Source organism: Aestuariibius sp. HNIBRBA575, assembly GCF_040932005.1.
Taxonomy (GTDB): Bacteria; Pseudomonadota; Alphaproteobacteria; order Rhodobacterales; family Rhodobacteraceae; genus CANLNM01.
Genome location: NZ_CP162414.1, coordinates 1,762,303 through 1,989,981, shown reverse-complemented (window position 1 = coordinate 1,989,981; position 227,679 = coordinate 1,762,303). Strand labels below are relative to the sequence as shown.

Annotated in this window: 227 protein-coding genes, 4 tRNA genes and 1 pseudogene (2 of these 232 cut by a window edge); 122 read left to right on the top strand and 110 right to left on the bottom strand. The window is 54.0% G+C overall.

Features of this window, described 5'->3' with window-relative positions; genetic code table 11:
- The 6 genes from AB1F12_RS10060 to AB1F12_RS10035 all read left to right on the top strand — a co-directional run.
- On the top strand, window positions 1-85 hold the final stretch of the coding sequence (locus tag AB1F12_RS10060) for a carboxyl transferase domain-containing protein (protein WP_368183976.1). The gene continues 1,523 nt to the left of window position 1, outside the view; the window shows 85 of its 1,608 coding nt (coding positions 1,524-1,608); its start codon lies off the left edge, out of view; the stop codon is at window positions 83-85.
- Between the two features lie 66 nt (window positions 86-151).
- Window positions 152-643, top strand: a complete 492-nt coding sequence (locus AB1F12_RS10055; RefSeq protein WP_368183975.1) for a hypothetical protein — start codon at window positions 152-154, stop codon at window positions 641-643.
- Entirely contained in the window at window positions 636-2,561 is a 1,926-nt protein-coding gene (locus tag AB1F12_RS10050) for a biotin carboxylase N-terminal domain-containing protein (RefSeq protein WP_368183974.1), read from the top strand. Before AB1F12_RS10055 ends, AB1F12_RS10050 begins: the two co-directional genes overlap by 8 nt.
- Window positions 2,558-3,220: a glutathione S-transferase family protein gene (locus AB1F12_RS10045; protein ID WP_368183972.1), complete on the top strand. Its 663-nt coding sequence runs from the start codon at window positions 2,558-2,560 to the stop codon at window positions 3,218-3,220. Before AB1F12_RS10050 ends, AB1F12_RS10045 begins: the two co-directional genes overlap by 4 nt.
- A complete protein-coding gene (locus tag AB1F12_RS10040; RefSeq protein ID WP_368183970.1) occupies window positions 3,217-4,089 on the top strand; it encodes a hydroxymethylglutaryl-CoA lyase in 873 nt (290 codons plus the stop codon). Before AB1F12_RS10045 ends, AB1F12_RS10040 begins: the two co-directional genes overlap by 4 nt.
- A 17-nt stretch (window positions 4,090-4,106) precedes the next feature.
- Entirely contained in the window at window positions 4,107-4,883 is a 777-nt protein-coding gene (locus AB1F12_RS10035) for a crotonase/enoyl-CoA hydratase family protein (protein ID WP_368183968.1), read from the top strand.
- A 17-nt stretch (window positions 4,884-4,900) separates the two neighbouring features.
- Here AB1F12_RS10035 and AB1F12_RS10030 read toward each other — a convergent pair whose 3' ends face one another.
- Window positions 4,901-5,632: a GGDEF domain-containing protein gene (locus AB1F12_RS10030; protein ID WP_368183966.1), complete on the bottom strand. Its 732-nt coding sequence runs from the start codon at window positions 5,630-5,632 to the stop codon at window positions 4,901-4,903.
- A 269-nt stretch (window positions 5,633-5,901) separates the two neighbouring features.
- Here AB1F12_RS10030 and AB1F12_RS10025 point away from each other — a divergent pair, with 269 nt between their 5' ends.
- The 25 genes from AB1F12_RS10025 (at window position 5,902) to AB1F12_RS09905 (ending at window position 29,113) form a co-directional block, all read left to right on the top strand.
- Window positions 5,902-6,267, top strand: coding sequence for an NADH-quinone oxidoreductase subunit A (locus AB1F12_RS10025; protein ID WP_368183964.1), 366 nt, complete (start codon window positions 5,902-5,904; stop codon window positions 6,265-6,267).
- Entirely contained in the window at window positions 6,258-6,791 is a 534-nt protein-coding gene (locus AB1F12_RS10020) for an NADH-quinone oxidoreductase subunit B family protein (protein WP_368183962.1), read from the top strand. The genes AB1F12_RS10025 and AB1F12_RS10020 overlap by 10 nt, the downstream gene beginning before the upstream one ends.
- Window positions 6,792-6,794: 3 nt before the next feature.
- Complete coding sequence (locus AB1F12_RS10015; RefSeq protein ID WP_368183961.1) at window positions 6,795-7,412, top strand: NADH-quinone oxidoreductase subunit C; 618 nt, start codon at window positions 6,795-6,797, stop codon at window positions 7,410-7,412.
- Between the two features lie 6 nt (window positions 7,413-7,418).
- Entirely contained in the window at window positions 7,419-8,312 is an 894-nt protein-coding gene (locus tag AB1F12_RS10010; protein ID WP_368183959.1) for a sulfotransferase, read from the top strand.
- Between the two features lie 4 nt (window positions 8,313-8,316).
- Window positions 8,317-9,540, top strand: a complete 1,224-nt coding sequence (locus AB1F12_RS10005; protein WP_368183957.1) for an NADH-quinone oxidoreductase subunit D — start codon at window positions 8,317-8,319, stop codon at window positions 9,538-9,540.
- Window positions 9,541-9,701: 161 nt separating this feature from the next.
- Window positions 9,702-10,865, top strand: coding sequence for an NADH-quinone oxidoreductase subunit E (locus AB1F12_RS10000; protein ID WP_368183956.1), 1,164 nt, complete (start codon window positions 9,702-9,704; stop codon window positions 10,863-10,865).
- A 196-nt stretch (window positions 10,866-11,061) separates the two neighbouring features.
- Window positions 11,062-11,967, top strand: coding sequence for a hypothetical protein (locus AB1F12_RS09995; RefSeq protein ID WP_368183953.1), 906 nt, complete (start codon window positions 11,062-11,064; stop codon window positions 11,965-11,967).
- Window positions 11,967-12,227: a DUF5337 family protein gene (locus tag AB1F12_RS09990; RefSeq protein ID WP_368183951.1), complete on the top strand. Its 261-nt coding sequence runs from the start codon at window positions 11,967-11,969 to the stop codon at window positions 12,225-12,227. Before AB1F12_RS09995 ends, AB1F12_RS09990 begins: the two co-directional genes overlap by 1 nt.
- A 68-nt stretch (window positions 12,228-12,295) precedes the next feature.
- Window positions 12,296-13,573, top strand: a complete 1,278-nt coding sequence (nuoF, locus tag AB1F12_RS09985; protein WP_368183949.1) for an NADH-quinone oxidoreductase subunit NuoF — start codon at window positions 12,296-12,298, stop codon at window positions 13,571-13,573.
- 13 nt (window positions 13,574-13,586) lie between these two features.
- Complete coding sequence (locus tag AB1F12_RS09980; RefSeq protein ID WP_368183948.1) at window positions 13,587-14,000, top strand: hypothetical protein; 414 nt, start codon at window positions 13,587-13,589, stop codon at window positions 13,998-14,000.
- Between the two features lie 184 nt (window positions 14,001-14,184).
- Window positions 14,185-14,580 (top strand): DUF5333 domain-containing protein, encoded by a 396-nt coding sequence (locus AB1F12_RS09975; protein ID WP_368183946.1) that lies wholly within the window; start codon window positions 14,185-14,187, stop codon window positions 14,578-14,580.
- A gap of 204 nt (window positions 14,581-14,784) precedes the next feature.
- Entirely contained in the window at window positions 14,785-16,797 is a 2,013-nt protein-coding gene (nuoG, locus tag AB1F12_RS09970; RefSeq protein WP_368183943.1) for an NADH-quinone oxidoreductase subunit NuoG, read from the top strand.
- Complete coding sequence (locus AB1F12_RS09965) at window positions 16,797-17,186, top strand: hypothetical protein (RefSeq protein WP_368188343.1); 390 nt, start codon at window positions 16,797-16,799, stop codon at window positions 17,184-17,186. The genes nuoG and AB1F12_RS09965 overlap by 1 nt, the downstream gene beginning before the upstream one ends.
- Before the next feature lie 44 nt (window positions 17,187-17,230).
- Complete coding sequence (gene nuoH / locus AB1F12_RS09960; RefSeq protein WP_368183941.1) at window positions 17,231-18,268, top strand: NADH-quinone oxidoreductase subunit NuoH; 1,038 nt, start codon at window positions 17,231-17,233, stop codon at window positions 18,266-18,268.
- 3 nt (window positions 18,269-18,271) lie between these two features.
- Window positions 18,272-18,766 (top strand): NADH-quinone oxidoreductase subunit NuoI, encoded by a 495-nt coding sequence (gene nuoI, locus AB1F12_RS09955; protein WP_368183939.1) that lies wholly within the window; start codon window positions 18,272-18,274, stop codon window positions 18,764-18,766.
- Window positions 18,763-19,170 (top strand): carboxymuconolactone decarboxylase family protein, encoded by a 408-nt coding sequence (locus AB1F12_RS09950; protein WP_368183937.1) that lies wholly within the window; start codon window positions 18,763-18,765, stop codon window positions 19,168-19,170. Before nuoI ends, AB1F12_RS09950 begins: the two co-directional genes overlap by 4 nt.
- The gene (locus tag AB1F12_RS09945) at window positions 19,167-19,775 is read left to right on the top strand and encodes an NADH-quinone oxidoreductase subunit J (RefSeq protein WP_368183935.1); all 609 of its coding nucleotides are present in this window, start codon (window positions 19,167-19,169) and stop codon (window positions 19,773-19,775) included. The genes AB1F12_RS09950 and AB1F12_RS09945 overlap by 4 nt, the downstream gene beginning before the upstream one ends.
- A complete protein-coding gene (nuoK, locus tag AB1F12_RS09940; RefSeq protein WP_368183933.1) occupies window positions 19,775-20,080 on the top strand; it encodes an NADH-quinone oxidoreductase subunit NuoK in 306 nt (101 codons plus the stop codon). The genes AB1F12_RS09945 and nuoK overlap by 1 nt, the downstream gene beginning before the upstream one ends.
- A gap of 4 nt (window positions 20,081-20,084) precedes the next feature.
- Window positions 20,085-22,205, top strand: a complete 2,121-nt coding sequence (gene nuoL / locus AB1F12_RS09935; protein WP_368183931.1) for an NADH-quinone oxidoreductase subunit L — start codon at window positions 20,085-20,087, stop codon at window positions 22,203-22,205.
- Window positions 22,205-23,761 (top strand): NADH-quinone oxidoreductase subunit M, encoded by a 1,557-nt coding sequence (locus tag AB1F12_RS09930; protein ID WP_368183930.1) that lies wholly within the window; start codon window positions 22,205-22,207, stop codon window positions 23,759-23,761. The genes nuoL and AB1F12_RS09930 overlap by 1 nt, the downstream gene beginning before the upstream one ends.
- A gap of 12 nt (window positions 23,762-23,773) precedes the next feature.
- Complete coding sequence (nuoN, locus tag AB1F12_RS09925; RefSeq protein ID WP_368183928.1) at window positions 23,774-25,219, top strand: NADH-quinone oxidoreductase subunit NuoN; 1,446 nt, start codon at window positions 23,774-23,776, stop codon at window positions 25,217-25,219.
- A 67-nt stretch (window positions 25,220-25,286) separates the two neighbouring features.
- Window positions 25,287-25,967 carry a biotin--[acetyl-CoA-carboxylase] ligase gene (locus AB1F12_RS09920; protein ID WP_368188341.1) on the top strand — a complete coding sequence of 227 codons (681 nt, stop codon included), beginning with the start codon at window positions 25,287-25,289 and terminating at the stop codon, window positions 25,965-25,967.
- Between the two features lie 12 nt (window positions 25,968-25,979).
- Entirely contained in the window at window positions 25,980-26,753 is a 774-nt protein-coding gene (locus tag AB1F12_RS09915) for a type III pantothenate kinase (protein WP_368183927.1), read from the top strand.
- Window positions 26,750-28,417: a ribonuclease J gene (locus AB1F12_RS09910; RefSeq protein WP_368183925.1), complete on the top strand. Its 1,668-nt coding sequence runs from the start codon at window positions 26,750-26,752 to the stop codon at window positions 28,415-28,417. The genes AB1F12_RS09915 and AB1F12_RS09910 overlap by 4 nt, the downstream gene beginning before the upstream one ends.
- 90 nt (window positions 28,418-28,507) lie before the next feature.
- Window positions 28,508-29,113: a DVUA0089 family protein gene (locus AB1F12_RS09905; protein WP_368183922.1), complete on the top strand. Its 606-nt coding sequence runs from the start codon at window positions 28,508-28,510 to the stop codon at window positions 29,111-29,113.
- Window positions 29,114-29,527: 414 nt separating this feature from the next.
- Here the strand turns inward: AB1F12_RS09905 and AB1F12_RS09900 are convergent.
- The 3 genes and pseudogenes from AB1F12_RS09900 to AB1F12_RS09890 all read right to left on the bottom strand — a co-directional run.
- Window positions 29,528-30,940, bottom strand: a pseudogene (locus AB1F12_RS09900) (DEAD/DEAH box helicase); the annotation flags it as partial.
- 198 nt (window positions 30,941-31,138) lie between these two features.
- Window positions 31,139-32,734, bottom strand: a complete 1,596-nt coding sequence (locus tag AB1F12_RS09895) for a peptide chain release factor 3 (RefSeq protein ID WP_368183920.1) — start codon at window positions 32,732-32,734, stop codon at window positions 31,139-31,141.
- Between the two features lie 40 nt (window positions 32,735-32,774).
- Window positions 32,775-33,785, bottom strand: a complete 1,011-nt coding sequence (locus AB1F12_RS09890) for a Hint domain-containing protein (RefSeq protein WP_368183918.1) — start codon at window positions 33,783-33,785, stop codon at window positions 32,775-32,777.
- Window positions 33,786-33,918: 133 nt separating this feature from the next.
- On the opposite strand from AB1F12_RS09890, the gene AB1F12_RS09885 reads away from it, so the two are divergent.
- From AB1F12_RS09885 to AB1F12_RS09875, 3 genes are all read left to right on the top strand, one after another.
- Window positions 33,919-34,698 carry an SDR family oxidoreductase gene (locus AB1F12_RS09885; RefSeq protein ID WP_368183915.1) on the top strand — a complete coding sequence of 260 codons (780 nt, stop codon included), beginning with the start codon at window positions 33,919-33,921 and terminating at the stop codon, window positions 34,696-34,698.
- Window positions 34,699-34,710: 12 nt separating this feature from the next.
- Entirely contained in the window at window positions 34,711-35,826 is a 1,116-nt protein-coding gene (locus AB1F12_RS09880) for a hypothetical protein (RefSeq protein ID WP_368183914.1), read from the top strand.
- A 96-nt stretch (window positions 35,827-35,922) separates the two neighbouring features.
- Entirely contained in the window at window positions 35,923-37,011 is a 1,089-nt protein-coding gene (locus AB1F12_RS09875) for an ABC transporter ATP-binding protein (RefSeq protein WP_368183913.1), read from the top strand.
- A gap of 16 nt (window positions 37,012-37,027) precedes the next feature.
- On the opposite strand, the gene AB1F12_RS09870 is transcribed toward AB1F12_RS09875, so the two are convergent.
- Complete coding sequence (locus tag AB1F12_RS09870) at window positions 37,028-37,690, bottom strand: helix-turn-helix transcriptional regulator (protein WP_368183910.1); 663 nt, start codon at window positions 37,688-37,690, stop codon at window positions 37,028-37,030.
- A 137-nt stretch (window positions 37,691-37,827) separates the two neighbouring features.
- Here AB1F12_RS09870 and AB1F12_RS09865 point away from each other — a divergent pair, with 137 nt between their 5' ends.
- The 4 genes from AB1F12_RS09865 (at window position 37,828) to AB1F12_RS09850 (ending at window position 40,300) form a co-directional block, all read left to right on the top strand.
- Window positions 37,828-38,043 carry a twin-arginine translocase TatA/TatE family subunit gene (locus AB1F12_RS09865; protein WP_368183908.1) on the top strand — a complete coding sequence of 72 codons (216 nt, stop codon included), beginning with the start codon at window positions 37,828-37,830 and terminating at the stop codon, window positions 38,041-38,043.
- A 63-nt stretch (window positions 38,044-38,106) separates the two neighbouring features.
- Window positions 38,107-38,574: a Sec-independent protein translocase protein TatB gene (gene tatB / locus AB1F12_RS09860; protein WP_368183906.1), complete on the top strand. Its 468-nt coding sequence runs from the start codon at window positions 38,107-38,109 to the stop codon at window positions 38,572-38,574.
- Window positions 38,571-39,461 (top strand): twin-arginine translocase subunit TatC, encoded by an 891-nt coding sequence (gene tatC, locus AB1F12_RS09855; RefSeq protein WP_368183904.1) that lies wholly within the window; start codon window positions 38,571-38,573, stop codon window positions 39,459-39,461. The genes tatB and tatC overlap by 4 nt, the downstream gene beginning before the upstream one ends.
- A complete protein-coding gene (locus AB1F12_RS09850) occupies window positions 39,458-40,300 on the top strand; it encodes an ATP-binding protein (RefSeq protein WP_368183903.1) in 843 nt (280 codons plus the stop codon). The genes tatC and AB1F12_RS09850 overlap by 4 nt, the downstream gene beginning before the upstream one ends.
- 23 nt (window positions 40,301-40,323) lie before the next feature.
- Here the strand turns inward: AB1F12_RS09850 and AB1F12_RS09845 are convergent, their stop codons facing one another.
- The 4 genes from AB1F12_RS09845 to AB1F12_RS09830 are packed head-to-tail and all read right to left on the bottom strand — an operon-like array spanning window position 40,324 to window position 43,456.
- Window positions 40,324-41,541, bottom strand: a complete 1,218-nt coding sequence (locus AB1F12_RS09845; RefSeq protein ID WP_368183901.1) for a peptidoglycan DD-metalloendopeptidase family protein — start codon at window positions 41,539-41,541, stop codon at window positions 40,324-40,326.
- Window positions 41,542-41,592: 51 nt separating this feature from the next.
- Window positions 41,593-42,210, bottom strand: coding sequence for a protein-L-isoaspartate(D-aspartate) O-methyltransferase (locus AB1F12_RS09840; protein WP_368188339.1), 618 nt, complete (start codon window positions 42,208-42,210; stop codon window positions 41,593-41,595).
- Window positions 42,211-42,230: 20 nt separating this feature from the next.
- Complete coding sequence (gene surE / locus AB1F12_RS09835; protein ID WP_368183899.1) at window positions 42,231-43,019, bottom strand: 5'/3'-nucleotidase SurE; 789 nt, start codon at window positions 43,017-43,019, stop codon at window positions 42,231-42,233.
- A 59-nt stretch (window positions 43,020-43,078) separates the two neighbouring features.
- Complete coding sequence (locus tag AB1F12_RS09830) at window positions 43,079-43,456, bottom strand: hypothetical protein (RefSeq protein WP_368183897.1); 378 nt, start codon at window positions 43,454-43,456, stop codon at window positions 43,079-43,081.
- A 146-nt stretch (window positions 43,457-43,602) separates the two neighbouring features.
- On the opposite strand from AB1F12_RS09830, the gene AB1F12_RS09825 reads away from it, so the two are divergent.
- The gene (locus AB1F12_RS09825) at window positions 43,603-44,151 is read left to right on the top strand and encodes a TetR/AcrR family transcriptional regulator (RefSeq protein WP_368183894.1); all 549 of its coding nucleotides are present in this window, start codon (window positions 43,603-43,605) and stop codon (window positions 44,149-44,151) included.
- A 27-nt stretch (window positions 44,152-44,178) separates the two neighbouring features.
- Here the strand turns inward: AB1F12_RS09825 and AB1F12_RS09820 are convergent, their stop codons facing one another.
- The 16 genes from AB1F12_RS09820 to xth form a co-directional block, all read right to left on the bottom strand.
- On the bottom strand, window positions 44,179-44,832 hold the full coding sequence (locus tag AB1F12_RS09820) for an SDR family NAD(P)-dependent oxidoreductase (protein WP_368183893.1): 654 nt from the start codon (window positions 44,830-44,832) through the stop codon (window positions 44,179-44,181).
- A gap of 51 nt (window positions 44,833-44,883) precedes the next feature.
- On the bottom strand, window positions 44,884-45,441 hold the full coding sequence (locus AB1F12_RS09815) for a hypothetical protein (RefSeq protein ID WP_368183892.1): 558 nt from the start codon (window positions 45,439-45,441) through the stop codon (window positions 44,884-44,886).
- A gap of 2 nt (window positions 45,442-45,443) precedes the next feature.
- Window positions 45,444-46,898, bottom strand: a complete 1,455-nt coding sequence (purF, locus tag AB1F12_RS09810; RefSeq protein ID WP_368188338.1) for an amidophosphoribosyltransferase — start codon at window positions 46,896-46,898, stop codon at window positions 45,444-45,446.
- Window positions 46,899-47,071: 173 nt separating this feature from the next.
- Window positions 47,072-47,671, bottom strand: a complete 600-nt coding sequence (locus tag AB1F12_RS09805) for a CvpA family protein (protein WP_368183890.1) — start codon at window positions 47,669-47,671, stop codon at window positions 47,072-47,074.
- A gap of 18 nt (window positions 47,672-47,689) precedes the next feature.
- On the bottom strand, window positions 47,690-49,084 hold the full coding sequence (gene radA, locus AB1F12_RS09800) for a DNA repair protein RadA (RefSeq protein ID WP_368183889.1): 1,395 nt from the start codon (window positions 49,082-49,084) through the stop codon (window positions 47,690-47,692).
- 32 nt (window positions 49,085-49,116) lie between these two features.
- The gene (locus tag AB1F12_RS09795) at window positions 49,117-49,566 is read right to left on the bottom strand and encodes a paraquat-inducible protein A (protein WP_368183887.1); all 450 of its coding nucleotides are present in this window, start codon (window positions 49,564-49,566) and stop codon (window positions 49,117-49,119) included.
- A gap of 66 nt (window positions 49,567-49,632) precedes the next feature.
- Window positions 49,633-50,391 carry a DNA repair protein gene (locus tag AB1F12_RS09790; protein ID WP_368183884.1) on the bottom strand — a complete coding sequence of 253 codons (759 nt, stop codon included), beginning with the start codon at window positions 50,389-50,391 and terminating at the stop codon, window positions 49,633-49,635.
- Between the two features lie 265 nt (window positions 50,392-50,656).
- Window positions 50,657-51,049 (bottom strand): hypothetical protein, encoded by a 393-nt coding sequence (locus AB1F12_RS09785; RefSeq protein ID WP_368183882.1) that lies wholly within the window; start codon window positions 51,047-51,049, stop codon window positions 50,657-50,659.
- The gene (locus tag AB1F12_RS09780; protein WP_368183880.1) at window positions 51,050-51,796 is read right to left on the bottom strand and encodes an ABC transporter ATP-binding protein; all 747 of its coding nucleotides are present in this window, start codon (window positions 51,794-51,796) and stop codon (window positions 51,050-51,052) included.
- Window positions 51,793-52,575 carry an MlaE family ABC transporter permease gene (locus tag AB1F12_RS09775; protein ID WP_368183878.1) on the bottom strand — a complete coding sequence of 261 codons (783 nt, stop codon included), beginning with the start codon at window positions 52,573-52,575 and terminating at the stop codon, window positions 51,793-51,795. Before AB1F12_RS09775 ends, AB1F12_RS09780 begins: the two co-directional genes overlap by 4 nt.
- Window positions 52,572-53,621, bottom strand: a complete 1,050-nt coding sequence (alr, locus tag AB1F12_RS09770; RefSeq protein ID WP_368183875.1) for an alanine racemase — start codon at window positions 53,619-53,621, stop codon at window positions 52,572-52,574. Before alr ends, AB1F12_RS09775 begins: the two co-directional genes overlap by 4 nt.
- Window positions 53,622-53,664: 43 nt before the next feature.
- Entirely contained in the window at window positions 53,665-55,161 is a 1,497-nt protein-coding gene (locus AB1F12_RS09765) for a replicative DNA helicase (RefSeq protein WP_368183873.1), read from the bottom strand.
- 172 nt (window positions 55,162-55,333) lie between these two features.
- Window positions 55,334-56,005 (bottom strand): orotate phosphoribosyltransferase, encoded by a 672-nt coding sequence (locus AB1F12_RS09760; protein WP_368183872.1) that lies wholly within the window; start codon window positions 56,003-56,005, stop codon window positions 55,334-55,336.
- Window positions 56,006-56,040: 35 nt separating this feature from the next.
- A complete protein-coding gene (gene pyrC, locus AB1F12_RS09755) occupies window positions 56,041-57,093 on the bottom strand; it encodes a dihydroorotase (RefSeq protein WP_368183870.1) in 1,053 nt (350 codons plus the stop codon).
- Window positions 57,094-57,132: 39 nt separating this feature from the next.
- Complete coding sequence (locus tag AB1F12_RS09750) at window positions 57,133-58,110, bottom strand: hypothetical protein (RefSeq protein ID WP_368183869.1); 978 nt, start codon at window positions 58,108-58,110, stop codon at window positions 57,133-57,135.
- A gap of 189 nt (window positions 58,111-58,299) precedes the next feature.
- Window positions 58,300-59,088: an exodeoxyribonuclease III gene (gene xth / locus AB1F12_RS09745; RefSeq protein WP_368183866.1), complete on the bottom strand. Its 789-nt coding sequence runs from the start codon at window positions 59,086-59,088 to the stop codon at window positions 58,300-58,302.
- Window positions 59,089-59,205: 117 nt separating this feature from the next.
- Here xth and AB1F12_RS09740 point away from each other — a divergent pair, with 117 nt between their 5' ends.
- A complete protein-coding gene (locus AB1F12_RS09740; RefSeq protein WP_368183863.1) occupies window positions 59,206-60,642 on the top strand; it encodes a hypothetical protein in 1,437 nt (478 codons plus the stop codon).
- 4 nt (window positions 60,643-60,646) lie between these two features.
- Here AB1F12_RS09740 and AB1F12_RS09735 read toward each other — a convergent pair whose 3' ends face one another.
- Both AB1F12_RS09735 and AB1F12_RS09730 read right to left on the bottom strand, forming a co-directional pair.
- Complete coding sequence (locus AB1F12_RS09735; protein ID WP_368183860.1) at window positions 60,647-61,303, bottom strand: transglycosylase domain-containing protein; 657 nt, start codon at window positions 61,301-61,303, stop codon at window positions 60,647-60,649.
- A 50-nt stretch (window positions 61,304-61,353) separates the two neighbouring features.
- Window positions 61,354-61,680, bottom strand: a complete 327-nt coding sequence (locus AB1F12_RS09730; protein ID WP_368183858.1) for a HesB/IscA family protein — start codon at window positions 61,678-61,680, stop codon at window positions 61,354-61,356.
- Window positions 61,681-61,795: 115 nt separating this feature from the next.
- On the opposite strand from AB1F12_RS09730, the gene AB1F12_RS09725 reads away from it, so the two are divergent.
- Window positions 61,796-62,974, top strand: a complete 1,179-nt coding sequence (locus AB1F12_RS09725; RefSeq protein ID WP_368183856.1) for a deoxyguanosinetriphosphate triphosphohydrolase — start codon at window positions 61,796-61,798, stop codon at window positions 62,972-62,974.
- On the opposite strand, the gene AB1F12_RS09720 is transcribed toward AB1F12_RS09725, so the two are convergent.
- Window positions 62,925-64,067, bottom strand: a complete 1,143-nt coding sequence (locus AB1F12_RS09720) for a hypothetical protein (RefSeq protein WP_368183854.1) — start codon at window positions 64,065-64,067, stop codon at window positions 62,925-62,927. The two genes, AB1F12_RS09725 and AB1F12_RS09720, sit on opposite strands and share 50 nt — an antisense overlap.
- A gap of 90 nt (window positions 64,068-64,157) precedes the next feature.
- Here AB1F12_RS09720 and argS point away from each other — a divergent pair, with 90 nt between their 5' ends.
- From argS to AB1F12_RS09690, 6 genes are all read left to right on the top strand, one after another.
- Window positions 64,158-65,891 (top strand): arginine--tRNA ligase, encoded by a 1,734-nt coding sequence (argS, locus tag AB1F12_RS09715; RefSeq protein ID WP_368183852.1) that lies wholly within the window; start codon window positions 64,158-64,160, stop codon window positions 65,889-65,891.
- An 81-nt stretch (window positions 65,892-65,972) separates the two neighbouring features.
- Entirely contained in the window at window positions 65,973-66,962 is a 990-nt protein-coding gene (locus AB1F12_RS09710; protein ID WP_368183851.1) for an SPOR domain-containing protein, read from the top strand.
- Window positions 66,963-67,958, top strand: a complete 996-nt coding sequence (locus AB1F12_RS09705) for a glycoside hydrolase family 3 N-terminal domain-containing protein (RefSeq protein WP_368183849.1) — start codon at window positions 66,963-66,965, stop codon at window positions 67,956-67,958. It abuts the gene before it with no gap.
- A 9-nt stretch (window positions 67,959-67,967) separates the two neighbouring features.
- The gene (locus AB1F12_RS09700; protein ID WP_368183847.1) at window positions 67,968-68,759 is read left to right on the top strand and encodes a ScpA family protein; all 792 of its coding nucleotides are present in this window, start codon (window positions 67,968-67,970) and stop codon (window positions 68,757-68,759) included.
- On the top strand, window positions 68,756-69,430 hold the full coding sequence (scpB, locus tag AB1F12_RS09695; protein WP_368183845.1) for an SMC-Scp complex subunit ScpB: 675 nt from the start codon (window positions 68,756-68,758) through the stop codon (window positions 69,428-69,430). Before AB1F12_RS09700 ends, scpB begins: the two co-directional genes overlap by 4 nt.
- Window positions 69,431-69,512: 82 nt before the next feature.
- The gene (locus tag AB1F12_RS09690; RefSeq protein WP_368183842.1) at window positions 69,513-69,710 is read left to right on the top strand and encodes a hypothetical protein; all 198 of its coding nucleotides are present in this window, start codon (window positions 69,513-69,515) and stop codon (window positions 69,708-69,710) included.
- Between the two features lie 21 nt (window positions 69,711-69,731).
- Here the strand turns inward: AB1F12_RS09690 and AB1F12_RS09685 are convergent, their stop codons facing one another.
- The gene (locus tag AB1F12_RS09685; protein ID WP_368183841.1) at window positions 69,732-70,067 is read right to left on the bottom strand and encodes an MmcQ/YjbR family DNA-binding protein; all 336 of its coding nucleotides are present in this window, start codon (window positions 70,065-70,067) and stop codon (window positions 69,732-69,734) included.
- 81 nt (window positions 70,068-70,148) lie between these two features.
- Here AB1F12_RS09685 and AB1F12_RS09680 point away from each other — a divergent pair, with 81 nt between their 5' ends.
- From AB1F12_RS09680 to AB1F12_RS09665, 4 genes are all read left to right on the top strand, one after another.
- On the top strand, window positions 70,149-70,691 hold the full coding sequence (locus AB1F12_RS09680) for a DUF1697 domain-containing protein (RefSeq protein WP_368183839.1): 543 nt from the start codon (window positions 70,149-70,151) through the stop codon (window positions 70,689-70,691).
- Window positions 70,692-70,856: 165 nt separating this feature from the next.
- Window positions 70,857-72,254, top strand: a complete 1,398-nt coding sequence (cysS, locus tag AB1F12_RS09675; protein WP_368183837.1) for a cysteine--tRNA ligase — start codon at window positions 70,857-70,859, stop codon at window positions 72,252-72,254.
- Window positions 72,251-73,870 carry a citramalate synthase gene (gene cimA / locus AB1F12_RS09670; RefSeq protein ID WP_368183836.1) on the top strand — a complete coding sequence of 540 codons (1,620 nt, stop codon included), beginning with the start codon at window positions 72,251-72,253 and terminating at the stop codon, window positions 73,868-73,870. Before cysS ends, cimA begins: the two co-directional genes overlap by 4 nt.
- The gene (locus AB1F12_RS09665) at window positions 73,867-74,634 is read left to right on the top strand and encodes a squalene/phytoene synthase family protein (RefSeq protein ID WP_368183834.1); all 768 of its coding nucleotides are present in this window, start codon (window positions 73,867-73,869) and stop codon (window positions 74,632-74,634) included. Before cimA ends, AB1F12_RS09665 begins: the two co-directional genes overlap by 4 nt.
- A gap of 63 nt (window positions 74,635-74,697) precedes the next feature.
- Here the strand turns inward: AB1F12_RS09665 and infC are convergent, their stop codons facing one another.
- Window positions 74,698-75,216: a translation initiation factor IF-3 gene (gene infC / locus AB1F12_RS09660; protein WP_368183832.1), complete on the bottom strand. Its 519-nt coding sequence runs from the start codon at window positions 75,214-75,216 to the stop codon at window positions 74,698-74,700.
- 259 nt (window positions 75,217-75,475) lie between these two features.
- Here infC and AB1F12_RS09655 point away from each other — a divergent pair, with 259 nt between their 5' ends.
- Complete coding sequence (locus tag AB1F12_RS09655; RefSeq protein ID WP_368183831.1) at window positions 75,476-76,564, top strand: hypothetical protein; 1,089 nt, start codon at window positions 75,476-75,478, stop codon at window positions 76,562-76,564.
- Window positions 76,565-76,741: 177 nt separating this feature from the next.
- On the opposite strand, the gene AB1F12_RS09650 is transcribed toward AB1F12_RS09655, so the two are convergent.
- The 7 genes from AB1F12_RS09650 to cysG all read right to left on the bottom strand — a co-directional run bounded on the left by AB1F12_RS09650 (window position 76,742) and on the right by cysG (window position 82,818).
- On the bottom strand, window positions 76,742-77,254 hold the full coding sequence (locus AB1F12_RS09650; RefSeq protein WP_368183830.1) for a hypothetical protein: 513 nt from the start codon (window positions 77,252-77,254) through the stop codon (window positions 76,742-76,744).
- A 105-nt stretch (window positions 77,255-77,359) separates the two neighbouring features.
- A complete protein-coding gene (locus AB1F12_RS09645) occupies window positions 77,360-78,220 on the bottom strand; it encodes a ferredoxin--NADP reductase (protein ID WP_368188336.1) in 861 nt (286 codons plus the stop codon).
- 69 nt (window positions 78,221-78,289) lie between these two features.
- A complete protein-coding gene (locus tag AB1F12_RS09640) occupies window positions 78,290-78,721 on the bottom strand; it encodes a DUF934 domain-containing protein (RefSeq protein ID WP_368183827.1) in 432 nt (143 codons plus the stop codon).
- 10 nt (window positions 78,722-78,731) lie between these two features.
- Window positions 78,732-79,472 (bottom strand): phosphoadenylyl-sulfate reductase, encoded by a 741-nt coding sequence (locus tag AB1F12_RS09635; RefSeq protein ID WP_368183826.1) that lies wholly within the window; start codon window positions 79,470-79,472, stop codon window positions 78,732-78,734.
- Window positions 79,462-81,126 (bottom strand): nitrite/sulfite reductase, encoded by a 1,665-nt coding sequence (locus AB1F12_RS09630; RefSeq protein ID WP_368183824.1) that lies wholly within the window; start codon window positions 81,124-81,126, stop codon window positions 79,462-79,464. Before AB1F12_RS09630 ends, AB1F12_RS09635 begins: the two co-directional genes overlap by 11 nt.
- A 1-nt stretch (window position 81,127) precedes the next feature.
- A complete protein-coding gene (locus AB1F12_RS09625; protein ID WP_368183822.1) occupies window positions 81,128-81,427 on the bottom strand; it encodes a DUF2849 domain-containing protein in 300 nt (99 codons plus the stop codon).
- Window positions 81,427-82,818 (bottom strand): siroheme synthase CysG, encoded by a 1,392-nt coding sequence (gene cysG, locus AB1F12_RS09620; protein WP_368183820.1) that lies wholly within the window; start codon window positions 82,816-82,818, stop codon window positions 81,427-81,429. Before cysG ends, AB1F12_RS09625 begins: the two co-directional genes overlap by 1 nt.
- 131 nt (window positions 82,819-82,949) lie before the next feature.
- On the opposite strand from cysG, the gene AB1F12_RS09615 reads away from it, so the two are divergent.
- Window positions 82,950-83,411, top strand: a complete 462-nt coding sequence (locus AB1F12_RS09615) for an Lrp/AsnC family transcriptional regulator (RefSeq protein ID WP_368183819.1) — start codon at window positions 82,950-82,952, stop codon at window positions 83,409-83,411.
- Here AB1F12_RS09615 and AB1F12_RS09610 read toward each other — a convergent pair whose 3' ends face one another.
- Window positions 83,412-84,575 (bottom strand): cytochrome P450, encoded by a 1,164-nt coding sequence (locus tag AB1F12_RS09610; protein WP_368188334.1) that lies wholly within the window; start codon window positions 84,573-84,575, stop codon window positions 83,412-83,414.
- 112 nt (window positions 84,576-84,687) lie between these two features.
- Here AB1F12_RS09610 and AB1F12_RS09605 point away from each other — a divergent pair, with 112 nt between their 5' ends.
- The 5 genes from AB1F12_RS09605 (at window position 84,688) to AB1F12_RS09585 (ending at window position 91,152) form a co-directional block, all read left to right on the top strand.
- A complete protein-coding gene (locus tag AB1F12_RS09605; RefSeq protein ID WP_368183817.1) occupies window positions 84,688-86,394 on the top strand; it encodes an ATP-binding protein in 1,707 nt (568 codons plus the stop codon).
- On the top strand, window positions 86,391-87,623 hold the full coding sequence (locus AB1F12_RS09600; protein WP_368183815.1) for a sigma-54-dependent transcriptional regulator: 1,233 nt from the start codon (window positions 86,391-86,393) through the stop codon (window positions 87,621-87,623). The genes AB1F12_RS09605 and AB1F12_RS09600 overlap by 4 nt, the downstream gene beginning before the upstream one ends.
- A gap of 255 nt (window positions 87,624-87,878) precedes the next feature.
- Window positions 87,879-88,880, top strand: coding sequence for a DctP family TRAP transporter solute-binding subunit (locus tag AB1F12_RS09595; protein WP_368183813.1), 1,002 nt, complete (start codon window positions 87,879-87,881; stop codon window positions 88,878-88,880).
- 73 nt (window positions 88,881-88,953) lie between these two features.
- On the top strand, window positions 88,954-89,691 hold the full coding sequence (locus AB1F12_RS09590; protein WP_368183811.1) for a TRAP transporter small permease: 738 nt from the start codon (window positions 88,954-88,956) through the stop codon (window positions 89,689-89,691).
- A gap of 3 nt (window positions 89,692-89,694) precedes the next feature.
- A complete protein-coding gene (locus AB1F12_RS09585; protein ID WP_368183809.1) occupies window positions 89,695-91,152 on the top strand; it encodes a TRAP transporter large permease in 1,458 nt (485 codons plus the stop codon).
- Window positions 91,153-91,227: 75 nt separating this feature from the next.
- Here the strand turns inward: AB1F12_RS09585 and tpiA are convergent, their stop codons facing one another.
- From tpiA to AB1F12_RS09560, 5 genes are all read right to left on the bottom strand, one after another.
- Window positions 91,228-91,980, bottom strand: a complete 753-nt coding sequence (tpiA, locus tag AB1F12_RS09580; protein WP_368183808.1) for a triose-phosphate isomerase — start codon at window positions 91,978-91,980, stop codon at window positions 91,228-91,230.
- 63 nt (window positions 91,981-92,043) lie between these two features.
- The gene (locus tag AB1F12_RS09575) at window positions 92,044-92,457 is read right to left on the bottom strand and encodes a HesB/IscA family protein (RefSeq protein WP_368183806.1); all 414 of its coding nucleotides are present in this window, start codon (window positions 92,455-92,457) and stop codon (window positions 92,044-92,046) included.
- A 24-nt stretch (window positions 92,458-92,481) separates the two neighbouring features.
- On the bottom strand, window positions 92,482-93,216 hold the full coding sequence (locus AB1F12_RS09570) for a DUF3307 domain-containing protein (RefSeq protein ID WP_368183803.1): 735 nt from the start codon (window positions 93,214-93,216) through the stop codon (window positions 92,482-92,484).
- 51 nt (window positions 93,217-93,267) lie between these two features.
- Window positions 93,268-93,864, bottom strand: coding sequence for a MarR family transcriptional regulator (locus AB1F12_RS09565; RefSeq protein WP_368183802.1), 597 nt, complete (start codon window positions 93,862-93,864; stop codon window positions 93,268-93,270).
- A gap of 74 nt (window positions 93,865-93,938) precedes the next feature.
- The gene (locus tag AB1F12_RS09560) at window positions 93,939-94,313 is read right to left on the bottom strand and encodes an SUF system Fe-S cluster assembly protein (RefSeq protein ID WP_368183800.1); all 375 of its coding nucleotides are present in this window, start codon (window positions 94,311-94,313) and stop codon (window positions 93,939-93,941) included.
- 161 nt (window positions 94,314-94,474) lie between these two features.
- On the opposite strand from AB1F12_RS09560, the gene tgt reads away from it, so the two are divergent.
- Both tgt and lon read left to right on the top strand, forming a co-directional pair.
- A complete protein-coding gene (gene tgt, locus AB1F12_RS09555) occupies window positions 94,475-95,605 on the top strand; it encodes a tRNA guanosine(34) transglycosylase Tgt (RefSeq protein WP_368183798.1) in 1,131 nt (376 codons plus the stop codon).
- Between the two features lie 252 nt (window positions 95,606-95,857).
- Window positions 95,858-98,269, top strand: coding sequence for an endopeptidase La (lon, locus tag AB1F12_RS09550; RefSeq protein WP_368183795.1), 2,412 nt, complete (start codon window positions 95,858-95,860; stop codon window positions 98,267-98,269).
- A 116-nt stretch (window positions 98,270-98,385) separates the two neighbouring features.
- Here lon and AB1F12_RS09545 read toward each other — a convergent pair whose 3' ends face one another.
- Window positions 98,386-98,985, bottom strand: coding sequence for a VPLPA-CTERM sorting domain-containing protein (locus tag AB1F12_RS09545; RefSeq protein ID WP_368183793.1), 600 nt, complete (start codon window positions 98,983-98,985; stop codon window positions 98,386-98,388).
- A 274-nt stretch (window positions 98,986-99,259) separates the two neighbouring features.
- Here AB1F12_RS09545 and AB1F12_RS09540 point away from each other — a divergent pair, with 274 nt between their 5' ends.
- The 7 genes from AB1F12_RS09540 (at window position 99,260) to AB1F12_RS09510 (ending at window position 102,559) form a co-directional block, all read left to right on the top strand.
- Window positions 99,260-99,760 (top strand): HU family DNA-binding protein, encoded by a 501-nt coding sequence (locus tag AB1F12_RS09540; protein ID WP_368183792.1) that lies wholly within the window; start codon window positions 99,260-99,262, stop codon window positions 99,758-99,760.
- 49 nt (window positions 99,761-99,809) lie between these two features.
- A complete protein-coding gene (locus tag AB1F12_RS09535; RefSeq protein WP_368183789.1) occupies window positions 99,810-100,394 on the top strand; it encodes a histidine phosphatase family protein in 585 nt (194 codons plus the stop codon).
- 67 nt (window positions 100,395-100,461) lie between these two features.
- A tRNA-Val gene (locus AB1F12_RS09530) sits at window positions 100,462-100,537 on the top strand.
- A 176-nt stretch (window positions 100,538-100,713) separates the two neighbouring features.
- Entirely contained in the window at window positions 100,714-101,547 is an 834-nt protein-coding gene (locus tag AB1F12_RS09525) for a hypothetical protein (protein WP_368183786.1), read from the top strand.
- Between the two features lie 110 nt (window positions 101,548-101,657).
- Window positions 101,658-102,236 (top strand): histidine phosphatase family protein, encoded by a 579-nt coding sequence (locus AB1F12_RS09520; RefSeq protein ID WP_368183785.1) that lies wholly within the window; start codon window positions 101,658-101,660, stop codon window positions 102,234-102,236.
- 117 nt (window positions 102,237-102,353) lie between these two features.
- Window positions 102,354-102,430 (top strand) — tRNA-Asp (locus AB1F12_RS09515).
- Window positions 102,431-102,482: 52 nt separating this feature from the next.
- A tRNA-Asp gene (locus AB1F12_RS09510) sits at window positions 102,483-102,559 on the top strand.
- Between the two features lie 167 nt (window positions 102,560-102,726).
- On the opposite strand, the gene AB1F12_RS09505 is transcribed toward AB1F12_RS09510, so the two are convergent.
- From AB1F12_RS09505 to AB1F12_RS09495, 3 genes are all read right to left on the bottom strand, one after another.
- Complete coding sequence (locus tag AB1F12_RS09505) at window positions 102,727-103,188, bottom strand: hypothetical protein (RefSeq protein ID WP_368183783.1); 462 nt, start codon at window positions 103,186-103,188, stop codon at window positions 102,727-102,729.
- Window positions 103,189-103,305: 117 nt separating this feature from the next.
- On the bottom strand, window positions 103,306-104,631 hold the full coding sequence (locus AB1F12_RS09500) for a S41 family peptidase (RefSeq protein ID WP_368183781.1): 1,326 nt from the start codon (window positions 104,629-104,631) through the stop codon (window positions 103,306-103,308).
- A gap of 55 nt (window positions 104,632-104,686) precedes the next feature.
- A complete protein-coding gene (locus tag AB1F12_RS09495; RefSeq protein ID WP_368183780.1) occupies window positions 104,687-106,075 on the bottom strand; it encodes a dipeptidase in 1,389 nt (462 codons plus the stop codon).
- 206 nt (window positions 106,076-106,281) lie between these two features.
- Here AB1F12_RS09495 and hemA point away from each other — a divergent pair, with 206 nt between their 5' ends.
- The 3 genes from hemA to ispG all read left to right on the top strand — a co-directional run bounded on the left by hemA (window position 106,282) and on the right by ispG (window position 110,054).
- Window positions 106,282-107,505, top strand: a complete 1,224-nt coding sequence (hemA, locus tag AB1F12_RS09490) for a 5-aminolevulinate synthase (RefSeq protein ID WP_368183779.1) — start codon at window positions 106,282-106,284, stop codon at window positions 107,503-107,505.
- Window positions 107,506-107,618: 113 nt separating this feature from the next.
- Complete coding sequence (locus AB1F12_RS09485) at window positions 107,619-108,842, top strand: helix-turn-helix domain-containing protein (protein WP_368183777.1); 1,224 nt, start codon at window positions 107,619-107,621, stop codon at window positions 108,840-108,842.
- 96 nt (window positions 108,843-108,938) lie between these two features.
- Entirely contained in the window at window positions 108,939-110,054 is a 1,116-nt protein-coding gene (gene ispG / locus AB1F12_RS09480) for a flavodoxin-dependent (E)-4-hydroxy-3-methylbut-2-enyl-diphosphate synthase (RefSeq protein ID WP_368183774.1), read from the top strand.
- Window positions 110,055-110,105: 51 nt separating this feature from the next.
- Here ispG and AB1F12_RS09475 read toward each other — a convergent pair whose 3' ends face one another.
- The 3 genes from AB1F12_RS09475 to AB1F12_RS09465 all read right to left on the bottom strand — a co-directional run bounded on the left by AB1F12_RS09475 (window position 110,106) and on the right by AB1F12_RS09465 (window position 112,544).
- On the bottom strand, window positions 110,106-110,327 hold the full coding sequence (locus tag AB1F12_RS09475) for a DUF1127 domain-containing protein (RefSeq protein WP_368183772.1): 222 nt from the start codon (window positions 110,325-110,327) through the stop codon (window positions 110,106-110,108).
- A 125-nt stretch (window positions 110,328-110,452) separates the two neighbouring features.
- Window positions 110,453-111,211 carry a DsbA family protein gene (locus AB1F12_RS09470; RefSeq protein WP_368183771.1) on the bottom strand — a complete coding sequence of 253 codons (759 nt, stop codon included), beginning with the start codon at window positions 111,209-111,211 and terminating at the stop codon, window positions 110,453-110,455.
- Window positions 111,212-111,218: 7 nt separating this feature from the next.
- A complete protein-coding gene (locus AB1F12_RS09465; RefSeq protein ID WP_368183768.1) occupies window positions 111,219-112,544 on the bottom strand; it encodes a M48 family metalloprotease in 1,326 nt (441 codons plus the stop codon).
- 88 nt (window positions 112,545-112,632) lie between these two features.
- On the opposite strand from AB1F12_RS09465, the gene AB1F12_RS09460 reads away from it, so the two are divergent.
- Entirely contained in the window at window positions 112,633-113,778 is a 1,146-nt protein-coding gene (locus AB1F12_RS09460) for a pyridoxal phosphate-dependent aminotransferase (RefSeq protein WP_368183767.1), read from the top strand.
- On the top strand, window positions 113,775-115,004 hold the full coding sequence (locus AB1F12_RS09455) for an N-acetylmuramoyl-L-alanine amidase (protein WP_368183765.1): 1,230 nt from the start codon (window positions 113,775-113,777) through the stop codon (window positions 115,002-115,004). Before AB1F12_RS09460 ends, AB1F12_RS09455 begins: the two co-directional genes overlap by 4 nt.
- Window positions 115,005-115,045: 41 nt before the next feature.
- Here AB1F12_RS09455 and AB1F12_RS09450 read toward each other — a convergent pair whose 3' ends face one another.
- Together AB1F12_RS09450 and AB1F12_RS09445 are read right to left on the bottom strand one after the other, a co-directional pair.
- Window positions 115,046-115,504: a GNAT family N-acetyltransferase gene (locus AB1F12_RS09450; protein ID WP_368183763.1), complete on the bottom strand. Its 459-nt coding sequence runs from the start codon at window positions 115,502-115,504 to the stop codon at window positions 115,046-115,048.
- Between the two features lie 9 nt (window positions 115,505-115,513).
- Window positions 115,514-116,257 (bottom strand): class I SAM-dependent methyltransferase, encoded by a 744-nt coding sequence (locus AB1F12_RS09445; protein ID WP_368183760.1) that lies wholly within the window; start codon window positions 116,255-116,257, stop codon window positions 115,514-115,516.
- Window positions 116,258-116,293: 36 nt separating this feature from the next.
- On the opposite strand from AB1F12_RS09445, the gene AB1F12_RS09440 reads away from it, so the two are divergent.
- The 3 genes from AB1F12_RS09440 (at window position 116,294) to AB1F12_RS09430 (ending at window position 120,937) form a co-directional block, all read left to right on the top strand.
- Entirely contained in the window at window positions 116,294-118,813 is a 2,520-nt protein-coding gene (locus AB1F12_RS09440; protein WP_368188332.1) for a penicillin-binding protein 1A, read from the top strand.
- Window positions 118,814-118,920: 107 nt separating this feature from the next.
- On the top strand, window positions 118,921-120,048 hold the full coding sequence (gene prfB / locus AB1F12_RS09435; RefSeq protein ID WP_368183757.1) for a peptide chain release factor 2: 1,128 nt from the start codon (window positions 118,921-118,923) through the stop codon (window positions 120,046-120,048).
- 106 nt (window positions 120,049-120,154) lie between these two features.
- Window positions 120,155-120,937 (top strand): DUF2189 domain-containing protein, encoded by a 783-nt coding sequence (locus tag AB1F12_RS09430; protein ID WP_368183755.1) that lies wholly within the window; start codon window positions 120,155-120,157, stop codon window positions 120,935-120,937.
- A 108-nt stretch (window positions 120,938-121,045) separates the two neighbouring features.
- Here the strand turns inward: AB1F12_RS09430 and AB1F12_RS09425 are convergent, their stop codons facing one another.
- The 4 genes from AB1F12_RS09425 to bcp all read right to left on the bottom strand — a co-directional run bounded on the left by AB1F12_RS09425 (window position 121,046) and on the right by bcp (window position 124,402).
- Complete coding sequence (locus tag AB1F12_RS09425; RefSeq protein WP_368183753.1) at window positions 121,046-121,540, bottom strand: polymer-forming cytoskeletal protein; 495 nt, start codon at window positions 121,538-121,540, stop codon at window positions 121,046-121,048.
- Window positions 121,530-122,849: a DUF5930 domain-containing protein gene (locus AB1F12_RS09420; protein WP_368183751.1), complete on the bottom strand. Its 1,320-nt coding sequence runs from the start codon at window positions 122,847-122,849 to the stop codon at window positions 121,530-121,532. Before AB1F12_RS09420 ends, AB1F12_RS09425 begins: the two co-directional genes overlap by 11 nt.
- Before the next feature lie 184 nt (window positions 122,850-123,033).
- Complete coding sequence (locus AB1F12_RS09415; RefSeq protein ID WP_368183749.1) at window positions 123,034-123,876, bottom strand: ferritin-like domain-containing protein; 843 nt, start codon at window positions 123,874-123,876, stop codon at window positions 123,034-123,036.
- 49 nt (window positions 123,877-123,925) lie between these two features.
- The gene (gene bcp / locus AB1F12_RS09410) at window positions 123,926-124,402 is read right to left on the bottom strand and encodes a thioredoxin-dependent thiol peroxidase (protein ID WP_368183747.1); all 477 of its coding nucleotides are present in this window, start codon (window positions 124,400-124,402) and stop codon (window positions 123,926-123,928) included.
- Between the two features lie 127 nt (window positions 124,403-124,529).
- On the opposite strand from bcp, the gene AB1F12_RS09405 reads away from it, so the two are divergent.
- The 8 genes from AB1F12_RS09405 (at window position 124,530) to AB1F12_RS09370 (ending at window position 138,014) form a co-directional block, all read left to right on the top strand.
- Entirely contained in the window at window positions 124,530-127,865 is a 3,336-nt protein-coding gene (locus tag AB1F12_RS09405) for a DUF3971 domain-containing protein (protein WP_368183745.1), read from the top strand.
- Window positions 127,862-128,914, top strand: a complete 1,053-nt coding sequence (gene queA / locus AB1F12_RS09400; protein WP_368183743.1) for a tRNA preQ1(34) S-adenosylmethionine ribosyltransferase-isomerase QueA — start codon at window positions 127,862-127,864, stop codon at window positions 128,912-128,914. Before AB1F12_RS09405 ends, queA begins: the two co-directional genes overlap by 4 nt.
- Window positions 128,915-129,067: 153 nt before the next feature.
- On the top strand, window positions 129,068-130,330 hold the full coding sequence (locus AB1F12_RS09395) for an MFS transporter (protein WP_368183741.1): 1,263 nt from the start codon (window positions 129,068-129,070) through the stop codon (window positions 130,328-130,330).
- Between the two features lie 70 nt (window positions 130,331-130,400).
- Window positions 130,401-130,994, top strand: coding sequence for a DUF924 family protein (locus AB1F12_RS09390; protein ID WP_368183739.1), 594 nt, complete (start codon window positions 130,401-130,403; stop codon window positions 130,992-130,994).
- Window positions 130,995-131,103: 109 nt separating this feature from the next.
- The gene (locus AB1F12_RS09385) at window positions 131,104-132,678 is read left to right on the top strand and encodes a diguanylate cyclase (RefSeq protein ID WP_368183737.1); all 1,575 of its coding nucleotides are present in this window, start codon (window positions 131,104-131,106) and stop codon (window positions 132,676-132,678) included.
- Between the two features lie 69 nt (window positions 132,679-132,747).
- A complete protein-coding gene (gene lpdA, locus AB1F12_RS09380; protein WP_368183735.1) occupies window positions 132,748-134,142 on the top strand; it encodes a dihydrolipoyl dehydrogenase in 1,395 nt (464 codons plus the stop codon).
- A gap of 242 nt (window positions 134,143-134,384) precedes the next feature.
- On the top strand, window positions 134,385-137,243 hold the full coding sequence (uvrA, locus tag AB1F12_RS09375) for an excinuclease ABC subunit UvrA (protein ID WP_368183734.1): 2,859 nt from the start codon (window positions 134,385-134,387) through the stop codon (window positions 137,241-137,243).
- A 78-nt stretch (window positions 137,244-137,321) separates the two neighbouring features.
- Complete coding sequence (locus AB1F12_RS09370) at window positions 137,322-138,014, top strand: head GIN domain-containing protein (RefSeq protein ID WP_368183731.1); 693 nt, start codon at window positions 137,322-137,324, stop codon at window positions 138,012-138,014.
- 97 nt (window positions 138,015-138,111) lie between these two features.
- On the opposite strand, the gene mmsB is transcribed toward AB1F12_RS09370, so the two are convergent.
- The 6 genes from mmsB to AB1F12_RS09340 all read right to left on the bottom strand — a co-directional run bounded on the left by mmsB (window position 138,112) and on the right by AB1F12_RS09340 (window position 144,455).
- Complete coding sequence (mmsB, locus tag AB1F12_RS09365) at window positions 138,112-138,984, bottom strand: 3-hydroxyisobutyrate dehydrogenase (RefSeq protein WP_368183729.1); 873 nt, start codon at window positions 138,982-138,984, stop codon at window positions 138,112-138,114.
- Complete coding sequence (locus AB1F12_RS09360; protein ID WP_368183727.1) at window positions 138,981-140,027, bottom strand: 3-hydroxyisobutyryl-CoA hydrolase; 1,047 nt, start codon at window positions 140,025-140,027, stop codon at window positions 138,981-138,983. The genes mmsB and AB1F12_RS09360 overlap by 4 nt, the downstream gene beginning before the upstream one ends.
- Window positions 140,024-141,163: an acyl-CoA dehydrogenase family protein gene (locus AB1F12_RS09355; protein ID WP_368183725.1), complete on the bottom strand. Its 1,140-nt coding sequence runs from the start codon at window positions 141,161-141,163 to the stop codon at window positions 140,024-140,026. The genes AB1F12_RS09360 and AB1F12_RS09355 overlap by 4 nt, the downstream gene beginning before the upstream one ends.
- 66 nt (window positions 141,164-141,229) lie before the next feature.
- Window positions 141,230-142,357, bottom strand: coding sequence for a carboxylate-amine ligase (locus AB1F12_RS09350; protein ID WP_368188330.1), 1,128 nt, complete (start codon window positions 142,355-142,357; stop codon window positions 141,230-141,232).
- 108 nt (window positions 142,358-142,465) lie between these two features.
- Complete coding sequence (locus AB1F12_RS09345) at window positions 142,466-142,885, bottom strand: hypothetical protein (RefSeq protein WP_368183724.1); 420 nt, start codon at window positions 142,883-142,885, stop codon at window positions 142,466-142,468.
- Window positions 142,886-142,955: 70 nt separating this feature from the next.
- Window positions 142,956-144,455 carry a CoA-acylating methylmalonate-semialdehyde dehydrogenase gene (locus AB1F12_RS09340; protein ID WP_368183722.1) on the bottom strand — a complete coding sequence of 500 codons (1,500 nt, stop codon included), beginning with the start codon at window positions 144,453-144,455 and terminating at the stop codon, window positions 142,956-142,958.
- Window positions 144,456-144,608: 153 nt separating this feature from the next.
- Here AB1F12_RS09340 and AB1F12_RS09335 point away from each other — a divergent pair, with 153 nt between their 5' ends.
- The 3 genes from AB1F12_RS09335 (at window position 144,609) to coaD (ending at window position 146,580) form a co-directional block, all read left to right on the top strand.
- Window positions 144,609-145,493 (top strand): LysR family transcriptional regulator, encoded by an 885-nt coding sequence (locus tag AB1F12_RS09335; RefSeq protein ID WP_368183720.1) that lies wholly within the window; start codon window positions 144,609-144,611, stop codon window positions 145,491-145,493.
- Between the two features lie 55 nt (window positions 145,494-145,548).
- Window positions 145,549-145,983, top strand: a complete 435-nt coding sequence (locus AB1F12_RS09330; RefSeq protein ID WP_368183718.1) for a CBS domain-containing protein — start codon at window positions 145,549-145,551, stop codon at window positions 145,981-145,983.
- A 102-nt stretch (window positions 145,984-146,085) separates the two neighbouring features.
- Window positions 146,086-146,580 (top strand): pantetheine-phosphate adenylyltransferase, encoded by a 495-nt coding sequence (gene coaD / locus AB1F12_RS09325; RefSeq protein ID WP_368183716.1) that lies wholly within the window; start codon window positions 146,086-146,088, stop codon window positions 146,578-146,580.
- A 61-nt stretch (window positions 146,581-146,641) separates the two neighbouring features.
- On the opposite strand, the gene AB1F12_RS09320 is transcribed toward coaD, so the two are convergent.
- The 6 genes from AB1F12_RS09320 to tkt all read right to left on the bottom strand — a co-directional run bounded on the left by AB1F12_RS09320 (window position 146,642) and on the right by tkt (window position 152,278).
- Entirely contained in the window at window positions 146,642-146,791 is a 150-nt protein-coding gene (locus tag AB1F12_RS09320) for a hypothetical protein (RefSeq protein WP_368183714.1), read from the bottom strand.
- A gap of 175 nt (window positions 146,792-146,966) precedes the next feature.
- A complete protein-coding gene (gene gap, locus AB1F12_RS09315; RefSeq protein WP_368183713.1) occupies window positions 146,967-147,971 on the bottom strand; it encodes a type I glyceraldehyde-3-phosphate dehydrogenase in 1,005 nt (334 codons plus the stop codon).
- 135 nt (window positions 147,972-148,106) lie between these two features.
- Window positions 148,107-148,250 (bottom strand): hypothetical protein, encoded by a 144-nt coding sequence (locus tag AB1F12_RS09310; RefSeq protein WP_368183711.1) that lies wholly within the window; start codon window positions 148,248-148,250, stop codon window positions 148,107-148,109.
- 54 nt (window positions 148,251-148,304) lie between these two features.
- A complete protein-coding gene (gene gap, locus AB1F12_RS09305; RefSeq protein WP_368183710.1) occupies window positions 148,305-149,306 on the bottom strand; it encodes a type I glyceraldehyde-3-phosphate dehydrogenase in 1,002 nt (333 codons plus the stop codon).
- A gap of 175 nt (window positions 149,307-149,481) precedes the next feature.
- Window positions 149,482-150,117, bottom strand: a complete 636-nt coding sequence (locus AB1F12_RS09300) for a DUF4329 domain-containing protein (protein WP_368183708.1) — start codon at window positions 150,115-150,117, stop codon at window positions 149,482-149,484.
- 142 nt (window positions 150,118-150,259) lie between these two features.
- Window positions 150,260-152,278 carry a transketolase gene (tkt, locus tag AB1F12_RS09295; protein WP_368183707.1) on the bottom strand — a complete coding sequence of 673 codons (2,019 nt, stop codon included), beginning with the start codon at window positions 152,276-152,278 and terminating at the stop codon, window positions 150,260-150,262.
- A 288-nt stretch (window positions 152,279-152,566) separates the two neighbouring features.
- Between tkt and AB1F12_RS09290 the strand changes: the two genes are divergently transcribed.
- Both AB1F12_RS09290 and AB1F12_RS09285 read left to right on the top strand, forming a co-directional pair.
- On the top strand, window positions 152,567-153,076 hold the full coding sequence (locus tag AB1F12_RS09290) for a hypothetical protein (protein ID WP_368183704.1): 510 nt from the start codon (window positions 152,567-152,569) through the stop codon (window positions 153,074-153,076).
- The gene (locus tag AB1F12_RS09285) at window positions 153,076-153,474 is read left to right on the top strand and encodes a cell division protein ZapA (protein WP_368183703.1); all 399 of its coding nucleotides are present in this window, start codon (window positions 153,076-153,078) and stop codon (window positions 153,472-153,474) included. Before AB1F12_RS09290 ends, AB1F12_RS09285 begins: the two co-directional genes overlap by 1 nt.
- Window positions 153,475-153,493: 19 nt before the next feature.
- Here AB1F12_RS09285 and AB1F12_RS09280 read toward each other — a convergent pair whose 3' ends face one another.
- The 4 genes from AB1F12_RS09280 to purL all read right to left on the bottom strand — a co-directional run bounded on the left by AB1F12_RS09280 (window position 153,494) and on the right by purL (window position 157,111).
- Entirely contained in the window at window positions 153,494-154,192 is a 699-nt protein-coding gene (locus tag AB1F12_RS09280) for a hypothetical protein (RefSeq protein ID WP_368183701.1), read from the bottom strand.
- A 6-nt stretch (window positions 154,193-154,198) separates the two neighbouring features.
- Window positions 154,199-154,558 (bottom strand): Grx4 family monothiol glutaredoxin, encoded by a 360-nt coding sequence (grxD, locus tag AB1F12_RS09275; RefSeq protein WP_368183700.1) that lies wholly within the window; start codon window positions 154,556-154,558, stop codon window positions 154,199-154,201.
- A 42-nt stretch (window positions 154,559-154,600) separates the two neighbouring features.
- Complete coding sequence (locus AB1F12_RS09270) at window positions 154,601-154,837, bottom strand: BolA/IbaG family iron-sulfur metabolism protein (RefSeq protein WP_368183698.1); 237 nt, start codon at window positions 154,835-154,837, stop codon at window positions 154,601-154,603.
- 111 nt (window positions 154,838-154,948) lie between these two features.
- The gene (gene purL, locus AB1F12_RS09265) at window positions 154,949-157,111 is read right to left on the bottom strand and encodes a phosphoribosylformylglycinamidine synthase subunit PurL (RefSeq protein ID WP_368183696.1); all 2,163 of its coding nucleotides are present in this window, start codon (window positions 157,109-157,111) and stop codon (window positions 154,949-154,951) included.
- A 219-nt stretch (window positions 157,112-157,330) separates the two neighbouring features.
- On the opposite strand from purL, the gene AB1F12_RS09260 reads away from it, so the two are divergent.
- From AB1F12_RS09260 to AB1F12_RS09250, 3 genes are all read left to right on the top strand, one after another.
- Window positions 157,331-157,723 carry an MAPEG family protein gene (locus AB1F12_RS09260; RefSeq protein WP_368183695.1) on the top strand — a complete coding sequence of 131 codons (393 nt, stop codon included), beginning with the start codon at window positions 157,331-157,333 and terminating at the stop codon, window positions 157,721-157,723.
- A 75-nt stretch (window positions 157,724-157,798) separates the two neighbouring features.
- Window positions 157,799-158,149, top strand: coding sequence for a YciI family protein (locus tag AB1F12_RS09255; protein ID WP_368183693.1), 351 nt, complete (start codon window positions 157,799-157,801; stop codon window positions 158,147-158,149).
- Window positions 158,150-159,376: an RNA polymerase sigma factor gene (locus AB1F12_RS09250; protein WP_368183691.1), complete on the top strand. Its 1,227-nt coding sequence runs from the start codon at window positions 158,150-158,152 to the stop codon at window positions 159,374-159,376.
- Window positions 159,377-159,569: 193 nt separating this feature from the next.
- Here the strand turns inward: AB1F12_RS09250 and AB1F12_RS09245 are convergent, their stop codons facing one another.
- The gene (locus AB1F12_RS09245) at window positions 159,570-160,484 is read right to left on the bottom strand and encodes a LysR family transcriptional regulator (protein ID WP_368183689.1); all 915 of its coding nucleotides are present in this window, start codon (window positions 160,482-160,484) and stop codon (window positions 159,570-159,572) included.
- 159 nt (window positions 160,485-160,643) lie between these two features.
- Between AB1F12_RS09245 and AB1F12_RS09240 the strand changes: the two genes are divergently transcribed.
- The 11 genes from AB1F12_RS09240 (at window position 160,644) to AB1F12_RS09190 (ending at window position 172,226) form a co-directional block, all read left to right on the top strand.
- Window positions 160,644-164,051 (top strand): indolepyruvate ferredoxin oxidoreductase family protein, encoded by a 3,408-nt coding sequence (locus tag AB1F12_RS09240; protein ID WP_368183688.1) that lies wholly within the window; start codon window positions 160,644-160,646, stop codon window positions 164,049-164,051.
- Window positions 164,052-164,115: 64 nt separating this feature from the next.
- Window positions 164,116-165,042 carry a lysophospholipid acyltransferase family protein gene (locus tag AB1F12_RS09235; RefSeq protein ID WP_368183687.1) on the top strand — a complete coding sequence of 309 codons (927 nt, stop codon included), beginning with the start codon at window positions 164,116-164,118 and terminating at the stop codon, window positions 165,040-165,042.
- Complete coding sequence (gene murI / locus AB1F12_RS09230) at window positions 165,020-165,832, top strand: glutamate racemase (RefSeq protein ID WP_368183686.1); 813 nt, start codon at window positions 165,020-165,022, stop codon at window positions 165,830-165,832. Before AB1F12_RS09235 ends, murI begins: the two co-directional genes overlap by 23 nt.
- 79 nt (window positions 165,833-165,911) lie before the next feature.
- Window positions 165,912-166,940 carry an N-acetyl-gamma-glutamyl-phosphate reductase gene (gene argC / locus AB1F12_RS09225; RefSeq protein ID WP_368183685.1) on the top strand — a complete coding sequence of 343 codons (1,029 nt, stop codon included), beginning with the start codon at window positions 165,912-165,914 and terminating at the stop codon, window positions 166,938-166,940.
- Window positions 166,937-167,407, top strand: a complete 471-nt coding sequence (ccmE, locus tag AB1F12_RS09220) for a cytochrome c maturation protein CcmE (protein WP_368183684.1) — start codon at window positions 166,937-166,939, stop codon at window positions 167,405-167,407. The genes argC and ccmE overlap by 4 nt, the downstream gene beginning before the upstream one ends.
- A gap of 77 nt (window positions 167,408-167,484) precedes the next feature.
- Window positions 167,485-168,096, top strand: a complete 612-nt coding sequence (locus AB1F12_RS09215; protein WP_368183682.1) for a holin-associated N-acetylmuramidase — start codon at window positions 167,485-167,487, stop codon at window positions 168,094-168,096.
- On the top strand, window positions 168,087-168,653 hold the full coding sequence (locus tag AB1F12_RS09210; RefSeq protein ID WP_368183681.1) for a holin family protein: 567 nt from the start codon (window positions 168,087-168,089) through the stop codon (window positions 168,651-168,653). The genes AB1F12_RS09215 and AB1F12_RS09210 overlap by 10 nt, the downstream gene beginning before the upstream one ends.
- A complete protein-coding gene (locus AB1F12_RS09205) occupies window positions 168,646-168,846 on the top strand; it encodes a hemolysin XhlA family protein (protein ID WP_368183679.1) in 201 nt (66 codons plus the stop codon). The genes AB1F12_RS09210 and AB1F12_RS09205 overlap by 8 nt, the downstream gene beginning before the upstream one ends.
- Before the next feature lie 98 nt (window positions 168,847-168,944).
- Window positions 168,945-170,918: a heme lyase CcmF/NrfE family subunit gene (locus tag AB1F12_RS09200; RefSeq protein WP_368188328.1), complete on the top strand. Its 1,974-nt coding sequence runs from the start codon at window positions 168,945-168,947 to the stop codon at window positions 170,916-170,918.
- Window positions 170,915-171,382 (top strand): cytochrome c-type biogenesis protein CcmH, encoded by a 468-nt coding sequence (locus AB1F12_RS09195; protein ID WP_368183677.1) that lies wholly within the window; start codon window positions 170,915-170,917, stop codon window positions 171,380-171,382. Before AB1F12_RS09200 ends, AB1F12_RS09195 begins: the two co-directional genes overlap by 4 nt.
- Window positions 171,383-171,452: 70 nt before the next feature.
- The gene (locus AB1F12_RS09190) at window positions 171,453-172,226 is read left to right on the top strand and encodes an enoyl-CoA hydratase-related protein (RefSeq protein WP_368183676.1); all 774 of its coding nucleotides are present in this window, start codon (window positions 171,453-171,455) and stop codon (window positions 172,224-172,226) included.
- 26 nt (window positions 172,227-172,252) lie between these two features.
- Here the strand turns inward: AB1F12_RS09190 and AB1F12_RS09185 are convergent, their stop codons facing one another.
- The 4 genes from AB1F12_RS09185 to gltX form a co-directional block, all read right to left on the bottom strand.
- Window positions 172,253-172,747, bottom strand: coding sequence for a GNAT family N-acetyltransferase (locus tag AB1F12_RS09185; RefSeq protein ID WP_368183674.1), 495 nt, complete (start codon window positions 172,745-172,747; stop codon window positions 172,253-172,255).
- A 58-nt stretch (window positions 172,748-172,805) separates the two neighbouring features.
- Window positions 172,806-173,633 (bottom strand): calcium-binding protein, encoded by an 828-nt coding sequence (locus tag AB1F12_RS09180; RefSeq protein WP_368183671.1) that lies wholly within the window; start codon window positions 173,631-173,633, stop codon window positions 172,806-172,808.
- Between the two features lie 176 nt (window positions 173,634-173,809).
- Complete coding sequence (gltA, locus tag AB1F12_RS09175; RefSeq protein WP_368183669.1) at window positions 173,810-175,105, bottom strand: citrate synthase; 1,296 nt, start codon at window positions 175,103-175,105, stop codon at window positions 173,810-173,812.
- A 99-nt stretch (window positions 175,106-175,204) separates the two neighbouring features.
- Entirely contained in the window at window positions 175,205-176,608 is a 1,404-nt protein-coding gene (gene gltX / locus AB1F12_RS09170; RefSeq protein WP_368183667.1) for a glutamate--tRNA ligase, read from the bottom strand.
- A 72-nt stretch (window positions 176,609-176,680) separates the two neighbouring features.
- On the opposite strand from gltX, the gene AB1F12_RS09165 reads away from it, so the two are divergent.
- Entirely contained in the window at window positions 176,681-178,729 is a 2,049-nt protein-coding gene (locus AB1F12_RS09165) for a ComEC/Rec2 family competence protein (RefSeq protein ID WP_368183665.1), read from the top strand.
- On the opposite strand, the gene lexA is transcribed toward AB1F12_RS09165, so the two are convergent.
- The 6 genes from lexA to AB1F12_RS09135 all read right to left on the bottom strand — a co-directional run bounded on the left by lexA (window position 178,713) and on the right by AB1F12_RS09135 (window position 183,541).
- The gene (lexA, locus tag AB1F12_RS09160; RefSeq protein ID WP_368183663.1) at window positions 178,713-179,399 is read right to left on the bottom strand and encodes a transcriptional repressor LexA; all 687 of its coding nucleotides are present in this window, start codon (window positions 179,397-179,399) and stop codon (window positions 178,713-178,715) included. The two genes, AB1F12_RS09165 and lexA, sit on opposite strands and share 17 nt — an antisense overlap.
- A 90-nt stretch (window positions 179,400-179,489) precedes the next feature.
- A complete protein-coding gene (gene glp / locus AB1F12_RS09155; protein WP_368183662.1) occupies window positions 179,490-180,662 on the bottom strand; it encodes a gephyrin-like molybdotransferase Glp in 1,173 nt (390 codons plus the stop codon).
- Window positions 180,659-181,135, bottom strand: coding sequence for a cyclic pyranopterin monophosphate synthase MoaC (moaC, locus tag AB1F12_RS09150; protein ID WP_368183661.1), 477 nt, complete (start codon window positions 181,133-181,135; stop codon window positions 180,659-180,661). Before moaC ends, glp begins: the two co-directional genes overlap by 4 nt.
- Entirely contained in the window at window positions 181,135-181,947 is an 813-nt protein-coding gene (gene trpC / locus AB1F12_RS09145; protein WP_368183658.1) for an indole-3-glycerol phosphate synthase TrpC, read from the bottom strand. The genes moaC and trpC overlap by 1 nt, the downstream gene beginning before the upstream one ends.
- Window positions 181,944-182,963 carry an anthranilate phosphoribosyltransferase gene (trpD, locus tag AB1F12_RS09140; protein WP_368183657.1) on the bottom strand — a complete coding sequence of 340 codons (1,020 nt, stop codon included), beginning with the start codon at window positions 182,961-182,963 and terminating at the stop codon, window positions 181,944-181,946. The genes trpC and trpD overlap by 4 nt, the downstream gene beginning before the upstream one ends.
- Window positions 182,960-183,541, bottom strand: coding sequence for an aminodeoxychorismate/anthranilate synthase component II (locus tag AB1F12_RS09135; protein ID WP_368183654.1), 582 nt, complete (start codon window positions 183,539-183,541; stop codon window positions 182,960-182,962). Before AB1F12_RS09135 ends, trpD begins: the two co-directional genes overlap by 4 nt.
- Before the next feature lie 211 nt (window positions 183,542-183,752).
- On the opposite strand from AB1F12_RS09135, the gene AB1F12_RS09130 reads away from it, so the two are divergent.
- Window positions 183,753-185,216 (top strand): divergent polysaccharide deacetylase family protein, encoded by a 1,464-nt coding sequence (locus AB1F12_RS09130; RefSeq protein WP_368183653.1) that lies wholly within the window; start codon window positions 183,753-183,755, stop codon window positions 185,214-185,216.
- A gap of 127 nt (window positions 185,217-185,343) precedes the next feature.
- On the opposite strand, the gene AB1F12_RS09125 is transcribed toward AB1F12_RS09130, so the two are convergent.
- Both AB1F12_RS09125 and AB1F12_RS09120 read right to left on the bottom strand, forming a co-directional pair.
- Window positions 185,344-185,751 carry a VOC family protein gene (locus AB1F12_RS09125; RefSeq protein ID WP_368183651.1) on the bottom strand — a complete coding sequence of 136 codons (408 nt, stop codon included), beginning with the start codon at window positions 185,749-185,751 and terminating at the stop codon, window positions 185,344-185,346.
- Complete coding sequence (locus AB1F12_RS09120) at window positions 185,751-186,131, bottom strand: VOC family protein (RefSeq protein ID WP_368183650.1); 381 nt, start codon at window positions 186,129-186,131, stop codon at window positions 185,751-185,753. The genes AB1F12_RS09125 and AB1F12_RS09120 overlap by 1 nt, the downstream gene beginning before the upstream one ends.
- Window positions 186,132-186,170: 39 nt before the next feature.
- On the opposite strand from AB1F12_RS09120, the gene AB1F12_RS09115 reads away from it, so the two are divergent.
- Window positions 186,171-186,719 carry a winged helix-turn-helix transcriptional regulator gene (locus AB1F12_RS09115; protein ID WP_368183649.1) on the top strand — a complete coding sequence of 183 codons (549 nt, stop codon included), beginning with the start codon at window positions 186,171-186,173 and terminating at the stop codon, window positions 186,717-186,719.
- A 110-nt stretch (window positions 186,720-186,829) separates the two neighbouring features.
- Here the strand turns inward: AB1F12_RS09115 and trpE are convergent, their stop codons facing one another.
- The 6 genes from trpE to fabI form a co-directional block, all read right to left on the bottom strand.
- A complete protein-coding gene (gene trpE / locus AB1F12_RS09110; RefSeq protein WP_368183646.1) occupies window positions 186,830-188,335 on the bottom strand; it encodes an anthranilate synthase component I in 1,506 nt (501 codons plus the stop codon).
- A complete protein-coding gene (locus AB1F12_RS09105; RefSeq protein ID WP_368183643.1) occupies window positions 188,332-190,167 on the bottom strand; it encodes a peptidyl-prolyl cis-trans isomerase in 1,836 nt (611 codons plus the stop codon). The genes trpE and AB1F12_RS09105 overlap by 4 nt, the downstream gene beginning before the upstream one ends.
- Window positions 190,168-190,231: 64 nt before the next feature.
- The gene (locus AB1F12_RS09100) at window positions 190,232-191,398 is read right to left on the bottom strand and encodes an aminotransferase (RefSeq protein WP_368183642.1); all 1,167 of its coding nucleotides are present in this window, start codon (window positions 191,396-191,398) and stop codon (window positions 190,232-190,234) included.
- Between the two features lie 9 nt (window positions 191,399-191,407).
- On the bottom strand, window positions 191,408-191,914 hold the full coding sequence (gpt, locus tag AB1F12_RS09095; RefSeq protein ID WP_368183641.1) for a xanthine phosphoribosyltransferase: 507 nt from the start codon (window positions 191,912-191,914) through the stop codon (window positions 191,408-191,410).
- A gap of 8 nt (window positions 191,915-191,922) precedes the next feature.
- The gene (locus AB1F12_RS09090; protein WP_368183640.1) at window positions 191,923-192,534 is read right to left on the bottom strand and encodes a LysE family translocator; all 612 of its coding nucleotides are present in this window, start codon (window positions 192,532-192,534) and stop codon (window positions 191,923-191,925) included.
- Window positions 192,535-192,753: 219 nt separating this feature from the next.
- Window positions 192,754-193,560, bottom strand: coding sequence for an enoyl-ACP reductase FabI (fabI, locus tag AB1F12_RS09085; RefSeq protein WP_368183638.1), 807 nt, complete (start codon window positions 193,558-193,560; stop codon window positions 192,754-192,756).
- 184 nt (window positions 193,561-193,744) lie between these two features.
- On the opposite strand from fabI, the gene pdxH reads away from it, so the two are divergent.
- The 4 genes from pdxH to AB1F12_RS09065 all read left to right on the top strand — a co-directional run bounded on the left by pdxH (window position 193,745) and on the right by AB1F12_RS09065 (window position 195,644).
- A complete protein-coding gene (gene pdxH / locus AB1F12_RS09080; protein ID WP_368183637.1) occupies window positions 193,745-194,350 on the top strand; it encodes a pyridoxamine 5'-phosphate oxidase in 606 nt (201 codons plus the stop codon).
- Between the two features lie 112 nt (window positions 194,351-194,462).
- Window positions 194,463-195,011, top strand: a complete 549-nt coding sequence (locus AB1F12_RS09075) for a cold-shock protein (RefSeq protein WP_368183635.1) — start codon at window positions 194,463-194,465, stop codon at window positions 195,009-195,011.
- Between the two features lie 2 nt (window positions 195,012-195,013).
- Complete coding sequence (locus AB1F12_RS09070) at window positions 195,014-195,517, top strand: DUF192 domain-containing protein (RefSeq protein ID WP_368183634.1); 504 nt, start codon at window positions 195,014-195,016, stop codon at window positions 195,515-195,517.
- A 50-nt stretch (window positions 195,518-195,567) separates the two neighbouring features.
- Window positions 195,568-195,644, top strand: a tRNA-Pro gene (locus tag AB1F12_RS09065).
- A 194-nt stretch (window positions 195,645-195,838) separates the two neighbouring features.
- On the opposite strand, the gene AB1F12_RS09060 is transcribed toward AB1F12_RS09065, so the two are convergent.
- Complete coding sequence (locus AB1F12_RS09060; RefSeq protein WP_368183633.1) at window positions 195,839-196,297, bottom strand: hypothetical protein; 459 nt, start codon at window positions 196,295-196,297, stop codon at window positions 195,839-195,841.
- A 554-nt stretch (window positions 196,298-196,851) separates the two neighbouring features.
- Between AB1F12_RS09060 and AB1F12_RS09055 the strand changes: the two genes are divergently transcribed.
- Window positions 196,852-200,526: a vitamin B12-dependent ribonucleotide reductase gene (locus tag AB1F12_RS09055; RefSeq protein WP_368183632.1), complete on the top strand. Its 3,675-nt coding sequence runs from the start codon at window positions 196,852-196,854 to the stop codon at window positions 200,524-200,526.
- Between the two features lie 144 nt (window positions 200,527-200,670).
- Here AB1F12_RS09055 and AB1F12_RS09050 read toward each other — a convergent pair whose 3' ends face one another.
- The 8 genes from AB1F12_RS09050 to AB1F12_RS09015 form a co-directional block, all read right to left on the bottom strand.
- Window positions 200,671-201,090, bottom strand: coding sequence for a cupin domain-containing protein (locus AB1F12_RS09050; RefSeq protein ID WP_368183629.1), 420 nt, complete (start codon window positions 201,088-201,090; stop codon window positions 200,671-200,673).
- Window positions 201,087-201,680, bottom strand: coding sequence for a GNAT family N-acetyltransferase (locus AB1F12_RS09045; RefSeq protein WP_368183628.1), 594 nt, complete (start codon window positions 201,678-201,680; stop codon window positions 201,087-201,089). The genes AB1F12_RS09050 and AB1F12_RS09045 overlap by 4 nt, the downstream gene beginning before the upstream one ends.
- The gene (gene eno / locus AB1F12_RS09040) at window positions 201,680-202,954 is read right to left on the bottom strand and encodes a phosphopyruvate hydratase (protein WP_368183625.1); all 1,275 of its coding nucleotides are present in this window, start codon (window positions 202,952-202,954) and stop codon (window positions 201,680-201,682) included. Before eno ends, AB1F12_RS09045 begins: the two co-directional genes overlap by 1 nt.
- A gap of 138 nt (window positions 202,955-203,092) precedes the next feature.
- Window positions 203,093-203,962, bottom strand: a complete 870-nt coding sequence (locus tag AB1F12_RS09035) for a DMT family transporter (RefSeq protein ID WP_368183624.1) — start codon at window positions 203,960-203,962, stop codon at window positions 203,093-203,095.
- A 92-nt stretch (window positions 203,963-204,054) separates the two neighbouring features.
- Window positions 204,055-204,480: a Fur family transcriptional regulator gene (locus tag AB1F12_RS09030; protein WP_368183622.1), complete on the bottom strand. Its 426-nt coding sequence runs from the start codon at window positions 204,478-204,480 to the stop codon at window positions 204,055-204,057.
- A 52-nt stretch (window positions 204,481-204,532) separates the two neighbouring features.
- Window positions 204,533-205,378 carry a PhzF family phenazine biosynthesis protein gene (locus AB1F12_RS09025; protein ID WP_368183620.1) on the bottom strand — a complete coding sequence of 282 codons (846 nt, stop codon included), beginning with the start codon at window positions 205,376-205,378 and terminating at the stop codon, window positions 204,533-204,535.
- Window positions 205,375-206,643, bottom strand: a complete 1,269-nt coding sequence (locus AB1F12_RS09020; protein WP_368183617.1) for a cation:proton antiporter — start codon at window positions 206,641-206,643, stop codon at window positions 205,375-205,377. The genes AB1F12_RS09025 and AB1F12_RS09020 overlap by 4 nt, the downstream gene beginning before the upstream one ends.
- Window positions 206,644-206,742: 99 nt before the next feature.
- On the bottom strand, window positions 206,743-207,630 hold the full coding sequence (locus AB1F12_RS09015) for a GNAT family N-acetyltransferase (RefSeq protein ID WP_368183615.1): 888 nt from the start codon (window positions 207,628-207,630) through the stop codon (window positions 206,743-206,745).
- Window positions 207,631-207,675: 45 nt separating this feature from the next.
- Between AB1F12_RS09015 and AB1F12_RS09010 the strand changes: the two genes are divergently transcribed.
- Window positions 207,676-207,819 carry a hypothetical protein gene (locus AB1F12_RS09010; RefSeq protein WP_368183613.1) on the top strand — a complete coding sequence of 48 codons (144 nt, stop codon included), beginning with the start codon at window positions 207,676-207,678 and terminating at the stop codon, window positions 207,817-207,819.
- A gap of 26 nt (window positions 207,820-207,845) precedes the next feature.
- Here the strand turns inward: AB1F12_RS09010 and tyrS are convergent, their stop codons facing one another.
- Window positions 207,846-209,099: a tyrosine--tRNA ligase gene (gene tyrS, locus AB1F12_RS09005; RefSeq protein ID WP_368183612.1), complete on the bottom strand. Its 1,254-nt coding sequence runs from the start codon at window positions 209,097-209,099 to the stop codon at window positions 207,846-207,848.
- A 63-nt stretch (window positions 209,100-209,162) separates the two neighbouring features.
- Between tyrS and AB1F12_RS09000 the strand changes: the two genes are divergently transcribed.
- The 3 genes from AB1F12_RS09000 to AB1F12_RS08990 all read left to right on the top strand — a co-directional run bounded on the left by AB1F12_RS09000 (window position 209,163) and on the right by AB1F12_RS08990 (window position 211,787).
- On the top strand, window positions 209,163-210,260 hold the full coding sequence (locus tag AB1F12_RS09000; protein WP_368183610.1) for an anhydro-N-acetylmuramic acid kinase: 1,098 nt from the start codon (window positions 209,163-209,165) through the stop codon (window positions 210,258-210,260).
- Window positions 210,261-210,335: 75 nt separating this feature from the next.
- The gene (locus tag AB1F12_RS08995; RefSeq protein ID WP_368183608.1) at window positions 210,336-210,980 is read left to right on the top strand and encodes an outer membrane beta-barrel protein; all 645 of its coding nucleotides are present in this window, start codon (window positions 210,336-210,338) and stop codon (window positions 210,978-210,980) included.
- A 237-nt stretch (window positions 210,981-211,217) separates the two neighbouring features.
- Window positions 211,218-211,787, top strand: coding sequence for an outer membrane protein (locus tag AB1F12_RS08990; RefSeq protein ID WP_368183607.1), 570 nt, complete (start codon window positions 211,218-211,220; stop codon window positions 211,785-211,787).
- An 87-nt stretch (window positions 211,788-211,874) separates the two neighbouring features.
- On the opposite strand, the gene AB1F12_RS08985 is transcribed toward AB1F12_RS08990, so the two are convergent.
- The 7 genes from AB1F12_RS08985 to AB1F12_RS08955 form a co-directional block, all read right to left on the bottom strand.
- Window positions 211,875-213,176 (bottom strand): branched-chain amino acid ABC transporter permease, encoded by a 1,302-nt coding sequence (locus AB1F12_RS08985; protein WP_368183606.1) that lies wholly within the window; start codon window positions 213,174-213,176, stop codon window positions 211,875-211,877.
- Window positions 213,173-214,183, bottom strand: a complete 1,011-nt coding sequence (locus AB1F12_RS08980; RefSeq protein WP_368183603.1) for a branched-chain amino acid ABC transporter permease — start codon at window positions 214,181-214,183, stop codon at window positions 213,173-213,175. The genes AB1F12_RS08985 and AB1F12_RS08980 overlap by 4 nt, the downstream gene beginning before the upstream one ends.
- Entirely contained in the window at window positions 214,183-214,530 is a 348-nt protein-coding gene (locus tag AB1F12_RS08975) for a hypothetical protein (RefSeq protein ID WP_368183601.1), read from the bottom strand. The genes AB1F12_RS08980 and AB1F12_RS08975 overlap by 1 nt, the downstream gene beginning before the upstream one ends.
- A 3-nt stretch (window positions 214,531-214,533) precedes the next feature.
- Window positions 214,534-215,250 (bottom strand): ABC transporter ATP-binding protein, encoded by a 717-nt coding sequence (locus AB1F12_RS08970; protein ID WP_368183600.1) that lies wholly within the window; start codon window positions 215,248-215,250, stop codon window positions 214,534-214,536.
- Window positions 215,247-216,029 (bottom strand): ABC transporter ATP-binding protein, encoded by a 783-nt coding sequence (locus tag AB1F12_RS08965; RefSeq protein WP_368183599.1) that lies wholly within the window; start codon window positions 216,027-216,029, stop codon window positions 215,247-215,249. The genes AB1F12_RS08970 and AB1F12_RS08965 overlap by 4 nt, the downstream gene beginning before the upstream one ends.
- A 114-nt stretch (window positions 216,030-216,143) precedes the next feature.
- On the bottom strand, window positions 216,144-217,337 hold the full coding sequence (locus AB1F12_RS08960) for an ABC transporter substrate-binding protein (protein WP_368183597.1): 1,194 nt from the start codon (window positions 217,335-217,337) through the stop codon (window positions 216,144-216,146).
- Window positions 217,338-217,477: 140 nt separating this feature from the next.
- Complete coding sequence (locus tag AB1F12_RS08955) at window positions 217,478-218,482, bottom strand: GlxA family transcriptional regulator (RefSeq protein WP_368183596.1); 1,005 nt, start codon at window positions 218,480-218,482, stop codon at window positions 217,478-217,480.
- A gap of 186 nt (window positions 218,483-218,668) precedes the next feature.
- On the opposite strand from AB1F12_RS08955, the gene AB1F12_RS08950 reads away from it, so the two are divergent.
- Window positions 218,669-220,039 (top strand): class II 3-deoxy-7-phosphoheptulonate synthase, encoded by a 1,371-nt coding sequence (locus AB1F12_RS08950; protein WP_368183595.1) that lies wholly within the window; start codon window positions 218,669-218,671, stop codon window positions 220,037-220,039.
- On the opposite strand, the gene AB1F12_RS08945 is transcribed toward AB1F12_RS08950, so the two are convergent.
- On the bottom strand, window positions 220,040-220,720 hold the full coding sequence (locus tag AB1F12_RS08945; protein ID WP_368183594.1) for a PAS domain-containing protein: 681 nt from the start codon (window positions 220,718-220,720) through the stop codon (window positions 220,040-220,042).
- A gap of 206 nt (window positions 220,721-220,926) precedes the next feature.
- On the opposite strand from AB1F12_RS08945, the gene AB1F12_RS08940 reads away from it, so the two are divergent.
- From AB1F12_RS08940 to AB1F12_RS08925, 4 genes are read left to right on the top strand one after another with little or no spacing between them, the layout of a single operon-like run.
- The gene (locus tag AB1F12_RS08940; RefSeq protein WP_368183593.1) at window positions 220,927-221,805 is read left to right on the top strand and encodes a YicC/YloC family endoribonuclease; all 879 of its coding nucleotides are present in this window, start codon (window positions 220,927-220,929) and stop codon (window positions 221,803-221,805) included.
- Entirely contained in the window at window positions 221,805-222,446 is a 642-nt protein-coding gene (gene gmk, locus AB1F12_RS08935) for a guanylate kinase (protein WP_368188326.1), read from the top strand. Before AB1F12_RS08940 ends, gmk begins: the two co-directional genes overlap by 1 nt.
- Window positions 222,443-222,970 (top strand): gamma carbonic anhydrase family protein, encoded by a 528-nt coding sequence (locus AB1F12_RS08930; protein WP_368183591.1) that lies wholly within the window; start codon window positions 222,443-222,445, stop codon window positions 222,968-222,970. Before gmk ends, AB1F12_RS08930 begins: the two co-directional genes overlap by 4 nt.
- A 17-nt stretch (window positions 222,971-222,987) precedes the next feature.
- Window positions 222,988-224,190 (top strand): PLP-dependent aspartate aminotransferase family protein, encoded by a 1,203-nt coding sequence (locus tag AB1F12_RS08925; protein ID WP_368183589.1) that lies wholly within the window; start codon window positions 222,988-222,990, stop codon window positions 224,188-224,190.
- Here AB1F12_RS08925 and AB1F12_RS08920 read toward each other — a convergent pair.
- Entirely contained in the window at window positions 224,187-224,507 is a 321-nt protein-coding gene (locus AB1F12_RS08920; protein ID WP_368183588.1) for a hypothetical protein, read from the bottom strand. The genes AB1F12_RS08925 and AB1F12_RS08920 overlap by 4 nt on opposite strands.
- 206 nt (window positions 224,508-224,713) lie before the next feature.
- On the opposite strand from AB1F12_RS08920, the gene AB1F12_RS08915 reads away from it, so the two are divergent.
- The 3 genes from AB1F12_RS08915 to pstC all read left to right on the top strand — a co-directional run.
- A complete protein-coding gene (locus AB1F12_RS08915) occupies window positions 224,714-225,754 on the top strand; it encodes a sensor histidine kinase (RefSeq protein WP_368183586.1) in 1,041 nt (346 codons plus the stop codon).
- 193 nt (window positions 225,755-225,947) lie between these two features.
- Entirely contained in the window at window positions 225,948-226,985 is a 1,038-nt protein-coding gene (locus AB1F12_RS08910) for a substrate-binding domain-containing protein (RefSeq protein ID WP_368183584.1), read from the top strand.
- A gap of 109 nt (window positions 226,986-227,094) precedes the next feature.
- Window positions 227,095-227,679 carry the 5' portion of a phosphate ABC transporter permease subunit PstC gene (pstC, locus tag AB1F12_RS08905; RefSeq protein WP_368183582.1) on the top strand. 888 nt of this gene lie beyond the right edge of the window, so 585 of the gene's 1,473 nt are visible here — the first part of the coding sequence; it begins with the start codon at window positions 227,095-227,097; its stop codon lies off the right edge, out of view.

The following is a 227,679-nucleotide window of genomic DNA, read 5'->3' as shown; positions in this document are numbered from 1 at the left end:
AAGCCGGGACGTGTTGGCGCTGAGCCTATCAGCAAGCCTATGTGCCCCAATCGAAGACACGAAATTCGGCGTGTTTAGAATGTAATTTCAACGCCTTATGGCGATGGGCGCAGCATGTGTCCAAATGTGAACCAAAGTCGGAGAAGACAGCATGGCTGGCAAACGCGATGTCTATTCAGGGATCCCTTGGGAACATGTTCCCGGCGATCAGGTGCGCGCGCATCCCAAAGGCAAGTTAAACGCCGCCCTTTGGTTGATTGCGACATATCTGTTGTTGTCGGGCGGGGCCAAGGTCTGGATTTTGGCCGGACAATCCGTGCCGATTTGGGTGTTGGTTTTGGGGGGGATTTTGCCTTTCATCACGGGGCTTGGCCTGATCGCACGCATGCCGATGTCGATCATTCTGGCTGTGGTTTTGGCCGGGGTTGGCGCCTATTCATTTTTACAAGGTTTGCGCGCCGCGGCCACGCCGCTGGTGCTGGTGGATGGGCTGATTGCGTTTGGCATTCTGGGCTATCTGCTAGAGGGTGAGCGGCCCAATTTCATCTATCGGCACAGGTTTCGGAAATATTCGGCGCTGACCCAAGGGGCACCTGAGCGGTTACAAAGCGACCCGACGACAAAGGATATGCAAGATGTTTGATCGGATTCTGATCGCCAATCGCGGTGAAATTGCCTGCCGGATCATGGAAACATGCCGCAAAATGGGCGTGCAAACTGTTGCCGTTTACTCCGAAGCGGACGCGCAAGCGCGCCATGTCCATCTGGCCGATCAGGCCGTGTGTGTCGGCGCACCGGCACCTGCGGACAGTTATCTGCGCGGCGATGTGATCATTCAGGCGGCATTGGATACCGGCGCTCAGGCGATCCATCCCGGCTATGGGTTTTTGTCTGAAAACCCTGATTTTGTGGATGCTGTGGCCGCTGCCGGGTTGGTCTTTATCGGTCCCTCTGCGGATGCGATCCGTGCCATGGGCCTAAAAGACGCCGCCAAAGCCCTGATGGTTGAGGCGGGCGTTCCGGTCGTTCCGGGCTATCACGGTGCAGATCAGGACCCCGATTTGTTGGCCGCCGAAGCCGAAAAAGTAGGCTATCCCGTTCTGATCAAAGCGGTCGCAGGGGGCGGTGGCAAAGGCATGCGACTGGCCAACACATCAGATGAGTTTGCCGAAGCCCTGAGCAGCGCCCAAGCTGAAGCGCGCACAGCGTTTGGCAATGATGCTGTTCTGATCGAAAAATTCGTTTTATCCCCCCGTCACATCGAGGTTCAGGTGTTCGGTGATGGCAGCGATGCGGTGCATCTGTTTGAGCGCGATTGTTCCCTGCAAAGGCGCCATCAGAAAGTCATCGAAGAAGCGCCAGCACCGGGCATGACCGAAATCATGCGCACCGCCATGGGCGACGCCGCCGTCAAAGCAGCAAAGGCCATCGGCTATGCCGGGGCAGGGACCATCGAATTTATCGTTGATGGCTCGGACGGGCTTCATGCGGATAAATTCTGGTTCATGGAAATGAACACCCGCCTTCAGGTCGAACATCCCGTCACCGAAGCGATCACCGGCGTTGATCTAGTGGAATGGCAATTGCGCGTGGCCAGCGGCGAAGCCCTGCCAATGGCGCAATCCGATCTGACCATCACCGGTCATTCCTTTGAGGCGCGCCTTTATGCCGAAGACGTCCCCAAAGGGTTCCTGCCTGCCACCGGACGGCTGGATCATTTGTCATTTCCGCCAGATGCCCGCGCAGATACCGGCGTGGTTGCGGGGGATGTCATTTCACCGTGGTATGATCCGATGATTGCCAAGGTGATCGTACATGGGCGCAACCGGACGCAGGCATTGAAAAAACTGTCAAATGCGCTGGCAGATACACATGTGGCGGGCACCGTGACCAATGTGGCCTTTCTAAAGGCGTTGGCTGATCACGCAGGATTTGGCCGTGGGGATGTGGATACTGGCCTGATTGATCGCGAATTGGACATGTTGGTCGCACAACCTGAAATGAGCCCTCAATTGATGGCGCAGGCGGCCCTGATCGCCGCAGATTTGCTTGGGGCACTCGATCCAAAAACCGGTTTCACCTTATGGGCGCCGCTGGATCGCACGATCCGTTTTGAAACGGGGGATGTTGTGATCAAATCCCATTCCGTCGATCACCACACAATTGTGGTGTCCGATCATGCGGTGGATGCCCGTTTGGGGCGCCATGGCTGGACCTTTGATGGGGAACGCGCCGTTGCCTTTGCCCGGCACGGGGCGCATGTCACATTGTTTGATGGCATCGGGCAGAAACTGACCATGATTGACGCGCTGGATGTGGATACGTCCGGTGGTGCTGGGGGCAACGTGATTGAGGCACCGATGCCCGGTTTGGTAACACAAGTGGCCGTCAAAGCGGGCGATGCCGTGTCCGAAGGCGATCGGCTTGTGGTGTTAGAAGCGATGAAAATGGAACATGTCATGCGCGCACCGCGTGATGGCGTCGTGGCCACGCTTGCGGTGTCTCAGGACGACCAAGTCGAAGCAGGCGCAATGCTGGTCGCACTAGAGGAAGAGGCATGATCCGCCTGCACCACGCCCATCAAACCCGATCCATGCGCACATTGTGGTTGCTGCATGAATTGGGAGTTGAGTTTGATGTTGTGGTGCATGCTTTTGGTAAAAACCTGCGCAGTCCTGAATATCGCGCGTTGCATCCGGTGGGCCGCGTGCCTGCATTGGAAATTGACAATGCCGCGATGTTTGAAACCGGCGCAATGGCCGAATATCTGACGGAAAAATTCCCGGATGCGGGATTGGGGCGATTGCCGGGGGACGCAGAACGGATGGAATATCTGGTCTGGCTGCATTTCGCCGAAAGCATTTCCCAACATTCCGCCGCCCTGACTCAGCAACATGTCGCCATCTATCACGATGAACAACGCAGCCCGGTTGTCATGAACCTAGAGGCAAAGCGATTGGCCAAAAACTATGAGGCCCTTGAAACGCAGCTCGAAGGGCGGGATTACCTGCTTAGATCCGGGTTTTCCGCGGCGGATATCGGAATCGGGCAGGCCATTTATATGTCGCGTCATTTTGCGCATCTGGATGGGTTTCCCAACCTGACCGCATGGTATGCGCGGATCACGGACCGGCCTGCATTCCAGAAATCACTGCCGCCCGCCGGGGCGCAAACCCTCTATGACAAAGAATTTTATACCCCATGGGAGATGCCAAAATGAACAAACACGTTCACATCTACGAAGTGGGGCCACGCGATGGATTGCAAAATGAAAAATCGGTCATTTCTTTGGCCGACAAGGTGCAATTGATCGATACATTATCAGGGGCTGGGTTGCATGGGATCGAAGTTGGGTCTTTTGTGTCACCGAAATGGGTGCCACAGATGGCCGACACGGATCAGGTGATCAGCCAGATCACATATGCGCCCGGTGTGAAATACGCGGTGTTGGTCCCCAACATGCGCGGCTGGGACGGGTTTGAAACGGCACGTGCTGGTCTGGCGCAATCGCCCGATGAAATCGCCGTGTTCATTTCCGCATCCGAAGGGTTTTCCAAGGCCAATCTGAACTGCACCATTGCCGATTCTGTTGACCGTTTGGGGCCCGTGGTTCAGGCGGCAATTCAGGCCGGAATCACCGTGCGGGGCTATGTGTCCTGCGTCACCGATTGCCCCTATGACGGCCCCACCGCACCGGCGGATGTGGCTCGCGCCGTAGAAATGTTGCGCGGCCTCGCGGTCATGCCCATTTCACTGGGCGACACAATCGGGCGGGGCACACCCGACGCTGTGGATGCGATGCTGCAAGCGGTGCTTGATGTTGCCCCAGCGGATGAATTGGCCGGTCATTTTCATGACACTGGCGGTCAAGCTCTTGATAACATTGAAGTATCACTGGAGCGTGGGTTGCGGGTGTTTGATGCGGCCGTGGGGGGGCTGGGCGGGTGTCCATATGCGCCGGGCGCACAGGGCAATGTCGCGACGGAATTGGTTCTGGATCGTTTGGACACGCTTGGATTTGAAACGGGCGTGAATCGCGACTTGATCAATCGGGCTGGGGCGATGGCATTGGCCATGCGCGCCAAATAAGCAAAGTGGGACAGAATATGGAAACGATCAAGATCGACGTGGATGCACGTGGCGTGGCGCAATTGGTGCTGGCGCGCCCCGAAAAACACAACGCAATGTCCGCGCAAATGATTGCTGAACTGACCCAAGCCGCCGCGCAATTGGGCGCTGATCCTGCGGTGCGTGTGGTGGTTTTGTCTGGGACCGGGAAATCGTTTTGCGCGGGGGGGGATCTGGGCTGGATGCAGGATCAGATGCGCGCTGACGCCACGACCCGCGGCATTGAGGCGACCAAATTGGCGATGATGTTAAAGGCGCTTAACGAAATGCCAAAACCGTTGATCGGGCATGTGCAGGGCAACGCCTTTGGTGGCGGGGTCGGCATGGCCTGCGTCTGTGACGTAACCATCGGTGTGGACAGCGCCAAATTCGGGCTGACCGAAACCAAACTGGGCCTGATCCCGGCCACAATCGGCCCCTATGTGATTGCCCGCCTTGGCGAAGCGATGTCGCGGCGCGTGTTTATGTCCGCCCGGATTTTCAACGCCACCGAAGCGGTCACGTTGGGGGTGTTGGCCAAAGCGGTGCCAGCGGAGATGTTAGGCGACGCGATCGAAGCGGAAGTGAAACCCTATCTTTCTGTGGCGCCGGGGGCCGTGGCCGAAGCCAAAGCCCTGACGCGACGTTTGGGGCCAGTGGTTGACGAAGCGACGATCAAAGAAACCATTGATGGTTTGGTGACGCGCTGGGAAAGTGATGAGGCCAAAGAGGGAATCGCCGCGTTTTTTGAAAAACGCCCGGCCAGCTGGGCCTAGCAGAATCATGAGGCGGATCAGGTGGTTGCAAATTCCAATCGGGCGCGTCCGTTTTCTTTGGCGGCATAAAGCGCTTTGTCAGCGTTGCTGATGGCCGCCTCGATTTTGCCGCCGAACTGGATGATCGCGGCACCAATCGACAAGGTGACGGATAAAGGTTTTTCCTCGGTCACCGTTTCAAACTGGATGCCGCTGGTCAGACGTTGCCCAATCATTGTTGCATCTTCACGATCTGCGCCATGCAGAAAAATTGCGAATTCTTCGCCACCGATCCGGCCCACGATATCAGTTTCGCGAATTTCTGCGCGCAAACGATCCGCGATGGCCTGAAGGCAAATATCACCGACGCCGTGCCCATAAGTGTCATTGACGGTTTTGAAATAATCAGCATCCAGCAGCAAAACGACACCTTGTTTCGCGGGGGCTGATTCATCCGAGAGTAGGGAATTGGCCTTTTTCAAGAAGGCCCGCCGGTTGTGCAATCCCGTCAACATATCTGTGGCGGCCAATTGTTCCAGTTTCAGTTGCAATTTATATTGATGTGATATCATCACAATCGCAAACACCGTGAAGGGTGACCCGACGGCGGCAACGATGAAGATTTGCGTTTCCAAATGCAAAGCCTCGACGCCGAACATAGCAATTTCTAGGATCAGATCGGTCGCAATGATCAGGGCAAGGAAAAATACACCTTTCCAAACCTTTTCCCAAGTTGACTTGGGTGCGACATACGCAATGAACTTATCCATTCCACCCTCCGAAGAATGCGGACACTTTAAATGTTGAAGTTCTAACAAAACGTTAACATCAAAAAATGCCGTTAACGTTTTAAGACAATTGTATCTACTTGGCCGCTGGCACGCGGTTGACAGGGCAGGATTGACCAAAGAAGTGATGAGAACGCGGCAAAACGCCTTAGATTGCCCTCCGCTTGGTTGACCCCCCGAACCGGCAGGGGTAAAGCCTGAATAAGCCTAACGTCAGCGGGTCAGCATCCCGCCCAACAAGGAAACCGCCAATGGAAGAGTTTCTGAGGGAATACCTCCCCATCATCGTCTTTCTGGGACTAGCTATTGTTATTGGTCTCGTCTTTATTTTAGCCGCTGCCGTGTTGGCCGTGCGCAACCCGGACCCTGAAAAAGTGTCCGCCTACGAATGTGGGTTCAACGCGTTTGATGATGCGCGCATGAAGTTTGATGTCCGATTCTATCTGGTGTCGATCCTGTTCATTATCTTTGATCTGGAAATCGCGTTCCTGTTCCCATGGGCTGTCGCCTTTGGGGATATGTCGATGGTTGGGTTCTGGTCGATGATGGTGTTCCTGGGCGTGCTGACGATTGGCTTCGCTTACGAATGGAAGAAAGGGGCGCTCGAATGGGAGTGATGACGGGTTCGAATACGGCCGGTGCAGATCGCGAAGTTGCGACACAGGCCATCAACACCGCGTTGCAGGACAAGGGGTTCCTTGTCACGTCCACCGCTGACATCGTGAATTGGGCCCGGACCGGGTCGCTGCACTGGATGACGTTTGGTCTGGCCTGTTGTGCGGTCGAAATGATGCACACATCTATGCCGCGCTACGATCTGGAACGGTTTGGCACGGCGCCGCGTGCGTCCCCACGTCAATCGGATCTGATGATTGTGGCGGGAACGCTGACCAACAAAATGGCCCCCGCTCTGCGCAAGGTTTATGACCAGATGCCAGAGCCACGTTATGTGATTTCCATGGGCAGCTGCGCCAATGGGGGTGGCTATTACCACTATTCCTATTCTGTTGTACGTGGCTGTGACCGGGTTGTTCCGGTGGATGTCTATGTGCCCGGATGCCCCCCAACAGCCGAAGCGCTGCTTTATGGTATCCTGCAACTGCAACGCAAAATGCGCCGTACCGGCACGATTGTGAGGTAAGCCATGACCGAACACGCAAATGTCGACGCGCTGAATGAACTGGGCGCTTATCTGGATGCCAAACGGTCTGATTGTGTTTTGGGCTGGGACGTCACCCATGGAGAGCTGAACGTTGATGTGGCCCCGGCCAACATCACCGGCTTTGTCGAATTTCTGAAATCCGACCCAACGTGCAAATTTTCATCGTTGGTGGATATCACAGCCGTGGATTACGTGGGCCGTGCCAAACGGTTCGACGTGGTGTACCATTTCCTGTCGATGTATCAAAACCACCGCATTCGTCTGCGGGTGTCCATCCGAGAAGACGAAATGGTGCCTTCGATCATCGACGTGCATCCATCAGCCAATTGGTTTGAACGCGAAGTGTTCGATATGTTCGGCATTATCTTTTCCGGCCACCCGGATCTGCGCCGCATCCTGACCGATTACGGGTTCCGTGGCTTTCCGCTGCGCAAAGATTTCCCAACCACGGGCTATACCGAAGTGCGCTATGACGAAGAAGTCAAACGCGTTGTCTATGAACCGGTATCCTTGGTGCAGGAATATCGTCAGTTTGACTTTATGTCGCCTTGGGAAGGGGCCGAATATATCCTTCCTGGTGATGACAAAGCCAAAGGCTAACCCAGCATGAGCGACCCAACATTTCTTTATTGTGTAGGCGCGACCAAGGCGGGCACGTCTTGGCTATATCGCACCTTGCATGAGCATCCCGAATGTCACGTTCGGGCGGTCAAAGAAGTGCATTATTGGGATACGTTTGACGCGGAAAAACGCGACAAACAGGTCGTCATGCTAGACGCCAACCTGCTGAAGTTCAAAGCCCAACGCGAAGACGCATTGGCCGCTGAACAGGGCTGGAAAGTGCGTAATATGGACCGTCGCATTCGCGATATGGGCGATTTGATCACCATGTTAAACGCCGATCGCAGCCATGATCTGGCCTATGGGCGCTACATGATCGATGGGCTTGGGGATGCGACTTTGGTGGCGGATATGACGCCCGGTTATGCCACGGTTGATGTGAATATCTATCAGCGTATGGTCGCCGATAATCCTGCCGCCCGTGTGCTGTTTCTGATCCGCGATCCATTGGCGCGTTTGTGGTCTCATGTTCGCATGCAGGCCAAACGGCAGATGCTCGATGGCGAAGATTATTCCGAAAAAGCCAACAATACGTTGTGGCGGGTTCTCAACAAGGGCCAAGAAACACATCTGCTGGAGCGTGGCGATTACAAAGGCACAATTGAAAAATTGCGTCAGGTGATCCCGGCAAAACAATTGATGGTCGCGTTTACGGAATCCATGTTCACGGTTCCGGGGCTGGCGAAAATCTGTGAATTTTTGCGCATTTCCGTGCCCGCACAGAACCAAAACGAACGCGTTCACCAAGGTGACGCCGCGCAGATGCGTGATAAATTGGTGCCGCAAACCGTGCGGTTCCTGAAAGATCAATATGAATGGGTGGCCGAACATGTCGGCCCCATGCCCGCCGCTTGGCAGGCATCTTTAGCAAGGGGATAGGCCCATGATGGATGGTGGCAAAGGATTTGAGGACGCTCAGACGGGCGAACAGAAGATCCGCAACTTCAACATCAACTTCGGTCCGCAACACCCAGCGGCCCACGGCGTTTTGCGTCTGGTGCTGGAACTGGACGGCGAGATTGTAGAACGGTGTGATCCTCATATCGGATTGCTGCACCGTGGCACGGAAAAGCTCATGGAGAGCCGGACCTATCTGCAAAACCTGCCGTATTTTGACCGGTTGGATTATGTGGCGCCGATGAACCAGGAACATGCTTGGTGTCTGGCGATTGAACGGCTGACAGGCACGGTTGTGCCGCGTCGTGGATCACTGATCCGGGTGCTTTATTCTGAAATCGGCCGGGTGTTGAACCACCTGTTGAACGTGACAACACAAGCCATGGATGTGGGGGCGCTGACGCCGCCGCTCTGGGGCTTTGAGGAACGTGAAAAACTGATGGTGTTCTATGAACGCGCCTGTGGAGCGCGTCTGCACGCCGCCTATTTCCGCCCCGGTGGTGTGCATCAGGATCTGCCAAATGCGTTGCTGGATGACATCGAAACATGGGCGCATGAATTCCCGGAAAAGCTGGCTGATATCGATGGCCTGTTGACCGAAAACCGGATTTTCAAACAGCGTAACGTTGATATCGGCGTGGTCAGCGAACAGGATATCCTCGATTGGGGGTTCTCTGGCGTCATGGTGCGTGGCTCTGGTCTGGCATGGGATATGCGTCGCGCGCAACCTTATGAATGTTATGACGAATTTGACTTCCAAATCCCGGTTGGCAAAAACGGCGATTGCTATGATCGCTATCTCTGCCGCATGGAAGAGATGCGCCAATCCACGTCGATCATCCTGCAAGCCATCGAAAAATTGCGCGCCCCCGAAGGGCAGGGTGATGTTCTGGCCCGCGGCAAGGTCACACCGCCCAAACGCGGCGATATGAAAACCTCGATGGAAGCGTTGATTCACCACTTCAAGCTTTACACCGAAGGGTTCCACGTGCCCGAAGGCGAAGTATATGCCGCCGTTGAAGCCCCCAAAGGCGAATTTGGCGTGTACCTGAAGTCTGACGGCACCAACAAACCGTATCGCAGCAAAATCCGCGCACCGGGCTATTTGCATTTGCAGGCAATGGACCACGTGGCAGGCGGGCACCAATTGGCCGACGTTGCCGCGATTATCGGGACAATGGACGTCGTATTCGGAGAAATCGATCGATGATGGTTTTGGGAATGATCCCCGCTGTGCTGTTTGTTACGACAGGCTTTGGCACACAGATCGTACCCATGGCGATTTTTGCCACATTGACCACAGGCGCGATTTGGGCCGGGATGTAAGAATAGCGGCGCCAAGCGCCAGAGATTAGAAAACGGAGCCATACGATGTTGCGCCGACTACACCATGACCAACCCGAAAGCTTTGCTTTCACAGACGCGAACTTTGCTTGGGCCGAAGGGCAAATTTCCAAGTATCCAGAGGGACGCCAGGCTTCGGCTGTGATCCCACTATTGTGGCGCGCACAGGAACAAACCGGCTGGTTGACCAAACCGGCGATTGAATATGTGGGTGACATGCTGGACATGGCCTATATTCGGGTCCTCGAAGTGGCGTCATTCTACTTTATGTTTCAGCTGCAACCGGTTGGTTCTGTTGCACATATTCAGGTTTGTGGCACCACATCCTGCATGATTTGCGGCGCCGAAGATCTAGTTGCGGTTTGCAAAGACAAAATCGCGCCAAATGCACATCAATTGTCCGCAGATGGCAAATTCAGCTGGGAAGAGGTTGAATGCCTTGGATCCTGCGCCAACGCACCCATGGCTCAGATCGGCAAAGACTATTACGAAGATCTAACGGCCGCCAAAATGGGTGAGTTGATTGATCAAATGGCCGCTGGTCAGGTGCCTGTGCCGGGCCCGCAGAACGGTCGTTATGCGGCTGAACCATTGTCCGGATTGTCCAGTCTGACCGAATATGACAGCGGCAAAACCCAGTATAATGCATCTGTTCAACTGGCGACCGACATTGGGGATACGATCAAACGGATTGATGGCACCGAAGTGCCACTGCTGACGCCTTGGTTGAAGGGGCGCGATGGGGCGAAGGCCGCAAATGAATCCGTGCCACCTGCGGAAACGGCCGCGGATCGCAAACCCGCCAACAAAGCGGACGAAGATCGCGCAGCAAAGAAAACGGCAAAGCCTGCCACCCCAAAGGCGGCACCAAAGCCAAAGGCTGAGGCCAAACCAAAGGCCGCCGCAAAGCCAAAAGCGGATGCCAAACCAGCCGCTGCGGATGTGGCTGAAACCCAGCCAGAAACCCTAGCGGCAGCCCGTGATGGCGGGGCGGATGATCTGAAACTGATTTCAGGTGTTGGTCCGAAGCTAGAAGGTGTTTTGAACGAATTAGGGTTTTACCACTTTGATCAGATCGCGGCCTGGGGCCCGGCAGAAATTGCTTGGGTCGATAACCGGTTGAAGTTCAAAGGCCGCATTGAGCGTGACAATTGGATGGCGCAAGCCGCTGAATTGGCAAAGAAAGATTAAGCCAATCCTCAAAAATCAGATCGAAAGGCGCGGCACTTGCTGCGCCTTTTGTCGTTTCGGGCCAAAAATCGGCTAAAACACCGCGAAAACGATCCCATTGGCATAGATTTCCCCTTTGTGTTGGGCAAAACCGGTTCTAATGTTGGTTAACCCCGCAAATCTGCCAAAAGCGGGATGTGAAAAATGGGGATGATTTATGATTGATTTTAATAGCTCAGCCAGCTGCACCCGCAGCTGTTGGATCATTGCGGGTTTGTTGGGGGTGCTGGCGTTTTTGCTGGCCCTGACAACTGGGCATCGCGGGTTCTTTACGGCGCTGTTTCTGGGGGCTTTGGTGGTGATCGGGCTGGGCGTGCTGCTCAATTGGTTGTTCTGCCAGACCAATGTTGCCCCGCGTTCGACGGCGTCTGCTGCGACGCCATCCTATGTATCCCCGACGCCGGCATCCGCCGCATCTGCGAATCAAGCTGCGCCGATTGAAACAGCCACGGCGGCTGATGCTTCGCAATCGACGACTGCTGCGGCGACAACTGCGTCTGATACGGCGGTTGCACTGGACAAAGCAGCGGATGAAGCGGCCAGCGCTGACGCAGCTGAGGCGGAAGATGCGCCCAAAAGCACAAGCGCTGCTGCGTCTGCCCAAACGACCACAGACAGCAAAGCAACTGAGAGCAACGAAGCTGAGAGCAAAGCCAGCGCCAAGAAAAATCCCGCCAAAAAAGCGCCTGCAAAACAGTCCAAATCAGACGGTACAGCTAAGACAAAAACCGCAAAACCAAAGGCACCTGCGCCCACGTCTGTTGCGCAATCGGATGCTGCGGCACCTGCCGGTCTGGATGCGGCGCGCGACGGCGGGCCTGATAATCTGAAACAGATCAAAGGCGTCGGGCCGGTTCTGGAAAAGATGCTGCATTCGCTGGGATATTTCCATTTTGATCAGATTGCCGCCTGGGGCCCAGAAGAAGCGGCGTGGATCGATGAAAATGTCAAAGGTGCGCGCGGTCGTGTGACCCGCGACAATTGGGTCGATCAGGCAAAAACTCTGGCTGCTGGCGGCACCACCGAATTTTCCGCTCGGGTGAAAAAAGGCGACGTTTATTAATGTCACAAAAGCTTGCTAACAACCGGTCAAACCCTAATGATAACAATGGGTTTGACCCTATTCGCGCCCGCGCCGGACGCAACATCGCGATGGTGATTGTGGCGGCGGGGCTGCTCACGATTTTGGCGCCAATGATCATTTCGATGACGGGTTTACCCGCGCGTTACGAGTTTCTGTTTTACCTCATGTCGATGGCTGCGTTCATTTGGGCTCTGGTCGTCGCTGTGAAACTCTGGCAAAAGGCCAAACAAGACGGGTAAACCCCAACGGGGCCCCAAAAAGAGCCAAGATATTCGCGCCAAACGACACTCGCGAGAGGAAAGCCACGATGCTCAAGGACCAAGACCGGATTTTTACGAACCTTTACGGGATGCATGATCGTTCGCTGAAAGGCGCACAGGCACGGGGCCACTGGGATGGGACGGCCGCGATCATCCAAAAAGGCCGGGATTGGATTATTGACACGATGAAGGCATCTGGCCTGCGGGGCCGGGGTGGCGCTGGGTTTCCGACCGGTCTGAAATGGTCGTTTATGCCCAAGGAATCAGACGGGCGTCCCGCCTATTTGGTGGTGAATGCCGATGAATCCGAACCGGGCACCTGTAAAGACCGCGAAATTATGCGCCATGATCCGCATACATTGATCGAAGGCTGTCTGATTGCCTCTTTCGCGATGAATGCAAATGCCTGTTATATCTACATTCGTGGCGAATATATCCGCGAACGCGAAGCTTTGCAGGCTGCCATCGACGAAGCCTATGACGCAGGCATGTTGGGTAAAAACGCCGCCAAATCAGGCTGGGATTTTGACCTATATCTGCATCACGGGGCCGGGGCCTATATCTGTGGTGAAGAAACCGCATTGATCGAAAGCCTGGAAGGCAAAAAGGGCATGCCGCGGATGAAGCCGCCATTCCCAGCCGGGGCGGGGCTTTATGGTTGTCCGACCACGGTGAACAACGTCGAATCAATCGCTGTGGTGCCGACCATTCTGCGCCGCGGGCCGGAATGGTTTGCCGGATTTGGCCGCCCGAACAATGCAGGCACAAAATTGTTTGCGATTTCGGGCCATGTGAACAACCCCTGTGTGGTTGAGGAATCCATGTCGATTTCGTTCGAAGAACTGATCGACAAACATTGCGGCGGTATTCGCGGCGGTTGGGACAACCTGAAAGCTGTGATTCCCGGTGGTTCCTCCGTACCATGTGTGCGTGGCGAAAACATGCGCGACGCGATCATGGATTTTGACGCGCTGAAGGAAAAAGGATCGTCGCTGGGCACCGCTGCTGTGATCGTGATGGACAATTCCACCGACATGATCAAAGCGATCTGGCGTCTGAGCAAATTCTACAAACACGAAAGCTGTGGCCAATGTACCCCATGCCGCGAAGGCACAGGTTGGATGATGCGCGTGATGGATCGTTTGGTGCAGGGCAATGCCAGCGTCGAAGAAATCGACATGTTGTTTGATGTGACCAAACAGGTCGAAGGCCACACAATCTGTGCGCTGGGGGATGCGGCGGCTTGGCCAATTCAGGGCCTTATCAAAAATTTCCGCGATGAAATCGAAGATCGCATCAAGGGGCGCGCGATCGCCGCTGAATAAAACGCGTTTGGGTATGAACATTGCTGTCAAAGCACTTTGTTTTGCTGGGGTTGCTGCGCTTTCGGGCTGTATGTCGGGGCCAGAGGTTCTGGATGGGCCGGGCGAGGCGTGGTTTTTGTTTGCGTTCCCACGATCTGCGGAATGCACGTTGCAAGGCGAAGGTCTGCGGATTGAGCAAAACCAGAATATGATGGGTTCCGGATTTAACGCGGCGGGTCAGATCATGACGTCGACGATTGTGTGTACCAATCAATCCGGTCAGCAATTTTCCAGCACCGGCCACCGTGAATTGTTCACTCGTGGGTCGCGATATGCCAGCGGCAAAGTGTATTCGGTTCAGGCCCGGGAAAACACATTTGGCGGAATACGTTCGATTGGTCACAACCAATACGAATTCTGGGGCAAGTTGGTTTTCACCCCTCTTTGACCCAAATACGGTTTCGAAATGCTTTGCGGCTCCTCTTTGAGGGGCCGTTTTTTATGAGGCACAAATTGTTTGCCATAATCGGCAGGTCCTTGCCATGTCAGGGCTTTTCATGGGTCTGATATTGAATAACAGCGTCCAAAAGCCAAATTATACCCCAGACCTTATGCATCCAAACGGAGCTTTTATGCGTATTTTTATGTCGGCCATCGCGGCCAGTTTTAGTGTTGCCAGCCCAGCTTTGGCCAACCCGCCATTGGCCGAAGTGGAATCCGTGCGCGAAGCATTGATCACTGCCGGAATGGTCGTTGAGATTGATGAAAAATGTGATGACATTTCGATGCGGCTGGTGCGCGGCTATAGCTTTTTGCAGAACATCGAAAAAGACGCGCGTGACCGCGGCTATTCCGATGCTGAAATTGAGGCTTATACAGATGATGACGCCGAAAAAGATCGCCTGGAGGCGATCGCGCGGGATCGTTTGGTCGCGCTGGGGGCGGTGCCCGGAAACGGGGCCAGCTATTGCGCGGTTGGTCAGGCGCAGATTGATGCGCGGACCGAAATTGGGCGTCTGCTGCGTTAAAATGTCCCGTTTGTGAACAGAACCTTAACGCGGGGTGTGCAGAAATGCCGCCCCGCGTCGATTTTTCCACATTACTGCCCTTGAAATCGCTGGTTCACACTGGCGTCTCGTAAATTCCCGCGTTAGAACCGCATCAGCCACGGTCGGAGCCACAGCTACGCTCGGTCCCGACGTGTAAGAGACACGGGAACAAAGGGCTCGGGCATGTCCGATTTGCGGAAAATCATTATCGACGAAAAAGAGGTTGAAGTACCGGGGGCGATGACCCTGATACAAGCCTGCGAAGAAGCCGGCGTTGAAATCCCGCGTTTCTGTTACCACGAACGTCTGTCCATCGCTGGCAATTGCCGCATGTGTCTGGTCGAAGTTGTTGGCGGCCCACCAAAACCCGCCGCAAGCTGCGCGATGCAAGTGCGCGATCTGCGCCCCGGACCAGAAGGTCAGCCCCCCGTGGTCAAGACCAATTCACCCATGGTGAAAAAGGCCCGCGAAGGCGTGATGGAATTCCTGTTGATCAACCACCCGCTGGATTGCCCGATCTGCGATCAAGGTGGCGAATGCGATTTGCAGGATCAGGCCATGGCCTATGGCGTGTCCGGGTCCCGTTTTACGGAACCCAAACGTGCCGCTGATGAATTGGATCTGGGACCGCTGGTTGGCACCGCGATGACCCGCTGCATTTCCTGTACCCGTTGCGTGCGGTTCACCACCGAAGTCGCCGGAATCACCCAAATGGGCCAAACGGGCCGCGGCGAAGATGCTGAAATTACGTCTTATTTGAACCAGACGCTCGATTCGAACATGCAGGGCAATATCATTGACCTGTGTCCGGTTGGGGCGCTGACATCGAAACCTTATTCCTTTACCGCCCGTCCATGGGAATTGACCAAAACCGAATCTATCGACGTGATGGATGCGCTTGGCTCAAACATCCGTGTGGATACAAAGGGACGCGAAGTGATGCGGTTTGTGCCGCGCAACCATGACGGTGTGAACGAAGAATGGATTTCCGATAAATCCCGCTTTGTTTGGGACGGTCTGCGTCGTCAACGTCTGGACACACCTTATGTGCGTGAGGGCGGTAAATTGCGCCCCGCCACCTGGCCCGAAGCGTTGAGCAAAGTTGCCGACGCCATGAAAGGCAAGAAAACCGCCGCCTTGATTGGCGATCTGGCCCCGACTGAGGCAATTTATGCCCTGCGTGAATTGGTCAAATCTGTTGAGGGCACCATTGAATGCCGCACTGACGGTGCGGTTCTGCCAATTGGCAACCGGTCTGCCTATGTGGGCAACGCCGCAATCGAAGATATCGACGACGCCAAGGTTGTCTATCTGGTTGGCACCGATCCACGCACAGAATCGCCGGTTTTGAACGCGCGCATTCGTCGTGCTTGGTTGAATGGCGCTGAGGTGCATTTCATCGGGCCCAAAGACACCGACCTGACCTATGACTACACCTATGTTGGACCGGGCCGGAAACCATTGAACGACCTGGTTGCCAATGCGGCCGCGACTGAAAATGCAGTTGTGATTGTTGGGCAGGGCGCGGTTTCAGAAGGCGACGGAATTGCCGTTCTGGGGCAGGCCATGGCGCTGACAGAAAAACTGGGTGGCAAAATGCTGGTTCTGCACAACGCGGCATCTCGGGTTGGCGCGATGGATCTGGGGGCCGCCACCGAAGGCGGACTGGATGTTGCACTGGAAGGTGCAGACGTTGTCTATAATCTGGGCGCGGATGAGCTGGACATCGCGGTGGGGCCGTTTGTTGTCTACCAAGGCAGCCACGGGGATCGCGGCGCGCACCGCGCCGATGTGATTCTGCCCGCAGCCGCCTATACCGAAGAACCCGGCCTGTTTGTGAACACCGAAGGGCGGCCACAATTGGCACAGCGCGCAGGGTTTGCACCGGGCCAAGCCAAAGAAAACTGGGCGATTCTTCGCGCGCTTTCTGCGGAACTGGGGCAGGCGCTGCCATTTGATTCGCTGGCGCAATTGCGCAGCGCGATGGTCGCAGAATTGCCGCATCTGGAACGGATCGACGAAGTGGCCGACAATGGCTGGGATGCATTGCCCACCAAAGAGCTGAAACAAGGCAAGTTCCAAACCAGCGTCAAAGATTTCTATCTGACCAATCCAATTGCACGGGCCAGCCAGTTGATGGCGGAATTGTCGGCAAATGCCAAAGCCCGCGCCGAGGCGCCGATCGCGGCGGAATGATGAAGCAGGGGGCTTTTATATTCTGCGCAGTCGCATTGGCGGCCTGCACAGATCCACAATCCGGTGGAGAAGAGCCCTTTGCACCCGATTATAAAGGTGTTGAGACCCGTCTGTTAGATGGGGATCTGGTGAATTTCCGAGTTGAAATGGGCGGTGCCCGCAGCAACGAAGATGTCATCAAATATGCAGAATGCGCCGCCGCGCAATATGCACTGATCCGGGGCTACGGCTTTGCGCGGCATGTCCGCACACAAGTCGATGAAAGCGCTGGCATCTGGCGGGCGGATGCTGTTTACACCATCTCGCCAGCTCTCCCGCGGGGGCTGCGCACCATAGACGCCGAAGTGACCGTCGCTGATTGCGAAGTGACGGGAATACCAACGGTTTAAGAGGCCGAGAGGCCAGTGACTACTGAGGAATACTGGGGAACAACATGATCGAGTTTTTCACCACCACAAATCTGGGGATTGTCCTGCTGACTTTGGGTCAAATCCTGCTTTTGCTGGTGCCGCTCCTCGTCTCGCTGGCGTTTTTGATGTATATGGACCGCAAGGTCTGGGCTGCTGTGCAGATGCGTCGGGGCCCCAACGTGGTTGGGTTTTATGGCCTGCTGCAATCTTTTGCGGATTTCTTGAAATATATCGTCAAAGAAATCGTTGTGCCGGCAGGGGCTGACAAATTTGTCTTCTTCCTTGCGCCGATGATTTCCTTGATCATGGCCTTTATCGCCTGGGCGGTTATTCCGTTCAACGAAGGCTGGGTGATTTCCAACCTGAACGTCGCCATTCTGTATGTCTTTGCGATTTCGTCGCTCGAAGTTTACGGCGTCATCATGGGCGGTTGGGCGTCCAACTCGAAATACCCATTCTTGGGGTCGCTGCGGTCCGCCGCGCAAATGATTTCCTACGAAGTGTCGATCGGCCTGATCATCATCGGTGTGATCATTTCCACCGGTTCGATGAACTTTACCGACATCGTCATGGCCCAAGACGGGGCAGGGGTGTTCAGCTGGTATTGGCTGCCGCATTTCCCGATGTTGTTCCTGTTCTTTATCTCGGCGCTGGCTGAAACCAACCGTCCCCCATTCGATCTGCCCGAAGCAGAATCAGAATTGGTCGCCGGCTATCAGGTTGAATATTCATCCACCCCGTTCCTGTTGTTCATGATCGGTGAATTGACCGCCGTCGTGCTGATGTGCGCACTGGTCACGCTGCTGTTCTTGGGCGGTTGGTTGTCCCCCGTTGAATTCCTGCCAGATGGGGTTCTGTGGATGGTCGGCAAAATGTTGTTCTGCTTCTTCATCTTCTCGATGATCAAAGCGATCACCCCGCGGTACCGTTATGACCAATTGATGCGCTTGGGTTGGAAAGTGTTCCTGCCAATGTCGCTGGCATGGGTTGTTCTGGTGTCGTTCCTTGCGAAATTCGAAGTTCTCGGTGGGTTCTGGGCCCGCTGGGCGATTGGAGGCTGATCTATGACGCAGATCGATTACACCCGCGCCGCAAAATATTTCCTGCTGGCGGATTTCATCAAAGGATTCCAGCTGGGGATGAAATACTTCTTCGCCCCCAAGGCGACGTTGAATTATCCACATGAAAAAGGCCCGCTAAGTCCCCGTTTTCGTGGGGAACATGCCCTTCGCCGTTATCCAAACGGAGAAGAGCGCTGCATCGCCTGTAAATTGTGCGAAGCCGTTTGCCCGGCCCAAGCGATCACCATCGACGCCGAACCGCGCGATGATGGCAGCCGCCGGACCACACGTTATGACATCGACATGACCAAATGCATCTATTGCGGTTTCTGCCAAGAAGCCTGCCCAGTGGATGCCATTGTCGAAGGTCCTAACTTTGAGTTTTCAACCGAAACCCGCGAAGAGCTGTTTTATAACAAAGAGAAGCTCTTGGATAATGGTGCCCGCTGGGAAGCCGAAATCGCGCGGAATCTGGAACTGGATGCACCTTACCGATGAGCGATCCCACCAACCCATTTGAGGCCATGATGAAGGCAGGGCAGGATTTTGCGAAATCCTTGAACCCTGATCTGGAATCCTTTTCGCCCAAAGGGTTTGAGGACCTGTTCCCAACCATGCCCAAAGAGTTCATGGAAACCTTTATGGGCAAGACCTTTAACCCAGAAGGTCTGGACGCAAAAACCCGGCTGTTGCTGACATTGATGGGCCTGACCATCGCCGGCGCAACCGCCGAAAGCCAAATTCGCCTGACGGTGCGCAATCTGCGCGTTGCAGGTGCCACGAAACAGGAAATTGCCGAAACCATCGCCCAAGCCGCGATGTTTGGCGGCGTTCCGGCAATGACCAAAGCGATGGAAATCGCCACAGCGGCCATGGCCGACGAAGAGGACGAGGGAAAATGACACCAGCAGCAATCGCGTTCTACGTTTTTGCGGTGAGCACAATCACCGGCGGTTTAATGACAGTTGTCAGCCGCAACCCGGTCCATTCGGTCCTGTGGTTGATTTTGTCCTTCTTGTCTGCGGCGGGGCTTTTCGTTCTGCTGGGGGCTGAATTTGTCGCCATGTTGTTGATCATCGTCTATGTGGGCGCGGTCGCCGTTTTGTTCCTGTTTGTGGTCATGATGCTGGACATTGATTTCGCTGAGCTAAAGGCAGAAATGGCCAAATACATGCCGCTGGCCCTGCTGATCGGGGTCGTCATCCTGATGCAACTCGGGATCGCCATGGGCGCTTGGGAATTTGGCGAAGGCGCAACATCGCGGATCGCAGCGCCCGCCGGGGATGAACAAAACACCCATGCATTGGGCATGCTGATCTACGACAAATATATCGCGCTGTTCCAACTGGCCGGTCTGATCCTGCTGGTCGCCATGATCGGCGCCATTGTGCTGACACTGCGCCATCGCAAGGACGTGAAACGTCAAAATATTCTGGAACAGATCTATCGTGATCCGGCGGATGCGATGGAACTCAAAGACATCAAACCAGGGCAGGGGCTGTCATAATGATCGGACTTGAACATTATCTTTCCGTTGCGGCGGCGTTGTTCGTCATCGGGATTTTCGGGCTTTTCCTGAACCGTAAAAACATCATCATTTTGTTGATGAGCATCGAATTGATGCTGCTGGCGGTGAACATCAATCTGGTCGCGTTTTCCAGTCATCTGGGCGATCTGGTTGGTCAGATTTTCACCCTGTTGGTCCTGACCGTGGCCGCGGCCGAAGCTGCGATTGGTCTGGCCATTCTTGTCTGTTTCTTCCGCAACCGTGGCACGATCGACGTCGAAGATGTCAACGTGATGAAAGGCTGATCTGATGATCTTTAAAACCATCCTTTTTGCGCCTCTCATCGGAGCGATCATTGCCGGGTTTGGCTGGCGGATCATTGGCGAAAAAACCGCGCAATATCTGACCACTGGGTTGCTGATGCTGGCCGCGTTCCTGTCGTGGATCGTGTTCCTGCAAGGCGCGCATATGGACGATCCGGTCCATATCCTGACCTTTATTCAATCCGGTAGTTTGGACACGTCCTGGTCTATCCGCGTGGATCGTCTGACAACGATTATGTTGATTGTTGTCAACACGGTATCGGCCTTAGTTCATCTATATTCTTTCGGCTATATGGCCCATGATGACAATTTCAAAGAGGGCGAGCATTACAAAGCCCGCTTCTTTGCCTATCTGTCATTCTTTACCTTTGCCATGCTGATGCTGGTGACGTCGGACAACTTGGTTCAGATGTTCTTTGGCTGGGAAGGCGTAGGCGTCGCATCCTACCTGTTGATCGGGTTCTACTACAAAAAAGCCAGCGCCAATGCTGCCGCGATGAAGGCTTTTGTGGTCAACCGCGTTGGGGATTTCGGCTTTGCGCTGGGGATCTTTGGGCTGTTTTATCTGACCGACAGCATCAATTTTGACGATGTATTTGCCGCCGCGCCAATGCTGGCCGAAACGCAATTGCATTTCTTGTGGACCGACTGGAACGCGGCGAACCTGCTGGGTGTGTTGTTGTTCATCGGTGCCATGGGTAAATCGGCGCAATTAATCCTGCACACTTGGTTGCCCGACGCGATGGAAGGTCCGACACCCGTGTCCGCCCTGATCCACGCCGCGACCATGGTGACGGCTGGTGTATTCTTGGTCTGTCGGATGTCGCCGCTGTTTGAATTTGCCCCTGCGGCAACTGCGTTTATCGTGGTGCTGGGCGCAACCACCGCGTTTTTTGCGGCGACCGTGGGTCTGGTGCAAAACGACATCAAACGTGTGATCGCCTATTCAACCTGTTCGCAGCTGGGCTATATGTTTGTGGCGGCGGGCGTTGGTGTCTATTCGGTTGCGATGTTCCACTTGTTCACACACGCTTTCTTTAAGGCGATGTTGTTCCTGGGCGCTGGGTCGGTGATCCATGGCATGCATCACGAACAGGACATGCGGAATTACGGCGGGCTGCGCAAAAAGCTGCCTTATACCTATTACGCAATGCTGATCGGTACGCTGGCCATCACCGGTGTTGGTGTGCCGCTGACCACGATCGGGTTCGCGGGCTTCTTGTCCAAAGACGCGGTGATCGAAAGCGCCTTTGCCGGCGGGTCGATGTATGCCTTCTGGTTGCTGGTAATCGCGGCCTTGTTCACGTCCTTCTATTCATGGCGCCTGATGTTCATGACCTTCTTTGGCGAAGCGCGTGGCGACAAGCACACCCATGAACATGCCCATGAAAGCCCAACTGTCATGTTGGTCCCACTGGGTGTTCTGGCGATGGGCGCGATCTTCTCTGGTATGGTTTGGTACGGCAGCTTCTTTGGCGACAATGTGAACCGGTTCTTCCACCTTGGTGGGGATGCGGAACAACATGCCGCGGTTGAGCCCGGGTTTAACCTGATTGCGCCTGCTTATGCGGCGGGCACAGATGATGCACATGCAACAGACAGCCACGGCGATGATCATGCAGATGATGGGCATGGCGCAGAAATGGCGGCTCCGGGGGAGGGTGCGATTTACATGCACCCAGATAACCACGTGCTGCATGACGCGCATTACGTCCCCAAATGGGTCAAAATCGCGCCGTTCATAGCCATGTTGCTGGGGCTGGCCACAGCCTATCAGATGTATATCCGTCGGCCCGATTGGCCCGAACGTCTGGCCAATAACCAGCCGCATCTGTACCAGTTCCTGCTGAACAAATGGTATTTCGACGAAATCTACGACTTCTTGATTGTCAAACCTGCCTTGGCCATTGGTCGTTTCCTTTGGAAACGCGGCGACGGCACTGTCATTGACGGGGGTCTGAACGGTCTGGCCTTGGGCATCGTGCCCTTCCTGACCCGTCTCGCTGGCCGGGCACAATCTGGCTACGTCTTTACTTACGCCTTCGCTATGGTCATCGGCATTGCCTTGCTGCTGACATGGCTCTCACTCGCCGGAGGGGCTCACTAATGGGCAATCTACTTTCGCTCACCACGTTTTTCCCACTTTTGGGGGCCGTGATCCTAGCCTTGTTCCTGCGCGGCGAAGACGAAGCTGCACAGCGCAACGCCAAATGGGTGGCCTTGGCCACCACGGCGGCGACGTTTGTGATTTCGCTGTTTATCCTGTTCCAGTTTGATGCGTCTGACACTGGTTTCCAGATGGTAGAAGAACGCGACTGGCTGCTGGGCATGCAGTACAAAATGGGTGTCGATGGGATTTCGATCCTGTTTGTGATGCTGACCACGTTCATGATGCCGCTGGTGATTGCGGCCAGCTGGGATGTGAACAAACGCGTCAAAGAATACATGATCGCGTTCCTGCTGCTGGAAACGCTGATGCTTGGCGTGTTCATGGCGCTGGATCTGGTTCTGTTCTATCTGTTCTTTGAGGCAGGCCTGATCCCAATGTTCCTGATCATCGGCATCTGGGGCGGTAAGAACCGCATTTATGCATCGTTCAAGTTCTTCCTTTATACGTTCCTTGGGTCGGTTCTGATGCTGGTCGCCATGGTGGGCATGTTCTATCAGGCGCAATCCACAGACATCCCGACCTTGATGAATTTCACCTTTGGTACAGAAACGTTCAGCGTGCTTGGCATTCAGATTGTCGGCGGCATGCAGACGTTGCTGTTTATCGCTTTCTTTGCATCCTTTGCGGTGAAAATGCCTATGTGGCCGGTGCATACATGGTTGCCGGACGCACACGTTCAGGCGCCAACAGCCGGTTCCGTTGTACTGGCGGCGATCCTGTTGAAAATGGGCGGTTACGGCTTCTTGCGGTTCAGCCTGCCCATGTTCCCGGTTGGGTCCGAAGTGATGGGGCCGTTGGTTCTGTGGCTATCAGCGATTGCGATTGTGTATACGTCACTTGTCGCGCTGGTGCAGGACGATATGAAAAAACTGATCGCCTATTCATCCGTGGCCCATATGGGATACGTGACGATGGGGATCTTTGTGGTCAACCAACAGGGGATTGACGGCGCGATTTTCCAAATGCTGTCACACGGCTTTATCTCGGGCGCGTTGTTCCTGTGTGTGGGCGTGATTTACGACCGGATGCACACCCGTGAAATCGACGCTTATGGCGGTCTGGTGAACCGGATGCCGGCCTATGCGCTGATCTTCATGTTCTTTACCATGGCCAATGTGGGCCTGCCGGGCACATCCGGGTTCATCGGGGAATTCCTGGTGCTGATGGGCGCGTTCCAGGCCAACACCTGGGTTGCTGCGATTGCCACATCTGGTGTGATCTTCTCAGCCGCTTATGCGCTGTGGCTCTATCGCCGGGTGGTGATGGGCGATCTGATCAAAGAAAGCCTGAAAACCATCAAAGACATGACAACCCGCGAAAAGGCGATCTTTGCGCCGCTGGTTTTCATGACGATCCTGCTGGGTGTTTACCCAAGCCTGATCACCGACATCATCGGTCCAAGTGTCGAAGCCTTGGTTGGCCAAGTCACCGCCGCACAGGCCGCCTTTGGCCCAGAAACCATGATGGCCGAAACGGCCACCACAAGCCACTAAGAGGACGGGCACATGATCTCTTCTGATATTCAGGTTGTCCTGCCGGAAATCACGCTGGCCATCTATGCGATGGTTGCGTTGATGGCGGCCGTTTACACCACCAAAGACAAAATGGCCTCGCTTCTGGTCTGGGTCACATCGGCTGTGTTTCTTGCGGTTGCTTTGTGGATCGGCACACGGGGCGGGGACGCGCAGATGGCGTTTGACGGATCCTTCTCGGATGACGGCTTTGCCCGGTTTTCCAAGGTTGTGATCCTTGTCTCAGCTTCGGCTGTGTTGATCATGGGCGAAAACTACATGTCCAAACGGGGCATGTTGCGGTTTGAATACCCTATTTTGGTCACGCTCGGGCTGATTGGTATGATGGTGATGGTGTCTGCCAGCGACCTGATTATGCTGTATATGGGCCTCGAGCTTCAGTCCCTGTCGCTGTATGTCGTGGCGTCGCTGCGTCGTGATAGCGTCAGATCCACAGAAGCCGGTTTAAAATACTTCGTTCTGGGCGCGTTGTCATCTGGTCTGTTGCTGTATGGCGCATCGCTGACATACGGTTTCGCTGGTACAACATTGTTCAGCGGCATCATCGAAGCGATGGATCACGGCGCATCCTTGGGTCTGCTGTTTGGTCTGGCCTTTATGATGGCCGGTTTGGCCTTCAAAGTGTCGGCCGCACCGTTCCACATGTGGACACCTGACGTTTACGAAGGGTCGCCCACACCCGTGACCGCGTTCTTTGCCACCGCGCCGAAAATGGCCGCGATGGGTCTGTTTGCGCGGGTGCTGCATGATGCCTTTGGCGGTGTTGTTGGCGATTGGCAGCAAATTCTGGCCTTCCTTGCTGTGTTGTCGATGTTTGTCGGCGCCATTGCTGCGATCGGTCAGACAGATATCAAACGTCTGATGGCCTATTCATCCATTGCGCATATGGGGTTTGCCCTAATGGGTCTGGCCGCGGGTACCGAATTTGGCGTGCAGGCGATGCTGATCTATCTGGCCATCTACGTGACCATGAATGTAGGCACATTCGCCTTTATCCTGTCGCTGGAAAAGGACGGGATGCCCGTCACTGATATCGGCGCGCTGAAAATGTATTCCAAACGCGAACCGCTTAAGGCGCTGGCCGTGTTGGTTCTGATGTTCAGCCTGGCCGGTGTGCCGCCCATGGTGGGGTTCTTTGGTAAATTCTACGTGCTGCGCGCCGCTGTCGAAGGCGGCATCGCATGGTTGGCCGTGGCCGGTGTGATCGCATCTGTGATCGGGGCGTTTTATTACCTGCGCATCGTGTTCTACATGTATTTCGGCGAAGAAGGTGACGAACTGGACAGTGGTTCCTCTCCGATCTTGTGGGGGCTGCTGATGGCATCCGCCGCAGTGATCGCCATCGGCTGGTTGCCCGGTCTGAACCTGTTTGGCATCGAAGCACTGGCACAGGTTGCGGCAGGTACGCTTGTCAACTGAACCGGGCCAAGCTGCGATCTGGCCTGACGGATATGATCGTCTGATCCTCGATCAGGTTGATAGCACAATGGCAGAGGCCTCTCGTCGGGTGGGTGATATCACCCGCCCGACTTGGATTTTGGCCCATGAACAAACCCGCGGTCGCGGTCGTCGTGGGCGGGTCTGGGCCAACCCCAAAGGCAATCTTGCAGCGACGCTGATCTATCGTCCCAATGTGCCCCCAGCTGAGGCCGCAAAACGTAGTTTTGTGATGGCCAATGCGCTGTATTCTGCGCTGGCGGATTTTGTTCCGGATTACAAATTGGCCGTGAAATGGCCCAACGACGTTTTACTGGCCGGCGGCAAAATCGCAGGTATCCTGTTAGAGAGCAGCGGGCAGGGTGGTCAAGTTGACTGGCTGTCGATTGGGGTGGGGGTCAACCTGTCCAATACGCCTGAAAACGTGCATGATTCAGCGTTCCCGCCCGTCGCCTTGTCATCCGAAACAGACGCGCCGGATGCTGAAACCTTTTTGACCCATCTGGCCGCCACCTTTGCTGCGCGAGAGGCGCGTATGGTGAAACATGGCTTTGATGGCATCCGTACAGAATGGCTGCGACACGCAGCCCGAAAGGGCGAAGTTATCACCGCCCGCACCACCCAAGAGGACATTGCCGGAATTTTTGACGATGTGGACGATGACGGCAATCTGATCCTGATCACAGCCCGGGGCACACGTGTGATCCCTGCGGCGGATATCTTTTTCTAGGAGGCGATCCAGATGCTTCTTGCTATCGATTGCGGCAATACCAACACCGTGTTTTCCATTTGGGACGGGTCGCGTTTCTTGTGCACGTTACGCACATCGACCCACCATTCCCGCACGGCGGACGCTTATTTCACGTGGTATTCGACACTGGTGAAACATTACGATCTGGATGTGGACATCACCGATGTGGTGATTTCTGCGACCGTGCCACGTGTGGTGTTTAACCTGCGCGTGTTTGCAGATCGTTTTTTCGGCTGCCGCCCTTTGGTGGTTGGCAACGAAGAATGCCTGCTGCCTCATGCCCCGCGCGTGGATGCCGGGACCGGGGTTGGCCCGGATCGGCTGGCCAATGCGGCCGGTGCCTTTGATCGGCATGGCGGCGATGTTGTGGTTGTGGATTTTGGCACGGCGACCAATTTTGATGTTGTGGCCCATGACGGCGCCTATGTGGGCGGCGTGATTGCCCCCGGTGTGAATCTCAGCCTTGAGGCATTGCACCAAGGCGCCGCCGCGCTGCCGCATGTGGATATCCGACAACCCGCCAAGGTGATTGGCACCAACACCGTGAATTGTATTCAATCCGGGGTGTTTTGGGGCTATGTCGGTCTGATCCAAGGCCTGATCACGCGGGTTAAAACCGAATACGGACGTCCAATGAAGGTTGTTGGGACGGGGGGGCTGGCGCCTTTATTTGCGCAGGGCGAAACCTTGTTTGACACCATCGAGGACGATCTGACGATGCACGGTCTGACCGTGATCCATCAATATAATAAGGACCGGACATGAGCGGTGAACGACTGATATATCTGCCTTTGGGCGGCGCCGGTGAAATCGGCATGAACTGCTATGTCTACGGCTATGGCAAACCAGATCAGGAACGTCTGATCGTGGTCGATCTGGGGGTTACGTTCCCTGATATGGATACCACGCCCGGTGTCGATTTGATCCTTCCGGATATTTCATGGCTGGTGGAACGTCGTGATCGGATCGAAGCCGTGGTCATCACCCATGCGCACGAAGATCACGTTGGTGCGGTTGGTCATCTATATAACAAGCTGGGCGCACCGATTTTGGCCCGGACATTCACCGCCAACATCGCGCGGCGCAAATTGGACGAACATGGCATCCCCAAGGATGTGGTTCAAACCGTGTCGCCCTATCCAGAAATGCTGGACCTTGGCCCGTTCAAAATGGGGTTCTTGCCTGTGTCCCATTCGATCCCCGAAAGCGCGGGATTGGTGATCGACAGCCCTGCAGGGCGGATTGTGCATACCGGCGATTTCAAAATCGACGAAACCCCGGTGGTGGGCGACCCGTTTGATCGTGACTTATGGGCTGAGGTATCAAAATCAGGCGTCAAAGCGTTGGTTTGTGACAGCACGAATGTGTTTTCCATCGCCGAAGGCCGGTCAGAGGCGTCCATCGCCTATGAAATCGAGGCGTTGATGGGCGAAATGAAGGGCATGGTGGTGGCGACCACCTTTGCATCTAACATTGCGCGTTTGAAAACATTGGCCGAATCCGCATCCCGTGCGGGGCGTTCCGTCTGTCTGCTAGGGCGGGCCATGCGCCGGATGATCGAAGCGGCGTTGGAAACCGGAATTCTGACCGATTTCCCCAAAGTGGTGTCACCTGAGGATGCCAAATCCATCCCCCGCGAAAACCTGTTCCTGCTGGTCACCGGGTCACAAGGCGAACGCCGCGCCGCCAGCGCCCAATTGGCCAATGGCAAATATATGGGCCTGACGCTGAAAGAGGGCGATACGTTCCTGTTTAGCTCAAAAACCATCCCCGGCAATGAACGTGGCGTGATCCGGATCATGAACCAATTGTCCGAAAAGGGCGTTGACGTGATCGACGATCATGGCGGGCGTTATCACGTGTCCGGCCATGCCAACCGCCCCGATCTGGAAGAAATGCATCGCATTGTAAATCCACAGATTTTGGTGCCTATGCATGGCGAACATCGGCATCTGCGTGAACACGCAAAAATTGCCGATTCCAAAGGCTTACAAGGCGTTGTTGCCGTAAATGGCATGATGATCGATCTGACCGGAAACGAACCACGCGTGGCGGAATATATCGAAACCGGGCGGACATACTTGGATGGATCGGTCAAAATCGGTGCGATGGATGGCATTGTGCGGGATCGTATCCGCATGGCGTTAAACGGGCATGTTTTGGTCACCTTGATCATCGACGAAGACGGATCACCCTTGGGCGAACCTTGGTGCGAAATCATGGGCTTGCCTGAAGTGGGCACATCGAATGCGCCACTGCAGGATTTTCTGGAAAACGATCTGGGCCAATTTCTGATGCGTGCCAGCGACAAAACCCTGATCGATGATGCCACATTGGAAAAAGAGCTGCGCACCATAACCCGGCGCACCGCCCAATCGGAAATCGGTAAAAAACCAGAAGTGACGGTGATCATAAGTCGGCTGGCGTGATATTTTCCTGAAAAGTGGACGAAATGGTTTTCAAATCGTAAACATCTAACCAACGCTGATTTTGGCGTGCTAGTTAAGATGGGATTATTCATGAAAACTTTTTTCACAGCAGCGGCATTCTGCGCCGCTGCAGCGTCCGCCTCTGCGTCTACTTTGTCCGGCAGCGAACTCTTTGAAGGGACGTTTGTCTTTGACAACGATTTGGAAACCATTGGTTTTGAATTGACGTCAGATGCGCTTTTTACGGCAACGTCTTATGGCTATTCAGGTGGGACATCCCTGATGGGGGACACGATCACCGGCGGTGGTTTTGACACGATTTTCACATTGTTTGACAGCGACGGGCGGATATTGGTGCGCGACGACGATGGCGGAATTGGCTTTGATTCCATGATTTCAATGTTTCTGGGGGCAGGGACATATAGCCTGGTGATTTCTCAGTTTAGCAACGACGTTATCGGCAGTTATCTGGCCAATGGTTACGAACAAGACGGGCTGGGTGGATTGTCCTTTACGACCGTGCACGGATGTAGCCAGGGGGGGTTTTGTGACGTGGACGCTGATAATCGCACGGGCAATTGGGCGGTTGAGCTGAGCGCTGAGCTGTCATTGCCCGCGGTTCCGGTTCCGGCATCTTTGCCGTTGATGCTGGCTGGACTGGCCGGGTTTGGCGTCATGCGCCGCAAAAAGAAGTAGGTCAAAATAAAAAAGCCCGGTCAAAAACCGGGCTTTTCAATCATTTAGATCGCATTAGGCAGCGCTTGGATCTTCTTTTTGATCCGATTGCGCTGTCTCTTGTTCGGCCAAAGGTTCATCCTGCTGCTCTGCGACCTGTTCGGGCGCTGCATCCGTTGAACCGTTTTCGCTCGCTTCTACTTTGACTTCTGCAGTCTCAATGTCGGCCTGAACGGGGGCTTCATTTGATGGTGTTTCGGCATCAACCTGCACCGTCGCGTCGGCGGTCACGTCTTCTGTGGTCTCTACAGTGTCAGTGACTTGCTCTTCACCAGCCACGACATCCTTAGATTTACGACGGGTCGAGCTGCGACGTTTGCGCGGCGCTTTCTCTTCGGGCGCATCACCAGATTGTTCGACAGCAGGGCGGCTCAGCGCGCGGCGTTCATCAAACCCCATCAAGATAAAGCCAGGCGCGTCATCCCCCATGCCCACAATGGGTTCGTGACGATGACCTTTGCGGCCCCCACGTGAACGGGATTTGCGATTGTTATCACGCGCTTGAGCATCATCGCGGCGCATTTCGTCGCGTTTGGCATCGTCGCGACGCGGTTCCTGCACTTTGTCCCGCTTGCCGTTTTCAGCCGCAGTTTTTGGGGCTGGTTTTGACGTCGGTTCAACCGCGCGCGGTGCCTTGGCAGGCTTTGGATTGTCGATGCGCGGGATTTCCATTTTGACCAGCGTTTCGATTGCGGCAAAATTCTTTTCATCACGCGGAGAGCAGATCATCATCGCGGTGCCTTTTTTGCCCGCGCGACCTGTGCGGCCAATCCGGTGCACGTAATCCTCGGCATGGCCGGGCACATCGTAGTTAAACACATGTGTCACATCCGGAATATCCAGCCCACGCGCGGCGACATCGGATGCCACAAGGAACCGTAAGGATCCGTCGCGAAAGCCATCCAATGTGCGCATTCGATGCGCCTGATCCAGATCACCGTGAATAGGTGCCGCGTCCAGACCGTATTTTTTCATCGATTTGGCAACGATATCTACGTCAACCTTGCGGTTACAGAAAATGATCGCGTTTTTGCAATTCTCGGCTTCTTTTTCGATCAGCGCCCGCAGGATGGACCGTTTTTCGGATCCTTCGCGATCACGGCGCGACGCTTTGAACATCACCACGCCCTGCGCAATATTTTCAGAGGTGGTCGCAGCGCGTGCCACTTCGACTTTGGCAGGGTTTGACAGGAACGTATTGGTGATCCGTTCGATTTCAGGCGCCATTGTCGCGGAAAAGAACAACGTTTGGCGAGTAAACGGTGTCAGGCCAAAAATGCGTTCAATATCAGGGATAAACCCCATATCCAGCATCCGGTCAGCTTCGTCGACAACCATGATTTGCACGCCAGTCAATAGCAGTTTGCCGCGTTCAAAATGATCAAGCAAACGACCCGGCGTTGCGATCAACACGTCAACACCGCGATCGATCAGGGCGTCCTGTTCTTTGAACGAAACACCGCCAATCAGCAACGCTTTGGTCAGTTTGGTGTATTTCGCATAAACATCAAAGTTTTCAGCGACCTGAGCGGCCAATTCACGTGTCGGTGCCAGTACCAAACTGCGCGGCATACGTGCGCGCGCGCGTCCACGGCCCAGCATCGAAATCATTGGCAATGTAAAGGATGCTGTTTTGCCGGTGCCGGTTTGGGCAATGCCCAAAACATCACGTCCCTCTAGGGCAGATGGAATCGCTCCGGCTTGAATTGGGGTTGGGCTTTCATAGCCCGCTTCCTCGACCGCCTTAAGTACTTTGGGTCCGAGATTAAGATCAGTAAATTTGGTCAAACTGTGCCTTTCGCTATTGCGGCTCTGATGGCCGCAATCTTGGGCGACCCGCACCGACCGTATTGTCGGGCGTCAATGGTACCAAGCCCTTACGCGCAAAGGACTAAAAGGTCAAGGAAACGTCGTCGTTCCTAGCGGTATAGGTCGTTAAACAGCCAATATGTTGCGGCTGCTTAACAATTTTAAAGGTTAACGCGCCTAGACCATCATTTCTTTGGTCGCGGTCAGATTAACATCCGGGTAATCGCGCGCCACACGGTCAATGTCCCATTGCAACCGTGTCAGATACACAATGTCGCCGTCATGATCATAGGCGATGTGCTGTTTGTTGGTGTCACAGAATTTGTCCACGGCCGTTTTGTCACCACTGACCCAGCGGGCGGATGTGAACTGAGATTGATCGAACCGCACGGGCAGGCCGTATTCCAGCTCAATCCGTGATGCCAGAACTTCGAATTGCAACGCGCCAACCACACCGACAATAAAGCCTGATCCGATGGACGGTTTGAACACTTTGGCGGCCCCTTCTTCGGCAAATTGATGCAGGGCCTTTTCCAGATGTTTGGCCTTCATCGGATCGCCTGCGCGCACGCCTTGCAACAATTCGGGCGCAAAGGACGGAATGCCCGACACCCGCAGGGCTTCGCCTTCGGTTAGGGTGTCGCCGATGCGCAATTGCCCGTGGTTGGGAATGCCGATGATGTCACCGGCCCATGCTTCTTCGGCCAATTCACGGTCGGATGCCAGAAACAGAACCGGATTGGATATTGCCATCGGTTTTTTGGTCCGCACATGGGTTAGTTTCATGCCGCGTTTGAAATGGCCCGACGCCATGCGCACAAAGGCAACCCGGTCGCGGTGTTTGGGATCCATATTGGCCTGCACCTTAAACACAAAGCCTGCGACTTTGGGTTCTTCGGGGGCAATTTTGCGGGGTTCTGCGTTTTGGATTTGCGGTTCGGGGCCGTATTTGCTGATCCCGTTCATCAATTCCTGCACCCCAAACGAATTGATCGCAGAGCCAAACCAGATCGGGGTCATATGCCCTTCTAGGACGGCCTGCGGGTCGAGCGTTGGTAACAATTCTTTGGCCATTTCGACCTCTTCCAGGAATGTTTCCAACAGCTCTGCGGGCACATGTTCGGCCAGTTTGGGGTCGTCCAATCCGTTGATTTCGATGCTTTCGGAAATCTTGTTCCGATCCGCCCGATCCATCAGTTCCAGCCGGTCCCGCAACAGGTCGTAACAGCCGATAAAATCGCGACCCAGCCCAATCGGCCAAGAGGCCGGAGTGACATCAATCGCGAGGTTTTCCTGAATTTCGTCAATGATTTCAAATGTGTCGCGGCTTTCGCGATCCATTTTATTACAGAAAGTCAGGATCGGCAGGTCGCGCAGACGGCAGACTTCGAACAGTTTCTGGGTCTGGCTTTCGACACCTTTGGCGCCATCAATCACCATCACGGCCGCATCCACAGCCGTCAATGTGCGATAGGTGTCTTCGGAAAAATCCGAGTGACCGGGCGTGTCGACCAGATTGAACCGGTTGCCGTTAAAATCAAACGACATAGCGGACGCAGATACCGAAATACCGCGGTCTTTTTCCATCTGCATAAAGTCTGACCGGGTGCGGCGGGCTTCGCCTTTGGCGCGCACCTGACCGGCCATCTGAATGGCACCGCCATAAAGCAGGAATTTTTCTGTCAGCGTCGTTTTCCCGGCATCGGGATGCGAAATGATCGCAAATGTCCGACGGCGGGCGATTTCAGGCGGTAGATCAGGGCGATTTGTCATGCCGCCTGTTAGCGCGGCACGGGCCAAAGGGCAATGTAATCTAGCTGGAAGAAGCGCGTTTCAGCAATTCTACTGCGTCTGGCTGGCTCAGCAGGCTTTCGGTGACCTCAAAGTCCAGGTGATGGGATCTGATATGTCCACCCAGCGCTTGGTTCAGATTGTCCTGCACATGCTGGGGCAGGGCGCCTTTGGTGCGTTGATCAACCAGAAGGCTTTCTGCGGCGATGCCTTCTGCATAGATGATTTGGTGGTCATCAAACAGCAATTGGTAATAATCGACAAACCCGCCATCCTGTTGATAAACCGAGGTTCCGTTGATCAGGTGGCGCACTTTGACCAACACTTCGGAACGGCCAGCGCCCAGACGATCGCGACGTTGATAGACAAAAATCCGGTGGTCAGGGCTGACGATCAGGTCATTTTCGTTATGCAATGTGCCTTTGCGGATCACGACCGGGGCAAAGGCACCCACCGCCCGCACGGTAGAATGACCAATCCAGCGGATTTCCTGTGCGCCCGCATCACGGGTCAGCACTTTGTCACCGATATGCAGATCCTCAATCGGGACCTGTGTGCCATCAGCCATGGTGATTTTTGTGTTGCGGGTAAAGGAAACGCAGGCCACTTCGGAAAATTTGGATGCGGCGGCGTCGCGGTCAACGCCGACCAATCGATATTCCAGATCCGGCACCAAAGAGGCCAAAGGCAGCAGATACAGGCCTGCCACTTCGTCGTTTTCAACTTCGACCAGAATCAATGCCTCATAGGTGGTGCTGTCGGGCGCCATCAAGGTGATGCAACTGTCCAAAACCACAGTGTTATCAAGCGTTCCCACCTCTGATCCGGGGGCAATGCTGAAATGTTTGCTGTCTTCTAACATTGAAATCGTCAACCGCAGACGGCGGGCCCGATCATCCAGCCCATATGTGTCATCGACCATCAATTCGTCCGCAAAGGACAACGCTTCGCCCTCAGCAACCCCATGCGTCACGACGAAATCCTCAGCCGCGTAAACGGGTAGGGTCTGAATCGCTTGGGTTTGGTTCGTCATGTCTGGACTTTCTGCTATCGGTCACACTTTATACATCAATGCCCGGACAATGGGGCGTAAAATCGTCAACGATCGGACCATATCCGGGCGATTGTTCACACTATGATAAAATCGATCTGTAAAGGGGAACATAATGGATCTTGGAATTTCTGGAAAACGTGCCTTGGTCTGTGCCTCATCCAAAGGATTGGGGCGCGGCTGTGCAGACGCGCTGGCAGAGGCGGGCGTTGATCTGGTGATGAACGCACGCGGATCCGAAGCGTTAGAAGCTGCCGCCGCAGAAATCCGGGCGAAATACGGTGTGAACGTTGTGACCGTTGCGGCGGATGTCACCACCCAAGATGGCCAAGCTGCCGTTTTGAAAGAGGCGCAAGGCGTTGATATCCTTGTTACAAATGCGGGTGGGCCGCCTCCGGGAATGTGGAGCGATTGGGGTCGGGATGATTTTATCGCCGCACTTGATGCCAATATGCTGACGCCGATTGCGCTGATGAAGGCATTGCTGCCCGGCATGATCGACAAAGGCTGGGGCCGGGTAGTCAACATCACATCTGTATCGGTCAAAGCCCCGATTGCCGTGCTGGGCCTGTCCAATTCTGCGCGCGCAGGTTTGACCGGTTACGTGGCCGGAACCGCCCGACAGGTCGCACCCAACGGTGTCACCATCAATAATTTGTTACCGGGCATCCATGCCACGGATCGCGCGGTTTCACTGGATACAGGTGTGTCCAATCAGCAGGGTATTTCCATGGAACAGGCCAAAGCCAACCGCGAAGCCACCATTCCTGCGCAGCGTTATGGCACATCGGCCGAATTTGGCGCGACATGTGCCTTTATGTGTTCGCAACATGCGGGGTACATGGTCGGGCAGAACATTCTGCTGGATGGTGGCGCTGTGAATACAACCATGTGATTGAGGGCACAAATGTCTGAAAAGTTTAGCCTGAAAGATCATCTGTTTAACGCGTCATCTATTGAGGATTTGGCGGATGAATTTGCCGTTTTGCCGGGATTTGACGGGCCGCGCTTTCATTCAGATGTGATGGGCGGATTGCCGGATCGTGAATTGATGGAACGGCTGGATTGGATCGCAGATTGCGTTCAGTCCCGACTGTCCGATGATTTTCCGACCATGGTGGATCAGTTGATCACGGCCATGCCACCTAAACTGGACCATACAAAAACCGATGATGATTTCGGGCGCTTTATTCACGCTGTGCCCGGAATTCTCGCGGTGCGGCATGGGTTGGAACTTCACCGTGATTTGGCGTTGGATCTGATCTATGAGGCGACGCAGCGGTTCAGTATGGAATTTTACATTCGCCCGTTTATCAACCGATGGCCGGATGAAACGCTGGCCCGATTGCAGCAATGGGCGGGGGATGACAATTATCACGTGCGCCGCTTGGTCAGCGAAGGAACCCGGGCACGGTTGCCTTGGGCCGGGCGGATAAATCTGGACGTTTGTGACCCAATTCCGTTTTTAGATCAATTGCATAGCGATCCTACCCGCTATGTCACCCGGTCGGTGGCCAATCACCTAAATGACATTGCCAAATCCCATCCTGATCTGGTGGTCACCACGCTGCGTCGCTGGGAAAACGCGGAAAAACAAAAGCCCAAGGAACTGGCCTGGATGACCCGCCATGCGCTGCGCACCCTGATCAAACAGGGGCATCCGGGCGCGATGGATGTGCTGGGATATCGCGTTGATGCCGACGTGTCTTTGCAGGATTTAACGGTGTTGCCATCGGTTCCACGTGGCGGGGTTCAGGACATCAAATTTACGCTTCTTGCGCCCCAAAGCGAACCTGTGATCGTGGATTTTGTGCTGCATTCGGTGAAATCCGACGGGTCCACCGCCCCCAAAGTGTTCAAGCTGAAACAGGCCAAATTGGCCCCAAATACGCCGATGACCTTTGTTAAATCCCACCGGTTTAAGGACAACGCGACGACGTTCACGCTGTATCCCGGCACACATCGCATCGACATTCAGGTGAATGGCAAAGTGCTGGGTGGTCAGGATTTCGAACTGGTTTAACCGCATCCCACCCGCGATCTGACCAAGGTGTTCTTGCCCTCGCGGGACGGGCTTGCTAGGAGCAAGTCATATCCGAGCCTTTCTCTAGGACTTATCGTGCCCAACGCCACTGCTCATCCCAGATTGGAAATTAGCAACCTGCGTCGTGATTACTCAGGCAAACAGGTTGTCGATGATGTGTCGCTAAGCGTGCAGCCCGGACAGGTGACCTGCCTGTTGGGGCCGTCAGGGTGCGGGAAATCAACGACTTTGCGGATGATCGCCGGCGTCGAAATGCAGGATTCCGGCGAAATCTATGTGGATGGCAATCTGGTATGTGACACTGTGTTTCGTATCCCCCCAGAGGATCGCCAGATCGGGTTGATGTTTCAGGATTTTGCGCTGTTTCCGCATCTGGACGTGTTCAAAAATGTCGCCTTTGGCCTGAAAAAATCCACAGGCGATATCAAACATCGCGTTGAGGAAATGTTGGAAAAGGTCGGAATGCTGAGCCATATGCATTCTTATCCACATGAATTGTCTGGCGGCGAACAACAGCGTGTTGCGTTGGCCCGTGCCTTGGCACCCAAGCCGCGGATCATGTTGATGGATGAACCGTTTTCGGGGCTGGATGACCGGCTGCGCGATGGCATCCGCGATCAGACATTGGATTTGCTAAAGGCCGAAGGTGCGGCCGTTCTGCTGGTCACACATGAACCTACAGAAGCGATGCGCATGGCCGATGAAATTGCGCTGATGCGGCACGGGAAAATTGTGCAACAGGGCGCCCCTTATAATATCTACAATTCCCCGGTGGATCGCGAAGCCGCTGCTTTTTTCAGTGATATCAATGTGATATGCGGCGAAATTAAAGGGGCGTTGACGGATACTCCGTTTGGTCAATTCCTGACACCGGGCCAGCCGGACGGCACCAAAGTGGACATCGTTTTTCGCCCGCAACACGTGAAAATCGACTTTGACCGCAATGGTCGTGGGCCCAATCCCACCACCACAGAAGGCGTCCCCGCCCGCGCGATTGTGCGGCGGTCCCGGTTTTTAGGACAGATGAGCCTGATTGAATTTCAAATGGAACTGGACGGCAATGTGGTCACGGCTCAGGTGCCATCTGTGTTTTTGCCCAAACCAGGCACTGTATTATGGCTGATGATCCGTCGCGATCGCTGTTTTGTGTTCCCTCAGGGTTAATTCAACAGGGCACATTCTAGGTCGCCTGACGTTCAAAATCACTGAGTTGTTTCCCCGTTTCCGGAACAAATAGATGGGGCAATGGGGTCAGCTCTTGGATTTGGTCCAATCGAATTTCATCAAAACCATTGTGGGTTTCACACCAGACCACGATGCTCCAGAACCGGCCCCAATAATCAAGCCGAAGCGGGCGAATGATGCGGGGTTCTGTTCCAATGCGCAGCGATAATTTCTGACGTGCGCGGATGGCCTGTCGCAGCGCCGCCTGATGAATGGTGCCAGAACCGGTCGCGCTAAAGGGATGCACGCTTAGCCCCATTCCGGCGGGGTTATTTGGCCCATCTTCGGGCAGGGCGGCATCCAGTTTTTCGGCCAAACCTTCTGCGATGTTTTGCAGGTCCGCATCCCCACTTTGGGCGACGGCGGCCAGTCCCAGATGCAAGGCCTCCAATTCTTCGATGGTCAGGTTCAGCGGCGGCAGGGTGATTTCTGCGGTGATCCTGTAGCCCGCGCCGCGCGTGCCTTCGACCGGCAGACCGGAACGCCGCAACGCATCCATATCACGATAGATGGTGCGTTCGGTGACGGACAATTCGTCGGCCAAATCCTCTGCGCGCAGCAATGTGCCGTCCCGCAAACGGGTCATAAGGTGCATTAACCGGTCTGAACGTTTGGGCATGGCGCTCCTGACATCTTTTTGTCAGTAATATCGCGATTTTCTGCGTTTGCACAGTCGTTTTCACTTTATTTTGCCTTTTCCGAGGGCCGCTTTGGTCATACGCCTAATGCAAATCACGAAGTTAAATGGAGATTCCCATGCTCAATAATATTGGTATTCCCGGCATTCTGCTGATCGCTGTTGTCGTTCTGGTCCTGTTTGGACGCGGCAAAGTTTCGTCATTGATGGGCGAAGTTGGCAAAGGCATCACAGCGTTCAAACGCGGTGTAAATGATGGCAAAGAAGAGCTGGAAAACGAAGCAGCTGAAGCGGCGGCTGACATCACACCAGAAGTCGAAAAAGACAAGGTTTAATCCTGATTTAGACCAAAGTGACAGATCCGGTTTCGGGTCTGCTGATCGACTGAAAGGGTGACTATGTTTGATCTCGGCTGGACCGAATTGCTGTTGATTGGGATCGTGGCGCTGATCGTCGTCGGCCCCAAAGATTTGCCCGTCATGTTTCGTACATTGGGCAAATTTACCGGCCGCCTAAAAGGCATGGCGCGCGAATTTTCAACCGCAATGAACCAAGCGGCGGACGAAGCAGGGGTGAATGACATCAACAAAACCCTGCGCGCAGCGACAAATCCATTGAAAGCCAGCACCGACGCTTTGCGGGATACGGTCACGGATGCGGTCAACATGGATGAGGCGGCAAAAACACCTGAAATGGGTCCTGAAACAGCCAAGCTGAGCCAAGAACGCCAGAGCGCCAAGGACAAAGTGAACGCGGCAATGGCGCAAAAAGCGTTGGAGCGTAAAGCGCAGCAAGCTGCTGACAAACAAGCGGAAAATGCTGCCACTACGGCGGTGCCACCCGCGGCGACTGAGGTAAAAGAATGACCCAAACAGACGACGTCGAAGACAGCACCGCGCCGTTGATCGAACATCTGGCCGAACTGCGCACCCGACTGATCCGGGCCGTTTTGGCGTTTTTGATCGGGATGGTTTTGTGCTTTTCGTTTGGCAGCGCGATCCTCGACTTTCTTCTGGTGCCAATTGAAAAGACCATGCGCGCTTTGGGTGATCCGAACCCGGTGATGCAATATACTGCGCCGCAGGAATACTTTTTCACCTTGGTGCGGATTTCGATGGTGTTTGGGCTTGGCCTGTCTTTTCCGTTTATCGCCAATCAGTTATGGCGTTTCGTAGCTCCGGGATTGTACAAAAACGAAAAAAGCGCGTTTTTACCGTTTTTGATCGCGTCACCCTTGTTGTTCATCCTTGGCGCGTCCTTTGCGCATTACGTGGTCACGCCCTTGGCCATGCAGTTTTTCCTTGGATTTGCTGATGCTGCATCCATCCTTTCGACGCTGATCGTAGGGGATGAGGTCGGCGAAGCCAAACAAGGCATCGCGATTGTATTCAACGGCAAGGTCAACGAAACTCTTGATATCACGTTGAAATTGATCGTCGCCTTTGGTCTGTGTTTCCAATTGCCGGTCCTGTTGACCCTGATGGGCAAGGCGGGGCTGGTCAGTGCAGTTGGCCTGCGCAATGTGCGTAAATATGCGATCGTGGGCATTCTGGTTTTGGCCGCGTTGGTCACGCCCCCTGATGTGATCACCCAAGCGATCCTGTTTGTTGTGGTCTATGGATTGTACGAAATTTCGATCCAACTGGTCGCCCGCGTGGAGCGTCAACGCGAAGCTAGAATGCGCGCGGATGGGACCTGGTTCGAAGATGATGAAGATCTATATGATGAAGATCACGAGGAACCCCAAGCGTGACGAAAAAGACCTTGAAACGCATTGCAGAGGCGCTGGAGCGGATGGCTCCGGCGCCTTTGGCCGCGCCTGACTTTGATGCGGCGCCAGCCTTTGTTTGGCATTCTGATCCGGACCGGTTGGAACCTGTGCATCAGGTGAACCGCGTTGATGTGGATCTGTTGATTGGAGTGAACCGATCGCGTGACACTTTGATGGCCAATACCGAACAATTTGCCCGTGGGTTGCCTGCAAATAACGCCTTGCTATGGGGCGCACGTGGGATGGGAAAATCCAGCCTTGTCAAGGCGGTGCACGGCAAACTTAATCCGGATTACCCACAGTTAAAGGTCGTCGAAATTCAACGCGAAGACCTGCCAAGCATTGGTCGATGCCTGACCATGCTGCGCGGTGCCAAAGAACGGTTTGTGCTGTTTTGTGATGATTTGTCTTTCACCAATGACGATGCGCATTACAAATCATTAAAGGCGGTTTTGGATGGCGGCATAGAAGGGCGGCCCGATAATGTGGTGCTGTATGCGACATCCAACCGGCGGCATTTGATGCCCCGCGACATGATCGAAAACGAACGATCCAGTGCGATCAGCCCCTCAGAAGCGGTCGAAGAAAAAGTGTCATTGTCAGATCGATTTGGATTGTGGCTTGGCTTTCATCCCTGTGATCAGGACGAATATCTGGCAATGATCCGGGGGTATTGCGACGCTTACGGGGTCGAAATTGACGACGCAACTTTGCGCGCAGAAGCCATTGAATGGCAGGCCACACGTGGGTCACGATCCGGTCGGGTGGCTTGGCAATATTTCACAGATTTGGCTGGGCGGCGCGGCAAGGTGATTGCCTAACCGCCGCCCCAAGCCATTGTGATTTATGGAAGATATCCAGTCGGGTCGACACTTTCCAATCCATTGCGGACTTCGAAATGCAAAAAGCTGGGATCGCCGGCTGGGATTTTTGCGATCACTTCACCGGCGCTGACCGTGTCGTTTTTCTCAACGCTCAAATCTTCGAGGTTCACATAAACCGTGAGCAACCCATCGGAATGTCGGATCACGACAATTGATGCGCCATCTGTGTTGGATGTAACCGCAGCCACGGTTCCAGACGCTGCCGCACGAACGGGGGTGCCTGCCGCAACGCCAATGTCGATCCCGTCATTGCGCCCACGTGAATAGGCCCGAATAATGGGGCCCTCAACCGGGCGGCGCAGTCGGGCATCGTTCCGCGTTTCGGTTTGCTCACTGCCCAAATCGGGCACTTCTGGTGTGGCAATCGGCGCGGTTGGGGTGGCCAATGGTGCTGTGACGCTTGGGGCTTCGTCGGGCAGGGGCGTTTGCGCGCTTGGCGGGGTTGGGGTGACGCTGCCGATGCCCGGTTCGGTCACAGTTGTTTCTGCGGATGAGGGCGTCACTGTAGGCGTCACAGGATCAGCCGCGCCGGGAACGGGGATCAACAGATATTGACCCTCGCGGATCGCTAAATCTGGCCCAAGCCCATTCCAGCGGGCAATGCCGCGCACCGGAACACCATAGGCGCGTGACAGGGTGTAAATCGTTTCACCGCGTTGAACCTGATGCCGGATCGGTTCAGCCGTGCCAGAACTGGTCGGCGCGATGGTGCCGGATTGCACCGGACCTGCGACACCGGCGGGATTGGCAGCATCCGCCCGATCAATGGCACTAGAGGCCAAATCGGTCACGTCAATGGCATCCGGCTGCGCAATTGTACCGGTAGGAACGGCAACACCAACGCGGGCAGGCAGCGCGACAATTTCATCCCGCCGCAGCGGGACATCCGCGTCTAACCCGTTGTAATTGGCAAGTTCCTGCGCATTGATCCCAAGCCGATCCGCGATGATACGCACCGTGTCATTGCGCCGGGCAACCACAACTTGGTAGTCCGAATAGGTAATCACGCCGCGCGCATCGGGGCGTGGGCGGCTGGTGACATTTGTGGCGGCTTCGGATGTGTCCAGACCGTTGGCCAATCCCCGGAAATCCAAATCCAAGGAGGAATCACAGCCCGCCAAGACAATTGCCGATGCGCCAGCCAACAGCGCCACACGTAAATGAGAGTGCATAACCATGCTCTTTTCCTCGTTCGGCCCCTGTTTTCCGGGGCTTTGTTTCCTGCGGCGTTACTCTGATCCCAGCCCTTCGACAAGAGGGACAAAGCGTACCGGTCGTAATTCTTCGTAGTCAAAACCTGTTTCGTGCCGTGTAACCCGGATCAAGCTTTGGACGTGATCCGATTGGCCCACGGGCAACACCATGATACCCCCGATCCGCATTTGCGCCAAGAGCGGCCCGGGCGGGTCTTCGGCGGCGGCGGTGACAAGGATGCGATCAAATGGGGCCTGATCAGGCAGACCAAACGACCCATCCGCGGTCATGGATGTGATATTGGCCAAATCCAACGCGTCAAAATTGGCCTGCGCTTCGCGCACCAGACGTTTGTGGCGGTCCACCGTATAAACGCGCCGGGCCAGTTTCGACAGGATCGCGGCCTGATACCCAGACCCGGTTCCCACCTCGAGCACTTTGTCACGTCGCGAAACGTCCAGCGCTTGGGTCATCAGGCCAACCACACTGGGCTGACTGATCGTTTGCCCACAAGCAATCGGCAGGGGCATGTCTTCGTAGGCGCGATCCGCAAAGATGCCTTTGACAAAGGGCGCGCGATCAATCTGTTCCATCGCCGTTAAAACGCGCGTATCGGTTATGCCCTTTGATCTAAGGGCAAACAAAAATTGCATTTTGCGTTCGGCTTCTGTGGTCACGCAAACGCCTCTTGCAGGGAATTCAGGGTGTCATATGCGGTTAAATCGGCCCGCAAAGGCGTGACAGAGATGAACCCGTCGTGATTGGCCCCAACATCTGTTTCGGGTTTAACTTCAACATGTTGGTTGCCACCCTTAATCCACAAAAAACGCCGTCCCGACGGGCTGGTTTGGGGTTCAAGTGCGAAGTTGGTGTTCGGGCGCCGCCCTTGGGGGACAACTTTGATGCCTTTGACATCTTTGGCAGGTTTTGGCGGAAAATTGACGTTATAAAACAGGCGATAATCCTGATCCAAATCCCACTTTCCTTGCGCTAAAAGCGTGCGCACGACATGTGCACCATGGCCTGCGGTCGCTTCAAATGGGTCGTCCAGTTTCGCATTATCCGGTCCAAAATATTGTGACAGGGCAATGGCAGGTAAGCCCTGCAATGCGGCCTCCATCGCGGCTCCCAAAGTCCCGGAATAAAGTACATTTTCGGCTGAATTATTGCCCTTGTTGACCCCGGAAAGGATCAAATCTGGTTGGGTGTCTTTCATGACGTCATGCAATCCGGCCAGCACGCAATCAGCGGGGGACCCTTCGGCGGCATAGCGACGATCGCCCAGTTTCGCGATCATGAAAGGGTGGGCATAGCTGATGCAATGGCCAACACCTGATTGCTCAAATGCGGGTGCCACAACCCAAACTTCGCCGTCAGGTCCGGCGATGTCCTGTGCGATATGTTCCAAAACCTTTAGACCCGGCGCGTTGATGCCGTCGTCATTGGTGACCAGAATACGCATGATTGCCCCTTTTTCTTTGCTCCTTCCTAAGCGGGATCAGCGGGGGCGGCAAGCATTGGTCAACGCGACAGTGAACGAGTGTGGCCCCAATGGGCCAGTGCAGGGGCCATGACAAAGATTACCCATTGCGGCATCGGCCAAATGCTGCCGAGCATTGTGGCGCCGTACCATAAAAACAGTCCCGACCAACCGATCTGGATGGCGGCCAGCGCGTAATGCAATGGTAGGTTTTGATGACGCGACAGGAATGCATAGGCGCATGTAAAAACAATGAGGTTCACAGTGACTGCGTGCCACAAAACCATGGCCATTGACCTAAGGTGATCTGCCGGAAGTGTCGCGCGAAAGCTGTCGGCATATTCCGGCCCCCCTAAAAAGACGTGAACCAGTGTTGTCAGCGCCATAAGCGCCGTTACGGCAATAAGAGGTTTAGACATTTTGCGACCTTTGATCGGCATACGGTTACGTATGGTGTATCGCAGGGTGTGAAATGAGTCCATACGGTATGGTATGGTGTGTGAAGTTTATTGAATGTTAACCATACCAATGCGTATGTTGCTGGAACAAATGAAAGTAATGCACGATGACTCAGTCCACGGCCACAAAATCTCTAAACAAAGCTGATTGGATCAGCGCTGGATTCCGAGCATTGGCCAAAGGCGGGCCATCTGCGATCAAAGTGGAACCAATTGCCCGGGAAATAGGTGCAACAAAGGGGTCATTTTATTGGCATTTCAAGGATTTAAAGGCCCTAAAATCCGATATGCTCGCGTTTTGGAAATCCCAGGCCACTGATGCGATCATTGCAGGTCTGGACCAAATTCCACCGGGGCATGGCCGGCTGAGCGCACTGATCGAGGCCGCGTCTTATGTGTCAGAGGAACATGGTGGTTATGTCGCAGAAACGGCAATTCGGGATTGGGCGCGGTTTGACACCGAAGCCGAAGTGGCCGTCGCCAATGTCGATGCAAACCGGATCGCATTCCTAGAAGAGGAGTTGCGGTTGATGGGGCCAAACGCTGCGCAAAAGGCGCGTTTGTTTTACGCCGCACATATCGGATTGGAACAACTGGCCGCCGCAGGCGGGGGCAGTGGTCGAGAAGAGCGATTGATTTTGTTGGATCTGATGTGAGGGGGGCAAACACGGCCCCAATCAAATTTAACCAATAATTTCAGGCAATAGACGCGCAGCTTCGGCGTGAATATCGGCCATACCATCGCGTGGTTCACCGGGATGGAACCGTGCCCGCATCCCCGTCGCCATCGGCTGTGGCGCGACGATTTTCACCTGTGGTCCAGTGCGCACCGTTTCGGCCTGCCAGCTGCGCGCCAATGCCAATTGGGCAACCTTTGTGGCGCCATAAGCGCCGAAATACGCCTCTCCGGCATGGGTATCATCAAAGAAAACAGCCCGCCCATCCGTGCCCAGTAAAGGCGCGACATAAGAAATCAACCGGGCCGTTGCCGTCATGTTTGTAGCGATGGATCGGTCCATATCTTTGGCCGAAATGTCACCGGCTGGGGACAGGGGGGCGGCATGAATGGCGGTGTGAACCCAGAGCGAAACCGCGCCCCAGCGATCAAAAATTGACCGGCATAATTGCTGCATCGCTGCATCCGTTGAGATATCCATCGGGGCGAGGGTGGCTTCGCCACCTTTGGCTTGGATACGGTCATCCAATTCCTCAAGAGCGCCAATGGTTCGGGCCACGGCCACAACGTGATAGTCGGGCGCTAGCGCCTCGGCGAGCGCAGCACCAAGACCGCGGGACGCGCCGGTGACCAGCGCAACTTTGGAAACAGGATCAGTCATGAGACGGGTTTGGTCCGATCATTTGTGAAGGTCAAGAGGGGCGGCCGCTGCTTAGGTCTTTGAGGCATTATGTAGCACGTCAAATTCCGCGCGCGCCGACGTTAGATCCCCAGTTGCGCCAATCCAATCGATAAACCGATCAAAATCTACAGCGGCGTTTTCAAGTTTGAAATCAATGACATGAGTTTTGTCGCGCAAATAAAATTCGATATTTGCTGTGACGGTATCAATGTAATCATGGCAAAAATCCAACAACGGGATGTGTTTGCTTTTGTGTTTTGATTTCATCAAAATGCTGTCGCGATAGGATTTTAGGATGCCTTGCTGGGATCGTTTTGCGTAACTTGCTGCGACCGCCTCTGAATCGCGAGTCAAATGCACATAGGCCGCATCATTCCCATAAGCGCGTTCCAAACGGCCCAGAACCCATGACAATCGATTGTCGATTTCAATGTGATGCGTTGGAAAATCAAACCGGGCAGGGCCGACCTGATGGGTCAGACCTTCGTGTTCGGCGGTGTAATTGTCAAAGTGAGAGCAGGCCTGATACAGGGTCGTTGATCCACAACGCCCTGTATTTAATACAAAAACATTCTTTGGAAATGCCATGACTATTCCGCTGCTTTGAGTTCGAACCCTTTGTCGATCATGTCAGAGGGGGCAACGGGATATTCACCCGAGAAACAGGCGTCGCAATATTTCGGCGCCTTGGGATCGCGTCCATTTGCTTCGCCAACCGCGCGGTAAAGCCCATCAAGCGAGATGAATTTCAAACTATCCACTGCCAAATGCTGACGCATTTCTTCTTCGGTCATGGTCGCGGCCAACAGTTTTTCGCGTTGTGGCGTATCGACCCCATAAAAACAGGGCCAAGCCGTGGGGGGCGACGCAATGCGGAAATGCACTTCTTTGGCGCCCGCATCCAGGATCATTTCCTTGATTTTACGCGATGTGGTGCCACGTACAACGGAATCATCCACCAGAATGATACGTTTGTCTTTGATCAGCGCCCGGTTCACGTTCAGCTTCAGGCGCACACCCATGTTGCGGATGCTTTCGGTGGGTTCAATAAATGTGCGGCCCATATATTGGTTGCGGATGATACCCATTGCATAGGGGATGCCGCTTTCTAGGGAAAAGCCAATCGCGGCCGGGGTGCCGGAATCGGGCACGGGGCAAACCAAATCCGCCTCAACGGGGGATTCTTTGGCCAATTCGCGTCCGATATTTTCGCGAGTTTCATACACAGACCGACCACCAAGGATGGAATCAGGTCGCGAGAAATACACATGTTCAAAGATACAGAACCGAGATTTGCGACGGCGGAATGGGAAATGGCTTTCGACGCCTTTATCCGTAATGACCACCATTTCGCCCGGTTCAATTTCACGGATGAACTCAGCGCCGATGATATCCAGCGCACATGTTTCAGAACTCAGCGCGTAACCATCGCCGATTTTACCCAGTACCAGTGGGCGAACCCCCAGCGGGTCCCGCACACCCATCAATTTGGTCCGGGTCATGGCGACCACGGAAAAGGCGCCTTCGACACGGCGCAGGGCGTCTTCCATACGTTCGGGTATGTTGCGCTGCAGAGACCGCGCCATCAGGTGAATGATGCATTCACTGTCAGATGAGCTTTGAAAAATTGATCCGCGTTCAATCAATTCGCGGCGCAGGGCATCGGCATTGGTGATATTGCCATTATGGGCGATCGCCGCCCCCCCCATGGAAAATTCGCCAAAAAACGGCTGCACATCGCGGATCGCGGTTTGGCCTTTGGACCCGGCGGTGGAATAGCGCACATGGCCAATCCCAAGCGGGCCGGGCAGCATTTTCATCGTGTCTTGGTCGGTGAAATTATCGCGGACATAGCCAAAGCGGCGGACCGAATTGAACCCGGTTTCGGGATCGTGGGTAACAATGCCGCCGGCCTCTTGGCCCCGATGCTGTAGGGCATGCAGCCCCAACGCAAGGAAATTGGCAGCGTCTGAAACGCCGATGACGCCAAAGACGCCACATTCCTCTTTTAACTTATCATCATCAAACGGATGGGCGGGGGGCATGAACAGGTCGGTGGACACGTTTGGCAGCTCCGAGATTCAGTCAGCATGAATTGCGCCCCTCATAGTCAATCAAAGCTGAACTGTCACGAAACTATCATAGATGTTTGTGCAAAAAAGAAGGCCCACACAAAAGTGCGGGCCCAAATCGATTGAATAAGGTGAAAAACGCTGGATTATTGATCCGCGCTTGGTGCTGTTTCGCCTGTGACGGCTTGGCCTGTTTCGCTGCAACCGCCAACCAATTGTTCGTATTGCTTGGTAATCCAACCCAGTGCTTCGTCTGGGTTCCGCTCTTCTAATTGGCCAGTCATACGGGAAAATACCTGTGCAGAACGGCTGTCTTCGACGGGGGGGAACGATTGAGCAGACAGGACGGTGTTGTAGACAAAGAACGCGACCGCCACCAACAAGATGCCACGCAGCACCCCAAACAAGAAACCAAGCCCCTGATCCAAGCCACCCAAAGCGGAACGTTGGATCACCGACGCAAAGAGCGGGGTAAAGATCGACACGACCACCAGGGAAACCGCAAACACGGCGGCAAAGGCGGCGATGATCGACAATTCACACGAATCACCGATGAAGGATCCGATGGCCGGGATTTGGCGCACCAAAGGTTGAACCTGATCGGCAAAGATGAATGCCAGAATGGTTGCGCCGATCCAGCCAGCGATCGCCATGGCTTCGCGCACCAAACCGCGCGAATAGGCCAGCAACGCTGACAGAACAATGACCACGGCAACAATGCCGTCGATATAGGTGAAACCTTCCATGGTTCTCTCCTGTCTTACTTACGCACCAGACACGTCGCGCGCGCCAAAAATTTGTTCTACGAATTCGGGCAAATCCGTCATTTGTTTCAGATCCAGCCCAGCGTCGCCGCCCCGTTTTTTCTGTTGGGGACATATTGCTGTTGTGAAACCAAGTTTTTGGGCTTCTTTCAACCGGTTTTCGGTTTGTGCGACCGGTCGCAGGGCACCTGACAGGCTGATTTCGCCGAAAATGACACAATCTGACGGCAAAGCGGCATCTTCGCGCGCAGAAATCAGCGCCGCCGCCACCGCCAGATCAGCGCCGGTTTCGTTGATCCGCATGCCGCCTGCAACGTTCAGATAGACATCCAGACCGGTAAACGGCACGCCGCACCGGGATTCGAGCACGGCCAGAATCATCGCCAAGCGGCCGCCATCCCAGCCAACCACTGACCGCCGCGCATTGGGGGTCGGGGACGGGGCCACCAGCGCCTGCAATTCGCACAAAACCGGGCGCGACCCTTCGATCCCGGCAAAGACAACCGATCCGGGTGTTGGTTTGCCACGATCCGCCAGAAACAGTGCAGATGGGTTTTTGACCTCGGCCAGACCTTTGCTGGTCATTTCAAACACGCCGATTTCATCCGCAGGGCCAAACCGGTTTTTCACAGCGCGCAACAGGCGGAATTGATGGCCGCGTTCGCCTTCGAAATAAAGCACGGTATCAACCATATGTTCGATCACCCGTGGCCCCGCGATTTGACCGTCTTTGGTCACGTGGCCCACCATGATCACCGCGATGTGGTTGCGTTTGGCAAAGGTCGTCAATTCATGGGCGGCAGATCGCACCTGACTGACCGATCCCGGAGCCGCCTCAACCGTGTCCAGCCACATGGTCTGGATCGAGTCGATGATGACCAAATCAGGGGATTCGTTGTCTAGCGTCGTTAGGATGTCGCGCAGATTGCTTTCGCTGGCCAACAGGACCGGGCTTTCGGTTAGGCCCAGCCGTTCGGCGCGCATTTGCACCTGATTTGTGCTTTCTTCGCCGGAAATATAAATGACTTTCAACCCGTTACGGGCAAATCGCGCGGCGGCTTGCAACAGCAATGTGGATTTCCCGATCCCCGGATCGCCCCCCACCAACAGCGCAGAAGCAGCCACCAGGCCACCGCCCAATACCCGGTCCAATTCGTCCACGCCCGCCGTTGTGCGGGTCGGCGCAGCCTGTTTGGTTGCCAGATCGGTCAGTTCCAGATGTTTGCCCCGGATGCCGCCCATTGCTTTGGAGGATTTAGGCCCATCCGACAGGGGCTTTTCCTCTACAATGGTGTTCCATTCTTTGCACGATTCGCAGCGGCCAGACCATTTGGTGCTGGTTGCACCGCAGGATTGACAGGTAAAATGAGCGGATTTTGTGGATGCTTTGGCCATAGGGGTGTTTTGGCCCAAACCGATTGGCGTGGCTAGTCCTGATTAGCGGGCCTGCGCGGAGTCAGCCCAGAAATCAACAAAGATGCGATGATACAGGCGCTAAACAAATACAGCCCCCAAGCCGTTTCAATCCGGCCAACTCCGACGCCTTTGGCCACAACAATATAGAGCGCAATCAAGAAGATATCCGCCATGGCCAGTTTTCCAAGCCAATTCAATGCAGGCAAAGTGCGCCCGTCCAGCAGCCCAAAATGCACCAAGGCCAGACCGATTGTTTTTAGATAGGGGGCAAATAACGCAAATCCGGTGACCAACAGGGCCAAAATCACGTCGCTGGCCCATAGGGATTGCAGGCCGGAAATGACGCTGATTTCGCTCAATCCAAAGAGGGGTAACAAACCGGCGCGCAACAGGGGGGCGAACCACGCGATTGGAAACAAAATCAAAAGTGTCAGATTGGCCGCTTGTAATATTCTAGTCATCGACGACCCCTCTGAATTTGTTGAGAAATACATTGGGGCGGGGATATCAAATTACAAGTTTCGACCCTATTCCGCGGCGGGTTTTTGACCGATTGGCACAATGTTGGCGCTGTCTTTGCCAAAGGAATATCCCAGCGCGGGCAGGGTGCTGTCCATCACATCTTCGAGCTGCGCCAATTGGCTGGCAACGACGCTTTCTTCCAGCTCAACTTGCTGCGCCCATTTGCGCAACTCGGTTGTGGCATGCAGGGCTTCGACGATCAGTTGCTGCTGGCGTTCCGCCTCTTCTTGGCGCTGTTGCAAAAAGGCGCGGGCACGTGTGACTTTGTCATTGGAATAGACATCGGCCAATTCGCGGCTTTGCTGGCTCATTTGTGCGGCTACTTCTAACACGTCAGGTTCCAAACGTTCCAAATCTGGATGGTCCCGCAAATAGGCCAGACGTTCGCGCACCGCATCAAATTCGGAACTGAGGCTGAAAACCCCAGCGCGGTCAGCCGTGTGGCAGATGTGATAGGCGCGTGCGACGTCTTCTAGTTTGATATGAAAATTGCGATGGCTGTTTTCCAGCGACATGATCCGGCTGTTTGATGGCAGGAAAAACACCATTGAAACCATCAAAATGGTTAACACGATCTGCGTGGCCTGGCCGGCTTCTGGGATATGCCATTCGCCAAAATGCGCGGTAAACGTCAGCCAGGGAACCTGTCCAAAGGCGCTCAGAATTGTGTAAAGAACGGCGCCCAATCCCATGATGAGAATGAGAAAAACCGAAATCAATTGAAACAGACGAATTGTGGTCTGATAAAGAGCCCTGATAGACACGGGATAATCCCCCCCAGGATTACAAATACTGTTAACCATCATAGGCGAGGTTTCGCCGATCACCAAAGGGGAATTCTGTAGCATTTCGCCCATTTGCTGAATTTCCCGTGATCTGTAGCGTAAAAACCGGCAATTCCCGTTGAGAAAGCCGGGCCTCTGAGAATTGTTGGTTTTCTGATCGGATCAAGCGAAGCGATTGTAAACAATGCGGGAAATTCTGGGGGGATTGTTTCTAATTCGGGCGTCGTTTCCTGCGAATCGCGGCCTAAATAAGGCTGTAACCCCAGAGCCCCAGCAAAGCTGACAGCAAAATTCCATGCAGCAGATCAATGCCCCACCAGCGCCGACCTGTTAAAATGCCCGACCCCAGCAACAAGGCAGATGCCAGCAAAAGTGCCGCCATGCCACCTGCATAATTTCTGATTTGCCCGGTGATGATGACAAACAATCCATCAAAGGTCCCGAGTAGGACAGGGACATATTTGCCCGCGATGATTGCGGCACAAAACAGAAAGGCCGCCATTGCCATGCGGCGCGCGTGGTTCCGGGTCACGATGATCCGGATCAGCGCCAGAACGGCAATCAATTCAAGGTACAGCAGTTGTTTATAGCCAAAGAAGGCCGCAACAATCGGATCAATTTCTAAAAAGCCGGGCATTTATCGCAGCGTTTCAATGGGGCCGACGGGGCGGCCATTCACAAACTGGTCCACATAGGGGTCGCCACAGGAATCCAGATCCCCAACCGGCCCGGTCCAGCGAATTTTGCCGTGATGCAGCATCGCGACATCGTCGGCGATGGATCGCACCGAAGACATATCGTGGGTGATCGTAATGGCCGTCGCGCCCATTTCTGTGACGATTTCACGGATCAGATCATTGATGACCCCCGCCATAATCGGGTCGAGCCCGGTGGTCGGTTCGTCAAAAAAGATAATTTTGGGATCGGCCACAATCGCGCGGGCCAACCCAACGCGTTTTTGCATTCCCCCCGACAATTCAGCGGGCAAACGATCCGCAACATCCGGGCCCAGCCCGACACGCCGCAATTTTTCGATCGCGATTTCCCGCGCTTCGGATTTGGAGCGCTTCAACGATCCGCGCAGCAGGCGAAACGACACATTTTGCCAAACCGGCAGGCTGTCAAACAGGGCGGCCCCTTGGAATAACATGCCAAAATTGGACAAAAACGCCGTGTGATCCGTCCGGGTGATGTCATGTCCATCAACGGTGATTTCACCGTGATCAGGCGTGACCAATCCAAGGATGCATTTCAGCAAAACAGACTTACCCGTGCCAGAGCCGCCAATCACAACCAGGCTTTTCCCTTGGGGGACGGCTACATTAACACCGCGCAATACTGCGTTGTTTCCAAATGATTTATGAACGTCTGAAAGTGTGATCATGAGGAAAAGAACGCCTCGGTCAGGGCAAAGTTCGCCGCGAGGATCAACACCGCCGCCGCAACGACGGAGGATTTGGTGGCTTGGCCAACCCCCATCGCGCCGCGTTGTGAATTCATCCCGTAATAACAGCCCATCAAGGCCGCGATAAAGCCAAAGGCCGCGCCTTTGACGAGGGATGAAATGATGTCGATCTGTTCGAGGAAATTCACTGTGTTGATCGCATAGGTTGACGCGTTAAATCCAAGCCGCTCTGTACCAACGACATAGCCGCCCAAAATACCGATCACATCTCCGACGCCGACCAATATAGGCACAACCAAAGTGGCGGCCAAAACACGTGGCAGCGTGAGGTATTTCATCGGATTGGTCGACAACGTGACCAAAGCGTCGATCTGTTCGGTGACTTTCATCGTCGCGATTTCCGCCGCAATCGATGATGTCACCCGCGCAGCGATCATCAGCCCGACCATCACGGGCCCCAATTCACGCACAACGCCGATGGCCACGATCTGAGGAACAACCGCTTCGGCGGAAAAACGTGCGCCGCCTGCATAGATCTGCAACGCCAATGCGCCGCCGGTGAAAAAGGCAGTTAATCCAACTACGGGCAGGGAAAACCACCCGATCTGCATGATGGCGAGGCCAAATTCACGTGGATAAAACGGTGGTCGCACCAAATGGCTCAGGCTGTTGGCCGTAAACAGGAAAAACCGACCTAACGCGGCCAGCAATCCGATGCCCCAACGCCCAATAGCTGCCAAAGGTTCGGTGACGTTCATTCTGCGGGTCCGATTGGGCCATAACGCCGGCGATAACGGGGCCCCATTGAGGTCAGAATTTCATAGCCAATTGTTCCGGCAATTTCGGCCAGATCATCCACGCCTTGATCAGGGGTTAATAGGGACAGGTGGCTGGGGACTTCATCCAAATCCGTGACATCCACGGTCAGCAGATCCATCGACACGCGCCCGCGCAACGGACAGGGTGAGGATCCAGACCACAAGGTCACATTGTCAGACAGGGACCGCAGCAATCCATCCGCATAACCGGCTGAAAGAGTTGCGATTTTCGAATCGCGTGGGGCGATCCATGTGTTGGAATAGCCAACGCTTTCACCAGCCAAAACTTCGCGGGTTTGAATGATGGGAATGTCCAACTGAACCACCGGAGCGGCCTGTTCGAACGGAAACCCACCATATAGCCCGACACCGGGACGACACAGGTCAAAATGATAGTCTGACCCCAGCAAAATACCGCCGGTTGCGGCCAGCGATCTGGGCACATCGATGCCATCCGTCATCAGCTGAAACTGGGTCAGCTGCTGGGCATTCATCGGATGGTCCGGTTCATCTGCGCAGGCGAGGTGGCTCATGACCAGCATCGGTTTTGCGTTCAGCGCCGTTTCGGCAATGCTGGCCCATTCGGTCAATTCCATGCCCAGACGGTTCATGCCTGTATCCAGCTGAATGCCAAACGGGCGTCCCGGCATGGCGTCCAGATGCCGTTTTAACTGACGCGGCGAATTGATCATCGGGGTCAGGTGCAAATCCGACAACATATCGGTGTCACCGGCGCAATGCCCTGAAAAGATGCAGATTTCCGGGTTCGGACCCAAGGCCTGACGCACTTGGGCACCTTCTTCGGCGGCGGCAACAAAAAACTTACGTGCGCCCGCTTTGTGCAAAGCGCGGGCCATTTTCCCCGCTCCAAGCCCATATCCATCCGCCTTTACAACAGCCGCAGTTTCGCAAGCTGTCATGGCATCCAGCGCCCGCCAATTGGCAGCCACCGCATCGAGATCAATTGTTAAGATACCTGTACTCATCCGCGTGTTTTTGACATCCGCACCACTGAGGTCAAGCGAAAGATCAGAAACCAACGTCCTGATCACCGCCCTGTTGCCATTGCTGAACCAAATTGCCAAATCGGGTGAATTGCGGCTCAAACGACAAATTCACAGTTCCGATGGGACCGTGACGTTGTTTGCCAACGATCACTTCGGCTTTGCCGTGCAGATTGGCCATTTCGCCCTGCCACGTTTCCATTGCCACCAAATCGGATTCATCGGGCTTTTCACGCTCTTTGTAATACTCACCCCGATACACAAACATCACCACATCGGCATCTTGCTCGATCGACCCCGATTCCCTGAGGTCAGACAGTTGCGGGCGTTTGTCATCGCGGCTTTCGACCTGACGTGACAACTGCGACAGGGCAATCACCGGGATGTTCAATTCCTTGGCGATCGCTTTCATCCCCATCGAAATTTCGGCGATTTCGTTCACGCGGTTTTCCGCCGTGCCCCGACATAGTTGCAAATAGTCGATCACCAACAGATCAAGCCCGTAGGATCGTTTCAACCGGCGTGCACGTGCGGCCAGTTGTGAAATTGGCAGGGCAGGCGTGTCATCAATATAAAGCGGGCAGCTTTCCAGCTCTTTCGCCGCTTCGACAAAGCGACGGAATTCGTCCTCTTGGAAATCACCCTGACGGATTTTATGGGACGAAATTTCAGCCGCCTCGGCCAGAATCCGGCCAGCCAGCTGTTCTGCGCTCATCTCAAGTGAGAAAAAACCGACCACGCCGCCATCCACCGCGCCTTCGACGCCGTCATGGTTGATGCCCTTTTTATAGGCTTTGGCCACATTATAGGCGATGTTGGTCGCCAAAGAGGTTTTCCCCATTGATGGGCGACCGGCAAGGATCAACAAATCCGACGGGTGCAGGCCACCCAGCTGTTTGTCCAAATCCGCCAGCCCCGTGGAAATACCGGCCATGCCGCCACCACGTTGATAGGCTTGGTTTGCCACATTCACCGCCTCGGTGACCGATTTCAGGAACGATTGGAACCCGCTTTCGGTTTGGCCCTGTTCAGCCAATTTATAAAGCGATTGTTCGGCTTCGACGATCTGTTCTTTGGGTTCGGATTTCACATCGACCAACTGCGCCTTGGCGGCGATGTCGTTGCCCAGGCTGATCAATTCGCGCCGGATCGCAAAATCATAGATCATCTGGGCGTAATCGCGCACCGCAAAGGTCGAAATCGCCGCCCCGGCGAGACGGGCCAGATAGGCGGTGCCGCCCAGTTCTTTCAGGCCTTCTTCTTCTTCCAAAAAGGCCTTCAACGTGACGGGCGAGGCAAGCGCGTTTTTCGAAATGCGCGCTGCGGCCACTTCGTAGATACGGGCATGAACAGGGTCATAGAAATGTTCAGGGCCGATGATTGACGCAGCCCGGTCATACATGTCGTTGTTGGTCAGGATTGCACCCAACAATTGCTGTTCGGCTTCGATGGAATGGGGCAATTCACCGGATGCGCCGGATTCTTCGATACCCGTTGCGTTAAACGCCGCTATTTCATTCATAAAGCCACCCTGTCTCTGCCCCGTGCTGCGTGACATACCGCATAGGTTTGTTATGCAGCAAATTGTATATTTTTGTGGATAACTCGCACATCCCACATGATGGGGGTGCAAGGGGTATTTCGTCAATATAGGCTATGGTTTCGTCTATATTTCGGTCACAAATAGTTAACGATTAGCCTTTTGGCGCCCAGTCTTTGGGGGCGCGCAAGAAGGTTTCAACCTCGTCTAGCGTTTCCGTATCAAAGGCGTTTTGCGCGCGCGCTTCGGCCAGAACATCCCACCATGTGCATAGCGAAATCAACTGAACACCGTGATCGCCCAACACTTTGGTCGTTTCTGGGAAAATATCGTAATAGAAAATTACCGCCGTGGCGGCGCAGGTGGCCCCGGTTTCGCGGATTGCGTCGACAAAGGACAGTTTTGAACCGCCATCGGTGGTCAGGTCTTCGACCAATAGCACGCGCTGGCCTTCGCTCATTGCGCCTTCGATGCGGGCGTTGCGGCCGTAACCTTTGGGTTTTTTGCGCACATAGGTCATGGGCAGCGCCATACGTTCAGCCACAAAAGCCGCAAACGGAATGCCGGCCGTTTCACCACCTGCAATGTTGTCAAAGGCCTCAAACCCGGCTTCGCGCATGGTGGTGACTGTCAGGAAATCCATCAAAGTGGATCGAATGCGCGGATAAGAGATCAGTTTGCGACAATCGATATAGGTCGGGGCCTGTTTGCCGCTGGCATGGGTGAACGGTTCACGTGCGTTAAAATGTACCGCGCCAATTTCCAGCAACATCCGGGCGGTCAGGCGTGCGATTTCGTCCTTCGGGGGGAAGCTGCTGGGAATCATATTACATCTCTTTGTCAGTGGGTTATGGGGTGTTCTTAATCTTCTACATGCCAATGAAGCGGGAAACCCGGATCAAAGACAGTGACCGGGCCTTCGCCGGTCTGAATGGTGTCTGGATAGGTGACAACATCGCCACGCACCAATGTGATCGTGTCTTCGTTTGGGGGCAAATTATAGAATTTAGGCCCAGACAAAGATGCGAATTGTTCGAGGTTCTTCAATTTGCCCGCCACATCGAACACTTCGGCGAGGCAGGACATCGTGTTGATCGATGAAAACACACCCGCGCAGCCACAGGCCTGCAATTTGTTGGGGTCCGTATGCGGCGCACTATCGGTGCCCAGGAAAAACCGCGGATCGCCGGACACAGCCGCCTGAACCAAAGCCACGCGATGCTGTTCACGTTTGGCCACAGGCAAGCAATAATAATGAGGGCGAATGCCACCGGCCAGGATGTTGTTGCGGTTGATGATCAGATGATGCGTGGTGATCGTCGCGCCTAGGTTTTTGCGATGATCACGCACGTAATCCACCGCATCCTGCGTGGTCACATGTTCCATCACCACTCGCAGATCGGGGTTCTTTTTGCGGATCGGTTTCAACACTTTGTCGATGAAAACCGCTTCGCGATCAAAAATGTCGACAGCGGGGTCGGTCACTTCGCCATGGACACAGAGCGGCATGCCAATTTCGGCCATTTTATCCAGAACCGGGCGCACCCGGTCAAAATCACGCACGCCACTGTTGGAATTTGTGGTTGCCCCCGCAGGGTAAAGTTTTACCGCAGTTGCGATGCCGTCCGCATGGGCGCGTTCCACATCGGCTGGATCTGTCTCTTCGGTCAGATACAGGGTCATCAGCGGGGTGAATGACATGCCATCGGGCAGGGCGGCCATGATGCGATCGCGATAATAAGAAGCCTGCGTGGCTGTCACCACGGGGGGCACCAGATTGGGCATGATGATCGCGCGGCCAAAATGCGCAGCGGTATGGGGCAGCACGCCTTTGAGCATCTCTGCGTCACGAAGGTGCAGGTGCCAGTCATCAGGACGGCGGATTGTCAGGCGGGAAATCGGTGCATCTGTCATGGCACCGTCCTACACAATCTGAGGAAATGACGCCAGTCGCTACTCGGCTGGTTCTTGCAATTCCATCATGAATTCCGGTGTTATCACACCTTTCCCGATCATTTCTTCGATCTTGCGTCCAAAATGCGGTCGGTTGTTTTCACGTAGAATCGCCCGACACCATTTTGCTGCGCGTAATGGCTGATTCTGCTCTTCGAGCTTGGTCAGCGTGGCGCGCAGATAAGGCAGGCGGCGTTGGCGGGCACGATAGAGTTTGGCAAAGCTGTGCACATTCAGTGTGCCCTCCATCGCCTGATCAATGACAGGTTCAAAGATGCCCATTGCATCCATTTCGCGGTCAATTTTCCAGCCCAGACGGGGGGTGCGCAGGGACGTCACATTGGGGCGCGTGAACAAAGCTGCATGCATCGCGTCCTGAACCTGATCGGGATCATGAATGACCCATGCCTTTTCGGCGGCATCGATCATGTCAGGGGCAAAGCCATAGCGATCCGTAAACGATGTGCGACGCAATTCTTTGTGGCGTTTGTCCCAGCCTGTGACGGCAGGGTCCAATGTGGCCCAGGGCCGAATGGCCAAAACATGCGCACCGGGGGCCGCAACTGAATAGGCCGCTGCACCATAGGCCCCGGAATGGGCGCCGACAAACAGCACCTGATCAAAATCCTCAAAGAAGCCATCATCAACCAACCGGTCAAAATAGCCATAGACTGCGCGATGCCGGAAAAACGTATCGCCATCCGCCAGAATCGTCAGCGAGGACCAGCCGTGTTTACGCGCAAAGCGCCAGCCAAACGGTTCTTCGGCGCGGTTGCCGCGTCGGATATGTTGGATGGTTTCAAAACAAACGATCAGTTTGGGGCCTGCATCAATGAAGGCAGCGGAATGATCTGGGCCAAGTGGTTCAAAATAGCCAAGTTCTTCGGCGATTTCGTCGACAGCATCCAGCCAATCCTGCGCTTCCATATCTGTCAAATCAGATTCGATTTCTACGCCTGTTTGCACGCCAGTATTCATTCAATTTGTCCCGTTTTGGTCCCGTGTCGGTTTTTGATCTAATTGGATCATACCCGTTTGCCCAAAATTGACCACCAAATGCGGCAAGAACTGGCCGGTTAGGGGACGAGTTGAAGGAGTTTAGGTTAACAAAACCTAAATGCTGCCATGGTCTGTCGGCCTATGACTTTTAGATCAAGCGCGTTGGGTTCACACCGCCAAATCAACCCAAACCGGAACGTGATCGGATGGTTTTTCCCGTCCTCTGACGGCGCTTTCGATCCAGCAATCACGCAACAAATCGGCACATTGCGGGGTCAGCAGAAAATGGTCGATGCGAATCCCGTCATTGCGATTCCATGCGCCCGCTTGGTAATCCCAAAATGAATAATGGTCGCCCCCATTGACGCGCGCCCGAAAGGCTTCGGTGAATCCAAGGTTTAAAACCCGGCGAAACGCGGCGCGGCTTTCTGGGCGAAACAAAGCATCCTCACGCCATGCATCGGGCCGCGCGGCGTCTTCGGCTTGGGGGATGATGTTATAGTCACCCGCCATCAAGGCCGGGGCTTCGTCGGCCATCAAGTCGCGCGCACGGGCATAAAGCCGTTCCATCCACGCCATTTTATACTGATATTTGGGGTGGGTGCCGTCCTCTACCGGGTTGCCGTTGGGCAGATATAACCCACATAGACGCACAGCCTGTTCGCCAACCACGGTGGCTTCGATCCAGCGGGCCTGTTCGTCGCTGTCATCACCGGGCAGGCCCCGTGTGACATCCTCTAGGGGGAATTTCGACAGGATCGCAACACCGTTGAACCCTTTTTGCCCATGTGTTTCAACGTTATAGCCGCGCTCTTCGAAAATCTCGCGCGGGAAACCTTCGTCGACGGATTTGATTTCCTGCAACAAAGCGACATCCGGTTGGCTTTCATCCAGCCATTGTGTCAGTGCCCCAACACGCGCCTTTACACCATTGATATTGAAGGTCGCAATTTTCATGGGGCGTGCTCCTGACGGTCATTCGCTTCGTGTTTTAGCGCGGGGCGACCAATTGACAAGTCTGTTATCCTATAACAATGGGGAATGCGCTAAGGTGGGGCAAGGCAAAAGGGGATCATGATGATCAGAGCACTGATGGTTCTATCGACAATTGTGATGAGTGTTCCATTGCCCGGCTGGGCGGATATCTTTGATGACATTGGCGACATGCGGGCCCAAGTGGCCGTCGCACGTGCGGCCCATGATGCAAAGCTGTCCTATAATGCCGCCCCGGCGACGCTGGCGGTTGCGTTTGAGGCACAAGGCGTGGATTGGGCGCAGCGCTATCTGGCGGATTGGGGCAGTTGGCTGTTTGTGGATTGGGATCATGCCAACACATTCCATGACCGGGCTGATGAAACATTGCGGGCATGGCAGGGCGCGTTGCATGCCGGACCTTATGATCATGCGCTGGTATCGGCCGCCCTTAGCGAAGGAATGCGGGCCTTTCATCAAGTGGATGGGGAAATGCATGGGTGGTTTGACGCATATATTGCCAATCAGGCTGAAAAGGCCCGGTTGTTGGATCAATCCCATGCGGCGCATTTGGCGGGCAATCAGGAATTGGCGGATTATTACACCGATTTGGCCAATCACGTACATGATGGCGCGACCTATCCCAGCCCCAACGAAATGGGTGCTATCGTTGTTTTGCCGATGGTGCCAGATGCCGAGGGGCGGATCGTAACCGGGCGCGATTGGGCCTATGATCTGGCCAATAGGTCTGCGGAACATGCGGTCACAACGGGGGATCCGATTGCTTTGCGCCGCGCCTTGACCGAGGCACGACGTGTCGAGGCCCGCTATCCCAGTGACACAGCCCAAGAATTGGTGCAGGTGTTGCAATTGCTGGAACAACGCACCGAGTTTCAGAATAACCCGATCATTCCATTGCTGAACCAAGCGGAAGTACTGGCGCCCGGGCCATTACGGGATGCGTTGCTAGATGCCGCGCAATGGGGGTTGTTGGATCGGATGGGCCATTTGGCGCCTTTGATCGCGACCGATGCGGATCAGGATCAGACCCTCAGTGATCTGGCAACAATGGCGCAGCGCATTGTGATGCTGCGCGATGATCTGGCCGATCCGATCAGCCCGCCATCAGAATTGCTGCGGTCTGTGAATGGGTTGAAAGCCGCCGCCGGTTTGCTGGAACTGGCCCAGAGCGATGACCCACGTGCCAAAGACATCATGAGCGTGATCAATGATGCCGCTGGTACGTCTCCGGCTATTTTGTCCCCCACAGCGCCCTTTGCGGCACCCGCGGGGATTGTCACCGCGCAGCTGGATCAAACCCGTCAGGCATGGGATCACGCCAGTGACGCCATGCAGGGCGTGGCGGATGCCATTGGCGGCGATGTGAACGGAATTGCCCGCGCCGAAGCCGCCGCCGACCGCCTGCGTGCATCGCTGGATCCACGGGCATTTGCGCGCAATATGGCGGATGGGTTTGTGGATGGGGTTGTGTCCAATGTGCCCTTTGCCCGGTCGATTGTGGCATGGCTGCGGGAATAACAGATTACTCTGTTTGGTCCTGACATTGTCCAAGCGGGGACATCACCGCCAGCGGTTCAGACATGGCGGCTTGCGCCATCTGTGGGGTGATAAACCCAGGGACGACCATTTCTGACAGGACAAAGTTGCGGCGGGTTACAGCTGCATCATGATTTCTGATCGGATGAAAGTATGCAGGGGCTTTGGGCAGGGCGGCCAGATAGGCGGCTTCGGCAAGGCTAAGATCCGCGGCGGGTTTGCCCCAATAGGCTTGCGCGGCATGTGCCACCCCATAGCAGCCTTGGCCCAGATAGATTTCGTTTGCGTACCAATTGAGCACCTGTTCATGGCTCAAGGCCTCTGAGAGCGAGAATGCGAAGGCGACCTGATAAAGTGACCGAAAAGCTGGGTGATTGGTGTCGCTTGGGTTGTGCCAATTGGACATTTGTGTTGCGAATGTGGACTGTTTAAGTGGCCGATCTAAAAAATGAAGATCCTCAGCCGCCATCAAAGCTTGCAAGACATGGTCCGGTAGGTCCGTCCAATGGGGTGCGTTTTCTTGGTAATAGGTATAAAGGAATTCTGGACTGGGCGCGATCAATTGCGATGTGTCCGCGCGCAGTGGGGTGGGCGTTGACAAAGTTGGAAACGCCAAGGCCAGAAAGACACCCAATCCGCGCATGCCATTTTTCATACTTTTTAAACGGTGGCACATAAACTCACCCACATGGCTTACATCGAAAAGGATGTCCCACAGCCGCAGGATGAACTGGCATTGGGGTTTTCAATCACAAACCGCGCGCCGATCAGTTCCTCTGAGAAATCGATCACGGCGTCAGTGAGAAATGGCAAGGAAACGGAATCGACAACCACCTTTTCCCCCGATCCCTCTAATACCAGATCATCGGCTTTGACTTCGTCCAGATCAATTTCGTACTGAAACCCGCTACAACCGCCGCCTTCGACGGCCACGCGCAGCGCCTTACCTTGGGACGCAGCGCCAATTTCAGACAGGCGTTCAAACGCACGTTCAGTCACTTTTGGGGGCAGGGTCAGCATATTAAGGCCTATCGCTTGGGTCAGGGACCAAATATAGGAAAGACAGGCAGAGGCGGCAAGGCATGTCGTCACATTAGGGACATCCCATCTGGGAAAAGTGAGAGGCAGGCGCGTTATGGCAGCCATTTATGCCTGTGATCCGATGCAAACGCGGGGCAGGCTCTATCCAGAAGAAGAGAGCGCGCATCGCTCTCCGTTTCAGCGCGACCGGGATCGGATCATCCATTCCAGTGCGTTTCGGCGGTTGAAACACAAAACCCAAGTGTTCGTGGAACATGAGGGCGATTATTTCCGCACACGTCTGACCCATTCGATTGAGGTCGCTCAGGTGGCCCGCACCGTGGCCAAAACGCTGGGGTTCGAAGAAGAACTGGCCGAAGCGGTGGCGCTGGCCCATGATCTGGGACATACGCCGTTTGGCCATACGGGCGAAGACGCCCTGTCTGATCTGATGGCGCCCTATGGGGGATTTGATCACAACGCACAGGCCATTCGGATCGTCACGGGGCTGGAACGGCATTACGCGGAATGGGATGGGCTGAACCTAACATGGGAAACGCTAGAAGGGATTGCCAAACATAACGGGCCGGTTGTGGGCGATATACCTTATGCGTTGACCGACTATAACGCGCGCCACGATCTGGAATTGCACACCCATGCCAGTGGCGAAGCCCAAGTGGCCGCACTGGCTGATGATATCGCCTATAATCACCACGACATCCATGACGGGTTACGCGCCGAATTGTTTGGCACCGATGATCTGTTGGACCTGCCGATTGTGGGCGATTGTTTCCGTCTGGTGGATCAGACATATCCCGGTCTGAACTATTACCGCCGTCGCCACGAAGCGTTGCGCCGGTTCTTTGGCCTATTGGTCGAAGATGTGCTGGCCGTGAGCCGCGCCAACTTGGCGGCACTGAACCCCCAATGCCCACAAGACATTCGGGATGCGGGCAAAATGATGGTGCAGTTTTCACCGGATATGTGGCGCGATCTGAAAGTGGTGCGTAAATTCCTGTTTACCCGCATGTACCGCGCCCCATCCGTGGTCGAAATGCGCCAAGAGGTAACCCAAGCCGTGGTGGACCTGTTTCCAGCATTCATGAATGATCCAAGCCTGTTGCCCAAGCAATGGCGCAAGGACGTTGAGCTGATCCAAGGCGATGAGGTGGCATTGGCGCGGATTGTGTCAGATTACATTTCGGGCATGACCGACCGGTTTGCGCTGGAAACCCACGAACAGCTTACTGGCGCGCCGCATGTTGGGCGCGTGATGCCGCCCGCAACCGCCTAAACGCAATCGCGGCGAAAACAACCAAACCGGCAAAGCTGAGCGTGACGATCACTTGGCCGGTTTGAAAAAAGCTCGGATAATCTGGATAGCGGGCTGGCATACCGTCATGCATCAGATTTACCAGCGCCATGGCGATGCTCATGGTTGCTGTCATCAATCCTAAACATAATATCCAGATGCCAGACCCGGTGGGAACACGGCGCGCACGTTGTCGGATACCCGCGGCCAATCCACCCACCCAAAGCGGCAGAATAATCAGATGCATTGAGGCCACCAATAGCTCTGCCAGCGCGTCATAAAGCGTGACCATGACGCTCATGACGATGATGATCCCGACCAGGGAAACGAACGCCGCGAAAAACAGGAACGGGCTTGCCGGGTCGTCACCATCACTGAGGCGGAATGCCGTGACGCCAATAATCACCAAGAGCGGAAACATGAGGTGAACCGGTAATTCGGCCTGAAGGGTTGAGTCGGGGGCGAAGAATGAGAGCAACGTAAAAGTTGAAAAGAACGCCCCCAGCCACCCCAGACGTGGATGATGAATGCTTATCAGCGCAAAAATCCCCAACAGCAGCGCCAAGGTCCCCAAGGTCAACATCAAGATTTCAAAGTGTCGATCGCCAAATCGGAACAACACTCCGGTGTCATCTTGGTCAAACGTGCCAAGCGACAATGTTTGCCCCAACGTGTCCAGCGGCAGCCGCATCTGAGGGTCGGTATAGATCATCACCAAATACCCCATCAGCGCAAAATACATCGCCAATCCGTTCCATCCTGCAATACGGGATAACAGCCGTTTGCGCTGGGCATAGGCAACACCACCCAGATAGGCCCCGGTGAGGGCCAGAACCCCAACCACCAGCACGATATGCAGTTCCAGCAGCTGGTTGAACAAATGCGGCGACAGGCTGATCCCGTCGTCAAACGACATCAGCGGCGGGGGCGCCTGGCCGCTCTGGGGAATCCAGCCAATGGCCTCCATTTTGAACAGCTGTATTCCCGCCCAGCTTTGTTCGGCGCGGATCAACACCAAGACAGCAAACATCGCAAACAGCGTCACCGCCAACAAAATTCCGGAAATTCGCTGCATTTTGCTCTCTGACCCTCATCTCTTTTGCCTGCCACATTGACGTGGCCTGTGCCTCTGGTAAACCCCGCGCGAACCCCGAAAGGAAAACCGATGAACCTCTTTGCTGATATCCGGGCGCTTGTTGTGACCTGTCTGGACACCATGATGACCGAAGGCACGTTGCCCGCCGGGCTGGTGTTGGACAATGTTGCGGTCGAGCCACCCCGAGACGCAGCCCATGGGGATATGGCCACCAACGCCGCCATGGTGCTGGCCAAACCATCCAAAATGAAACCCCGTGACATCGCCGAAGCTTTGTCTGTGAAGCTGTTGGAAGATGACCGGATTACATCCGCCGATGTGGCCGGGCCGGGTTTCTTGAACCTGCGGCTTGCAGCGCCTGTTTGGCATGGCGTGATTTCATCCGCGCTGACTGATGCCAGCTATGGTCGGTCCCAAATGGGGCAAGGCAAAAAGGTCAACGTGGAATATGTGTCTGCCAACCCAACGGGTCCCCTGCATGTGGGGCATACACGGGGCGCGGTGTTTGGCGACGCCTTGGCCAGTCTGCTGGATTATGCCGGGTATAACATCACACGGGAATACTACATCAACGATGGCGGTGCGCAGGTCGACGTTTTGGCGCGGTCGGTCTATCTGCGCTACCAAGAGGCGCACGGTCAGGACATCGCATTTGAGGATGGCACCTATCCGGGCGATTACCTGATCCCGGTTGGTCAGGACCTGAAAGACAAAGTTGGCGACAAATATCTGGGCCAGCCCGAAGATGTCTGGCTGCAGGACATCCGGGAATACGCCACCGACAAAATGCTGGACCTGATCCGCGCTGACCTAAAGGCGCTGGGCGTTGAGATGGACGTGTTTTATTCCGAAAAGTCGCTTTATGGCACCGGACGGATCGAAGCGTCGATCGACGATCTGCGTTCCAAAGGTCTGATCTACGAAGGTGTGCTGGAACCCCCCAAAGGCAAAAAGCCGGATGATTGGGAACCAAGGGTGCAAACCCTGTTTAAATCCACCGAACATGGCGATGACGTGGATCGGCCCGTGCAGAAATCTGACGGGGCCTGGACCTATTTTGCCCCCGACATTGCCTATCACTATGACAAGGTATCGCGCGGCTTTGACGAATTGATCGACGTGTTTGGCGCCGATCATGGTGGCTATGTCAAACGGATGAAGGCGGCCGTGTCTGCCCTGTCGGATGGGGCTGTGCCGTTGGATGTCAAACTGACCCAGCTGGTAAAACTGTATAAAAACGGCGAACCGTTCAAAATGTCCAAACGGGCAGGGACCTTTGTGACGCTACGCGACGTGGTGGATGCGGTAGGCGCAGATGTGACCCGGTTCCATATGCTGACCCGGAAAAACGACGCGCCGCTGGACTTTGATTTTGACAAAGTGACCGAACAATCCAAAGACAACCCGGTTTTCTATGTGCAATACGCCCATGCCCGGGTGCAATCGGTGCTGCGCAAATCCGACATCGACACATCCCATGCCGCGCTGGGCGCGGTGGATCTGTCTGGGTTGACCCATGATGCCGAAATCACCGTGGCGAAAAAAATCGCCGAATGGCCGCGTTTGGTGGAAATTGCTGCACGGACCAACGAACCCCACCGGATCGCGTTTTATCTGTATGAATTGGCCAGCGATTTCCATGCATTGTGGAACCGGGGCAAAGACGAACCGAGCTTGCGGTTCTTGCAAGAGGGTGATCTGGCAGCAACACAGTCAAAAATTGCGCTGATTTCTGCCGTGGCCGTTGTGATTTCCGGTGGTCTTGGTATCCTTGGTGTAACGCCCGCGAATGAGATGCGATAACGCATTCAAAACCAAAACGCCGGGCTGAGCAGACACCAAGATCGACCACCGATGACCAACATCGGGGCGAAGTGAGGCAAAATGGCGGAAGTAACTCCGGAAGAAGTTTTGGGCGGATCGCCCTTGGCAGCAAGCCGTACAGGGCGTGCCGTAACGTTGATGGGCGGGGTTGTGTCATTGGCGCTGACCGCCGGGATCGTTGTCTGGGGCTATAAAATGATTTCGCGGGACGTGTCCGGCGTGCCGATCGTGCAGGCTCAGTTGGGCCCGATGCGCGTGGCGCCTGACAATCCCGGTGGCGAATTGGCGCTGCATACCGGCCTGTCGGTGAATGCAGTTGCTGCTGTGGGCGGCGCTGCCAGCCCCGAAGATCGCCTGGTTCTGGCCCCCGGCGGCGTGGACCTGACGGCTGAGGATGTGCAAACCGCCCCAACCACAACGCCCCAAACGGTTGATCGTTTGGCCGGTGCCGTTGACGTCACCCCGCAAGCCCCACAAGAAATCCAAGCCAATTTCCAAGCCCCAAACAATGATGCGCCGCTGACGGCGGATGAAATTCTGGAATTGGCCGATCAGATTGCCGCGCAAACATCTGCGCCTCTGGCGACACCCCAAAATACGGATGCTTCGGCGGTTGTGCTGAATGCCGTGGCCGCCAACGCAAATACGCAGACGGCCATTATCCCAGCATCTGTACCCGGCGTATCCGTGTCATTGCGCCCACAATTGCGCCCGGATCGCGGTTTGGCCCCTTTGGCCGACACAACGCCCACACCTGTTGCGGCCCGCACCATCCCGGTTTCCACGGACGCCCTGCCAACCGGCACCAAATTGGCGCAGCTTGGGGCCTTTGATACACCCGAATTGGCCAATTCCGAATGGCAGCGTCTGGCCACACGTTTTAACGCCTTGATTGCCGGTCATGATCCTGTGATCCAACAGGCGTCATCCGGGGGGCGCACATTCTATCGCCTGCGCGTATCTGGGTTCACCGACCTGTCTGACGCACGTCGGTTCTGTTCGGCATTAATGGCCGAAGACGCGGCCTGCATCCCGGTAGTGGTGCGCTAAGTGTCAGAAAATGCATACATCTTTGGATGTGAAGGGGCCGTGCTTTCCGATTGGGAGCGCGGCTTTTTTGCGCAATCGCGCCCCTGGGGCTTTATCCTGTTTGCCCGCAATATCGAAAACCCTGATCAGCTGCGTAAACTGACGGGCGATTTGCGGGACGCTGTGGGATGGCATGCCCCGATCCTGATTGACCAAGAAGGCGGACGTGTCCAACGCATGCGCGCGCCGCATTGGCGCGAACATCTGCCCGCACGTGATCAAATGGCGATGGCCCAGAACCCGGTCCATGCGCAATATCTGCGTAACCTGTTGATTGCGCGGGAATTACACGACGTTGGCATTGACGTAAATTGCGCACCTCTGGCCGATCTTGTCGAAAGCCAAACCCATCCGGTTTTGCTGAACCGGCTTTATGGGCGTGACATTGACGTGGTTGTTGCCGCGTGCAAAGCCGCCGCAGATGGTCTGATGGCGGGGGGCGTTTTGCCGATCCTGAAACACATCCCCGGCTATGGCCGCGCCGCGGTGGACAGTCACAAAGATCTGCCGCGTGTGGATGTGCCTGCCGCCTCGCTTTATGCGCGCGATTTTGCCCCGTTCAAACAGCTGAACCATTTCGCCATGGGCATGTCCGCCCATATCGTGTTTTCCGACATTGACCCGGATGCGCCCGCCACGACCAGCCCGACCATGATGAACATCATCCGAGAAGATATCGGGTTTTCCGGCCTGATCATGACCGATGACATTTCAATGGAGGCCCTGTCAGGATCGATCACCGAACGATCCATTGCATCCTGGGATGCGGGCTGTGATTTGGTGCTGCATTGCAATGGCGAACGCGATGATATGCTGGCGTTGGCAGATGTGGCGCGCCCCCTGACGCAGGCGGGCAATGCACGGGCTGATGCGGCCCTGTCGCAACGCAAATCCCCAATCGAGATTGACATCGACGCCACACTTGCCGAGTTTGAAGCCCAGTTCGCAGGCAATTAACAGGCCCCAATGACCGACGACATGTTCCAAGAAGATGATGCCACCCGCGTCAGCAATCGACTTGCTGCCGAGGCATTGATCGTGGATGTGGAGGGATTTGAGGGGCCGTTGGACCTGCTTTTGACCTTGTCGCGCACGCAAAAAGTGGACCTGCGTCAGATTTCTGTTTTGGCCTTGGCCGAACAATATCTGGCGTTTGTTGACAAAGCCCGCGAGCTAAGGCTGGAACTGGCGGCGGATTATTTGGTGATGGCCGCTTGGCTGGCGTTTCTAAAATCACGTCTGTTGCTGCCCCCCGATCCCACCGAACAGGGCCCGTCCGGCGAAGAATTGGCGGCCCATTTGGCGTTTCAGCTGGAACGGTTAGAAGCGATGCGTAAATCCGCCGCCAAATTGATGGCGCGGGATCAAAAAGGGCGCGATTTCTTTGCCCGTGGCATCACCGAAGATGTCGCTCGTGTGCGGCGCGTGACCTATACGGCGACTTTGCTGGATTTGATGCAGGGATATGCCCGCATTCGCACAAAGGACGAATTTCGCCCCTATGTGATGGATCGCGACGCATTGATGACCATGGAACAAGCGTTGGATCGCATGCGCAATCTGATCGGGTTTGCCGGGGATTGGACTGATATCATGTCCTATCTGCCCGAAGGCTGGGAAAGTGATCCCAAAAAACGGCGCACCGCTGCCGCTGCAACCTTTGCGGCGTCATTGGAACTGGTGAAACAGGGCCGCGTTGATATCCGCCAATCCGACAGTTTCGCGCCTATTCACATTCGTAAAAGGTTGCCTGAATGACCTCTGATCCCAATCCCAATTCATCCAGCGAAAACGATGTAGATGATCCCAGCCTGTTTGAAGCCCCGCCAATGGCCGAACAGGAACGCATGGTCGAAGCGATCCTGTTTGCCACGGCTGATCCCGTCACTTTGCGGGAATTGGCCGGTCGGATGCCACATGGATGTGCGCCGGATCAAGCCATTACAAATTTACGTAAACGTTACGAAGGGCGCGGGATCAATGTGGTGCGCGTGGGGGATGCATGGGCGATCCGCACCGCTTCGGACCTTGGATTTTTGATGCAAAAAGAAACGGTTGAGACGCGAAAGCTAAGCCGTGCAGCCATCGAAACCTTGGCGATTATTGCCTATCATCAACCCGTCACACGCGCCGAAATCGAAGAAATCCGCGGCGTGTCCGTCAGTCGTGGCACCATTGATCAGTTGATCGAATTGGAATGGATCCGCTTTGGGCGTCGTAAAATGACCCCCGGCCGTCCGATCACTTTTGTGGTCACGCCCGGCTTTCTGGATCACTTTGGTCTGGAAACGGCCCGTGATTTGCCGGGGCTTAAGGAATTGCGATCAGCCGGGTTGCTGGAAAGCCGCCCAACACCGGGTCTGGGCCAGATTGACGACGAAGATACGACGTCCGATCAGGTGGATATGTTTGAACCTGACCAGCCCTGAAATCGCCACGATCCTGCGATAGGATTTGGGAAATGGGCGGATTGTGCCTATATCTAGATTGGACCAACAGCAGGAACTGCACATGGATCGTATCATTTCGATGATTCTTCGCCGGCTGATGAACCGCGGGATCAATGCGGGCATCAATCACGTCGCCAATCGGGGCCGCAACCCCGAAGACATGAGCAATGAAGACCGCAATCGCGCCAAACAAGGCCGCGACGGCGTGAAACGCACCCGTCAGGCCATGCGTATCGCGCGACGGTTTGGCAAATTCTAAACCGACGGGCAGGGCGGGATTTTACGCCAGCGTGGCTTGTACCTTTTTAGGAAGGGCCGCGCGAATGATCCCATATGATTTCTCAATCCGGTCGGTTAATTCATCCAACGGGATGTCTGCGCTGACCCGCACCCATGATTTGTGAAAATAGGGCGCCTTTTCACCGCGTCCCATTTCGATCAGCAATTGCGCATCCTCGACCGACGGCGTTTTGACCGACACTTTGGTCCCATCGCCCGTGACGGCGGCAAAAATTTTCCCAGCGACCTTCCAGACTTCGGTGGTTTCATCAAACGGGAACGACTTTTCTGCCCCGGCTTGGGCGGCGCAGATGTTTTGGATTGCGGATTGTGACATGGGGGACCTCGTGACTGGAATTGCACCTTGGGCAGAATGGCCTAATCTGGTGCAATTGAAAATCGCAAAGGTTTAGGGAATATGGCTTTGCAGACGTATATTGCGCTGTTGCGTGGCATCAATGTTGGCGGCAATAACAAAGTGCCGATGGCGGAGTTACGTAAAATTGCATCAAATCTAGGATGGCAAAATATCGCAACCTATATTGCATCGGGCAACATGATATTTGATGCAGAAGCATCTGAAAACATTTCGGAATTGTCGTTGGCACTGAATGCTGAGATGCAGGTGCATCTAGGGGTTGATGTGCCCATTCTCATCCTTTGCGCGCCTGGTTTTCGCAACATTGCGGCGCAAAATCCATTTCAACCTGACGATCCGAAACATGCCCATATCTGGTTCCTGTTTGATGCCCCAAACCTGGACACAGATCGGTTGGATCACATCAAGGCCCCAGATGAAGCCCTAAACGTGACCCAAAACGCCGCCTATCTGGATGCGCCATCAGGGATCGGGCGGTCCAAATTGGCCGAACAAATGTCCAAAGTGCTGGGGGTGGATGCCACGGCCCGTAATTTACGGACTGTGTACAAACTGATCGAAATGCTGGACGCGCGCGGCTGATCCTGCTAGCCAGTGGGAATGAAGAGCCAAACCACCATAATCAGCAGCATTATTTGTTGCATTATTATTTCCTGCTGACATCCGTCGCGCGGGCCGCTCTTTCACGTTTCATCGAAACTCAGAACTTGCTAAACCGCGCGGGCGCAAACCGTCCCGAGAGCTGTTATGACTTTGATCCATCTGCACAATACCAAAACCCGCACCAAAGAGCCGTTTAAGCCGATCGATCCACAAAACGTGCGCATGTATGTCTGTGGGCCAACGGTGTATGACCGCGCCCATCTGGGCAATGCGCGGCCCGTTTTGGTGTTTGACGTGCTGTTTCGGCTGTTGCGCCATGTCTATGGGGACGGGGCTGTGACCTATATCCGCAACTTTACCGATGTGGACGACAAAATTAACGCCAAAGCCGCGCAAACCGGCCGGACAATTCGCGATATCTGTGATGAAACCATTGATTGGTATCACGCGGATATGGATTCGTTGGGGGCCATGCGCCCCAGTCAGGAACCGCGCGCCACTGAATGGATCGGCGCGATGAAAGACATGATCGCGGGGCTGATCGAAACCGGCAATGCCTATGCCGCCGAAGGCCATGTGTTATTTGCGGTGGAAAGCTATCAGAACTACGGCAAGCTGTCGGGCCGGTCGATCGACGATATGATCGCCGGTGCCCGTGTCGAAGTGGCGCCCTATAAACGCAATCCTATGGATTTTGTATTGTGGAAACCATCGGATGCGGACACGCCCGGTTGGGATAGCCCTTGGGGGTATGGACGGCCCGGCTGGCATATCGAATGCTCGGCGATGGCTTATGAATTGCTGGGTGACAGCTTTGATATTCATGGCGGCGGCAATGATTTGCAATTCCCGCATCATGAAAATGAAATCGCTCAATCCAAATGCGCCCATCCGCATGGGGAATTCGCAAAGTATTGGATTCACAATGAAATGTTGCAGGTCGAGGGCAAAAAGATGTCCAAATCCCTGGGCAACTTTTTCACCGTGCGCGATTTGTTGGATCAGGGTGTGCCGGGCGAAGTGATCCGGTTTGTGATGTTGGGCACCCATTATAGCAAGCCTATGGATTGGACCGATAAGAAGCGGGCCGAGGCTGAGGCGACGTTGCGGAAATGGCGTGCATTACTGGCGGATGTGGCACCGACAGGGGTGGATCAAGGTCTGCTTGATACGTTGGCGGATGATCTGAACACGGCAGGGGCCCTCACCAAATTGCACGCTATGGCCCGCGAAATTTCTGCCAATCCGCAAAAGGATTGCTTCTATGAAAAAGGCGTCATGCTGGCATCGGCGCAGTTTCTTGGATTTTTAAGCGATGAAATGGGGGCATGGGCAGAAATGCCCGATGTGGATTTATCTGTCTTGGCCCAAAAGTTGGCAGAATTGCGGGAAACGGCCATGCAAACCAAGGATTTCTCTGGCGTAGATACGCTTAAATCGGCGTTGATTGGGGCCGGGATTGAGGTGCGCATGTCTAAAACGGGTGTGGATCTAGAACCGGGGCCGAACTTTGACCCAGCCAAGTTGGAGGCGTTGTCATGAGTGATCGTCTGTATCTTTACGACACAACCTTGCGGGATGGGCAACAGACCCAAGGCGTGCAATTTTCGACCCAAGAAAAGCAGGAAATCGCTGTTTTATTGGATGATTTGGGGTTGGATTACATCGAAGGCGGCTGGCCCGGTGCCAATCCGACGGACAGTGATTTCTTTGATGCCGCCCCCAAAACCCGCGCCACGATGACGGCCTTTGGGATGACCAAACGGTCCGGGCGCAGCGCAGATAATGACGATGTGCTGGCCGCTGTGATGAACGCCAAAACACCCGCCGTGTGTCTGGTTGGCAAAACCCATGACTTTCATGTCACCACCGCGCTTGGCATTTCGTTGGATGACAACATTGAAAATATCCGCGCCTCTGTGGCGCATATTGTCGGGCAGGGGCGTGAGGCGTTGTTTGACGCGGAACATTTCTTTGACGGGTATAAGGCCAATCCGGATTACGCGCTGCGCGCCATTCGTGCCGCACATGATGCCGGGGCGCGATGGGTTGTTTTATGTGACACCAATGGTGGCACCATGCCCGCCGAGGTGCGTCAAATCGTAAAAGCCGTGATCGACGCTGGCATCCCCGGCACCAATCTGGGCATCCACACCCATAATGATACGGAAAATGCAGTGGCGTGTTCGCTGGCCGCTGTGGATGCGGGCGCGCGTCAGGTTCAGGGCACCTTAAACGGGCTGGGTGAACGGTGTGGCAATGCAAATTTGACCACATTGATCCCGACATTGTTGCTAAAACAGCCCTATCGCGATCAGTTGGAAACCGGAATTGACCCCAACCGGTTGGTGGATTTACGACGTGTTTCCAGACGCTTGGATGACATACTTAATCGGGTTCCGCAAAAACAAGCCCCGTATGTTGGCGCGTCGGCCTTTGCCCATAAGGCAGGCCTGCATGCCAGTGCGATCCTCAAAGATCCCAGCACATATGAACATATCGATCCAGCTTTGGTGGGCAATGAACGCCAGATTCCGATGTCCAATCAGGCCGGTCAGTCCAATCTGATCCGCCGCCTGAGTGAGGCCGGAATTGCCGTTAAAAAAGGCAACCCTGCTTTGCCGCGATTGCTGGATATCATCAAAGACCGCGAAGCGATGGGCTATGCCTATGACGGCGCGCAGGCCAGTTTTGAACTGATTGCACGGGCTGAAATGGGGTTGTTGCCCAAACTGTTCGACGTGGAACGATACCGGGTGATATCGGAACGTCGCCGCAACGCCAAAGGCGAAATTGTGACCGTGTCCGAAGCCGTCGTGACGGTGCAAACTCGACAGGGCAAAACCACGTCGTTTTATGAAAACGAAAACCCAAATGACGGTCAGGATAGCGGCCCCATAAACGCATTGTCGCAGGCGTTAATCAAAGATTTGGGGGAATATCAGGGGCTTATACGGGATATGCAACTGGTTGATTTTAAGGTTCGGATCACAAATGGCGGCACCGAAGCGGTCACACGCGTGATCATCGACAGCGAAGATCAGCAAGGGCGGCGTTGGTCCACCGTTGGCGTCAGCGCCAACATAGTGGATGCGTCTTTTGATGCGTTGGTGGATGCGATCACGTGGAAATTGGTCCAAGAAGGCGCCAAAGCATGAGCATAAATGCCTGTGCCGCGATGGTGGAACGCGGGGACCCTGATCGGTTTTTGGCTGCTATGGCTGCACCTGCCGAACTGCGTGGTCGGTTATTTGTGTTATACGCGTTTAACCTAGAGGTGGCGCGCGCGCCTTGGGTGACCAAAGAAGAAATGATCGCAGAAATGCGTCTGCAATGGTGGCGTGATGTCGTCGAAGAGGCGCCGAATGCAACCAAAGACCGATCCCACGAAGTGGCCGGTCCGTTGGCCACATTGATCCGTGACCAGAATTTGCCGATTGAGCTGTTGGATCAGATAATTGCCGCGCGGCGCTGGGATATTTACCGCGATCCCTTTGAGGATCAGGCGGATATGGACCGGCATTTGATGCACAGCGCAGGCAATTTGATGTGGGTGTCTGCGCTGGCTCTGGATGCCTCACAGCAGATGGAAAAACCGGCGCGTGACATTGGGTTTGCCATGGGCATTGCGGCGTGGTTACGCGCAGTTGCGGGGCTGGCGGATCAGAACCGCGTGCCCTTGGTCGATGGTCGCCCAGAAGGCGTGCGCGCGTTGGCCCAATCTGGTTTGGATCAATTGAAATCTGCACGTGGGGCCAAATTTGGCGCGGCTACCCCTGCGATCCGCGCGGGTTGGCGCAGCGCCTTATTGCTGAAACAAGCGGTGAAATCCCCGGACTTGGTGGCGGATGGCACGCTTGAAACATCTGAATTGCAACGGCGCGGGGGATTGTTGGTTAAAACGTTGCTTGGAAAGCATTAACCCCAAAGAAAAACCCCAGCCAAAGCCGGGGTTTCAATCAACTATCGCGTTGTAAAACAGCGATTATTTCTTGGCCAATGCGGAAATCATCATGACCATTTGACGGCCTTCCATCTTGGGCATGTTATCGACCTTGCCCAGCTCTTTGATGTCTTCTGCAACACGCAACAGCAATTCACGACCCAGATTTTGGTGCGCCATTTCCCGTCCCCGGAACCGCAGCGTCACTTTGACTTTGTCGCCGGCTTCTAGGAACTTAAACACGTTACGCATTTTGACTTCGTAATCGTGGATATCCGTGTTGGGCCGAAATTTGACCTCTTTCACTTCAATCGTTTTCTGTTTCTTACGCGCTTCGCTTTCACGTTTCTGCTGTTCGTATTTGAACTTGCCGAAATCCATGATTTTACAAACGGGGGGCGTGGCGTTGGGCGAAATTTCAACCAGGTCAAGCCCGGCCTCTTCTGCCATTACCAATGCGCGTGCGGGCGTCACAACGCCAACATTTTCACCATCTGCGCCAATAAGGCGTAATTCGTTGGCCCGGATGCGATCGTTTATGCGGGGGCCAGTGTCACGCACCGGAGGTGCGTTATGAGGTCTGCGGGCTATAGCCGTGTCCTTTCGGTCATTTGAATGTCGAGGTTAAAATAGACAGGGCTTGCGCCCGGATCAACCCGCAAAACAGCATGATTTTGCCTGTTTAACCAGAATCCCGCCCGCGGGGAAAAGTGTCACCTGCTTCCCGCTTCCATCTTATGATATGATCTGACATATCACAGCCCGAGTCCGCTGCGGACCAGGCACACTTTTGTGAGCCAAGTCATTGGAAGGAAATACTATGAGAGCGATAATTATCATTGCCGTCTTGGCTGTTGCCGGGTTTTTTGGCTACCAGTATCTGGTTGAGGGACGTACCCCCGCAGAGGCCGTAGACACCGCAACACAAGCCGCAAGCGATGCAACCGAAACAGTCACAGAAGCCGCCGAAGGTGCCGCTGATGCCGTGACCGACGCTGCCGCAGAAGCCGTAGAAGGCGCGACAGATGCCGTGGCCGAAACCGTTGAAGGCGCAACTGAGGCCGTAACCGAAGCCGCCGAAGGTGCGATGGACGCCGTCGCCGAAGCAGCAGACGAAGCCGTGGACGCCGCAACAGAAGCAGCAACAGAAGCTGCAGACGCTGTTGTTGAAACAGCCAATGACGCGGTAGACGCTGCGACAGACGCGGCTGCGGATGCAGCAGATGTTGCAACCGAGGCTGCAAATGACGCAATGGAAGCCGTCACTGAAACAGCAAACGACGCCGTCGAAGCCGCAACAGACGCTGTTGAAGGTGCAACTGACGGTGCAGCAGACGTCGCTGAAGACGCTGCCGAAACCGCAACGGATGCAGCGGAAGCCGTGACAGAAGAAGCCGCAGAAGCTGTGGATACGGCAACGCAAGCAACAGAAGAAGTTGCCGAAGAAGCGATGGAAACAGCGACAGACGCCGTTGAAGCAACAGAAGAAGTTGCTGAAGAAGCCGCCGCCGCAACCGAAAAAGTCGCAGAAGAAGCGATGGAAACTGCAGTTGAAGAAGCCACGGATGCGGTAGAAGCAACAGAAGAAGCCGTTACAGAAGCTGTTGAAGAAACCACCGAAGCGGCAGCAGAAGAAGCCGCCGAAGTTGCAACCGAAGAAGCAACTGAAGCTGCGGGTGATGCAATGGAAGCAACAGCAGAAGTTGCAGAAGAAGCCGCAGAGGGTGGTCTGGCCAGCTTGCTGACACCTGACACATTCAACGGCGAGAAAATCCTGGAAATGATTGACGGTTCTGATCTGGGCGCGATCCAGAAGACAACTTTGACCGCCGCAGTTCAAGGTGCGATCGACAATCCAGAGCTGATCCAGCCAGCGATTGACGCCATCAAAGGCGCGATGGGCCTGTAAGCCCCGCCCATAGACTTAGAAAAGGCCGCAGGTTTCTGCGGCCTTTTTTGTATTTAGATCATAGGGTTTTGCGCAAAAATACCGCCATCGCGCAACATGACCGCGTTTCAGGGGGCAGCGCGCCGCTGGGACGGTCCTACTCTTTAGGCTGGCGCGTTAGGCAACCCAGTATTGCGTTTAGGTCGAAGCGTTGGCACGAACAATTGCCGCAACCGTTGAGGTTTCAGAAATTTGGGCGGCTTCGCCAGATTGCCCACCAAATGTGTCGAGGAACGCGATAAAGCGCGTCAAATATTCAGTTGGGTCCCCGAATTGTTTTGCCAATTGCAATTGCACCTTTGATTGCGCCACCAAATCTTGTTTTTCGTTGGGATCAAATGTGCCGCCAAATGTGTTGGCCAGATGTTGTCGGAACCCTTCGCCATGGGTCAGCAACATCAGCAAGTCACCATTCATGTCATCGCCCGCTTTGATCATCCGATCGACCATTTCATCCACTTCGCGCGGCGAAATGTTGGTCATGTCATATTCGGATTTGATCAGGGCAACGGCCGCCGGACCTGTGGGATCAGGCTCGGGCGGAACCGCGGTTTGATCCGTTTGAAATGTTGGGGCTGGGGGGATGTCGCGGGCCGGGTGGGCGCGCATCAATGGGTGCGCGGCGGCACCATGGGTTTGTGTGATATACATTCTGTATCCTTTGGTTCGTGGCCAAACGTTAGCCACGCCAAAGTGAATGCGTGTTTAACAGGGCAGGCCAATCGGACTGCCCTGAAACAACGATTTAGGGACAATTTAATCGAGGAACGCTTTTTCGACCACGTAATGTTTGGGGTCAGAATTGGCGCCTTCTTGCAGCCCATATTCCTCAAACATGTCCTTTAGCTCTAGGTTAAAGGCCAGATTTCCACAGATCATCGCCCGGTCCGTTTCAGCGTTCAAAGGCGGAACACCAAGGTCCTCAAACGCTTCGCCTGATCGCATCAGATCCGTGATCCGACCCATTTTAGGGCTCTCTTCGCGTGTGGTGGTGGGGTAATATTTGATCTTTTTCCAGAACCCGTCGCCAATCACTTCGTTCAGCAATTCGTCAGATTTCAGACCTTCGATCAGATCGGCACCATAGGTCAATTCACCCGCTTCGCGACAGGTATGGGTGATGATGATTTCGTCGTAATCTTCGTAGGTTTGTGGTTCGCGCAGCAGCGATGCAAAAGGCGCAAATCCAGTCCCCGTCGCAAAGAACCAAATCCGTTTTCCCGGCAACAACGCATCATGCACCAATGTGCCAACGGGTTTGGGGCGCAGGATCACGTCGTCGCCCACTTTGATATGCTGCAACTTCGATGTCAGGGGACCATCTGGAACCTTGATTGAATAAAATTCCAGCTCTTCGTCCCAGCTGGGCGATGCAATAGAATAGGCGCGCAGCAGAGGTTTTTGTTTGCCGGTTTCAGGATGAGGATCCCCCATCAGGCCGATCATCACAAATTCACCGGACCGGAACCGCATAGAGGCCGGGCGGGTCATTTTAAACGAAAACAGGCGGTCGGTGTAATGCTTGACCTCGGTGACGGTCTGCGCATCGGGCATGGCGGGTTTGGCTTTCACAGCCTGTGCGGTGTTTGCTTCGGTCACGGGTTTTAACTCGGTCATAATATATGTGATGTGCGGCATGTATCACACCGCACCCTTTCGTCGTCTTTGATCTGTATCAGGCTTGGATCAGGCGCGCATGCGATTCTGATAATCGTGGGCCTGCCAATTTGCGCGGGCCAGCCATTGGGCTTCGGGTTGACGATCGGCGAGGGCGCCGTCGACTTCGACTTCGTCGAAACCGGACCGACGCGCCATGGCGTATTGATCCGCAATGACATGACCGCGGGCGCGCAGACGCCCGGTGAACCCCATCCGCCGCAAACGCGCCGCCAGCGTAAAGCCGCGCCCATCTGCAAAGCTGGGGAAATCAATCCGGATCAGTGCGATGTCGCCAACGCGTTCTGCCAACAGGGAAATATCCCCATCCGAAGGCACATCCACAGCCCAATCCACCGCCCCATCATTGGCCGGCAGCGCATTCAGTTCGTAAAACTGACCGGTCCAGTCCTCAGGCACAAAACCGGTATCGTTAATCAGCTGAGTATTGTTCAAAAGCATGTTCATGTCCTCACGCAGCCGAGCCGCGAACCATTTTGCCATTCAAAAAATGAATGCCGCATTCTGTTTTGTCCTGATCGCGCCAGCGACCGGCGCGTTCGTCTTCGCCTTGCATCACTTTGCTGGTGCATGGCTTACATCCGATGGATGGATAACCTTGGGCCACCAAGGGATGGCGGGGCAGACGGTTTTCGGTGATGTAATCCTGCAAATCGTCCCGTGACCAATGGGCCAATGGGTTGATTTTGATGCGTTTATCCATCTCGTTCTCGAAAAACTCGATTTCCACACGTTTGCCGCCCTGATACCGTTTGCGCCCCGTGATCCAGGCATCAAACGGCTCCAGCGCCTTTTCCAGCGGGCGGGTTTTGCGCAGATCACAGCAAGCATCGGAATCGTGCAGGTGCAACAGGCCTTCGTTGTCATGGATCAGGATATCCTGACGACTGGCTTTGACCGTGCGGATGTCACTTAGGTGCAGTTTCTCTGCCAGCTCAGACTGATAGTCCAAGGTTTCGGGAAACAGCATTTCTGTGTCGATAAACAGCACCGGCGTGGTGCGATCCATGATCGACACCATATGCAACAACACAACGGATTCCGCGCCAAAGGAACTGACCATAGCGGTTCGGCCCACTTCGGCGTCACTGAGCGCGCGTTCGATGACGGACGTGGCACTGTGATGTTTGTACCGGGTGTTCAGCGCAGCGATGCGCGTCTCAACCGGTGCTAAAGGAGCTTCAAGCGGCATTGGCTTTTTCCTCTGGATAAAGAGCCGTTTTGAACGGCGCCACCCCAAGGCGTTTATACGCCTCAAGGAAGGTTTCCTCTTCGTCAGTGCGCAATTCCAGATAGGCGGTGATCAGACGTTCGATGGCTGGAACGATCTGGTCATAGGCAAATCCGGGACCTGCGCGTTGGCCAATCACAGCGGTTTCGGTGCCGTCCCCGCCCAAGGTGATCTGATAGTTTTCCACCCCAGCGCGATCCAGACCCAAAATCCCGATATGGCCCACATGGTGGTGTCCACAGGCATTGATGCAGCCTGAAATTTTGATTTTCAGTGCGCCGATTTCGTGTTCCAGCTTCAGTTCGTCAAAGCGGGTGGCGATTTCCTGGGCCACGGGAATGGCGCGGGCAGTGGCCAGCGCGCAATAGTCCATTCCTGGGCAGGCGATGATATCGCTGATCAGGCCAATATTGGCCGTGTGCAGATCGGCATCGCGCAGCGCGGCATAGATCGCAGGCAGGTCAGATTTATGCACATGGGGCAGGATCACGTTCTGTTCGTGACTGATGCGCAGATCCCCGTGGCCATAGGTTTCGGCCAGATCGGCCAGAACCCGCATCTGATCCGCAGAAGCATCCCCCGGCGTCGCCCCATGACGTTTTAGGGAGACAGACACAATGGCATAGCCGGGGGCCTTATGATCTGACAGGTTGGTGTCAGACCAAGACCGGAAAGCTGGGTTCGCATCACGTTCCGCCAGATATCCCTCAACAGGGGCGGTGCGGAATGTCGGCGTGGTGAATTGGCTTTGGATATTGGCGAGCAAAGCCTGATCAACCCCGGTGAATTGCGGGCGGATCTGGGCAAACTCTTCTTCGACCAGCTCACGGATTTTATCGATCCCATGTTCGTGCACGGTGATCTTGATGCGGGCTTTGTATTTGTTGTCGCGACGACCAAGGATGTTCCAAACGGACACAACCGCCTCAACATAAGGCAACAGATCAGCCTGAGGCAGGAAATCACGGATGACTTTGCCCACCATCGGCGTGCGGCCCAACCCGCCGCCAACGACCACTTCGTAGCCGGGTTCACCGTTCTTTTCGACCATGCGCAGGCCGATATCGTGGGCCTTGGTTACGGCGCGATCATTAGGTGAACCAGTGATGGCTATTTTGAACTTGCGTGGCAGGAACTGAAATTGCGGGTGATCCATGGACCATTGACGCAGCAATTCAGCGACGGGGCGCGGATCGGCGATTTCGTCCGCAGCGGCACCGGCAAAATGGTCCGCGGTTACGTTGCGGATTGTGTTGCCTGATGTCTGAATGGCGTGCATGCCCACAGAGGCCAGCGCGTCCAGCATATCCGGCACATCTGCCAGTTTTGGCCAATTATATTGGATGTTCTGACGGGTGGTGAAATGGCCATAACCTTTGTCCCATTTTTCCGCCAGCGTCGCCAACATGCGCATCTGATCGGGCCGAACGGTTCCGTATGGAATAGCCACGCGCAGCATATAGGCGTGCAATTGCAGATATAGCCCGTTCATCAAACGGAGTGGGCGAAACTCATCCTCGGTCAGGGACCCGTCGATGCGGCGTTCTACCTGTGCGCGGAACTGAGAAACCCGTTCTTGAACAAAGTCTTGGTCGAAGTCGTTATAATGGTACATTTTACAGCTCCACCTGTTTGCCATGGGCGTAATTGGACGGTCCGGTTGTGCGGAAGTTTTCACGGAAATGAACGGGCTCGGGGCCGTTTTCACCGGCTTTGGCATCGGCCAGATAGGGGCCGACAACTACATGCGCCTGAGAGGCGGCGAACAGCATGCGCAGATCGCCATGGGCTTCGTCTTCGATCAATTCCGCCTCAGACATAACGCGGGTCCATTGATCATCGGCCGTCAGCCAGATGGCATCGCCTTCTAGCAGGGCGTTTGCGGTGATTACTTTGGGTGTAAAGGGACGGGCCATCAGGCGGTCTCCTCTTTCTTTGGTGTTAGGGTCAGGGACAAGGCGCGGGGCGCGATGCCATAGATTAAAATCGCGGGACCGGGGATTTCGGCCCCGGTGAAACATCGGTCCAATTCGGACAGGGTGGTGCCAATGACGCGTTGATCGGCGCGGGATGCGTTTTCGATGATCGAAACGGGTGTGGCATCAACGGCGCTATGCATCAGTAGGCGACCTTGCACAAATCGCGCGGCTTTCTTTGACATATAGAGCGCGGCAACCTGACCGGGCTGGGCCAGTTGACGCCAATCGTGATCCGCAAAACCCTGAGTGTCGTGGCCGGTCAGCAGACGCAGGCCAGAATTGCGACCACGCCGGGTCAGGCTTTGACCCATGCCAGCGGCCGCCGCAGAGGCCGCCGTGATGCCGGGAATGATGGCATAGCTGATATCGGTGCCGCGCAGCGCGTCCAGCTCTTCGTCCAGACGACCAAACACAACGGGATCGCCGCCCTTTAGGCGCACAACGTGGTGGCCGTTTTGGGCATGTTCAACGATCAGATCATTGATGTCCGCCTGCGCCGTGGATGTGGCAAACCCCTGTTTCCCCACATCAACAAACACTGCTTCGCGGCGGGCCAGTTCCAGAATTTCTGGGGCCACCAACCGGTCATGGATAATCACATCGGCATGATCCAACGCTTTGCGCGCCTTGAGTGTCAGCAATTCCGGATCACCGGGACCCGCGCCGACAAAATCCACGTGGCCGGTGATTTCAGTGCGGCGCAAATGCTGGCGCAGCAGATCATGCAGGGCCGGTGTGACCTCGGTTGGGCCTTTGGTCAGGGCGCGCGGGCCAGTCGTTGTATAGAAATCGGACCAAAACGCGCGGCGCGCCTTGCCAAAGGGCAGGGCGGTGGCCGCATCCCGAAAGGTTTTGCCGATCCGTGCCAGCAAACCAAGATTGCTGGGCAGGATTTCTTCGATCTGGGATTTGATCTGGCGGGCCAGAACCGGTGCAGCGCCTTCGGTGCCGATGGCAATGGTCACCGGATCACGATCAACGATGGCTGGTGTGATGAACCCACTGGCTTCTAGGTTATCGACCACATTGACCAGCGCCCCTTCGGATTTTGCAATGGCAGCCGTGCGGGCATCCTCGGTTGGATTTTCATCGGCGGCATAAAACAGCGCCGCGCCTGTTACGTCGCCTTTTTGTAACGCCCGCGCAGTCAATGTCAGGCGATCCTCATAAAAGAGGCGATACAGTTCCGCACTGGGCGTCTGCGCAAACACATGAATGTCTGCCTCAGTCTTGAGCAACAGGCGCAGCTTTGCCATCACCGCTTCGCCACCGCCCGATAGGACGATTTTTTGGCCGCGTGTGGACAGATATATGGGATAATGCTGCATGCTGCTCCTTTCGCTCCTCTCTATATAGAATATTTTCCCCCAATTTGCCTATTGCACGCGGCTGATAAGGACGTATGTTCTGGGTTAGGTGCCAATCGGGACATCTTTTTCGGAATGAAGGGAAACGCCGAATGTCTGTTCGCATAGATGATATGGATCGGAAAATCCTACGCAGCCTACAGCGGGATGCAGCGCAAAGTTTGGACGATATTGCCAAAGAAGTGGGGTCGTCTAAGACGCCTGTGTGGAATCGGATCCGCAAATTACGCGAGGCTGGCGTGATCGGGCATCAGACCGTGATGCTGGACGCCGAAGCGCTGGGATTTGAGGCGTGTTTCTTTGTTTTGATCCGCACGTCAGAACACGAAGCGGACTGGCAACAGAAATTCCTGAACGCGCTGCGTGAACGCCCCGAAGTGCAAGAGGCACATCGTTTGGCCGGGGATATCGATTACATTCTCAAAGTGCGCGTCGCCAATGCGCGTGCCTATGATGTGTTTTACCAAGCTCTGATTTCAGAGGTACGCGTGCACAACGTTACGGCGCTTTTGTCCATGGAAGAGATCAAATCGACGGTGGCTTTGCCGCTTTGATTATTTGGTGACCATCAATTTGGTTAAGCCCCTGAAATGATAGACATCTGCATATTTTGCAGGCTCAGACAATGTCAGGTTTGGACAGCGATCAAACAGGGCGGTTAACGCCAGTTTGACCTCTAAGCGGGCCAGGGGCGCGCCGACACAAAAATGCAGCCCGCCGCCAAAACTGGTATTGGTGGGGCCGGTGCGATTGGGGTCAAACACGTTGGGATTTGGATAGGTGTCAGGATCGCGATTGGCCGCAGCCAAGGCACAATGAACCTGATCGCCACGCTGAAAGGTGTGGCCAAATAATTCGACCGCTTCATAACACCAACGACCAAACAATTGCAGCGGTGGATCAAACCGAAACACTTCTTCGACGCTTTTGTCGGTGATGTCGGGTTTTCCGTTTTCAAGCAGCGCCTTAACGCCGTTTCCTAATGTGTGAACCGTGGCCTCATGACCTGCATTTAGCAGCAACACACATGTGGTGATCAACTCATCCGTGCTAAGCTTTTCACCATCTTCTTCGGCGGCAATCAATCGGGTGATCAGATCGTCGCCGGGATTGCCGCGGCGATCGTCAATATGGCCGCGCATAAAGTCTGAAAAGGCTTTGGTGGCGGCGACGGCGGCATCCTCAATTTCACGGGTGCGTCGGGCCTGATACATGGCGACCATATCGTTGGACCAAGCCAGCAATTGATCGCCGTGATGTTCGGGCACACCCAGCAGCCGACAAATGATCACAACGGGGATGATTTTTGCGAAATTTTCAATCAGATCAAAGGGTTCATCAGGGAACTTATCGATCAATTCATTGGATAATTCGGTGATGTCGGGGGCCAGACCCGCAATGCCACGGGTGGTAAAGGCGCGCAAAACCAACGACCGCAACCGGGTATGAGTTGGTGGCTCCAGCTCCAACATGGAATGGGATTCAAACGCGTAAAACGGCGCTAAGTGATCGGGAATCTGAGGCGCAAATTCGGGCGGGGCTTCGCGGCCGAAACGGCGATCTTTCAGGATCGTCGTCGCCGCCTGATAAGAAGTGGCGACAACCTGATCATATTCTGTCCAGAAAAATATGTCCCCAACGGCGCGCGCACGATCATAAAACGCATATGGGTTCTGGATAAAGTCGGGGTCGGTGGGGGATTGGGACAATGTTTTCATATCGATACATTCCAATGTCAGCACGCCAAGCGCAAGCGGGTTTCGACATGGCGCATCCATGCGATTAGACAGACCTATGGTCATTTTGGTTTTGGCTTTCTAAGTTGCGCATATGAGCTTTTTGCCGATGCGACTGATCTTTGTGCTGGCCTATCTATGTGTGGCAGCTGCCTTTTCGGGTGGGGTTTGGTGGTATGGCTACCGCGAAGCGTTTGATCAATTAGAACAACAGGGTCAGGCCGATTTGGCACTGGCATCCGACAGATTATCGGGCCAATTGCAACGTTTTCGGGAAATGGCGGTGTTTTTGGCGGATCATCCCACGTTGGATCAGGTGTTTGAAACACAGATCAGCACTGGTGATGCGTTAGATCTGTTGGTGGATGCGCGGGATCGATCCGGGGCGCTGGATGTGTTGGTGGTGGATGCCACGGGGCGTGAATTGGCCACAGCCCAGCAAACAGTCCCGCGATTGCATGCGGGCAGACCTTATTTTGAACGGTCGCTGGATGGGGCGATGGGGGTGTATCACCTCTATTCTGATCGCTGGGCCCGCCGCGCGTTTTTGTTTTCGGCCCCGGTGTTCTCCGGTGACGGACCGGTGATTGGCGCGGTGATTGTTGCCGTGGATGTGGACGAGTTGGAATTTGACTGGCGTGGCGGACGTCAGACGATTTTCTACACCGGTGATCTGGGCGTGGTGTTTGTATCCAATCGGACCGAGTTGCTGTATCGCAGCCGCGTTTGGCCCCCTCAAATTCGCGGTGAGGGGGGCGAATACCCGTCTGAATTGTTGCAGCCGTTTTTTGATTTCTCGGAAAATGACCTGGCCGGGCGGACCTATTGGAATGTGGATGGCGGGCGCTATTTACCGTCCAAAGCTTTGCATTTGCAGCTGGATTTACCTGTGATCGATATGGTGGGGGATGTTTTGGTCGATCTGGGGCCAGCGCGCCAACAGGCCAATCTGCAATCCGCTGTTGCCGCAGCGCTGTTTTTGGCCTTTGGCGCGATGTTGTTTTTGGCCACAGAACGACGCCGCGCTTTGGCAGAGGCAAACCTGCGACTAGAGGCGCGCGTGACACAGCGCACAAATGAGCTTCAAAAGGCGCAGGGCGATCTGGTTCAGGCCGGTAAGCTCAGTGCGCTTGGCCAGATGAGCGCCGGGATCAGCCATGAGCTGAACCAACCTTTGATGGCGATCCGGTCTTTTGCGGAAAATGCAGAAACGTTCCTGCAACGGGGTCAGGCCGACAAGGCGGAACAGAATTTAGGCCGCATATCGGGGCTGGCGCACCGCATGGATCGGATCATCAAAAACCTGCGCGCCTTTGCACGACAGGAAAATGAACCGATTTCGGATGTGGACATCATCGGTGTGATCGCGGTGTCGTTGGAAATTTCCGATGCCAAGGCGCGACAGGCCGGGGTGACGCTGAATTGGGATGCGCCGGATACATCCGTGATGGTGCGCGGCGGAGAAGTGCGCCTACAACAGGTTGTGGTCAATCTGTTGGGCAATGCCATGGATGCGATGGTCGACAGTCCGTTGAAACAAATCGACATTTCTGTGAACAGCGTCAACGGCCGCGTGGTGATCCTTGTGCGCGATACAGGCCCCGGCATCGCCGAACCAGAAAAGATTTTTGACCCCTTTTACAGCACCAAAGAAGTGGGCGTATCAGAAGGCATGGGGCTGGGCCTGTCGATTTCATATGGTTTGGTTCAAAGTTTTGGCGGGGTAATCCGCGGGCGCAATCATGATGCGGGCGGGGCCGAATTTTCGGTCGAATTGGACGCGGTAGAGGAACAGACATGACCAAACAGGTTCTGCTGGTAGATGATGATCGCGAAGTGCGCGAAGCTTTGGGACAAACGCTTGAATTGGCGGATTTAAATCCGGTTCTGGCGGGCAGTTATATCGAGGCAAAGGATCACATTACCGATCGGTTTGACGGGATCATTGTCACAGATATCCGTATGCCCGGGCGCGACGGATTTCACCTGTTGGAACAGGCGCGTCAGGTGGATCCGGACCTGCCCGTGATCCTGTTGACCGGAGAAGGCGACATTCCCATGGCGGTCAAAGCGATCAGTGCAGGCGCCCATGATTTCCTGGAAAAACCATGCGCGCCGGCGGATTTGGTCGCAGTGGTTCAAAAGGCATTATTGGTGCGCCACAACGTGCTAGAGGCCCGACAACACCGGTTGCAATTAGAAAGCGGCGATGCGGCTTCGCGCATGTTGTTTGGCACGTCAGATCTGTCCAAGGAATTGCGCCAGCGGGTGCGATCTGTAGCGCAAGCCTCGGCTGAGGTTTTGGTCATCGGCGAGGCCGGAAGTGGCACGCCCAAAGTCGCCGAAGTGATCCATTTATTGTCACCCGCGGCCCGGCACCCATTTGTCAAACGGGCCGGGGCGGCGCTAACACCAGAAACATTGCAAGACGCGCTAAACGCAACCGGGGCAGGGTCGTTTTATATCGACGAAGTCGCCACCATGCCGTTGTCGGTGCAATATGCGCTGCTGGAACAGCTGGAATCCGGCGGTGCGGTACGAATATTGGCCGGATCTACGCGGGATCTGGAAACTGAAGTGACCGAGGGGCGTTTTGTGGCAGATCTGTTTTATCGTCTGGATCTGATGCGGGTGCGTATTCCGGCTTTGCGCGAACGCCCCGATGATATTCCGGTGCTGTTTCGCCATTATGTGGCCCTCGCGTGTGAACAGGCCAATCTGCCAAATCCGCAAATTTCTGCTGACTTTCTGGCAAGCCTGATGGGGCAGGACTGGCCCGGAAATGCGCGGGCCTTGATGAATGCGGCGATGCGGTTTGCCATGGGGGTTGGGGATGCCCCGATGTCTGAGGCAGAAGGATTGGCCGATCAAATGGCGCGTGTGGAAAAGACATTGCTTGAGGATGCGTTGCGCCGATCACAGGGGCGCGCCACCGAAGCTGCCAATACGTTAAAGCTGCCGCGCAAGACGTTTTACGACAAATTAACGCGCCATGGGATCAAGGCGGATGATTATCGCGATCCTAGTTAAGGGCGTCCCACGCACGGGGCGAATCCAGAACTGTGCGGAAATCCGCACAAACTGGATCACGGCTGTGTGATTATCCGCCCAGCATTGCATTTGTCCAAACAATGTAATGGGTGCGGCGTGCATTAACACGTTGAAACAAAGCCGTTTTCACATTCTGCCAGATATTTGGACAAACACGCTTGTTTCAACAGCATTGCTGGCCTTGTTTAGATGCAGCACCCGGGAGGGGTGTGAACATTTTATGGGAGGTTCCTTATGAAAAAGTTTCTCGCTGCAACCGCTGCTGTTGCATTGACCACCGCCGCTGCCCCTGCATTCGCAGCCTGTGACGACGGTGAAATCGTTGTTAAATTCAGCCACGTCACCAACACTGATCGTCACCCCAAAGGGATCGCAGCCAGCCTGTTGATGGAGCGCGTCAACGAAGAGATGGACGGCGTGATGTGCATCGAGGTGTTCCCGAACTCGACGCTTTATAACGATAACCAAGTGCTGGAAGCGATGCTGAACGGCGACGTTCAACTGGCCGCGCCTTCGTTGTCAAAGTTCGAAGCCTTTACCAAGCAATTCCGCATTTTCGATCTGCCGTTTATGTTCGAAAGCGTTGACGCCGTGGATGCGTTCCAAGGGTCCGATGCCGGTCAGGCGATGCTGGATTCCATGCAACGTCGCGGGCTACAGGGTCTGGCATTCTGGCACAATGGCATGAAACAGATGTCTGCAAATGTCGCATTGGAAGGTCCCGGTGATGCGGATGGTCTGAAATTCCGCGTTCAGACATCCGACGTTTTGGTCGCCCAAATGGAAGCGTTGAACGCATCCCCACAGCCAATGGCGTTTTCCGAAGTTTACGGCGCGCTGCAGACCGGCGTTGTGGATGGCCAAGAAAACACATGGTCCAACATCTATGGTCAGAAGTTTTTCGAAGTTCAGGATGGCGTGACCGAAACCAATCACGGTATTCTGGACTATCTGGTTGTGACCTCCACAGACTGGTTGGACAGCCTTGAGCCAGAAGTGCGCGATCAATTCCTGACCATCATGTCCGAAGTGACCGAAGTGCGCAACGCCGAAGCCTTTGCTGTGAATGAAGCGGCCCGTCAGTCGATCATCGATGCGGGCGGTGTTGTGCGGGAATTGACCCCAGAACAACGTGCTGAATGGGTGGATGCGATGAAACCGGTTTGGGACCAGTTTGTAGGCGATGTTGGCCAAGAAAACATCGACGCAGCCCAAGCGATCAACGATTCACTTTAATCGCTGAAGGGTGAACAAAACCGGTCCGATATTTCGGGCCGGTTTCCTCAGAACATTTAGAGGAGGGCGCGCCATGAGTGCCGCTAAGGCCCGCGGGCCACAGGGTAAATTTGCCCGTCTGATTTCAAACATCGAAGAAACGTTTATCGCGCTGCTGCTGGGCCTGATGGTGCTGGTGACCTTTGTGAACGTTGTGTTGCGCTATACCAATGGCACGTGGATCAACACCACGTTGGAAACCCTGTTGGGCGTTGATTTTCCGCCGTCGCTTTTGTGGGGGTTGGAAACGGTTTTGGTGCTGTTTGCGTGGCTGGTACTGTTTGGCATTTCTTATGGGTTCAAGGTGACGGCGCATCTGGGCGTGGACGCGATCCTGAATATTGTTGCCGCCCCTGTGCGCAAAACCTTGGTGCTGATTTCGGCGCTTTGTTGCATTGCCTATGGCGGTCTGATGATGAAAGGCGCGTGGGATTATTGGGCGCCCTTTGCGGGCTATAAAAAAACCGAAGGCCGCATCATTCCGACCGGCTTTGACGACCGCACCCGTGATCAGGCGTGGTATGAAACCGAACAAATCCCGATCCCGTTTGGGCAGGAATTCCTCGAAAATCGTTATAATCTGGGCGAAGAATACGAAAAAATGCCGCGCTTTATCCCCTATGCGATTTTGCCCTTTGGCATTGCGCTGATGCTGTTTCGCATTCTTCAGGCCACCGTCGCCATCCTGCGTGGACGCGCCGACAGTCTGATTGTTTCCCACGAAGCCGAAGACGCGGTCGAAGAAGTGTCCGCGCTCAATAAGGAGAACTAAGTCATGGAAGTTGTTCTTCTTTTTAGTATGATCGTCGGCCTGTTGCTGATCGGTGTGCCCATCGCAATCTCGCTGGGGCTCAGCTCTGTTATCTTTCTGCTGACCTATTCGGACACGTCGCTCGCGTCGGTTGCGCAGTCGCTGTATCAGGCGATGGCGGGGCATTACACGCTGCTGGCGATCCCGTTTTTTGTGCTGGCATCCACGTTTATGTCGACCGGTGGTGTGGCCAAACGGATCATCCGATTTGCCATTGCCTGTGTGGGGCATTTGCAGGGTGGTTTGGCCATTGCGGGCGTGTTGGCCTGTATGATGTTTGCGGCGCTGTCCGGGTCATCCCCGGCGACCGTTGTGGCCATTGGGTCGATCGTGATCGCGGCCATGCGTCAGGTTGGGTATACCAAAGATTTCGCCGCCGGTGTGATCTGTAACGCAGGCACATTGGGCATCCTGATCCCGCCATCGATTGTGATGGTGGTCTATTCCACCGCCACAGATGTGTCCGTGGGCCGGATGTTTCTAGCCGGGGTCATTCCGGGTATTTTGGCGGGTCTGATGTTGATGGTAACCATTTACATCATGGCGCGGATCAAAAACATGCCCAAAGGCGAATGGTTGGGCTGGGGTGAAATCTTTTCATCCTTGCGCGATGCGGCTTGGGGGCTGTTGCTTATCGTGATCATCATGGGCGGCATTTACGGCCATCCCTGGATCGGCACCCACGAAGTCAAAGACGCAGCCGGCGCTGCCATGGACAATTTTGGGATTTATTGGCGCCCTGGTGCGTTTACCCCAACAGAAGCCGCCGCTGTGGCCTCGGTCTATGCGTTCTTTGTCGCCAGTTTCATCTACAAAGACATGGGCCCGCTGAAAGCCACCACCGAAGACGGGCCAACCCGACGGTTCCTGTCGGCCCCTTGGACGGCCCTGACCGTGCTGGTGCACAAAGACACCAAACATGCGCTGTTTGAGGGCGGGAAACTGACGGTGACGTTGATGTTTATCATCGCCAACGCCTTGATCCTGAAACATGTTCTGACCGAAGAGCAAATCCCGCAACAGGTCGCCGGTGCGCTGCTAGAAGCTGGGTTCGGCATGATCGTGTTCCTGATTATTGTGAACGTGATCCTGTTGATCGGTGGTCAGTTTATGGAACCATCGGGGCTGATCGTGATCGTGGCTCCATTGGTGTTTCCAATCGCGTTGGAGCTGGGCGTAGACCCGATCCATCTGGGCATCATCATGGTGGTGAACATGGAAATTGGCATGATCACACCGCCAGTTGGGCTGAACTTGTTTGTCACGTCAGGCGTGGCGGGCATGCCGATGATGGCCGTGGTGCGCGCCGCATTGCCATTCCTGTTGGTGCTGTTCGTGTTCCTGATCATGATCACCTACATCCCGTGGCTGTCGACCTATTTGCCGCATTCGATCATGGGACCAGAAGTGATCACCAATTGATCCAAACGGTCTAACTGAAAACAAAAAGGGCGCCCGGTTATCCGCGGCGCCCTTTTTATTGGTGGGTATGATTGGTTAAACGCTGGCTTCTAGCGCCGTTACAATCGGGGAAAAATCATCGGCCTTCAGGCTCGCCCCACCAACCAAGGCCCCATCCACATTGGACACGGCAAAAATCTCGGCGGCGTTGCTGGCTTTGACCGACCCGCCATAAAGCAGGCGAATGTCATTGGCGGTGGTTTCCCCAAACCGCGCAGTCAGTTCAGCCCGTAGAAAATCATGCACTTCGGCGATTTGGTCCAATGTTGGCACCAAACCCGTGCCGATGGCCCAAACCGGTTCATAGGCGATCACGGTGTTTTCGCCATTGGCCCCTTCTGGGGTCGAGGCGGCCAATTGTTCGCCAACCACAGCCAATGTGTCGCCGTCTTCGCGTTCTTTCAGGGTTTCGCCCAGACAGATCACCGCCAACAGGTCTTGTTTCCAGACAGCGTTCACCTTGTTTTCGACCAATTCCGACGTTTCGCCATGATCTGTGCGACGTTCGGAATGACCCAGAATGACGGCTGTGGCACCTGCCTCTTTGACCATGGCGGCGGACACGTCCCCGGTATGGGCACCTGATGTATTGGCGTGGCAATCCTGCGCGCCAACCATGACCTGATCACCATCACGGGCACTGGCCATTGGCCATATCAGCGGCGTTGGCGGGCAGAGCAGAATATCAACTTTTGGCGCGGTATGGCTGCGGCTCAGGGCTTGGACTTCGCCCAGCGAGGCCAGCGTTCCGTTCATTTTCCAATTCCCGGCGGCAAGTTTGCGGCGCATATGAGTATCTCCTGTTAGCGTTCACTGCTTGGTAGCAAGCGACGCGCACTGGGGGAAGGGGGATCAGAGCAGAGGCGCACCATTTGGGGCAGTATTCTGCTGATCCTCTTGGTCGGCATTCAGTTCATCGATGTCTTTGAACTTGATCGATTCCCCACAGCCGCAGGCATCCGTCACATTGGGGTTGCGAAATTTGAACCCACTTTCCAGCAGGGACACCTGATAATCGATTTCCGTCCCAAACAGAAACATCTGCGCCATAGGGGCGATCATCACCCGCGCGCCATCCTGTTCGACAACTTCGTCCAGCGGATCCACGTCGTTCGCATAATCCATCGTGTATTCCATTCCCGCACAGCCACCTTTTTTGACGCCAATGCGCAGACCTTTATGGCCATCACGTTCCATCAGCTTGGCGATTTGGCCAGCGGCTTTGGGGGTCATGGTAACGGCCTGTTTGCCGGGAATTGAAAACATGAATTTCTCCTTCAGGCTTTCTATTTAGGATGTCGGTTGCATGATCTCAAGCGGGGGCAGGGCATTGCGCAGCGCAATCACCCCCAAAGAAATCAAAATCGCCCATCCAAACGATGCCAATGTGCCGATGATAACATATTCGGCGGCTTTTTGTTCTTTTGATGCGGTTTCAAAGCGCATGACGGATTTCGCCGCGATTAAAAAACCGATTCCGGCGGGCTGACCGGCCATCAACATCAGATAAATCAGGCCGCGTTCCAGCAATCCAATCAGCGCGCCGCCGTTTTCCAGCCCTTCTTTTAGGGCGTTGTCACTAAACGGGGTCATCAATTTGCCAATCGCAAAGCCGCCCGCGCGTGTGGTGTAAATTACGCCCGCAATCAGGATCATCGCATGCAGGACCCAGTTGGGAACCCCATGTGTCAGGGTCATCCAGATCCCATCAGACCAGAGGTCTGGCACCGCCAAAGCCACCGCAAAGAGGGTGATCAGATGTGCGCATTGATCCAGTAAGTAGGCGTTGATATCGTCGCGTAAAACATAGGTTTTAAAGACATCAATCGCCAAATGTGCCGCGCCCAGCGCATAGATTTGCCACGCTGTGGCATTGCCCGTGATGGCAATCGCAGTGGCCAAAACGATGCCCCCATGCAGCGCTAACACCCATGGTTTGGCTTTGTTTTGCACCATCCATCCGGTTTGAACGACGTAATCGGCCACAACATGGGCGGCAAAAAGGGCAATCAGGGTTTCAATCACGGGCGCAGCCTTGTTTAGAAAGTGAAATCACTTGCTTTGGCGATAAGAAAGTCATTTAGCTTGCGTTTCAATGGCGTTTAATGCGGATTGAATAGCGGCAAAGCCAGCCGCATCCAAGGCTTGTCCAACCGCCTGACGAGAAACCCCAAAATCGGCGGCAACTTGTTTTTGGGTCGGTTTAGAGGTGGCGGTCAAAAATGGCAGGATGGTGCGGGCCTGTTTTTGGGTCCATTGTTGGCTGATATGGTCGGCCAAAACGGTGGCCGCATGGGCGTATTCACCTGAAGAATGCGCCATAAGTATCTGAGAATTCATAGAATCTAGTAATCGACCAGAGGCCACAAATGTTGCGGTGTTACTGGTTTGAATGTCTTGGCCTGGCATCATGGTTTCATCACCAATGGCAATGGCGAACCGGCTGTCCAGCGCGTCGGATTGAGATTTCAGAAACGCGCGAAACGTCAGGGCGATGCGCAATGCGTGGTCCGGTTTTGGTCCGGCAAATTGCCAGCCATCCCCACGCAACGAATAAAAGGATCCGACTTGTTGGTGCGCCGCAGTTTTCAACGCCAATAGCGCCGCATCATATTGCGATGTCGAAAGCTGCGTGGACCCCACCAGATCCCCTGTGATGACGGCAAGCGACATTCTGTCCTCCTGTATGAAGGCAAGTTATATCGCTTTCTTTTTGAAAAGGCAAGTCTTTTGGCTTGCCCCTATCTTTACATGAAACCAAGTTCCAAGCGGGCCTCGTCAGACATCATGTCCATGCCCCATTGTGGTTCCCATGTCAGGTCCACATCCACGGTTTTCACACCGGGCACGGGCAGGATCGCATCCGCTAGCCAACCGGGCATTTCACCGGCCACAGGGCAGCCGGGCGCGGTCAGGGTCATGATGACGTTGACCTCGCTTTCGGCGTTGATATCAATGGTATAAACCAGACCAAGATCGTAAATATTGACCGGGATTTCCGGGTCATACACAGACCGGCACGCTTCGACGATGGTGTCGTAAAGCGGGTGATCGGTGCTGGATGGCGCAATCATTGGCGTGCCTTCCATTGGGGTTTCAGGCTGTTGGCTCTGATCGGTCATGACGTCCTCGGGGCTATTCCTGAGCAATCATATAGGAAAAGCCCCCCAAAAGGTAAAGATGCGGAACGCAAAGACATGGCAACCGGTCGTATTGGCCGCATGGGGTGGCTTTTCAAGGGGGACCAATCGGGCTAAACGGGGCGCCTACTGACAGGTGAGATATGACCAAGACGATTTCCTTTGATTTGCACGCCACTGACGGCAAAGCCCGCACCGGTGTGATCAACACCCCTCGCGGTGATATCCGCACACCGGCCTTTATGCCCGTGGGCACGGCGGCAACCGTTAAGGCAATGATGCCCGAAAGTGTGCGCGCCACAGGGGCGGATGTTTTGCTGGGCAATACCTATCACCTGATGTTGCGCCCCACGGCGGAACGGGTTGCCGCCCTTGGGGGGCTACACAAATTCATGAACTGGGATCGCCCTATTCTGACGGATAGTGGCGGGTTTCAGGTTATGTCCCTGTCTGATCTGCGAAAACTGACCGAAGAAGGCGTCACGTTCCGATCCCACATTGATGGGTCCAAACATATGTTGACCCCAGAGCGATCCATGGAAATCCAGAAATTGCTGGGGTCTGACATTGTGATGTGTTTTGACGAATGCCCTGCATTGCCTGCCACGGACGAAAAAGTGGCCGAAAGCATGCGCATGTCGATGCGATGGGCGCGTCGATCCAAAGATGCCTTTGGCGACCGGCCGGGCCATGCGTTGTTTGGCATTCAGCAGGGGGGCGTGACCGAACATTTGCGCGGTGAAAGCGCGCAAGCTTTGGTGGATATCGGGTTTGATGGATATGCTGTGGGCGGTTTGGCGGTCGGCGAAGGCCAAGAGGCGATGTTTGGCGTGTTGGAATATGCGCCTGACATGTTGCCCAAGGATAAACCGCGCTATCTGATGGGGGTTGGCAAACCCGATGACATCGTGGGCGCTGTGAAACGCGGCATCGACATGATGGATTGTGTTTTGCCGTCACGGTCGGGGCGCACGGGGCAGGTCTGGAACCGGTTGGGGCAGTTGAATATCAAAAACGCGCGTCACCAAAACGATCCGCGCCCCATTGATGAACATTGCACATGCCCAACCTGCCGCAACTATAGCCGCGCCTATCTGCACCATGTGTTCCGGTCTCAGGAAATGATCAGTTCCATGCTGCTGACGTGGCATAATTTGCACTATTATCAGGAAATTATGCAGGGCATGCGCGATGCCATTGCCGCCGGGACATTTGCCGCTTGGGAATCTGATTTTCATGCCACCCGTGCCCAAGGGGATATTGACCCGCTTTAACCTTATTGGGTTTGGCAAAAAATTTGACACCTGCTTTACCAATTTAGGATTTCAAACCTTGTTGTTTTGGATTGGGGCAGGCACAGTATCAGCCAAACAAACAAGCGTCAGAAACAAAAACGCGCCATTGCCGATGATCCCGGCCCATTGAAACCCGGGATCACTAGCCCCAAATATGGCGTCTAGACAGGAAGCGGCCAATGGGTTGCCACACGTGGGACCCGCGTCGCTTTGCCAATAAAAGGACCGAGCATGCAAGAGCCTCTGAGCCCCTCTTATCCCGTATTACCCCTGCGCGACATTGTGGTGTTTCCACATATGATTGTGCCTCTTTTTGTTGGACGTGAACGGTCTGTTCGCGCCCTAGAAGAGGTGATGCAGGACGACAAACAAATTCTATTGTCCAGCCAGATTGACCCGGCCGAGGATGATCCGGATGAATCCGGCATCTACAAAGCAGGTGTTCTGGCCAATGTGCTGCAATTGCTGAAACTGCCCGACGGCACCGTCAAAGTGCTGGTCGAAGGGCGTAGCCGTGTGCGTATCACTGGATATCTGGAAAACGATGACTTCTTTGAAGCTAGCGCTGAATATCTGACCGAAATGCCCGGCAACGAAGAAGAAGTGCCCGCGCTGGTGCGCTCTGTTGCCAATGATTTTGAACGCTACGCCAAGATCAAGAAAAACATCCCCGAAGAAGCGCTTGCCGCTGTTGGGGAAGCGGTTGAACCTGATAAACTGGCCGATCTGGTGGCCGGTCATCTGGGGATTGATGTTACCCAGAAACAGGAATTGCTGGAAACGCTGTCTGTCAGCGAACGCCTGGAAAAAGTGTACGGTCTGATGCAGGGTGAAATGTCCGTCATTCAGGTCGAGAAAAAGATCAAGACCCGTGTGAAATCCCAGATGGAGCGCACCCAGCGTGAATATTATTTGAATGAGCAGATGAAAGCCATTCAGAAAGAGCTGGGCGATGGCGAAGAGGGGGCGAATGAAATCGCCGAACTGGAAGCCAAGATCGAAGCGACCAAGTTTTCAAAAGAAGCACGCGAAAAGGTTGATGCTGAGCTGAAAAAGCTCAAAAACATGAGCCCAATGTCTGCCGAAGCCACCGTTGTGCGCAATTATCTGGACTGGATGCTGTCGATCCCGTGGGGCGTGAAATCGCGCACCAAAAAGGATCTGAGCAAAGCAGAAGCCGTGCTGGATTCGGATCATTACGGTCTGGAAAAGGTTAAGGAGCGCATCGTTGAATACCTCGCCGTGCAACAACGCTCTGCCAAGTTGAAAGGCCCGATCATGTGCCTTGTTGGCCCTCCGGGTGTTGGGAAAACGTCGCTTGGGAAATCGGTTGCCAAAGCCACGGGACGCGAATTTATTCGCATCTCACTGGGGGGGGTGCGCGATGAAAGCGAAATTCGCGGTCACCGTCGGACTTATATCGGGTCCATGCCCGGTAAAATCATTCAGGCATTGAAAAAGGCCAAGACGACAAATCCGCTGATCTTGCTCGATGAGATTGACAAGATGGGGCAGGATTTCCGGGGTGATCCAGCGTCTGCCATGCTAGAAGTGCTTGATCCGGAACAGAATTCCACATTTGTGGATCACTATCTTGAGGTTGAATATGACCTGAGCAACGTGATGTTCCTGACCACGTCCAACAGCTATAACATGCCGGGTCCGTTGCTGGATCGGATGGAAATCATTCCATTGTCGGGCTACACCGAAGACGAAAAACGCGAAATCGCCAAGCAGCATTTGTTGCCCAAACAGCAGAAAAACCATGGTTTGAAAGCCAAGGAATTTGCCATGGACGATACCGCGCTGACATCGATCATTCAGCATTACACACGCGAAGCAGGCGTGCGGAATCTGGAACGTGAGATCGCCAAGGTGGCCCGTAAAGCCGTGACCAAAATCGTTAAGAAAGAGACAGACAGCGTGAATGTGTCTGCCGACAATCTGGACGATTTCCTGGGCGTGTCCAAGTTCCGCTATGGTTTGGCCGAAAAAGAAGACCAGGTCGGCGTTGTCACCGGGTTGGCCTACACTTCGGTTGGTGGCGAATTGCTGTCGATCGAAGGTCTGCGTCTGCCGGGCAAAGGTCGGATGAAAACCACTGGGAAACTAGGCGATGTGATGAAAGAATCCATCGATGCGGCCAGTTCCTATGTGCGCTCTATCGCGCCACAGATCGGGGTAAAACCACCGCGGTTTGACCATTGGGATATCCACGTTCACGTCCCAGAAGGCGCGACCCCCAAAGATGGGCCAAGTGCCGGTCTGGCCATGGTGACTTCAATTGTCTCTGTGCTGACGCAAATCCCGGTGCGCAAAGACATCGCCATGACAGGCGAGGTCACATTGCGCGGGAATGCATTGGCCATTGGCGGGCTAAAGGAAAAACTGTTGGCCGCGTTGCGCGGTGGGATCAAAACTGTGCTGATCCCGCAGGAAAACGAAAAGGATCTGCCGGAAATCCCAGACAATGTGAAAGAAGGGTTGGAAATCATTCCTGTGTCACATGTGTCTGAGGTTTTGAGACACGCGCTGATCCGTCAACCCGAAGCCATCGAATGGGACGAAGCCGCCGAAGAAGCCGCCGCCGCAGAAGCCGTATTGCGGGGTCGCGAAGGTGGAGCTGGTGCAATGGCGCATTAAAAACTGCAACTGGCGGGGCTTTGGTGTCGCCAGTCAACCACCAGACGGTGTTGTTTAGATCCACAAACGACAAAGGGCGCCAAAACGGCGCCCTTTTCGTATTCTATTGTAACGGATTAGCTTTTCTTGCGACGACGCAAAGCAAATGCACCCATACCGCTCAGCAGCAGCAAAGCGCTGGCTGGGACGGGAACGGGCGGTAGGCCGCCATACTCAACGATATAAGCCTGACCACCGGCGCCGCCATGGTCATTCCAGAAGTCGCGGAAGAAACCCAATTGCAGGTAATCTTCTTCACCACCCCCTGGTGATGTGCCACTTGGCTGCCCAGGGCGAAACGCATTAAAATCAAGCGCAGTTGAGCCAGAATAGAAAATGTGGCCATCTTCTGGCCCATCAACCCAAGCCCAATCACCTTCTGTGGCTTCGTCTGTGCCGCCAAGCCAGAACAGGCGCATTCCACCGTCAACAAGGGGCGCAATCAAATCGAGAAGGAAATCATGTTCGTCAACAGAAGTCACAGAGGTCAAATAGCCCTGTTGCCCTGCATGGGTCGACCCAGTCGCAGCGACCCGCGCGTCAGACCAATCGATAGGGCCAACGATCACATCATAGTAATGGTCATTTCCCCCAACAGCGGAGCTCCATTGAACTGGAACAGCAGCAGCTGAAGTTCCAATGAATGTAGCACAGAGGGCTGCAGCTAACTTTTTCACGTCTTGTTCTCCTAATAAATGAACAAATTCTTAAACTAAATTTTTCTTAGCACGAGAATGCACCGAAATCTAGAACATCAATGCCAAATTCGTTTTTTCAACCCATAAGTGCACAGGTGGCGGTGGTTCGCCTATTGCCGGGGCGATGGCGGGATCAGCTAGGATGATATGACATTGGAAATTTGGTTTAGGCAAAGCATTGGAATTAAACGTGGGAATTTAGCAAGAATTGCGATAAACACAGGGTTAACGACAACAATAAGGCAGGTATCCCATGGCGACCCCTACTAAATCTAGTAGTCCCCGCAAAAAGGTGACACGCGCAAAAACGGCGACAAAACGCACGACCAAGGCCAAAACAACGACCGCAAAAACAACGAAGGCCAAAGCTCCAATCGCAAAGACCGCACCGGTCTCAGCCAAAACGACTGTTCCATCCGCAACTTTGGTTCAGGACAAAGCGGTCATTGCAGGGCCGGTTTTGAAGAAACCAGAGCTGATTGACCGTGTTGTTGAAACATCGGGCCTAAAGAAAAAAGACGTAAAACCGATCGTCGAAGCGATGCTGGTTGAGCTGGGCAAAGCGATCGCCAAGGGAGAGGAGCTCAATCTGCCTGATTTCGGGAAATTGAAAACCAACCGCAGCAAAGAATTGGCCAACGGTAAGGTGATGATTTGTAAAATCCGTCAGCCCAAACCTGTTTCGCCTGCTGGGGCAGATGCCCCTGATGCAAACGCATCGATCACAAACGACCTGACAAAGGCAGCCGAATAACGGTTTGCCAAGCCGGGAAACGTGGCGCCAAGTAAACTGAGACAGCGGAATGTCGACACCTCCGATTTATGTGATCCGCCACGGCGAAACAGAATGGAACCGTGCGGGGCGGATGCAGGGCATCATGGATTCCCCATTGACCGAAACGGGCATAGCGCAATCCAAATCGATCTGTGGAGTGTTAGCGCAATTAGGGATCACCAAAGACGGGTTTGATTTTTGGTGCTCACCGCAATTGCGTGCGATCCATACCGCCGAACTGGTCTTGGCAGAACTTGGTGTAACGGCCCAGCCAGATGACTTGTTGGGGGAAATATCCGTTGGCCAATGGTCAGGTCTAACGCGGGCTGAAATCAACGCAAACTGGCCGCCAACGGATCCTCATGAGCATTTTCTAGACTTTTATGCGCGTGCACCAGACGGTGACAGTTTTGATGTGATGTGGGACCGTGTTGGTCAGGTCCTGGGCAAAGTTAAACGCCCGACGATCATCATAACCCACGGAATCACAAGCCGATTCCTTAGAACACGTGCCATGGGCTATGGTTTGGATCAGTTACAGATCGTGCCGGGCGGGCAGGGGGTTATCAACGCCGTGATCGACAAAAAACACAAAGTTTTTGCGCCTTTTTAAAAAAAGTTCATTTTTGACATTGGAGCCTCTTGCAGCCCGCCAAAGCATTCGTTAGAGAGCGCGTACCGGGTCGTTAGCTCAGTTGGTAGAGCGCTTCGTTTACACCGAAGATGTCGGGAGTTCGAGCCTCTCACGACCCACCATATCCCCCTCAGTTCTACCTGCGCTTTGAACAAGCTTTGACGGGATTTTCGATTTCGATTCGACAAGTGTTTGAGTAAGCCAATATGCATCGGTTTACCCATTTGTGTGGGCTTGTTTTTTGCGGTGTGGTGTGCGTTGTTCGGCTGCATCGTATCTTTTCAATCACGGTGTGTGTATGAACAACTTTCTAAATATTTATAGCTTTAAGGTCTTGGCTGCCAGCGCACTATTCACATCCGGTTGCGTTCCGGAAGCTGCGATCCAACGTGACCCGACACAAAATTCACCGCAAATTGGGCAAGGTCAGACACAACAGGACGTAACAGAAAATAGTGATTTATTGGTTTCGCAATTCGCCGGTGACTACGGGCCCACCATTTGCACCAAATCCTATTTTCAAGAACGAATGTGTGATCGACCCGCTCTGATTATTCGCGAAGGTGGCTCGTTTTTTCAAATCTTGGCGCAAAATAATGAGTGGTTCCGTTGGCCGGTGACCTTGATTTCTCGTCAGGGCGACCGGTTCTTATTTACTTACATAGATGACCAAAATGGAGGAGATAACCAGACAAAACAGGGGTATTTCGAGTTTTCAACAATATCGGGCGTGCCCGCTGCAAAGTTTGTCCTTGATGAATTAGGTGACCTGGGGGAATCCTATGTGGATATGGCACAGATCAGAAACCGGACGAATCTGCCGTTGGCCACCTTTGGTTGGGAAATCAGTCCTGATCTAGACGCTGCATCTCAACATCCAGAATTGCAGACAAACCCAATCCCTTCAAGGACGGTTCAAAACTCGGCCTCATCTACAACTCTGTCTTGTATTCAGACCCAGCAAATTGACCAAGATCCAACTTCGCTTGCTAGCGATTCCGAACGCACAGAATATTTTAATATGTGTGGTCGCCCGATCAGCTGTCAAAGATTGGACAACAATCAACCCGAAACCATCGGGCACAGTATTCAAATATCTACGTGGATTGTGGCGCTTGAGTCCTGTCACTGACGCGGTAGATGATCAAATGTTAATCAGGTGGTAGGTTGCGGCTCGCTTATTGGTTGAATGACCATCCGTTGCCTGCCAAGCATTGAGGGAAACAGGCAGGAGCCCTCATAATGTCAGCATACCCTCCGATCTATTTACTGCGTCATGGTCAGACACTGTGGAATGCCCAAGGCCGTATGCAGGGGCAGTTGAACTCTGATCTGACGGATTTGGGGCGGGTCCAAGCCAAGAGACAGGGGGAGATCCTGTCCCGGCTGCACATCAGCAGTGAGACAGAAGTGATCTGCAGTCCGTTGGGACGTGCGGTTGAAACGGCCAATTTGGTGCTACGCGGGCAGGTGTGGCCCGTGCGCCATGACCCACGGATCATGGAGGTCGGTGTCGGCGATTGGGAAGGGCGCCAACGCGACGACGTTGTTGCCGAAAACCCCGAAATTTTTTCTGGTGAGATCAGTGTTTATGATCGATTCCTGATGGCGCCAAATGGTGAAAGCGAAGCGGAGCTGCAGGCCCGTACTGCCGATTTCCTAACGGGGTTAAGCAAACCAAGCATCGTAATTTCCCACGGGATCACAATTTCCGTTCTGCGTGGGCACCTTATGGGATTGAACCGCGATCAAATCGCGGCGCTGGATCATCCGCAGGGCCGCGTTATCGAGATAAAAGACGGTGTGGAAACCATTCACTAAGCGTTCAATTAAGTTGCGACAGAAAAGAATGGTTTTTCGTTCAAAGACGCTTGACGGCACCCGGGCGTGGACATAGAAGCTCCCTCACGCTTTGAATGAAATTAGAGCGGACAGTGGGCGGTTGTAGCTCAGTTGGTTAGAGTACCGGCCTGTCACGCCGGGGGTCGCGGGTTCGAGTCCCGTCAACCGCGCCATCACTGTCAGCCCCGGTTCCGGGTTAAGGGAACCACGTCGAAAGACATATGCGCGGTTGTAGCTCAGTTGGTTAGAGTACCGGCCTGTCACGCCGGGGGTCGCGGGTTCGAGTCCCGTCAACCGCGCCACTTTCATCCCTAATTGTGAATTTGGCATTTGACGTCGCATGTCTATCATGTCTGAGTTCGGCAATGTGCTTGGCCAAACGTGCCATACTATTGCGTATGGCGTGTTCGGCAGCGATATTATTGTAATTCTTAGCAAACAAAGTGGGGCATACGTTAGCGTATGGGAACTAGGCGTCCTCTGAAGCTAGCAAATAGTCCAAAAACGCCTGGCCTTTGGTCATGACATCCTCAGGTTCCAATGTGGCTAGGATCGCTGCGATGGCACCAAATACCACAAACCAAAACCCGGTTCCGGATTTTCGCAGGGTAAATGCAAAGCCGATCAAAAAGGCTGCCACAATACCTGTATGCGCAAGCGTAATCTGCGCCTCAAACGGTTGAACCTCTTCGAATTTTAGGGCCTGTGACAATATTTCAGATTTGAATTTTAGGGCGCAAGCGGCGGGTGCCATCCACATTGCACCTTGAAATAAGTGTTTGATAGGTTTGATTTTTCCAGAGCGTTTGCTCATCTTCAAGGGGCGTTTTGCTTGCTTTGCAATTTGAACCAAATCTTCTGGCTGGGCATGCGGATTGCGGCTGATCCGTTTGATCCGATCATTAAATGTGGATTGGACTTTGACGCTCATCTCTGCCTCTTTTGATCACCTGAGTTGTTACAACATGGTTAACGTTGAAAGCGGCGGAATAGAGGCAGGGATGCGGCGGCTGAGAGGTTTTGATCATTTCCCAGCCACCGCCATGTTCTATGGGCGCAGTTCGGCCAAAAGATCGTCGATCATTGGGTCCATACCGTTGCGTAGGGCGTCAGTGGGCATGGCAATCGCCTGATCAGGGGGCACGCCCAACCCTTCGTAACCTACATTATGCCCATCCAAATAAATCTGATGCGACAGACCCACGATCCATCCATTTGGCAGGCGCATTTCCAAAATATCCGACAAGTGTCCGGCTGTCGGTTCCCCCAAAATGGTGACATTTGGCAAATCCTGAATGGCCATCGTGAAAATTTCAGCAGCGCTGGCGGTGAATTCGGAATTCAGTAGATAAACGGGCTGATCCAAATGGATTTCAGTATCGGCATTGCGGCGCAAAATTATTTCGGTGGTTTCGCTAAACCCAACTGACATACGGGTGCGTTTACTAAAGGCAAGGCGTTCCGTGTCATCGGCAAAAAATGCCGCGTAAGCCATGGAAATATCATCAGAACCACCCGGGTTAAACCGATTGTCCAAGATGATTGCTTTGGTGTCTTGTAGGGCATCTGCGATCTGGCCAAAGCCGCTGTTTGCAACACCGGTGCTGGTGTTCAGAATGTTTGATTTGGTTTCCATATGGCGCAGCAAAACATAGCCAATATTGCCGTCCAGAATCGTAAATGACAGGCCTGTATTGGGGATGTCAGTCAATCCACGCGCAATTTGCAGATCACGGAATGCGGGCAGGTCTTCTTCCCAGGGAACGTCATTGGCGGGGCTGTAACCAATCCCGGCATCGGGGCGATAAATATAGGTATGCCCGTCATCCAGTCCTTTGATGGATTGGACCATTCGATCCCAGAGCGCGTCATTGGTAAGGGGTTCCTGATCAGACGGGGCCAATTGGGCCTGTCGGTCGTTCCAATCTACATTGTGAAGCGCAAAAAACGGATAATGCTGATCAAAAATGGTCCAGAAGGCGTGATAATTGGCAAAGCTAGAACCCGGAATTGGGGTTGTACCCTCTGCGCATAGCGGGGGCAGAGCGTCAATTCGATCCGCGCGAATTGGGTTAACGGCCCCCTCGACGCGGGCGACTAATTCGGTCTGTGACGCCTCAAATTGGTAGCCCGCCAAAACGGACATCATGACCGAATGGGCCGGAACTTTGCCTTCGATCAGGCAATGCGCATCGCTGTGTTGATAAAGGTCAATTTGGAAACGCCCGATATCTAAAATGTAGCCATAGCCCTGGGTCATCCAAATGCCGCGCATGTTGCGATCCGGGCCAAAGAATGGCCAAGTCACTGCAAATGCGGCGAAAAATAACAGAGCCCCCCGAAGCGCCCAGCGTAAAAATTGTCGTATAACCATGATTGATCCAATCGCTGAAAAAACGCCCGGTCAATGAACCGAGCGTTCTGGGATGTTATTTAGCCAAGGATTGTAACACCCGTGCCCATGACCGAATGCCTTTGTGGAAGCTTTCCATGTCGTATTTTTCGTTCGGAGAATGGATGCGATCGTCGTCATGACCAAAGCCGATCATCATGCTTTCCATGTCCAGAATGGATTTAAAGAACCCTGCGATAGGGATCGATCCCCCGGTGCCGATGAACACGGCTTCGCGGTCCCATTCGTCGCTAAGGGCCTGACGTGCCGCAACAAATTCAGCCTGTGTGACGTCCATGACGGACCCGCGCGACCCTTCTTTGTCACTGTCCCATTCGATGGTGCAGTCTGGTTTTAGCTGTGCCGTGATATGGGCGCGCAACGATTTTTGCAGCGCATCCGGGTCCATGTCGCCCACCAAACGGCAAGTGATTTTGCAATGGGCCTCGGCTGGGATGACGGTTTTGGACCCTGCACCGTTATATCCGCCCCACAGACCGTTAATTTCCAAGGTTGGGCGCGACCAGACCTGTTCCAACGTCGTGCGATCCTTTTCGCCATGAGGCTGGGTTAAGCCGGCATTGCCCAGATAGGCCGCTTCGTCGAACCCGCAGCCCGCCCAAAGTTGTTTTATCTCGTCAGAGGTTTCGCTGACCCCATCATAAAACCCGGGCACGGTCACAGCGCCGGTTTCTTCGTCATAAAGTGAGGCAATGATGCGGGACATTTCGCGCAGCGGGTTCAGGGCAGGGCCACCATACAGTCCCGAATGGAGATCCATTTTCGGCCCGTGCAGGGTGAATTCCTCTTTGAGCATGCCGCGCAGCTGGGTGGTGATCGATGGCACGCCCCGGCTGACCATACCGGTGTCACAAATCAGCGCGATGTCACAGCTTAGCTCAGCTTTGTTTTCGTTCAGGAATGGAATCAGGGACGGTGATCCGCTTTCTTCTTCGCCTTCAAAGAAGAACGTAACTTTGGTGGGCAGGGTCCCGGTGACATGTTTCCAGGCGCGGCAGGCTTCGACAAATGTCATCAACTGGCCTTTGTCATCGGATGATCCGCGGCCCTGAATGATTTTCCCATGGGGGGAATCAGTAATGATCGGTTCAAACGGGGGGCTGTCCCACAATTCCAACGGATCGACGGGTTGCACGTCATAATGACCGTAAAACAATAGATTTGGTTTCGTATCGGCGTCATGACCGGAATGTGCGACCACCATAGGATGACCTTTGGTGGGACGTTTGGACGCGTCAAAACCAAGATTGGTTAATTCTTCCACCAGCCAATCGGCGGCTTGATCACAATCATCTTTGTATGCGGGATCGGTCGAAATTGATTGAATCCTGAGGAAATTCAATAGCCTATCGGTTGCGTCGTCAATTGTTTCGTCAATCCGCGCCAGCACTTTTTCCAGTGACATTCATTTCTCCTTGATCCAAATCAAGGCGACCTTAGGCATCGGATGAGAGTTGTCCAGTGTCGTATTGACTGATAGAAAAGTGCCTGCACATGTATAAGCCTGTCGTCCGAAATTTGCGCCCGGTCCGCATTCATAACGTTGAGTGTAAATTGGATGGAAATGAACCAGACGAAAAACGGGCGTGCCGACAAGAGAAGGGAAGATCCGTGGACTATAATGCAAAGCTGGATGAAGCGCTTGGTCGGCTTCACGAGGAAGGCCGGTACCGGACTTTTATCGACATCGAGCGTCAGCGCGGTCATTTCCCTCATGCGACTTGGCGTCGTGAGGACGGCACGGAAAAACCCGTCACCGTGTGGTGCGGCAATGATTATCTGGGCATGGGGCAACATCCGGTTGTTCTAAACGCCATGCACGAAGCCGTTGATGCCGCGGGTGCGGGATCGGGCGGAACACGCAATATTTCCGGCACAACTGTTTATCACAAACAGCTCGAAGCAGAGCTGGCTGACCTGCATGGCAAAGAGGCCGCGCTGCTGTTTACCAGCGCCTATATTGCCAATGATGCCACATTAAGTACGCTGCCTAAGTTGTTCCCAGGGTTGATTATTTATTCGGATGCGCTGAACCATGCATCCATGATCGAAGGGGTGCGCCGCAATGGGGGCTCCAAACGTATTTTCCGGCATAACGATGTGGCGCATCTGCGTGAATTGATGGCCGCAGATGATCCCAAAGCCCCCAAGCTGATTGCGTTTGAATCCGTCTATTCAATGGATGGTGACTTTGGCCCGATCGAAGAAATTTGCGATCTGGCCGATGAATTTGGCGCGCTGACCTATATCGACGAAGTCCACGCCGTGGGCATGTATGGGCCACGTGGTGCAGGTGTTGCTGAACGGGATCGCCTGATGCATCGTTTGGACATCATCAACGGCACATTGGCCAAAGCGTTTGGAGTTATGGGCGGCTATATCGCAGCCTCTGCCAAATTGTGTGACGCGATCCGGTCCTATGCGCCGGGCTTCATTTTCACCACCTCTTTGCCCCCTGCGGTGGCGGCTGGGGCGGCAGCGTCAGTTGCACATCTGAAAACTGATTCTGCCTTGCGTGAAACCCATCAAACGCAGGCAAAAATCTTGAAAACCCGTCTCAAAGGGCTGGGATTGCCGATTATTGACCATGGCAGCCACATCGTTCCGCTGATTGTGGGCGATCCGGTTCACACCAAAAAACTGTCTGATATGCTGTTGGAAGATCACGGAATATACGTGCAGCCGATCAATTTCCCGACCGTTCCACGCGGCACTGAACGTCTACGGTTTACCCCGTCGCCTGTGCACGGTCCGCGTGAAATGGATGCATTGATCACGGCCTTGGACGCGTTGTGGTCCCATTGTGCGCTGAATCGTGCCGAATTGGCCGGTTAACCCGGTTCTAATGATGCACGATACAAGATCCTGTGATATTTAAGATTCATCCATAGCCAAAATCACGAATCGATTGGGCTATGTTCGGGGCAAAGAGCAAACGGGACATTGTCATGATCGGTCGAAGCTTTTGGCGCGACAAACCGGTTCAAGACGCTGAACCTCAGACGGGGTTCGATGCGTTCGAATTGCGTTTGGGCGATACGCTACGTGGTGAACGTGCGACAATGGGCAAATCCCTGTTGGATGTTCAACGCGAACTGAAAATCAAGGCGGCCTATGTCGCCGCGATTGAGAATTGCGATCCCACTGCTTTTGACACACCCGGATTTATTGCCGGTTATGTGCGGTCTTATGCGCGCTATCTGAATATGGATCCTGATTGGGCATTTGATACCTTTTGCGCCGAAAGCGGATTTGCAACGGCACATGGTATGTCCGCCGAAGCATCCAGCGCGAAACCGTCACGTGACGATCGGCTGAACCAATCCAAAGGCAATGACATTTTTTCCTCACCGGCGACACCGTTTGTACCGGCCGGGGATGCGTTTATGGCCAATATTGAACCCCGGGCCATTGGTTCGGTGCTGGTTCTGGTGGCTTTGATCGGTGGGCTGGGCTACGGCGGCTATTCCGTGTTGCAAGAGGTACAGCGTGTGCAATTTGCCCCGGTTGAACAGACCCCAACCGTTGTGTCTGAATTGCAGGTTGATCCGCTGGCTGGTGGGGGGCTGACCCCACAATCTGCGTCCCCGGACCAAGTTACCAATACGTTCACTGCCCCATCCTCAGAAGCATTGGATCGGTTATATCGTCCACAGGCTTTGGACACGCCGGTCATGGTGGCTCGGGATGCGCCAATTGCCAGTTTGCACCCCGGATCGCTCGGGGTTCTGTCGGATGAACATCCTGTAACGGATGCGGTAAACGATGCCGTCACACTGGCCATCAACGAAGCGCCGGCGACGGACCTGAACAGCGTTATCGTCACCGAAGGGCCTGCCCCAGAAGTGGCATTGATTGCTGTGCGTCCGGCTTGGGTCCGGGTCCGTGCGGCCGATGGTGCGGTGATCTTTGAGGCAACAATGAATGCCGGTGACACCTATATCGTCCCCAAAACAGAAGACCCGGCAACCTTGCGGATCGGTGAATCTGGCGCGGTGTTTTTCGCTGTAAATGGCGCGGCTTATGGCCCGGTTGGCCCGCGGGGGCAGGTGTCGTCGAACGTGGCTTTGTCTGCGGATAACGTCACGCAGAATTACGCGGCGGCGGATATTGCGGCGGATCGCGAATTACAAGAGGCCGTGCGCACGGCGGAATTGCAACTGGCGCAATAAGCGCGCATTTGCACAATAAATCCTAAAAATGTGTCGTTGTTCCTCGGGCTTAATCGGCCTAGATGTTGCGTATCGCAGATCGCAAAGGGTTGCCTGATGTCGTTGAACTCAATTCGTCCGTGGCGCAATATTTATCGCCGTGAAAGCCGCCAGATCATGGTGGGGAATGTGCCAGTTGGGGGGGATGCCCCAATTTCGGTTCAGACGATGACCAACACATTGACCACCGACGTGGCCGCAACGGTTGCACAGGTTCAGGCGGCCGCGGATGTGGGCGCGGATATTGTCCGTGTGTCTGTGCCGGATGTGGAATCGTCCACCGCCCTTAAGGACATTGTCAAAGCCAGCCCCGTTCCGATCGTCGCGGATATCCATTTTCACTATAAACGTGGGATCGAAGCGGCGCAGGCAGGCGCGGCCTGTTTGCGGATCAATCCCGGCAATATTGGCAGCCCCGAACGGGTCAAAGACGTCATCAATGCCGCGCGCGATCATGGATGTTCCATCCGAATTGGCGTCAATGCCGGATCATTGGAAAAACATCTGCTGGATAAATATGGCGAACCGACCCCGGATGCGATGGTCGAAAGCGGGATGGACCATATCAAAATCCTTCAGGACCATGACTTTCATGAATTTAAGATCAGCGTCAAAGCATCTGATATCTTTATGGCGACCGCGGCCTATCAAAAACTGGCCGAAGCCACCGATGCGCCGATCCATCTGGGGATCACCGAGGCGGGGGGACTAACATCCGGCACAATCAAATCCGCGATTGGCATGGGCAATCTGTTATGGGCCGGGATTGGCGATACAATCCGCGTGAGCCTCTCTGCTGATCCCGTCGAAGAGGTCAAAGTCGGCTTTGAAATGCTCAAAAGCCTGGGATTGCGGCATCGAGGTGTGAATATCATTTCTTGCCCCAGCTGTGCTCGGCAGGGGTTTGATGTGATCAAAACTGTGGAAACCTTGGAACAGCGTTTGGAACATATCAAAACGCCAATGTCGCTGTCGATCATCGGCTGCGTGGTCAATGGTCCGGGCGAAGCATTGATGACCGATGTCGGCTTTACCGGTGGCGGGGCCGGGCACGGGATGGTCTATCTGGCAGGCAAAGCCAGCCACAAAATGTCCAACGATCAGATGGTGGAACACATCATCGAAGAGGTCGAGAAAAAAGCGGCCCTGATTGAGGCCGCTTCGTCGGAATAACACTGAGTGCTGGTTCAAAGGCTGGGAACAATATCAACCCAGCCTGAACTATCAGATGTACATGTGTGCGCGGAAAACATGGGCAACGATGTCGCTGCGTTCCAGACCCATTTTCGCAAGCTTGTCGTCGCTCAGGTTTTGCAGACGCTCAACTTCTTTTACGCGGCTGTTGTTTTCGGACAGATACATGATGGCGTTCCCAATTGCGCGAAACGGCGCTGTCAGGATGTCAAAGATGGAAATGTGTGCTGTGTGTGTGTCAGTTGCGGCCATTGTCATAACTCCTAAAGGCTTAATCGCCTCCCTTGGTTATGAAGCTAAGGCTTTGATCCTATGGCCACAACGCATGTTTCAGCAAGCCCGCTTTGCACTCGCAGCATAGCTTTGCAAGTGCAGCATTACCCTTCGGCGCGCAGATCACGCACCACATTGCGCATGCCATCCAACGGTACATATCCACGCAGCATTTGATCTTGGAAAACAAATGTCGGTGTGCCGCTGATTTGTAAACGCTGCGCCAGCAGGCGGTTTTCTTCGATGATTTTGCCAACTTCATCGCTGGTCATTTCATCCAGAATTGCTTCGGAATCAAACCCCAGCGCTTCGGCCAACCGGGTGAGGCTGTCGCCAGAAATTTCACCACGCATGGTCATCAATGCGTCAGAGGCCAGTTTGTATCCCTCATTGCCTTCGACAATTTGTGCCGCCAAGGCAAATTGAGAGGCCAACATGCTTTGTTCGCCCAAAATGGGAAATTCTTTTACGATGACACGAATATTGCCGTCCGAGCTGACCAATTCTGCCACTTCGGGATGGGCGCGTTTACAATAACCGCACCGGTAATCCAGAAACTCGACGATTGTGATGTCGCCATCCGGATTGCCGCCTTCCCAGGAAAAACCGTCATCAAACAGGGCATCCGCATTGGCCCGCGCCAAATTCACATCAACATTGGCCTGTGCATCGGCCTGACGGCTTTCCAGCACATCGATGGCTTCCATCAACACTTCGGGGTTATCCAGCAGATAGGCCCGCACTTCGGCGCGAAACGCATCGCGTTCGGCGTCGCTCAGGGCGTCCAGATCGGTGGCAGAGGCCGGAAAACCCGCCCCAATAACAAGACCAAACGAAAGTGCAGCTGCGGCAAGGCGGTTCATGATTGGTTTATCTCCCGGAAATTTGTTCTGCTGTTCTGAGCACATCTTGGGCGCGCTGCCAAGAGGCGGATCCGCGCGGCAATTGATCCACGGCGCGTTGTGCATGGATGGCGGCGTCAGAAAATCGCCCGCGCAGGGCATATCGTTCTGCCACGGCCAAACTGGCCTGACCGTTCTGACCATTACGCGCATAGGCCAAGCCCAGATCACGCAACATATTGGCATTTCGGTCATCCCTTGCGCGGGATTGTTCCAAAACTGATAACGCGCGACGGTTTCCATCTGCGGTGTCCAATGCCAACAAGGCCCGACCGTAACTGGCCAAGATCAGCGCGTCGCTTGGCGCCAGTTCAATCGCCCGGGCATAGGCAGCAACCGCGCCTGCGGCTTGCCGGCTTTCTAACAGGATTTGTCCCTTTAGTTCATGCACAAATGGATCATTTGGGCGTGCCGCGACCAAGGCGTTGATGGCGGCCATGGCCCGTTCTGTATTGGGGACGCGATGATGGGCAACCGCTTGGCGCATCAACGATATTGTGTCCGTTGCCCCACGTGTGCGCCGCAAGGTCCAGCCGGGGTTTTGGGTAAAGGCCGACAGTTTTCCCTGTGCGCGCGCAAACCAGTAATCAGCGGTGTCGCTTTCAGCAACCGGGGACGGATTGCCCGCCACCAAACCTTCGAAGGCGCGAATGCGGTCCCGCGTCAACGGATGTGACCGTGCATAGGGGTCTTGGCGTGATACGGACAATGCCTCTTGGCCGCGAAAGATGTTTAAGACCTCAACAGCGGCAGATGTATCGACCCCGGCGGCGCGTAAATACCGAAACGAGGATTGATCGGCGGCGGATTCCTCTGATCGGGTATGGGCTAGGTAATTTCGCTGGGCGGATCCAGTGGTGCCCAGGGCAATTCCCCCTGCGGCGTCGCCATTACCGGATGCGGCTGCAACAGCAGCCAGCGCAAATCCAAGTGTGGTGAGCGTGCTGGCGCTGCGCTGATTGGCCAATCGCCGTGTCAGGTGCCCGTTGGCGATATGAGCGGCCTCATGGGCGATCACAGATTGAAGCTGTGCTGCGCTTTCCAATTCTAAGATCAGCCCGGAATGCAGATAAATCGCTCTTGTATCGACAACAAAGGCGTTGAGGCTGCGATCCTGAATGACAATGATTTTGGTATGGCCGGGCAATCCTGCCGCGTTCAGGATAGGGCGTGCCAGTTCTGACAGGGCAAATTCAATTTCTGAATCCCGCAAAAACGTCACGGCCTGCGCGGGCAGGGCCAGCATCCAGATCACGGTCGCGGCAATCAGATGCCGAACAAAAGGAAAGCACATTGACGAGGCTCGCTGTTGGGTTGAAAACCTTAGCCAAGACCAAGATCGACAAACATGATAAAACTTGGCCAACCATAGGCGGCAGAATATGCGAAACTCAAGACGCGGTGTGATTGATCCCTTCATTGTGATGGATGTGATGGAAGCCGCCCGTGCCGCAGAGGCCGCTGGACGCCAGATAATCCACATGGAAGTAGGGCAACCGGGCACCGGAGCCCCATCTGAGGCCCGTCGGCGGTTGGCCGCTGATCTAGAGGCCGGACCGTTGGGCTATACGGTTGCGTTGGGTCTGCCGGAATTGCGGGCGCGGATCGCGCAAATGTATGGGGAATGGTATGACGTTGATCTGAACCCCGAGCGGGTTGTTGTCACAGCTGGGGCGTCAGGTGCGTTTTTGCTTGCGTTTTCAGCGTTGTTCGACACGGGTGAACGGGTTGGACTGGGGGCACCCTGCTACCCATCCTATCGGCAGATTTTGCGCGCAATGGACATTAATCCGGTCGCCATACCAACCCGTATGGCCAACCGTTTACAGCCCGTCGCACAGGATGTGGCAAATTATGACCTAAACGGTCTGATTGTCGCATCGCCAGCCAACCCGACCGGAACCATGTTGGATCATGGCCAAATGTCCAGCCTTGCCGATGCATGTCGTGATCACAATGCAGCGTTTATATCCGACGAAATCTATCACGGATTGGAATACGAAGCCAAAGCTGTCAGCGCGTTAGAAGTGACCAACGACACCTATGTGATCAATTCGTTTTCCAAATATTTCTCGATGACCGGCTGGCGCGTTGGCTGGATGGTGGTTCCTGACGATCACGTGCGGATCATTGAACGACTGGCCCAAAACATGTTCATCTGCCCACCCCATGCATCGCAACGTTTGGCCTATCACGCGATGGATTGCACGGATGAATTGGACGCAAATGTCGATGTTTATCGCTCCAATCGCGCCTTAATGATGGAAGGCTTGCCCAAAGCCGGGTTCACCAAGGTCGCACCGCCTGATGGGGCGTTTTATGTCTATGCGGATGTCAGTGACATCACAGCAGATTCCAAAGCTTTGTCCGAAGATATCCTTGAAAAGGTGGGGGTTGCGGTCACGCCCGGTTTGGATTTCGATCCACAAGAGGGGCATAAATGGCTGCGGTTTTCCTATGCCCGCGCCACTGACGACATTGTCGAAGGTTTGGCACGCCTAGAGACCTATATGGAGGCGCGTGAATGATGTTTTTGTACATAAAAACAGTTGTCTATAGCGCGTTGTTAAGTCTGTCCGTTGCTGGCGCAGCTTTGGCGCAGGATTTTACCGCATTGGCGCGGATCGATGCCGGTCAAAGCGTCGTGCGTGACCTGCACCGCGGGATTGAGGTTGATCTATACCTGTCCCAGGTGGTGCCGTATCGCGTGTTCACATTAGACGACCCGCGTCGGCTGGTTCTGGATTTTCGCGAAGTGGATTGGCGCGGCGCCAGCCGGGATGGAATGCTGAAAGCGTCAGGTGTCAGCGATCTTCGGTTTGGCGTTTTGCGGCCCGGTTGGTCGCGCATGGTTGTTGATCTGAACGATGCGTTGCGTGTGGACAGCGCCGGGATGGAGGTCAGCGATATTGATGGCACAGCCCGGTTGCGGGTGGTGATGCAATCGACCGATCCCGTTGATTTTGCAGAACGTTCTGGCGCACCGAATGATCCTGAATGGGCGTTTCTGATGGCCGATGCCACACAATCTGCACCGGCCAAGGACCCAAATGGCCCCTTGGTTGTTGTGATTGATCCGGGGCATGGGGGGATTGATCCCGGGGCGCAGCGCGCAGGCATAAACGAAGCCGATGTGATGCTGCAATTGGCGTTTGAGTTGGCCGAAGCCGTTGCGCGTGCGGGCATGATCCCGGTTCTGACGCGAAATGACGATAGTTTTGTTTCGCTTGAGGAACGTATGACTTTGGCACGTGCTGCGGGGGCGGATGTGTTGCTGTCGCTTCATGCGGATGCGCTGGAAGGGGAACAAACATCGGGCGCGTCGTTTTATACGCTCAGCGAAGCAGGGGCCGATCGCGCATCGCAACGCATGGCGGAACGTCATGATCGTGCCGATCTGATCGCAGGTTTGGATTTGTCTGAACAAGACGACACAATCGCCACGGTTTTGATGGATTTGGCCCGTTTGGAAACCCGTCCACAAACGGCTCGGCTGGCATCTGCTTTGGTATCGGGGTTTGAAAACAATCAATCTCCGTTGCATTCCCGTCCCCGCCGAGAAGCGGTTTTGGCGGTGCTGAACGCGGCCGATTTCCCATCGGTGTTGATCGAAGTTGGGTTTTTATCCAGCGACGAAGATCGCGCGCGTTTGCTATCGCCGCAGGGTCGTGAAAAGATCGTCAACGGGATTGTCGCCGGGCTGTTCACATGGGCTGCACAAGAAGACAGCCTTGCGCCGCTTGTGCGTCAATAAACGCAGAAAACCTGTTTATTTACAGGGGGACGCATCAAAATTTACGGCAGCGGGGTGAGGTCAAAATGTTTGATAGCTTCGCCAGTGCCCAGTTTTGAATATAGGGCGATGGGTTTTTCATCGTCGTTATCCGCTTGGATCATCACGACCCATGCGCCGATATCGCCGGCCAGATGGCGCACCTGATTGATCAGTTTCTTTGCCACACCTGTGCGCCGATTGGGTTTGGCCACAGCCAGATCATAAATGTAAATTTCTGATCGTTCCTGTTCGAACTTTTCCAATTCATAGGCCACAATCCCACCAATGACATCGTCATCATGCAGCGCTGCCATGGCGATAAACGTGTCTTTGGACAACAAACGCAGCAAATATCGATCCGAAGGCGGTGTGGCGGTATATTCGTCTGCCATGTCAAAAACATTGCCAAACAGCACATTCATTTGGCGCAGCAAATGCAGATCACCCGGACCCAGTCGTTTGATTGAAACGTCTATCATCCCGCGATCTTAGCCCAGACCCACATAACGTGCCAGCCAGATTGTATGCTGGTTGCATTCTGGGTCTTCTGGCACAAAGGCGAGCTCTTCAAATCCGTGCTGTGTCAGCAGATCACGGTATTCCTGCGGGTCTAAACTGGCATGGTAAACGGGTTCATCGGCCACATGACCGATTGCTTCTCCGTTGCTGGTGCCGCTGGTAAACATCAGGGCCGCGCGCGGGGCTGCGTGACGGGCGAATACCGCAAACATCGCCCGTTGATCCTCCGCTGAGAGGTGAAAAAACGAATTCCACCCCATGACCGCATCGAATTTTTGCCCCAGATCCAATCCACGCATATCTGCATTGACAATTTTTGCGCGGGGCAGGTTCTGTTTAAACAGCTCCACCATGGCGGCGGCCCCATCCACGCCGGTCACATCTAGCCCGCGTTCCAGCAAATAACTGGCAATAGGGCGCCCAGACCCACAGCCCAGATCCAACACCCGGCGACGTTTTTCATTCAGCGGCGTGTGCTGGATCAGCCGATCCATCCATTTGCGTTCAAACAGGGACCGGTCCCGGCGGCGATCCCATTCAGGTGCAACACGGTTATAAGTGGGCAATATATCATCAGGCTTCATCGGGGTATCTGGACCGGTCTGGGCGTGTACCGCAAGGGGGGAAATCCCTGCGAAACAAATGCAGGCATTTTCCAGCCGATTTGCACCTTTGGGCTTTTGACCCCAGCGATTGTGGGGCGTATAACGCATGGGTTGTTTGGGCTATCCATTGGGGAAAACCACGTGATCTTGCGTCCTATCATGTCCTTTTTCGGGGCAATTTTTTCGATGATCACCCTCGGGCTCGCCATGGGTGCGCTTACGCTTGGTGCTGTTTTTTATATGTATGGCAGGGACTTACCCAGTCATGAGGTGCTGGCGCAATACACGCCGCGCACTATCAGCCGGATTTATTCATCTGAGGGCAACATCATCGATGAATTTGCGGTGGAACGTCGGCTGTTTACCCCGGCCGAAGAAATCCCCGATTTGGTCAAACAGGCGTTTATTTCCGCCGAGGATAAAAATTTCTACACCCACGAAGGCTATGACATTCGCGGGATTGGGGCCGCTTTTGTTGAAGCGGTGCGTTCGCGGGGGGAAAATCTGCGTGGGGCGTCCACAATTACCCAACAGGTGATGAAGAACTTTTTGCTATCCTCTGATCGCTCTGCGGAACGGAAAATCCGTGAAATCATTCTGGCGGCTCGGATGGAACAGGTTCTGGACAAAGAACATATCCTTGAGCTGTATCTGAATGAGATTGATCTAGGGGTGCGCAGTTTTGGGGTGACGGCGGCGGCGCGGTCTTACTTCAACAAAACCTTGGATGAATTGAACCCAGCCGAGGCGGCCTTTTTGGCGGTACATCCCAAAGCGCCTTATTCTTATCATCCGGTACGCGACCGTGAGGATGCATTAGAACGACGCAACTTTATCCTCGAAGAGATGTTTGAAAATGGGTACTTGACCGAAGATCAATACAATACCGCCATCGCGGACCCGTTGCTGACCGTGCAAAATGGCGACTTTGCCAGCTATCAATCAGAATTGCCGCCGCGGGATTATTTTACGGATGAAATTCGCCGTCAAATGACCCGGCAATTCGGATTGGATACCACCGAATTTTCCGGTGAAGGTTACGCCATTCGCGCCACGATCGACCCAGATTTGCAGGTTGTTGCACGGGAATCGCTGCAACGGGCGCTGCGGGACTTTGATCGGTCCCAAGGGCGCTGGCGCGGCACGGGCGTAACCATTCCAGTAGAAACGCTAACGGATGAAGCAACCTGGCGCGACGCCTTGGCTGATGTGACAGCGCCGCGCAACGTGGATTATCAGGACCACTGGTATCTGGCGGTGGTTCTGGATGTTCAGGATCAGCAATTGATCATCGGCATCGAAGATGTGGCCACGGATGATGCCCGTGGAAATGTTGTGCCGCGCAGTGACACCAGCTGGTTCAGTGGTAATCTATTTGACAATTTTGCCCCCGGCGATGTGATCCATGTCCGCGAACGGACCGAAGGTGGGGCCTTTGTGCGGTGGACGTTGGAACAGGTGCCGCGTGTGCAGGGCGGGTTCATGGCGATGGATGTGAATACGGGCCGCGTTTTGGCGATCCAAGGCGGATTTGCCTATCAGCATTCCGTGTTTAACCGCGCCACCCAAGCCCGTCGTCAGCCCGGGTCTTCGTTTAAACCGTTCGTTTATGCCGCCGCACTTGATTCCGGCTACACGCCTGCGACCATCGTGGTTGATGCCCCAATTGAGGTGCGCGCAGGTGGCGAAATCTGGCGCCCGCAAAACGCATCACACCAGTTTTACGGCCCAACGCCTGTACGCACAGGGATCGAACAATCGCGCAACCTGATGACCGTGCGATTGGCCCAAGAGGTCGGCATGGACGTCATCGCAGGCTATGCGGAACGGTTTGGCGTTTATGAGGATATGAACGAATATCTGTCGGCGTCACTGGGGTCTGAGGAAACCACTTTGTTCAACATGGTGGCGGCCTATGCGATGTTTGCCAATGGTGGCGAACGGGTTGAACCGACCTTGGTGGATCGGGTGCAGAACCGGTATGGCGAAACCATCTATCGTCACGATCAGCGCGATTGCGTGGATTGCGGGCGGACATCCCTGCGTGATGGTGAGGCACCCTCGATCCTGTCCAACCGAGAACGGGTAATGAACGCGGTCACCGCCTATCAATTGACGTCGATGATGCAGGGCGTGGTTCAACGCGGCACCGCGCGGCGCACCGTGAATTTGCCAGTGCCGATCGCGGGCAAAACCGGCACCACCAACGATGCCAAAGATGTATGGTTTGTTGGGTTTTCGTCCAACATCGTCGCGGGTTGCTATATCGGCTATGACGTGCCACGCACCATGCCCGGCGCATCAGGTGGTGGCATGTGTGGCCCCGTGTTTAACCGGTTCATGCAAGAGGCCATTCAGCAATATGGTGGCACGGATTTCCGCGCCCCGGCAGAATGCGAGTTCATTAAAATCGACCGGTTCACCGGGTCACGGCTGCCTGACAGTGCCAGCGGTGAAAATGTCGTTGCTGAATGTTTCCGCGAAGGGGAATCGCCGTTGTTTGGTGTGACATTTGATGGCGGTTTTGCCATGGCGGGTGACATTCCAATTTTCGAAGAAGCACAGCGCGGTCAGCCACAACGCGCCACCAATGCCACCGGCGGCACGGCCGTCATTGGTCCGCGCGCCACGTTGGGCACGCTCAGCTCTGGTGGTTTGTACTAACCCTATTTTGCACCACTCAGCCCCTGCATATCTTTGATTGTGCTGGGGCTTGTCGTGGATCAGGGGCTGCGGTATCACAGCCTGCACACCCAATCCGAGGATTTCCCATGCGCGCCGAAACACAAAATATTGTTGCAGCGATTGAAAAATCTTTGGCGCTGTTGAAACAGCGGATGGACTGGGAAACCGCGCCTTATCGGCTCGAAGAATTTAACGCCCGCGTCGAAGATCCCACCCTGTGGGACAATCCAGAAGCCGCGCAAAAATTGATGCGCGAACGCCAGAATTTGGTGGATGCGATGGATACGCATAATTCGATCGCGCAGGATCTGAGCGACAATATCGAATTGATCGAATTGGGCGAAATGGAAGAAGACGACGAAGTGATTGGTGAGGCCGAAGAGGCGCTGAAATCACTGTCAGAAACCGCCGCCAAGAAAGAGTTGGAAGCGTTGCTGGACGGCGAAGCAGATTCCAATGACACCTTTTTGGAGGTCAATGCCGGGGCCGGGGGCACCGAGAGCTGCGACTGGGCCAGCATGTTGGCGCGGATGTATGTGCGATGGGCCGAGAAAAAAGGCTACAAAGTTGAGCTGCAATCCGAAAGCGCAGGCGACGAAGCCGGGATCAAATCAGCGTCTTATAAAATTTCAGGCCATAATGCCTATGGCTGGTTAAAATCCGAAAGCGGTGTGCATCGTTTGGTGCGGATTTCGCCCTTTGACAGCGCTGCGAAACGGCACACATCGTTTACCTCGGTCAAAGTGTACCCTGTGGTGGACGACAATATCGAAATCGAAGTGAACCCGGCGGATATCCGGCTGGACACCTATCGGTCGTCTGGGGCGGGTGGTCAGCACGTGAACACCACCGATTCCGCGGTGCGGATCACCCACTTTCCCACTGGGATTGTGGTGACGTCATCGGAAAAATCCCAGCACCAGAACCGCGACATCGCGATGAAGGCGTTGAAATCGCGCCTTTACCAGATGGAATTGGACAAACGGTCAACCTTGGTCAACGAGGCCCATGAAAACGCGGGCGATGCGGGCTGGGGCAACCAGATCCGGTCTTATGTGTTGCAGCCCTATCAAATGGTCAAAGATCTGCGCACCAATTTTGAAACCTCAGATACCAAAGGTGTGCTGGACGGCGACCTGGATGGGTTCATGGCGGCAACTTTGGCGATGGATGTCTCTGGCAAAAGCCGGGCCGAGGCCAATTCAGACGATTAACACCCGTTCGGGGCGTCTGGGCGATCGATTGATAAAATGCAATTCGGGGTGTGAATTGCTTGACAAAACAAGGGCAAAGCGGGTGATCTAAGTCTGAGGAGACGCCATGACCCAATTGCCCGATACGCCCGCTGCTTCGCCGTTGCCCGATATTGGCCAGATTACGTTGCACGAATTATGGGCGTCGCTAAAGGCCGGCCTGCATGATTTCCGCCGCGCGCCGCAATTTGGGCTTTTCTTCAGTGCGATTTATGTGGTCGGCGGTTTTCTGATGCTGTGGCTTGGGGCAGGGCATGTGACTTGGGTGCTGGCCACGTCGCTTGGATTTCCGCTTTATGCGCCATTTGCGGCGGTGGGCCTTTACGAAGTCAGCCGCCGGTTGGAATCTGATCAGCCACTTGTATGGCGCGACGTTTTAGGCGTGGTTTGGCAGGAACGGCATCGGCAAATCCCTTGGATGGGGGCGATCATCGTGATCTATTTCCTGTTCTGGACGTTTTTGGCGCATATGATTTTTGCACTGTTCATGGGGGTCTCGACCATGACCAATGTCATGACCAGCTATGACGCGTTTCTAACGGCGGATGGCCTGACGATGATTGCGGTGGAACTGGCCGTTGGCGCGGCGATTGCGTTCCTGCTCTTTGCGCTCACGGTGGTCAGTTTGCCGCTGCTGTTGGAAAAAGAAATCGACTTTATCTCTGCCATGCTGCTTAGCTTTCGCACGGTGCAGGAAAATTTCTTTGTGATGCTGGTCTGGGCGATTTTAATCGCCGTCGTCAGCCTGATCGCGCTGGCCCCGTTGTTCCTTGGCTTGATGGTCGCGTTGCCAATTTTGGGGCATGCCACGTGGCATCTTTATCGTCGCGCGCTCTATGATCCCGTGTAACGCCAGATCTTTGTTGATCTAAATACGCATATCCAGACATCTGATACAAAAAAGGCCCCGCGCAAATGGCAGGGCCTTTTCGAAATCTACGGATCGTTCACCCGGAACTTAGCCTTGCTGTTTGGCAGGCGCTGCTTGTTGTTTGCGATTGCCACCGGGGTTCAGTGGATCGTCTTGACGCTGAACGGAACCCTCAAAATGTGCTCCGCTTTCGATGGCGATGGTTTTGTGGATGATGTCACCTTCGACGCGGGCTGTGGATGTCAGGCGCACTTTCAGGCCGCGCACGCGCCCAATGATACGGCCATTGACCACAACATCATCGGCCACAACTTCGCCTTTGACGGTGGCGCCTTCGCCAACAGTCAACAGATGCGCTCGGATATCGCCTTCGATTTGGCCTTCGATCTGAATGTCACCTGATGTCTTCAGGTTGCCTTTGACCATCAGGTCAGCCGACAGCGTCGATGCTGGTGGCTTGGCCTTAGGGGCTGAGGGCTTAAATTCCGGAGCAGGGGCAGCAGGCGCGGGTTTTGCTTCGGCTGTGGCCGGTGCATCTGCTGTTTTGGGTCCGGGCTCGTTGATTTTGCTTTTAGAAAACATCTTGTCCAGCTCTTATATAGATCATGGGGTTAATGGGCCGTCCTCCGACACGTACTTCGTAGTGCAGGTGAGGGCCGGTCGACCTTCCGGAATTTCCAATATCACCAATATGATCCCCGCGCGAGACCCTTTGTCCAACTTCGACGCGGATGCGGTTCTGGTGGGCATAGCGGGTTTCAACACCAAAGGCATGCTGGATCTTAACCAGACGCCCATATCCTGAGGACCATCCAGCGAAAGTCACAACACCGTCCGCCGGGGCATAGATGTGGGTGCCAATTGGAGCGGCAAAATCGGTGCCATTATGCATCCGTCCCCAACGCATTCCAAACCCAGAGGTAAAGCGAAAATTGTCTTTGACGGGCATTTCGAACGGCGCGCGTTCGGCTGCGATGCGATAAAGATTGATCCGATCCATGGAATTGAGAATCGCATTGGCGCGTTCTGCATCCGGGTCCGGATCGCCCCCCATGGTGGAAAATGACATCGGAACCAGCGGGCCGCCAGTGCCGGAATAGCCGCGGCGCACTTCGGCAATCAGGTTATCAGGGTCCATGCCAGCGGCGCGAAACATGTTATCCAGTGGCTCTACAGAAATTGACATCGCGTCTTCGAGTTGGCGGAAAATTGAATCGTTCTTTTCCTGCAACAGGCGCAGTTCCAATTCCATATCCGCCGCATGACGCAGGGCAAATTCCGCATCAGACGCGATCTGATCGCGTTCCTGGGCCGTTTCCGCCAATGCGCTGGCCAACAGGTTCACGGTTCCGGACGCATCCTGGCTCATGCCCAAGGCACCAGCGCCTTCGCCATCATTTTCAAGCTGAGCATGCAGGGTGCTGAGTTCTTCACGCGCATCTTCGCGTTCGTTCATTGTGCGGCGCAATGTGGATTGGATCACATCGATCCCGGTTTCCAATTCGCGCAGACGAGTCTGTTCCGAAAGCAACTGGGATTGCATATCAGAGGCATGTTCCAGCGCAGAGCTGAACCGGTTTTGCGCGGCCATGGCTTCGGCGGCGCGAATGTCGCGTTCTTCGGACAAAACCCGAAGGCGTTCTTCGTAGATGGATTGATCGCGGATCGCCTGGGCGCGGAAATTTCCAGCACCAATGGAATCCATCAACAAAACCGCCGTGGCGATAATCGTCCATGCAACCGTCACAGTTGCGCCGGCCCATGCGATGATCTGTGTTTCCGGTTTTAGCCGCACAAAACGCGTTTCCGTATCGGACCGGATAAACAGCCGTTTTTCAGGAAAGCGCTTTTCGAGCGCCGCATGCAATTTTTGTGTCGCGCGTGTTTTCACGTGTTATGTCCCGTACCCATCCCAGTCAAACGAGCCAGCCCCCAGCACGGGTTCGTTTCATAACCTGTTAACGAGACCGTGAATCTGTCGCAAGGTTTTTGCACAATTTTGCGAGGCAACGATGCGGAAATACACGGTAAATGGCGATTTTCTGCCTATTTATCACCTGTCTACCGGGCGTTTTTCAGCGGGTGCGATAGGCGGCGGGCACGTCTTCGGTTAATGGCCAGTAAAAATCCGGGGGAATACCTGCTTCGGCGCGTTTCTCTTCGTTAAAGGGCGGGCGCAGTTGTGAATGGAAATACCGGCGGACCAGATCATGAAATGTGGGCGTCGGATCAAGCCCGTCACGCCCGCATAAAAAGTGGAACCATTTTGAACCATAGGCGACGTGGTGGACCTCTTCGGCGTAGATCACATTCAACGCCTCAACGGCATTTGTGTCCTTGGCCTGTTGAAACACCTTGATCATGCCGGGGGTCACATCCAGCCCGCGGGCCTCTAGAACCATCGGGACCACGGCCAATCGCCCCATCAGATCCTCGGCGGTATCTTCGGCGGCGCGCCACATGCCTGCATGGGCTGGCAGAGCGCCATAATGGCTGTCCAACGCATGAAGACAGTCGCATATCAGATTGAAATGTTTGGATTCTTCGTCAGCGGATTTAACCCAGTCATCGTAAAACCCAAGCGGCATGTCCACATGGCCAAATCGCGCAATGATGTCCCAGTGTAAATCAACTGCGTTCAACTCAATATGTGCAACGGCGTGCAATAGCGCGATGCGCCCCTGAGGTGAGCCGGGTTTGCGTTTTGGCACATCTCGTGGATTTAACAATTCGGGTTTGGCCGGGCGGGACGGATGCAGCGGCGGTGTGGCCGTTCCGATTTCGATACGTTGACCGGATTTTCGCGCGGCCTGCCATGTGGCGGCATGGCGGCGTGACAATGCGGTTTTTTCGGCCCCATCTGCCGTTGTCAGGACCTCAATCGCCATTTGGGTCAGGGTTTTTGGGGGATGGGTCATAAAATGGCCTTTGAAGATGTCAGGAAGGGGTTTGGCAAGATCGCAGTCATCACAGGGCTTTTAGCTGATCCAAAACGGCGTCTTCGTGACCGGCGACTTTTACTTTGCGCCAGATATGGGCGATTTTCCCGTCCGGGGCGATCAAAAACGTGGCGCGTTCGATGCCCATAAAGGTTTTGCCATACATCTTTTTCTCAACCCAGACGCCATAATCTTCGCAGGTTGTGCTGTCCTCATCTGATAGCAGCGCCACCTTTAGGGAATGTTTGTCGCGAAATTTATTGTGCTTTGTGACACTGTCTTTGGACACGCCAAGGATGACTGCGCCCAAGGCGTCAAATTCTGCCAATCGTTCTGAAAACGCGATGGCCTGTTTGGTGCACCCTGACGTATCGTCTTTGGGGTAAAAATACAAAACCACGGCCTGTCCGCGCAAATCTGACAGGGAAATGTCGCCCGCGCCATCCCGTGGTAACGTGAATTCAGGCGCATTCGCGCCGATAACAAGTGCTGGGGATTGTGCCACGGGGTTTCTCCTTGATTTTGTCTTTGTTGTTTCGTTTTAGGTCACAACGCGCAAAGATAAAGCGGTAAACACCAGTTGCAGGACAAAGCCGGGGCCAAAATGCCGTGAAAAGAGTGCCAAAAACAAGATGACTGAGGCCGAAGACGCACAAACCCAAGAGGATGATGCCCCTCAGGCCATCACGCCAGACCCCACGCCCGCGGCGCCTGTGAAACGGCGTGTGCGGCGTCATGGTTTGCGGATCCTGTGGCTCGTTCTGGTGTCGCCCATTGTTTTTGTGCTGATTGCGGGCCTGTCGCTGTTAGGGCGCGAAATCACCGCCCCCAGCTGGATCAAACATTTGGTCGAAGACCGCGCCGCGTTGATTTTGAACGGCGGGTCGCTTGAATTTGACCACATCACCGTGACGTTGGGTACGGATTTGCACCCGCGCGTTTTACTGGCAGGGGCGGAACTTCAGGATCAGGATGGCGCGATTTTGGCCAAGGTGCCGCGTGTCGAAGGGCTGATTTCGCCGCGGGGCCTGATCAAGGGCGATGTGCTGGCACAGGAAATTCACCTATCCGGCGCTGAAATCGCGCTACGCCGCGCCCAAGATGGGCAGGTGGCCCTGTCGTTTAACCTATCCGGACCAAGCGTGAGCGAAGCGTCAAGTTTCACCGAATTGATGGATTTGGTCGAGCAAACCCTTGAATCCGAAGATTTTGAAGCCTTGGCGCAGGTGCGCGCTGATGGTTTGATCATCAATTATGACGATGCGCGCGCAGGGCGCAGTTGGATTGTGGATGGCGGTCAGATTGATCTGGATTTGCGCCGTCAGAAAACCCAGTTCAGCGCGCAATTGGCGTTGCTATCAGGGCGTTCATATCCGACGGAATTGCGATTGGATTACGAAAGCCCACGCAACGCCCGTGCCGCGACCTTTGGGGTGACAATCACCGATGCGGTGGCCGGTGATTTGGCGTCTCAATCCCCAGCGCTGAGCTGGATGTCGGTCCTAGAGGCACCCTTATCGGCCAATATGCGCGGATCAATCGATTCAACCGGCGCCTTGGGCCCGCTCAGCGCGGTGCTGCAACTGGACGAAGGTGCGCTGCAGCCAACCGAACAGACCCGACCGATCCGGTTTGACCATGCCAGCCTGCATATGAACTATCTGCCTCGTGGGTCAGAAATCAGGTTTGAACAGGTCAATCTAAGCAGTGATTGGGGGCAATTAACCGGGTCGGGCAAAGCTTATTTACGTGATGTCACGGATGGTTGGCCCAATGCGTTGTTGGGGCAGTTCAACCTTAGCGAAATTGAGGTGAACCCAAATGCATTGTTTGAAACACCTTTGAAATTCAGCGATGCCAGTGTTGAATTTCGCCTGCATCCAAGCCCGTTTTTGATTGAACTGGGGCAGGTGCAATTGCGCGATGATCAAAGCCGGATCCAAGCCGACGGCACCGTGATGGCAACACCCGATGGATGGGCGGTGGCGCTGGATATGGGGATTGACCAGATCGCGGTGGCCCGTTTGATGCAGTTCTGGCCTGAATCGATCAAACCTCGCACCAGAACCTGGTTTGAAAACAATATCATCACCGGTGATCTTAGCGGGGTGACATCGTCGTTTCGCACGCGCGCGCAATCCGATACGGATTTGTTTGTTGGCTTTGAATTTGATCAGGCAAATGTGCGTTTTTTACGCGATATGCCCCCGATTACCGAGGGGGCCGGCATCGCCCAGATTGAGCGGAACAATTTCACCCTGTCTCTGGAACGGGGCCGGGTCAATGCCCCTGAGGGGGGCCAGTTGGATTTGGCCGGGTCTGTGTTTCATATCCCCGACATCACAGTGTCCGCGCCGCCTGCCACGGTCGCATTGCGCATTCAATCCACCATCACGGCGGCCATGTCGATTTTGGATCAACCGCCGCTTGAATTGCTGACCAAAGCTGGGATGGACGTGGCCATCGCCGATGGGCGCGCGCGTATTTCAGGGGCCTTGATGGTGCCGCTTAAGCCGCGTGTTGAAAACGGCGACGTCATTTTTAACATGGCCGCAGAATTGCGCGATGTGCGCAGCGATCGTTTGGTCGAAAATCGGGTGCTAACTGCGTCTAATCTGGCATTGCGCGCGGATAATGACGGGATCGCCATCGAAGGTCCGATGATTTTTGGACAAGTGCCCGTGGATGGCCGTTGGAGCCAGTCGTTTGAGCCGGGCAACAATCGCACCAGTCGCATTGAGGCCACAGCAGAATTGTCAGAGCGGTTTCTGGATGAATTTAACATCGATTTGCCCCCCGGGTCCGTGTCTGGACGTGGCATTGCCCAGATACAGGTAGAACTGCCCAAAGATCAGGCGCCCAGTTTTGCGCTGCGATCCGATTTGCGTGGGATTGGGTTGCAATTGGCCAGTTTGGGCTGGTCAAAATCGACAGGACAAACCGGCGAATTGGTGGTGTCCGGGCAATTGGGACCGGTGCCGCGAGTGGACGCATTACGTTTGGCCGCAGCGGGGTTGTCCACCAATGGCCGCGTTGTTTTGAACAGCAATGGGACCTTGAACCGCGCGGAATTTGATCGGGTACAATTGGGCAATTGGCTGGATGTGGGCGCGGTGCTGCGATCCCGTGGGGCAGGGGTTGCGCCCCTTATTGAGGTCACCGGAAACGGCATCGACCTCAGAGGGGCCTCTTTTGGGGGCGGCTCTGGTGATGGCGGGCCGATGTCGCTATCTTTGGGGCGGTTACAAGTGACCCAAGGCATTGCGTTAACTGACTTTTCTGGGGATTTCTCAGCGTTGGGCGGCTTTTCCGGGGAATTCACCGCCATGATCAATGGAATTGCGCCTGTGCGCGGAACGGTTGTGCCGGAATCGGGTCGGTCCGCCATTCGCATCGTCAGTGATCGCGCCGGAGAAGTGGTCGCCGCGGCCGGGTTATTGGAAAATGGCCGGGGCGGGAATTTTGACCTGACCCTGACCCCGCGTGGGGCGGACGGGCATTATGCCGGCAATTTGGAAATCCGACAGATCCGGGTGAAAAATGCCCCAGCCCTTGCAGGATTGCTGGATGCGATCAGCGTGGTTGGATTGCTTCAGCAATTGGACGGGCAGGGATTGGCATTTAGCGATGTCGACAGTGAATTTTTCATCTCACCACAACAGGTTGTTGTCACAAAATTCAGCGCCATTGGGGCATCGATGGGGATATCATTGGACGGCACCTATGATCTGCGCACCAAGGTGGTGGATTTTCAGGGTGTGGTGTCGCCTTTTTACCTGTTGAACGGGATTGGATCGATCCTGACCCGGCCGGGCGAAGGGTTGATCGGGTTTAATTTCACGTTGCGCGGCCCAGAAGGCCAAACAAGGGTTGCAGTGAACCCATTGTCGGCGTTAACGCCCGGCATGTTCCGCGAAATTTTTCGCAGACCGCCCCCGCAAGTCCAGCCCCCAGAGGTACAACAGTGAAGCTCTCAGACTTTGATTTTCACCTACCCGATGATTTGATCGCCACCCGACCGGCCAAACCCCGCACATCTGCGCGGCTGTTGGTCAGCGAAGGCGGGACCATTCAGGATCGGCGCGTTTCGGATTTGTTGGATGTGTTGCGTCCGGGGGATCGGTTGGTGTTGAACGACACAAAGGTCATCCCCGCCCGTCTGAACGGTCAACGGTTCCGAGAAGGCCCCGAAGGTCGCACCGCCTCAAAGATGGAAGTGACGCTGCTTGACCCGCGTGCGGATGGCAGTTGGGGCGCGCTGATTAAACCGCTGCGCAAAATCCGCGACGGCGAAGTGATTGCGTTTTCGCCCGATCTGTCCTGCACGTTAGAAAGCCGCGCAGATGGGCAGGGTCAGGTCCGTTTTAACCTGACGGGCGATGATTTTGATGCGGCATTGAACGCGGCCGGGGCGATGCCATTGCCCCCTTATATCGCCGCCAAACGCCCCGCTGATGAGGCCGATAAACAGGATTACCAAACCGTCTGGGCCCGGCACAAAGGTGCGGTGGCCGCCCCGACTGCTTCGCTGCATTTTGATCAGGCCCTTCTGGATCAGCTAGAGGCCAAAGGCGTTCATTTTAGTCATGTCACATTGCATGTTGGCGCGGGCACGTTTTTGCCCGTCAAAGTGGACGACATCAACGATCACAATATGCATGCGGAATGGGGTCGCGTCACCCAAGAGGTCGTGGATGATATCAACGCCACCAAAGCCGCAGGGGGACGTGTCATTCCAGTTGGAACCACCGCGCTGAGATTGATCGAAAGTGCCGCGCAAACAGGTACTTTGGCGCCGTGGGTCGGGGAAACAGACATCTTTATCACGCCGGGTTTCACATTTCATGTGGCCGATGGGCTGATGACCAATTTTCATCTGCCAAAATCGACATTGATGATGCTGGTATCGGCTTTGGTGGGCACACAGCATATCAAAGATATCTACGCCCACGCCATCGCGCAGGGGTATCGCTTCTTTAGTTATGGGGATTCATCAATTCTGTTCCCTCATCAATAATTGGTTCCGTTTTGCCAGCAGTTGGGCGCGACCCCGCTGGGTAGAAAAACCTGAAATGGCCGTTTGCGGCCCAAGATTGTCGTCTTTCGTTAAGGGAGACTTTGTAAGTCACTCTAGTTTGGCAAAAGACGCGACAGAAATAGGCGAAATGACATGATTCAAGTCCTTGGAAATTCTTGGGCATTGCTGCTGGGCATGATGATGCTGATGGTGGGCAACGGTATTCAGGGGACATTGTTGGGGGTGCGCGGAGAGATTGAAAATTTCTCTACGCTTGAAATGTCCGTTGTGATGTCGGCTTATTTTGTGGGCTTTCTGGGCGGGTCCCGTATGGCGCCGGATATGATCCGACGTGTGGGGCACGTCAGGGTTTTTGCCGCGTTGGGATCGATGATTTCAGCGGTTTTGATCCTGTATCCGACCCTGGCAGAACCATGGGCCTGGACCGCCGGGCGGGTTGTCATCGGGTTCTGTTTTTCTGGCGTTTATGTGACTGCAGAAAGCTGGCTGAACAATTCTGCAACCAACGAAACCCGTGGCAAGGCCTTGTCTTTGTACATGATTGTGCAAATGGCCGGCATTGTCGCAGCACAGTTTTTGCTGCTCACGGGGGATCCGTCTGGCTATGCTTTGTTTGTGTTGCCGTCGGTTTTGGTGTCGCTCGCATTTGCGCCAATTCTGCTAACGGTATCGCCAACCCCTGCTTTTGACACCACAAAACCCATGCAATTGCGTGAATTGATGCGCGCCTCGCCGTTGTCATCCACTGGGATGATCCTGTTGGGCGGGGTGTTTGCTGCGCAATTTGGGATGTCGGCGATCTATGCGACCCGGATTGGCCTAAGCGTGGCGCAATTGTCGATTTTTGTTTCTGCGATTTATATGGGGGCTTTGGTGGCGCAATACCCGATCGGCTGGATGTCGGACCGCATGGATCGGCGTATGTTGATCATTGTGGTGGCCGCTTTGGGCGCGGGGTCGGCGATTATTGGGATGTTCTCATCCGCAAGCTTTACCTGGCTTTTGATTTCGGCCGCGATGCTGGGTGGGACGTCCAATCCGTTGTATTCTCTGTTGATTGCCTATGCGAATGACTTTCTGGAACACGAAGATATGGCGGCGGCCTCGGCTGGTTTTGTGTTTGTTAATGGAGTTGGGGCCATTATGGGTCCGATTCTAATCGGTTGGATCATGGATATTTACGGACCTAATGGATATTGGACATTCATCGCGGTCTTGATGGCATTGTTGGCGGTTTATGGGCTCTATCGGACGAGCCAGCGACCGTCGGTGTCACCGGAAAACACTGTTCCGTATTCGCCGGTTAGTGTGAATGCGTCGCCCTTGGCTGTGGAGGTTGCCCAAGAAGTCTACATCGAAACGGAATTGGAAGAAGAAGCAAATACGCACGACTAAGTGCTTGCTGAAATGTAAAACTTTTGCAAAGCTCCATTCAGGGACATGAATGGATCGAGGAATATGGCCAATGGTCAACCCTGAAGAAATCCTGGAATTCTGGCTTAATGAAGTTGGACCAAGCAGATGGTATGGTGGCGGTGAGGAACTGGACACAGAAATCCGAAATCGGTTTGAGGATGTCCTGAACGAAGCCAAAGGTGGCGCATGTGGGTTGTGGTTGACCTACCCAATCGGCACATTGGCCTTTATCATCTTAACCGATCAATTGCCGCGCAATATGTATCGTGACAATGGTCAGGCCTTTGACACGGATCGCTCGGCCCGGGCCGCGTCCAAAATCGCGATTACCAGAGATTGGGATTTGAAAATTCCCGAACCTGCCCGTCAGTTTTTCTATATGCCACTGCTGCATTCCGAAAACCTGATCGATCAGGATCGCGCTGTGCGTCTGTTTTGCACACGTATGCCCGACACCGGCGAAGCCAATTTGCTACATGCAAAAGTTCACAGAGAAATCATTCGCCGTTTTGGCCGGTTTCCCTATCGCAATGCGGCGCTTGGGCGCGACAATACTCAGCCTGAACAGGAATTTCTGGAAAATGGCAGCTATGGATCCGTCCTAGAAGAAATCAAATCCAAAGAGGCCGCTTCTGCCGCTTAATTGATGAAAATCTGAAACGTTTTTCGCGGTCTTTGACAGGGCTGTTAAGAAACCAACAACTCAGATCAATCACAATGTTCCCACGATGTTCTACGCGTGGGGATAATAGTTGACACATCAACCTCTCTTTCCGGAAAACGGCGCTGGCTGGGATGCTGGCGTGTCCGCAGGTCCATCTGGCGATTTGGAGCTTGCGACCGAAATCATGAATATCATGGAACAAGGCATTCTTGTCTGGTCCAAAGATGGCAGTTGCGATCTGCACAACACCCGAATTTTCGAAGTGTTGGAGCTGGATGGCAAAGACCTGATGATCGGGACGGAACGGGATGAGTTTCGTCGCATAGCCCTAAGTGACGGGCAAATTTCCAAAAAAGATGAGGATGAATCTGACGCGCGCATTCGCGCACGCCAGCCGTATTCGTTTGATGTGACACTAAAATCTGGTCGTGTTGTGCTGACCAATGGCCGTCCGACCCGCGGCGGGGGCTATGTGGTGACATTTACCGATGTGACCAAGGCGCGTCGCGCCGCCAAAGAGCTAAGCGAGGCCAAACGCGCCGCTGAAGCCGCTGAAATGAAAGCCAAAGACATTTTGACGACGGAACGTGCGCGCCAACATGAAGCCAAAATGCTGTCTCAGCTGGATGAATGGCTGCAATCCTGTAAATCGCTGGATGAATTGTTCATGATTGTCACCCATTTCATGGATAAGCTTCTGCCCAGCAGTTCTGGCGAATTATATATTTACTCTAATTCCCGGGACGTTCTGGACGGTGTTTGCAGTTGGTCCTGTGACACGCTGCACAAACATATTGTTGCCGATACATGCTGGGCGTTGCGCCGTGGCCGCGCCTATGAATTTGAACGCGATGGCATGTGTTTCGTGTGTGATCACGTATCAGAACAAGGGTTGGGGGATGACGTCGACGAATACATTTGTGTGCCCATAGTGGCCCACGGCGATACGGTTGGTCTGTTGCATATTCGATTTGATACCAAACATGGTGATGCGGCCAAGATTAACAATGTTGGCACATTTGCCATTCGTTGCGGGGAACATATTTCGATGGCGATCGCCAATGTGAAGTTGCGTGACGAACTGCGAGACCAATCCATTCGCGACCCGCTGACGGGCTTGTTTAATCGACGGTATTTCCTGGATGCATTGCTGCGGGAAATTAGTCTGACAGAACGTAAAAATGGGAGCTTTGGATTGATTTCCTTTGATGCGGATAAATTCAAAAGCTTTAACGACAATCATGGGCATGACGCAGGGGATATGGTTCTGCGCGCCCTTGGTGAACGTTTGCAGGATGTGATGGTCCGCGGTGAGGTGGCCTGTCGCGTCGGAGGGGAAGAATTCGCCGTTCTTGTTCCAGAAGCAAACATCGAGCGGACGATGGAATTAGCCGAAATTCTGCGCATTGAGATTGAAAAAACCCAGATCAGATATGTTGATGGCATGCTACCACCGATCACGATTTCGGCGGGTGTTTCTAGCTATCCCGAAAGCGGAATTTCCCCAGATATTCTGATAAAACGCGCAGATCAGGCGCTTTATCAGGCAAAAGATGATGGTCGAAACTGCGTTCGCAGCTGTGAAACTGTCCCAAAAAAAGAAGAAGTCACTCACAAAAACAGGGCGTTAACCTGCATTGCACCACAGGAAAGGCCGTCATGACCTCAGGTCACTAGCCGCGTTGAAAAATATAGTTTAATGTCAAACTATATTGGAGACGAGGAGAAGCCGATGGCTGCCAAGACCTATGACATGATCGTAATCGGGGCTGGTCCCGGTGGCTATGTAAGCGCAATTCGCGGTGCGCAATTGGGCCTGAAAGTTGCCGTGATTGAACGGGAAAATTTGGGGGGGATTTGCCTGAACTGGGGATGTATTCCAACCAAAGCGTTGTTGCGCAGCTCTGAGGTATTTCACCTGATGGAGCGCGCCAAAGAGTTTGGATTGAAGGCTGACAACATCGGCTACGATTTGAATGATGTTGTGACGCGGTCGCGCAAAGTTGCCGGGCAATTGTCCGGTGGCGTCAAAGGGTTGTTGAAGAAAAACAAAGTTGACGTGATCATGGGGGAGGCAACTTTGCCCGCCAAAGGCAAAGTCAGTGTCACCACCGCAAAAGGTGTTGAGCAACTTCAATCCGCAAACATCATTCTGGCGACAGGTGCACGTGCGCGGGAACTCCCTGGCTTGGAGGCCGATGGCAAACGTGTTTGGACCTACCGACATGCGCTGAACCCGCCACATATGCCCAAAAAGCTGTTGGTGATTGGGTCCGGTGCGATTGGTATTGAATTTGCAAGTTTTTACAATACGTTAGGTGCAGATACCACAGTTGTTGAGGTCATGGACCGCGTGCTTCCTGTAGAGGATGCAGACATTTCTGCCTTTGCTAAGAAGCAATTCAAAAAGCAAGGCATGACGATCATGGAGAAAGCCATGGTCAAGCAATTGGATCGCTCAGAAGGCAAAGTCACCGCACATATCGAAACCGGTGGAAAAGTCGAAAAAATCGATTTCGACACGGTTATTTCTGCGGTTGGAATTGTCGGTAACGTTGAAAACCTTGGCCTAGAGGCATTGGGTGTCACGATTGATCGAACCCATGTTGTGACGGATGCGTATTGCCGCACGGGTGTGGATGGTTTGTATGCGATTGGGGATATCGCCGGCGCGCCATGGTTGGCGCACAAAGCCTCACATGAAGGGGTGATGGTCGCTGATATGATTGCCGGACTTGCCGCCCATCCGGTGAAGCCAGAAACCATTGCCGGATGTACGTATTGCCACCCTCAAGTTGCGAGCGTGGGCTATACCGAGGCAAAAGCCAAAGAGTTGGGCTTTGACATCAAAGTTGGTAAATTTCCGTTTATCGGCAACGGCAAAGCCATCGCGTTAGGAGAGCCAGAGGGTCTAATTAAAACGATATTTGATGCAAAAACCGGCGAATTGCTGGGCGCGCATATGATCGGGGCCGAAGTCACCGAATTGATCCAAGGCTATGTAATTGGGCGCAAGCTGGAAACCACAGAAGAAGACCTGTTCGAAACGGTATTCCCGCATCCTACGTTGAGTGAGATGATGCATGAAAGCGTCTTGGACGCGTTTGATCGCGTCATTCACATGTAAATCAACGGGTAGGCATTTTTGCGCGATCTGCCCGGAAGACTGTTAAAACCACAAAGAGCGGCACCAAGGCATCGTCTTGGTGCCGTTTCTTTTTGAACGAAGGTGTTGAAAGGGCGTTGGTAAATGTATCTTTCAGGAAAATGTGTAAAATACTTCCTAATGTTCCATTAATGTTCTAAATCTGTGCTGGCAGAACGACCCCGACTCACTGTCTGATGCTGGGGTGTGAATTGGGGGCCGTTATGGCAGAGCTGAAAAAGATCGAAGTCCGTGGTGCGCGCGAGCACAATCTGAAAAATATTGATGTGGATATTCCACGGGACGAACTGGTGGTGATCACAGGCCTGTCCGGGTCAGGGAAATCATCATTGGCCTTTGATACGATCTATGCCGAAGGCCAGCGCCGATATGTCGAAAGCCTAAGCGCCTATGCTCGCCAATTCCTTGATATGATGGAAAAACCGGATGTTGATCACATTTCCGGTCTTAGCCCTGCGATTTCAATTGAACAGAAAACCACGTCGAAAAATCCGCGTTCGACAGTTGGTACTGTGACAGAGATTTACGATTATATGCGATTGCTGTTCGCACGTGCGGGCACGCCTTATTCCCCTGCGACCGGGCTTCCGATTGAAGCGCAGCAAGTGCAAGATATGGTTGATCGCACCATGGCCATGTCAGAAGGCACAAGAGGGTATTTGCTGGCGCCGATTGTGCGTGATCGCAAAGGTGAATATCGCAAGGAATTCCTCGAATTACGTAAACAAGGTTTCCAGCGCGTTAAGGTTGATGGGGAATTCTACGAACTGGATGAACCGCCAACTTTGGATAAGAAATTTCGCCATGACATCGATGTTGTGGTTGACCGGATTGTGATCCGCGAAGGGTTGGAAACCCGTTTGGCCGATAGTTTCCGTACTGCGCTGGATTTGGCTGATGGCATCGCGATTTTGGAAACTGCGCCCTCCGAAGGCGAGGCCGAGCGGTTCACGTTTTCTGAAAAATTTGCCTGCCCTGAGAGTGGTTTCACCATCTCAGAGATCGAGCCAAGGCTGTTTTCGTTCAACGCGCCGTTTGGGGCCTGCCCATCCTGTGACGGGCTGGGGGTTGAGCTGTTTTTTGATGAACGTTTGGTGGTGCCTGATCAAACGCTGAAAATTTATGACGGGGCATTGGCGCCGTGGCGTAAGGGAAAATCGCCCTATTTCCTGCAAACAATCGAAGCGATTGCCAAACATTATGAGTTTGACAAAAATACACGTTGGAAAGATTTGCCCCGCAAAATCCAAGAGGTGTTTTTGTTTGGATCCGGCAAAGAAGAAATCAAATTTCGATATGACGAAGGCGGGCGGGTCTACGAGGTTGAGCGTGTCTTTGAGGGGGTTATTCCCAACATGGAACGCCGCTATCGCGAAACAGACAGTAACTGGATACGCGAAGAATTTGAGCGTTATCAAAACAATAGGTCTTGTGGGACATGTGGTGGCTATCGTCTGAAAGCCGAAGCGCTGGCCGTAAAAATTGCAGGCCTGCATGTGGGGCAAGTGGTTCAAATGTCGATCAGAGAGGCCGCTGATTGGTGCGCTTCTGTGCCGGAAAGTCTGACCAACCAAAAGAACGAAATCGCACGTGCGATCCTGAAAGAAATTCGCGAACGGCTTGGGTTCTTGAACAATGTTGGTTTGGAATATCTTACGCTTAGCCGAAATTCTGGCACGTTGTCGGGGGGCGAAAGCCAGCGCATTCGATTGGCCAGCCAGATCGGATCTGGGCTTACGGGGGTGTTGTATGTTCTGGATGAACCGTCGATCGGGCTGCATCAGCGCGATAACGGGCGCCTGTTAACCACACTGAAAAACCTGCGCGATCAGGGCAACACGGTCATCGTTGTCGAACACGACGAAGAAGCGATCCGTGAGGCCGATTATGTTTTTGACATTGGTCCGGGGGCCGGTGTGCATGGCGGCAAAGTGGTTGCCTGTGGGACGCCCGCAGAAATTGTGGCGCATGAAACATCCGTCACGGGCGCCTATTTATCCGGCAAACGCGAGATAGAAGTGCCCGCTAAGCGTCGGAAAGGGAACAAGAAAAAGCTATCAGTTGTCAAGGCGACCGGAAACAACCTGCAAAACGTGACTGTCGATTTCCCGCTGGGAAAATTTGTCTGTGTCACCGGCGTTTCGGGTGGGGGAAAGTCGACGCTGACAATCGAAACCTTGTTCAAAACGGCTTCGATGCGGTTAAACGGTGCGCGCCAAACGCCCGCACCCTGCGAAACCATCAAAGGGTTGGAGCATTTGGACAAGGTGATCGATATCGATCAACGTCCAATTGGGCGCACACCACGGTCAAATCCGGCGACGTATACCGGGGCATTTACGCCGATACGCGACTGGTTTGCCGGTCTGCCAGAGGCCAAAGCACGCGGATACAAACCCGGCCGGTTTAGTTTCAACGTAAAAGGCGGCCGCTGCGAAGCTTGCCAAGGCGACGGTGTTATCAAAATCGAAATGCACTTTTTGCCGGACGTTTACGTGACCTGTGAAACCTGCAACGGCGCGCGCTATAATCGTGAAACATTGGAAATCCGATTCAAAGGCAAAAGCATCGCGGATGTTCTGGAGATGACGGTGGAAGACGCCCAAGAGTTTTTCAAAGCAGTGCCCAGCATTCGGGACAAAATGGACGCGCTGATGCGGGTTGGCTTGGGCTATATTAAGGTTGGCCAGCAAGCCACGACATTATCTGGCGGCGAAGCACAAAGGGTTAAGTTGTCAAAAGAATTGGCCAAACGATCCACGGGCCGCACATTATATATTCTAGATGAGCCAACGACTGGTTTGCATTTTGAAGATGTTCGTAAGTTGTTGGAAGTGCTGCACGAATTGGTGGATCAAGGCAATTCCGTTATTGTGATTGAGCACAATTTGGATGTGGTGAAAACGGCGGATCACCTGATCGATATTGGCCCCGAAGGCGGCGATGGCGGCGGGAAAGTTGTGGCGACGGGCACACCAGAAAAGGTCGCAGACGTTGCAGAAAGCCATACTGGATTTTACCTGAAACCAATGCTGAAATCCAAGCGGGTCGCCGCAGAATAGCTGATTTTTGATCTCCTCCCTTGAATGTGAATGCAATTAACATACCTTTGGTCACACATTCATCGGAGGAATTTTCGAATGCGCAATTCACTAACCGTAGCCTTGGGCACATTGTTATTGGCATCACCATTGTTGGCGGATCAGCGACAGTATGATTTGAATGGCTTTTCTGCCATTCAAGCCCAAGAAGGGGTGTCCGTGGTCATTGAAACCGGAATGGAATTTTCGGTTCAAGGAGAAGCGATCCGCGGGGATATTGACCGTTTACGTGTTCGTCAACGTGGCGATGTTTTGGTGGTGGATCGCCGCCGTGGCATGGGATTGTTTAACTCAGGTCGGCGCGATGTCTTTGAAGTTACGGTGAAAATGCCCGACTTAACAGAAGTTACCGCGACGTCTGGTGTGTCGGTAACCGTTGATGCGCATGCAATCGACGGCTTGATCGCATCCTCAGCAAGTGGCGCGTCGCTGCGCGTTTTCGGGTTAAATGGTGGTGACGTCAGCGCCCAAAGCAGCAGCGGAGCATCATTGAACATTGATGGAACTTGCACATCGATTGATGCACGATCTTCTTCGGGGGCTTCCCTGAACGCCCAAGAATTGACGTGTGAAACCGCCGATATTCGCGCAAGCAGCGGCGCATCCTTATCGGCACATGCAAGCGAAACAGCCCAAGCACATGCGTCGTCCGGCGGGTCAATTCGCCTATCGGGTCAACCGCAAATGACCAGCCAAAACGTGTCCAGTGGCGGATCCGTTTACCTTCAATAGGTCGGACGAGGGGAAACCGGCTTACTTATTGTTTTAAAAACATTTTTGTAAGCCGGAATAGCCAATCAATTGTGGGGCCGAAATTGGTCACACCGCGTTATGACGACCTATTTCTGTTCTCAAATCGCGGTAACATTGCTGAAAAATCCTTACCCAATCCGTCTTCATCCTCAACAAATAGCGCATATAGTTTTTGCGCCAGCTCCCCCATCGGGGTATCCGCATCGGCACTGATCGCGGCCTGTTGTGATAATTTCAGATCTTTGAGCATCAATTCAGAAGCAAAACCGGGCTGATACGCATTGTCAGACGGGCTAACCGGACCCACGCCGGGGGCGGGACAATAAGCATTCATCGTCCAGCTATATCCTGAGGAAGTGCTTACCACGTCGAACATTTTTTGCCGATCAAGTCCCAATTTGTCCGCCAAAGCAAAGGCTTCGCAGGTGGCAATCATTGTGACGCCCAGGATCATGTTGTTGCAGATTTTGGCCGCTTGCCCCGCACCTGCATCGCCACAATGCACGGCTTTTTGGCCCATGATGTCAAACAAAGGCGCCACTTTGGCAAAAGCGTCATCCGACCCACCCGCCATGAATGTCAATGTGCCCGCAGCGGCGCCACCGATCCCGCCTGAGACGGGGGCGTCAACCGAAGATAACCCATGTTTTTCAGCTTGTTGCGACGTGAACCTCGCGCTGTCTACGTCAACGGTGGAACAGTCTAGATGCACGGCCCCTGCGGTCATTTCAGGGTGAATATCTGCGGCAACGGATCTAAGGATATCACCGTTTGGCAACATGGTGATAACCACGTCGGCATCTTTGGCAGCAGCTGCGGCGGTTTGAGCCATTTCCATGCTGTCAGGACGCGCCATCAGGTCAAATCCAACCACATCATGACCCGCCGCGATCAGATTCAGGGCCATTGGGGCGCCCATATTTCCAAGTCCGATAAACCCGATTTTCATGACGTTTCCTCTTCAAAATTTAGTGCATCATCGCCCAAAGGCAGCCCCAGTTTAACGACTTCGCTGGCCGAAACCTGGTCCCATGTTTCGTGTCGCCACTTTGGTTGGCGATCTTTGTCAATGATGGCGGCGCGAATGCCTTCTAGGAAATCACCCTGTTCCATTGAACGATGGGTGAACCGAAATTCCTGATCCAGAGCATTTTCAATTGTGGGACGCATGCGGACCCTATGGATCATTTCAACGGTGTAAGCCATTGATAGAGGTGAGTTTCTGTTCATCGCAACCAAGGCATGCGCCACGGCTTCGTGGGGCTCTTTGGCCAAACCACGAAAAATGTCAGCCAGCGTTTCACCTCCAAAATCGGCGTCAATCGCAGATTGCCAGTCTGCAAGCCGTGGTGATGGGGCAGGGTGCATTGCCCGATCAATCGCTGTGACATCCCCATGTTGGGTCAACTCAGATTTGAGGGATTCCCAGTTGGCCTGCGGGACATAATAATCCGCAAATCCGGCGTAAATTGCATCCGCGGCATCCATTCGGTCGCCCGTGATACCCAGAAATTCGCCCAAACGTCCCGGCGCTTGGGCCAGTAACAAAGAGCCTCCAACATCAGGGATCAGGCCAATCCCCACTTCTGGCATGGCGATTTTTGACGATTCTGCGACGATGCGATGTGACCCATGGCAGCCGACACCGACGCCACCCCCCATGGTGAAACCTTGCATGAACGTCGCTACAGGCTTGGGAAACCGGAACAATTTCCGGTTCATCAGGTATTCGTCATGCCAGAATTTGCGCCCGTAATCGTAGTTGCCGGCGGTCCCGGTTGCGTACATTTCCGAAATGTCGCCCCCGGCGCAAAACGCTTTTTCACCCTCTGCATCGATGATCAACAGCGCGACATCATCGTCCTGTGACCAATCGGTTAAGGCGGCGTCAATGTCCAAACACATTTGATAACTCAATGCGTTCAGGGCCTTAGGGCGGGTCAATGTGATCCGACCCGCCCGGCCTTCTTTGCGAATGAAAATGTCGCTCATTTTGCTACCAACTGACGAGCAACAATCAGGCGCATGATTTCATTTGTGCCTTCCAGAATTTGGTGCACACGCAAATCGCGGACAATTTTTTCGATCCCATAATCCGCAAGATACCCATAGCCGCCATGAAGTTGCAGACATTGATCCGCAATTTTCGACCCGGCTTCGGTGACAAATTTCTTTGCCATTGCGCAGAATTTGGTTGCGTCAGGGGCGTTGTTGTCCAGTTTCCATGCCGCTTGTCGCAAAAATGTCCGCGCAGCCTGAAGCTCTATTTCCATGTCAGCAAGACGGAACTGAAGTGCTTGAAATTGATCAATACTTTGACCAAATGCCTTGCGTTCTGACATATATTGCAGCGTTAAATTCAACGCCTGTTGGGCCGCGCCAAGCGAGCAGGCAGAAATATTCAGCCGGCCGCCATCCAAACCCGCCATCGCATAGCTAAACCCGCGACCTTCTTCGCCTAGCAGGTTGTTTGCCGCAATATCACAATCATCCATCTGGACCTGACGGGTCGGCTGGCTTTTCCAGCCCATTTTGTCCTCTAACCCGCCAAAGCTGAGGCCAGGGGTGCCATCGTCGATCACCATCGCAGACACGCCTTTGGGCCCAGCCTGACCGGTTCTGGCCATTACGACATAGGCGTCAGAGTAGCCGCCGCCTGAAATAAACGCTTTGGTGCCATTCAGACGGTAACCGCTATCGGTTGCCACAGCTTTGGTTTTCAACGCGGCGGCGTCGGACCCGCTGCCGGGCTCTGTCAGGCAATAGGACAACACTTTGTTCATGGTTAACGCATCAGGCAAATACCGCGCGCGCAGGTCATCTGAGCCAAATGTATCAATCATTTTGGCGCACATGTTGTGAATGGACAAAAACGCCGCGACGGATGGGCAAGACATCGACAAGGCTTCGAACACAAAGGTCGCATCCAACCTTGTCAGCCCGGACCCACCGCTTTCTTCGCGCACATACAGACCACCAAATCCCAGCTCTGCCAGCTTTGGCCACAGATCCTTGGGGATGGTGCCAGCTGTTTCCCATTCTTTGGCGTATGGTGCGATTTCCGCCTCTCCAAAGGCCCGCGCCATGTCAAAAATTGCTTCTTGTTCCTCGCTCAGAGCAAAATCCATCGGCTCCTCCCTTCCGTTGAATTGAACAGTTGTTTAATTCTCGCTCGGATGGGCACAAAGTGCAAGTTAAAGATCGGTGGAAAACTCTTGTATCAGGTGAGAAACAACCATGCGCATTTGATCAGATTGGCTTTTGCCTTGATCCTGGGCTTTGTGTGCGACCTGTCGTTGCCGGTCGGCTGAGTTGCCGTTTTCAACGATGTCGCGCAGCCCAATCAGATCGTCGACACAGTCTAATGCCTCTGCATCCTGCATCAACATTTCGATTAATTCATCCACCAAATCAGAAACTTGGACAATCTCGCCGCGACCAAAATCGATCAGGCCATTTGAAATACCATACCGTTGCGCACGCCAGCGGTTTTCTGAAATCAAGAAGTTTTCATAGGTCCGCCAACGCTGATTATTGACCCGCAAACGATAGAGCATCCGTGACAAACACTGGATCGCAGCCGCCAATGACAATGTGTGATTTAGCCGCGGTTGAACGTCACAAATCCGGGTTTCTAGGGTTGGATATTGAGCTGACGGGCGCAAATCCCACCAAATTTTTGAACTGTCTTCGATCACACCCACATCTGTTAGCGCATGAACTGACCGTTCATATTCCCCCCAAGAATCAATCCGTGGCGGCAACCCAGTGCGTGGTAAATTGTCAAAAATGGACAGCCGATAAGAGGCCAAACCGGTGTCTTCGCCCTGCCAGAACGGGGATGACGTCGACAGCGCCAAAAGATGCGGCAGAAAATAGGACATCTGGTTCATCAAATCGATCCGCAACGCCTGACTTTCTAGCCCGACATGCACATGCATTCCACAGATCAGCATCCGACGAACCACCCCGCCTAGATCCTGACGCAGTTGATTATACCGAACTTTGTCCGTGTGGGGCTGGTCCTTCCAATCGGCAAACGGGTGGCAGGATGCCGCAATCGGGGCCAGACCATGCCGCATTGCAACTGTAGCTATGACGCTTCTTAGGCGTCGTAATTCGTCCCGCGCTTGCTGGGTACCTGAACAGACTTTGGTGCCAATTTCGATCTGACATTGCAAATATTCGGGGCTAACCTGCCCACCAAGTTCAGCTTCGGCCTCTTCCATCAATTTGGTTGGTGTTTTCACCAATTCAAATGTGGATGTGTCGACGAGCAGGTACTCTTCTTCTACGCCGATGGTGAAACTCGGTTCTGTGATGCGCAATTCGATTTCTCCTTTTGGGTAAAATTACCCTGCAATGAGATTTCGCAAAGGAAAAGCCCCCATACGCTTGCGTATAGCCCCAATTTGTCCTGGGTTGCCTCGCTAATTGGCTGGATTTAACAACTCAGAGATCGAAGTTGCAGCCAGACCTAAAAATTCGAGCGCGTCTTTTTCGTTTTCATAAACGACAGGAATGACCCATGGGAAAGGTTCCCATGATCGGGCAATCAAACTGGCCATCGCACGTGTTAGTTCATCGGTGACATAGTAAACGATTAACGTTTGCGCCTGCGAGTTCATGAATACCCCGGCCTTTTGCGCCTGAAGCTCCATAAGCTTGGGAAAATCCTGCTCCACCTCGGTTACAAGTGACAAATCGACAAACTGTTTTTGTCCGGGGCGGCAATCAGGGTGTTGTGCATATTCGCCGAATACCTTCATGGAATCCGCGACGTCTGCAAAGCCTTCGTATCGGACATAAACCAATCCAAGGCTGGGTAGGATACGAAATGATACTGGCACTCATTCTCTCCAACAAAATTTAGCCCGAGGAACACTCCCCGGGCTAAAAAATCACATCATTTTAAACAGATCAATCCATCTGTTTAAAGTTAAACTCGCCACCTTCCTTAATGCCGGATGGCCAGCGCGCTGTGACTGTCTTGGTCCGGGTGTAGAATTTGAAGCTGTCAGTGCCGTGTTGATTCAGATCACCAAACCCGGATTTTTTCCAACCGCCAAAGCTGTGATAGGCCAGCGGCACAGGGATCGGCACGTTCACGCCAACCATGCCGATGTTGATACGTTTGGCAAAGTCGCGGGCCGTGTCGCCATCACGGGTGTAAATCGCGGTGCCGTTGCCATATTCGTGGTCAATCGCCAGGTTGATTGCTTCTTCGTAGGTTTTTGCACGAACCGTTGACAGGACCGGACCAAAGATTTCCTTGGTGTAGATATCCATGTCTGGGGTCACGTGGTCAAACAGATGCGGCCCAACAAAGAACCCGTCTTCGTAACCTTGCAGGTTGAAATTGCGACCATCAACCACCAATTTCGCGCCCTGATCAACACCGGATTGCACCAGTTTCAGGATGTTTTCTTTGGCGGCGGCGGTCACAACGGGACCGTAATCCACATCATCCCCCGCCGTATATGGCCCGACTTTTAGCGCTTCGACACGTGGGATCAGTTTTTCAACCAACCGATCTGCGGTTTCTTCACCAACAGGAACCGCCACGGAAATCGCCATGCACCGTTCGCCTGCGGCCCCATAACCCGCACCAATCAGGGCATCGGCCGCTTGGTCCAGATCGGCATCCGGCATGATGATCATGTGGTTTTTCGCGCCACCAAAACATTGCACACGTTTGCCATTGGAACAGCCGCGACCATAGATATATTCGGCGATCGGGGTTGAGCCAACAAAGCCAATCGACTGGATCACATCGTGGTCCAAAATCGCATCAACGGATTCTTTGTCGCCATTTACAACCTGCAAAATCCCTTTGGGCAGGCCGGCTTCTTCCATCAGTTCGGCCAACATCAATGGCACGGAAGGATCGCGTTCGGAAGGTTTCAGGATAAAGGCGTTGCCACAGGCGATGGCGGGCGCAAACATCCACATCGGGATCATCGCAGGAAAGTTGAACGGTGTGATCCCGGCGCAAACCCCCAAAGCCTGACGCATGGAATACATATCAATGCCGGGGCCTGCGCTGTCGGTGAATTCACCTTTCAGCAGATGTGGCGCGCCGATGCAGAATTCAACAACTTCTAGACCACGTTGAATGTCGCCTTTGGCATCCGGAAAGGTTTTGCCATGTTCCCGAGACAAGGCTTCGGCCAGTTTATCCATGTCACGGTTCAGCAGGTCGACGAATTTCATCATTACCCGGGCCCGGCGTTGTGGGTTTGTGGCTTCCCATGCCGGCTGTGCTGCTGCGGCGATGTCAACGGCATGGTTCAGCTCGTCAGTGCTGGCCAGCGGGCATTTGGCCTGAACTTCACCCGTTGCGGGGTTAAACACGTCTGTAAAACGTCCGGAATTTCCGGTGACATGTTCACCGTTGATGTAATGCGTCAGCTCTTGCATGGGTTTCCTCCTAGAAACGATTGGATCCGTTGGGCGCAGAATAGGCTTGCGTTTTTGCCCGTAAAAGGGTGAAGTTTTCAAAATCATTTTGCAAAAACGCAAGGGTATGGTCGCCATACGACATGGTATGGATCAATTTTATAAGGGCGTGACATGAACTGGGACGATATGCGGGTTTTTTTGGCTGTTGCACGCGCAGAGGGGCTCTCTGCTGCGGCGCCAGTGTTAAAACTTGATCCGGCAACCATTTCGCGCCGCATTTTGCGCCTCGAAGAGCGCATGGGCGCGGCGCTGTTTACCAAATCACCGCAGGGCTATGCCTTAACCGATCTGGGACAGCGATTGCGCATACATGCCAGCACCGCAGAAGAAGCGTTAAACCTCGCCACAGAGGAACAATCATCCCTGAATGCGGGGTTAAGCGGTCAAATTCGCATCGGGGCACCAGATGGGGCGGCCAATTTTCTGTTGCCACAGGTCTGTGCGGCGCTTCAGGCTGAAAATCCGGGCTTAGAATTGCAAATTCTGGCCCTACCTCGGGTTGTGAACCTATCCAAACGCGAAGCCGATCTGGCCGTCACCGTTAGCCCGCCTGATACGGGGAGGTTGCTGGTGCAAAAGGTGACGGATTACCGGCTGCACCTCGCCGCACGCAGCGAAATGGCGGCCCATATTCACGACAAACCCGACCTGAAAGGCATTCCTGTCGTGGGCTATATTCCCGATATGATTTTCGATAAGGAATTGGATTATCTGGGGGATTTAGGGGCAGGGGGCGTGCATTTGGCCTCTAATTCGGTGTCGGTGCAGATGCATATGTTGCGCCATTCCCAAGCCGTTGGGTTTGTGCATGATTTTGCGCTGCATTGCGCCCCGGAATTGCGGCGGGTGTTAATGGATCATTATTCATTATGTCGTTCTTTTTATCTGGTGCGGCACGCTTCTGATCGGCATTCTCAGCGTCTTGGCCAATTTGCCGCAGCCTTTTCCGCCCGATTAAAGGCTGAGGTTACGCGGTTGGAGGCAGAGCTGGCTTGACATTGGGTCATGTCTGAGTGGACGCTGTAATTGTAATGAAAAAAGGGAGGTCCTCATGATTGTTCAGCAGATCCTGAAAGGCAAAGACACTACTGGTGTGTTATATCTGAAACCCGATGCGGCGGTTTCTGAGGCTGCGAAGGTCATGTCGGACAAGAGGATCGGGACGATGGTTGTGTCCACAAATGGCAAAACCGCCGATGGCATTTTGTCCGAACGCGACATCGTGCGTGAAATCGGCAAACGGGGCGTTGGATGTATCGACGATAAAGTCAGCGACCTGATGACGCCCAATCCCATCACATGTACCCCAAACGAATCCGCCGATCGGGTGCTGGAAATCATGACTGAGGGGCGGTTTCGCCATTTGCCCGTGATGGAAAACGACGAAATGATTGGGTTGATTTCAATCGGTGACGTCGTCAAAGCCCGCCTGGCAGAGCTGTCGATGGAAAAAGACGCCCTGCAAGGCATGATTATGGGTCACTAAATTTCGGCATCTTGTCGCAGATGAGGTGTTTGTCTTTTGTTGGGTTGCAATTCGCCGCGCAATAATGTTGCGTTGCAGCATGAAAAAACATGCGAGGACATCATGCGCGTAGGATTGTACCCCGGAACGTTCGACCCGGTCACGTTAGGCCACATGGATATTATTCGTCGCGCCTGCGCGTTGGTGGATCGTTTGGTCATTGGCGTGGCGATCAATCGCGACAAGGGCCCGCTGTTTTCATTAGAAGAGCGGGTCGCCATGGTCGAAACGGAATGCGCTGAACTGGCGCGCGAAACCGGTGTTGAGATTATTGCGCATCCGTTTGAAAATCTGTTGATCGATTGTGCGCAGGATGTTGGGGCGCAGATTATTATCCGTGGGCTACGGGCTGTTGCTGATTTTGAATATGAATATCAAATGGTTGGGATGAACCGACAGTTGAATGATGAAATTGAAACTGTGTTTCTAATGGCCGAAGCCCAGCATCAGGCAATCGCGTCGAAACTGGTCAAAGAAATCGCGCGTCTGGGGGGGGATGTGTCAAAGTTTGTCACCCCGGCTGTTCATGACGCACTGAGTCAGAAATTTTCGACCTAAATCCAACAGCGTTGTTTAATGACAAAAGCCGCCCATCGGGCGGCTTACATCGTTGGTTTTCTTAGAAACCATAGACGGCTTTGTGTGCGATCCGACTTGCTGCGGCGCGGTCAATGTCCAGATCCAGAGCGACATCCAAAGGCATGTTTTGTAATTCGCGTTTGGTGCGGACGTAGTGGGCGTATTTGCGAAGGTTGGTCATGATTTGCATTTCAAATCTCCTAACGGGTTGCGTTCCTCCTGTCTTCAATATGGGGCATGCTGCAGTGCAGAACCACTGTTGTTTGGCGCTAACCGGATTGCGCTGATTGCAAGTCAGCCTAAGAAATGCTCAACAAAAAAGCCGCCCCAAAAGGACGGCTTTAATATTGTGGTTCCGGGATCTCTTAGATCAATTGACCCATTTTGACGGCTGTATCGCTCATCCGGTTAGAGAAACCCCATTCGTTATCATACCATGTCAGGATGCGGCACATATTGCCGTCCATGACTTTGGTTTGATCCGTGGCAAAGATCGAAGAATGTGGATCATGGTTGAAATCCATAGAGACCAATTTTTCGTCAGTGACACCCAAAATGCCTTTGAGGGGGCCTGAGGCCGCTGCGGCATGGATCGCTGCGTTGATTTCTTCGACGCTGGTGTCGCGTTTTGTTTCAAACGTCAGATCAACAACCGAAACATTTGGGGTCGGGACGCGAATTGCGACGCCATCCAGAACGCCGTTCAATTCGGGCAGAACCAGACCCACCGCCTTGGCGGCGCCTGTCGAGGTAGGGATCATGGACATCGCAGCGGCGCGCGCACGATAGAGATCTTTGTGCATGGTATCCAAAGTGGGCTGATCGCCAGTATAGGAATGCACGGTGGTCATAAAGCCACGTTTGATGCCCAATGTGTCGTTCAGAACCTTGGCAACAGGGGCCAAACAATTGGTTGTGCAGGACGCGTTGGAAACGACGATGTCATCCGCGGTCAGTTGGTTGTCATTCACACCAAACACGATGGTTTTGTCGGCGTCTTTGCCGGGTGCAGAAATCAGAACCCGTTTTGAACCATTTTCCAGATGCGCCTGACAGGCTTCTTTGGAGGTGAAAATACCGGTGCATTCCAACACAACATCGATGTCCCCCCAAGGCAGGTCAGCGGGGTTCCGAATGGCGGTGACGGCGATTGGACCACGGCCAACGTCAATCGTGCTGTCGGTGGTGGTCACGTTTGCTGGGAAACGGCCATGAACCGAATCAAACCGCAGCAAGTGCGAATTTGTTTCTACGGGGCCCAGATCGTTGATCGCGACAACTTCGATGTCCGTGCGACCTGATTCAATGATTGCACGCAATACGTTACGTCCAATCCGGCCAAATCCATTGATTGCGACTTTCACGGTCATAGCGACCCCTCCGATTTACCAAAAGAATGGGTGGACCCGTTAGCGCCCACTGTTGGCGCTAACATCACCTTTTGAACGAAAAGGTCAACCGTCAAACGCCTTAAAAAACGTTGAAACGGTGGATTTTGAGGCGGATTATCGCCAGATCGCGAGAACTTGAATAAGGTCGATGCCTTTGCGCGCCACAAACAGCCCGACTTCCATCTCAAAGACAAAGTAGTCGAGAAGGAAAAAACCGATAATGAACAAAAAGAGCCAAATGGCGAGAGTGTTGGTCATAACCCGGTTTTAGACCGGGTCACGACAATTGAATAGGGGCGAAGTTGCGTCAGTTTAAATCAGACGACCCATATGGCCGGCCACATCAGCCATGCGCACTGAGAAACCCCATTCATTATCATACCAAGCCAGAACCCGAACGGTGCGGCCGCCGATGACTTTGGTCTGATCAGGCGCAAAGATGGAGCTTTGTGGTGTGTGGTTAAAGTCGATCGACACTTTGGGCTCCGGATCATAGGACATCACCATCCCCATGTGACCGGCGCAGGCTTCGGCAACGGCTTCGTTCACATCGGCCACGGTGACGTCTTTTTGCGCCTCAAAGGTCAAATCAACTGCGGACACGTTTGGCGTTGGCACGCGCATGGCGGTTCCGTCCAGTTTGCCCTTCATTTCCGGCAGAACCTCGCCCAAAGCCTTGGCAGCGCCGGTTGATGTTGGGATCATCGCCATCGCAGCGGCGCGGGCACGATAGAGATCTTTGTGGCGGCGATCCAGCGTTGGCTGATCGCCCGTGTAAGAATGGATTGTGGTCATGATGCCGCGTTCGATGCCGATTGCGTCATTCAGAACCTTTGCCAATGGGGCCAGACAATTTGTGGTGCAGGACCCGTTTGAAACCATCCGCTGATCCGGTGTCAGGTCGCGGTGGTTCACACCATACACAACAGTACGGTCAACATTGCTGGCAGGGGCGGAAATTAGCACCTTTTTGGCACCACGTTCCAGATGGACTTGTGATTTGATCCCGTCATTAAACGCACCGGTACATTCCAGCACAACATCGACGCCACCCCAATCCAGTTCATCCGGGTTGTAGGTCGACATCATGTCAATCGGACCGCGGCCCAGATCCAACGTGTTGTCGCCGACCTTGATGTCGTTTGCGAACCGTCCGTGAATTGAATCATAACGCATCAGGTGGGCGCTGGTTTCCAGCGGGCCGGTCGCGTTGATTTTAACCACTTGCACATCATTGCGCGCGCTCTCTGCGATATGAGCCAGAGTACAGCGGCCAATACGGCCAAATCCGTTAATACCAACAGTGACGGTCATAAAGTGATCCTTCCGCGTGCAAACATCGTTTGGCGCGGTATAGGCGGCTTGGTTACGTCGGGCCAAGGAAAAAACGTATTTACCACAATATGTTAGCGATAAATGTGACGTCTAGCGCTAACGTTTTGCGCTAACGGCCCGGTGTTATGCTGCAGAGCAGCGCGATTGCGATTCGTTAATTTAAGAACGAACGTGTGCGGGCGTTCAGCTCTGGCAAAGTGTAGGTGGCGCGAATACCTGCTTCGCCTTGGGGGACAAAACCGGGGTCAACGGCGACACATCCCTGGCCACAGACCTGACGCGCGGTGCGATTGTCAAATTCGATCTGCCAAATGCGGCCGCCGGGCGTGCTGACATAGCCATCGATGCCAAAATGGAAATCACTTTCCAAATCTGTGGGCGAGGGCACTTCGTTGTCGTAGTTGCGCCCATAGGCGCCATGGGTGTGATAGGAGGCAAAAATGCCCATTCCGGGACGCGGCGCGTCTTGGGAACAGCCCGCAAATGTGCCGGGCCGGGGCGGGGTGGCAGAAATCTGGCCTGCGGCATTCACGATTAGAAACCCACAATATTCCCGACGCTCCGCAAAGGATCGCGCCTGTAGTGAATTGAGGAAATTCACAGCAAACTGGTCCGCAACGCGGGTCGGAGGCGCATTATGCGGGGCCACGGATTGCCCTTGAAACGGGCCAGAATTATTGCTGGGATCGCCAAAGTATGGTTCGCCTTTGGGCGAGTAACCCGAGGTCGGAACATCCGCGCAACCCGCAACCAAAACAGAGGCAATGATCGCCCCAAAAACCTTACGCATCCCGTGCTCCTGTTGGTATATTCCATCGCTACATGTTCCCCAGCCTGTGGGAGAATGTCAAAGACTTAGCATAGGACACCCAAAAGAAAACCCGCCATTCCAAACGGAAGGCGGGTTTTCAAAACTAAAACAAGGCGCTGATTTATTTCAACAAATCGCGTACCTTTTGGGCTGTTGCTTCGGCGGTGATCCCGAATTTTTCGAACAATTCACCCGCTGGTGCAGACGCCCCAAAGCTGTCCATGCCGACAAAGCCAGCCTTGGCTTCGCGGCCACGTTCGCCCAGCAACCATTTGTCCCAACCCAGACGCACGCCTGCCTCGATGGCGACGCGCACGGGGCCCGCAGGCAGCACGCGTTTGCGATAGCTGTCTTCTTGGGCTTCGAACAATTCCCAGCATGGCATGGACACAACGCGCACGCCAATGCCTTCGGCTTCTAGGATGTCGCGGGCTTTCATCGCCACTTCGACCTCAGAACCGGTTGCCATCAGGATTGCCTGACGTTTGCTGATCGCTTCGGCCAGAACATAGGCACCCTGAGCGGTCAGGTTTTTGGTTTTGTGTTCAGTGCGCACCGTTGGCAGACCCTGACGCGACAGGGCCAGAACCGATGGCGTGCCTTTGGATGTCAGCGCCACTTCCCAAGCTTCAACGGTTTCGACCGCATCGGCGGGACGGAACACATTGGTGTTTGGCGTTGCGCGCAACATAGCCAGATGTTCCACCGGCTGGTGGGTTGGACCATCTTCGCCCAGACCGATGGAATCGTGGGTCATCACATAGGTGGTGGGCACGTTCATCAACGCAGACAGGCGCATCGCACCGCGGGCGTAATCGGTGAAACACATGAATGTGCCACCATAAGGACGCACGCCGCCATGCAGAACCATGCCGTTCATCGCAGCCGCCATACCGTGTTCGCGAATGCCGTAATAGACGTAACGGCCCGCGCGGTTGGTGGGGTGGAACACGCCCAGATCATCGGTTTTCGTGTTGTTGGACCCGGTCAGATCCGCAGACCCACCGACAGTTTCCTGCAAGATCGGGTTCAACACTTGCAACGCCTTTTCGGACGCGGCGCGTGTCGCCAATTTTGGCTGATCTTCGGACAGGGATTTTTTGAACGATTTTACCGCGGCGGACAGTTTTTTCGGCGCTTCCAATGCGAAGGCACGGTTAAATTCGTCCTGTTTGGTCTGGGACAGCTTCGCAAAATCCGCCTGCCAAGCAGCGTTTGCTGCGGCGCCGCGTTCGCCCATGGCTTCCCACTGGGCCTTGATGTCGGCGGGCACCTCAAAGGGGGCAGATGTCCAACCATAGGCGTCTTTGGCGGCTTTCATCTGATCCGCATCGGTCAGTGCACCGTGGCCTTTGGATGTGTCCTGTGCAGCGTGACCCAAGGCAATATGGGTTTTGCAGGCAATCATCGATGGGCGCGGATCTGCCTTAGCGGCGGTCAGTGCAGCATCGATTGCTACCGGATCATGGCCGTCAATGGCCTGAACATGCCAACCGGACGCCTCAAAACGTTTCAGCTGATCGGTTTTGTCGGCAATATCCACAGTGCCGTCGATGGTGATGTTGTTATCATCCCAGCACACGATCAGTTTTGACAATTCCTGCATGCCCGCCAGACCGATGGCCTCTTGGGACACGCCTTCCATCAGGCAGCCGTCCCCAGCAAACACATAAGTGTGGTGATCCATGATTTTTTTGCCGTAACGCGCGCGAATGATTTCTTCGGCGATGGCAAAGCCCACGGAATTGGCGATCCCCTGACCCAAGGGACCGGTGGTGGTTTCGACACCTTCCACATGGCCAAATTCAGGGTGACCCGCTGTGCGTGCGCCCCACTGACGGAAGTTTTTCACCTCGTCCAGGGTCATTTGTTCGTACCCTGTCAGATAGAGCAGTGAATAAATCAGCATCGAGCCATGACCTGCGGACAGGATAAACCGGTCGCGGTTGGGCCAATTCGGGGCCTTGGGGTCAAAATTCAGGTGTTTTTCAAACAGAACCGTGGCTACATCCGCCATGCCCATTGGCATTCCGGAATGTCCTGAATTGGCGGCGGCAACACCATCCAAGGTCAGGGCCCGGATGGCGGCGGCTTTCATCCAATGGTCGGGGTGCGCGGCGCGCAAGGCTGCAATATCCAAAGTGAGGCTCCTAAAGGCAGATGGACAGCGTTTGATCAACAGCGGTCATAACAGGGAAAAGTCTGAGATCAAGGTTGCTTTGTTGGTATATGAGCGCCCAAGCCGGGATATTCCGCCTATATATAGTGTTAAAACCCCATAGAATGCGTAGAGCGATTTGCCGAGAGGACAAAGGTGGCATAGGCTTTTGGGTAATGAGGTACGATTCGGCTATCGGTCTGCACATCTGGGGCAAGATGTTGGAAATGGCCGCCGAAGGGGACCCAAGATTGCAGGGACGACAGGCATATGAGTGATATTGCAGAACTTGAAAGTCGGCTGACGGCGGCGTTGGACCGCATCCGCAACGGGATCGAAGCCATGCCAGATTTGGCCGTGGCCGCCCCTGCGGATACCAGCGCCCAAGATGAAATGGCCGCGAAAATCACAGAACTAGAAGCCAAGCTCGACGAAGAGCGGGTGGTAAATTCCCAGCTCGAAGAGCGGGTCAAAGCCTTGAAAGAACGGCAAGATACATTGATCGCGGATCTGACCAGCGAAGCCGAAGATCATCGCGGAGCTGCCGCCAAAGCGCTGGATGAAAGTCAGCGGTTGCGTGCGCTCAATGCGGATTTGCGCGGCATTAATGAAAAGCTGCGGGATGCGATGATCGAAGACATCGCCGAGCCGCATTTGATCAACAAAGCCATGTTGGCCGAGCTAGAAGCGCTGCGTGCGACCCGGGCCGCTGACATGACCGAAGTCGACGTGGTCATGGGCGAATTGCGCCAGTTGATTACCGAACAGGAGAGCGCGTAATGCCCCAAGTTGAAATCGTCATTGGTGGTCGCAATTTCGAAGTGGCCTGTCAGGAAGGCGAAGAGCATTTTCTGCAATCCGCAGCCGGGATGTTGGATATCGAAGCGTCCACATTGGCCGCGCAAATTGGCCGGATGCCAGAAGCGCGCATGTTGTTGATGGCGGGCCTAATGTTGGCAGATAAAACTGCAGCACTTGAGGATCAGGTACGCGTTTTGGAAAGCCAAGCCGCTGAAATGCAATCTAAAATGGGCACTTTGGCCGCCAAAGCCGCAGAGCCAGATCGCGTCGAAGTTCCCGTTGTGCCAAGCCATGTGGTGGATACATTGGCAGAATTGGCCGCCCGCGCGGAATCGCTGGCCGATGAAGTGGAAGAGACCGTTAAAGCCGACGAATAGCGGGCAGGGCACCCGTTCATCAGGTTTGATGCGGATCCAATGTTTGGCTTAGGGTCAAGCCTAGATCGATCACATCCAGCACATCCTGGGCAGTGTTGAGCGGTGTTTGCAGGCGAATGCGCAATCCATTGACGTCGCGCACCACGCTGGGTTGGCGCGACAAACGGCGCCCCTGGCGCAGCGCCAGCAATTGTGGGTGATCAAGCACATTATCTAACGCCTGTTTTGCATCTGATGTCGCCAGTAATATCCCGGCGCGGCCCGGCGTGGGGATCACATCCATTTTCTGATGCGGCAAATCCAATGCACGGGTCAGACCACGGCGCAGAGCGTTTGATACAAAAGATTGAACCGGCCCATTTATAGCGCCGAATTTCGTACCAAATCCAACCTCAGATTTTGGGGCCCACATGGCGGCACCGGACGATACGGCGGCGTATGGTGTGGACCATTCGCTCCAGGATGGTCGGGATTTGGAGGGTCCGCTTGGCTGACCTTGATGAATGGTCAAATTCCACGCCCCATCAGAGGCACGAATGTGAATTTCCAAACCTTTTGAATAGCTTCCGGGCAACAATTCAAACACATCGCCGCGGGATTCAACGGCTTTGCGGATTTGGGACATGTGGGAATTGCCGCGTTTGACACCCCAATAGATCAGAACGATGCCAAGCCCGCAAAATAGAAAAAGGGCGACCAGAAGACCCAGATCGCCCATCAGGTTTTACGCGTTTGCTTCGCGGATTTTGTCGGCGGCTTCTTTGTTGAACGCAACGCCATTATCCGCCAGCAATGTGTCCAGTTCGCCGGACAAAGTCATTTCCGTGATGATGTCGCATCCGCCCACAAATTCGCCTTTGACATAAAGCTGTGGAATGGTGGGCCAGTCGGAATAGTCTTTGATGCCTTGGCGAATTTCTTCGTCGGCCAGAACATTCACATCAGAATATTCGATGCCCATGAAATTCAAAACACCGGCCACGCGGCTGGAAAACCCGCATTGTGGCATGTCTTTGCTGCCTTTCATGAACAAAACGACGTCGTTATTGGTCACGGTTTCTTTGATTTGATCTTGGGCGGACATTGGATTTCCTTTGGGTTGGGGCCTGTTGTTAGGCCGCGCATGCTATTCTGGGGCTTTGGTGGTCAGAGCCAAAGCGTGAATTTCGGCATTGGAACCTTCGATTTTACCTTTGAGCGCGGAATTTACGGCGCGGTGCTGTTGCACGCGGTTCATTCCACGAAAGCTTTCGTCGATCACTTCGGCGGCGAAATGCACACCATCGTCGCCTTGGACTGTGATTTGTGCATCAGGGAACGCTTCGCGGATCAGCGTTTCAAGGTCAGTAGCGGTGAGGGCCATTGGGGCAACTCCTATCTTTGCCCCAAAGTAGGTCGGGGCGTCGGGGGCTTCAACCCCGCCGGAGGAAATGTCACATCCGGCGGTGGTTTGGCGTCGTCACAATCGGGCAGGTTACCCGAAAATGGCCGTTTCAAATCCGGAACGGAATGTTGTTGCCAGATCAGACAATTCCGCCTCAGAGGCGCCAAAGCGCACACTTGTTCCGCTGAATTTACCAACGGTTTCGATATGCAGATTGGCGGCACCCGCTGCAATCATCAAGGCTTCGGCTTGATCAAAGTTACAAGCGATCAGGTAGCGGCCCTGGTCTTCGCCGAACAATTTACCGGTATCGGCGCTGTCCAGTTGCACGCCCACATTGCCCGCCTCGGCCATTTCAAAGGCGGCTAACGCCAATCCACCATCGGACAAATCGCTACAGGCGCGGATCATCGAAGCGTTTTCGCGGATGAAGTCGCCATTTGCCTTTTCGCTGGCCAGATCGACGGCTGGGGCGTCGCCTTCGACGCGGTTGAACACCTCTGCCAAGATCGCGGATTGGCCCAAATGGCCATCGGTTTTCCCAAGCAACAGTGCAACATGCCCCTCGCGCGCGGTTCCGATAATCATCTGATCCGGATGAGAAATCAGGCCAACAGCGCCGATGGTTGGTGTGGGCAGGATCCCTTGACCGTCCGTTTCATTATAAAGGGACACGTTGCCCGAAACGATCGGCATATCCAAGGCCGCAACCGCCTGACCAATCCCATCCAAGGCACCGACAAATTGCCCCATGATTTCGGGTTTCTCGGGGTTGCCAAAGTTCAAGTTATCGGTTGTGGCCAATGGCTTAGCGCCCACAGCTGTCAGGTTGCGATAGGCTTCTGCGACGGCTTGTTTGCCGCCCTCAACCGGGTTCGCCTTGACGTAGCGTGGGGTCACATCGGACGTGAATGCCAGTGATTTATCTGTGCCATGGACGCGCACGATCCCTGCACCCAGCCCCGGCGCACGCACGGTGTCGGCCATCACTTGGCTGTCATATTGTTCATAGACCCAGTTTTTCGCCGCATAGTTTGGCGACGCAATCAAGGCACGCAGACCGTCGATTGGATCGATATTTGGCACGTCGTCCATTGGTTCAGCCGCAGGGGTTGGCACCCAAGGGCGGTCATATTCTGGGGCAGAGCCGGACAAGGTTTTTAGTGGCAGGTCGGCTTTGCATTCGCCATTATGCATGACCAAAAACCGGTCTTCGTCGATGGTTTCACCAACAATGGCGAAATCCAGATCCCATTTTTCAAAGACGGCACGGGCTTCTGCTTCTAGTTCAGGGTTCAGAACCATCAACATGCGTTCTTGGGATTCTGACAGCATCATTTCGTAGGCTGTCATGTTTTCTTCGCGTTGAGGCACCTGTTCGAGGTAAAGTTTCACCCCGAGATTGCCTTTGTCGCCCATTTCAACGGCCGAACAGGTCAGGCCAGCCGCGCCCATATCCTGAATGGAAATCACAGCGCCCGTGGCCATCAATTCCAGCGTCGCTTCCATCAGGCGTTTTTCGGTGAACGGGTCACCGACCTGAACGGTGGGGCGTTTTTCCTCAATTGTGTCGTCAAATTCAGCCGATGCCATTGTTGCACCGCCCACACCGTCACGCCCGGTTTTTGCGCCCAGATACACAACCGGCATGCCGACGCCAGACGCCGCCGAATAAAATATTTTGTCAGTGTCCGCCAAGCCCGCCGCAAAAGCATTGACCAGACAATTGCCATTATATGCGGGGTCAAAGCGCACTTCGCCACCCACGGTTGGCACGCCAAAGCAGTTTCCGTAACCGCCCACACCTGCAACAACGCCAGACACCAATTGTTTGGTTTTGGGGTGATCCGGTTGGCCAAAGGACAGGGAATTCATCGCCGCGATGGGGCGCGCACCCATGGTAAACACATCCCGCAAAATGCCACCAACCCCAGTTGCCGCACCTTGATAGGGTTCGATATAAGACGGGTGGTTGTGGCTTTCCATTTTGAAAACAACCGCTTGGCCGTCGCCAATGTCAACGATCCCTGCATTTTCGCCGGGGCCACAAATGACCTGCGGGCCAGAGGTCGGCAATTGACGCAGCCATTTTTTGGACGACTTATAGGAACAATGTTCGTTCCACATCGCCGAAAAGATGCCCATTTCTGTAAAGGACGGTTCCCGGTTCAGGATACGCAGAATTTCCTGATATTCGTCGGGTTTCAGACCATGGGCGTCGAGCAGTTCGGGCGTGATGGCTGGGTCTTGCATGGGATCATGTTCCTCAAAAATCGGCTGGCCGGTGAATGTGGCCGATGAAAGTGGCGGCGACGGGGCAGCAAAGATGCGCCCTGCTTTATGACACAATGCTGCGCGGGGAAAGGCCGCTGGGGCATTGAGAGACGTTTTTTCAACTTTTTTGTGGGGGCGTGTCGAAATCGGGCATGGCCGTTCGTCTTATCCATATCAAACCCAATCGGAGAGACGACGATGACTTTACCAATTACGACGACATTTATATTGGCGCTGGCGGTGCTGATGTTGGTTTTATGGTTCAACGTGACCAAAACCCGCGCGGCGATGGCCGTGTCCATCGGCGATGGTGGCGACACGCAGCTACATGAACGCATCCGCCGGCATGGTAATTTTGTGGAATGGGTGCCGCTGAGCGTGTTGATGCTGGCGCTGGCTGAATTACAGGGCGCATCGGCGATCTGGCTCTATCTGGCCGGTGGGCTGTGCCTGTTTGGTCGGTTGGTGCATCCGTTTGGATTGCGGGCCCAAAATGCGGCCCATCCGGCGCGCATTGTGGGGAATTCTTCAAATATCCTCGCGGTCTTGATCCTGATGGGCGTGCTGGCGCGCCAAATGATGCTGACCTGACACTCACAAATTTTACAATTCCACTTCACTTTACCCAAAACCGCACACATTGTTGCGATCACAAGGAGAAACCCAATGCAATATATGGCTTTGATTTACAGCAATCCCGATCTGGAACCGACGCCCGGAACGGATGAGTTTAACGCCTATATGGCCGACTATTTTAAGATCAACGAGATTTACAAAAATGACGGTGTGTTTGTCGCTGGCGAACCCCTAGAAGGTATCGACAAAGCCACCAGCGTGCAAATTCGCGATGGTCAAACCAAGGTCATGGACGGACCTTTTGCTGATACCAAAGAGCGGTTGGGCGGGTTTTATATTTTTGAATGCAGTGATCTGGATCAGGCGCTGAAATACGCGGCCATGATCCCATCCGCCAAATACGGCACTGTAGAGGTGCGCCCGTTGATGGTGCTGAGCTAAATGAACGCTGCCCCCGATGCGATTGCGCTGACGCTCAGCAATGTCATGCGCCGGGATCGGGGGCGGCTTTTATCTGCGTTGATCCGCCAATTAGGGGATTTCCAATTGGCCGAGGATTGCCTGCAAGAGGCACTGGAAATGGCGTTTGTTGACTGGGGAAAATCTGGTTTGCCAGCGCGGCCCAATGGCTGGTTGTTACAAGTCGCGCGGCGCAAGGGTCTGGATCATCTGCGACGCAAAGCGGTTTATGCACGTAAAACCAATGAAATGGCGGTTCTGGCCGATCCTGACGCGCCCGATCGTCATGACATTCCTGATGAACGTCTGCGGTTGATTTTTACCTGTTGCCATCCGGCTTTGGATGAAAAATCACGTGTGGCGCTGACGCTGCGCATGTTGGGTGGGCTAAGCACAGATGAAATTGCCCATGCTTTTCTCGATAAAAGTGCGGCAATGGGCGCGCGGCTCACTCGGGCGAAATCGAAAATTCGCGCGGCGGGAATCCCGTTTTGTGTCCCAGAGGCGGATCAATTGGATGCTCGACTGAATTCCGTTTTGGATGTCATTTACCTGATTTTCAACGAAGGCTATTCCGCAAACCAAGGGGATGCGCCCATTCGGCGGACATTATGCGAAGAGGCCTTGTTTTTGGCGCAGATTGTTGTGGAATTGTTGCCAGACCGCGCCGAAGTAGAAGGGTTGAAAGCGTTGCTGTTGTTGATCCATGCCCGCCATCAAGCGCGTATTGGACCCGATGGCGTGCCCGTGCCGATGGAGCTGCAGGATCGGAACCTATGGGATCAGGCAATGATCACACGCGGTTTGGCGTTGCTGGATCGTGCCGTGGCGCGGTCGGCTCGCGGGCCATTTCAGATCAAAGCTGCGATTGCTGCATTACATTTGGCAAATCCTTTGGATTGGCGGCAAATCGTTTTGCTATATGATGCGCTGTTGGATTTTGAACCTACATCTGTTGTGCATCTAAACCGGGCTGTCGCGCTGTCTGAATTGTGTGGGCCAAAGGCAGGGTTGCAAGCCTTGGATCAAATCGCAGAAGGGCTTCAATCTTATCAACCGTTTCATGCCGCACGCGCAGATATGCTGGAACGGGCAGGGGATAAATGTGCTGCACTGGATGCATTTGATCAGGCGATCGCGCTTTTTCGGAATGAGACTGATATCCGGTATTTGCAAAAACGACGTGCGGCGCTGATGCGCAATTCGTGATGATGCAGATGCGGAAATTTGAGAAAGTCAAAAAAAAACGCCGGGCAATGCCCGGCGAAGTCCAACAGGGAGGTATGAAGGTGATGATGTAAGCATCATCGGCTTCGAGTGATCAAATAAGCGGCGTTCTTTGTTCGATCAAGTCTTTATGCTGCGATGCGACAACATTGCCGTTATGCGCCTGATGCATGGCTTAAGAATTTTCCAATGCGGCGGCTTCTCGAATGCGTTTGCGATGCGCGATCAGTTCCTCTTGGACAAAATCGCGGAACACTGCGATCCGCTTGGATTGGCGCAATTCCTCTGGGTAGGCAAGAAACACGGGGACTTCTGCACTTTCGACATCTGGGAGGACCCGTTTGAGGTCTGAGAAATCTTCGACCAGATAATCCGGCAGAACTCCGACACCCAGGTTGTTCAGCACGCCCTGCAACACCCCAAAATAATTGTTTACGGTCAGCAAACTATTGAGATCATAGCTCAGTAAATGCTGCGTTAACGATGCACCCGCAGCAACTTGGGTTGTGGTGACATTCTGACAAATCAGCCGGTGATTGCGGATGTCTTCCATGGTTTCAAACGGAGGATGCGTTTCCAGATAAGTCTGGGTCGCATAAAGCCGCATGCGCACCGACATCAAACGTTTGCGCACCAAATCCGCCTGACTGGGCTCTTTCATACGAATGGCAACGTCTGCCTCGCGCATTGGCAGGTCCAGAACCCGCTCTTCGAGCATCAGGTCAATTTTCAGATCAGGGTATTTTTCATAGAGCTTTGCCAATCGTGGCGCCAACCAAAGGGACCCAAACCCAATGGTGGTCGTGACTTTCAGCTCGCCAAACACTTCTTCTTCGCTGTCTCGTATGCGGGCAGAGGCCGCTTCGAGGCGTTTGTTCATCGACCGGGTCGCATCAAACAGCAATTCCCCCTGTTCAGTGAGAATCAGTCCACGCGCATGACGATGAAAAAGCGTGGTATTGAGCGATTCCTCTAGGGCACGGATCTGTCGGCTGACCGCAGATTGGCTCAGATGCAAGGTTTCGCCGGCCGCCGTCAAACTGCCTGCATCCGCCACTGAATGAAATATTCTTAACTTGTCCCAGTCCATAACTTGCCTGTCTGCAAATGTGTTAGCGCCCACGGCGCAACCTTTCATAACGTTCCTTATAAACGATTTTCAACAAGGTGGGGGGGGAAATTTTTGCTTTGTAGGTCATAATATCTGACCTATACTGTGGCAAACGCGATGGCCGCTGGGAGGGCGACGATGAGCAAGACCGATATTACACTGCATGACAGGTTCGATCTGGAAAAAAAGACCATTTTGCTGAATGGCACACAGGCGCTGGTGCGTCTGATGATGATGCAAAAGGAACGGGATCGACGGGCAGGGCTGAATACCGCCGGATATGTCAGTGGGTATCGTGGCTCGCCATTGGGGGCGGTTGATATGCAAATGACGCGCGCACAAAAGCAGTTGCAGGCGTCGGATGTGACATTTCAAGAAGGCATAAACGAAGATTTGGCCGCGACCGCGGTTTGGGGCACGCAACAGGCCGAAATGCGCGGCGAAGGCAAATATGACGGTGTGTTCAGTCTTTGGTATGGCAAAGGTCCGGGGATTGATCGATCCGGGGATGTGATGCGCCATGCCAATATGGCGGGTACATCTGCGCATGGTGGCGTATTGATGGCGATGGGGGATGACCATACCGGTGAAAGCTCGACAGTGTGCCACCAATCCGACTTTGCACTGGTGGATGCCTATATGCCGATCCTGTCGCCGGCGGGGGTGCAGGAAATTCTGGATTACGGGCAATACGGATTTGCATTGTCCCGGTTTTCAGGCTGTTGGAGTGGCTTGAAAGTGATGAAAGACACGATCGAAGTGACCTCGGTTGTGGATGCGTCATTGGCGCGGATGAATTTTGTCACACCGGAATTTGATATGCCTGAGGGCGGGTTGAATATCCGGGCTGTTGATCATTGGATCGAACAAGAGGTTCGGTTGCAAAAACACAAGAGGTTCGCCGCAGAAGCCTTTGCGCATGCGAACAAAATTGACAATCGGGTCTGGGGTAAACCGGGTGCAAAAATCGGGTTGGTTGCTGCTGGGAAAAACTGGTTGGATTTGAACCATGCGCTGTCGCTGATTGGTTTGGATGCCGCCGAGGCAGAGCGACTGGGCGTGACCACCTATAAAATTGGCCAGGTTTGGCCGCTGGATATGCGCGGTTTTCAGGATTGGGCCGAAGGCTTGGATCTGATCATTGTTGTTGAGGAAAAACGCAAACTGATCGAAGTGCAAATCAAAGAAGCGCTGTTTGATAATCGTCAGGGACGCCGCGTTTATGGCGCGACCAAAGGCGAATTTGGCACCGATTTGTTCAAATCCCATGGTGCGTTGGACCCGGTTGAGATTGCCGAATTGCTGGGTGAAATTCTGATCGAAGAAGGGCGCGACACGGATCGTATCCGCGCCGGACTGGCCCAAATCAGCGAAGCGCGCCGGTCTGACAATGCCGAAGAAATCGCCGTGCGCCAGCCTTGGTTCTGCGCGGGCTGTCCTCATAACACATCCACAAAATTGCCGGATGGGTCACGTGGATATGCCGGAATTGGCTGTCATATCATGGCGTTGTGGATGGATCGTGACACCAGTGGTTTCACCCATATGGGGGCCGAAGGGGTCAATTGGGTTGGCGAAGCCCCGTTTTCGAAACGCGATCACGTGTTCCAGAATTTGGGCGATGGCACCTATAACCATTCTGGCTTGATGGCCATTCGGTTTGCGTTGATGGCCAATACCAATATCACCTACAAAATCCTGTATAATGACGCGGTTGCCATGACCGGCGGTCAACCCCACGAAGGCGGATTGTCGGCCGATCGGATCATGAACGAAGTCATTGCGATGGGCGTCAAAAACGTATTCTTGGTTTATGACGAAAAAGAAGATGTGGACCTGTCTTTGTTCCCATCCCATGTGCCGGTTCATCCACGTGATGAGCTGCCTCTGGTGCAGGATAAATGCCGCGATATCAAAGGTGTATCTGCGATCATTTATATTCAGACCTGTGCTGCGGAAAAACGGCGTCGTCGTAAAAAGGGCACTTTCCCTGATCCAGACAAACGCGTGTTTATCAACACCGATATCTGCGAAGGGTGCGGTGATTGCGGCGTTCAATCCAACTGCGTGGCGATTGTGCCTGTGGACACAGAATTTGGCCGCAAACGTGCGATTGACCAATCCAGCTGCAACAAAGATTTTTCCTGTGTCAAAGGGTTCTGTCCGTCCTTTGTGACGATGGAAGGCGCTAAAATTCGCAAAAAATCTGCCGCTGATTTTGAATTGCCCGCATTGCCGATGCCCAAACTGCCAGAAATCAATGGCACACATAACGTGGTGATCACCGGGGTTGGCGGAACGGGCGTTGTCACCATCGGCGCGATCCTCGCCATGGCGGCACATTTGGATGACAAAGGTGCCGGTGTGATGGAAATGGCCGGTTTGGCCCAAAAGGGGGGGGCGGTTCACATCCATTGCCGTCTGGCCAATCGACCCGAAGACATCAACGCGATCCGGGTGGCAACCGGGGAATGTGATGCGCTGATCGGGGGGGATCTGGTTGTGTCAGCTGGGGCAAAAACCCTTGGCTTGATGGCCACAGGCCGTACCAAAGCGGCGGTGAATTCCCATGAAACGATGACGGGGCAATTTGCCATCGACCGGGATTTTACTATCCCGCATGACCGTCTGGGACTGGCACTAGAGGCGCGTCTGCGTGAAAATGTGACTCTGTTTGATGCCACAGGTCTGGCTGCAAATGTGATGGGTGACAGCATCTATTCCAACATGATTATGTTTGGTGCGGCATGGCAAATGGGATCCATTCCTGTGACATTGGACGCTATCCGTGAGGCGATCAAAATGAATGGGGCCAAGCCTGACATGAACTTGCGCGCGTTTGACATCGGCCGTTGGGCAATCGCCCATCCAGAAGACGCCGCGCGTAGCATCGCGCCGGTTGAGCCGGTTGCTTTGCCCAAAACGCTGGAACAGAAAATCGACATGCGTGCGGATCATTTGGCGATGTATCAATCGGACCGGCTGGGACGGAAATACCGTGAATTCGTCGCCAAGTTTGACGATATCGACATGAAGGAAGCCGTATCAAACTCGTATCATAAGCTATTGGCGTATAAAGATGAGTACGAAGTGGCGCGGTTGATGTTGGACAGCCGTAAAAAGGCTGAGGCAACCTTTGATGGGGATATCAAAATGACCTATCATCTGGCGCCTCCGATGATATCGCGCAAAGGCAAAAATGGCGTTCCAGTGAAACGTGAATTTGGCGCGGGTCTGGAACGGTTCCTGCCTCTCTTGGCCAAAATGAAGCGTCTGCGCGGCACGCCGTTGGATGTGTTTGGCAAAACTGCGGAACGCCGGATGGAACGGGACCTGATCAAACAATACGAACGCGATCTGGCCCCATTGGCAAATATCACACCGGATCAGAAAGACGCCGCCATGGCGCTGGCCCGGTTGCCGATGGACATCCGTGGGTTTGGCCATGTGAAGGAAGAGGCCGCAACCAAAGCCGCGAAACGTCGAGAAGAGTTATTGGCGGCGTTAAAAATGTCACCCGATAACCACACACAAGCGGCCCAATAACTGGGATGCTGATTCTAGAATTTTGGTCTTTGTGAACGGGGGCGGAACGCTTAGGTGACATTCCATGACACGAATGACCAAAATTTCTAAAGCGGACCGTCAGGTGGCGCGCGATATATCTTATGCCAGCTCCGCGTCTTCGCGGGGGGGGCGGGCGTTAATTCGAACAATTGAAAACGCCACCGGTCGGTTGCAACTGATCAAACGTGTCCAAGGTTACAGCGATGACGTGGCGCAGGGGGCAAATTTCTGGGACGTGGTCTGTGATCGCTATGGGCTGAGCCTGAACGTGGTGGGCGGATCATTGAACAATATTCCCGCAACTGGTCCCGTCATTTTAGTCGCCAATCATCCCTATGGCATTCTGGATGGGCTGATGATGGGGGCAATCCTATCCAAGCGTCGACCATCCGCGTTCAAAATTCTGGCACACCGCATTTTTCAGCGCAGTGCAGAGTTGGAACAGGTGATTTTGCCGGTTTCGTTTGATGAAACCAAAGAGGCGGCAAAGTTGAATTTACGCACGCGGTCGGATGCATTGGCCCATCTGAAAGACGGCGGCGCCATTGGTATTTTCCCCGGCGGAACGGTTTCTACCTCTGAAAAACCGTTTTCGACGCCACTGGATCCAAGTTGGCGCAACTTTACCGCCAAAATGATCGCCCGTAGCGATGCCATTGTGGTGCCGGTTTTCTTTGAGGGGGCCAATAGCCGGCTGTTCCAATTGGCTAGCCATATGCATGCCAATCTGCGGCTTAGTATGCTGATCCGTGAATTCAAACGTCGGGTGGATGAACCTGTGAATGTGGTGATCGGGGAACCGATTGATCGGCAGAAATTGGACGCCGTCAAAACCGATGCAAAAGCGTGCATGGATTTCCTGCGCAAAGCCACGTATGACCTGTCACCAACGCCACTGGCCGCCGATCGGCTGGGGCATGAATTCGAAGAAAAGTACAAGGTGCGTCATGGCAGTCGGAATATTCGATAGCGGTCTTGGGGGATTAACGGTTTTGGACGCGGTGCAGAAACGTCTGCCCGATGTGCCGTTTGTGTATTATGGCGACAACGCGCATGCGCCTTATGGCGTACGTGATGCAGATGATGTGTATAATCTGACCACCAAAGCTGTTGAACGGCTGTGGGAAGAAGGCTGCGATCTGGTGATTTTGGCCTGCAACACGGCATCTGCCGCGGCCTTGCGTCGGATGCAGGAAAACTGGATCCCAACCGATAAACGGGTTCTGGGCGTGTTTGTTCCCCTGATTGAGGCACTGACAGAACGGCAATGGGGCGACAATTCCCCGCCGCGCGAAGTGACCACAAAACATGTGGCGCTGTTTGCAACGCCTGCAACAGTGTCCAGCCGGGCGTTTCAGCGGGAATTGTCCTATCGCGCCATTGGCGTCGACGTCGAAGCGCAATCCTGCGGCGGTGTTGTGGATGCGATTGAGGATGGCGATCTGATCTTGGCCGAAGCCTTGGTGAAATCCCATGTTGACGCGTTAAAACGCAAAATGCCGCATCCTGATGCCGCGATTTTGGGCTGCACCCATTATCCTTTGATGGCCCAAGAGTTTCAGACCGCTTTGGGAGAGGATGTAAAAGTGTTCAGCCAAGCCAATCTGGTTGCCGAAAGTCTGGCCGATTATCTGGACCGCCGCCCGGCCATGTTGGGCACAGGAACAGAAAGCGCATTCCTGACCAGCGGTGATCCAGACGCGGTGTCGGCGCGCGCAACGCAGTTTTTGCGACGAAAGATCGCTTTTACAGCCGCGTGATGCGGCAATGGTGCGCATTGCACCGCGTTCAATCTGATCTTATTTGCCGTTAAACGGGCCAATTCACGGGAGCTACCCCATGGCTAAAAATGTCGCAATTCTAGGTGCATCTGGATATACAGGCGCCGAACTGGTACGCCTGATCGCCAATCATCCTGATATTGAAATCAAAGCGTTATCCGGTAATTCCAAAGCTGGGCGAAAAATGGCGGATGTGTTTCCGCATCTGCGCCATTTGGATTTGCCGGTGCTCACCCGCATCGAAGATGTCGATTTTGATGGGATCGATCTGGCATTTTGTGCCTTGCCGCATGTGACGTCGCAGGCGGTGATTTCCAAACTGCCGAAAACGTTGAAAATCGTCGATCTATCAGCGGACTTTCGGCTGCGGGACGTGGATGAATATGAAAAATGGTATGGGCAGCCGCATTCTGCGCCTGAATTGCAAAAAGAAGCCGTTTATGGCCTGACCGAGTTTTACCGCGAAGACATTCGCGCGGCACGGTTGGTGGCCGGCACCGGGTGCAATGCGGCGACCGGGCAATTCATTTTACGGCCATTGATTTCAGCCGGTGTGATTGATTTGGACCAGATCATATTGGATCTGAAATGCGCCGTTTCCGGGGCTGGTCGCAGCCTAAAGGAAAACCTGTTACACGCGGAATTGTCTGAGGGGTATCATGGCTATGCTGTGGGTGGTACACATCGGCATTTGGGCGAATTTGACCAAGAATTCAGCGCCTTAGCCGGGCGTCCAGTGCAAATTCAATTCACGCCACACTTGGTTCCGGCCAATCGGGGTATTTTGGCCACGGCCTATGTGCAGGGCGATGCCCAAGCTGTGCATGATGCCTTGGTTGCGGCCTATATTGACGAAACGTTTGTACAGGTTTTGCCGTTTGGCCAGACCCCAAGCACACGCCATATCCGTGGGTCTAACCTGTGTCATATCGGTGTGGTTGCGGATCGGATTGCTGGGCGCGTGATTGTGATCGCGGCCTTGGATAACCTGACCAAAGGATCGTCCGGGCAGGCCTTGCAAAACGCAAATCTCATGCTGGGACTGGACGAAGAGGCGGGCCTGATGATGGCGCCTGTATTCCCATGAAGACGCTTAAAAAACAGCGCCGCATCCAAGTGATTGTGCTGGCATTTGTCGCTCTGACAATTGCCACCGGTCTGATCGGTTTTGCGATGAAAGATGGGATCAATTTCTTTCGTTCGCCCACCGAAGTTGCCGCTGATCCGCCCCCCGAGACAGAATTGTTTCGGATTGGCGGTTTGGTCGAAGCAGGCAGTTTGGTGCGCGGCCAAGGGGATGTGGCATATTTTAACGTCACCGATGGCGGCGCGACCATTCCCGTGACTTTTACCGGAATTTTGCCAGACCTGTTTGCAGAAAATCAGGGCATGATCGGGCAGGGACGATACATTAACGGCACGTTCGAAGCTGTTGAAATTCTTGCAAAACATGACGAAACATACATGCCCAAAGAAGTGATCGACGCATTGAAAGAGCAGGACATGTATCGCGATCCAGAGGATGCATCGGACGGTCACGTCATCGCCAATTAACCCCGACCGAACGGTGCGCTGTGTCCACTTTAACATTTTAAGAGCAGCCTAATCCCGAAATTGCGCGGGGTTAGATCATGCAATCTGTACAACAAATCGCAAATCAAATTGTCGCCCGAGAAGGCGGATATGTGGATGACCCGGATGATCCGGGTGGGGCCACAAAATTTGGTGTCACCATACACACGATGCGGCGTTTGGGACTGGATTTGGACCAAGACGGCGATGTTGATCAATCCGATGTGCGTCGGCTGACGCGGGCCCATGCTGTCGATATTTTTGTTCGGCATTATTTTGAAACGCCTCGCATTGCGGAATTGCCTGAACCCATTCAGGCCTCTGTGTTTGATATGTATGTCAATTCTGGTGCCAATGCCGTTCGGATATTGCAGCGTTTGATCCGCGATATGCGCATTGAGGTTGATATCGATGGTCAGATTGGCCCCCAGACGATCCAAGCCGCGCATCAGGCCATGGACGCGGCACCGGATCACTTTGTCGATGCCTACGGGATTGCGCGTCGAAACTACTATTACAATTTAGCCGATCGACGCCCTGCCAGCCGAAAATATGCCCGACGTCGGGACGGGGGCAAAGGCGGGTGGATTTTGCGTGCCGAAGAATTCTTATCAGAGCGGTATCATCTGTCGGATGAGCAACATCGCGCACGGGTGGCACAATGGGTTTAATTGCCAATGTGTTTACCGCTTTGTTTGGGGATGGCCGAAATGTCATCGCTGAAACGGCGCATGTGTTTCGTGAAAACACCGAAGCCGCCGCCATTCGAGAGGCAGAGGGTAAAGGGGCCGCATTAAAACAATTTGCGTCCGAATTCACCCATCCCAGAAAGGGATTATTCGACCGTTTTATTGATGGCCTGAACCGATTGCCACGCCCGTTATTGGCTTTTGGGACGTTGGGATTGTTTGTATCCGCGATGGTGAATCCGATTTGGTTTGCTGCGCGCATGCAGGGGATCGCCTTGGTGCCAGAGCCGTTATGGTGGTTGATGGGGGCAATTGTCAGTTTCTACTTTGGCGCACGTCATCAGGTCAAAGGCCAGGAATTTCAACGCTCTATTGCTGATACCATGGCGCGCACAACCCAAGTGACCAGCAACATTCGCGCCCTAGAGGCGTTAGACGCCGGATCACAGGTCAGCCAGGGCGCAGAACGTGTCGATCGCGACGGCGCCGGGCCAAACCCCGCATTGGACGCCTGGCAAGAAAGACGTTCAGATGGATGAACAGATCACCAAAATTCACACCCGACTGCATGCACTTGAAACGCGCAGTGCGGTTGATGATGTGCATCGTGCAAATGTTGAAAAACGCCTGACATCCATCGAGGATACGTTGAAATGGCTGGTGCGCTTGATTTTGGGGGCGCTGATTATGGGCGTAATCGCCTATGCGTTACGTGGCGGGTTCACAGGGTGATCTGACGCGCGAAATCGTGATGCGTTAAGGTGCCGGATGCGACACAGCGACACCGTGATTTGAGTGGTCACCAGCGCCACATGCTCTATCTTAGCGGCATGATAAATGAACTTGGACATTTTGCGCTGATTCTGGGATTTGGCATCGCCATTTTGCAGTCTGTTGCGCCGTTGGTAGGCGCCCATAAGGGCTGGCGGGGGTGGATGGCTGTGGCGGATCCCGCCGCGTCGTCCCAATTTATTTTGGTGGGGTTTTCGTTTGCCGCATTGACCTGGGCCTTTGTGACGTCTGATTTTTCGCTGCAACTGGTGTTTTCCAATTCCCATTCGCTGAAACCGATGCTCTATAAAATCTCGGGCGTTTGGGGAAATCACGAAGGGTCAATGCTGCTTTGGTTGTTGATCCTGACCTTGTTTGGCGCATGCGCCAGTTGGTTTGGCGGCAATTTGCCCGATACTCTAAAGGCGCGGGTATTGGCGGTGCAGGCAGCGATTAGCGTCGCATTTTATGCGTTCATTTTGTTCACCTCAAACCCGTTCTTGCGGCTGCAAACGCCGCCATTGGATGGCCAAGATTTGAACCCATTGCTACAAGATCCCGGGCTCGCCTTTCATCCACCGTTTTTGTATTTAGGATATGTCGGGCTGAGCATGGCGTTTGCCTTTGCCGTCGCCGCCCTGATCGAAGGCAAGGTTGACGCTGCTTGGGGACGATGGGTGCGCCCATGGACCTTGGCGGCATGGATTTTCCTCACCATTGGCATCGCGCTTGGATCTTGGTGGGCCTATTATGAACTTGGCTGGGGTGGGTTCTGGTTCTGGGATCCCGTCGAAAATGCGTCCTTTATGCCTTGGCTGTTGGCGGCGGCATTGCTGCATTCCGCCATTGTCGTTGAAAAACGCGAAAGCCTGAAAAGCTGGACCATTTTGCTGGCCATTCTGGCATTTGGGTTTTCGCTGTTGGGAACGTTCATTGTGCGGTCGGGTGTTTTGACTTCGGTCCATGCCTTTGCCAATGACCCTGAACGCGGTGTGTTTATCCTGATCATTTTGGCGATCTTTTTGGGCGGGGCATTGACGCTATTTGCAGCCCGCGCAGGCACGATGGAATCCAAAGGTGTGTTTGGCGTGGTCAGCCGTGAAAGCGCGCTGGTGTTGAACAATATCCTGTTGGCTGTGGCGTGTTTTGTCGTGTTCATCGGCACGATGTGGCCTTTGATCGCAGAGCTGTTGTTTGAACGTACCTTATCTGTCGGGCCCCCGTTCTTTGAGTCGGCGTTCACGCCGTTTATGACCGCGCTGGCGGTTATTTTGCCTGTTGGGGCGGTTCTGGCTTGGAAACGTGGCAATCTGCGCCGCGCAGGCCTGTCAATGGTGCCGGTTGCGATTTTGGCAGTTGCTTTGGGGGGGCTGGCCTTTGCGTTGCAATCGGGACGATCTGCATTGGGACCCATTGGTGTTGCTCTGGGGGCGTGGGTCGTTTTTGGCGCGGCTCTGGATATGTGGCAACGCACGGGGCGCAAATCTGTGTTTGACCGCATACTGCGCCTTGCACGATTGCCGCGCGCTGATTGGGGAAAATCGATCGCACATGCCGGATTGGGGATTACCGTTTTTGGCATTGCAACACTGATGGCTTGGCAACAAGAAGACATTCGCACAGCACAAATCGGGGAAAGATATCAGGTTGGCGCCTATGAGGTGGAACTGCGCGATGTTTTTCAAGAAGAGGGGCCGAACTATCTGACAACCAAGGCTGAGATTATTCTATATCGCGGCGGACAGATCGCCGCGACGTTGTTCCCTGAGAAACGGTTTTACCCAGTTGCCCAGATGCCAACCACAGAGGCGGATATCGACAATGGCATTCTGCGGGATCTTTATGTGGTGATCGGCGATGCACAGATCGGTGGCGGTTATGCGGTTCGGATATATATCAAACCCTTCGCCAATTGGATTTGGGGGGGCTCGATCCTGATGGCATTGGGCGGGTTTGTTTCTTTGTCTGACCGTCGATTGCGTGTGGCGGCTGGGGCGCGTTCCAAGTCGGCAAAAACGGTGGGCGCTGTATGAAACATCTGATCAGACATCTTGTTTTTGTGTTGACGGTTCTTGTGGCCATCGCCAGCCCGGTTTGGGCGGTGCAGCCTGATGAAATCCTAGATGATCCTGTTTTGGAACGTCGCGCGCGCGATATTTCGGCGGGGTTGCGATGCCCGGTTTGCCAAAATGAATCCATCGACGAAAGCAACGCAACGCTGGCCCGCGATCTGCGCATTTTGCTGCGGGAACGGTTGGTAGCCGGGGATAGTGACGCGGATGCAATTGCCTATATTGTTGATCGGTATGGGGAATATGTGCTGCTGAAACCGACCACCTCTGGGGCCAATTGGATCCTTTGGCTGGCCGGTCCTGCTGTTTTGCTGATGGGATTGGGGATCGGATATAAAACGGTGCGCAAACGCGCCCAAACTGGCGCGTCAGAAACGCTCAGCGACGCAGAAAAAGCCCGTTTGGAAGAAATTTTACATCGGTGACGTTATGTTGCCCTTTTAGATCGCGGCTTCGTGATTAGGTTGTGTGCAACAACAGATTGAGGGCGCCAGAATGATCTATCAAACCATCACCTTGGACATCAACGATGGCATGGCCGTCCTGACGTTAAACCGGCCAGAGGTAATGAACGCGCTCAGCACCCAGATGCGGGCCGAAATCCTGCACGCAGTGAAAGCCGCTGAAAGCGAGGCACGCGTTTTGGTCATGACCGGGGCTGGCCCGGCATTTTGTTCGGGGCAGGATCTAGGGGATGGCACGGCGGCATCCATCGATTTGGAACGCACATTGCGGGACGAATACACGCCAATGCTGCGCGCAATTTTTGAATGTCGCATCCCGACCATTGCGGCGGTGAATGGGGCAGCGGCGGGCGCGGGGGCCAATCTGGCGCTGGCCTGTGACGTCGTGATTGCATCAGAAATGGCATATTTTGTGCAGGCATTCACACGTATTGGCCTGATCCCGGATGCAGGTGGGACCTATTGGTTGCCCCGTCAAATGGGTGCAGCCAAAGCCATGGGTGCCGCGTTATTTGCGGATAAAATCATGGCCTCTGATGCGTCGAATATGGGAATGATCTATGAATCCATCCCCGAGGCCGAATTTGACCAGCATTGGCGGGATCGCGCTGCGCAATTGGCCCATGGTCCGACGCTCGCTTATCGGCAATTGAAAAAAGCGCTGCGCGGAACTTATGAAAATTCGTTGGATGAGCAATTGGTCCTAGAAGCAAAGCTGCAAGGCAAATGTGGCATGACCCGTGATTTCAAAGAAGGCGTCGTCGCCTTTCAGGAAAAACGCCCACCAAAATATGAAGGGCGTTAAATCAATCTGCCGGGATTGGCAGGGCACTATTGCGGACGTTTGAGCGTCATATAGAGGCTGTCACTCCAATTCCCGGCGATGCAAAACGTGTTTTTCTCATAGCCGGTTTTCTGGAAACCAAGCGATGTGAGCAACGCTAATGAACCGGCGTTGTTCGGGTCCAAATCTGCGAAAATGTCAGCGAAATCTGTCGTTTGCCAGATATGAGGGATCAGGCAATTCATCGCTTCTGATGCGATCCCTTGTCGCCAGTGATCGGGATGCAGAATAAACCCAACTTCGTTGCCGTGATGGGCTCCGACGCAGCCAATAACGCGGTTGTCCTTTTCGATGACAAAATAAAGCGGCCGGTCGGCAAAGCCCTGGATCATCAAATCCAATCGCTCTTGGGTCACCGATTTGTCAGGATGGGGCAGGGTCGACCAATATTTCATCGCGCGGGCGTCATGAAACAGCGCAAACAGATCCTCTAGGTCTGTTTGCTTTGGCCCCCTCAGGATCAACCGTTTTGTCATTAACATTTGCAGCCCACCCAGATTGACCCCGCCACCGTTAGGGGGGCCGTTAAATGGCGCGTGGTTAATAGGTGAATGTGACGATCAGCCCCTCAAGGCTGGAATCGTCAAAGTCGCCACTTAGATTTGCGATCACGTCACCGTCAAAGGTCACGCTGGCATCCCCATAGCCGTTATAAATCAGACCAAGGTCAGGGCCATCTTTGGCGGCATCATAGCCATATGACAGCGCGTCGCGGGTCGGGTCAAAGTCAGTGACCTGAGCCGGATTTCCTGCAACGATCCAATCCCCAAGCACAAAATCATCGCCACCTTGGCCACCTTGGGCCACATCCCCATTGCCCAGCACCAACAGATCGTCACCATCCCCGCCATTCAGGGTATCGCTTTCTCCGTTATCTGTGAGGGTCAGATGCGAAAACAGGGTATCATCCTCGGGGTCGGGGTTTTCGATCAGCGACTGAACCAGCGCTTCGTCGATCAGATCAGCCCCAAACAAACCATCCTCGCCAGCGCCGCCATTTAGGATGTCTTGGCCCGCATTACCAAACAGCAGATCCGATTGCGCGCCGCCACTTAGGACATCATCGCCGGTGCCACCCATCAACAGGTCTTCTCCGTAGCCGCCATCAAGGGTGTCATTGCCACCGTCACCGTCCAGGATGTCGCTCCCGGTCCAGCCCTGCAGGTCGTCATCCCCCGCTTGGCCAACCAACAGGTCATTGCCGGATTTGCCGATCAGCAAATCATCGCCGCTGCCCCCAGTTAGGGTGTCATTGTCGGCGTCACCGCGCAGCTCCAAATCATCGTCAGAGCTATCCGAACTGTCATCCCCGCCAATCAGAGACAACAAAACACCACCAATCAAAAGTACAGGAAGAAGAGCCAGCATCGTTATAATCCTATTTCACAATGGCGCGACCATATCAGCGGGGACGTCGCCATAAACCCTAAAAGTTGAAACAACTTGTATCTAAACAGGCAACTTTAGACCAGAATCTAGGGGCCCTGATTACAAACAAAAATGGGCCGCCAAATTGGCAGCCCATAAATCGATATGATCGAAGATTAACGGTTTTCGATATCTGTGTAATCGCGCTCTGTTTCGCCGAGATACAGCTGACGGGGGCGACCGATTTTGTTTTGCGGATCGTTCAGCATCTCTTTCCACTGGCTGACCCAGCCCACTGTCCGCGACAGGGCAAAGATCGGTGTGAACATAGATGTTGGGAAACCCATCGCTTCTAGGATGATGCCGGAATAGAAATCCACATTCGGGAACAGTTTCTTTTCCGCGAAATATGGATCGTTGATTGCGGCTTCTTCCAGGGCTTTGGCAACTTGCAATTTGGGGTTATTTTCAACGCCCAGCAGTTCCAAAACTTCATCCGCGGATTGTTTCATCACTTTGGCGCGTGGGTCAAAGTTTTTGTAAACGCGGTGACCAAAGCCCATCAGACGGAATGGATCATTCTTGTCTTTGGCGCGGGCGATAAATTCAGGGATACGGTCCACAGACCCGATTTCACCCAGCATTTCCAAGCAAGCTTGGTTCGCGCCACCATGGGCAGGGCCCCACAGACAGGCGATCCCGGCCGCCACACAGGCGAATGGGTTCGCGCCCGAAGACGACGCCAAACGCACAGTCGATGTGGATGCGTTTTGTTCGTGATCCGCGTGCAGTGTGAAAATCCGGTCCATCGCACGGGCCAGAATTGGGTTGATTTGGTATTCTTCGGCAGGAACGCTGAAACACATATGCAAGAAGTTGGATGCGTAATCCAGATCATTGCGGGGATGCACAAATGGCTGGCCGATTGAATATTTATAAGCCGCCGCCGCGATGGTTGGCATTTTCGCGATCAAACGGAATGCTGCGATTTCGCGCTGACGTGGGTCAGTGATGTCGGTGCTGTCATGGTAAAACGCAGACATCGCGCCCACAACACCCACCATAATGGCCATTGGATGCGCGTCCCGACGGAAACCGCGGAACAGATAATGCATCTGGTCATGGATCATCGTGTGACGAGTGACGATGTTTTCAAACTCTTCCAGCTCAGCTGCAGAGGGCAATTCACCGTTCAACAGCAGATAGCACACTTCTAGATAATGTGATTTTTCTGCCAATTGATCAATGGGATAGCCACGATGCAACAATTCGCCTTTGCCACCATCAATGAACGTGATGGTGCTGTCGCAAGACGCAGTAGAGGTGAAGCCGGGATCATAGGTAAATACACCAGCGGTGCCGTACAATTTGCGAATATCCAGCACATCAGGGCCCGCGCTTGGCGAATAAATCGGCAGCTCGTAGCTCTCACCATCAATGGTAAGCGTCGCGGTTTTTTGCGTTTCGGTCATAGTGATCCCCTTCTGAGGCACACCCAAGCACGATGCTTGGGCGGCTGCGGTTTGTATCCGGTCAGAACCCCGATACCGACAAAGGGTAACGAAAAAGTTTCAGCCCGTAGCGTCAGTCAGGCGGCCGATGGTTTCTTCTCGGCCGATGACTAACATCATGTCGAACACTGAAGGTGAAACAGCCCGTCCAGCCAACACAGACCTGAGCGGTCCTGCCAGCTTCCCAAGCTTGGTTTCGTGCGCCGCTGCCAATTGAGCAACTGCGTCTTCAAGCGCGTCTCGGGACCAGCTAACATTTTGCAAGTGCGGCGTCAATTCCGACAGTATACCACGGGATACATCATTCAGATGTTTTGCAGCTTTGTCATCCGGCGTGATAGGTCGCGAAGTCAGGATAAAGTGAGCCTTTTCAAGAAGATCAGGGAAAGTTTTGGCCCGTTCTTTCAGGCAATACATGCCCCGTGACATCCCGTCGCGTTGGGCTTCCGTTAGGGCAGGCGCATCCGTAGCGTGTAGGAAGGCCTCGATTTCGTGCAGCAGTGCAGCATCATCGGTCGCTGCATTGTGCAATCCACAGATATTTTCGAGCTTTTTAAAGTCAAAACGGGCAGGGGCTTTGCCAATGCCATCCAGACCAAACCATTCGATCGCCTGCGCGTCGGTGAAAAATTCATCATCCCCATGCGACCAACCCAACCTGGTCAAATAGTTGCGCATCCCTGCCGCGGGATAGCCCATCATCTGATATTCTGCCGCGCCGGTTGCGCCATGTCTTTTGGACAGTTTTTTACCATCTGGTCCAAAAATAAGGGGAATATGCGCGTAAACCGGCAGATCCCATCCCATCGCAGTGTAGATCAGGCTTTGACGGAACGCATTGGCCAGATGGTCATCGCCGCGGATCACATGGGTAATGCCCATGTCAAAATCGTCCACAACAACGGCCAGCATATAAACAGGCGTGCCGTCTGACCGCAAAAGAATCATGTCATCCAGCTGATCGTTTTTCCATGTCACATCGCCCTGTACCGCATCCGAAATTGTTGTGGATCCGGATTGCGGCGCCTTAATCCGTACCGTAAACGGCGCATCAGGATGATCCGCGGCCTCAACATCCCGCCAAGGTGAGCGGAACATTGTGGATTTGCCTTCGGCGCGGGCAGATTCGCGGAACGCCTCAATGTCGTCTTGGGTAGAAAAACATTTGAACGCGGCACCTTTGGCCAGCAATTCATGGGCGACCTCTATATGACGGTCTGCGCGCGACGCCTGTGACAACGGTTCGCCATCCCAATCCAAACCCAGCCAGTTCAAACCATCCAAAATGGCTTGTGTGTTTTCCGCGCTAGAGCGCGCTTTGTCCGTATCTTCGATCCGCAACAAGAACTGACCGCCATGGTGACGGGCGAACAAATAGTTAAACAGCGCGGTGCGTGCGCCGCCAATATGCAACGCTCCGGTGGGGGACGGGGCAAATCGGGTGACAACAGGTGCTTGGGACATATGAATTTAACCTTTTGCTAACCATGAGCGGCTTTGATCCGGGGGATACAGGAGGCCGGGGTCAAAGGACAAGTGCACCTACGCGAACAAATTGCCAATGCCCTGTTGATGCAACGTGGGCATTTATTTGGATGGGCGCCCGTTTTTCTGGGCGTGGGCATTGGTGTGTGGTTTTCCTTTGGGTTTGAACCGCAATTCATTCACTACAGCGCCTTGGCGATCGTCATGGGAATGTGCCTGATTGGTGCCCGGTATTCCGAAATGTTGGGCCCCGCGTTGCTGGGGGTTGCACTGATTTCTCTTGGGATGCTGTTGGCCGGGTATCGGGCGCATTCGCTGGCCGAACCTGTTTTAACGTTTCGATATTACGGACCAATCCAAGGCCGGGTTGTCACGCTTGATCGATCTGCCAGTGATAAGGTTAGGCTCACGCTTGATCATGTGGTTCTGGACAACATGTCGCCACACCGTACGCCGCAGAAGGTGCGCATTTCGCTTCATCACGAACAGGATTGGATCGCGCCAACTCCGGGCATGTTTGTTATGACCACGGGCCACTTATCACCACCAGCCGGACCTGTTGAGCCGGGCGGTTTTGACTTCAAAGTTATGGCTTGGTTTCAATCGCTTGGGGCGGTTGGATATACTCAAAACCCAGTTTTACAATTGGAACCACCCGCCGACGGGTTTGATCTATATCGGTTTCGAATACAGATTTCTGACGCCATACGCGACCGTATAGACGGAGAGATTGGGGCGTTTGCCGCTGCGATTACGACAGGGGATAGATCAGCAATGGGGGCCGAAACATTGGCCGACCTACGCGCGTCAAACCTTGCGCATTTGCTGGCGATATCTGGGTTGCATATGGGGTTGTTAACCGGGTTTGTGTTCGCGTTGATCCGCTACGGATTGGCGTTGATCCCAAAAATCTCGCTTCGGTTTTCATCGAAAAAGATTGCTGCAATCGCCGCGCTGATCTGCGGGGCGGGATATCTGGCACTATCCGGCGGGAATGTATCCACAGAGCGCGCGTTTATTATGGTGGCAGTGATGTTTTTGGCGATCCTGCTTAACCGGCGTGCCCTCACGCTACGTGCAGTTGCGATCGCCGCGATCATCGTTTTGGTCCGCCGTCCCGAACAAGTGACGGGCCCCGGATTTCAAATGTCATTCGCCGCAACAACGGCACTGGTCGCGGTTTTTGGTGGAATGCGAAACATGGACCAATCAAAAATCCCCACTTGGTTACGCCCTGTTGTGGCGGTGTTCTTGTCATCGCTGATCGCTGGGTTAGCAACCGCGCCGTATTCTGCGGCCCATTTTAACCAGATCTCTCATTATGGCTTATTCGCCAATATGTTGTCCGTTCCTGTGATGGGGATTTTGGTGATGCCTTCTGCAGTCATTGCCGCGTGCCTATGGCCGTTTGGCCTGGAATTTATTGGCCTTTGGGGGATGGAAATTGGATTGCGCTGGATCCTGTTTGTGGCCAATCAAGTTGCGCATCTTGATGGTTCCGTCGGACGGATTGTCGCGCCTAACTCGGCGGTTTTACCCATCATGACCCTAGGTTTTTTGTTTTTGATTTTGTGGCGGGGCCGGTCACGCCTCATTGGCGTGGCGCCAGTCCTGTTTGCGGGGGTCATTTGGGCCCAAACCGACAGACCTGCTTTGCTTGTTTCAGATAACGGAAATCTGGTCGGGGTATTGATCAACGGGGAACGGGTGTTGTCACGTGAACGTTCCGATAGCTTTTCTGCGCGGTCTTGGCTTGAAAACGATGGGGATGCGCGTGATCAACAGCATGCGGCGATCGCATGGGAGCAACGCATTCACAACATTGATGGATTTCGTGTTCTACAAATCCGCGGCCAGCGTCAAAGCACGTCATTAGAAGGGTGTGGTGGAGCGGATATTTTGATCATGAACGTCGAAAATCAAACGGACCGCCCATGTGATGTGTATGATCCTATTCGGCTCAGATCGACAGGATCATTGGCACTTTATCAGGATCGCGCCAACATAATCACCGCTCAATCCTTGGCCGGAAACAGAATTTGGAACACGCCCTCAATCAATCCATCGATGGCTTCGGACTATTTCAGTACGAGCGAATGAGACCGACCAAACGACCCTGAACTTTGATCTGATCCTCATCAAAAAAGCGAGTTTTGTAGGCCGGATTCGCAGCCTCAAGCGCGATTGAGGATCCATTTCTGCGATATCGCTTAAGCGTCGCTTCTTCGTCTTCGACCAGCGCTACAACGATGTCACCGTCATCCGCAACTGTGGTTTCCCGGATCACCACAACGTCACCGTCATTGATCCCCAGCTCGATCATGGAATCGCCCTTTACTTCGAGGGCATAATGTTCGCCTTGGCTAATCATGTTATGGGGGACGGGCACACTATGCGTGGCATGTTGAATTGCTGCGATGGGAACCCCAGCTGCAATGCGGCCCATAACAGGGATTTCCAGCGCAGAGGCCGTTTTTGTTGTTTGAGGCGCGGCGGTATCGTCGCGATCACCGGCAACAACTTTGGGTGTAAACCCAGTTGATTTTGATGCCAATGCATCGGGCAGTTTAACCACCTCTAGTGCACGCGCCTTGTGAGCCAAACGTCGGATATAACCGCGCTCTTCCAAAGCGGTGATCAAACGGTGGATACCGGATTTCGAACGCAGGTTAAGTTCGTCCTTCATTTCATCAAAAGACGGCGGCACACCATCGCGTTGAACACGAGCATTCACGAATTCCAGCAAATCGAGTTGTTTTTTGGTCAGCATCGAAGAACCTCATGATCAGCCTAAAGGACGGCACGTTTTCCTGATGTTCTACGCATGTTCTTGTTTTGTGTCAAGTGGGCGCGGTTTGTTCTACAATTTGATAATCGAAACTGTGTCACCAATGTTGCGAGCGCTATCCAAAGGGGGGCGTTTAATCAGGCAATTTGCGTCTGACAAAACGTTCATCAATGAACTGTCCTGACGTGAAAAAACGCGCACGCCAGATGGGCTTTGATGTGCTCTCATGTAATGTTCCCGTAGACCGTTTTCCTGCAAGGGGGACAGTAGTTTAGCGGGTGTTGTTGATGCAGGTTCCTGACCTAGTCCCAGCATTTTTCGGATCAGTGGAAGCATAAAAATATGTCCACATACCATTGATGAAACGGGGTTGCCTGGCAGCCCGATCATCGCGCTGTTTCCCAATGTCCCAGCCATGAGGGGTTTGCCAGGGCGCATGGCAACTTTGTAAAATTTCTGCTGCATTCCCAAGGCTTTAGATATTGAGCCTACCAAATCATGATCGCCAACTGACGCGCCACCGATCGTCACAATCAAATCTGCGCTATTGGCCAAGTTTAACACTGATTTCAGTGAATTTTCATTGTCCCGGGCAATCGGAAGGATACGGGGGGACGCACCATTCAATTCCAATAAAGCATGTAATCCCAAGGCGTTGGAGGCAATTATTTGGTCATGATTTGGGGTCTCACCCGGTTGAACCAATTCGTCCCCGGTTGAGATAATCGCAACGTCCGGTTTTTTCGTCACCCAAACATCACTAACATTCATCGCGGCCAGCAACATTATGTCGGAAGATGTTAACAGCCGTGGGGCGTCGATGGTAAATCCAACTTTGAAATCAATGCCCAAATCACGGATGTTTTGGCCCTGATGTCCATTCGTGTTCAAAGTGATCTTGTCACCGCTTCGATCTACATCTTCTTGAATTATAACGCAATTTGCACCTTTGGGTACTGGTGCGCCTGTAAAAATACGAACGCATTCCATGGGACCAAGGGGCCCCGTATATTCGTGACCCGCCGCGGATTCCCCAACCACATTTAGTATGGTCTGCGCCTGCGCGTCATCAGCATTTAAGGCGTAGCCATCCATCGCAGATGATGCAAATGGCGGCTGATTTCGCAGGGCAATTGCCGGTTTGGCCAGAACCCGACCCGAGGCTTTTGACAATGGGACCAATTCTGGGTCCAAAACGCCGGCCAAGCTGAAAATATCATCCAATGCTTGCGAAACTGAAATCATGGCGCTTCATATTTTCCGGATTTTCCACCGTCTTTCAACGTAACTTTGATACCACCAATTTCCATGTCTTTTTGAACGGCTTTGACCATGTCAAAAACAGTTAGCAACGCCGTCGAAGTTGCTGTTAATGCTTCCATTTCTACGCCAGTTTGCCCAGACGTTTTGACGGTGCTGATCACGCGGATACCGGGTAAATCGTCGTCAGGTAACAGGTCAACCGTCACTTTGGTAATAGGAAGCGGATGGCATAATGGGATCAAATCGGCCGTTTTCTTTGCGGCCATAATTGCAGCCAACCGCGCCACGCCCAGCACATCGCCTTTTTTGGCGTCGCCGGATTTGATGATGGCCAATGTGTCGATGTTGGTTTTGATCCAACCCTCTGCCGTGGCGATGCGGTCAGTGACAGGTTTTTGCGACACATCAACCATATGCGCCTGACCTGATGCATCAAAATGTGTCAATCCTGTCATCACATTACCTGTGGTTTCAACGGGTTAGATAGCAAAGCTCTTGTAGCGGCCTCGACATCATCTTGCCGCATCAAGCTTTCGCCGATCAGGAAAGTTCGTGCACCGTAACGGGCCATGTCAGACAAATCGTCAGGTGTGAACAAGCCGCTTTCGCAGACGATTTGCCGATCACCGGGCACAAGGCGCGACAGCCGACGAGTTGTATCAAGAGTGGTCTCGAACGTATTGAGATTGCGGTTATTTATCCCCATGAGTGGGGATTTCAACATACAAGCACGCTCCAGCTCTGCTTCGTCATGCACTTCTAGCAGAACATCCATGTTCCACCCCAAGGCTGCGTCTTCTAGCTCGGCGGCTTGGCCATCTTCGACGGAGGCCAGAATGATCAGGATGCAATCAGCACCAAGCGCGCGCGCTTCGGCAACCTGGTACGGGTCATAGATGAAATCTTTGCGTAAAGCAGGCAGTGACGTGGCTTCGCGGGCTTGCATCAAAAATTCATCCGCCCCCTGAAAAGAGGGCGCATCTGTCAGGACAGACAGACAAGTTGCGCCGCCTTTTTCATAGGCGGTTGCCAATTCTGCCGGGTTAAAATCCACTCGGATCAACCCTTTAGATGGCGACGCTTTCTTTATTTCTGCGATCAACCCATAGCCATCACGCGCGGCGTCCTGCAAACGATTGGCAAAACCACGTGTTGGACTGGCCGCTTTGGCGGCGGCTTCAATTTCGGCCATCGGTTTTTGAGCTTTACACGCGGCAACATGTTCCAATTTATAGGCTTTGATTTTATCAAGTATCGTTGCGGTCATGCGGTCCCCGATGTGATGCGTGCCAGTGTTTCTATAGATGCAAGTGCCCAACCGGAATCGATGCTTTCTTCTGCGATTTCAACACCTTGCTTTAGGTCGTTTGCTTTGTCTGCCACCACCAGCGCGGCGGCGGCATTTAACAATACCGCATCGCGATAGGCGCCTTTGGTGCCGTTTAACAAGGCGCGAAAGGCAACACCGTTTTCGGCTGGGCTGCCCCCCAGAATGGCCGCCAAATGATGTGTCGGCAGGCCCGCATCCTCTGGATGGATTTCGAGCGATTGAATGCGGTCGTTTTCCAGCGCTGCGACAGAGGTTTTGCCAGTGATCGACATTTCATCTGTGCCATCAGCGCCATAAACCAACCAAGCCTTTTCGCTGCCCAGTGATTGCAGGGTTTCTGCCATCGGATGGATCAAATCCAGCGCAAATGCGCCGGTCAATTGCCGTTTCACTCCGGCGGGATTTGTCAATGGTCCCAATATGTTAAAGATCGTTTTGCATCCAAGTTCCTGACGGACCGGCATAACGTATTTCATCACGGGATGATGCATCGGGGCCATCATGAACCCAATGCCAGCCTCGGCCAGAGCGGCTTCTACGATGTCAGCGCCGACCATGACATCTACGCCCATTTGCGCCAATGCGTCAGCCGCCCCGGATTTGGAGCTGAGATTGCGGTTCCCGTGTTTGGCAACCGGCACACCCGCGCCCGCCACAACAAAGGCCGTGGCGGTGGAAATGTTCAATGTGCCGATGCCGTCACCGCCCGTGCCGACAATATCAATCGCACCCTCTGGCGCGGTCACCGGCACTGCTTTGGCGCGCATTGCGGCGGCGGCTGCGGAATATTCGGCCACGGATTCACCACGTGCGCGCATTGCCATCAGCAATCCGCCGATTTGCGCGGGGGTTGCCTGACCTTCGAACACAATTTCAAAGGCTTCTTGCGCTTGGGCCCGGCTAAGCGGGCCTTCGGAAGCGGCGTAAATGATCGGTTTTAGAGCATCACTCATGCGGGCACCTTCATCACGTTGAGGAAGTTTTGCAGCATCGCATGACCATGTTCGGACCGGATGCTTTCGGGATGGAACTGAACGCCATGCATGGGCAGGTCGCGATGTTGCAGCCCCATGATCAATCCATTGTCCAGCTCTGCTGTGATTTCCAGACAATCGGGCAGGGTGTCGCGATCAACCGTTAATGAATGATACCGCGTGGCCTGAAACGGGGATGGCAGCCCTGCAAACAGGCCTTTGCCTGTATGAGACACAGTGCCCATTTTGCCATGCACGATTTCATGGGCGCGGATAACGTTGCCGCCAAAGGCCTCTCCGATGGTTTGATGGCCCAGACAAACCCCCAAAAGCGGCGTTTTGGTTTCGGCGGCCGCATGGGTCAAAGCCAGACAAATCCCAGCTTGTGCCGGATCACAGGGGCCGGGGGACAGCACGATTCCGCTCGCGCCCATCGACATGGCCTCTTGGACGTCCAGCGCATCATTGCGCCGCACCACTACATCTGCACCCAATTCGCCCAGATAATGAACGAGATTATAGGTGAAACTGTCGTAATTATCGATCAAAAGCAGCATCTGCCTGGCCTGCCTTGCAAATTGGGGGCTACCACCTCGGGTGAAAGAGGCAGTATAGTTCGCACATACATGGGCCAGCAGACCGGGAAAGGTCAAGGTCCACAAGAACGTGAACAAGCGGGCAGGGAGCAGGATTGTGTTTAGGGGGCTATTAGGCGGCGTAGCGACGGGCGGCATCTTATCGGGTGTGGTCCTGTCAGTGGTATCATTGATGGCGGAACAACCCGCAGGCAGTACACCGCCAGAAACACCTTTGGTAAATGCACCGGAAACGGGCGCGATTTCGCAGGAAACATCTGTGCCGGAACCGATTGAGCGCGAAACGGACATCACCGATGTGGTCGCCACGCCCAATGTGAACACCCCACAGGCCAATGCCAGCGCCCCAATGGCGGATACAGATCCGGCCCAAATACCGGATGTCATCAGCATCGAGGGCAATCTGGAATCCCCGGAAACGGGTGTTTCCCCTGACATCGAAGCCCAAGCAGATGCGCCGGTTTTGCCGAATCCCCAATCCACCGCCCCGCAATTGCCCACAAACGAAGATGACCTGAGCATTTCGACCCTTCCCGCGCAGCCACAAGCCCCTGCAGCGCCGCTTGAAACCGATTTTGAGGTGACCGAGGTTGCCCCGCCCGATGAGCCAGCGGATGAACCGGTGATCGTCGCCCCAGACCTACCTGCTGACGATGTTGAAGCCGCGCAGGATGTGACACCGCCCGCCGCGGCCCCAGAGGAACAGCCGCAGGTCGTTGCCCAAGAGCAGGCTGCAGATCAGGCCCCAGATCAGGCCCCGGACCGGAATCAAGAAGAGGTTCAGGAACCGCGCCAGAACGCAAATGCCGGTGGCATCGAATCTGTTGTTGAAAATGGCGTGGTTGTTTTGCGCCCTGGAAACACGCCAGACACAGAACAAGATGAACCGGTACAAACCAGCGACGCTGAGGCTGATCCTGACGCTGATCCTGACGCCGAACAGGTCGTCATCATAGAAGACGGCCCCGCCTTGGTCATTCATGCGGCGGATGCTGGCACTGTGGATGGCAAACCGATGATGTCCGTCGTTTTGATGGATGATGGCCAAGTAGCAGAAGCCGTCACCGCATTGTCTACACTGCCGTTTCCGGTGACGATTGCCATTGATCCAACCCGCGATGGGGCTGAGGCCGCGATGCGGGCCTACCGCGACGCGGGCATGGAAGTCGCCGTGATTTCGAACCTGCCTGAACGGGCCTCTGCGTCCGATGTGGCGGTGAATTTTGAGGCCGCTTTTGCGACCTTGCCGGAAAGTGTCGCGTTGATCGATGTCGGAGAAGGCGGGCTGCCGTCTGACCAAGGGGCATTGCGTCAGGCAATGTCTGCATTGGCCGAAGATGGGCGCGGATTTGTGTCCATTTCACGGGGGCTGAACACTGCATTGCGCGAAGCCGAGAGGGTCGATGTGCCCTCGGTGATCGTCTATCGGGATTTGGACGGTGATGGTCAGGATGCGCGGGTCATTCGCCGGTTTTTGGACCAAGCAGCGTTTCGCACCCGTCAAGAAAGCGGTGTGGTATTGTTGGCGCGTGTACAGCCAGAAACCATTTCGGCGCTGATCCTGTGGGGCACGGCCAATCGTGCGGGGCAGGTGGCTTTGGTGCCGGTCTCTGCGATTTTGAACCCCGCAGAATAATCAATTAGCGATAGGCCGACCCTAGCACGTTTGTGGGCGGGTCGGCTTTGGGCGTGTTTTTGGGGGTCCAGCGGCCATCGCATCACTTGCACGAAACGGCCGCTAGATAGGTCAATAACCTGAATGGTCAGGGCAGATCATACAGCCCCAGAGCATTGCCATCCGGATCGCTAAACTCTGAAAATGTCACGACATTTGGCACTTCGATCGCTTCGCCCGATTGAAGGCCAACATCAGCGTGCTGGGTTTGGGTTTCCGCAATATCTTCGACCAGAAAACGGATAACCGTGCCCGATGTCTGTTGGTCATCGGTTTCAAAGATTTGCAACCACATCCCGGGCGCGGCTTTGAATTCGACGACCCCGGGGTAGGGTCTTAGAACCTCTACATCGCTGCCCAAAAGTTGCAGATACCATGCCTCTGCTTCGACAATAGAGGCGACAGGAACGCCGATTGTCACCTCTTGGAACGGTTCCGCCATAGCAAATCCCGAGGTTAAGCACAGCGCGCCAATGGTATGTTTCAAAAACCGCATTAATCAGCCACACCTGTTAAATCTTGGGCCAGCATCAGGGCATTGCCATCTGGATCATAAAATGTGGCCGTTTTGACCATGCCTTCGACAACATCGGTGTCGCCGTCGAATTTGACGTTAGCCTGTTCCAATTTTCCGCGGGCATCGTCCAGATCAGCGATGCCAAACACAGGCACGCAATTGCCGGGGACCGGTTTGGTATGTTCCCCCAGCCCAATTGTCACGCCGGGTGTGTTTGTTTGCAGCTCTGACCAGCCGGCTTCGTCCACGTGATACATGGTTTCAAAGCCTAACATGTTTTCATACCACGCAGCGCTCACGTGACGATCTTTGACCGACATCGCGATGTTGATTGTTTTATCCAAAGTAACAAGAGCCATGGGCTTTCCTTCTGTTTAAAAATATACTAACTATACTTTATGGACATTAAATCACTTGTCAACATCACTTCTCGGGCTTGGGCCATCCCAATTTTATCGAGCCTGCATTCAGGCGTCGTCGGGCGGCAGGCGACGTTGCTGACCGCGACGGGCGCCAGCAGGACGGCCTTCGCCCAGAGCGTGGATCACTTGATTAATATTGGGCTGTTGGAACGTAATCCGGGGCATGGCCACCCCTTGCGACCAGAGTTTCGCCTAACCCAGCTTGGAAAAGAGGCGGCCGCCATCGCTGACAAAGTGCAGCGCGTTTCAACAGAGGACGATCAGCGATTGTTGCGTAAAACATGGACGTTGCCGGTGCTAACCTCGCTGCAAACACCGTGCCATTTTAGTGATATCAAACGAAATCTGCATACGATCACCGATCGGGCATTGTCCCAATCGTTGAAATCGATGGAGGTCAAAGACTGGGTGCAACGCAGCGTGGATGAAACAGCGCGCCCGCCGCGATCAATTTATCGCGCAGTGAATACCGGTGGTGTGATTAGCCGAATCACCGGGCCCGAAATCAGCTTGTCCCGGCATTGATCCGACGATCAAAGGCATAGTGCATGTTCGGTCGGTCGCAATTGGATTTAGGACCGTAAATCAAAACAGAGACATCCAGCAAACACTAACTACCCTGTTCCAATGACCGATTAATTTCCAGTTTCGCGGAACCGTGTGGCATCTTTGGCCGCTTTGCGGATGGCGTTGGATTTATGCACGGTCTCTTGGTACTCAGCTTCGGGGTCACTGTCATAGACAACGCCGCCGCCTGCCTGAATGTAAAGTTTTTGGTTCTGGACAATGGCCGTGCGCAGGGCGATGCACATATCCATATCGCCATTGGCACTGAAATATCCCACACCTCCGCCATAAACGCCGCGCTTTTCAGGCTCTAATTCGTCGATGATTTCCATCGCGCGCACCTTGGGGGCGCCTGACACGGTACCAGCGGGCATGCCTGCGAAAAATGCGCTCAGGGCGTCTTGGTCTTCGGCCAATTCCCCGACGACATTGGACACGATATGCATGACGTGGCTGTAGCGTTCGATGATAAATTCTTCGGTGGGTTTGACCGTGCCAATTTTGGACACTTTGCCGGTGTCATTGCGGCCCAGATCCAGCAACATCAAATGTTCCGCCAGCTCTTTTTTGTCTGCCAGCAGATCTGCTTCCAGTGCTTTGTCTTCTTCTGGGGTGGCGCCACGGGGGCGTGTGCCCGCAATCGGGCGAATGGTTACTTCGCGACCAAAAACCCGCACCAGAATTTCTGGGCTGGCGCCGATAACCTGAAAGCCGCCAAAATTGAAATAGAACATAAACGGCGACGGGTTGGTGCGGCGTAACGACCGATAAAGCGCAAATGGCGGTTCGGCAAAGTCCTGGGTCCAACGCTGGGCTGGAACCACCTGAAAAATATCCCCCGCACGAATGTATTCTTTGGCCTTTTCAACGGCTTGCAGGTAACCTTGGTGGGTGAAATTCGAAACAGGTTCCGCGGGATCGTCGGTGCAATCAGACAGGGCGCGGGTATCAACCGGAACCGGACGTTCCAAGGCGCGTTGGGCATCCATGACCCGTTCGGCGGCCTGCGCATAGGCGGCCTTGGCCGATTGGCCAGATCCAGCCCAAGCAGGCGCCACCAGAATAACGTCCCCTTTGACGCCATCCAGCACGGCCACAACAGATGGGCGCAACATCAGCGCATCCGGCAATCCCAGCGGGTCTGGGTTTACGTTTGGCAGATGTTCAACCAATCTGATCGTGTCATATCCGAGATAACCAAACAGCCCTGCGGCGGCGGCCGGCAATCCATCGGGCAGATCGATTTTGCTTTCGGCCAGAACCGCGCGCAACGTCGTTAAGGGCGACCCTTCCATGTCCTGAAAGGCGGCGTCGTCAAATCTGGCAGACCGGTTGATCCGGCTGATTTCCCCGCGACATTCCCAGATCAAATCCGGGTTCATGCCGACAATCGAATAGCGCCCGCGCACTTCACCGCCGGTCACACTTTCTAATACAAACGCATCTTTGCCCGCACCGGACAATTTCAACATCAGGGAAACCGGCGTGTCCAAATCTGCAGCCAAACGGGTGTAAACAACCTGATTTTCGCCTGCTTCGTAGCCGCGTTTGAACGTCTCAAAATCTGTGATCATTGAAAGCTCGCATGCACAGCATTAATGGCGGCCTGATCCACATGAACATCTGTGTTGGATTGCAAGGCGTTCATGTAGATATCAAACAGGTCCTGCGCGATGCTGGCCGCTGTTTGATCCGAAATTTGCAGCGTTTCAGCGGCCACAGCGGCGTCATCTGATGCGGGCGGGCGGCTGGCATCAATGCGTGCGACGATGATCCCGTCAACGTCTTCGATGACAATCGCATCGCCGATCTCAGCTGCAAACACTTCGGTCAGGAAAGCACGCGGTGTGCCCCCGACAAAGGCGCGACGAGTCAGGTCCGTTTCGGCCGTCAGTGAAATGCCTTCTGGCGTTTCCCCAGCTTTCAGCGCTTCGGCCAAGTCATCGGCCTGGGTTTTCAGCGCAGTTTGAACCGCGGCCGCATTCCAAGCTTGGGTCAATTGATCGCGCACATCCTCCAGCGGGATCAGCTCGGGGGCGCGGATTTCATCCAAACGCAGGACAAAAACACCGCCATCCTCAAGTTCCATCAATTCAGGATATGCCCCAACTTCGGCAGCCTGCGCCGCGTCACGGAAGGCAGCATAAGCGGCAATCCCGGATTGCGACGTTTCTGTCCAGTCCAGATGTTCCAAAACCAAATCAGTGCGGCTTTGCAGATCCTCAAGCGTTGCACCGCCAGCCATCAAATCCTCAATACCGTCACGTGCAGATTCGATCACGCGAACAGCCCGGCCAGCGGCCAATTCGTTGCGCAGCTGGGGTGCGGCTTCTTCGAATGTGGTTTCCTGCGCGGATAGGATCGCATTCATACGGAACAGGGCAGGGCCGAAATTGGTGTCAAACGGGCCAACCACGTCACCGGGCTGAGCGGCAAAAATTGCCTCGCCTGCATCGCCCAATTCATCGATTGCCACATCCCCCATATCAACATCCGTCAGGGTCAGACCACGATCAATCACCAGCGCATCAAAGGTGCTTCCACCCACTTCGATTTGGGCAATGGCTTCGTCGGCGGTGGCTTGGTCAGGCATGACCAGACGTTCCACCAAACGGCGTTCGGCGCGCACGAAATCGGCAATGCGATCATCATACAGTTCACGCACGCTGGTTTCGTCGATTGTGACCTCTTCTAAAATCATGTCAGGGGTCAGCCAAGCATAAGTAAAGACGCGAATTTCTGCGCTCGTAAACAGGTCAGGATTGGCGTCGTAATAGGCGCTTAGTTCTTCTTCGGTTGGGGCGGGCAGGGTTTCTGTCAGGTCGGCTTCGGTGAGTTTAACCCAACCAAAATCCCGTTGTTCGCCCACAAATGTCGCCAGTGTTTTTGCATATAGATCAGAGGATGGAATGCCGCCGATCACTGCGCCTTGTAGCAATGTGCGGGCCATTTCGCGTCGCATTGTCGCTTCGAATTGCGCGGGTGTCAGGTCTTGGCGTTCCAGAATAAATTCATAGGCTGCGGGATCAAAATTCCCGTCCGAGCCTTGGAAAACATCGATCTGAACCAATTGATTGCGGATCAAGTCATCCCCAACCGACAGCCCCAATCGCGATGTTTCATTGTCCAGCGCGGCGGTTGACAACAACCGCTGTAACACGATCCGGTCCAGCCCAATCGCCTGAGCCTGAGGGAATGAAATCGGGGTGTTCGCCTGAGCCTCAAAGGCGCGGATTTCTTGGGTCAGCGCTGAAGCATATTCGTTCAGGCCAATTTCCTGATCACCAACAGTTCCAACAGATCGTATGGTGCCGCCGAAATTTGACGCGCCAAACCCCATCAACCCAACGAGCAGCAGCCCCATGATGATCCATACGCCAACTCTGCGTGCTTTGCTCTCAGCCATGATTGGGCCCCCGTCGGTTTCGTTATCCGCACCTGAATAGGGCGGTCAGACGAGGGGTGCAAGGCTAGAGGTTAAGCCCTGCCAGACGTGTGAACAATTCGGTGATGCCTGCGCGATCAACATTGGCAAATGCGATGCGAATTTGGCGTTTGCCATCCGCGTCACCATCAGGGGTAAACATGGTGCCGGGCAGCACCAGAATCCCGGCCTGTTTCACCAGTTCACGTGCCAAATCGTCCGAATCCATAGCAAAGGGATGTTCCAGATAGGCAAAATACGCCCCAAGCCCGCGCAGTTTCCAACCCTGTTGTTCCAGCGTTGGAAATCCTTCGGCAATTGCGGCGCGTCGGTCCAGAATTTCATCGCGTTCACCAGACACCCATGCGCCCAGGTTCTGCATGCCCCAAAGCGCTGCATATTGGCCAATTTGGTTTGGACAAATGGCAACCGTGTCCAAAAACTTTTCCGCTTCTTCCAGACGGGCAACACTGGATACCATCGCGCCGACGCGGTGACCGGTCAGGCGATAAGCCTTGGAAAAAGAATAAAGATGGATCAGCGTGTCTGCCCAATTGGGATCAGCAAACAAATCATGTGGCGCACCGGTACGGCTGTCAAAGTCGCGATAGGTTTCGTCCAAAATCAGAGCAATGCCACGGTCCTGACAAAGGTTATAAAACGCACGGACCAATTCAGCAGGATATTCAACGCCACAGGGGTTGTTTGGGGTGACCAAAGCAATCGCACGAGTGCGTGGTGTGATCAATTCGCCAGCGTATGCCGGATCAGGAAGCATATCTGGCCCGGTTTGAAGTGGCACCGTTTTCACACCTTGCATATCCAGCCACATACGGTGGTTGAAATAGTAGGGGATCGGCAGGATGACTTCGTCATCTTGGTCGCATAGCATTGAAATCGTTGCTGAAAATGCTTGATTGCAGCCAGATGTAATGCCGACCTGATCAGCCGTTATGGACCCTTGATAGGCGGCTGACCATTGCGTGGCCAATTCGGATTTCAACGCGGGCAGGCCCAATACGGGACCGTATAGATGCGCGTCCGGGACGTTGAGTGCCACATCCGCGATCGCCTGACGCAATTGCTGTGGCGGCGGGTCAACTGGTGCGGCTTGTGAGACGTTGATCAAGGGGCGATCGGAAAAATCCACTCCCTCCAGCCAACGGCGTGCTTCCATGACTGGGGGCAGAAATGTCGCTTTGGTCCGGCTCATATCGGGGCCTTAATCTTTGCCACGAAAGGGTTCGACATATTGCAGCGCCATATCCCAAGGAAAGAAAATCCACGTATCCTGGCTCACTCCGGTAATGAATGTATCAACCATCGGTTCGCCTTTGGGTTTTGCATAAACGGTGGCGAAATGTGCGTTTGGATAAAGCGACCGCACCAGTTCCAGCGTTTTGCCACTGTCCACCAGATCATCAATGACCAGAATACCGGTGCCATCGCCCATCATGTCTGGATCGGGGCTTTTCAACACTGCGGCCGAGGATTGGGCCTGATGATCATAGCTTTTGACACTGATTGTATCGACGGTGCGCACATCCAGTTCACGGGCAATGATCATCGCCGGTGCCATGCCGCCACGGGTGATGGCAACGATGGCTTTCCATGCGCCCCCTTCACCGGGGCCTTTGCCGTCCAGACGCCATGCCAAGGCGCGGGAATCACGATGCATCTGGTCCCAGCTGACATGGAAACCTTTTTCATGGGGCAAACGATCAGACATGGAACTTCCTATCCTAAAGCTATTTTCAGACCGAACAGCGCCAAAAGCGATCCAAAGGCGCGGTCAAGATGATGTTTGAGCGCGATATATCCACTGCGCGCGCGTGGCAAGGAAAAGACGCGACCAACGATGATGTACCATAAGGTTTCATTGAGGAAAATCACCAGAACCAGCAATGCCAAAGACGCCAAAGACGCATCCGTTGGCACCAACCCGACAAAAATCGCCCCGAAAAACACCGCCGCCTTGGGATTGCTGGCAAATGTTAAGAACCCAAATCGCAGTGCCGATAGCCACCCCCGGGGGGCGGCGCCGGATTTGAAATCAATCGGGTCTTTGGCATGGCGCCACATCATGAACGCGATGAAAAACAGAAAACCAGCGCCGATCAATTTCATCGCGAGGAACACTTGTGGGACAAGTTCAAACAGCACCGCCAAGCCCGCCAATGCCGCAGAGGCCCACAAAGCGGCCCCCAGCCCAAACCCAACGGCCAAACCGGTCGACGCCCAAAACCCATCGGTGATGGATGTGCGGATACACACAATAAACGAAGGTCCCGGACTAATCGCGGCGGCCAGATGAATTAGAGCGATAGAGATAAAAATGCTCGTGGCCATGGTGTGTTTCCTATGCAGATTTGACATAAACCATGCCGCGAATTGTATCGCCGTTCAAGACATTCGGCCAAACCGCATGCCCAACATCGATTTTTGAAATATTGATGTGATCGTCCGCGCGATAAATTGAAATAAAACAACGCGCTGCAACAGGTTGTTCACGCAATAAAAAACGGACGCAAGCGGTTTGCGTCCGTTCGTTTCAGAATATGACTGGTTTCAGAGCTTGTTCAGATCGGGCGCATCCACCGCCTTCATCCCAACCACGTGATATCCCGCATCCACATGCAGGTTTTCACCGGTCACACCACTGCCCAGATCAGACAGCAGATAAAGCGCGGAATTTCCGACCTCGTCGATGCTGACATTGCGGCGCAGCGGCGAGTTATATTCGTTCCATTTCAGGATGTACCGGAAATCGCCGATGCCGCTGGCTGCAAGGGTTTTGATGGGGCCGGCAGAAATCGCATTCACGCGAATCCCGTCTTTGCCCAGATCTTCGGCCAGATATTTGACTGACGCTTCCAATGCGGCTTTGGCCACGCCCATGACATTATAATGCGGCATAACCTGTTCGGCGCCATAATAGGTCAGGGTCAGCATCGAACCGCCGTCTTTCATCAGTTTTTCGGCGCGTTGCGCAACTGACGTAAAGGAATAGCAACTGATATCCATGGTCATCAGGAAGTTATCCCGACTAGTGTCCACATAGCGGCCGCGCAATTCGTTTTTGTCTGAAAAACCAATGGCATGAACGAGGAAATCAATCTGACCCCATTCTTTTTCAATCGCAGCAAAACAAGCGTCGACAGAATCGGGATCAGACACGTCACAGTCAAACAATTGCGACACGCCCAATTTATCTGCCATCGGCTCTACACGTTTCTTAAACGCTTCTCCCATATAGGAAAAAGCCATTTCGGCACCTGCGTCGCTCAGTGCTTTGGCAATGCCCCAAGCGATGGATTTTTCATTCGCAAGACCCATAATCAGGCCTTTTTTGCCCTGCATCAGGTTCGACGTCATTTTTCGTTCCTTCTGTCCTTTAGTGGACATTGCATATGTCCCCCATTTTGGGGTCCGGTGTAGGGGATTGATGTGTGTTCATCAAGTCATCGGATGCAGGGGCCGCCAGAAGGCTGTTCTTGACGATGGGATGATGAAGGCAGACGGTCGTGTGACGTATCAGTAATGTAAGAGAGATCGAGACATGAGTGACCGGACCGGAAAATTTGCGGGGGATGATCCATTCATCATCGCGCGCAACTGGCTGGAAGAGGCTGAAAAGTCTGAACCGAATGATCCCAATGCAATCGCATTGTCCACTGTGGATCAAGCCGGAATGCCCAATGCTAGAATGGTGTTGCTAAAAGAAATAGAGGCAGATGCCTTTGTTTTTTACACGAACTTTGAATCAGCAAAGGGTCAGGAACTGGCTCAATCGGGCAAAGCTGCCTTTGTGATGCATTGGAAATCTTTGCGTCGACAAGTGCGTGTGCGGGGGCTCATTTCGACTGTTGGGGACAAGCAGGCGGATGACTACTACAACTCTCGTTCTCTCAAAAGCCGGTTGGGGGCCTGGGCCTCGCAACAGTCGCAATCATTATCGTCGCGCATGACGTTGATGGCTGAGGTGGCAAAAGTAACGGCCCGTGAGGGGTCGCAACCTAAGCGCCCTCCTTTTTGGGGGGGATTCCGTATTACACCTATTGAGATAGAGTTCTGGGCAGATGGCGCCTTCCGGTTGCACGATCGCTTCCGGTGGTGTCGCAATTCTGCCGACGAGCCATGGAAAATTGACCGATTAAGCCCCTGAATTTCACGCTTCGTGAATGACAGGGCTTGTATTATTGGAAAAAATCCGATTTTCGGTAGGTCCACAGCGCAAAGACCACTTGGTGTATGGGGACACTCGGTGTAGGGGAAAAATGAACGAAGTATTACATGAAGAAGATGAGGGGCATGCCATCCTTGGGCAGGTCAAATGGTTCGATCCTGCAAAAGGGTTTGGTTTTGTCGTAGCCAGCGACGGTGGACCTGACATTTTGTTGCACGCGAACGTGCTGCGCAATTTTGGTCAAAGTTCTGTCGCTGACGGATCAGAGATTGAATTGCTGGTCCAGCAAACGGATCGCGGCATGCAAGCCATCGAAGTCTATGCGATCACACCGCCGTCAACACCACCGACGGCCGGGCTTTCGGACTTTGAGGCGTTTGACCCCGAAGAATTGGCCAATGCCCCCCTTGAACCCGCTCGGGTCAAATGGTTCGATAAGGCCAAGGGTTTTGGGTTTGCAAATATCTTTGGCTTTGATGCGGATGTGTTTATCCATATCGAAGTGTTGCGCCGGTCCGGGCTTGCGGATCTGCAACCGGGCGAAGCCGTTGGATTGCGGGTGGTCGAAGGCCGCCGGGGACGTATGGCGACCGAAATCCTGTCATGGGACATGGCTGCAAGAGAGTTAAGCGAGGAGTGACGATGCGGGCTGTTGTTTTGAGTGTGGGACTAAGTGTTCTGGCGCAATTTTCAACAGCACAAGAATCGCCCCCCAATCCGGCGCAGGCTTTGCCGGTTTGCGATATTGAACATGTAACGGTGCGCGGCGCGTTTGGCCGGGCCCGTTTTGCCATTGATTTGGCCGATGACGATCAGGAACGTTCCCAAGGATTGATGCATGTGGACCATATGCCGACCATGTCGGGCATGTTGTTCGTCTATGATGCACCGCGCCATGCCACGTTCTGGATGCGCAATACGCTGATTCCACTTGATATGATATTTGCCGATGCATCTGGACGCGTCACACATATTCACAACAACGCCATTCCGCTGGATGATACGGTCATTGATGGGGGCAGGGACGTGCAATACGTGCTTGAAATCAATGGAGGAATGTCATCTCGGCTTGGTATTTCGGTTGGGGATCGCCTGCATCATCCATCCGTAAAAACCTTAGATGAAGATTCCTGCACAGAAATGTAAATTTCTGCTTTTCAAACCCGTTTGTACCCCTTATGACCCCCTCATGGTTTCGGGGCGTAGCGCAGCCTGGTAGCGCATCTGTTTTGGGAACAGAGGGTCGGGAGTTCGAATCTCTCCGCCCCGACCATTTAACCGGATTTAGCCCACTCGGGTTACAGACCGGAAAGAAGAAAGCGCCCCTTGGGGCGCTTCTTTTGTTTCAGGCTTTGATTTTTACCTAGGTACCTATCAGCCCCATATATTTTTGGCATTTGTCGCTTGGTCTTTGTCACTTGGTCAGTGGCCCAAGTCATTCCTTAGGCCCCTGATCTGCAATGTCATTTACAATGGACGACCACCGGTCAATTCAAACAGCTCGTGTAGGTCCTGAGTGACCTCGCGATCTTCGAATCGCACCTTGGCAACTTGGCCGTTTGGATTTGGCACCCGCAAATACGTGTCCGCGGTAACAACATAGCCAGAGCTGGCCGGCTGAGAGATCAGCGACAGCACAAATTTCGGCAAATTGTCCACCGTGCCATTAAATTCCAGGATCGCCCCGGCCGTTGCATCCGGCTCCAGGTAGCTTTCGCAGCGAATTTCATTTGCATTTGGGCGGACCAATGTTTGACCGGGTTCACTACAAGAATAGCTCATGCCGGCGAATAATGCGGCCGGAAAGGTTTCATAATGGGCCTGTGGGGCGCCCGCTTGGACCGAAGCGGCCACTTCGACTGGGCTGGTTGCCACATCTACACAGCCGGAAACGGCCAGACCAAGGGCAAGAACGAAAAAACGCAAGGGAACCTCCAAAAAATTTTGAAACAAAGCTGACACAGTCTGGAGGCGAGGAAAAGCAAGAACCTTCAACCGGGATGATTCTCTCAAATTTGGTTAAACCTGTCCCTCAAGAGTTGCGGCTAAGCCGCCCCGTTTACAGATTATTTCGTTTTTGAGCCCGGATTAATGAGATGTGGTCTGAGATGTTAACACTCTGTGAATGCCTCTGTGGAGGAATCGGTGGAGGACCTGTTTGTGAAACGCGTCAACTCTATTATTGGCTCATATAGGGTAAAAAATTCGTTGACCCCCAAGGGATAGTTGCGCAATTTGTGCGGGCCGACGGGGACAACACTACATATTGTGTTACGGATTGGCACGGGACAGACAGCGAAGTCTTTAATCATAGTGTGAGTGACCCCAGAACGCGTGTTCTGAGGACAGGGACGTTTTGACCCCGTGTTTCTTTGTGAACGTATCATATGCGTGTTTTTGATGTCGGCGTTAGGGACCTTTGCTTGGGCAAAGACATAGCGGCAAACCTGACGATAAGTCAGGATGACAGGGGCACGACGATGAAAATCGAACGCAAATTCACCAAAGCTGGACAAGACGCATACGCAGATGTCGAATTTCGCAAAACGCGATCTGAGATTCGCAACCCGGATGGGTCGATTGTGTTCAAATTGGATGATTGCGACGTGCCCGCAGCCTGGAGCCAAGTTGCCAGCGATGTAATAGCGCAGAAATATTTCCGCCGCGCCGGTGTCCCAAGCAAGTTGGAAAAGATCAAAGAAGACGGCGTTCCTGAATTCCTGTGGCGCAGCAAACCTGCCAAAGGCGCCACCATGGGCGGCGAAATCTCGGCGCGTCAGGTGTTTAACCGTCTGGCGGGGGCCTGGGCCTATTGGGGTTGGAAAGGTGGCTATTTCAGCACCGAAGAAGACGCGCAGGCCTATTACGACGAAATGCGCAACATGCTGGCGACCCAGCGTGCCGCCCCAAACAGCCCGCAATGGTTTAACACCGGCCTACACTGGGCCTATGGCATCGATGGTCCATCCCAAGGTCACCATTATGTCGATCCGTTCACCAAAGAGCTGGTCGCTTCGAAATCTGCCTATGAACATCCCCAGCCGCATGCCTGTTTCATTCAATCGGTCAGCGATGATCTGGTAAATGACGGGGGCATCATGGATCTGTGGGTCCGTGAGGCACGTTTGTTTAAATATGGTTCCGGCACAGGCACCAACTTTTCATCCCTGCGTGCAGATGGCGAAGGTCTGTCCGGCGGTGGCAAATCATCTGGCCTGATGGGGTTTTTGAAAATCGGTGACCGGGCTGCCGGTTCGATCAAATCGGGCGGCACCACCCGTCGCGCCGCGAAAATGGTGATCGTCGATGCGGATCACCCAGATATCGAAGAATTTATCAACTGGAAGGTCGTCGAAGAGCAAAAGGTTGCCTCGATTGTGGCCGGTTCCAAGATGCACGAAGAAAAACTGAACCTTGTTTTTGAAGCGCTGAAAGCCTGGGACGGCAAAGAAGAAGATGCCTATGATCCCGCCAAAAACGACACACTGAAACAGGCGTTGCGCGCCGCCAAAAAGGTCGCAATCCCAGAGACTTATATCAAACGGGTTCTGGATTATGCGCGTCAGGGCTATACCAGCATCGAATTCCCGACATATGACACCGACTGGGATAGCGATGCTTATTCATCCGTGTCTGGGCAAAACTCAAACAACTCTATCCGCGTCACAGATGAATTCCTGAAAGCCGTCGAAACAGATGCGAATTGGAAGCTGATCAACCGCACCAATGGCGAAGTCAGCAAAATCATCAAAGCCCGCGATTTGTGGGAAAAAGTTGGCCATGCCGCTTGGGCCTGTGCTGATCCGGGCATTCAGTTCCATTCCACCGTCAATGCATGGCATACATGCCCGGTTGATGGTGAAATTCGTGGTTCAAACCCTTGTTCTGAATACATGTTCCTTGATGACACGGCTTGTAACCTTGCCTCGATGAACTTGCTGACATTCTTTGAAAACGGCGATTTCAACGTCGAAGATTACATGCACGCCACACGTCTGTGGACCGTGACATTGGAAATCTCGGTGATGATGGCGCAATTCCCATCACCCGCCATTGCGAAACGGTCCTATCAGTACCGCACATTGGGGCTGGGTTACGCCAATATCGGCGGTCTGTTGATGAATATGGGGCTGGGATATGACAGCGTCGAAGGTCGCGCATTGGGGGGCGCCCTGACGGCGATCATGTGTGGCGTGGCTTATGCGACCTCGGCTGAAATTGCGGGTGAAATTGGCGCGTTCGATCGGTTTGAAGCAAACCGCGACCACATGTTGCGCGTCATCAAAAACCACCGCAATGCTGCCTATGGCGCAACCGATGGCTATGATGGTCTGGACATCAAACCCGTGCCGCTGGATCACGCCAATTGCCCCGACAGCCGTTTGATCGATATCGCCATGTCCTGCTGGGACGAAGCGCTGGATCTGGGCGAAAAGCACGGATATCGCAACTCTCAGACCACTGTGATTGCCCCGACCGGCACCATCGGTCTGGTCATGGATTGCGACACAACCGGGATCGAGCCTGACTTTGCGCTGGTAAAGTTCAAGAAGCTTGCCGGGGGTGGTTATTTCAAAATCATCAACCAATCTGTGCCTGCAGCACTGGAAAAACTAGGCTACGGGTCCGCCCAAATCGAAGAAATCGTATCGTCTGCCGTGGGCCACGGCACATTGGGCAACGCGGCTGGGATCAACCACACGTCTTTGGTCGGGCACGGATTTGGCCAAGCGGAAATCGACAAGATCGAAGAAGCCCTGCCAAGCGCCTTTGACATCCGGTTTGTGTTCAACCAGTGGACCTTGGGCGAAGAGTTCTGCACCAAAACCCTTGGAATCCCGACAGAAAAGCTGATGGATCCAACATTTGACCTGCTGCGTCATCTGGGGTTCAGCAAGCAGGACATCGATGCGGCCAACGACCACGTTTGTGGCACCATGACCCTAGAAGGCGCGCCGCATCTGGATCCGAAACATTACCACGTCTTTGATTGTGCGAATGTTTGCGGCAAAAAAGGTAAGCGGTCCCTGTCTGTGGACAGCCACATCACCATGATGGCCGCCGCACAATCGTTCATCTCTGGTGCGATTTCAAAAACCATCAACATGCCAAACGAGGCCACAATCGAGGATTGCCAGAAAGCCTATGAGCTGAGCTGGTCCTTGGGTGTCAAAGCCAACGCGCTTTATCGGGATGGATCGAAATTGTCTCAGCCTTTGGCCTCGGCCTTGGTTGAGGATGATGACGAAGCCGCAGAAGTGCTGGAAACCGGAACACCGCAGGAAAAAGCGCATGTTCTGGCGGAAAAGATCGTCGAAAAGATCATCGTCAAAGAAATCCGGTCAACCGAGCGTGAAAAGATGCCGCAACGGCGTCGGGGTTACACCCAAAAGGCAAATGTTGGCGGGCACAAAGTGTATCTGCGTACCGGCGAATATGACGACGGGTCTTTGGGCGAAATCTTTATTGATATGCACAAAGAAGGCGCCGGTTTCCGCGCCATGATGAACAACTTTGCGATCGCCGTGTCGGTTGGCCTGCAATATGGCGTTCCGCTCGAAGAGTTCGTTGATGCGTTCACATTCACCAAATTTGAACCGGCCGGCATGGTTCAGGGCAACGATTCGATCAAAAACGCGACCTCGATTTTGGACTATATTTTCCGGGAATTGGCCGTGTCTTACTTGGATCGTACCGATCTGGCGCATGTCAAACCAGAAGGCGTGTCGTTTGACGATCTGGGCCGTGGTGAAGAAGAAGGCGTTCAGAACTTCTCAGAAGTGCCAGACAGCCGCGGCGCGAGCCCCCTCGAAGTGTTGAAGCAAATTTCATCGACCGGTTATTTGCGCAAACGCATGCCACAGGAATTGGTGGTGCTGCAGGGCGGTCAAAACGGGGCGGTTGCACTGAACGGTACGCAGGATCCGGTGGCGACATTGGAAACACTGGTGCCAGAAGTGACCACATCAACCACAACATCTGTCAGCACTTCCTCAATTGTGGCGACTGGCACGGCGTCGATTTCGGCCCGCGACAAGGCCAAAATGCAGGGCTATGAGGGGGATCCATGTGGCGAATGTGGCAATTACACTTTGGTGCGCAACGGCACCTGCATGAAATGTAATACCTGTGGCGGCACCTCTGGGTGTAGCTAACGGAACACGGGGCGAGTGCGCTCGCCCCGACGACGTTCAGGCCGCAGGCAAAAACCGAGCGGTAATCAATAAATGAGCCTGAACGGCGAGACTCAAATGGGGGCTACGGCCCCCATTTTTTTATTCCGAAATTTGCACAGTAAGTTAAGGGATATCAAAGCCTTCTGGCGCAAGCTTAAAGTGCTCAAACTGAAAGCCAGGTGTCACGGTGCAACTGACCAGGGTGTAATCCCCTGTGCTGCGCGCCGCTTGCCAATAATGTGGTGGAACCAGGCGTTGTGGCAATTGCCCAGCCGCAATATCCGGCCCAAGTAGGTCGTGTTGTGCGGGGCCAGATTCTGTTTTTGATGTCGATAAAATCAGGGGCGCTCCGGCATGGTAGAGCCACATTTCAGCCGCATCGACCATGTGCCAATGACTGCGTTCTGATCCACGTAAAAGGAAATAAATACAGGTGCCTATGGGGCGACCTTCAACCTCCTCACCCGCCCAAGTTTGGCGATAAAACCCACCTTCGGGGTGGGGTTCCAGTGATAGGGCCGCTATCAGGTCATCCGCAGTCATTTGATCAACGGGACATGCGGAGCCGTGTCTGTGGGAAGATGCCCGGAAACACGCGGATCAGGGCCAATTTCAATTTCGCGACGCGTGGCGATAAACCCAGCTTTGCGATAAAATTCTAACGCCTGAGGGCTGTCCAACGTGCAAGTATGCAGATGGAAGCGATTGATTTCTTTGGAAAATGCGATCTCAATCGCTTTGGCCATCAGCCAACGTCCCGCACCAGTCCCAATCAGTTTGCCGGTGAGCCCGAAAAATCCCAACTCACATTCGCCATCGACCCGAAAATCCAATTCAAGCAGGGCGAGGTCCACATCGTTCAGCTGGATCGTGTAAATCTCAACCAAAGGATTGGTGATGATCTGTTCCAGATCCACAGAGTCGATTTCTAGCCGAGACGACCACAACCAATGCGCGCCGATTTCTTTGAACAACGCGCGATACCAATCCAATGACGGGGATGTATGACGTACCAATTTCAGGTCTGTGCGACCTGACACATAGTGGTCCGCCGGTTTGTCACACATTTCCAAATGCGTGACGACCGACGCCAACATGCCCATTGGCACGTCATATAATCCGTCTTTGAGCATTACCGAAGGATCGAACGACCGGCATAAATCGCGGTCTCTTCTAGCATTTCTTCGATACGGATCAGTTGGTTATACTTTGCCAACCGGTCAGAACGGGCCAAAGAACCGGTTTTGATCTGACCACAATTGGTTGCAACAGCCAGATCGGCAATTGTTGCATCTTCGGTTTCACCAGACCGGTGCGACATGACGTTGGTCATACGTGCGCGGTGGGCCATTTCGACGGCTTGCAACGTTTCGGTCAATGTGCCGATTTGGTTCACTTTGACCAGCATTGAATTGGCGCTGCCGCGTTCGATCCCCATGGCCAGACGTTCTGGATTGGTCACAAACAGATCGTCGCCAACCAGCTGGACTTTGTCGCCAATTGTGTCGTTCAAGGCTTTCCAACCGTCCCAATCGTCTTCAGACATGCCGTCTTCGATGGAAATGATCGGATAGTCGTTCACCAACGCCTGTAAATAGGCAACGTTTTCATCTGACGACAATGTTTTGCCTTCGCCAGACAGAACATATTTGCCGTCCTTGTAATATTCGGTTGCCGCACAATCCAACGCCAGGTGGATGTCGTCGCCGGGTTTAAAGCCAGCTTTTTCGATGGATTTCAGAACAAAATCAAGCGCATCGCGGGTGGAGTTCAAGTTCGGAGCAAAGCCACCTTCGTCGCCGATCCCAGTTGACAGGCCCGCGGCGGACAATTCGCCTTTAAGGGTGTGAAACACTTCGGATCCCATGCGCACAGCTTCGGCGATGGAAGTTGCGGAAACGGGCATGATCATGAATTCTTGGATGTCGATCGGGTTATCCGCGTGTTCACCACCATTGATGATGTTCATCATGGGAACGGGCAGGGTGCGCGCAGATGTGCCACCGATGTAGCGGAACAATGGTTGCGCGGTAAAATCTGCGGCGGCTTTGGCGACGGCCATCGAAACGCCCAGAATGGCGTTGGCGCCAAGGCGGGCTTTGTTGTCGGTGCCGTCCAATTCGATCATCGCGCCATCAATGGCGACCTGTTCGGTCGCATCAAAGCCCAAAATCGCCTGCGCAATTTCATCGTTTACCGCTGACACGGCTTGCAAAACGCCTTTGCCTTTGTAGCGGGATTTGTCACCGTCACGTTTTTCAACCGCTTCATATGCGCCTGTGGACGCGCCAGATGGAACCGCAGCACGGCCCATTGTGCCGTCTTCGAGGGTCACATCGACCTCAACCGTCGGGTTGCCCCGGCTGTCTAGGATTTCGCGTGCGTGAATATCGATGATGGTGCTCATATTTAGGCCCTTCCGGTCGCTGTTAGCGCTAAAATTCGGTCGGCCACCGGATACAGGATATCGTGACGTAACGAAAGTGAATTATCTATGTCAGGCTATATCCAAGCGGTTTGAGCCTGAAAAGGGGCCGAACGGATGTTAGCGACGAAGCTTAAGCCGAGATTCGCGCGCAAACGTGTACAAACCTGACGAAACGATAATTGCGCCGCCGATATAGGTCCAGATGTCTGGTTCCTCACTAAAAATCAGGACTCCGATCAACAACCCAAACACCAAACGCGCATAACGAAAAGGCGCGATGGCGCTGGCTTCTGCGATACGGGTCGCCACCACGATGGTTAAATAGGCGATCAAGCCGGTGACAATGGCACAGGCGACCAGAAAAACACCCATTGGATCTGGCATGCGCATGGATTGATCCGACAATATTAACAAAACAACGCCGGCGGGCACCACCATAAAAAACGCCGATCCCGCCAGTTGCAGAGACGGGAAATGTGTCGGCACCCGCCGTGTGATCACGTCGCGCCCGGCCAATCCCAAAACGCCGATGACGGCATATAAATATTGCGGATCAAAGGTATCTTGGCCCGGCTGCACGATCAACAACATGCCAAACAGCCCGATGAACACCGCGCTCCAGCGTCTGTGCCCGACCTTTTCCTTTAGGAACAGGGCTGCGGCCAAAACCACAACCAACGGCGTGGCTTGCAAAATTGCGGTGGCAGAGGTCAATGGGATCGTTGCCAGCGCCGTCACAAACCCCATTGTGCCGATCATTTCTAACCCATTTCGAAGCATCAGCGTTGGATGCAGCAAATCGCGGGTCCAAAAGGCTTTGCCTTGGCGTGCCAATAGGCCCCAGAAAATGGCACCGCCACCAAGCCCAAGCAGGATCAGAATTTGCCCAACCGGCATTTGATCTGCCAGCAATTTAATGAACATGTCTTCGATGGCAAACCCAGCCATCGATCCAACCATCAACAGGCTGCCGCGGAAATTGTTCATGAAACGCCTTTCAAAACTCTTCAAACGGCATAGCCGGTTGCAGGGGGCTTGGAAAGCGGCCGAATGTACCTGTGGATTGTACCGGTTTTGGGCTAGGTGTCGTCCTGCGCAGATGGAATACGCACACCATAAAGTTCCAACCGATGCCCCTTTAATCGGTAGCCAAGTTTGGCGGCAATCTTTTCCTGAAGCGCCTCGATTTCGGGATCGACAAATTCAATGACCTTGCCGGTTTCCATATCAATGAGATGATCGTGATGGGCGCGATCCGCAGTTTCATACCGGGCGCGGCCATCGCCAAAATCCAGCTTTTCCAGAATGCCAGATTCCTCAAACAATTTCACAGTACGATACATCGTCGCGAGCGAAATGTTCGGGTCCACCTTGGCTGTGCGCGCATAAAGTTCCTCAACATCGGGGTGATCATGGGCCTCTTGCAACACGGCGGCAATCACGCGCCGCTGCCCCGTCATCCTAAGCCCTTTTGCTTGGCAACGTTCAAGGATGGTTTTTCCCATAAATTCACTCCGCCCGATGGAACAACATCTTAACCGGTCCCGGTTCCGGGGGCTAGAGCATCAATGTACCCTGCATTGTCAAGACGGCTTGGCCTGCAATTGTAACATTGCCCGACAGGTCGGCGGTGGCTTTGATGATAGACGGGCGGCCCATTTCGATGCCTTGCTGGATGTCCAAAGTCTGAGTAAGGAGCAGTTTTTGTCGCAGCAATGCAGCCAGTGCGGCACTGGCGCTGCCGGTCGCTGGATCCTCTGGGATATTGTCCAAAGGGGCGAACATACGCGCGCGTATGGCGGTATTTTCGCGGCAATACGCAAAGATCGCAAAATCCAATCCAGCCGGAAATTTGCGTTTTCCTTCAGTAAACGTTTCCGTACTGGTGCGTATGGCGGCCAATGCTTGGCTGTTTTGCAGTTCTACGAAAACAAAATCCAACCCCAAACCAGCCTGCACTGGGGCGTGGGTGGTGACGACGATTTTGTCTGACGCGATCCCCAATGCCCGCGCCACCAGATCAACATCCGGATTGGCCAAAATGCTCAGTGGGACATCCGTGACAAAGGATGCGGAATTGCCATCGACCTGTGCGCGGATTGGTCCCACGCCGAGTTCCAGGATCTGCGCGCCCCCGTATCCTAAATCGGCCAGGGCAACCGCAGTTCCTATGGTTGGATGCCCGGCAAAAGGCACCTCCATTGTTGGGGTAAAAATCCGAACCTTGGCGGTGTGCGCGTTGTCTGTTGGGGGATACACAAATGTCGTTTCAGAGAAATTGAATTCACGCGCGATGTGTTGCAATTGCGGTTCGGGCAATCCCGTTGCATCGGGAATGACCGCCAGTTGGTTTCCGCCAAAAGGCTGATCCGTGAAAACGTCATAAACGCGATATTGTGTCATGTGCGCAGCTCTGGTTCGCGGCCGACACGGCCTGCTAATTGCGCTACAGTTAGCCCCTGAACGATGATCGAGAATATCACAACTACGTAGGTGGCGGTCAGGATCAAAGGTTTCCATTCACCGTCTGGCAATGACAGGGCCAACGCGACAGAAATCCCGCCCTTTAGGCCGCCCCAAGTCATGATCGGGATCACACCGCGGCTGAATTCACGAAACGGTTTTAGCATCAAAACGGGGACCGCCACAGCGGCCAGACGTGCCGTCAATGCAAGCCCAATCGCCATCACACCCGCGGATAAGAATTCAATGTTGAATGCGACGGCAAACACCTCAAACCCGATCATCAGGAACAGGACGGCGTTTAGAATTTCGTCGATCATTTTCCAAAAGGCGTCAACATAATCACGGGTTTCTTCTGACATGCCGTATTTGGTGCCGATATCGCCAATCAACAGCCCAGCACAGACCGCCATAATCGGAGCAGAGACATGCAGCTCTACCGCCAGCACATAGCCGCCCAACGCCAGCCCCAAGGTGATCAAAACTTCGAGGGAATAATCGTCGATGCGGCGCATGACACGAAAGGTCAACCAACCCAAAACCAATCCAAGGATCGCACCGCCAAAGGCCTCTTGGATAAACAGCATCGCCGCGCCCAACAGAGCGTTTTCGTCTCCTGTTGCGCCGTGATGAGCATCCCCATGCGGAAAGGCCAGCCCAACCAGCACCAAAAATACAACATAGCCGACACCGTCATTAAACAGGCTTTCGCCGGCAATCTTGGTCTCCAGGCTTTTTTGCAAATTCGCCTCACGCAAAACCCCTAAAACAGCGACCGGGTCCGTCGGGGAAATCAGCGATCCAAACACCAGCGCGATCATCAGCGGCATGCCGGTAATCCAACTAAACCCAAATCCGACAATCGCGGTCGACAGGCCAACACCCATCGTTGCCATCAATAAAACGACCATCCATTCGCGGCGCAAATCCGACAGTTTAACGTGTAACGCACCGGCAAATAACAATAATCCCAACATCCCTTCGAGCAGAGCATCAGAGAAATCGACCGATAAAACCTCACCTCGGATCTGTTCGGCGATCGTTAATGCGGGGAAAATGGCATCGGTGATCAGCACTGAAAATGACGCAAATAATGCGACGACCAAAATTCCGATCGCGGATGGCAGCTTTAGAAATAGGTAATTGATTGCGCCGAACACACCGGCCAAAACAATTAAAAGCGAGGCAATTTGCAAGATATTCATCAGTCTCTCCGGCGATAAACTAAGGCAGAGATAACATGCAAATCTGGTTTGGACCACCAATCAGATGAGGGGCTTATGTATTGAGAAAAACATGCAAAATTAGGCTGGAAAAGGTGACAATCGTATCCATGTTCCGCCCAATTGACGCAGCTTTGCACCTGATCCGAGCTTAAATCGAGCAAGGCCAGGCGCGTTTTCCGTATCAACCTGACCCAAATCCAGAATTTGAATGCCGGATGATTTCAGGTCCTGCATGGCTCGCCATAACAGCAGCTGATGGGCGCGCAATTCGCGTCCCTCTGGGCTGGTCCAGCCGATGTGATAGGTCGCACTGACGCCGTGTTTGATAAACAACATCGCCGCCAATGGCTGATTTCGTTTTTTTAACACAAACATGCGCAGTTGATCCGCATCGATTTCCGCCAATGCCAACGTGAATTCGGGGGCAACGGCACGATATTTCCGCGCGCGCCTTTGTTTGTGTTCTTCTGCCAGCAACCATCGATCCATCACCGGTTCAAATGCGCGATGTTCCAGTTTTAGGTGTTTCGCTGTGAGGCGTTTTTCACCCCGAACCAATTGATTGCGCCATTTGCCGTTCATTTGCGCCCGCAGCAGGTCGATGTCGGGATTTAAATCGATTTCGGCTAAATGTGCATTTTCGATCACCTGTCGAAACCCGCAATTGCGCAATGCTGCCCGATCGTCTGGGGATTCCGCATTTACCAACCGCAACCCGGATTGGGTTAGGGTGCGATAGGCATCAAATTTATCGTTTTGGGTCACGGATTGTCGCCAAACCGGGCCACGAGAGGCCAGTGAAATCGTTTTAGATAGGATTGGCCGTTCGATGAGCTGTGCGCGCCCAATCTGATGTGCATTTCCCCCCAATGAAACGCGCAACACAGATCTGCCGATCAGGGTTAAGGCGCGGCCAAAGATGGGATGTTGCTGCAACGGCAAAGCAAGAGAGGCAGTGTTTTCCATAGCTCTGTTAAGACCCCATAAACCTAATGTGGGGTTAATGAGGCGATGAAAACTGATCCAGCACAGACCGTATATGGTCAATCTGCGCCAACGCCCCGACTAACACCGTTTGGGGCTGCATTGATCGCCATTTGCGTCGCCATCCCGGGCGGGGCCATCATTGGGGTGGTCTGGGCCGTCTTGTTTTAGGGCGCGGGGGGACCCCGCGTCGCTGTTTAGCCTAACTGAACCAAAGCATGCCGTTTTTTACCAGCAGACAGTTTGATCGGCTGCGCCAATTGGTCCGGTGTCAAAAACAGGCCCGCATCTGACAGTGGTTCATCATTCATCCGAGCCCCGTTTTCTGCGATCAAACGTTTGGCTTCTTTGCCTGATCCTGCCAGTCCAGATTTTACAATCAATTGCACAACAGAAATACCGTCGCCCAGCTCATCCGCGGACAAAGTCAGGGTTGGCAAATCGTCGCCAACGCCGCCCTTTTCAAACACTTCACGTGCGGTGGCTTCTGCGGCTGCTGCTGCATCAGCTCCGTGGAGTAGTGTTGTGATTTCATTGGCCAAAACAACCTTGGCTTGGTTGATTTCGGATCCTTCCAATGCGCCCAGGCGTTCGCATTCTTCAATCGGTAGTTCGGTGTATAATTTCAAAAACCGGCCAACATCCGCATCCGTCGTGTTGCGCCAGAATTGCCAGAATTCATACGGAGACAACAAATCCCCGTTGAGCCAGATCGCGCCGGATTGGGATTTCCCCATCTTTTTGCCGTCAGACGTGGTCAGCAATGGCGAAGTCAGACCGTAGATTTCATTGTCCAACACACGGCGAGTCAGGTCGATCCCGTTGACGATATTGCCCCATTGATCCGATCCGCCCATTTGCAAGGCACAGCCATAACGACGGTTAAGTTCAAGGAAATCATAGGCTTGCAAGATCATGTAGTTGAATTCAAGGAAGGACAAGCTTTGTTCACGATCAAGGCGGGATTTGACGCTTTCAAAGGATAACATCCGGTTGATCGAAAAATGCCGACCGATGTCGCGCAGGAAATCTAAATAGTTTAGATTGTCCAACCATTCGGCGTTGTTCAACATTAACGCCTGATTGGGCTGATCCGTGTCGTAATCAATATACGCCGCAAAAACCTGTTTGATCCCGGCAATATTTTCGTCGATTTTTTCGGGGGTTAGCAGTGGACGTTCATCCGCACGGAACGACGGATCGCCGACCTTGGTTGTGCCGCCGCCCATTAACGTAATCGGTTTATGTCCGGTCTTTTGCAACCAACGCAGCATCATGATCTGGATCAACGATCCCACATGCAGCGACGACGCAGTCGCATCAAACCCGATATAAGCGGGAACAACACCTTTGCTCAATGCCTCGTCCAGGCCTTGATAATCCGTGCAATCGGCCAAAAAGCCGCGTTCGATCATGACACGCATAAAATCGGATTTGGGATGGTAGGTCATTTGTCTTGTCCCCGTTTGCTTTGCCCGGCATCTATAGGCGACAGACAAGCCAAGGAAAAGCGGATGTTGAAGGGTCAAGCAGTTCAAGCAGTAGGTGCGATGTCGGGAACATCGTTGGACGGGGTCGATGTGGCGCAAATTACCACCGATGGCGTCACCATTTCGGGCTTTGGCCCCAGTGCCTATCGTGAATATAGCGCCGCGGAACGGGCGATGTTGCGGTCTGGTCTGGGGCAATGGCCCGATCAGGTCAGTGACGCGTTGGTCGAGCTGATTGAGACCGTGCATGCGGATGCCTTACAAGCGTTTGATGAGGCTGAAATTATCGGATTTCACGGGCAGACCCTGGCGCATGACCCCAAAAACAAAGGCACGCATCAAGCTGGGGATGGCCAAATACTGGCAGACGTTTTGCAAAAACCAGTGGTTTGGGATTTTCGTTCGGCGGATGTAAAATTGGGTGGTGAAGGCGCGCCGTTGGCACCGTTTTATCACTTTGCGCTTGCGAAATATATCAAAGCAGATGCCCCGCTTGCGATGCTCAATCTGGGCGGGGTTGGCAACATCACTTGGATCGATCCAAGATTTGAAAAACCAGAGGAACCGGGTGCGTTGCTGGCATTTGATACAGGGCCAGCCAATGCGCCGCTTAATGATCTGATGCAGGATCGATTGGGCCAAAGCTTTGATGCAGAGGGGGCTTTGGCGCGGACAGGGCAGGTGTCAGATGAGATTTTAGGGGCGTTTTTAGCGGATCCGTATTTTTATCGCATGGCGCCGAAATCGCTGGATCGCGATACGTTTGGCGATCTTAGCCACGCGGTCAAAGACCTGAATGACGCGGATGCAGCGGCCACGTTAACCGCGTGTATCGCCGCGTCAGTAGTGTCGGGGATCGATCTGTGTCCGGCGCCGCCATCGCGCGTTTTGGTCACCGGGGGCGGGCGTAAAAACACCACTTTGATGGATATGTTGCGCGCTGGTTTGGGATTGCCGGTCGACCCGATCGAAACCGCCGGGCTGGATGGCGATATGTTAGAGGCGCAAGCCTTTGCCTATTTGGCAGTGCGTGTGGTCAATGGTTTACCGACCTCTTGTCCGTCAACCACAGGGGTGGGGGCCGCGGTGGGTGGTGGCACTCTTAGCACGCCAAGGGACTGATTACGTATAGTTTTTTGTTGATTTTTGACCAATTGATAATATTAAGAATGCGTTTTTTACGAAGAGGATTTTGAAATGATACGATTGTCTGCAATTTGCATTGTTTTTTCTGTAACTGCGTCTGCCACATTGGCCGGGGGATTGGATGCACCCGAAACTGCCCAGCCGGAAATTATGGCACGGCATACAGCTGTGCCCATGAATTGGTCGGGGCCCTATGCGGGGCTGTCTTATGGCGCATTGTCAGCAGATAACGATTCAAATTCTACATCGCTGGGGATTTATGCGGGGTATGGTCATGAACTTGGTCAAACCCGTCTCATTCTGGGCGGCGAAGCTGAGCTGGGGCGGATCAAGGATTCCGACGGTGGGGCGACATTTGACACGACAGGTTTGCGTTTACGTGCCGGATATAATGCAGGCTTAGTTCAGCCTTATGCCTTTGTTGGGACCGCGCAGATCAACGATGATGACATTGATGATGCCAAAATCACATCCCGCGGTATTGGCGTCGAATTCGCTGTAAATCACCGGTTACGTCTGGGTTTGGAATATGGGGTCAGCACCTTTTCCGGGTCGATCGATGGTTCTGAGGATGCACCGTCTTTCAGTCGTGACGCGATTTTTGATGGCGGATCCGGTGACTTCTCTCTGCCCGAAGGCGGGGATTATTCTGAGGATGCGACGGTGATTTCCTTGCGGGCGTCTTACACTTTTTAGACTGGCCCAAACCCTTGTGAAAATTGGTTAAATCACAAGGATAACATCTGGTTTATCGCACAAAGGGCGGCCTATTTGGGTCGCCCTAAATCATTCACAGACAGACGGGTTGTGGCGAATAGACTACAATTCACCCCATGTTAACATTTGCACCTACGCAAGTCTTGAAGTCGCATCGTTTAGGAATATGTGCGCCTCAGGCCCACATGTTTGGGCAGAAATTCTAAGGACGTTACTATGACTAATCTTTTCGCGAAATCCGTAGCCGTATTTGCACTTTCCGCTGGTGCTGCACTTGCTGGCGGTTTGGACACGCCTGTTGCGCCTGCGACACCTGCCGCCCCGATTGTTCCTGTTGCACAGGACGCCACTGACTGGACCGGTTTTTACCTCGGTGCTGAAATCGGTACAGGAAATGCAGAAGGCAATGGCATAGAAGACGACGTCAATTCATTTGGTGGTTTTGCAGGCTACATGCACGACATGGGCAACATTGTTGTTGGTGGTGAACTGGCCTATGGCAGATACTCAGCGGATGACGCTGAGGATGTTGATGCGACATCTCTGAAAGCACGCGTTGGCTATGATCTGGGCACAGTTCTGCCCTATGCATTTGCGGGCGTTGCCAGCGTGAGCGGTGATGATGTGACTGATTCCGTTACCATTTATGGTGTTGGTGCAGACATGCAAGTCACCGACAGCATTCGTGTTGGCGCGGAATACCTGATTGGCGAAAATGACAACTTCGATGACAGCTTTGAGTTTAAAGTAGACACAATCAGCTTGCGTGCTGCTTATAGCTTCTGATCCGGTATCCGGGTAAAGCATCTAAACGATCAACAACAAAGGGCGGCCCATCTGGACCGCCCTTTTTGTAATTTCTGGATGCTAGGTTTATTTTTCCGGGATCAAGCCGCGCGGGCTGAACCGTAGAACCAGCAACAGGATGATGCCCATGGTCAGCAGCCGCATATGCGCCACGCTGTCCAGCAGGTGCAGACGCAATCCGCTATCTTCGGCCATGCCGGCGGTGATCACCTGCATCAAACCTGCGCCAATGGGTTCCACCTGAACCCACAGCCACCAGATCAGAAACCCACCCAGCACCGAGCCAAAGTTATTGCCGGACCCGCCGACAATCACCATCACCCAGACCAAAAAGGTAAAGCGCAGCGGCTGATAGGCGCCGGGCAGCAATTGACCGTCCAACGTGGTCATCATCGCCCCGGCAATCCCACAAACGGCAGAGCCGAGGATGAAAATCTGTAAATGGCGTTTGGTGACGTTTTTACCCATGGCACGGGCGGCGTCTTCGTTGTCACGGATGGCCCGCATCATGCGACCCCAAGGCGAGTTCAACGATTTCTGCGCCATGACCAGCAGGATCACCAAAACAATGGTGAACAACACCGAATAGCCCATTTTGATATAAAGCGTCGATGCCGTGATCGGATCGAGCCCAAATTCGGCAGCGCGTTCGACAAAACCCGCATTGTTTTGCAGCTCAATCGCATCAGGAACGGGGCGCGGCAGGCCATAGACGTTTTGCACGCCTCGCGCCAACCAAACTTCGTTTTTCAGGATCGCAACGATGATTTCCGCAATGCCCAGCGTCGCAATTGCCAGATAATCACTGCGCAGACCCAGCGCGGTTTTGCCGATCACCCAAGCCGCACCCGCGGCCAACAGACCCCCGACAGGCCAAGCAACCAGAACCGGCAGGCCAAGCCCACCCAGATACCCTGTGACGGCTGGGTTGACCTCTTCGATGGCGGCAACGCCTGCATCAAACATCGCGCGAAACGCAAAGAACCCGACGATCAAGATCGCAACAATCGCCCAGATCCGGGTGTGCCCGGACAGACGCGCATGGGATTTCACCGCAGCAATTATCGCGCCGATCCCAATGGCCAAGCCTAGGAAAACCTTTAACCCACCTGCGGCCCAGGCTTCGGTTGTGGGGGGCATTGCGATCAGCACATTGGCCAATCCACCCAAAGCGACAAAACCCATAACCCCGACATTGAACAGCCCGGCGAACCCCCATTGCAGGTTCACGCCCAGCGCCATGATCGCGGAAATCAGCCCCATATTCAGGATCAACAAGGCCGAATTCCAGCCCTGAACAAACCCGGTTCCAATGATCAAACACGCAACAAAGGTAAACAATAACGGTGTGCGAAGTGACTGGCTCATACGGATTGCCCCTTAAACAGGCCCGTGGGTTTCACGAGCAAGACAGCGATCAAAATGACAAAGCTGACGGCGAATTTGTAATCGGTAGACAAAAGTTGTACCAACCCGTCCGGTTCCAAGCTTTCGGGCATCAGATAGCCCAACACTTTTTTCAATGGATAGGTGATTGTCACCTCAGCAAAGGCGATCAGGAAACCACCGGCAATGGCCCCCAGCGGATTGCCCAACCCGCCCACGATGGCCGCGGCAAAGATGGGCAGCAGCAGTTGGAAATAGGTGAATGGCTTAAAGCTTTTGTCCAAGCCATAAAGCGTGCCTGCAATGGTGGCGAGGGCTGCGACGATGATCCACGTGACCATCACCACCCGTTCAGGGTTGATGCCTGATAGCAGCGCTAGATCTTCGTTATCGGAAAATGCGCGCATGGATTTTCCGGTGCGGGTTTTGTTGAGGAACCAGAACAACAGCGCCACGACGATCACTGCCGTGATGACGGTCAGACCTTGGGATGTTTTGATGGTCAAACCTTCGCGCAGGCCGGACCATTCTTTGAAATCACGGGCGCGCAGGATGAACCGTTCGCCATCCAGGAAATTCTGATCGCCGACACCGATGATAAACCGCACCACGCCGTTATAGACAAACATCACCCCCATAGCGGCGATGACAAACACCACCGGCGCGGCCTTTTGGGCGCGGAAAAATCTATAAACAACGCGGTCCGTGCCGATCACAAACAGCGATGTCGCCGCGATGCCAAAGGGCAGGGCCAGCAGGGCCGTTGGCAGCGGGCCAAAGCTGACCCCCATGGATTGCAGCCACCACGTAAACAGGATCGTCGACATCGTGCCAAAGGCCATCGTGTCACCATGTGCAAAGTTCGAAAACCGCAAAATCCCATAGATCAACGTCACGCCCAGCGCACCCAGCGCCAGCTGCGACCCATAGGTGGTGGCCGGGATGATGACAAATTGGGTCAAAGCGACCAATGCGTTTAGGAAATCCATTAAAACGCTCCTTGGCAGGTGCCCAGATAGGTAATGGACATCGGGCCATCTGCTATATGGGTGGTGAAAATTGCGCCATTTGGCGTCACGCTCATCAGATAGTCCGCACCATCACCAGCTGCGATATAGGTGTGCAAGTTATCGTCGCCCTTTGAGGCAATGATCATCAGATCGCCAAACACTGTGCCCAGAATGGATGCGGTTTTTTGTACGTCAACGGTGAAATCGGTGGCCGCACAGGCATCCGCATCCACACATTCGCGGTCAAACGCACAGCTATAATCGGCCAGCGCGGGCGTAGCGAAAACCATCAAGGCGGCCGCAGCTTTGATTGGGTTCAGATACATTTCTCAGCCCCCCAGGAATGATTTGCGAACTTCTGGATCCGCCAGAAGCTCTTTGCCGGTGCCGGAATAGGCATTGGCGCCCTGCACCAGAACATATCCGCGATCGGCGATTTCCAGCGCCTGACGGGCGTTTTGTTCCACCATCAGGATCGGAATGCCGGTACGGGCCACTTCGATGATGCGATCAAACAACTCATCCATCACAATCGGGGATACGCCCGCAGTGGGTTCATCCAGCATCAAAACCTTTGGCTGGGTCATCAGCGCGCGACCAACAGCCACCTGTTGACGTTGCCCACCGGACAATTCGCCCGCCGCCTGATTGCGTTTGTCACGCAGGATCGGAAACAGATGATAAATCTGTTCGATGGTCGATTTGAAATCATCCTTGCGAATGAACGCCCCCATTTCGAGGTTCTCTTCGACGGACATTGACGGGAAAATATTGCGCACTTGCGGCACAAAGCCCATGCCCTTGATGACACGGTCCTGAGGCGACAATTTGGTGATGTCTTCGCCATCCAGATGCACGTGGCCCTGCCGCAGGTTCAACATCCCAAACACAGATTTCATCGCGGTGGATTTACCGGCGCCATTTGGGCCAACGATGACGGCAATTTCGCCCGGATTCACCGCAATGGTGCAATCATGCAGAATATCAGGGCCTTTGCCATAGCCGCCGGTCATGCTTTGGCCGATCAGAAACGGTTCGCTGCTCATGCCTCACCTTTGTCTTTGTTTTTCAGGCCGGTGCCCAGATAGGCTTCGATCACCTGTTCGTTCGCTTTGATTTCCGCCAAGGTGCCTTCGGCCAGCACTTTGCCTTCGGCCATGCAGATGACCGGGTCACAAATTTTGCCGATAAAATCCATGTCATGTTCGATCACAACAAAGGTGTAATTGCGTTCTTGGTTCAAACGCAGGATCGCATCCCCAATGGTCATCAACAGAGTGCGGTTCACCCCGGCGCCCACTTCGTCCAGAAACACGATTTTGGCGTCAACCATCATGGTGCGGCCCAGTTCCAACAGCTTTTTCTGCCCGCCAGAGATCAATCCCGCCTTGTGATCCGCCAGATGCTCAATCGTCAGAAACTCCAACACTTCGTCGGCTTTGGCGCGCAATGCGCGTTCTTCGTTGGCGATGCGTTTGCGTCCAAACCAGGTGTTCCACAGGGTTTCACCGGTTTGACCACCGGGCACCATCATCAGATTTTCGCGGCAGGACATGCTGTCAAATTCATGCGCGATCTGAAATGTGCGCAGCAATCCTTTGTGAAACAATTCATGTGGGGGCAGGCCGGTGATGTCTTCACCTGCCATCGTCACCGTCCCAGATGTCGGTTTAAGAACGCCCGCGATCACATTGAAAAGCGTGGTTTTTCCCGCACCGTTTGGGCCGATCAGCCCGGTGATGGACCCCGGTTCAATTGTGAGGCTCGCGCCATCAACGGCCTTAAAGCCGCCAAACGCCTTTACGACGTTGTCCACTTTTATCATGTTTTCCCCCGCGCGATTATGACCCATTTTCCGGCCAGACCCAGATCGCGTCTTATCTTGTGCAAACGGCGCAGGATTTCCCGCGCCGTTTGGTGTTACGTTATCGGACCGAAATCAACGATATTGAACCGTTGCCAATTCGCCATCCTCAACCGTCACCTGACGGAACCCACCAGAGGCGTCGCCCCCTTCGAGGAACTCAACCGCCGTGGCGCCCACATAGTTGATTTCCCCACCACCAGCGAGGATTTCCAGCGCTTTGGCCAGCTCACCGGGGTGAATTTCTTCGCCCGGCGCGTTGGCAACGTCCATGATGTGGTCCTTGTAATCACCCGGTTCCGCAGAGCCAGCGGCCTGCATGGCCAACATGATCAACGCAGCCGCGTCATAGCTTTCGCCGGTATAAGGCGAAGACACGTCAAAGGCATCGCCAACCAGATCAACAAATACGCTAGCGCCTTCGCTTTCGGTGCCAGCCAGCTGACCCATAGAACCGTCAATGTCCGACCCAAAATCATCGGTCAGTTTTGCACCGATCATCCCATCAGGGAAGTGGAACATGTCAAATGCGCCGGAATCCAGGGCTGCACGGACGATGCCGTTGCCGCCTTGGTCAACGTAACCTGCAACCACCAGACGTTCGCCGCCCGCAGCCGCCAAGGCACCCACTTCTGCGGAATAGTCCGCTTTGCCATCTTCGTGGGCTGCAACGATTGTGACGGATCCACCGGCCGCTTCGTATGCGGCTTGGAACGCGTCGGAAAGACCTTTGCCGTAATCGTTGTTGGTATATGTCAGAGCAACCTCTGTCACACCTTCTTCGATCAGGATTTCAGCCATCACAACACCCTGACGCGCATCAGACGGGGCTGTGCGGAAAAACAGGCCGTTATCTTCGGCTTCGGACAGGCCGGGGGATGTGGCGGAGGGTGAAATCAGCACAACACCGTTTGGCACGGCCACGTTGGCCAGAACCGCGCCGGTCACACCGGAACAATCGGGGCCCATCAGGCCTTTGATGCCGTCGGATGTGATCAGACGTTCCGCCGCGGCTGTCGCCGCACCTGCATCAACACAGGTCGAGTCAGCGCGCACAGGCGTCACAGTTGCACCATCTAGCAATGCGCCGGATTCAGTGACTTCGGCCATGGCCATTTCAGCGCCAGCCGCCATATGTGGTGTCAGCGATTCAATGGGGCCAGTATAGCCCAGAATAACGCCCAATTTGATTTCGTTGGCATGGCCGTCAGCAAAAGCTGCACCAGCAACAAGCGCAGAGGCCGCAGTGGCCATCAGCAGATTTTTCATGAATTGTCTCCCTGTTGGATATTCATCCTGCCAAGGATGCTAAGCGGCGTTTGTTGAAAAGAAAAGCGCGAAAAAACCGGATTTGTAGTGAAAACACCATGTTCTTCAACCACATCGGACCGATTTTAGGGAAAATCCACTTAGATCGACAACCGCGATGCCAGCGCACCTCGTTCGCGGTAAGGGGTGGTGTTATAATGTGAGCGATAACATTTAGAAAAGTGGGATGGGGATGAAAATCCGCAAGCCAACGCGACGTTTATGACGCTCATATCTGTCTGCATCAGCAGGTTGCGCGCCTTTTGCAAACGCAGCTCCATGTAATAGCGTTTTGGGGACCGGTTCAGATAGCGGCGAAACAAACGTTCCAATTGCCGGGTCGACATATCGACATCTTTGGCCAGCGTGGACGGGCTGATCGGATCTTCTATGTTGGTTTCCATGATCTGGATCACCCGGCTGAGTTTGGGGTGACGCACGCCAATCCGGGTTGGGATCGACAGACGCTGGGTATCCTGATCGGTGCGGATTGACGAATAAATCTGTTGGTCCGCAACGGAATTGGCCAGCTCTTCGCCATGATTATCTGCAATAATATGCAAAAACAGATCAATCGAAGAGGTCCCACCAGCGGTGCTCATCCGGTTACCATCGACCTGAAATACCGATTTGGTCAATTCCACGTCTTGGAATTCTTCTGTGAAACTGTCCTGATTTTGCCAGTGGATCGTTGCACGTTTGTCATTCAGCAGCCCGGCTTTGGCCATTGTATAAGATGCTGTGCAAAGCCCGCCCACAACCACACCTTTCCGGGATTCCCGCCGCAGCCAATTCAGAATCTTTTGTGATGTGTTCGCAGCAACCGCGCGCCCCCCACACAAAATGATCACATCATCCCGGCGCAATTCATCCAGACCACCATCCAATTTGAATCGAACACCCGTGGATGACGACACTTCGTCACCGGTTTCTCCGACAACTTCCCAATGATAAAGATCCTGACCAGACATCAGGTTTGCCAAACGCAGGCAATCAATGGCCGCTGCAAATGACAAAAGCGTAAACTCATTTAACAACACAAATACATACCGACGCGGCTTTGTATCCTCGGATGTGCTTTTGATGAGTTCATGGTTTTGTGCCATGGGTGGTTGTGTTCCCGAATTAAACGTTCAATGCATCAGTCTTGAATACGATTTGTGTCACTTGCAAGAGGGCATTCGCATTCCGACGGCTGCTTTTTCCATTGGCCAGAGGCAGGGTGAACGCTATAAGGGCACGCTGATAACGCTAACCACAACTTTCGAACTTATGAATACGGAGCAAAAACGATGACCGAGTGGCAGAAAACCGACTGGCGTGCAAAACCCAGGGTTCAGATGCCGGACTATTTGGACCAGTCCGCGCTGAACGCAGTCGAGGGCAAACTGGCCTCATATCCACCGCTCGTTTTTGCGGGGGAAGCCAGACGCCTTAAGAATCACCTTGCCGCTGTTTCGCGTGGCGAGGCGTTTTTGCTGCAAGGCGGCGATTGTGCCGAAAGCTTTAAGGATTTTTCAGCGGATGGGATTCGCGACACCTTTAAGGTGATGTTGCAGATGGCGATGGTGCTGACCTATGGCGCCAAAGTGCCGGTGGTCAAAGTCGGCCGTATGGCGGGCCAGTTTGCCAAACCGCGCAGCGCCCCAACCGAGGTCAAAGACGGCACCGAATTGCCCAGCTACCGCGGCGACATCATCAACGAGCTGGACTTTACCGAAGCGGCCCGTATCCCCGATGCCAGCAAAATGTTGCAGGCCTACACACAGGCGGCGGCGACGCTGAACCTGTTGCGGGCTTTTTCAACGGGTGGATTTGCAGATATTCACCGCGTTCATGCCTGGACGCTGGGGTTCACGGATGGGGACGAAGCCGGCAAATACCGCGATATGGCGTTGCAGATTTCCAATGCGTTGGATTTCATGACGGCTGCGGGCCTGACATCCGAAACCAACCACGAATTGGGATCGGTTGAATTCTACACCAGCCACGAAGCGTTGCTGTTGGAATATGAAGAGGCGTTGACGCGTCTGGATTCCACATCAGGCAATTGGTTGGCCGGGTCTGGCCATATGATCTGGATTGGCGATCGGACACGCCAGCCGGATGGGGCACATGTCGAATTCTGTTCAGGTGTGCAAAACCCAATCGGTCTGAAATGTGGGCCAACCATGACCTCTGGTCACCTTAAGGCGCTGATGGCCAAACTGAACCCGCAAAACGAAGCCGGGCGTTTGACCTTGATCGCACGGTTTGGGGCAGGGTCGGTTGGTGAACATCTGCCACGTCTGATCAAAGCCGTTCAGGAAGAGGGCGCCAACGTTGTTTGGACCTGTGATCCGATGCATGGCAACACGATCAAATCGGCCACGGGCTATAAAACCCGTCCGTTTGATTCGGTTCTGCGCGAGGTGCGCGAATTCTTTGGCGTTCATCAGGCCGAAGGGTCCATCCCCGGTGGTGTTCACTTTGAAATGACCGGTGCCGATGTGACAGAATGTACCGGTGGCGTGCGTGCCGTAACGGACGAAGATCTGTCCGCGCGCTATCACACAGCCTGTGATCCTCGTCTGAACGCGTCGCAATCTTTGGAACTGGCGTTCCTCGTTGCCGAAGAATTGCAAGCCCGTCGGAACGGACTTAGCAAGGTTAAAGCAGGCTAATTAGCCGTTATTCACGATCAACCGAAGGGCCGGGCGTTCAGCGCTTGGCCCTTTTGCTTGGAACCGGCTGCGTCCGCCATGGATCACGTTCATCGATGGTGTTTCCGCCAAAGGTGATACCGATTTCAGGTCATTGACGTGATCACAGCGAATGAACCCTTCGGCGGGAATTTCGAACCGACGAGGGCTGCGACCTGTCAAACCATCGGTCACAATCGCGCCCATCGCCATGGAAACTTGGCCATCGGACCCGTTCATCGGCAACAAAATCATCCGCCCCGACAACCGAGGACGCCCCATCGTGCGCGGTGAAAACAACGGCAATTCAACGATTGCAGGGTCTTCAAATACGCGGCGCAGATATTCTGCGACCACCATGCGCCCGGCAGGTGTAAAAAACGTGGTCAGTGGCATCCCACGGGGATCCATGCCCAACAGGTTGTTCAATTGCTGACCACCCACTCGTACCCGCCCCATAGAGGTCGAAACGCGTTGCAAAATAAAGGCATGTGGCAGCGCATCATCGATGCGGGCCGGGTTCACTTCGCTGCGAAATGGCAGCGTGCGTGCGCCCTTTAATTCCTGCCAGTAGTTTTCCAGCACCCGAAATGTTGGCCCGGATTTTCCGGTCATTAAAGGGCGATTGATGGTTGGCTTTGCCGTATCCATTGTCTTGTCCATTTGCTCAGCCCCCGCTGATTTAAACTTGTGACCCTGTGTCGCGAACCGACCCAAGATCGTTACCATGGGGTTAATATAGCGTCTCATTTAGAACAAATCTCTGCCCAAAGTGTTAACGGGTTAACGGGTAAACAGTTTGCCCCGCATTTAATTTGGCATTACTCCCTAGACGAGTGTTCAAAAAGGAGACGCCCGTGATCCGATCCATGACAGCTTTTGCTACCATTACAGGGGGGGCTGAGGGGGCCAACTGGGCCTGGGAAATGCGCGGTGTTAATGCCCGCGGTTTGGATCTGCGGATACGATTGCCCGACGGAATCACGGGGCTAGAGGCCGATCTGCGCAAAGCGGTAACCCAGCGATTGGGGCGCGGGAATGTGACAATCGGATTGCGTTTGACCCAAGACGAGTCAGCCCAGGCATTGATGTTGGATCAGGATCAACTGGACCGCGTTTTGGCGGCTTTTGTGCAAATTGAAACCCGCGCCTATACAACCGGCGTGACACTTGCTCAGCCGACGCCTGCGGATGTTTTGAACCAGCGCGGCGTTATCGTTCAGGGCCGGTCAGACACGATGTCAGACAATATTATCAAGGCATTGAACGGCGAAATTCAACCATTGATCGATGCGTTTGTCGCCATGCGTGAATCCGAAGGCGCAGCGCTTGAGAATGTCATTGCCGGTCAACTTGATGAAATCGAACGTTTGACAGATGCCGCTGCCGAGGCCGTGGTGGCTCGCAAAAACGAGATTCGTGAAAATCTGCGCGCCGCGCTGCGTCGGGTTGTGGATGACATCGCGGATGTTGAACCGGACCGTGTTGCTCAGGAACTGGCTCTGCTTGCTGTTAAACAAGACGTCACCGAAGAGATTGACCGGTTGCGAACCCATGTAGAGGCCGCGCGGGCGTTGTTGATCGAAGACGGACCTGTGGGCCGAAAATTTGATTTTCTGGCACAGGAATTCAACCGAGAAGCGAACACGCTGTGCTCTAAGGCGCAGTCAAAAGGGTTAACAGCCATTGGGCTGGACCTGAAAGCCTGCATCGATCAGATGCGCGAACAAATCCAGAATGTGGAATAATCATGGCACGTCGCGGACTTTTGGTAATCCTTTCTTCACCTTCAGGTGCCGGAAAATCAACTTTGGCCCGTCGTTTGATGGAATGGGACCCAGAGCTTAGTTTTTCGATTTCGGCCACCACACGAGCGCCTCGGCCGGGCGAAGAACACGGTCGCGAATATTATTTTTTGGATGAAAGCGATTTCAAACAACAAGTTACAGAAGGTCAAATGCTGGAACACGCCCATGTTTTTGGCAATTTTTATGGATCCCCCGCCGGTCCGGTCAAAACCAAAATCGATCAGGGCTGTGACGTGTTGTTTGACGTGGATTGGCAAGGTGAACAGCAAATTCGCAACTCTGATCTGGGGAAACACGCATTGTCGATTTTCATTTTGCCCCCGTCTATCAACGAATTGCACCGCCGGTTGATCAGCCGTGGCCAAGACAGCGAAGACGTGATCACCAAGCGAATGCAGAAAAGTTGGGATGAGATAAGTCATTGGGGCGCATACGATTATGTGTTGATCAATGACGATTTGGATCACACCGAAACCCAATTGAAAACCATCATTCAAGCCGAAAGAATGCGCCGCGAACAACAGCCCGGCCTGCAGGAACATGTGCGCAATCTACATGCAGAATTTGAGGAAATGTCATGAGTTGCTACGAACTGGATGGATTCGCGCCGCATATCGATTCCAAAGCCTGGATTGCCCCGGGATGTCACATAATCGGCAAAGTGCGACTAGAAGCTGACACGTCTATTTGGTTCGGAACGACGATCCGCGGCGATAATGAAATGATCAGCGTTGGCGCCGGTAGCAACATTCAGGAAAATGCTGTTCTTCATACAGATATGGGATTTCCGTTAACGATTGGGGCAGGGTGCACCATCGGGCACAAGGCGATGTTACATGGCTGTGTGATCGGTGAAAACTCACTGATCGGCATGGGCGCGACGGTTTTGAACGGGGCCAAGATTGGTAAAAACTGCCTGATCGGCGCGGGTGCATTGATAACCGAAGGCAAAACCATTCCGGATGGATCTTTGGTCATGGGCACGCCGGGCAAAGTGGTGCGCGCACTGGATGAGGCCGCAATCCAGAACCTGCGTGCCTCTGCTTTGCATTATCAGCAAAATGCACTTCGGTTCAGATCCGGCCTAAAGAAAATTCCAGAATAAACCTGAAAGTATCTGAAATGACTGACAAAAGCCTGATCCGTCGCGTTGATTGGCCAAGTTCGGTATCTCGTCCTGTGGCGACCCCGTTGCAGCCTTCTGTGGTCTACGCATCCCCTGATCCTGATGCGTTGGATGCGCAATATGATCAGAATTCTGGCTATACTTATGCACGCGAAGGGCACCCAAATGCGGATATTCTGGCGCGAAAAATTGACATGCTCGAAGGTACGCAAGACGGGTTTGTGCTTGGATCGGGGATGGGTGCGATTGGGGCGACGTTACTGGGGTGCCTAAAGGCGGGGGATCATGTTGTCGGTGGCGATCAGCTTTATGGTCGTTCTTTACGATTATTAACACAGGATCTGCCGCGATTGGGCATCGAAACCTCGCTCGCTGATCCAACAGATGCTGCTGCGATCAAGGCTGCAATTCAGCCCAACACAAAGCTCATTCTAGTTGAGGTGATCTCAAATCCAACAATTCGCGTGGCGGATATGGCAGGCATTGCGGCTGTGGCCAAAGAAACCGATGTTTTGCTGGCCGTCGACAACACATTCACCACCCCGCGTTTGTTTCAGCCGTTCGATCATGGTGCGGATATCGTCATTCATTCCGTGACCAAATTGTTGGCCGGGCATTCGGACGCGACTTTGGGATATGTTGCCGCCAAAGATCCGACCCTAAACGACGCGATCCGCGCTGCGAATGTAACATGGGGTTTTACGCCCAGCCCGTTTGATTGTTGGTTGGCCGAACGTGGTTTGCAAAGCTTTGATCTGCGGTTGGACAAAGCGGAGGCAAATGCCGCGGACTTGGCCGAAAGCCTGTCAAAATGTGAAAATGTATCGCGGGTTTTGTACCCAACGCGGACGGATCACCCGGATCACAATCGGGCCATTGCATTGCTGGGCGGGCGTGGCGGCAACATGGTTAGCTTTGAGCTGAAAGGGGGGCGTGCGGCCGCCAACGCCCTGACCCGCGCGGTGCCACAAATCCCATTTGCGCCAACTCTGGGGGATGTGGCAACAACCCTGTCACACCCGGCCAGTTCCTCGCATCGCGGGTTAACGGCAGAGGCACGGATGGCATTGGGCATTAGCGAAGGCTTTTTCCGGGTGTCGGTCGGTGTCGAAGAAACTGGATTGGTTGCACGGGAATTGGCAAGTGCAATCAACGCATTACAGCGCAATATTAAAGTGATTGATGAGGCGCGGTTCTAAAAAACCGTGTCCAATTCCAAGATGTCAAAATCAATATCGGGCGCTGCATTTCGCACCTCACGTTTGACGACACGTGGATTTGGCAGGTTGCGAACCAATGCCCGATAGCGTCCAGAAAAGCCGAGCTGAGACAATGCAATGGCCAGTTCAATTGCGTCAAAATCTTCGCCCATCAAGGCAGAAATGATCACATCAGGCTGCACATCTTTAAGCAGGGATTCGCCGAGATCGTTGAAACCAGTGAAATGAAAGCCGTCTAATTCGGGTAAAACCCGTCCGTTGCGCCGCCAAGAGCTCAGATTCCCAACGACAAGCATCGTTGGTTGATGTGAACCAATGCGGGTTAACTTGACTTCCAAGGTGGTGTCCCTCTTTAAAATATCGAGAAATACGGTTGCACGTCGAATACTTCTGCGCGAGCGCCGTTCCCACAGACGCAATTATAAGGAGAAGCGGGTGGTAAACAATGTTGTTCTGAAAGATTGTTGCGCCAACGCGGATTCTTGAACCCAGAAAGAGCCAAATGAACGTTAACGAAATGCAGTCCTTCGTCGATGGGCTTCCTTTTCCGGTGGTTGTGATCGGAGGCGATGAAAAGATAAAAGCCAAAAATTGTGAGGCACGTCAACTGCTTGCACAAGATGGGTTGGGCCGACACTATATTACTGGCCTGCGCCAACCAGGGGTTTTGGATGCGGTTGAGGCCTGTTTTAAAACTCGCGAAACCCAGCGGTGTCGCTATCTGGGGCATGAAAGTGGCCGTGACACCACATGGCAAGTCAGCGTCGCGTCAGTGGTCTTAGATAAACAAAGAGGCGCAATTCTGAGTTTTGAGGACGTCACAGCCGTCGAAGAAGCCGGGCAAATGCGTCGCGATTTTGTCGCCAATGTCAGCCACGAGCTGCGCACACCTTTAACGGCTTTGGTTGGATTCATTGAGACGCTCAAAGGCCCGGCACGTGATGATGAGCAGGCGCGGGATCGGTTTTTGGGCATTATGGAAAACGAAGCGGGGCGCATGGCCCGGCTGGTGGATGATCTGCTATCGCTCAGCAAAGTCGAAGAAGAAGAGCGTGTGCGGCCGATGGATAATGTCGAGATTGCTGGCTTGATTCAAAGCGTCGGCGATCTATTGACCCCCTTGGCCCAGAAATCTGACCTGACACTGGATGTGCAAACGCCCGTCGAAGACATCGAAATTCGCGGGCAGGACGAACAATTGCGGCAGGTGATGACCAATCTGATCGAGAATGCGATCAAGTATGGGGCATCGGGTGGCAAAGTGCAGGTGCGATTGTCCGGCCCTCAGCCCGAGCCTGCGCTTAGAACCGAAGGTGTGCGGATTTCTGTGCGCGACTTTGGGGAGGGCATCATGCCCCATCAAATTGCCCGACTCACCGAGCGGTTTTATCGAATCGATGATCACAGATCCCGAGAGGTCGGCGGTACTGGGCTGGGACTGGCGATCGTAAAACATATCGTAAGCCGACATCGCGGCCGATTGAGAATCGAATCTGTGTTGGGTGAGGGCACGTGTTTCACGGTGGTATTGCCTCTTAGCTAGGTGCGCTTAAGGAAAGACACAAAAATTCGGACTTTTTCGTCTTTTTCTTAACTTTGTAGAAAGGAATTGGCCCGTGTCACATTACTTTTACATTGCTGTCACAAAAGCGTTTTGAGCGGGGCTTAGTCACCCCGGCAGAGATCGGGTGTTAACGAATTGTCCGGTCCGTTATGATAAATTCAGGAGCTACTCCATGTCCTTTGCGAAACTGTCTGTTTCCACTCTGGCGATTGCTGCCGTAACTGCCACCGCCGCTGCTGCACGTGACAACGTTCAAGTTGCCGGTTCTTCGACTGTTCTGCCTTATGCATCCATCGTTGCAGAAGCATTCGGTGAAAACACTGATTTCCCTACACCCGTTGTTGAATCTGGCGGATCTTCTGCTGGTTTGGCGCGTTTCTGCGAAGGTGTTGGTGAAAACACAATCGACGTTGCAAACGCATCCCGCGCAATCAAAGACAAAGAAATCGTTGCATGTGCTGAAAACGGCGTCACTGACATCATCGAAGTACGCATTGGCTATGATGGGATCGTTTTTGCTTCGCAACTGAACGGCCCTGCTTATAACGCATTTGAGCCATCTGACATCTATTCAGCGCTGGCCGCTGAGCTGCCTGTTGACGGCGCAATGGTTGCAAACGCAAACGCGCAGTGGGCGGATGTAAACGCCGACCTGCCAGCCGAAGACATTCTGGCCTTTATCCCAGGCACCAAGCACGGCACACGTGAAGTTTTCGAAGAAAAAGTGCTGCTGCAGGGCTGCGAAGACACCGGCGCATTTGATGCGATCATGGAAATCAACGGTGGCGACGAAGATGCAGCAGAAGCCGCATGTATGTCTGTTCGCACCGATGGTTCCTCGGTTGACATCGACGGTGACTACACAGAAACACTGGCGCGCGTTGACTCAAACGCAAACGGCATCGGTGTCTTTGGTCTGGCATTTTACGAAAACAACACAGATGCGCTGAAAGTTGCGACAATGTCTGGTGTTGTGCCATCCACCGAAAGCATTTCAACCGGTGAGTACCCTGTATCGCGTCCTTTGTATTTCTACATCAAAGCCGCTCATATCGGTGTGATCCCTGGCCTGAAAGAATACGCTCAGTTCTTTATGGCTGACGAAATCGCCGGTTCAGAAGGTCCGTTGGCTGAATATGGTCTGGTTGCTGATCCAGAACTGGCAGCGACACAGTCCATGATCGACGAAGAAAAACTGTTCGCACGCTAAGAGCGAACCCTAAGATCGAGGGGCGCCCTTGTTTGGCGCTCCTTATTTTTGCCCTTTGGGGATTAAGTGGTTTGATTTTCTCTGAAACCTAGATGCGAGTGGAGCTGCTATGCCCGTTGCCTGGATCCTTTTGATTGTGCTCGCAATCGCCGTTATTGGCTTTGTGATTGGGCGCGCCCGTGCGATGGCCTCTGCTGAGGGCAACATACGCAATCTGCATTCATTGCCGTCCTATTATGGTTTCTACGTCGCTTTGGCTGGGTTGGTCCCAGCGGTTGGCGTTTTGCTGGTCTGGTTGATTGCGCAACCTTTGGTAATCAACGCCAAAGTGTCGGGGTCTATCAGCGCTGAAATGATCCAAGACAAAGGATCGCTCAGCTTGGCGATGTCAGATGTGCGTCGGATCGCAGATGGGCTGGACCTGGCTGTGTCGCTTGATGTTTTGGACCCGGCCGCCTCATCGAGCGTCGATGAAACCGCGCTGGATGTGCGTGGGTTGCTGGGTGAAATTGGGGTGGCGTTGGGGTCGGATGTAACCGGCGAAACCTTGGTTGCAGCCCAAGAATATCGCGCAAGTTCCAAAACCGCCAACTTGCTTAAATCCATTGTGATCATTGCCTTGTCCTTATTGGGCACCGTCTATGCATGGATGCGCACCAACAAAGGGTTTCGCGCCCGCAACGTTGTTGAACAG

What these genes read in the sequence shown, in the direction of transcription:
- nuoI (WP_368183939.1), top strand. Translation starts at nt 18,272, where the DNA reads ATGACGCAGATCGATTACACCCGCGCCGCAAAATATTTCCTGCTGGCG.
- AB1F12_RS10020 (WP_368183962.1), top strand. Translation starts at nt 6,258, where the DNA reads ATGGGAGTGATGACGGGTTCGAATACGGCCGGTGCAGATCGCGAAGTT.
- AB1F12_RS09340 (WP_368183722.1), bottom strand. Translation starts at nt 144,455, where the DNA reads ATGCAAGAGCTGACGCATTACATCAACGGTGAACATGTCACCGGAAAT.
- AB1F12_RS09605 (WP_368183817.1), top strand. Translation starts at nt 84,688, where the DNA reads ATGAGCTTTTTGCCGATGCGACTGATCTTTGTGCTGGCCTATCTATGT.
- AB1F12_RS09885 (WP_368183915.1), top strand. Translation starts at nt 33,919, where the DNA reads ATGGATCTTGGAATTTCTGGAAAACGTGCCTTGGTCTGTGCCTCATCC.
- AB1F12_RS09050 (WP_368183629.1), bottom strand. Translation starts at nt 201,090, where the DNA reads ATGACTGCGGATGACCTGATAGCGGCCCTATCACTGGAACCCCACCCC.
- AB1F12_RS09535 (WP_368183789.1), top strand. Translation starts at nt 99,810, where the DNA reads ATGTCGACACCTCCGATTTATGTGATCCGCCACGGCGAAACAGAATGG.
- AB1F12_RS09630 (WP_368183824.1), bottom strand. Translation starts at nt 81,126, where the DNA reads ATGTACCATTATAACGACTTCGACCAAGACTTTGTTCAAGAACGGGTT.
- AB1F12_RS09010 (WP_368183613.1), top strand. Translation starts at nt 207,676, where the DNA reads ATGAAAACTGATCCAGCACAGACCGTATATGGTCAATCTGCGCCAACG.
- AB1F12_RS09285 (WP_368183703.1), top strand. Translation starts at nt 153,076, where the DNA reads ATGCCCCAAGTTGAAATCGTCATTGGTGGTCGCAATTTCGAAGTGGCC.
- AB1F12_RS09710 (WP_368183851.1), top strand. Translation starts at nt 65,973, where the DNA reads ATGGCGGAAGTAACTCCGGAAGAAGTTTTGGGCGGATCGCCCTTGGCA.
- AB1F12_RS09780 (WP_368183880.1), bottom strand. Translation starts at nt 51,796, where the DNA reads ATGATCACACTTTCAGACGTTCATAAATCATTTGGAAACAACGCAGTA.
- AB1F12_RS08925 (WP_368183589.1), top strand. Translation starts at nt 222,988, where the DNA reads ATGACTGACAAAAGCCTGATCCGTCGCGTTGATTGGCCAAGTTCGGTA.
- AB1F12_RS10030 (WP_368183966.1), bottom strand. Translation starts at nt 5,632, where the DNA reads ATGGATAAGTTCATTGCGTATGTCGCACCCAAGTCAACTTGGGAAAAG.
- trpC (WP_368183658.1), bottom strand. Translation starts at nt 181,947, where the DNA reads ATGACCGCAACGATACTTGATAAAATCAAAGCCTATAAATTGGAACAT.
- AB1F12_RS08940 (WP_368183593.1), top strand. Translation starts at nt 220,927, where the DNA reads ATGACAGCTTTTGCTACCATTACAGGGGGGGCTGAGGGGGCCAACTGG.
- AB1F12_RS08945 (WP_368183594.1), bottom strand. Translation starts at nt 220,720, where the DNA reads ATGGACAAGACAATGGATACGGCAAAGCCAACCATCAATCGCCCTTTA.
- AB1F12_RS09035 (WP_368183624.1), bottom strand. Translation starts at nt 203,962, where the DNA reads ATGAACAATTTCCGCGGCAGCCTGTTGATGGTTGGATCGATGGCTGGG.
- AB1F12_RS09460 (WP_368183767.1), top strand. Translation starts at nt 112,633, where the DNA reads ATGCGAAACTCAAGACGCGGTGTGATTGATCCCTTCATTGTGATGGAT.
- lpdA (WP_368183735.1), top strand. Translation starts at nt 132,748, where the DNA reads ATGGCTGCCAAGACCTATGACATGATCGTAATCGGGGCTGGTCCCGGT.
- AB1F12_RS09335 (WP_368183720.1), top strand. Translation starts at nt 144,609, where the DNA reads ATGAACTGGGACGATATGCGGGTTTTTTTGGCTGTTGCACGCGCAGAG.
- AB1F12_RS09045 (WP_368183628.1), bottom strand. Translation starts at nt 201,680, where the DNA reads ATGCTCAAAGACGGATTATATGACGTGCCAATGGGCATGTTGGCGTCG.
- AB1F12_RS09600 (WP_368183815.1), top strand. Translation starts at nt 86,391, where the DNA reads ATGACCAAACAGGTTCTGCTGGTAGATGATGATCGCGAAGTGCGCGAA.
- AB1F12_RS09595 (WP_368183813.1), top strand. Translation starts at nt 87,879, where the DNA reads ATGAAAAAGTTTCTCGCTGCAACCGCTGCTGTTGCATTGACCACCGCC.
- AB1F12_RS09795 (WP_368183887.1), bottom strand. Translation starts at nt 49,566, where the DNA reads ATGACTAGAATATTACAAGCGGCCAATCTGACACTTTTGATTTTGTTT.
- AB1F12_RS10015 (WP_368183961.1), top strand. Translation starts at nt 6,795, where the DNA reads ATGACCGAACACGCAAATGTCGACGCGCTGAATGAACTGGGCGCTTAT.
- ispG (WP_368183774.1), top strand. Translation starts at nt 108,939, where the DNA reads ATGTCGTTGAACTCAATTCGTCCGTGGCGCAATATTTATCGCCGTGAA.
- nuoF (WP_368183949.1), top strand. Translation starts at nt 12,296, where the DNA reads ATGCTCAAGGACCAAGACCGGATTTTTACGAACCTTTACGGGATGCAT.
- AB1F12_RS09015 (WP_368183615.1), bottom strand. Translation starts at nt 207,630, where the DNA reads ATGGAAAACACTGCCTCTCTTGCTTTGCCGTTGCAGCAACATCCCATC.
- tgt (WP_368183798.1), top strand. Translation starts at nt 94,475, where the DNA reads ATGACCAAGACGATTTCCTTTGATTTGCACGCCACTGACGGCAAAGCC.
- AB1F12_RS09270 (WP_368183698.1), bottom strand. Translation starts at nt 154,837, where the DNA reads ATGGCCCTCACCGCTACTGACCTTGAAACGCTGATCCGCGAAGCGTTC.
- AB1F12_RS09520 (WP_368183785.1), top strand. Translation starts at nt 101,658, where the DNA reads ATGTCAGCATACCCTCCGATCTATTTACTGCGTCATGGTCAGACACTG.
- tpiA (WP_368183808.1), bottom strand. Translation starts at nt 91,980, where the DNA reads ATGCGCCGCAAACTTGCCGCCGGGAATTGGAAAATGAACGGAACGCTG.
- AB1F12_RS09610 (WP_368188334.1), bottom strand. Translation starts at nt 84,575, where the DNA reads ATGAAAACATTGTCCCAATCCCCCACCGACCCCGACTTTATCCAGAAC.
- cysG (WP_368183820.1), bottom strand. Translation starts at nt 82,818, where the DNA reads ATGCAGCATTATCCCATATATCTGTCCACACGCGGCCAAAAAATCGTC.
- radA (WP_368183889.1), bottom strand. Translation starts at nt 49,084, where the DNA reads ATGGCCAAAGCATCCACAAAATCCGCTCATTTTACCTGTCAATCCTGC.
- xth (WP_368183866.1), bottom strand. Translation starts at nt 59,088, where the DNA reads ATGAAAATTGCGACCTTCAATATCAATGGTGTAAAGGCGCGTGTTGGG.
- AB1F12_RS09750 (WP_368183869.1), bottom strand. Translation starts at nt 58,110, where the DNA reads ATGAATACTGGCGTGCAAACAGGCGTAGAAATCGAATCTGATTTGACA.
- eno (WP_368183625.1), bottom strand. Translation starts at nt 202,954, where the DNA reads ATGAGCACCATCATCGATATTCACGCACGCGAAATCCTAGACAGCCGG.
- AB1F12_RS09390 (WP_368183739.1), top strand. Translation starts at nt 130,401, where the DNA reads ATGGTCAACCCTGAAGAAATCCTGGAATTCTGGCTTAATGAAGTTGGA.
- AB1F12_RS09180 (WP_368183671.1), bottom strand. Translation starts at nt 173,633, where the DNA reads ATGCTGGCTCTTCTTCCTGTACTTTTGATTGGTGGTGTTTTGTTGTCT.
- AB1F12_RS09485 (WP_368183777.1), top strand. Translation starts at nt 107,619, where the DNA reads ATGATCGGTCGAAGCTTTTGGCGCGACAAACCGGTTCAAGACGCTGAA.
- AB1F12_RS08955 (WP_368183596.1), bottom strand. Translation starts at nt 218,482, where the DNA reads ATGGCACAAAACCATGAACTCATCAAAAGCACATCCGAGGATACAAAG.
- AB1F12_RS09615 (WP_368183819.1), top strand. Translation starts at nt 82,950, where the DNA reads ATGTCTGTTCGCATAGATGATATGGATCGGAAAATCCTACGCAGCCTA.
- AB1F12_RS09185 (WP_368183674.1), bottom strand. Translation starts at nt 172,747, where the DNA reads ATGTTAATGACAAAACGGTTGATCCTGAGGGGGCCAAAGCAAACAGAC.
- AB1F12_RS09740 (WP_368183863.1), top strand. Translation starts at nt 59,206, where the DNA reads ATGATGATCAGAGCACTGATGGTTCTATCGACAATTGTGATGAGTGTT.
- AB1F12_RS09415 (WP_368183749.1), bottom strand. Translation starts at nt 123,876, where the DNA reads ATGACCCATCCCCCAAAAACCCTGACCCAAATGGCGATTGAGGTCCTG.
- AB1F12_RS09255 (WP_368183693.1), top strand. Translation starts at nt 157,799, where the DNA reads ATGCAATATATGGCTTTGATTTACAGCAATCCCGATCTGGAACCGACG.
- AB1F12_RS09200 (WP_368188328.1), top strand. Translation starts at nt 168,945, where the DNA reads ATGATAAATGAACTTGGACATTTTGCGCTGATTCTGGGATTTGGCATC.
- AB1F12_RS09360 (WP_368183727.1), bottom strand. Translation starts at nt 140,027, where the DNA reads ATGAGCGACATTTTCATTCGCAAAGAAGGCCGGGCGGGTCGGATCACA.
- AB1F12_RS09980 (WP_368183948.1), top strand. Translation starts at nt 13,587, where the DNA reads ATGAACATTGCTGTCAAAGCACTTTGTTTTGCTGGGGTTGCTGCGCTT.
- AB1F12_RS09785 (WP_368183882.1), bottom strand. Translation starts at nt 51,049, where the DNA reads ATGCCCGGCTTTTTAGAAATTGATCCGATTGTTGCGGCCTTCTTTGGC.
- AB1F12_RS09760 (WP_368183872.1), bottom strand. Translation starts at nt 56,005, where the DNA reads ATGATTCCCAGCAGCTTCCCCCCGAAGGACGAAATCGCACGCCTGACC.
- murI (WP_368183686.1), top strand. Translation starts at nt 165,020, where the DNA reads ATGGCAGTCGGAATATTCGATAGCGGTCTTGGGGGATTAACGGTTTTG.
- argC (WP_368183685.1), top strand. Translation starts at nt 165,912, where the DNA reads ATGGCTAAAAATGTCGCAATTCTAGGTGCATCTGGATATACAGGCGCC.
- AB1F12_RS09930 (WP_368183930.1), top strand. Translation starts at nt 22,205, where the DNA reads ATGGGCAATCTACTTTCGCTCACCACGTTTTTCCCACTTTTGGGGGCC.
- gltX (WP_368183667.1), bottom strand. Translation starts at nt 176,608, where the DNA reads ATGTCCCAAGCACCTGTTGTCACCCGATTTGCCCCGTCCCCCACCGGA.
- AB1F12_RS09025 (WP_368183620.1), bottom strand. Translation starts at nt 205,378, where the DNA reads ATGACACAATATCGCGTTTATGACGTTTTCACGGATCAGCCTTTTGGC.
- AB1F12_RS09560 (WP_368183800.1), bottom strand. Translation starts at nt 94,313, where the DNA reads ATGACCGATCAGAGCCAACAGCCTGAAACCCCAATGGAAGGCACGCCA.
- AB1F12_RS09030 (WP_368183622.1), bottom strand. Translation starts at nt 204,480, where the DNA reads ATGGGAAAAACCATCCTTGAACGTTGCCAAGCAAAAGGGCTTAGGATG.
- lon (WP_368183795.1), top strand. Translation starts at nt 95,858, where the DNA reads ATGCAAGAGCCTCTGAGCCCCTCTTATCCCGTATTACCCCTGCGCGAC.
- AB1F12_RS09370 (WP_368183731.1), top strand. Translation starts at nt 137,322, where the DNA reads ATGCGCAATTCACTAACCGTAGCCTTGGGCACATTGTTATTGGCATCA.
- pyrC (WP_368183870.1), bottom strand. Translation starts at nt 57,093, where the DNA reads ATGACAGATGCACCGATTTCCCGCCTGACAATCCGCCGTCCTGATGAC.
- moaC (WP_368183661.1), bottom strand. Translation starts at nt 181,135, where the DNA reads ATGACAGGATTGACACATTTTGATGCATCAGGTCAGGCGCATATGGTT.
- gpt (WP_368183641.1), bottom strand. Translation starts at nt 191,914, where the DNA reads ATGTCTGATCGTTTGCCCCATGAAAAAGGTTTCCATGTCAGCTGGGAC.
- uvrA (WP_368183734.1), top strand. Translation starts at nt 134,385, where the DNA reads ATGGCAGAGCTGAAAAAGATCGAAGTCCGTGGTGCGCGCGAGCACAAT.
- AB1F12_RS09215 (WP_368183682.1), top strand. Translation starts at nt 167,485, where the DNA reads ATGCAATCTGTACAACAAATCGCAAATCAAATTGTCGCCCGAGAAGGC.
- AB1F12_RS09905 (WP_368183922.1), top strand. Translation starts at nt 28,508, where the DNA reads ATGAAAACTTTTTTCACAGCAGCGGCATTCTGCGCCGCTGCAGCGTCC.
- AB1F12_RS10050 (WP_368183974.1), top strand. Translation starts at nt 636, where the DNA reads ATGTTTGATCGGATTCTGATCGCCAATCGCGGTGAAATTGCCTGCCGG.
- AB1F12_RS09730 (WP_368183858.1), bottom strand. Translation starts at nt 61,680, where the DNA reads ATGCTGACCCTGCCCCCAAAAGTGACTGAACGTGCGTTTGAACGCCTG.
- AB1F12_RS09540 (WP_368183792.1), top strand. Translation starts at nt 99,260, where the DNA reads ATGGCGACCCCTACTAAATCTAGTAGTCCCCGCAAAAAGGTGACACGC.
- AB1F12_RS09585 (WP_368183809.1), top strand. Translation starts at nt 89,695, where the DNA reads ATGGAAGTTGTTCTTCTTTTTAGTATGATCGTCGGCCTGTTGCTGATC.
- AB1F12_RS09815 (WP_368183892.1), bottom strand. Translation starts at nt 45,441, where the DNA reads ATGGCATTTCCAAAGAATGTTTTTGTATTAAATACAGGGCGTTGTGGA.
- AB1F12_RS09525 (WP_368183786.1), top strand. Translation starts at nt 100,714, where the DNA reads ATGAACAACTTTCTAAATATTTATAGCTTTAAGGTCTTGGCTGCCAGC.
- scpB (WP_368183845.1), top strand. Translation starts at nt 68,756, where the DNA reads ATGACCTCTGATCCCAATCCCAATTCATCCAGCGAAAACGATGTAGAT.
- pdxH (WP_368183637.1), top strand. Translation starts at nt 193,745, where the DNA reads ATGAGTGACCGGACCGGAAAATTTGCGGGGGATGATCCATTCATCATC.
- AB1F12_RS10035 (WP_368183968.1), top strand. Translation starts at nt 4,107, where the DNA reads ATGGAAACGATCAAGATCGACGTGGATGCACGTGGCGTGGCGCAATTG.
- AB1F12_RS09300 (WP_368183708.1), bottom strand. Translation starts at nt 150,117, where the DNA reads ATGCGTAAGGTTTTTGGGGCGATCATTGCCTCTGTTTTGGTTGCGGGT.
- AB1F12_RS09950 (WP_368183937.1), top strand. Translation starts at nt 18,763, where the DNA reads ATGAGCGATCCCACCAACCCATTTGAGGCCATGATGAAGGCAGGGCAG.
- AB1F12_RS08985 (WP_368183606.1), bottom strand. Translation starts at nt 213,176, where the DNA reads ATGAGCCAGTCACTTCGCACACCGTTATTGTTTACCTTTGTTGCGTGT.
- AB1F12_RS09965 (WP_368188343.1), top strand. Translation starts at nt 16,797, where the DNA reads ATGAAGCAGGGGGCTTTTATATTCTGCGCAGTCGCATTGGCGGCCTGC.
- tatC (WP_368183904.1), top strand. Translation starts at nt 38,571, where the DNA reads ATGACCCAAACAGACGACGTCGAAGACAGCACCGCGCCGTTGATCGAA.
- AB1F12_RS09105 (WP_368183643.1), bottom strand. Translation starts at nt 190,167, where the DNA reads ATGGCTGAGAGCAAAGCACGCAGAGTTGGCGTATGGATCATCATGGGG.
- AB1F12_RS09590 (WP_368183811.1), top strand. Translation starts at nt 88,954, where the DNA reads ATGAGTGCCGCTAAGGCCCGCGGGCCACAGGGTAAATTTGCCCGTCTG.
- AB1F12_RS09500 (WP_368183781.1), bottom strand. Translation starts at nt 104,631, where the DNA reads ATGGTTATACGACAATTTTTACGCTGGGCGCTTCGGGGGGCTCTGTTA.
- AB1F12_RS09070 (WP_368183634.1), top strand. Translation starts at nt 195,014, where the DNA reads ATGCGGGCTGTTGTTTTGAGTGTGGGACTAAGTGTTCTGGCGCAATTT.
- AB1F12_RS08910 (WP_368183584.1), top strand. Translation starts at nt 225,948, where the DNA reads ATGTCCTTTGCGAAACTGTCTGTTTCCACTCTGGCGATTGCTGCCGTA.
- gap (WP_368183710.1), bottom strand. Translation starts at nt 149,306, where the DNA reads ATGACCGTCACTGTTGGTATTAACGGATTTGGCCGTATTGGCCGCTGT.
- AB1F12_RS10055 (WP_368183975.1), top strand. Translation starts at nt 152, where the DNA reads ATGGCTGGCAAACGCGATGTCTATTCAGGGATCCCTTGGGAACATGTT.
- AB1F12_RS09260 (WP_368183695.1), top strand. Translation starts at nt 157,331, where the DNA reads ATGACTTTACCAATTACGACGACATTTATATTGGCGCTGGCGGTGCTG.
- AB1F12_RS08920 (WP_368183588.1), bottom strand. Translation starts at nt 224,507, where the DNA reads ATGCTTGTCGTTGGGAATCTGAGCTCTTGGCGGCGCAACGGACGGGTT.
- AB1F12_RS09405 (WP_368183745.1), top strand. Translation starts at nt 124,530, where the DNA reads ATGACTGAGGCCGAAGACGCACAAACCCAAGAGGATGATGCCCCTCAG.
- AB1F12_RS09990 (WP_368183951.1), top strand. Translation starts at nt 11,967, where the DNA reads ATGTCACAAAAGCTTGCTAACAACCGGTCAAACCCTAATGATAACAAT.
- AB1F12_RS09000 (WP_368183610.1), top strand. Translation starts at nt 209,163, where the DNA reads ATGTTGAAGGGTCAAGCAGTTCAAGCAGTAGGTGCGATGTCGGGAACA.
- AB1F12_RS09635 (WP_368183826.1), bottom strand. Translation starts at nt 79,472, where the DNA reads ATGCCGCTTGAAGCTCCTTTAGCACCGGTTGAGACGCGCATCGCTGCG.
- AB1F12_RS09870 (WP_368183910.1), bottom strand. Translation starts at nt 37,690, where the DNA reads ATGCCCAAACGTTCAGACCGGTTAATGCACCTTATGACCCGTTTGCGG.
- AB1F12_RS09975 (WP_368183946.1), top strand. Translation starts at nt 14,185, where the DNA reads ATGCGTATTTTTATGTCGGCCATCGCGGCCAGTTTTAGTGTTGCCAGC.
- purL (WP_368183696.1), bottom strand. Translation starts at nt 157,111, where the DNA reads ATGCAAGACCCAGCCATCACGCCCGAACTGCTCGACGCCCATGGTCTG.
- AB1F12_RS08980 (WP_368183603.1), bottom strand. Translation starts at nt 214,183, where the DNA reads ATGGATTTCCTAAACGCATTGGTCGCTTTGACCCAATTTGTCATCATC.
- AB1F12_RS09430 (WP_368183755.1), top strand. Translation starts at nt 120,155, where the DNA reads ATGACCCAATTGCCCGATACGCCCGCTGCTTCGCCGTTGCCCGATATT.
- nuoL (WP_368183931.1), top strand. Translation starts at nt 20,085, where the DNA reads ATGATCTTTAAAACCATCCTTTTTGCGCCTCTCATCGGAGCGATCATT.
- nuoH (WP_368183941.1), top strand. Translation starts at nt 17,231, where the DNA reads ATGATCGAGTTTTTCACCACCACAAATCTGGGGATTGTCCTGCTGACT.
- AB1F12_RS09945 (WP_368183935.1), top strand. Translation starts at nt 19,167, where the DNA reads ATGACACCAGCAGCAATCGCGTTCTACGTTTTTGCGGTGAGCACAATC.
- prfB (WP_368183757.1), top strand. Translation starts at nt 118,921, where the DNA reads ATGCGCGCCGAAACACAAAATATTGTTGCAGCGATTGAAAAATCTTTG.
- AB1F12_RS09210 (WP_368183681.1), top strand. Translation starts at nt 168,087, where the DNA reads ATGGGTTTAATTGCCAATGTGTTTACCGCTTTGTTTGGGGATGGCCGA.
- AB1F12_RS09120 (WP_368183650.1), bottom strand. Translation starts at nt 186,131, where the DNA reads ATGGCTCTTGTTACTTTGGATAAAACAATCAACATCGCGATGTCGGTC.
- AB1F12_RS09450 (WP_368183763.1), bottom strand. Translation starts at nt 115,504, where the DNA reads ATGATAGACGTTTCAATCAAACGACTGGGTCCGGGTGATCTGCATTTG.
- AB1F12_RS09205 (WP_368183679.1), top strand. Translation starts at nt 168,646, where the DNA reads ATGGATGAACAGATCACCAAAATTCACACCCGACTGCATGCACTTGAA.
- AB1F12_RS09650 (WP_368183830.1), bottom strand. Translation starts at nt 77,254, where the DNA reads ATGTATATCACACAAACCCATGGTGCCGCCGCGCACCCATTGATGCGC.
- alr (WP_368183875.1), bottom strand. Translation starts at nt 53,621, where the DNA reads ATGAGTACAGGTATCTTAACAATTGATCTCGATGCGGTGGCTGCCAAT.
- AB1F12_RS09910 (WP_368183925.1), top strand. Translation starts at nt 26,750, where the DNA reads ATGAGCGGTGAACGACTGATATATCTGCCTTTGGGCGGCGCCGGTGAA.
- AB1F12_RS09920 (WP_368188341.1), top strand. Translation starts at nt 25,287, where the DNA reads ATGGCAGAGGCCTCTCGTCGGGTGGGTGATATCACCCGCCCGACTTGG.
- AB1F12_RS09330 (WP_368183718.1), top strand. Translation starts at nt 145,549, where the DNA reads ATGATTGTTCAGCAGATCCTGAAAGGCAAAGACACTACTGGTGTGTTA.
- AB1F12_RS09680 (WP_368183839.1), top strand. Translation starts at nt 70,149, where the DNA reads ATGGCTTTGCAGACGTATATTGCGCTGTTGCGTGGCATCAATGTTGGC.
- AB1F12_RS09075 (WP_368183635.1), top strand. Translation starts at nt 194,463, where the DNA reads ATGAACGAAGTATTACATGAAGAAGATGAGGGGCATGCCATCCTTGGG.
- AB1F12_RS09445 (WP_368183760.1), bottom strand. Translation starts at nt 116,257, where the DNA reads ATGCGTTATACGCCCCACAATCGCTGGGGTCAAAAGCCCAAAGGTGCA.
- AB1F12_RS08990 (WP_368183607.1), top strand. Translation starts at nt 211,218, where the DNA reads ATGACTAATCTTTTCGCGAAATCCGTAGCCGTATTTGCACTTTCCGCT.
- argS (WP_368183852.1), top strand. Translation starts at nt 64,158, where the DNA reads ATGAACCTCTTTGCTGATATCCGGGCGCTTGTTGTGACCTGTCTGGAC.
- AB1F12_RS09725 (WP_368183856.1), top strand. Translation starts at nt 61,796, where the DNA reads ATGGCAGCCATTTATGCCTGTGATCCGATGCAAACGCGGGGCAGGCTC.
- AB1F12_RS08995 (WP_368183608.1), top strand. Translation starts at nt 210,336, where the DNA reads ATGATACGATTGTCTGCAATTTGCATTGTTTTTTCTGTAACTGCGTCT.
- AB1F12_RS09455 (WP_368183765.1), top strand. Translation starts at nt 113,775, where the DNA reads ATGATGTTTTTGTACATAAAAACAGTTGTCTATAGCGCGTTGTTAAGT.
- AB1F12_RS09235 (WP_368183687.1), top strand. Translation starts at nt 164,116, where the DNA reads ATGACACGAATGACCAAAATTTCTAAAGCGGACCGTCAGGTGGCGCGC.
- AB1F12_RS09865 (WP_368183908.1), top strand. Translation starts at nt 37,828, where the DNA reads ATGCTCAATAATATTGGTATTCCCGGCATTCTGCTGATCGCTGTTGTC.
- AB1F12_RS08975 (WP_368183601.1), bottom strand. Translation starts at nt 214,530, where the DNA reads ATGTATCTGAACCCAATCAAAGCTGCGGCCGCCTTGATGGTTTTCGCT.
- AB1F12_RS09825 (WP_368183894.1), top strand. Translation starts at nt 43,603, where the DNA reads ATGACTCAGTCCACGGCCACAAAATCTCTAAACAAAGCTGATTGGATC.
- grxD (WP_368183700.1), bottom strand. Translation starts at nt 154,558, where the DNA reads ATGTCCGCCCAAGATCAAATCAAAGAAACCGTGACCAATAACGACGTC.
- cimA (WP_368183836.1), top strand. Translation starts at nt 72,251, where the DNA reads ATGAGTGATCGTCTGTATCTTTACGACACAACCTTGCGGGATGGGCAA.
- mmsB (WP_368183729.1), bottom strand. Translation starts at nt 138,984, where the DNA reads ATGAAAATCGGGTTTATCGGACTTGGAAATATGGGCGCCCCAATGGCC.
- AB1F12_RS09090 (WP_368183640.1), bottom strand. Translation starts at nt 192,534, where the DNA reads ATGGCCACGAGCATTTTTATCTCTATCGCTCTAATTCATCTGGCCGCC.
- AB1F12_RS08960 (WP_368183597.1), bottom strand. Translation starts at nt 217,337, where the DNA reads ATGAAAAATCTGCTGATGGCCACTGCGGCCTCTGCGCTTGTTGCTGGT.
- AB1F12_RS09495 (WP_368183780.1), bottom strand. Translation starts at nt 106,075, where the DNA reads ATGTCACTGGAAAAAGTGCTGGCGCGGATTGACGAAACAATTGACGAC.
- AB1F12_RS09765 (WP_368183873.1), bottom strand. Translation starts at nt 55,161, where the DNA reads ATGAATGAAATAGCGGCGTTTAACGCAACGGGTATCGAAGAATCCGGC.
- AB1F12_RS09115 (WP_368183649.1), top strand. Translation starts at nt 186,171, where the DNA reads ATGGACATTAAATCACTTGTCAACATCACTTCTCGGGCTTGGGCCATC.
- nuoK (WP_368183933.1), top strand. Translation starts at nt 19,775, where the DNA reads ATGATCGGACTTGAACATTATCTTTCCGTTGCGGCGGCGTTGTTCGTC.
- AB1F12_RS09280 (WP_368183701.1), bottom strand. Translation starts at nt 154,192, where the DNA reads ATGGGCGATCTGGGTCTTCTGGTCGCCCTTTTTCTATTTTGCGGGCTT.
- AB1F12_RS09820 (WP_368183893.1), bottom strand. Translation starts at nt 44,832, where the DNA reads ATGACTGATCCTGTTTCCAAAGTTGCGCTGGTCACCGGCGCGTCCCGC.
- AB1F12_RS08930 (WP_368183591.1), top strand. Translation starts at nt 222,443, where the DNA reads ATGAGTTGCTACGAACTGGATGGATTCGCGCCGCATATCGATTCCAAA.
- AB1F12_RS09575 (WP_368183806.1), bottom strand. Translation starts at nt 92,457, where the DNA reads ATGTTTTCAATTCCCGGCAAACAGGCCGTTACCATGACCCCCAAAGCC.
- trpD (WP_368183657.1), bottom strand. Translation starts at nt 182,963, where the DNA reads ATGAGTGATGCTCTAAAACCGATCATTTACGCCGCTTCCGAAGGCCCG.
- AB1F12_RS10045 (WP_368183972.1), top strand. Translation starts at nt 2,558, where the DNA reads ATGATCCGCCTGCACCACGCCCATCAAACCCGATCCATGCGCACATTG.
- AB1F12_RS10005 (WP_368183957.1), top strand. Translation starts at nt 8,317, where the DNA reads ATGATGGATGGTGGCAAAGGATTTGAGGACGCTCAGACGGGCGAACAG.
- AB1F12_RS09830 (WP_368183897.1), bottom strand. Translation starts at nt 43,456, where the DNA reads ATGTCTAAACCTCTTATTGCCGTAACGGCGCTTATGGCGCTGACAACA.
- AB1F12_RS09190 (WP_368183676.1), top strand. Translation starts at nt 171,453, where the DNA reads ATGATCTATCAAACCATCACCTTGGACATCAACGATGGCATGGCCGTC.
- AB1F12_RS08970 (WP_368183600.1), bottom strand. Translation starts at nt 215,250, where the DNA reads ATGAGCAGCGAACCGTTTCTGATCGGCCAAAGCATGACCGGCGGCTAT.
- lexA (WP_368183663.1), bottom strand. Translation starts at nt 179,399, where the DNA reads ATGCTGACCAAAAAACAACTCGATTTGCTGGAATTCGTGAATGCTCGT.
- AB1F12_RS09470 (WP_368183771.1), bottom strand. Translation starts at nt 111,211, where the DNA reads ATGAACCGCCTTGCCGCAGCTGCACTTTCGTTTGGTCTTGTTATTGGG.
- AB1F12_RS09130 (WP_368183653.1), top strand. Translation starts at nt 183,753, where the DNA reads ATGGCGGAACAACCCGCAGGCAGTACACCGCCAGAAACACCTTTGGTA.
- gltA (WP_368183669.1), bottom strand. Translation starts at nt 175,105, where the DNA reads ATGACCGAAACGCAAAAAACCGCGACGCTTACCATTGATGGTGAGAGC.
- ccmE (WP_368183684.1), top strand. Translation starts at nt 166,937, where the DNA reads ATGAAGACGCTTAAAAAACAGCGCCGCATCCAAGTGATTGTGCTGGCA.
- AB1F12_RS09685 (WP_368183841.1), bottom strand. Translation starts at nt 70,067, where the DNA reads ATGTCACAATCCGCAATCCAAAACATCTGCGCCGCCCAAGCCGGGGCA.
- AB1F12_RS09895 (WP_368183920.1), bottom strand. Translation starts at nt 32,734, where the DNA reads ATGACAAATCGCCCTGATCTACCGCCTGAAATCGCCCGCCGTCGGACA.
- AB1F12_RS09135 (WP_368183654.1), bottom strand. Translation starts at nt 183,541, where the DNA reads ATGCTGCTTTTGATCGATAATTACGACAGTTTCACCTATAATCTCGTT.
- AB1F12_RS09840 (WP_368188339.1), bottom strand. Translation starts at nt 42,210, where the DNA reads ATGCAATTTTTGTTTGCCCTTAGATCAAAGGGCATAACCGATACGCGC.
- AB1F12_RS09890 (WP_368183918.1), bottom strand. Translation starts at nt 33,785, where the DNA reads ATGACGAACCAAACCCAAGCGATTCAGACCCTACCCGTTTACGCGGCT.
- AB1F12_RS09775 (WP_368183878.1), bottom strand. Translation starts at nt 52,575, where the DNA reads ATGAACGTCACCGAACCTTTGGCAGCTATTGGGCGTTGGGGCATCGGA.
- coaD (WP_368183716.1), top strand. Translation starts at nt 146,086, where the DNA reads ATGCGCGTAGGATTGTACCCCGGAACGTTCGACCCGGTCACGTTAGGC.
- AB1F12_RS10010 (WP_368183959.1), top strand. Translation starts at nt 7,419, where the DNA reads ATGAGCGACCCAACATTTCTTTATTGTGTAGGCGCGACCAAGGCGGGC.
- AB1F12_RS09720 (WP_368183854.1), bottom strand. Translation starts at nt 64,067, where the DNA reads ATGCAGCGAATTTCCGGAATTTTGTTGGCGGTGACGCTGTTTGCGATG.
- AB1F12_RS09475 (WP_368183772.1), bottom strand. Translation starts at nt 110,327, where the DNA reads ATGGCCGCAACTGACACACACACAGCACACATTTCCATCTTTGACATC.
- purF (WP_368188338.1), bottom strand. Translation starts at nt 46,898, where the DNA reads ATGCCCCCCGCCCATCCGTTTGATGATGATAAGTTAAAAGAGGAATGT.
- AB1F12_RS09640 (WP_368183827.1), bottom strand. Translation starts at nt 78,721, where the DNA reads ATGCTTTTGAACAATACTCAGCTGATTAACGATACCGGTTTTGTGCCT.
- AB1F12_RS09355 (WP_368183725.1), bottom strand. Translation starts at nt 141,163, where the DNA reads ATGGATTTTGCTCTGAGCGAGGAACAAGAAGCAATTTTTGACATGGCG.
- AB1F12_RS09290 (WP_368183704.1), top strand. Translation starts at nt 152,567, where the DNA reads ATGAGTGATATTGCAGAACTTGAAAGTCGGCTGACGGCGGCGTTGGAC.
- AB1F12_RS09320 (WP_368183714.1), bottom strand. Translation starts at nt 146,791, where the DNA reads ATGCAAATCATGACCAACCTTCGCAAATACGCCCACTACGTCCGCACC.
- AB1F12_RS09655 (WP_368183831.1), top strand. Translation starts at nt 75,476, where the DNA reads ATGAGAGCGATAATTATCATTGCCGTCTTGGCTGTTGCCGGGTTTTTT.
- fabI (WP_368183638.1), bottom strand. Translation starts at nt 193,560, where the DNA reads ATGACGTCGAACCTGATGCAGGGCAAAAAAGGCCTGATTATGGGTCTT.
- AB1F12_RS09565 (WP_368183802.1), bottom strand. Translation starts at nt 93,864, where the DNA reads ATGTCGCTTGCCGTCATCACAGGGGATCTGGTGGGGTCCACGCAGCTT.
- AB1F12_RS10025 (WP_368183964.1), top strand. Translation starts at nt 5,902, where the DNA reads ATGGAAGAGTTTCTGAGGGAATACCTCCCCATCATCGTCTTTCTGGGA.
- AB1F12_RS09055 (WP_368183632.1), top strand. Translation starts at nt 196,852, where the DNA reads ATGAAAATCGAACGCAAATTCACCAAAGCTGGACAAGACGCATACGCA.
- AB1F12_RS09505 (WP_368183783.1), bottom strand. Translation starts at nt 103,188, where the DNA reads ATGAGCGTCAAAGTCCAATCCACATTTAATGATCGGATCAAACGGATC.
- AB1F12_RS09250 (WP_368183691.1), top strand. Translation starts at nt 158,150, where the DNA reads ATGAACGCTGCCCCCGATGCGATTGCGCTGACGCTCAGCAATGTCATG.
- trpE (WP_368183646.1), bottom strand. Translation starts at nt 188,335, where the DNA reads ATGATCACAGATTTTGAGACGTTCAAACGCGGCTACGAAGCAGGCGAA.
- AB1F12_RS09880 (WP_368183914.1), top strand. Translation starts at nt 34,711, where the DNA reads ATGTCTGAAAAGTTTAGCCTGAAAGATCATCTGTTTAACGCGTCATCT.
- glp (WP_368183662.1), bottom strand. Translation starts at nt 180,662, where the DNA reads ATGATTTCAGTTTCGCAAGCATTGGATGATATTTTCAGCTTGGCCGGC.
- AB1F12_RS10000 (WP_368183956.1), top strand. Translation starts at nt 9,702, where the DNA reads ATGTTGCGCCGACTACACCATGACCAACCCGAAAGCTTTGCTTTCACA.
- AB1F12_RS09100 (WP_368183642.1), bottom strand. Translation starts at nt 191,398, where the DNA reads ATGAGCCGGACCAAAGCGACATTTCTGCCCCCAGTCATGGAAGCACGC.
- tyrS (WP_368183612.1), bottom strand. Translation starts at nt 209,099, where the DNA reads ATGACCTACCATCCCAAATCCGATTTTATGCGTGTCATGATCGAACGC.
- nuoG (WP_368183943.1), top strand. Translation starts at nt 14,785, where the DNA reads ATGTCCGATTTGCGGAAAATCATTATCGACGAAAAAGAGGTTGAAGTA.
- AB1F12_RS09735 (WP_368183860.1), bottom strand. Translation starts at nt 61,303, where the DNA reads ATGCGCGGATTGGGTGTCTTTCTGGCCTTGGCGTTTCCAACTTTGTCA.
- AB1F12_RS09805 (WP_368183890.1), bottom strand. Translation starts at nt 47,671, where the DNA reads ATGGAAGGTTTCACCTATATCGACGGCATTGTTGCCGTGGTCATTGTT.
- AB1F12_RS09310 (WP_368183711.1), bottom strand. Translation starts at nt 148,250, where the DNA reads ATGACCAACACTCTCGCCATTTGGCTCTTTTTGTTCATTATCGGTTTT.
- AB1F12_RS10040 (WP_368183970.1), top strand. Translation starts at nt 3,217, where the DNA reads ATGAACAAACACGTTCACATCTACGAAGTGGGGCCACGCGATGGATTG.
- nuoN (WP_368183928.1), top strand. Translation starts at nt 23,774, where the DNA reads ATGATCTCTTCTGATATTCAGGTTGTCCTGCCGGAAATCACGCTGGCC.
- AB1F12_RS09240 (WP_368183688.1), top strand. Translation starts at nt 160,644, where the DNA reads ATGAGCAAGACCGATATTACACTGCATGACAGGTTCGATCTGGAAAAA.
- AB1F12_RS09845 (WP_368183901.1), bottom strand. Translation starts at nt 41,541, where the DNA reads ATGGTTATGCACTCTCATTTACGTGTGGCGCTGTTGGCTGGCGCATCG.
- AB1F12_RS09465 (WP_368183768.1), bottom strand. Translation starts at nt 112,544, where the DNA reads ATGTGCTTTCCTTTTGTTCGGCATCTGATTGCCGCGACCGTGATCTGG.
- AB1F12_RS09995 (WP_368183953.1), top strand. Translation starts at nt 11,062, where the DNA reads ATGATTGATTTTAATAGCTCAGCCAGCTGCACCCGCAGCTGTTGGATC.
- AB1F12_RS08965 (WP_368183599.1), bottom strand. Translation starts at nt 216,029, where the DNA reads ATGATAAAAGTGGACAACGTCGTAAAGGCGTTTGGCGGCTTTAAGGCC.
- AB1F12_RS08915 (WP_368183586.1), top strand. Translation starts at nt 224,714, where the DNA reads ATGAACGTTAACGAAATGCAGTCCTTCGTCGATGGGCTTCCTTTTCCG.
- AB1F12_RS09625 (WP_368183822.1), bottom strand. Translation starts at nt 81,427, where the DNA reads ATGGCCCGTCCCTTTACACCCAAAGTAATCACCGCAAACGCCCTGCTA.
- cysS (WP_368183837.1), top strand. Translation starts at nt 70,857, where the DNA reads ATGACTTTGATCCATCTGCACAATACCAAAACCCGCACCAAAGAGCCG.
- AB1F12_RS09690 (WP_368183842.1), top strand. Translation starts at nt 69,513, where the DNA reads ATGGATCGTATCATTTCGATGATTCTTCGCCGGCTGATGAACCGCGGG.
- AB1F12_RS09195 (WP_368183677.1), top strand. Translation starts at nt 170,915, where the DNA reads ATGAAACATCTGATCAGACATCTTGTTTTTGTGTTGACGGTTCTTGTG.
- AB1F12_RS09125 (WP_368183651.1), bottom strand. Translation starts at nt 185,751, where the DNA reads ATGCGGTTTTTGAAACATACCATTGGCGCGCTGTGCTTAACCTCGGGA.
- AB1F12_RS09245 (WP_368183689.1), bottom strand. Translation starts at nt 160,484, where the DNA reads ATGGACTGGGACAAGTTAAGAATATTTCATTCAGTGGCGGATGCAGGC.
- AB1F12_RS09915 (WP_368183927.1), top strand. Translation starts at nt 25,980, where the DNA reads ATGCTTCTTGCTATCGATTGCGGCAATACCAACACCGTGTTTTCCATT.
- surE (WP_368183899.1), bottom strand. Translation starts at nt 43,019, where the DNA reads ATGCGTATTCTGGTCACCAATGACGACGGCATCAACGCGCCGGGTCTA.
- AB1F12_RS09020 (WP_368183617.1), bottom strand. Translation starts at nt 206,643, where the DNA reads ATGAATATCTTGCAAATTGCCTCGCTTTTAATTGTTTTGGCCGGTGTG.
- AB1F12_RS09425 (WP_368183753.1), bottom strand. Translation starts at nt 121,540, where the DNA reads ATGTTTTCTAAAAGCAAAATCAACGAGCCCGGACCCAAAACAGCAGAT.
- AB1F12_RS09395 (WP_368183741.1), top strand. Translation starts at nt 129,068, where the DNA reads ATGATTCAAGTCCTTGGAAATTCTTGGGCATTGCTGCTGGGCATGATG.
- AB1F12_RS09645 (WP_368188336.1), bottom strand. Translation starts at nt 78,220, where the DNA reads ATGACCGAGTTAAAACCCGTGACCGAAGCAAACACCGCACAGGCTGTG.
- AB1F12_RS09700 (WP_368183847.1), top strand. Translation starts at nt 67,968, where the DNA reads ATGACCGACGACATGTTCCAAGAAGATGATGCCACCCGCGTCAGCAAT.
- AB1F12_RS09665 (WP_368183834.1), top strand. Translation starts at nt 73,867, where the DNA reads ATGAGCATAAATGCCTGTGCCGCGATGGTGGAACGCGGGGACCCTGAT.
- gap (WP_368183713.1), bottom strand. Translation starts at nt 147,971, where the DNA reads ATGACCGTGAAAGTCGCAATCAATGGATTTGGCCGGATTGGACGTAAC.
- tatB (WP_368183906.1), top strand. Translation starts at nt 38,107, where the DNA reads ATGTTTGATCTCGGCTGGACCGAATTGCTGTTGATTGGGATCGTGGCG.
- AB1F12_RS08950 (WP_368183595.1), top strand. Translation starts at nt 218,669, where the DNA reads ATGACCGAGTGGCAGAAAACCGACTGGCGTGCAAAACCCAGGGTTCAG.